At 37.2% G+C, this 230,686-nt stretch carries 208 protein-coding genes, 3 tRNA genes, 6 rRNA genes, 14 pseudogenes, 5 riboswitches and 2 other annotated features (1 of these 238 cut by a window edge); of the genes and pseudogenes, 78 read left to right on the top strand and 153 right to left on the bottom strand.

Translation table 11 applies throughout. The annotated features are described in order from the left end of the window. A protein-coding gene (locus PY770_RS01135; protein ID WP_275046001.1) for a malolactic enzyme crosses the window boundary here: on the bottom strand, nucleotides 1-694 show its 5' portion. 950 nt of this gene lie to the left of the window's left edge; only the first 694 of its 1,644 coding nucleotides appear in the window; its start codon is at nucleotides 692-694; its stop codon lies off the left edge, out of view. Between the two features lie 118 nt (nucleotides 695-812). Here PY770_RS01135 and PY770_RS01130 point away from each other — a divergent pair, with 118 nt between their 5' ends. Both PY770_RS01130 and PY770_RS01125 read left to right on the top strand, forming a co-directional pair. Beyond that, nucleotides 813-1,685 carry a LysR family transcriptional regulator gene (locus PY770_RS01130; protein ID WP_275046091.1) on the top strand — a complete coding sequence of 291 codons (873 nt, stop codon included), beginning with the start codon at nucleotides 813-815 and terminating at the stop codon, nucleotides 1,683-1,685. Nucleotides 1,686-1,809: 124 nt separating this feature from the next. Further along, on the top strand, nucleotides 1,810-3,081 hold the full coding sequence (locus PY770_RS01125; RefSeq protein ID WP_275045807.1) for an ISL3 family transposase: 1,272 nt from the start codon (nucleotides 1,810-1,812) through the stop codon (nucleotides 3,079-3,081). A gap of 130 nt (nucleotides 3,082-3,211) precedes the next feature. On the opposite strand, the gene adhE is transcribed toward PY770_RS01125, so the two are convergent. The 5 genes from adhE to PY770_RS01100 form a co-directional block, all read right to left on the bottom strand. After that, complete coding sequence (gene adhE, locus PY770_RS01120; protein WP_275046000.1) at nucleotides 3,212-5,827, bottom strand: bifunctional acetaldehyde-CoA/alcohol dehydrogenase; 2,616 nt, start codon at nucleotides 5,825-5,827, stop codon at nucleotides 3,212-3,214. A 566-nt stretch (nucleotides 5,828-6,393) separates the two neighbouring features. Then, on the bottom strand, nucleotides 6,394-7,569 hold the full coding sequence (locus PY770_RS01115) for an RNA-guided endonuclease TnpB family protein (protein ID WP_275045999.1): 1,176 nt from the start codon (nucleotides 7,567-7,569) through the stop codon (nucleotides 6,394-6,396). Beyond that, the gene (tnpA, locus tag PY770_RS01110) at nucleotides 7,569-7,967 is read right to left on the bottom strand and encodes an IS200/IS605 family transposase (RefSeq protein WP_275046090.1); all 399 of its coding nucleotides are present in this window, start codon (nucleotides 7,965-7,967) and stop codon (nucleotides 7,569-7,571) included. Before tnpA (PY770_RS01110) ends, PY770_RS01115 begins: the two co-directional genes overlap by 1 nt. Nucleotides 7,968-8,049: 82 nt before the next feature. After that, nucleotides 8,050-8,757 (bottom strand): hypothetical protein, encoded by a 708-nt coding sequence (locus PY770_RS01105; protein ID WP_275045998.1) that lies wholly within the window; start codon nucleotides 8,755-8,757, stop codon nucleotides 8,050-8,052. Continuing rightward, nucleotides 8,757-11,093 carry an HAD-IC family P-type ATPase gene (locus PY770_RS01100; protein WP_275045997.1) on the bottom strand — a complete coding sequence of 779 codons (2,337 nt, stop codon included), beginning with the start codon at nucleotides 11,091-11,093 and terminating at the stop codon, nucleotides 8,757-8,759. Before PY770_RS01100 ends, PY770_RS01105 begins: the two co-directional genes overlap by 1 nt. Before the next feature lie 213 nt (nucleotides 11,094-11,306). On the opposite strand from PY770_RS01100, the gene PY770_RS01095 reads away from it, so the two are divergent. Genes PY770_RS01095 through nrdI form a run of 3 tightly spaced genes read left to right on the top strand, consistent with a single transcriptional unit; the run spans nucleotide 11,307 to nucleotide 16,254 of the window. Then, the gene (locus PY770_RS01095) at nucleotides 11,307-12,683 is read left to right on the top strand and encodes a hemolysin family protein (protein ID WP_275045996.1); all 1,377 of its coding nucleotides are present in this window, start codon (nucleotides 11,307-11,309) and stop codon (nucleotides 12,681-12,683) included. Nucleotides 12,684-12,732: 49 nt separating this feature from the next. Further along, nucleotides 12,733-15,777, top strand: a complete 3,045-nt coding sequence (locus PY770_RS01090) for a YfhO family protein (protein ID WP_275045995.1) — start codon at nucleotides 12,733-12,735, stop codon at nucleotides 15,775-15,777. 9 nt (nucleotides 15,778-15,786) lie between these two features. Further along, nucleotides 15,787-16,254: a class Ib ribonucleoside-diphosphate reductase assembly flavoprotein NrdI gene (gene nrdI, locus PY770_RS01085; protein ID WP_014081530.1), complete on the top strand. Its 468-nt coding sequence runs from the start codon at nucleotides 15,787-15,789 to the stop codon at nucleotides 16,252-16,254. Nucleotides 16,255-16,302: 48 nt separating this feature from the next. On the opposite strand, the gene PY770_RS01080 is transcribed toward nrdI, so the two are convergent. From PY770_RS01080 to PY770_RS01070, 3 genes are all read right to left on the bottom strand, one after another. Next, the gene (locus PY770_RS01080) at nucleotides 16,303-16,479 is read right to left on the bottom strand and encodes a hypothetical protein (RefSeq protein WP_153198624.1); all 177 of its coding nucleotides are present in this window, start codon (nucleotides 16,477-16,479) and stop codon (nucleotides 16,303-16,305) included. Between the two features lies 1 nt (nucleotide 16,480). Then, the gene (locus PY770_RS01075) at nucleotides 16,481-17,254 is read right to left on the bottom strand and encodes an amino acid ABC transporter substrate-binding protein (RefSeq protein ID WP_275045994.1); all 774 of its coding nucleotides are present in this window, start codon (nucleotides 17,252-17,254) and stop codon (nucleotides 16,481-16,483) included. Nucleotides 17,255-17,387: 133 nt separating this feature from the next. Next, the gene (locus PY770_RS01070) at nucleotides 17,388-19,655 is read right to left on the bottom strand and encodes an excinuclease ABC subunit UvrA (RefSeq protein ID WP_275045993.1); all 2,268 of its coding nucleotides are present in this window, start codon (nucleotides 19,653-19,655) and stop codon (nucleotides 17,388-17,390) included. 176 nt (nucleotides 19,656-19,831) lie between these two features. Between PY770_RS01070 and PY770_RS01065 the strand changes: the two are divergent. Then, nucleotides 19,832-20,677 (top strand): annotated as a pseudogene (locus PY770_RS01065) (P-type ATPase actuator domain-containing protein); the annotation flags it as partial. Nucleotides 20,678-20,806: 129 nt separating this feature from the next. On the opposite strand, the gene PY770_RS01055 reads toward PY770_RS01065, so the two are convergent. After that, complete coding sequence (locus PY770_RS01055; RefSeq protein ID WP_275045903.1) at nucleotides 20,807-21,982, bottom strand: RNA-guided endonuclease TnpB family protein; 1,176 nt, start codon at nucleotides 21,980-21,982, stop codon at nucleotides 20,807-20,809. Next, entirely contained in the window at nucleotides 21,982-22,380 is a 399-nt protein-coding gene (gene tnpA / locus PY770_RS01050) for an IS200/IS605 family transposase (protein WP_014081459.1), read from the bottom strand. The genes PY770_RS01055 and tnpA (PY770_RS01050) overlap by 1 nt, the downstream gene beginning before the upstream one ends. A gap of 122 nt (nucleotides 22,381-22,502) precedes the next feature. On the opposite strand from tnpA (PY770_RS01050), the gene PY770_RS01045 reads away from it, so the two are divergent. Further along, nucleotides 22,503-22,709, top strand: a complete 207-nt coding sequence (locus tag PY770_RS01045) for a cation transporting ATPase C-terminal domain-containing protein (protein WP_103450597.1) — start codon at nucleotides 22,503-22,505, stop codon at nucleotides 22,707-22,709. Nucleotides 22,710-22,752: 43 nt separating this feature from the next. Here the strand turns inward: PY770_RS01045 and PY770_RS01040 are convergent, their stop codons facing one another. After that, nucleotides 22,753-23,946, bottom strand: coding sequence for an MDR family MFS transporter (locus tag PY770_RS01040; protein ID WP_103450598.1), 1,194 nt, complete (start codon nucleotides 23,944-23,946; stop codon nucleotides 22,753-22,755). A gap of 157 nt (nucleotides 23,947-24,103) precedes the next feature. On the opposite strand from PY770_RS01040, the gene PY770_RS01035 reads away from it, so the two are divergent. From PY770_RS01035 to PY770_RS01020, 4 genes are all read left to right on the top strand, one after another. Next, nucleotides 24,104-24,946 carry a DegV family protein gene (locus PY770_RS01035; RefSeq protein ID WP_014081525.1) on the top strand — a complete coding sequence of 281 codons (843 nt, stop codon included), beginning with the start codon at nucleotides 24,104-24,106 and terminating at the stop codon, nucleotides 24,944-24,946. Between the two features lie 140 nt (nucleotides 24,947-25,086). After that, on the top strand, nucleotides 25,087-25,599 hold the full coding sequence (locus PY770_RS01030) for a TetR/AcrR family transcriptional regulator (protein ID WP_056958454.1): 513 nt from the start codon (nucleotides 25,087-25,089) through the stop codon (nucleotides 25,597-25,599). A 1-nt stretch (nucleotide 25,600) separates the two neighbouring features. Further along, a complete protein-coding gene (locus tag PY770_RS01025) occupies nucleotides 25,601-26,662 on the top strand; it encodes an ABC transporter permease (protein ID WP_238979574.1) in 1,062 nt (353 codons plus the stop codon). Between the two features lies 1 nt (nucleotide 26,663). Next, the gene (locus PY770_RS01020; RefSeq protein ID WP_103423659.1) at nucleotides 26,664-27,338 is read left to right on the top strand and encodes an ABC transporter ATP-binding protein; all 675 of its coding nucleotides are present in this window, start codon (nucleotides 26,664-26,666) and stop codon (nucleotides 27,336-27,338) included. A 160-nt stretch (nucleotides 27,339-27,498) separates the two neighbouring features. Here PY770_RS01020 and PY770_RS01015 read toward each other — a convergent pair whose 3' ends face one another. Further along, nucleotides 27,499-28,674 (bottom strand): RNA-guided endonuclease TnpB family protein, encoded by a 1,176-nt coding sequence (locus PY770_RS01015; protein ID WP_275045903.1) that lies wholly within the window; start codon nucleotides 28,672-28,674, stop codon nucleotides 27,499-27,501. Then, complete coding sequence (tnpA, locus tag PY770_RS01010) at nucleotides 28,674-29,072, bottom strand: IS200/IS605 family transposase (protein WP_275046088.1); 399 nt, start codon at nucleotides 29,070-29,072, stop codon at nucleotides 28,674-28,676. Before tnpA (PY770_RS01010) ends, PY770_RS01015 begins: the two co-directional genes overlap by 1 nt. 220 nt (nucleotides 29,073-29,292) lie before the next feature. Between tnpA (PY770_RS01010) and PY770_RS01005 the strand changes: the two genes are divergently transcribed. Together PY770_RS01005 and PY770_RS01000 are read left to right on the top strand one after the other, a co-directional pair. Continuing rightward, on the top strand, nucleotides 29,293-30,180 hold the full coding sequence (locus PY770_RS01005; protein WP_275045992.1) for a methylenetetrahydrofolate reductase: 888 nt from the start codon (nucleotides 29,293-29,295) through the stop codon (nucleotides 30,178-30,180). 20 nt (nucleotides 30,181-30,200) lie between these two features. After that, nucleotides 30,201-30,299: riboswitch (THF riboswitch) on the top strand. 43 nt (nucleotides 30,300-30,342) lie between these two features. Continuing rightward, on the top strand, nucleotides 30,343-30,879 hold the full coding sequence (locus PY770_RS01000; protein WP_056958784.1) for a folate family ECF transporter S component: 537 nt from the start codon (nucleotides 30,343-30,345) through the stop codon (nucleotides 30,877-30,879). A gap of 67 nt (nucleotides 30,880-30,946) precedes the next feature. Here the strand turns inward: PY770_RS01000 and PY770_RS07150 are convergent, their stop codons facing one another. The 7 genes from PY770_RS07150 to hisS form a co-directional block, all read right to left on the bottom strand. Continuing rightward, a complete protein-coding gene (locus tag PY770_RS07150; RefSeq protein WP_404274185.1) occupies nucleotides 30,947-31,162 on the bottom strand; it encodes an IS3 family transposase in 216 nt (71 codons plus the stop codon). A 23-nt stretch (nucleotides 31,163-31,185) separates the two neighbouring features. After that, nucleotides 31,186-31,629, bottom strand: a complete 444-nt coding sequence (locus tag PY770_RS00995; RefSeq protein ID WP_275045991.1) for a transposase — start codon at nucleotides 31,627-31,629, stop codon at nucleotides 31,186-31,188. Between the two features lie 74 nt (nucleotides 31,630-31,703). Then, on the bottom strand, nucleotides 31,704-32,537 hold the full coding sequence (locus tag PY770_RS00990; protein ID WP_275045990.1) for an amino acid ABC transporter substrate-binding protein: 834 nt from the start codon (nucleotides 32,535-32,537) through the stop codon (nucleotides 31,704-31,706). Further along, nucleotides 32,534-33,172 (bottom strand): amino acid ABC transporter ATP-binding protein, encoded by a 639-nt coding sequence (locus tag PY770_RS00985; RefSeq protein WP_056958743.1) that lies wholly within the window; start codon nucleotides 33,170-33,172, stop codon nucleotides 32,534-32,536. Before PY770_RS00985 ends, PY770_RS00990 begins: the two co-directional genes overlap by 4 nt. Nucleotides 33,173-33,184: 12 nt before the next feature. Then, nucleotides 33,185-33,829: an amino acid ABC transporter permease gene (locus tag PY770_RS00980; protein ID WP_056958740.1), complete on the bottom strand. Its 645-nt coding sequence runs from the start codon at nucleotides 33,827-33,829 to the stop codon at nucleotides 33,185-33,187. A 446-nt stretch (nucleotides 33,830-34,275) separates the two neighbouring features. Then, nucleotides 34,276-34,348 (bottom strand) — tRNA-Lys (locus tag PY770_RS00975). 99 nt (nucleotides 34,349-34,447) lie between these two features. Next, complete coding sequence (hisS, locus tag PY770_RS00970; protein WP_275045989.1) at nucleotides 34,448-35,635, bottom strand: histidine--tRNA ligase; 1,188 nt, start codon at nucleotides 35,633-35,635, stop codon at nucleotides 34,448-34,450. Between the two features lie 229 nt (nucleotides 35,636-35,864). On the opposite strand from hisS, the gene guaB reads away from it, so the two are divergent. Both guaB and guaA read left to right on the top strand, forming a co-directional pair. Continuing rightward, nucleotides 35,865-37,001 (top strand): IMP dehydrogenase, encoded by a 1,137-nt coding sequence (gene guaB, locus PY770_RS00965; RefSeq protein WP_275045988.1) that lies wholly within the window; start codon nucleotides 35,865-35,867, stop codon nucleotides 36,999-37,001. A 10-nt stretch (nucleotides 37,002-37,011) separates the two neighbouring features. After that, on the top strand, nucleotides 37,012-38,565 hold the full coding sequence (guaA, locus tag PY770_RS00960) for a glutamine-hydrolyzing GMP synthase (RefSeq protein WP_041817528.1): 1,554 nt from the start codon (nucleotides 37,012-37,014) through the stop codon (nucleotides 38,563-38,565). A 142-nt stretch (nucleotides 38,566-38,707) separates the two neighbouring features. Here the strand turns inward: guaA and PY770_RS00955 are convergent, their stop codons facing one another. From PY770_RS00955 to PY770_RS00845, 23 genes and pseudogenes are all read right to left on the bottom strand, one after another. Continuing rightward, complete coding sequence (locus PY770_RS00955; RefSeq protein WP_275045987.1) at nucleotides 38,708-39,382, bottom strand: IS3 family transposase; 675 nt, start codon at nucleotides 39,380-39,382, stop codon at nucleotides 38,708-38,710. A gap of 134 nt (nucleotides 39,383-39,516) precedes the next feature. Continuing rightward, nucleotides 39,517-39,792 (bottom strand): transposase, encoded by a 276-nt coding sequence (locus PY770_RS00950; RefSeq protein WP_275045986.1) that lies wholly within the window; start codon nucleotides 39,790-39,792, stop codon nucleotides 39,517-39,519. A 41-nt stretch (nucleotides 39,793-39,833) separates the two neighbouring features. Then, the gene (locus tag PY770_RS00945) at nucleotides 39,834-40,565 is read right to left on the bottom strand and encodes an IS3 family transposase (protein ID WP_163601207.1); all 732 of its coding nucleotides are present in this window, start codon (nucleotides 40,563-40,565) and stop codon (nucleotides 39,834-39,836) included. Next, nucleotides 40,562-41,098, bottom strand: a complete 537-nt coding sequence (locus PY770_RS00940) for a helix-turn-helix domain-containing protein (protein ID WP_163601208.1) — start codon at nucleotides 41,096-41,098, stop codon at nucleotides 40,562-40,564. Before PY770_RS00940 ends, PY770_RS00945 begins: the two co-directional genes overlap by 4 nt. A gap of 250 nt (nucleotides 41,099-41,348) precedes the next feature. Further along, complete coding sequence (locus tag PY770_RS00935; protein WP_238331846.1) at nucleotides 41,349-42,848, bottom strand: BCCT family transporter; 1,500 nt, start codon at nucleotides 42,846-42,848, stop codon at nucleotides 41,349-41,351. A 13-nt stretch (nucleotides 42,849-42,861) separates the two neighbouring features. Beyond that, the gene (locus PY770_RS00930) at nucleotides 42,862-43,563 is read right to left on the bottom strand and encodes an NTP transferase domain-containing protein (protein ID WP_275045985.1); all 702 of its coding nucleotides are present in this window, start codon (nucleotides 43,561-43,563) and stop codon (nucleotides 42,862-42,864) included. Beyond that, the gene (locus PY770_RS00925) at nucleotides 43,556-45,307 is read right to left on the bottom strand and encodes a phosphotransferase (RefSeq protein ID WP_275045984.1); all 1,752 of its coding nucleotides are present in this window, start codon (nucleotides 45,305-45,307) and stop codon (nucleotides 43,556-43,558) included. Before PY770_RS00925 ends, PY770_RS00930 begins: the two co-directional genes overlap by 8 nt. Nucleotides 45,308-45,417: 110 nt before the next feature. After that, a complete protein-coding gene (locus PY770_RS00920) occupies nucleotides 45,418-46,341 on the bottom strand; it encodes an IS30 family transposase (RefSeq protein ID WP_275045983.1) in 924 nt (307 codons plus the stop codon). A 253-nt stretch (nucleotides 46,342-46,594) separates the two neighbouring features. Then, nucleotides 46,595-47,827 (bottom strand): oligosaccharide flippase family protein, encoded by a 1,233-nt coding sequence (locus tag PY770_RS00915; RefSeq protein WP_275045982.1) that lies wholly within the window; start codon nucleotides 47,825-47,827, stop codon nucleotides 46,595-46,597. Between the two features lie 25 nt (nucleotides 47,828-47,852). Beyond that, nucleotides 47,853-48,632, bottom strand: coding sequence for a LicD family protein (locus PY770_RS00910; RefSeq protein WP_275045981.1), 780 nt, complete (start codon nucleotides 48,630-48,632; stop codon nucleotides 47,853-47,855). 7 nt (nucleotides 48,633-48,639) lie between these two features. Continuing rightward, complete coding sequence (locus tag PY770_RS00905; RefSeq protein ID WP_275045980.1) at nucleotides 48,640-49,134, bottom strand: LbetaH domain-containing protein; 495 nt, start codon at nucleotides 49,132-49,134, stop codon at nucleotides 48,640-48,642. 85 nt (nucleotides 49,135-49,219) lie between these two features. Continuing rightward, on the bottom strand, nucleotides 49,220-49,885 hold the full coding sequence (locus PY770_RS00900; RefSeq protein WP_275045979.1) for a hypothetical protein: 666 nt from the start codon (nucleotides 49,883-49,885) through the stop codon (nucleotides 49,220-49,222). Nucleotides 49,886-49,933: 48 nt separating this feature from the next. Continuing rightward, a pseudogene (locus tag PY770_RS00895) lies at nucleotides 49,934-50,191 on the bottom strand (transposase); the annotation flags it as partial. A 48-nt stretch (nucleotides 50,192-50,239) separates the two neighbouring features. Continuing rightward, nucleotides 50,240-51,030 (bottom strand): IS5 family transposase gene (locus PY770_RS00890; RefSeq protein WP_251954186.1). Its coding sequence is split into 2 segments (ribosomal slippage): nucleotides 50,240-50,754 and nucleotides 50,754-51,030, totalling 792 coding nucleotides; the frame shifts between segments, so codons are not numbered across the junction. Nucleotides 51,031-51,386: 356 nt separating this feature from the next. Next, the gene (gene sufB, locus PY770_RS00885; protein WP_275045978.1) at nucleotides 51,387-52,793 is read right to left on the bottom strand and encodes a Fe-S cluster assembly protein SufB; all 1,407 of its coding nucleotides are present in this window, start codon (nucleotides 52,791-52,793) and stop codon (nucleotides 51,387-51,389) included. Further along, entirely contained in the window at nucleotides 52,786-53,226 is a 441-nt protein-coding gene (gene sufU, locus PY770_RS00880; RefSeq protein ID WP_215680425.1) for a Fe-S cluster assembly sulfur transfer protein SufU, read from the bottom strand. Before sufU ends, sufB begins: the two co-directional genes overlap by 8 nt. Beyond that, nucleotides 53,223-54,398, bottom strand: coding sequence for an aminotransferase class V-fold PLP-dependent enzyme (locus tag PY770_RS00875; protein WP_275046087.1), 1,176 nt, complete (start codon nucleotides 54,396-54,398; stop codon nucleotides 53,223-53,225). Before PY770_RS00875 ends, sufU begins: the two co-directional genes overlap by 4 nt. A gap of 1 nt (nucleotide 54,399) precedes the next feature. Further along, complete coding sequence (locus PY770_RS00870; RefSeq protein WP_275045977.1) at nucleotides 54,400-55,059, bottom strand: SufD family Fe-S cluster assembly protein; 660 nt, start codon at nucleotides 55,057-55,059, stop codon at nucleotides 54,400-54,402. Between the two features lie 382 nt (nucleotides 55,060-55,441). Then, complete coding sequence (gene sufC, locus PY770_RS00865) at nucleotides 55,442-56,218, bottom strand: Fe-S cluster assembly ATPase SufC (protein WP_275045976.1); 777 nt, start codon at nucleotides 56,216-56,218, stop codon at nucleotides 55,442-55,444. A gap of 14 nt (nucleotides 56,219-56,232) precedes the next feature. Beyond that, nucleotides 56,233-56,820: an anaerobic ribonucleoside-triphosphate reductase activating protein gene (gene nrdG, locus PY770_RS00860; protein WP_215680431.1), complete on the bottom strand. Its 588-nt coding sequence runs from the start codon at nucleotides 56,818-56,820 to the stop codon at nucleotides 56,233-56,235. A 10-nt stretch (nucleotides 56,821-56,830) separates the two neighbouring features. Continuing rightward, on the bottom strand, nucleotides 56,831-58,981 hold the full coding sequence (gene nrdD / locus PY770_RS00855; protein ID WP_215680433.1) for an anaerobic ribonucleoside-triphosphate reductase: 2,151 nt from the start codon (nucleotides 58,979-58,981) through the stop codon (nucleotides 56,831-56,833). Between the two features lie 323 nt (nucleotides 58,982-59,304). Beyond that, the gene (locus PY770_RS00850) at nucleotides 59,305-60,102 is read right to left on the bottom strand and encodes an IS3 family transposase (RefSeq protein ID WP_275045975.1); all 798 of its coding nucleotides are present in this window, start codon (nucleotides 60,100-60,102) and stop codon (nucleotides 59,305-59,307) included. Beyond that, complete coding sequence (locus tag PY770_RS00845) at nucleotides 60,099-60,782, bottom strand: helix-turn-helix domain-containing protein (RefSeq protein WP_215680436.1); 684 nt, start codon at nucleotides 60,780-60,782, stop codon at nucleotides 60,099-60,101. The genes PY770_RS00850 and PY770_RS00845 overlap by 4 nt, the downstream gene beginning before the upstream one ends. Before the next feature lie 138 nt (nucleotides 60,783-60,920). Between PY770_RS00845 and PY770_RS00840 the strand changes: the two genes are divergently transcribed. Further along, nucleotides 60,921-61,280 carry an MFS transporter gene (locus PY770_RS00840; protein WP_223602430.1) on the top strand — a complete coding sequence of 120 codons (360 nt, stop codon included), beginning with the start codon at nucleotides 60,921-60,923 and terminating at the stop codon, nucleotides 61,278-61,280. Nucleotides 61,281-61,307: 27 nt separating this feature from the next. Here PY770_RS00840 and PY770_RS00835 read toward each other — a convergent pair whose 3' ends face one another. From PY770_RS00835 to PY770_RS00810, 6 genes are all read right to left on the bottom strand, one after another. Further along, on the bottom strand, nucleotides 61,308-61,862 hold the full coding sequence (locus tag PY770_RS00835; RefSeq protein ID WP_275045974.1) for a recombinase family protein: 555 nt from the start codon (nucleotides 61,860-61,862) through the stop codon (nucleotides 61,308-61,310). A gap of 201 nt (nucleotides 61,863-62,063) precedes the next feature. Further along, entirely contained in the window at nucleotides 62,064-62,366 is a 303-nt protein-coding gene (locus PY770_RS00830) for a VanZ family protein (protein WP_032490715.1), read from the bottom strand. Between the two features lie 252 nt (nucleotides 62,367-62,618). Beyond that, complete coding sequence (locus PY770_RS00825) at nucleotides 62,619-63,548, bottom strand: IS30-like element ISLpl1 family transposase (protein ID WP_275045973.1); 930 nt, start codon at nucleotides 63,546-63,548, stop codon at nucleotides 62,619-62,621. A 246-nt stretch (nucleotides 63,549-63,794) separates the two neighbouring features. After that, nucleotides 63,795-64,793 (bottom strand): glycosyltransferase family 2 protein, encoded by a 999-nt coding sequence (locus PY770_RS00820; protein WP_275045972.1) that lies wholly within the window; start codon nucleotides 64,791-64,793, stop codon nucleotides 63,795-63,797. 42 nt (nucleotides 64,794-64,835) lie between these two features. Next, nucleotides 64,836-66,032 (bottom strand): hypothetical protein, encoded by a 1,197-nt coding sequence (locus PY770_RS00815; RefSeq protein WP_275045971.1) that lies wholly within the window; start codon nucleotides 66,030-66,032, stop codon nucleotides 64,836-64,838. A 17-nt stretch (nucleotides 66,033-66,049) separates the two neighbouring features. Next, nucleotides 66,050-67,060, bottom strand: a complete 1,011-nt coding sequence (locus PY770_RS00810) for a glycosyltransferase (protein WP_275045970.1) — start codon at nucleotides 67,058-67,060, stop codon at nucleotides 66,050-66,052. Nucleotides 67,061-67,444: 384 nt separating this feature from the next. Between PY770_RS00810 and PY770_RS00805 the strand changes: the two are divergent. Together PY770_RS00805 and PY770_RS00800 are read left to right on the top strand one after the other, a co-directional pair. Then, nucleotides 67,445-67,576: pseudogene (locus tag PY770_RS00805) on the top strand (transposase); the annotation flags it as partial. Continuing rightward, the gene (locus PY770_RS00800; protein WP_275045969.1) at nucleotides 67,537-67,731 is read left to right on the top strand and encodes a hypothetical protein; all 195 of its coding nucleotides are present in this window, start codon (nucleotides 67,537-67,539) and stop codon (nucleotides 67,729-67,731) included. The pseudogene PY770_RS00805 and the gene PY770_RS00800, both read left to right, overlap by 40 nt. A gap of 67 nt (nucleotides 67,732-67,798) precedes the next feature. On the opposite strand, the gene PY770_RS00795 is transcribed toward PY770_RS00800, so the two are convergent. Both PY770_RS00795 and PY770_RS00790 read right to left on the bottom strand, forming a co-directional pair. Then, the gene (locus PY770_RS00795) at nucleotides 67,799-68,890 is read right to left on the bottom strand and encodes a glycosyltransferase family 1 protein (RefSeq protein ID WP_275045968.1); all 1,092 of its coding nucleotides are present in this window, start codon (nucleotides 68,888-68,890) and stop codon (nucleotides 67,799-67,801) included. Nucleotides 68,891-68,901: 11 nt separating this feature from the next. Further along, a complete protein-coding gene (locus PY770_RS00790; protein WP_275045967.1) occupies nucleotides 68,902-70,080 on the bottom strand; it encodes a glycosyltransferase family 4 protein in 1,179 nt (392 codons plus the stop codon). A 50-nt stretch (nucleotides 70,081-70,130) separates the two neighbouring features. On the opposite strand from PY770_RS00790, the pseudogene PY770_RS00785 reads away from it, so the two are divergent. Next, nucleotides 70,131-70,457 (top strand): annotated as a pseudogene (locus PY770_RS00785) (transposase); the annotation flags it as partial. A gap of 11 nt (nucleotides 70,458-70,468) precedes the next feature. Here PY770_RS00785 and PY770_RS00780 read toward each other — a convergent pair. Then, entirely contained in the window at nucleotides 70,469-71,632 is a 1,164-nt protein-coding gene (locus tag PY770_RS00780) for a GmrSD restriction endonuclease domain-containing protein (protein WP_275045966.1), read from the bottom strand. A gap of 15 nt (nucleotides 71,633-71,647) precedes the next feature. After that, nucleotides 71,648-71,929: a hypothetical protein gene (locus PY770_RS00775; protein WP_275045965.1), complete on the bottom strand. Its 282-nt coding sequence runs from the start codon at nucleotides 71,927-71,929 to the stop codon at nucleotides 71,648-71,650. An 8-nt stretch (nucleotides 71,930-71,937) separates the two neighbouring features. Between PY770_RS00775 and PY770_RS00770 the strand changes: the two are divergent. Then, a pseudogene (locus PY770_RS00770) lies at nucleotides 71,938-72,816 on the top strand (IS256 family transposase); the annotation flags it as partial. Between the two features lie 431 nt (nucleotides 72,817-73,247). Here the strand turns inward: PY770_RS00770 and pgmB are convergent. The 7 genes and pseudogenes from pgmB to PY770_RS00740 form a co-directional block, all read right to left on the bottom strand. Then, a complete protein-coding gene (gene pgmB, locus PY770_RS00765; RefSeq protein ID WP_014081491.1) occupies nucleotides 73,248-73,919 on the bottom strand; it encodes a beta-phosphoglucomutase in 672 nt (223 codons plus the stop codon). A 2-nt stretch (nucleotides 73,920-73,921) separates the two neighbouring features. After that, nucleotides 73,922-74,905 (bottom strand): aldose epimerase family protein, encoded by a 984-nt coding sequence (locus PY770_RS00760; protein ID WP_041817517.1) that lies wholly within the window; start codon nucleotides 74,903-74,905, stop codon nucleotides 73,922-73,924. A 59-nt stretch (nucleotides 74,906-74,964) separates the two neighbouring features. Beyond that, nucleotides 74,965-77,223 (bottom strand): glycoside hydrolase family 65 protein, encoded by a 2,259-nt coding sequence (locus PY770_RS00755; RefSeq protein WP_163601120.1) that lies wholly within the window; start codon nucleotides 77,221-77,223, stop codon nucleotides 74,965-74,967. Between the two features lie 93 nt (nucleotides 77,224-77,316). After that, on the bottom strand, nucleotides 77,317-78,669 hold the full coding sequence (locus PY770_RS00750) for an SLC45 family MFS transporter (RefSeq protein ID WP_163601121.1): 1,353 nt from the start codon (nucleotides 78,667-78,669) through the stop codon (nucleotides 77,317-77,319). A 679-nt stretch (nucleotides 78,670-79,348) separates the two neighbouring features. Continuing rightward, nucleotides 79,349-79,435, bottom strand: a complete 87-nt coding sequence (locus PY770_RS00745) for a LacI family DNA-binding transcriptional regulator (protein WP_395433278.1) — start codon at nucleotides 79,433-79,435, stop codon at nucleotides 79,349-79,351. Nucleotides 79,436-79,446: 11 nt separating this feature from the next. After that, a pseudogene (locus PY770_RS07130) lies at nucleotides 79,447-79,635 on the bottom strand (transcriptional regulator); the annotation flags it as partial. A gap of 286 nt (nucleotides 79,636-79,921) precedes the next feature. Beyond that, nucleotides 79,922-80,200: an MFS transporter gene (locus PY770_RS00740; protein WP_163601122.1), complete on the bottom strand. Its 279-nt coding sequence runs from the start codon at nucleotides 80,198-80,200 to the stop codon at nucleotides 79,922-79,924. 116 nt (nucleotides 80,201-80,316) lie between these two features. Between PY770_RS00740 and PY770_RS00735 the strand changes: the two genes are divergently transcribed. The 7 genes and pseudogenes from PY770_RS00735 (at nucleotide 80,317) to PY770_RS00705 (ending at nucleotide 87,580) form a co-directional block, all read left to right on the top strand. Next, nucleotides 80,317-81,351 (top strand): MFS transporter, encoded by a 1,035-nt coding sequence (locus PY770_RS00735; protein ID WP_163601123.1) that lies wholly within the window; start codon nucleotides 80,317-80,319, stop codon nucleotides 81,349-81,351. After that, nucleotides 81,338-82,501 (top strand): MFS transporter, encoded by a 1,164-nt coding sequence (locus tag PY770_RS00730; protein ID WP_103428645.1) that lies wholly within the window; start codon nucleotides 81,338-81,340, stop codon nucleotides 82,499-82,501. Before PY770_RS00735 ends, PY770_RS00730 begins: the two co-directional genes overlap by 14 nt. A gap of 137 nt (nucleotides 82,502-82,638) precedes the next feature. After that, nucleotides 82,639-83,965: pseudogene (locus PY770_RS00725) on the top strand (aspartate aminotransferase family protein). An 18-nt stretch (nucleotides 83,966-83,983) separates the two neighbouring features. Continuing rightward, nucleotides 83,984-85,459, top strand: coding sequence for an APC family permease (locus PY770_RS00720; protein WP_163601124.1), 1,476 nt, complete (start codon nucleotides 83,984-83,986; stop codon nucleotides 85,457-85,459). A 100-nt stretch (nucleotides 85,460-85,559) separates the two neighbouring features. Beyond that, nucleotides 85,560-85,757, top strand: a complete 198-nt coding sequence (locus PY770_RS00715) for a hypothetical protein (RefSeq protein WP_014081484.1) — start codon at nucleotides 85,560-85,562, stop codon at nucleotides 85,755-85,757. Nucleotides 85,758-86,003: 246 nt separating this feature from the next. After that, nucleotides 86,004-86,402, top strand: a complete 399-nt coding sequence (tnpA, locus tag PY770_RS00710) for an IS200/IS605 family transposase (protein ID WP_014081459.1) — start codon at nucleotides 86,004-86,006, stop codon at nucleotides 86,400-86,402. Beyond that, nucleotides 86,402-87,580 carry an RNA-guided endonuclease TnpB family protein gene (locus PY770_RS00705; protein WP_275045964.1) on the top strand — a complete coding sequence of 393 codons (1,179 nt, stop codon included), beginning with the start codon at nucleotides 86,402-86,404 and terminating at the stop codon, nucleotides 87,578-87,580. The genes tnpA (PY770_RS00710) and PY770_RS00705 overlap by 1 nt, the downstream gene beginning before the upstream one ends. Nucleotides 87,581-87,709: 129 nt before the next feature. Here PY770_RS00705 and PY770_RS07145 read toward each other — a convergent pair whose 3' ends face one another. Both PY770_RS07145 and PY770_RS00700 read right to left on the bottom strand, forming a co-directional pair. Next, nucleotides 87,710-87,955: a helix-turn-helix transcriptional regulator gene (locus PY770_RS07145; protein ID WP_225362388.1), complete on the bottom strand. Its 246-nt coding sequence runs from the start codon at nucleotides 87,953-87,955 to the stop codon at nucleotides 87,710-87,712. 182 nt (nucleotides 87,956-88,137) lie between these two features. Next, entirely contained in the window at nucleotides 88,138-88,911 is a 774-nt protein-coding gene (locus tag PY770_RS00700; RefSeq protein WP_225361251.1) for a (S)-acetoin forming diacetyl reductase, read from the bottom strand. A 144-nt stretch (nucleotides 88,912-89,055) separates the two neighbouring features. Between PY770_RS00700 and PY770_RS00695 the strand changes: the two genes are divergently transcribed. Next, the gene (locus tag PY770_RS00695) at nucleotides 89,056-91,170 is read left to right on the top strand and encodes a cation:proton antiporter (protein ID WP_103428666.1); all 2,115 of its coding nucleotides are present in this window, start codon (nucleotides 89,056-89,058) and stop codon (nucleotides 91,168-91,170) included. 30 nt (nucleotides 91,171-91,200) lie between these two features. On the opposite strand, the gene PY770_RS00690 is transcribed toward PY770_RS00695, so the two are convergent. Then, nucleotides 91,201-91,644, bottom strand: a complete 444-nt coding sequence (locus PY770_RS00690; protein WP_163601222.1) for a GNAT family N-acetyltransferase — start codon at nucleotides 91,642-91,644, stop codon at nucleotides 91,201-91,203. A 78-nt stretch (nucleotides 91,645-91,722) separates the two neighbouring features. On the opposite strand from PY770_RS00690, the pseudogene PY770_RS00685 reads away from it, so the two are divergent. The 6 genes and pseudogenes from PY770_RS00685 to PY770_RS00660 form a co-directional block, all read left to right on the top strand. Continuing rightward, nucleotides 91,723-92,402: pseudogene (locus PY770_RS00685) on the top strand (ABC transporter ATP-binding protein); the annotation flags it as partial. Further along, complete coding sequence (locus tag PY770_RS00680; protein ID WP_275045963.1) at nucleotides 92,392-93,111, top strand: hypothetical protein; 720 nt, start codon at nucleotides 92,392-92,394, stop codon at nucleotides 93,109-93,111. The pseudogene PY770_RS00685 and the gene PY770_RS00680, both read left to right, overlap by 11 nt. Before the next feature lie 9 nt (nucleotides 93,112-93,120). After that, nucleotides 93,121-93,843: a hypothetical protein gene (locus PY770_RS00675; protein WP_275045962.1), complete on the top strand. Its 723-nt coding sequence runs from the start codon at nucleotides 93,121-93,123 to the stop codon at nucleotides 93,841-93,843. 68 nt (nucleotides 93,844-93,911) lie between these two features. Beyond that, nucleotides 93,912-94,292 carry a DUF488 domain-containing protein gene (locus tag PY770_RS00670; protein ID WP_041818010.1) on the top strand — a complete coding sequence of 127 codons (381 nt, stop codon included), beginning with the start codon at nucleotides 93,912-93,914 and terminating at the stop codon, nucleotides 94,290-94,292. Nucleotides 94,293-94,302: 10 nt separating this feature from the next. Continuing rightward, nucleotides 94,303-95,235, top strand: a pseudogene (locus PY770_RS00665) (aldo/keto reductase). 116 nt (nucleotides 95,236-95,351) lie between these two features. Continuing rightward, nucleotides 95,352-95,870 carry a hypothetical protein gene (locus PY770_RS00660; protein WP_275045961.1) on the top strand — a complete coding sequence of 173 codons (519 nt, stop codon included), beginning with the start codon at nucleotides 95,352-95,354 and terminating at the stop codon, nucleotides 95,868-95,870. Nucleotides 95,871-95,919: 49 nt separating this feature from the next. Here PY770_RS00660 and PY770_RS00655 read toward each other — a convergent pair whose 3' ends face one another. The 9 genes and pseudogenes from PY770_RS00655 to PY770_RS00615 all read right to left on the bottom strand — a co-directional run bounded on the left by PY770_RS00655 (nucleotide 95,920) and on the right by PY770_RS00615 (nucleotide 106,026). Beyond that, a complete protein-coding gene (locus tag PY770_RS00655; RefSeq protein WP_275045960.1) occupies nucleotides 95,920-96,696 on the bottom strand; it encodes a helix-turn-helix domain-containing protein in 777 nt (258 codons plus the stop codon). An 88-nt stretch (nucleotides 96,697-96,784) separates the two neighbouring features. Next, on the bottom strand, nucleotides 96,785-97,489 hold the full coding sequence (locus PY770_RS00650) for a methionine ABC transporter permease (RefSeq protein WP_014081473.1): 705 nt from the start codon (nucleotides 97,487-97,489) through the stop codon (nucleotides 96,785-96,787). Beyond that, the gene (locus tag PY770_RS00645) at nucleotides 97,489-98,544 is read right to left on the bottom strand and encodes a methionine ABC transporter ATP-binding protein (RefSeq protein WP_163615747.1); all 1,056 of its coding nucleotides are present in this window, start codon (nucleotides 98,542-98,544) and stop codon (nucleotides 97,489-97,491) included. The genes PY770_RS00650 and PY770_RS00645 overlap by 1 nt, the downstream gene beginning before the upstream one ends. Before the next feature lie 12 nt (nucleotides 98,545-98,556). Next, nucleotides 98,557-99,732 (bottom strand): annotated as a pseudogene (locus tag PY770_RS00640) (aminotransferase class I/II-fold pyridoxal phosphate-dependent enzyme). A 54-nt stretch (nucleotides 99,733-99,786) separates the two neighbouring features. Beyond that, nucleotides 99,787-100,048, bottom strand: a binding site (T-box leader). A gap of 113 nt (nucleotides 100,049-100,161) precedes the next feature. Next, nucleotides 100,162-100,278, bottom strand: a 5S ribosomal RNA gene (gene rrf, locus PY770_RS00635). 83 nt (nucleotides 100,279-100,361) lie between these two features. Beyond that, nucleotides 100,362-103,277 (bottom strand): 23S ribosomal RNA (locus PY770_RS00630). A 170-nt stretch (nucleotides 103,278-103,447) separates the two neighbouring features. Beyond that, nucleotides 103,448-103,523 (bottom strand) — tRNA-OTHER (locus PY770_RS00625). A 67-nt stretch (nucleotides 103,524-103,590) separates the two neighbouring features. Further along, nucleotides 103,591-105,167, bottom strand: a 16S ribosomal RNA gene (locus PY770_RS00620). Together the 16S, 23S and 5S rRNA genes with 1 tRNA gene alongside form the textbook arrangement of a ribosomal RNA operon. A 313-nt stretch (nucleotides 105,168-105,480) precedes the next feature. Continuing rightward, nucleotides 105,481-106,026 carry a hypothetical protein gene (locus tag PY770_RS00615; protein WP_275045959.1) on the bottom strand — a complete coding sequence of 182 codons (546 nt, stop codon included), beginning with the start codon at nucleotides 106,024-106,026 and terminating at the stop codon, nucleotides 105,481-105,483. 86 nt (nucleotides 106,027-106,112) lie between these two features. Between PY770_RS00615 and PY770_RS00610 the strand changes: the two genes are divergently transcribed. The 3 genes from PY770_RS00610 to PY770_RS00600 all read left to right on the top strand — a co-directional run bounded on the left by PY770_RS00610 (nucleotide 106,113) and on the right by PY770_RS00600 (nucleotide 108,093). After that, complete coding sequence (locus PY770_RS00610; protein ID WP_275045958.1) at nucleotides 106,113-107,291, top strand: thiolase family protein; 1,179 nt, start codon at nucleotides 106,113-106,115, stop codon at nucleotides 107,289-107,291. Between the two features lie 100 nt (nucleotides 107,292-107,391). Continuing rightward, on the top strand, nucleotides 107,392-107,901 hold the full coding sequence (locus PY770_RS00605; protein ID WP_275045957.1) for a GNAT family N-acetyltransferase: 510 nt from the start codon (nucleotides 107,392-107,394) through the stop codon (nucleotides 107,899-107,901). 15 nt (nucleotides 107,902-107,916) lie between these two features. Further along, complete coding sequence (locus PY770_RS00600) at nucleotides 107,917-108,093, top strand: hypothetical protein (RefSeq protein ID WP_014081466.1); 177 nt, start codon at nucleotides 107,917-107,919, stop codon at nucleotides 108,091-108,093. A 34-nt stretch (nucleotides 108,094-108,127) separates the two neighbouring features. Here the strand turns inward: PY770_RS00600 and PY770_RS00595 are convergent, their stop codons facing one another. Next, entirely contained in the window at nucleotides 108,128-108,454 is a 327-nt protein-coding gene (locus PY770_RS00595; protein WP_014081465.1) for an AzlD domain-containing protein, read from the bottom strand. After that, nucleotides 108,441-109,148, bottom strand: coding sequence for an AzlC family ABC transporter permease (locus tag PY770_RS00590; RefSeq protein ID WP_014081464.1), 708 nt, complete (start codon nucleotides 109,146-109,148; stop codon nucleotides 108,441-108,443). Before PY770_RS00590 ends, PY770_RS00595 begins: the two co-directional genes overlap by 14 nt. A gap of 212 nt (nucleotides 109,149-109,360) precedes the next feature. On the opposite strand from PY770_RS00590, the gene recA reads away from it, so the two are divergent. Further along, nucleotides 109,361-110,473 (top strand): recombinase RecA, encoded by a 1,113-nt coding sequence (recA, locus tag PY770_RS00585; RefSeq protein WP_238979477.1) that lies wholly within the window; start codon nucleotides 109,361-109,363, stop codon nucleotides 110,471-110,473. Between the two features lie 65 nt (nucleotides 110,474-110,538). On the opposite strand, the gene PY770_RS00580 is transcribed toward recA, so the two are convergent. Both PY770_RS00580 and PY770_RS00575 read right to left on the bottom strand, forming a co-directional pair. Next, nucleotides 110,539-110,853 carry a winged helix-turn-helix transcriptional regulator gene (locus PY770_RS00580; protein ID WP_056958777.1) on the bottom strand — a complete coding sequence of 105 codons (315 nt, stop codon included), beginning with the start codon at nucleotides 110,851-110,853 and terminating at the stop codon, nucleotides 110,539-110,541. A 21-nt stretch (nucleotides 110,854-110,874) separates the two neighbouring features. After that, complete coding sequence (locus PY770_RS00575; protein WP_275045956.1) at nucleotides 110,875-111,360, bottom strand: MFS transporter; 486 nt, start codon at nucleotides 111,358-111,360, stop codon at nucleotides 110,875-110,877. A 113-nt stretch (nucleotides 111,361-111,473) separates the two neighbouring features. Between PY770_RS00575 and PY770_RS00570 the strand changes: the two genes are divergently transcribed. The 4 genes from PY770_RS00570 to PY770_RS00555 all read left to right on the top strand — a co-directional run bounded on the left by PY770_RS00570 (nucleotide 111,474) and on the right by PY770_RS00555 (nucleotide 114,367). Continuing rightward, on the top strand, nucleotides 111,474-111,683 hold the full coding sequence (locus PY770_RS00570; RefSeq protein ID WP_275045955.1) for a winged helix-turn-helix transcriptional regulator: 210 nt from the start codon (nucleotides 111,474-111,476) through the stop codon (nucleotides 111,681-111,683). A 51-nt stretch (nucleotides 111,684-111,734) separates the two neighbouring features. Further along, nucleotides 111,735-111,825, top strand: a riboswitch (TPP riboswitch). A gap of 62 nt (nucleotides 111,826-111,887) precedes the next feature. Then, a complete protein-coding gene (locus tag PY770_RS00565) occupies nucleotides 111,888-113,285 on the top strand; it encodes an ABC transporter ATP-binding protein (protein WP_275045954.1) in 1,398 nt (465 codons plus the stop codon). Continuing rightward, the gene (locus tag PY770_RS00560; RefSeq protein WP_275045953.1) at nucleotides 113,285-113,929 is read left to right on the top strand and encodes an energy-coupling factor transporter transmembrane component T family protein; all 645 of its coding nucleotides are present in this window, start codon (nucleotides 113,285-113,287) and stop codon (nucleotides 113,927-113,929) included. The genes PY770_RS00565 and PY770_RS00560 overlap by 1 nt, the downstream gene beginning before the upstream one ends. A 9-nt stretch (nucleotides 113,930-113,938) precedes the next feature. After that, nucleotides 113,939-114,367: a hypothetical protein gene (locus PY770_RS00555; protein WP_014081454.1), complete on the top strand. Its 429-nt coding sequence runs from the start codon at nucleotides 113,939-113,941 to the stop codon at nucleotides 114,365-114,367. 57 nt (nucleotides 114,368-114,424) lie between these two features. On the opposite strand, the gene PY770_RS00550 is transcribed toward PY770_RS00555, so the two are convergent. Continuing rightward, nucleotides 114,425-115,057, bottom strand: coding sequence for a TetR/AcrR family transcriptional regulator (locus tag PY770_RS00550; protein ID WP_103423715.1), 633 nt, complete (start codon nucleotides 115,055-115,057; stop codon nucleotides 114,425-114,427). A 114-nt stretch (nucleotides 115,058-115,171) separates the two neighbouring features. Here PY770_RS00550 and PY770_RS00545 point away from each other — a divergent pair, with 114 nt between their 5' ends. Together PY770_RS00545 and PY770_RS00540 are read left to right on the top strand one after the other, a co-directional pair. Beyond that, nucleotides 115,172-116,062 (top strand): metal ABC transporter solute-binding protein, Zn/Mn family, encoded by an 891-nt coding sequence (locus tag PY770_RS00545; RefSeq protein WP_275045952.1) that lies wholly within the window; start codon nucleotides 115,172-115,174, stop codon nucleotides 116,060-116,062. A gap of 67 nt (nucleotides 116,063-116,129) precedes the next feature. Further along, nucleotides 116,130-116,495, top strand: a complete 366-nt coding sequence (locus PY770_RS00540) for a YisL family protein (protein ID WP_275045951.1) — start codon at nucleotides 116,130-116,132, stop codon at nucleotides 116,493-116,495. Between the two features lie 140 nt (nucleotides 116,496-116,635). On the opposite strand, the gene PY770_RS00535 is transcribed toward PY770_RS00540, so the two are convergent. From PY770_RS00535 to PY770_RS00520, 4 genes are all read right to left on the bottom strand, one after another. Continuing rightward, nucleotides 116,636-116,965: a CPBP family intramembrane glutamic endopeptidase gene (locus PY770_RS00535; RefSeq protein WP_275045950.1), complete on the bottom strand. Its 330-nt coding sequence runs from the start codon at nucleotides 116,963-116,965 to the stop codon at nucleotides 116,636-116,638. Then, on the bottom strand, nucleotides 116,959-117,405 hold the full coding sequence (locus PY770_RS00530) for an Msa family membrane protein (RefSeq protein WP_275045949.1): 447 nt from the start codon (nucleotides 117,403-117,405) through the stop codon (nucleotides 116,959-116,961). The genes PY770_RS00535 and PY770_RS00530 overlap by 7 nt, the downstream gene beginning before the upstream one ends. Before the next feature lie 208 nt (nucleotides 117,406-117,613). Continuing rightward, nucleotides 117,614-118,168: an ECF transporter S component gene (locus PY770_RS00525; RefSeq protein WP_275045948.1), complete on the bottom strand. Its 555-nt coding sequence runs from the start codon at nucleotides 118,166-118,168 to the stop codon at nucleotides 117,614-117,616. 110 nt (nucleotides 118,169-118,278) lie between these two features. Beyond that, nucleotides 118,279-118,367, bottom strand: a riboswitch (TPP riboswitch). 31 nt (nucleotides 118,368-118,398) lie between these two features. Further along, nucleotides 118,399-119,751 carry a purine-cytosine permease family protein gene (locus PY770_RS00520; RefSeq protein ID WP_263850708.1) on the bottom strand — a complete coding sequence of 451 codons (1,353 nt, stop codon included), beginning with the start codon at nucleotides 119,749-119,751 and terminating at the stop codon, nucleotides 118,399-118,401. A gap of 85 nt (nucleotides 119,752-119,836) precedes the next feature. Between PY770_RS00520 and PY770_RS07140 the strand changes: the two genes are divergently transcribed. From PY770_RS07140 to PY770_RS00510, 3 genes are all read left to right on the top strand, one after another. After that, on the top strand, nucleotides 119,837-120,082 hold the full coding sequence (locus PY770_RS07140) for a zinc-ribbon domain-containing protein (protein WP_420909460.1): 246 nt from the start codon (nucleotides 119,837-119,839) through the stop codon (nucleotides 120,080-120,082). Further along, nucleotides 120,064-120,411, top strand: a complete 348-nt coding sequence (locus tag PY770_RS00515; RefSeq protein WP_275046086.1) for a C40 family peptidase — start codon at nucleotides 120,064-120,066, stop codon at nucleotides 120,409-120,411. The genes PY770_RS07140 and PY770_RS00515 overlap by 19 nt, the downstream gene beginning before the upstream one ends. A gap of 139 nt (nucleotides 120,412-120,550) precedes the next feature. Further along, complete coding sequence (locus PY770_RS00510) at nucleotides 120,551-125,113, top strand: glycoside hydrolase family 70 protein (RefSeq protein WP_275045947.1); 4,563 nt, start codon at nucleotides 120,551-120,553, stop codon at nucleotides 125,111-125,113. 114 nt (nucleotides 125,114-125,227) lie between these two features. Here PY770_RS00510 and PY770_RS00505 read toward each other — a convergent pair whose 3' ends face one another. Beyond that, entirely contained in the window at nucleotides 125,228-125,455 is a 228-nt protein-coding gene (locus tag PY770_RS00505; protein WP_180338991.1) for an AbaSI family restriction endonuclease, read from the bottom strand. 101 nt (nucleotides 125,456-125,556) lie between these two features. Here PY770_RS00505 and PY770_RS00500 point away from each other — a divergent pair, with 101 nt between their 5' ends. The 5 genes from PY770_RS00500 to pepT all read left to right on the top strand — a co-directional run bounded on the left by PY770_RS00500 (nucleotide 125,557) and on the right by pepT (nucleotide 129,442). Then, the gene (locus tag PY770_RS00500; RefSeq protein ID WP_146989981.1) at nucleotides 125,557-125,808 is read left to right on the top strand and encodes a transposase; all 252 of its coding nucleotides are present in this window, start codon (nucleotides 125,557-125,559) and stop codon (nucleotides 125,806-125,808) included. A gap of 53 nt (nucleotides 125,809-125,861) precedes the next feature. Next, entirely contained in the window at nucleotides 125,862-126,488 is a 627-nt protein-coding gene (locus PY770_RS00495; protein ID WP_275045946.1) for an IS3 family transposase, read from the top strand. Between the two features lie 164 nt (nucleotides 126,489-126,652). Beyond that, nucleotides 126,653-126,943 (top strand): DUF1801 domain-containing protein, encoded by a 291-nt coding sequence (locus PY770_RS07135; protein WP_103429077.1) that lies wholly within the window; start codon nucleotides 126,653-126,655, stop codon nucleotides 126,941-126,943. A 430-nt stretch (nucleotides 126,944-127,373) separates the two neighbouring features. Next, complete coding sequence (locus tag PY770_RS00490; protein ID WP_275045945.1) at nucleotides 127,374-128,222, top strand: MetQ/NlpA family ABC transporter substrate-binding protein; 849 nt, start codon at nucleotides 127,374-127,376, stop codon at nucleotides 128,220-128,222. A gap of 11 nt (nucleotides 128,223-128,233) precedes the next feature. After that, nucleotides 128,234-129,442, top strand: coding sequence for a peptidase T (pepT, locus tag PY770_RS00485; protein WP_275045944.1), 1,209 nt, complete (start codon nucleotides 128,234-128,236; stop codon nucleotides 129,440-129,442). A 60-nt stretch (nucleotides 129,443-129,502) separates the two neighbouring features. On the opposite strand, the gene PY770_RS00480 is transcribed toward pepT, so the two are convergent. The 6 genes from PY770_RS00480 to PY770_RS00455 are packed head-to-tail and all read right to left on the bottom strand — an operon-like array spanning nucleotide 129,503 to nucleotide 132,616. Further along, nucleotides 129,503-130,885 (bottom strand): hypothetical protein, encoded by a 1,383-nt coding sequence (locus tag PY770_RS00480; RefSeq protein ID WP_275045943.1) that lies wholly within the window; start codon nucleotides 130,883-130,885, stop codon nucleotides 129,503-129,505. Between the two features lie 54 nt (nucleotides 130,886-130,939). After that, complete coding sequence (locus PY770_RS00475) at nucleotides 130,940-131,089, bottom strand: hypothetical protein (protein ID WP_163602107.1); 150 nt, start codon at nucleotides 131,087-131,089, stop codon at nucleotides 130,940-130,942. Further along, on the bottom strand, nucleotides 131,090-131,299 hold the full coding sequence (locus tag PY770_RS00470; protein ID WP_103423704.1) for a hypothetical protein: 210 nt from the start codon (nucleotides 131,297-131,299) through the stop codon (nucleotides 131,090-131,092). It abuts the gene before it with no gap. Further along, nucleotides 131,281-131,601, bottom strand: coding sequence for an ATP-binding cassette domain-containing protein (locus PY770_RS00465; protein ID WP_103451047.1), 321 nt, complete (start codon nucleotides 131,599-131,601; stop codon nucleotides 131,281-131,283). Before PY770_RS00465 ends, PY770_RS00470 begins: the two co-directional genes overlap by 19 nt. A gap of 45 nt (nucleotides 131,602-131,646) precedes the next feature. Continuing rightward, the gene (locus PY770_RS00460) at nucleotides 131,647-132,105 is read right to left on the bottom strand and encodes a MarR family winged helix-turn-helix transcriptional regulator (protein ID WP_275045942.1); all 459 of its coding nucleotides are present in this window, start codon (nucleotides 132,103-132,105) and stop codon (nucleotides 131,647-131,649) included. 1 nt (nucleotide 132,106) lies between these two features. After that, the gene (locus PY770_RS00455; protein WP_275045941.1) at nucleotides 132,107-132,616 is read right to left on the bottom strand and encodes a GNAT family N-acetyltransferase; all 510 of its coding nucleotides are present in this window, start codon (nucleotides 132,614-132,616) and stop codon (nucleotides 132,107-132,109) included. A gap of 87 nt (nucleotides 132,617-132,703) precedes the next feature. Between PY770_RS00455 and PY770_RS00450 the strand changes: the two genes are divergently transcribed. Together PY770_RS00450 and PY770_RS00445 are read left to right on the top strand one after the other, a co-directional pair. Continuing rightward, entirely contained in the window at nucleotides 132,704-133,711 is a 1,008-nt protein-coding gene (locus PY770_RS00450; protein ID WP_275046085.1) for an aminotransferase class I/II-fold pyridoxal phosphate-dependent enzyme, read from the top strand. Next, entirely contained in the window at nucleotides 133,711-134,709 is a 999-nt protein-coding gene (locus tag PY770_RS00445) for a D-2-hydroxyacid dehydrogenase (RefSeq protein ID WP_275045940.1), read from the top strand. The genes PY770_RS00450 and PY770_RS00445 overlap by 1 nt, the downstream gene beginning before the upstream one ends. 60 nt (nucleotides 134,710-134,769) lie before the next feature. Here the strand turns inward: PY770_RS00445 and PY770_RS00440 are convergent, their stop codons facing one another. Further along, nucleotides 134,770-135,591 carry a MetQ/NlpA family ABC transporter substrate-binding protein gene (locus PY770_RS00440; RefSeq protein ID WP_139562349.1) on the bottom strand — a complete coding sequence of 274 codons (822 nt, stop codon included), beginning with the start codon at nucleotides 135,589-135,591 and terminating at the stop codon, nucleotides 134,770-134,772. Nucleotides 135,592-136,069: 478 nt separating this feature from the next. Here PY770_RS00440 and PY770_RS00435 point away from each other — a divergent pair. From PY770_RS00435 to PY770_RS00425, 3 genes and pseudogenes are all read left to right on the top strand, one after another. Then, nucleotides 136,070-136,228, top strand: a pseudogene (locus PY770_RS00435) (cupin domain-containing protein); the annotation flags it as partial. Continuing rightward, complete coding sequence (locus PY770_RS00430) at nucleotides 136,228-136,548, top strand: carboxymuconolactone decarboxylase family protein (RefSeq protein WP_056958352.1); 321 nt, start codon at nucleotides 136,228-136,230, stop codon at nucleotides 136,546-136,548. The pseudogene PY770_RS00435 and the gene PY770_RS00430, both read left to right, overlap by 1 nt. 57 nt (nucleotides 136,549-136,605) lie before the next feature. Next, nucleotides 136,606-136,738: riboswitch (FMN riboswitch) on the top strand. A gap of 149 nt (nucleotides 136,739-136,887) precedes the next feature. Beyond that, nucleotides 136,888-137,448 carry an ECF transporter S component gene (locus PY770_RS00425; protein ID WP_225362453.1) on the top strand — a complete coding sequence of 187 codons (561 nt, stop codon included), beginning with the start codon at nucleotides 136,888-136,890 and terminating at the stop codon, nucleotides 137,446-137,448. Nucleotides 137,449-137,496: 48 nt separating this feature from the next. Here PY770_RS00425 and PY770_RS00420 read toward each other — a convergent pair whose 3' ends face one another. Together PY770_RS00420 and PY770_RS00415 are read right to left on the bottom strand one after the other, a co-directional pair. Next, nucleotides 137,497-137,988: a CPBP family intramembrane glutamic endopeptidase gene (locus tag PY770_RS00420; protein WP_146039151.1), complete on the bottom strand. Its 492-nt coding sequence runs from the start codon at nucleotides 137,986-137,988 to the stop codon at nucleotides 137,497-137,499. A 20-nt stretch (nucleotides 137,989-138,008) separates the two neighbouring features. Continuing rightward, complete coding sequence (locus tag PY770_RS00415; protein WP_014081428.1) at nucleotides 138,009-138,317, bottom strand: hypothetical protein; 309 nt, start codon at nucleotides 138,315-138,317, stop codon at nucleotides 138,009-138,011. A gap of 119 nt (nucleotides 138,318-138,436) precedes the next feature. On the opposite strand from PY770_RS00415, the gene PY770_RS00410 reads away from it, so the two are divergent. Further along, nucleotides 138,437-139,216, top strand: a complete 780-nt coding sequence (locus PY770_RS00410) for a MucBP domain-containing protein (RefSeq protein WP_163600982.1) — start codon at nucleotides 138,437-138,439, stop codon at nucleotides 139,214-139,216. 69 nt (nucleotides 139,217-139,285) lie between these two features. Here the strand turns inward: PY770_RS00410 and PY770_RS00405 are convergent, their stop codons facing one another. Beyond that, the gene (locus PY770_RS00405) at nucleotides 139,286-139,432 is read right to left on the bottom strand and encodes a hypothetical protein (protein WP_167534413.1); all 147 of its coding nucleotides are present in this window, start codon (nucleotides 139,430-139,432) and stop codon (nucleotides 139,286-139,288) included. A 115-nt stretch (nucleotides 139,433-139,547) separates the two neighbouring features. On the opposite strand from PY770_RS00405, the gene PY770_RS00400 reads away from it, so the two are divergent. After that, nucleotides 139,548-141,095 (top strand): multicopper oxidase family protein, encoded by a 1,548-nt coding sequence (locus tag PY770_RS00400; RefSeq protein WP_139554974.1) that lies wholly within the window; start codon nucleotides 139,548-139,550, stop codon nucleotides 141,093-141,095. Between the two features lie 71 nt (nucleotides 141,096-141,166). Here PY770_RS00400 and PY770_RS00395 read toward each other — a convergent pair whose 3' ends face one another. The 6 genes from PY770_RS00395 to PY770_RS00370 form a co-directional block, all read right to left on the bottom strand. Beyond that, nucleotides 141,167-141,505, bottom strand: coding sequence for a type II toxin-antitoxin system PemK/MazF family toxin (locus tag PY770_RS00395; protein ID WP_275045939.1), 339 nt, complete (start codon nucleotides 141,503-141,505; stop codon nucleotides 141,167-141,169). Further along, nucleotides 141,492-141,731 (bottom strand): type II toxin-antitoxin system PemI/MazE family antitoxin, encoded by a 240-nt coding sequence (gene mazE / locus PY770_RS00390; RefSeq protein WP_180337708.1) that lies wholly within the window; start codon nucleotides 141,729-141,731, stop codon nucleotides 141,492-141,494. The genes PY770_RS00395 and mazE overlap by 14 nt, the downstream gene beginning before the upstream one ends. A gap of 215 nt (nucleotides 141,732-141,946) precedes the next feature. Continuing rightward, nucleotides 141,947-143,803, bottom strand: coding sequence for a monovalent cation:proton antiporter family protein (locus tag PY770_RS00385; RefSeq protein WP_163600981.1), 1,857 nt, complete (start codon nucleotides 143,801-143,803; stop codon nucleotides 141,947-141,949). A gap of 95 nt (nucleotides 143,804-143,898) precedes the next feature. Beyond that, nucleotides 143,899-144,111, bottom strand: coding sequence for a hypothetical protein (locus PY770_RS00380; RefSeq protein ID WP_014081422.1), 213 nt, complete (start codon nucleotides 144,109-144,111; stop codon nucleotides 143,899-143,901). Further along, entirely contained in the window at nucleotides 144,104-144,553 is a 450-nt protein-coding gene (locus PY770_RS00375) for a pyrroline-5-carboxylate reductase dimerization domain-containing protein (protein ID WP_275045938.1), read from the bottom strand. The genes PY770_RS00380 and PY770_RS00375 overlap by 8 nt, the downstream gene beginning before the upstream one ends. A gap of 9 nt (nucleotides 144,554-144,562) precedes the next feature. Continuing rightward, the gene (locus tag PY770_RS00370) at nucleotides 144,563-144,880 is read right to left on the bottom strand and encodes a pyrroline-5-carboxylate reductase family protein (RefSeq protein WP_275045937.1); all 318 of its coding nucleotides are present in this window, start codon (nucleotides 144,878-144,880) and stop codon (nucleotides 144,563-144,565) included. Nucleotides 144,881-145,093: 213 nt separating this feature from the next. On the opposite strand from PY770_RS00370, the gene zwf reads away from it, so the two are divergent. The 4 genes and pseudogenes from zwf to PY770_RS00350 all read left to right on the top strand — a co-directional run bounded on the left by zwf (nucleotide 145,094) and on the right by PY770_RS00350 (nucleotide 150,680). After that, nucleotides 145,094-146,575, top strand: a complete 1,482-nt coding sequence (gene zwf / locus PY770_RS00365) for a glucose-6-phosphate dehydrogenase (RefSeq protein ID WP_139571144.1) — start codon at nucleotides 145,094-145,096, stop codon at nucleotides 146,573-146,575. A 114-nt stretch (nucleotides 146,576-146,689) separates the two neighbouring features. Next, complete coding sequence (gene gndA / locus PY770_RS00360; RefSeq protein WP_103429093.1) at nucleotides 146,690-148,120, top strand: NADP-dependent phosphogluconate dehydrogenase; 1,431 nt, start codon at nucleotides 146,690-146,692, stop codon at nucleotides 148,118-148,120. Nucleotides 148,121-148,332: 212 nt separating this feature from the next. Then, the gene (locus PY770_RS00355; RefSeq protein WP_056958375.1) at nucleotides 148,333-149,712 is read left to right on the top strand and encodes an amino acid permease; all 1,380 of its coding nucleotides are present in this window, start codon (nucleotides 148,333-148,335) and stop codon (nucleotides 149,710-149,712) included. Between the two features lie 183 nt (nucleotides 149,713-149,895). Continuing rightward, nucleotides 149,896-150,680: pseudogene (locus PY770_RS00350) on the top strand (IS3 family transposase). Nucleotides 150,681-150,972: 292 nt separating this feature from the next. Here PY770_RS00350 and brnQ read toward each other — a convergent pair. Further along, nucleotides 150,973-152,334: a branched-chain amino acid transport system II carrier protein gene (gene brnQ / locus PY770_RS00345; RefSeq protein ID WP_275045936.1), complete on the bottom strand. Its 1,362-nt coding sequence runs from the start codon at nucleotides 152,332-152,334 to the stop codon at nucleotides 150,973-150,975. Nucleotides 152,335-152,552: 218 nt separating this feature from the next. Next, nucleotides 152,553-152,790: a binding site (T-box leader), on the bottom strand. A 216-nt stretch (nucleotides 152,791-153,006) separates the two neighbouring features. Here brnQ and PY770_RS00340 point away from each other — a divergent pair. Further along, on the top strand, nucleotides 153,007-153,732 hold the full coding sequence (locus PY770_RS00340; protein WP_056958381.1) for a gamma-glutamyl-gamma-aminobutyrate hydrolase family protein: 726 nt from the start codon (nucleotides 153,007-153,009) through the stop codon (nucleotides 153,730-153,732). A 54-nt stretch (nucleotides 153,733-153,786) separates the two neighbouring features. Here the strand turns inward: PY770_RS00340 and PY770_RS00335 are convergent, their stop codons facing one another. The 7 genes and pseudogenes from PY770_RS00335 to PY770_RS00305 form a co-directional block, all read right to left on the bottom strand. After that, complete coding sequence (locus PY770_RS00335; protein ID WP_103429096.1) at nucleotides 153,787-154,179, bottom strand: hypothetical protein; 393 nt, start codon at nucleotides 154,177-154,179, stop codon at nucleotides 153,787-153,789. 120 nt (nucleotides 154,180-154,299) lie between these two features. Then, nucleotides 154,300-154,590 (bottom strand): ASCH domain-containing protein, encoded by a 291-nt coding sequence (locus PY770_RS00330; protein ID WP_337740120.1) that lies wholly within the window; start codon nucleotides 154,588-154,590, stop codon nucleotides 154,300-154,302. Nucleotides 154,591-154,753: 163 nt separating this feature from the next. Then, entirely contained in the window at nucleotides 154,754-156,157 is a 1,404-nt protein-coding gene (locus PY770_RS00325) for an APC family permease (RefSeq protein ID WP_275046084.1), read from the bottom strand. A gap of 435 nt (nucleotides 156,158-156,592) precedes the next feature. Next, nucleotides 156,593-157,024, bottom strand: coding sequence for an IS3 family transposase (locus tag PY770_RS00320; RefSeq protein WP_080752794.1), 432 nt, complete (start codon nucleotides 157,022-157,024; stop codon nucleotides 156,593-156,595). A gap of 73 nt (nucleotides 157,025-157,097) precedes the next feature. After that, on the bottom strand, nucleotides 157,098-157,454 hold the full coding sequence (gene crcB / locus PY770_RS00315; RefSeq protein ID WP_056958090.1) for a fluoride efflux transporter CrcB: 357 nt from the start codon (nucleotides 157,452-157,454) through the stop codon (nucleotides 157,098-157,100). After that, on the bottom strand, nucleotides 157,451-157,855 hold the full coding sequence (locus tag PY770_RS00310) for a fluoride efflux transporter FluC (RefSeq protein WP_225361968.1): 405 nt from the start codon (nucleotides 157,853-157,855) through the stop codon (nucleotides 157,451-157,453). The genes crcB and PY770_RS00310 overlap by 4 nt, the downstream gene beginning before the upstream one ends. Before the next feature lie 440 nt (nucleotides 157,856-158,295). Beyond that, nucleotides 158,296-158,760, bottom strand: a pseudogene (locus tag PY770_RS00305) (replication initiation protein); the annotation flags it as partial. 147 nt (nucleotides 158,761-158,907) lie between these two features. Here PY770_RS00305 and PY770_RS00300 point away from each other — a divergent pair. Genes PY770_RS00300 through ppx form a run of 3 tightly spaced genes read left to right on the top strand, consistent with a single transcriptional unit; the run spans nucleotide 158,908 to nucleotide 163,550 of the window. Continuing rightward, the gene (locus PY770_RS00300; RefSeq protein WP_275045935.1) at nucleotides 158,908-160,437 is read left to right on the top strand and encodes a Ppx/GppA phosphatase family protein; all 1,530 of its coding nucleotides are present in this window, start codon (nucleotides 158,908-158,910) and stop codon (nucleotides 160,435-160,437) included. Beyond that, nucleotides 160,438-162,594: an RNA degradosome polyphosphate kinase gene (locus tag PY770_RS00295; protein WP_275045934.1), complete on the top strand. Its 2,157-nt coding sequence runs from the start codon at nucleotides 160,438-160,440 to the stop codon at nucleotides 162,592-162,594. A 2-nt stretch (nucleotides 162,595-162,596) separates the two neighbouring features. Beyond that, nucleotides 162,597-163,550 carry an exopolyphosphatase gene (gene ppx, locus PY770_RS00290; protein WP_056958099.1) on the top strand — a complete coding sequence of 318 codons (954 nt, stop codon included), beginning with the start codon at nucleotides 162,597-162,599 and terminating at the stop codon, nucleotides 163,548-163,550. Between the two features lie 286 nt (nucleotides 163,551-163,836). Here the strand turns inward: ppx and PY770_RS00285 are convergent, their stop codons facing one another. The 12 genes from PY770_RS00285 to lysA all read right to left on the bottom strand — a co-directional run bounded on the left by PY770_RS00285 (nucleotide 163,837) and on the right by lysA (nucleotide 174,395). Beyond that, entirely contained in the window at nucleotides 163,837-164,187 is a 351-nt protein-coding gene (locus PY770_RS00285; RefSeq protein WP_056958101.1) for a DUF5388 domain-containing protein, read from the bottom strand. Between the two features lie 207 nt (nucleotides 164,188-164,394). Continuing rightward, a complete protein-coding gene (locus PY770_RS00280) occupies nucleotides 164,395-164,592 on the bottom strand; it encodes an IS3 family transposase (protein ID WP_225361969.1) in 198 nt (65 codons plus the stop codon). A gap of 10 nt (nucleotides 164,593-164,602) precedes the next feature. Beyond that, the gene (locus PY770_RS00275; protein ID WP_275046083.1) at nucleotides 164,603-165,268 is read right to left on the bottom strand and encodes an IS3 family transposase; all 666 of its coding nucleotides are present in this window, start codon (nucleotides 165,266-165,268) and stop codon (nucleotides 164,603-164,605) included. 17 nt (nucleotides 165,269-165,285) lie between these two features. Then, on the bottom strand, nucleotides 165,286-165,537 hold the full coding sequence (locus PY770_RS00270) for a transposase (RefSeq protein WP_103450316.1): 252 nt from the start codon (nucleotides 165,535-165,537) through the stop codon (nucleotides 165,286-165,288). Nucleotides 165,538-165,566: 29 nt separating this feature from the next. Beyond that, nucleotides 165,567-166,214 carry a hypothetical protein gene (locus tag PY770_RS00265; RefSeq protein WP_275045932.1) on the bottom strand — a complete coding sequence of 216 codons (648 nt, stop codon included), beginning with the start codon at nucleotides 166,212-166,214 and terminating at the stop codon, nucleotides 165,567-165,569. Between the two features lie 212 nt (nucleotides 166,215-166,426). Continuing rightward, nucleotides 166,427-168,310 carry an acyltransferase family protein gene (locus PY770_RS00260; protein WP_275045931.1) on the bottom strand — a complete coding sequence of 628 codons (1,884 nt, stop codon included), beginning with the start codon at nucleotides 168,308-168,310 and terminating at the stop codon, nucleotides 166,427-166,429. Nucleotides 168,311-168,452: 142 nt separating this feature from the next. Next, entirely contained in the window at nucleotides 168,453-169,532 is a 1,080-nt protein-coding gene (locus PY770_RS00255) for an aspartate-semialdehyde dehydrogenase (protein WP_103429102.1), read from the bottom strand. A gap of 18 nt (nucleotides 169,533-169,550) precedes the next feature. Beyond that, nucleotides 169,551-170,327 (bottom strand): 4-hydroxy-tetrahydrodipicolinate reductase, encoded by a 777-nt coding sequence (dapB, locus tag PY770_RS00250; RefSeq protein WP_103429103.1) that lies wholly within the window; start codon nucleotides 170,325-170,327, stop codon nucleotides 169,551-169,553. Further along, complete coding sequence (gene dapA, locus PY770_RS00245) at nucleotides 170,320-171,204, bottom strand: 4-hydroxy-tetrahydrodipicolinate synthase (RefSeq protein ID WP_103429104.1); 885 nt, start codon at nucleotides 171,202-171,204, stop codon at nucleotides 170,320-170,322. Before dapA ends, dapB begins: the two co-directional genes overlap by 8 nt. Nucleotides 171,205-171,207: 3 nt before the next feature. Next, complete coding sequence (locus PY770_RS00240) at nucleotides 171,208-172,371, bottom strand: N-acetyldiaminopimelate deacetylase (RefSeq protein WP_103429105.1); 1,164 nt, start codon at nucleotides 172,369-172,371, stop codon at nucleotides 171,208-171,210. Between the two features lie 5 nt (nucleotides 172,372-172,376). Then, nucleotides 172,377-173,084 carry a 2,3,4,5-tetrahydropyridine-2,6-dicarboxylate N-acetyltransferase gene (gene dapD, locus PY770_RS00235; RefSeq protein ID WP_103423677.1) on the bottom strand — a complete coding sequence of 236 codons (708 nt, stop codon included), beginning with the start codon at nucleotides 173,082-173,084 and terminating at the stop codon, nucleotides 172,377-172,379. Nucleotides 173,085-173,096: 12 nt separating this feature from the next. Then, a complete protein-coding gene (lysA, locus tag PY770_RS00230) occupies nucleotides 173,097-174,395 on the bottom strand; it encodes a diaminopimelate decarboxylase (RefSeq protein WP_103429106.1) in 1,299 nt (432 codons plus the stop codon). 104 nt (nucleotides 174,396-174,499) lie between these two features. After that, a riboswitch (Lysine riboswitch) is annotated at nucleotides 174,500-174,672 on the bottom strand. A gap of 181 nt (nucleotides 174,673-174,853) precedes the next feature. Here lysA and PY770_RS00225 point away from each other — a divergent pair. The 7 genes from PY770_RS00225 (at nucleotide 174,854) to PY770_RS00195 (ending at nucleotide 182,532) form a co-directional block, all read left to right on the top strand. Continuing rightward, nucleotides 174,854-176,224: an aspartate kinase gene (locus tag PY770_RS00225; protein ID WP_014081397.1), complete on the top strand. Its 1,371-nt coding sequence runs from the start codon at nucleotides 174,854-174,856 to the stop codon at nucleotides 176,222-176,224. A 14-nt stretch (nucleotides 176,225-176,238) separates the two neighbouring features. Continuing rightward, nucleotides 176,239-177,213 carry a diaminopimelate epimerase gene (gene dapF, locus PY770_RS00220; RefSeq protein ID WP_275045930.1) on the top strand — a complete coding sequence of 325 codons (975 nt, stop codon included), beginning with the start codon at nucleotides 176,239-176,241 and terminating at the stop codon, nucleotides 177,211-177,213. A 58-nt stretch (nucleotides 177,214-177,271) separates the two neighbouring features. Next, the gene (locus PY770_RS00215) at nucleotides 177,272-177,871 is read left to right on the top strand and encodes an NADPH-dependent FMN reductase (RefSeq protein WP_103423674.1); all 600 of its coding nucleotides are present in this window, start codon (nucleotides 177,272-177,274) and stop codon (nucleotides 177,869-177,871) included. An 82-nt stretch (nucleotides 177,872-177,953) separates the two neighbouring features. After that, nucleotides 177,954-178,571 (top strand): L,D-transpeptidase, encoded by a 618-nt coding sequence (locus PY770_RS00210; RefSeq protein WP_163601086.1) that lies wholly within the window; start codon nucleotides 177,954-177,956, stop codon nucleotides 178,569-178,571. A gap of 235 nt (nucleotides 178,572-178,806) precedes the next feature. Continuing rightward, nucleotides 178,807-179,127 (top strand): DUF536 domain-containing protein, encoded by a 321-nt coding sequence (locus tag PY770_RS00205; RefSeq protein WP_103429108.1) that lies wholly within the window; start codon nucleotides 178,807-178,809, stop codon nucleotides 179,125-179,127. A 578-nt stretch (nucleotides 179,128-179,705) separates the two neighbouring features. Further along, complete coding sequence (locus PY770_RS00200; RefSeq protein ID WP_275046082.1) at nucleotides 179,706-180,995, top strand: MFS transporter; 1,290 nt, start codon at nucleotides 179,706-179,708, stop codon at nucleotides 180,993-180,995. Then, complete coding sequence (locus PY770_RS00195; protein WP_168848128.1) at nucleotides 180,979-182,532, top strand: bifunctional metallophosphatase/5'-nucleotidase; 1,554 nt, start codon at nucleotides 180,979-180,981, stop codon at nucleotides 182,530-182,532. The genes PY770_RS00200 and PY770_RS00195 overlap by 17 nt, the downstream gene beginning before the upstream one ends. A gap of 34 nt (nucleotides 182,533-182,566) precedes the next feature. On the opposite strand, the gene PY770_RS00190 is transcribed toward PY770_RS00195, so the two are convergent. After that, on the bottom strand, nucleotides 182,567-183,853 hold the full coding sequence (locus PY770_RS00190) for a cation:dicarboxylate symporter family transporter (protein WP_395349981.1): 1,287 nt from the start codon (nucleotides 183,851-183,853) through the stop codon (nucleotides 182,567-182,569). A 247-nt stretch (nucleotides 183,854-184,100) separates the two neighbouring features. Between PY770_RS00190 and PY770_RS00185 the strand changes: the two genes are divergently transcribed. Continuing rightward, nucleotides 184,101-185,372: an ISL3 family transposase gene (locus tag PY770_RS00185; RefSeq protein WP_275045807.1), complete on the top strand. Its 1,272-nt coding sequence runs from the start codon at nucleotides 184,101-184,103 to the stop codon at nucleotides 185,370-185,372. A gap of 90 nt (nucleotides 185,373-185,462) precedes the next feature. Here PY770_RS00185 and rrf (PY770_RS00180) read toward each other — a convergent pair. The 9 genes from rrf (PY770_RS00180) to PY770_RS00140 form a co-directional block, all read right to left on the bottom strand. Next, nucleotides 185,463-185,579: ribosomal RNA gene (gene rrf, locus PY770_RS00180) — 5S ribosomal RNA — on the bottom strand. 83 nt (nucleotides 185,580-185,662) lie between these two features. Continuing rightward, nucleotides 185,663-188,578, bottom strand: a 23S ribosomal RNA gene (locus PY770_RS00175). A 221-nt stretch (nucleotides 188,579-188,799) separates the two neighbouring features. Continuing rightward, a 16S ribosomal RNA gene (locus PY770_RS00170) occupies nucleotides 188,800-190,377 on the bottom strand. A 380-nt stretch (nucleotides 190,378-190,757) separates the two neighbouring features. Further along, nucleotides 190,758-193,289, bottom strand: coding sequence for a M1 family metallopeptidase (locus PY770_RS00165; RefSeq protein ID WP_103428525.1), 2,532 nt, complete (start codon nucleotides 193,287-193,289; stop codon nucleotides 190,758-190,760). A gap of 147 nt (nucleotides 193,290-193,436) precedes the next feature. Next, nucleotides 193,437-195,224 carry an oligopeptide ABC transporter substrate-binding protein gene (locus PY770_RS00160; protein WP_163600915.1) on the bottom strand — a complete coding sequence of 596 codons (1,788 nt, stop codon included), beginning with the start codon at nucleotides 195,222-195,224 and terminating at the stop codon, nucleotides 193,437-193,439. An 86-nt stretch (nucleotides 195,225-195,310) separates the two neighbouring features. Next, a complete protein-coding gene (locus PY770_RS00155) occupies nucleotides 195,311-196,252 on the bottom strand; it encodes an ABC transporter permease (RefSeq protein ID WP_103428527.1) in 942 nt (313 codons plus the stop codon). 15 nt (nucleotides 196,253-196,267) lie between these two features. Beyond that, entirely contained in the window at nucleotides 196,268-197,227 is a 960-nt protein-coding gene (locus PY770_RS00150) for an ABC transporter permease (RefSeq protein ID WP_103428528.1), read from the bottom strand. A 2-nt stretch (nucleotides 197,228-197,229) separates the two neighbouring features. Beyond that, on the bottom strand, nucleotides 197,230-198,198 hold the full coding sequence (locus tag PY770_RS00145) for an ABC transporter ATP-binding protein (RefSeq protein WP_275045929.1): 969 nt from the start codon (nucleotides 198,196-198,198) through the stop codon (nucleotides 197,230-197,232). Then, nucleotides 198,195-199,211, bottom strand: a complete 1,017-nt coding sequence (locus PY770_RS00140) for an ABC transporter ATP-binding protein (RefSeq protein ID WP_103428530.1) — start codon at nucleotides 199,209-199,211, stop codon at nucleotides 198,195-198,197. The genes PY770_RS00145 and PY770_RS00140 overlap by 4 nt, the downstream gene beginning before the upstream one ends. A gap of 607 nt (nucleotides 199,212-199,818) precedes the next feature. Between PY770_RS00140 and PY770_RS00135 the strand changes: the two genes are divergently transcribed. Then, entirely contained in the window at nucleotides 199,819-201,012 is a 1,194-nt protein-coding gene (locus tag PY770_RS00135) for an MFS transporter (RefSeq protein WP_163600913.1), read from the top strand. Nucleotides 201,013-201,053: 41 nt separating this feature from the next. On the opposite strand, the gene femX is transcribed toward PY770_RS00135, so the two are convergent. Together femX and PY770_RS00125 are read right to left on the bottom strand one after the other, a co-directional pair. Continuing rightward, nucleotides 201,054-202,067 (bottom strand): UDP-N-acetylmuramoylpentapeptide-lysine N(6)-alanyltransferase, encoded by a 1,014-nt coding sequence (femX, locus tag PY770_RS00130; RefSeq protein WP_103451067.1) that lies wholly within the window; start codon nucleotides 202,065-202,067, stop codon nucleotides 201,054-201,056. A 135-nt stretch (nucleotides 202,068-202,202) separates the two neighbouring features. After that, entirely contained in the window at nucleotides 202,203-202,985 is a 783-nt protein-coding gene (locus tag PY770_RS00125) for a sulfite exporter TauE/SafE family protein (RefSeq protein ID WP_103428533.1), read from the bottom strand. Nucleotides 202,986-203,335: 350 nt separating this feature from the next. On the opposite strand from PY770_RS00125, the gene PY770_RS00120 reads away from it, so the two are divergent. After that, nucleotides 203,336-204,598: an MFS transporter gene (locus tag PY770_RS00120; RefSeq protein WP_163600912.1), complete on the top strand. Its 1,263-nt coding sequence runs from the start codon at nucleotides 203,336-203,338 to the stop codon at nucleotides 204,596-204,598. A gap of 56 nt (nucleotides 204,599-204,654) precedes the next feature. On the opposite strand, the pseudogene spxB reads toward PY770_RS00120, so the two are convergent. From spxB to yycF, 9 genes and pseudogenes are all read right to left on the bottom strand, one after another. After that, nucleotides 204,655-206,469: pseudogene (spxB, locus tag PY770_RS00115) on the bottom strand (pyruvate oxidase). A gap of 115 nt (nucleotides 206,470-206,584) precedes the next feature. Further along, entirely contained in the window at nucleotides 206,585-207,337 is a 753-nt protein-coding gene (locus tag PY770_RS00110) for a YibE/F family protein (protein WP_103428536.1), read from the bottom strand. Further along, nucleotides 207,334-208,449, bottom strand: coding sequence for a YibE/F family protein (locus tag PY770_RS00105; protein WP_275045928.1), 1,116 nt, complete (start codon nucleotides 208,447-208,449; stop codon nucleotides 207,334-207,336). The genes PY770_RS00110 and PY770_RS00105 overlap by 4 nt, the downstream gene beginning before the upstream one ends. A 40-nt stretch (nucleotides 208,450-208,489) precedes the next feature. Then, a complete protein-coding gene (gene rlmH, locus PY770_RS00100; RefSeq protein ID WP_014081375.1) occupies nucleotides 208,490-208,969 on the bottom strand; it encodes a 23S rRNA (pseudouridine(1915)-N(3))-methyltransferase RlmH in 480 nt (159 codons plus the stop codon). A gap of 610 nt (nucleotides 208,970-209,579) precedes the next feature. Then, a complete protein-coding gene (locus PY770_RS00095; RefSeq protein WP_056957821.1) occupies nucleotides 209,580-210,383 on the bottom strand; it encodes an MBL fold metallo-hydrolase in 804 nt (267 codons plus the stop codon). Then, on the bottom strand, nucleotides 210,376-211,230 hold the full coding sequence (locus PY770_RS00090; protein WP_168848099.1) for a two-component system regulatory protein YycI: 855 nt from the start codon (nucleotides 211,228-211,230) through the stop codon (nucleotides 210,376-210,378). The genes PY770_RS00095 and PY770_RS00090 overlap by 8 nt, the downstream gene beginning before the upstream one ends. Then, on the bottom strand, nucleotides 211,220-212,539 hold the full coding sequence (locus PY770_RS00085) for a YycH family regulatory protein (protein WP_225362368.1): 1,320 nt from the start codon (nucleotides 212,537-212,539) through the stop codon (nucleotides 211,220-211,222). Before PY770_RS00085 ends, PY770_RS00090 begins: the two co-directional genes overlap by 11 nt. After that, complete coding sequence (gene walK / locus PY770_RS00080; RefSeq protein ID WP_103428540.1) at nucleotides 212,523-214,370, bottom strand: cell wall metabolism sensor histidine kinase WalK; 1,848 nt, start codon at nucleotides 214,368-214,370, stop codon at nucleotides 212,523-212,525. Before walK ends, PY770_RS00085 begins: the two co-directional genes overlap by 17 nt. Nucleotides 214,371-214,393: 23 nt before the next feature. Continuing rightward, nucleotides 214,394-215,104, bottom strand: a complete 711-nt coding sequence (yycF, locus tag PY770_RS00075) for a response regulator YycF (protein ID WP_014081370.1) — start codon at nucleotides 215,102-215,104, stop codon at nucleotides 214,394-214,396. Between the two features lie 211 nt (nucleotides 215,105-215,315). Here yycF and PY770_RS00070 point away from each other — a divergent pair. Further along, nucleotides 215,316-215,388, top strand: a tRNA-Lys gene (locus tag PY770_RS00070). Between the two features lie 96 nt (nucleotides 215,389-215,484). On the opposite strand, the gene PY770_RS00065 is transcribed toward PY770_RS00070, so the two are convergent. The 13 genes from PY770_RS00065 to dnaA all read right to left on the bottom strand — a co-directional run bounded on the left by PY770_RS00065 (nucleotide 215,485) and on the right by dnaA (nucleotide 230,686). Further along, nucleotides 215,485-216,429: a DMT family transporter gene (locus PY770_RS00065; RefSeq protein ID WP_275045927.1), complete on the bottom strand. Its 945-nt coding sequence runs from the start codon at nucleotides 216,427-216,429 to the stop codon at nucleotides 215,485-215,487. A 107-nt stretch (nucleotides 216,430-216,536) separates the two neighbouring features. Beyond that, the gene (dnaB, locus tag PY770_RS00060; protein WP_103428542.1) at nucleotides 216,537-217,970 is read right to left on the bottom strand and encodes a replicative DNA helicase; all 1,434 of its coding nucleotides are present in this window, start codon (nucleotides 217,968-217,970) and stop codon (nucleotides 216,537-216,539) included. A 28-nt stretch (nucleotides 217,971-217,998) separates the two neighbouring features. Continuing rightward, a complete protein-coding gene (gene rplI / locus PY770_RS00055; protein WP_014081367.1) occupies nucleotides 217,999-218,451 on the bottom strand; it encodes a 50S ribosomal protein L9 in 453 nt (150 codons plus the stop codon). 30 nt (nucleotides 218,452-218,481) lie between these two features. Beyond that, nucleotides 218,482-220,500 carry a DHH family phosphoesterase gene (locus PY770_RS00050; protein ID WP_275045926.1) on the bottom strand — a complete coding sequence of 673 codons (2,019 nt, stop codon included), beginning with the start codon at nucleotides 220,498-220,500 and terminating at the stop codon, nucleotides 218,482-218,484. A gap of 112 nt (nucleotides 220,501-220,612) precedes the next feature. Next, nucleotides 220,613-220,870 (bottom strand): 30S ribosomal protein S18, encoded by a 258-nt coding sequence (gene rpsR, locus PY770_RS00045; protein ID WP_041817484.1) that lies wholly within the window; start codon nucleotides 220,868-220,870, stop codon nucleotides 220,613-220,615. Between the two features lie 41 nt (nucleotides 220,871-220,911). Continuing rightward, a complete protein-coding gene (gene ssb, locus PY770_RS00040; RefSeq protein WP_103428543.1) occupies nucleotides 220,912-221,424 on the bottom strand; it encodes a single-stranded DNA-binding protein in 513 nt (170 codons plus the stop codon). Nucleotides 221,425-221,452: 28 nt separating this feature from the next. Beyond that, complete coding sequence (gene rpsF, locus PY770_RS00035) at nucleotides 221,453-221,752, bottom strand: 30S ribosomal protein S6 (RefSeq protein ID WP_056957826.1); 300 nt, start codon at nucleotides 221,750-221,752, stop codon at nucleotides 221,453-221,455. Nucleotides 221,753-221,949: 197 nt separating this feature from the next. Further along, nucleotides 221,950-224,472: a DNA gyrase subunit A gene (gene gyrA / locus PY770_RS00030; RefSeq protein WP_275045925.1), complete on the bottom strand. Its 2,523-nt coding sequence runs from the start codon at nucleotides 224,470-224,472 to the stop codon at nucleotides 221,950-221,952. 29 nt (nucleotides 224,473-224,501) lie between these two features. Then, on the bottom strand, nucleotides 224,502-226,451 hold the full coding sequence (gyrB, locus tag PY770_RS00025) for a DNA topoisomerase (ATP-hydrolyzing) subunit B (RefSeq protein WP_275045924.1): 1,950 nt from the start codon (nucleotides 226,449-226,451) through the stop codon (nucleotides 224,502-224,504). 20 nt (nucleotides 226,452-226,471) lie between these two features. After that, a complete protein-coding gene (gene recF / locus PY770_RS00020; protein WP_275045923.1) occupies nucleotides 226,472-227,584 on the bottom strand; it encodes a DNA replication/repair protein RecF in 1,113 nt (370 codons plus the stop codon). An 8-nt stretch (nucleotides 227,585-227,592) separates the two neighbouring features. After that, the gene (gene yaaA, locus PY770_RS00015) at nucleotides 227,593-227,811 is read right to left on the bottom strand and encodes a S4 domain-containing protein YaaA (protein WP_275045922.1); all 219 of its coding nucleotides are present in this window, start codon (nucleotides 227,809-227,811) and stop codon (nucleotides 227,593-227,595) included. Between the two features lie 173 nt (nucleotides 227,812-227,984). Further along, complete coding sequence (gene dnaN, locus PY770_RS00010; RefSeq protein ID WP_275045921.1) at nucleotides 227,985-229,124, bottom strand: DNA polymerase III subunit beta; 1,140 nt, start codon at nucleotides 229,122-229,124, stop codon at nucleotides 227,985-227,987. Between the two features lie 212 nt (nucleotides 229,125-229,336). Beyond that, nucleotides 229,337-230,686, bottom strand: coding sequence for a chromosomal replication initiator protein DnaA (gene dnaA / locus PY770_RS00005; protein WP_275045920.1), 1,350 nt, complete (start codon nucleotides 230,684-230,686; stop codon nucleotides 229,337-229,339).

The following is a 230,686-nucleotide window of genomic DNA, read 5'->3' as shown; positions in this document are numbered from 1 at the left end:
GGTTAGGGAATAAATCTTCGGCTTCTGTTACAAACTTGTCAACGAAGTCGTAGTATTTTTCTGAGTAATCACGTTCTTGATCAAGTCCCAAGTATAATGGGTCTTCAAGTAATTCTTTTCTAGTAGTACCAGCATCAATTACAATTGGAAGTACTTCTGAAGGATCAATTCCAGCAGCAGCACTATATACCATTAATTTACCAACTGGGATATCAATTCCTTGAGTTCCCCAGTCACCAATTCCAAGAATTCCTTCACCATCAGTTACAACTAATAACTTGATGTTACGGCCTTCAGCGGCATTGATTAGGCTTTGACGAATGGTTTCTTTATCATCTTGGTTAATTGATAAGAAAGCAGCGTTTTGTGGGTTAACGTACATACGACTGTAGTTTTCAATTGAGTCAGCAATGGTTGGATCATATACGATTGGCATAAATTCACTAACGTGTTCAGCGAAAGTAGCATAGAAAAGCACGCGGTTTTCGTTGAAAATACTCATTAAGTAAACACGTTTTTCTAAATCATTGCTCTTAGTTAAGTATTCTTCGTATACTCGAGCAGTTTGTTCTTCTAAAGTTTGTACCCGTGGAGGTAACATTCCTTGGAGATTTAAGGTCTTACGTTCTTCTTCAGTAAATGCAGTTCCCTTGTTTAAAAAGGGATTGTTTACAATTTCTTGTCCTCTTGACATAAATAAGACTCCTTTTTGTAGTATTATTACATTAATAAACTACCTGTATATTAATTCACAGAGAAAGTAATTGTCAAATATATAATTTACATAAACAAACTTTATATGAGGTGATCCTATTAAATTACAAGATTTAATTTACTTTAATAAATTAGTGGAACTAAAAAGTTATACTACAGTTTCTGAGTATTTTGGCGTAAGTCAACCTACCATTTCGATGGCCATTCAGCGACTTGAAAAAGAGTTTAATGTGGAACTTATCAACCGTAATCAAGCACATCGTAAAATTAAAATCAGTCCCCATGGAAAAGTTTTATATAAGCATACCGATATAATTAATCGTGAAGTGGAAGAAATAAAAAAAGACATGCATCACAATTTCAAGGCCCCAATTCGTTTTGGTCTTCCGCCAATCATCGGAAACTATTATTTCCCAATTCTGGCCTTAGAACTTAGTAAGTCTGATATCTTAGATGACTTAGATAATATCGAAGCTGGTTCAGGGAAATTACTTGATCAGCTTCGTTCTGGTGAAATTGACATTGCTTTGCTGGGTTCAAACGAACCAATTGAAAGTCATGCCATTAAATCAAAAGTCTTAACCAAAAGCGATTTTAAGATTATCGTTTCCCTCAATTCACCCTTAGCTAAACTTAAAAAGATAAAAATTAAGGATCTCAACAACATCAATTTCATTTCTCTTTCGAATGACTTCATTCATCACAATACGTTTAACAAACTCTGTAACGAACATAGTATTAAAGTTCACATACGTTATCGGACACAAGATGTCGAACTTTTAAAACAACTTGTCTCTGAAGATTTAGGTGTTTCCTTTTTAACTGAACAAGCCATTAGCCCTAAAGATAACTTGGTAGCCATTCCAATCGATGACGACGATTTAGATAAATTCTACGTTTCTCTAACTTATCGAAAAACACATGTCTTATCGCCTAAAGAAAAACGGTTCTACAATATCTGTTGTTGGTAATAGATTTTCATCTATTACTGATGACAGATTTTTTATTTATGGCTAGAATAAAAAAGCGGACATTTCCTGTCCGTTCATCCAAGTCAACCACCACGAAGATTTTTCAGAAAGAAGGAAATGCCCTATGTGTAATGATACTACAAAATTATTATTAGGAATAGCTGACGAGAACCTAAAAATTACTGACGGTGAAACTGGAGAAGACGGGGTTATTCGCTTAACTGGCCACTTGGATTACACGCCGAAGGCTTGTCCCAAGTGCGGGATTATCAATGATCAAAAGATTATTAACTACGGCTGGCGCAATACCACTATCAGATTCTCGAAGGTTCTGAGCAACACCGTCATCTTAGCCTTAAAGCGCCGCTATTTCCACTGTAAAGAATGTCACGGCAACTTTCTTGCACAAACAGTGACAGTTCCGAAACACTGTACAATTTCAAACACCAGCCGCAAAGAATGCCTAGAGAAGCTCGGTGAACCGGTCTCTTTGAAGCACATTGCCAATGAAGTATCGGCATCAGATTCATTTGTGGGCCGCCAGTTAATGCGCGCTGAACGAGACTTTCAAACCAATTGGCACTATTTACCAGAGATCATCTTAATGGATGAGGTGAAGAGTACCAAGAGCGCTACTGGTACCATGAGCTTTGAGTTCATGAATGGCGAAACCCATGAATTAATCGACTTACTCCCTTATCGAACCATCAATAAACTAGAGAAGTATTTTTACCGCTTCGATCAAGCTGCCCGAGAAAACGTCAAAATTATTGTGACTGATATGAATTATACCTACCCCAAGCTTGTGCAGACCGTGTTCCCCAATGCCATGGTGGTCATGGACAAGTTTCATATTATCAACGCCCTAAATCGGGCGTTTAACAAAACCAGAATCAAGGTGATGAAGAAGTTTACCCCGTCTTCTCGCGAATTTCACGCCCTTAAGCGCTACTGGAAGCTGTTGTTAGTACCAACTGAACAGCTTAACTTTGAACAATTCAAAAAGTGGACTAATTTTCCTTACTGGATGGCTGCCACCGATGTTGTCCATCAGCTGTTATCGTTGGATTCAGAACTAGAACAAACTTATCAAGTCTTAAACAGCGTCCGGTCAGCTGTCCAACATCAAGATTGGCATAACTACAATGCGGCATTTTGGAATAACAAAACGTATTCTGAAGAAATGAAGAACACGATTAAAACACTTGAAAGCCATCATGATGAGATTCGTAACACCTTTACCACACACTATTCAAATGGTCCTTTGGAAGGTTCTAATAATAAAATCAAGGCGATCAAACGAGCCAGTTTTGGCTATCGCAGCTTCTGGAGGTTTAGAACTCGAGTACTATACGTTTTCAAAATCAAAACAAAAAGAGCCCTAATCACGAAGTGATTAGAACTCGAAATATGGATTCACCAACAACAGTTGACGAAGAGCCAGAAAAACAACTAATCGCAGTTTTAATTAATTCAATTAAAAAATAAAAAGCGCATCGTCAATGACGATGTGCTTTTATGTTTAATTAAACTTCTTTATCTGTTTCAGTTTCAACCCCAACTCCATCGTATTCTTCAAGAATCATCTTCTTAAGGTCTGCGAAAAGTGGTTCTTTAGGGTTAGCAGTAGTACATTGGTCAGAGTAAGCTAATTCAGCAAGATGAGTTGCAGCAGCTTCTAGGTCTGCTTTGTTAACTCCTTGAGCCTTCAAGCTTAAAGTTACACCAACTGAGTGAGCTAATTCGATGAACTTGTGAACCAAAGCTTCTTTGAGTTCTTCGTTAGTTGATCCTGGTAAGCCAAGGTAACGAGCAATTTCAGCGTAGTCTTGGTCGGCACGGAATGATTCGTACTTAGGCCAAGTAGCAATCTTCTTAGGTTTTTCAAAGTTGTAACGAATTACATGTGGCAAGGTAATTGCAATTGCGATACCGTGAGTAATTCCAAATTGTCCACCAAGTTTGTGAGCAATTGAGTGTGTAATTCCCAAGAAGGCGTTTGCAAAGGCCATACCGGCAATGGTTGAAGCAGTGTGCATCTTGTCACGAGCTTCCATGTTGCCATTGTAAGAATCAGTCAAGTTTTCAAAAATCATCTTGATGGCTTGGAGTGATAAGGGACGAGTGTAGTCAGATGCCATTACTGATACGTATGATTCAATGGCATGAGTTAAAGCATCAAGTCCTGAAGCAGCAATGGTTTTCTTTGGAACCGTAGCCACAAATTGAGGATCAATAATCGCAACATCAGGGGTCAAAGCGTAATCAGCTAATGGGTACTTGATGTGTAATTTAGAATCAGTGATAACTGAGAATGGTGTTACTTCTGATCCAGTACCTGAAGTACTTGGGATTGCAACCATTTGTGACTTGCTTGGTTTTTCAAAGCGGTAAGCACGTTTTCTGATATCTAAGAATTTTTGTTTTGCTCCAAAGAAGTCAGTTTCTGGGTTTTCGTAAATTAACCACATCATCTTAGCAGCATCAAGTGGTGAACCACCACCTAAAGCGATAATGGTATCTGGCTTGAAGCCACGCATTTGAGTAACCCCTGCTTGAACTATATCAGTTGTTGGTTCGTCGTGGATATCATCAAAGATGTAGTATTGAACGCCATCTGGACGTGCATTTAATTCATCTAAAACTTTGTCAACGTAGTGATATTTAACCATTGAAGGACTGGTAACGATGAAGGCCTTCTTGATGTTTGGCATATCTTTAAGGTAACGAACTGAATTCTTTTCGAAGTAAATCTTAGGTAATTTAATCCATTGCATATTATTTCTTCTCTTTGCGATTGTCTTAATGTTCAATAAGTCGTAGTCAGTAACGTTATGTGAGATTGAGTTATTACCCCATGATCCAGTACCTAACGTTAATGAAGGAGTCATGTTGTTGTAAAGGTTACCAACACCACCTAAACCAGCTGGTGAGTTAACCAAGACCCGTGAAGCTTTTACAGCAACACCAAAGTCAACAGCTAATTGATCATTTCTAGTTTGAATAGCAGCAGTATGACCTAATCCACCGTAGTTCAATAATTTAGCTACAATTTTAAAGGCATCTTCATGATTCTTTGACTTGTAAACTGAAATTACAGGAGAAAGTTTTTCACCAGACATTGGGTATTTAGGACCAATTCCAGTCATTTCAACAGCAAGAACTTGAGTATCCTTTGGAACCTTAATTCCGGCCATATCAGCAATTTGTTGAGCAGTTGCTCCAGCGATTGGGCCTTTAACACTCAAACGAGTACTGTCAAACATTGCATCAGTTAATTTTTGTTTTTCATTATCAGGAATAAAGTAAACTCGGTTAAGTGAAAGTTGTTCTTTTACATCGTCGTAGATTGAAGCATCAATCACAGCACTGTTTTCAGTTGCACAAATCATTCCGTTATCAAAAGTTTTTGATAAAACTAAATCATTAACGGCACGAGGAATGTTAGCTGTTTCTTCAATATAAACAGGACCATTACCAGGACCAACACCTAAAGCTGGTTTACCAGTTGAGTAAGCAGCTTTAACAAGACCAGGACCACCAGTTGCTAAAGTACATGCAACCCCTGGGTTTTGAATCAAATCATTAGTTGCCTCACGACTTGGTTCGGTAATCCATTGGATAGCATCTTTAGGAGCACCAGCAGCAATCGCAGCATCACGCATAATTTGAGCAGCTTTGATTGATGATTTTATAGCTTGTGGATGAAGACTAAAGATAATTGCATTTCTAGTTTTCATTGAAATAATTGATTTGAATAAAGTAGTTGAAGTTGGGTTAGTTACAGGAGTAATTCCTGCTAACACACCAAGTGGTTCAGCGACTTTGATTAAATCTTCTTCTGAGTTTTCTTCAATTACACCAACTGTTTTATCGTTCCGGATGTTATTCCAGATTTCTTCAGTGGCAAATAAGTTTTTAATTGCTTTATCTTCAGCGACTCCACGACCAGTTTCTTTAAAGGCCATTTCACCAAGCATTTGGTGAGCGTTTACCCCGGCAATTACCATTGCGTGGGTAATGTGATCAACTTTCTTTTGATCAAAATTACTCATTTCGTCTAAGGCAACATGTGCTTTGGCAACCATATCATCAATATTCTTTTTGATTGCTTCAACATTTGGTTGTTTCTTTTCTACCATATTATTCACCCTCCGGTTCATAAACGTTTAATTGTTATTCATTTCACAATTTCATAATATCACACTCTTTTTGTTTTGCCAAACATTTGTTTAAAAATCTTTATAAAGACTGTCTTATCAGTATATTAAAGATTTTTATATCCATTATAAATAATATTGCTCAATTAATAACATACTCGGGTAATAAAACAGCCAAGCACTGAATTTAATCAGGACTTGGCTGTTATTTGTTATTTATTCTTCTGTCCACAAAATATTAATATTATTTTGTTTGCAATTCTTTCCACATTCGTTTTGATCTAGCATTAATTACTTTAGCTGACTCTTTTACATATTCTTCAAACGTTTCTGAAGAAGCTAAATTTTTTACGTTGTAGGCATTATTTTCATCATATCCATCGGTGAAATCTTGTATTGAACTACTCCCACTTAGCTAAGCCTACGGCTTGACGCTTGAAGTGGGAGATTCTGGGAACATCGCATACTTACTCTACCGGTTCTAAGTGAACTTTCGAGCAGAGGTTACGACTATTGACCAAGGCCCGTCCCAGGCCTAAATAGCTTAATTATTGGGTAGCTAACCCCTTTTTCAGAATTACTTGAGCTGCATTGATATCGCGATCTAGGTGGGTCCCGCAGTTGGGACAATCCCATTCACGAACATCTAGCCATTCCGATTTATCTAAACCTAACCGATGGTTGCTTTTCCCACAGTTAATACAGATTTGACTAGTATATGCTGGATTAACCTGAATGAGTTTTTTACCGTACCAATCACATTTATACTGCAAGATACTAACTAGCTTAGACCAACTAGCGTTGGTAATCGCTCGAGCTAGTTTATGATTTTTCAACATGCCCTTAATGTTAAGTTTTTCTAGCACAATGATGTCATATTGTTTAACTAACTTGGTTGTGAACTCTTGTAACTGATCCAACCGTTGGTTGGCGATTTTTTGACGATATTTAGCAACCATGACACGAGCTTTTTGGTAGTTTTTGAAGTCGTCTAATTGCCGTGGAGCTAAGACCTTATTGTGGTAATTCCAAGCAATGGCTTGTTTAGCTAATAGGTAGCGTCGACTGCGCAACCTTTCCCAATGGTGTAGCTTCTTACGATACTTATCTTCAAAATGGTGAATTGGCTCTTTGTAACCGTCGGATAGATTAAGTAATGATTTTAATCCTAAATCACCACCAACGCGCTTACCAGTCTTAGCTAATGTTTGGTTTTCGCATTCAGTTAAAACGGTAATGTAGTATTGATTAGCAACAGTTAGGCGAACAGTAACGTTCTTGATTTTGCCTTGTGGCAAACGTCCTGATCGAAAGTAAACTACCCCTAATTTAGGCAACTTAATATGGTGATTGTCAATCACTTTAATGTTGTGGTTGACACATTTCGAGTTATAGCTCTGTGCATACTTTCGTGACTTAAAGTGTGGAAACTTATTTTGCCCTTTAAAAAAACGCTGAAAGGCGTCGGCTAGATTGCGATTAGTACTTTGCAAGGATGTTGATTCTGCTTGCTTCAACCAGGGATATTCTTCTTTTAATCGTTTTAGAAGATTGTTCATGCCAAAGGCATTGACAAACTTGGCTTCTGGATTGTTCTTTTGCCGCTCAATTTGCATATTAAGCATCTGATTCCACACAAAACGAGCGCAACCGAAGGTTTGCATTAAACGGTCACGTTGCTCGGAATTAGGATATATACGCATTTTCACGGCTTTAAGAACCATTACTTTCTCCCTTGACTTTCAATGTACTTTTTTGCTACTTCTAACGGTGCACCACCAGTACTAATTAAACAATAGCTTTGGGTCCAAAAAGCGGATTTCCACAACTGACGCTTAATTTCTGGAAATAGTTTCTTAACCATTCGAGAACTTGATGATTTATAAGCGTTCAGGAACTTAGCCATCTCCGTATGCGGTGTTGCGCGGAACAAGACATGAACATGGTCAATATCATGGTTCCACTCTTGAAGATTAATACCATAAGACTGACCAACTACTACAAAACGATGTTTCAGATACTCAGATATTTCATCGTTAATGACTTTACGCCGATATTTAACAACCATTACTAAATGATAATTGAGTAGATATACTGAGTGCTGATTTCTATCTAATTCTATTGTTATCACCACGATCCTTTAACATATACTAAATATACCATAGCGCAAAAGAAAAAGCACTATCGTGCTTTAAGGAGGCGATTCATCCCCCACTTGTCGAAGTGGGGGTATTCTCGCCAATTATGGATAAATTGACATTTATAAAATTGTTAAATGCATTATTATCATCCGTAACCTTATCGTTATTTGTAACATTACTAATATCTTTATAACTTTCAAAGTAATCTTTTTGCTCTAAAATAGCTTGACCAACAATGCAATCATTAATATATTCGTTTCCATTTTGTTGATAAAAATTTTTCAATAATCTAAGAAAAGCATCGTAACAATCATTAAAACAAAGTGCTCTTTTAGAATTAATTCCTCCCCACGTAGGGGTAAGACCCAGATTTCCCAAGACATAGTAATTTGATAATTGCATTTTTTCTTTATCAGCGTTCTCAGCAAATTCAACTGGCCCATCAAATGGTGCATATTTTTTTAAAATATCTTTAATTTGATTCTTTTTATCATCTTTTAATGACTTATATGCTTGGTTATAATATCTTTTCATAATTGGTATGCGCCAAGTAATTAATGTATCACCAGTTAAATCTTCATATTCTTTCTTTTCAGTATTAAACCACTCAAATGTTTGTTTATAAAATTTATCATTATCATAAAATGAAAATAATTTTCCATAAACTTCTTTTGCAAGTGCTGAACGATCAGCTTCTTCACCATCACTAGCAAAATTGTAATTTATCGCTTGTTCTTCACTTAGTTCTAAAAAATCTTCAATTTTTTTCATCACTCACTATCCAGTTTTCCAATAGAAATTTTCTTATCTCTAAAATAATTAACTAATCTCTGAACTAATAAGAAAACCGGATTAACTGTTAGCAATAACAGCAAACCAATTCCGCCAACCTGCCAGGTAAACAACCTAGCAAGAAAGAAAAACTTCCCAAAAATAATAAACAATCCCATAAACCCAATAATGCTTCCTGCAACAATCATGGCTTTATAACGGTTTAAAGGACGACTCACTAATAGCAATGCTTGCCAGCTAATCAATCCCGTTAACAAAACGTTTAACGTATCAGTTGTAGCAACTTTAAATCCTAATAAATTACCAATTCCGCCAATTAGAATAATATAGATCACCACACAAATAGCTGACGGAAGCGCAATTTCGACGATTCCGGTGAAGAAACGATTTTTAATTGGATGAAATTCGGGTGCCAATGCTAAGAAGAATGACGGAACTCCAACCATCAAACTATTAATTGGTGTGAGTTGAATGGGCTGAAATGGATAACTTTTGGCCATGAAAATAAAAATCAAACTCAACATAATTGAGAACATTGTTTTGACCAAGTACAAAGCTGCGATGTTATCGATATTATTAATCACGCGTCGACCCTCATTTAAAATTTGAATTAAAGCTGAAAAATTAGAATCAACTAACACAAAGCCTGCGATACTTTTGGTACTTTCATTTCCTGAAGCCATCGCAATCCCACAGTTAGCCTGACGCAAAGCTAAAATATCGTTTACTCCGTCACCGGTCATGGCTACAGTGTGCCCGTTATCCTGTAAAGCTTTTACCAATCGTTCTTTTTGCTCGGGTTTAACGCGCCCAAAGACGGTCGTTTTAGCGACTAAATCATGATAATTGGCATCATCCGCCACCGTTGTCATATCAACTAGTTGCTCAGCTTTTGCAATTCCCGTTCGTTGCGCAATCGCTGCCACGGTGGTCGGATCATCACCAGAAATTACTTTAACAGTAACTCCTTGATTAGCAAAATAGGCCAGAGTGCTAGGAGCATCCGCTCTAATCACGTCCGTAATCAAAATAAATGCGACTAGTTCGGCACCAGTTATGCCATCTCGACTCATTTCATCAGCTTTGACTAACGCCAAAACCCGATTACCATTTGCCGCAAATCCATGTACTTGCTGTGTTTGTTGCTCACTTAATTGCAACACGAATTGTGGAGCCCCTAACACATAGTTGCCCTGTTCAAACTGCACGCCACTCCACTTACGAGCAGAAGAAAATGGCACAATTTGTTGTGCGTGATATGGATGACTAGGAAAGGCTGTTTTCAGTGCTTCGGCGGTTTCATTAGTATCATCAATTTCTTTAACTAACGAACCCAAAATGTCACTAACCATTTTCTCATTTTGTCCATGAGATAAGACTAATTGTTTAAACTGCAAATTTCCATTCGTAATCGTTCCTGTTTTATCCAAGCAAAGTGTATCAACTCGTGCCAACGTTTCAATAGATGCTAAATCTCTAACTAACACTTGTTTCCGAGCTAAATGATAAGCAGAAATCGCTAAGGTAACGGATGAAAGTAAAATCAATCCTTCTGGAATCATCCCAATCATCGCTGCTACAGTCCCTAAAATAGCATGATTCAAAGCAACACCATGCCACAAACGGGAAGCAAATAAGAGCAGACTCAGTGGGATAATGATAATTGTTAAAATGCGAATAATTCGTTTAATTAAATTCAACAACACACTATTATTTTTTTCCGTTTTGCTAACTTTTTCGGTTAATGAATTTACAAAGGTGGACTTTCCAACTTCCGTGGCTTGCATAATCGCATGCCCGCTAACCACAAAACTCCCAGAAATTAAGCTTTCACCATCCGTTTTAATAATTACATCAGATTCTCCAGTGATTTGGGACTCATCAATTTCTAATTCTTGAGTTTCTTTAACAATCCCATCAACCGGAACTTGGTCTCCTAATTGTAAAACAAGCAAATCATCTAAAACGATTCCTTCTGGTTCAATTTCAACCTGTTTACCATTGCGAATCACGGTCACTTTTGATTGTGATAACAATGCCATTTTATCAACTTGTCGTTTAGCTCTAATTTCTTGGAAAATTCCAATCATAGTATTAACTGTAGCAATTAATAAAAACAACATATTTTTATAACTACCAGTTAAAAAAACCAAAATTCCAAGAATTACATTGATTAAATTAAATAAGGTAAACGTATTTTCAAAAACAATTTGTTTGCTACTTTTCGTTAATGATTCTGTTGCAGTATTATTTTCCCCTGCAGCAATTCGGGTTTGGACCTGAGCTGAGGTAAGCCCAGTTAAATTTTGTGTCATTTTTCCACCCCTTTTGTTTAATTATAACTAAGCCCTTTTAATTTTTCAGTGGTCATCATTCGAGTTAACCAAAATTTACTATTATCGTTGAATAATTTTGGAAAAAAACGTGTTTTCTTCCATATTATGGTAAAATTATTAAGTGTAACGTCAAATTTTTAATTTTGACTTGAATTGACTACTATTTTATTAAAATGAAAAGAGGAATGCTTTTTGGTTACTGGATCGATTTTTGTCGACTTAGTTATTATATTAGTGATGTTCTTCTTTGCGGGATATTTTGTTGCTTGTGAATTTGCTCTAGTGCAATCACGGCCGACTGCCTTACAAGAAGAACTCGATGACGAGAACACAAGTGCAAAGCGGAAACACAAAATTAAGCTCGAAATGAAGATGGTAACGAACCTTAATGAATACCTATCTACTACTCAAGTAGGAGTTTCACTTGCCGGAATTATTTTAGGATGGATTGGTGAATCATTTGCCGTTGAAATCTTTGTTGATTTATTTGGTGCTTCTGGAATTGGCTTAAGCAGTGCTGCTGCCCACGGTTTTGGTGTAGTAATTGGGGTGTTAATTTTAACTTACCTAGAAGTGGTTTTCACCGAAATCTTACCTAAAAACCTTAGTATTGATATGCCACTTAAGGTTTTAGCAGTTGTTAGTGGTCCACTTCACTACTTCCACATAATGTTCTACCCATTTGTATGGTTATTAAATGTTTCAGCAGCTGGAGTAGTTAAAATGCTAGGTCTTCCTGTTGCAAATGAAAACGATGAAGCCCTTTCTCAATCTGAAATTTTAAGTGTCTCTAAAGCAGCCGTTAAAAATGGTGACTTAGAAAAAGACGATTACCTTTACATGCGTCGGGTTTTTGAATTAAATGATAAAACCGCTCGAGATGTCATGATTGATCGGACCCGTTTAAAGACCATTGATATTGATGCCACTGATGAAGAGGCCATTGAAACTTACCTCAACACCAAATTTAGTCGACTTCCCGTTGTTAAGGATAACGATAAAGATGATATTTTGGGTTATGTTTATATCTATGACTTAATTCAACAAGCTCAAATCAATAAAGAAAAACCAATCAAGAGTCTCATCCGTAAAATTAGTACTACTTCTGAAACGACCCCGATTGCGATGGTGCTCCAACAAATGATCAGTAACCATCAACCAATCGTAGTTGTGATTGATGAATATGGTGGTACCTCAGGAATTATTACCGATAAAGATATTTATGAAGAGTTATTTGGAACAGTTCGTGATGAAATTGATACAGTTAACCATGCCGCTATTTTCCGCCAACCCAATGGTACATACAAAATTGGCGGAAAAATGAATACTTATGACTTTGAAAAACTTTTCGATACGGATATCAAAGCCTTTGATGGATCAGATATTGTAACTCTTTCTGGTTTCATCATTGAACACAATCCTCACATTAAAGTTGGAGATGTGGTCAAATTAGGTGACTTTGAATTCAAAGTGTTAGCCTACGAAAATTCATTCATCGACTGGTTTGGGGTTAAGAAAATTGAAACTGAAACTGAAACTGACGATGATCAAGATGAATCCGATAAATAATCTATAAAGACGAGGCTATGCCTCGTTTTTTATTTAAGGAGTTTTAATAATGAACGCAATTAAAAAAATACCAGCTTGGCTGGGTTACACCATTTTGTTTGCTGTAATTACATCGACTTTTGCCTTTATGTTTTCATTAACTGATACTTCGTTAATTTGGAGTTTTGATGGAATTGCCCAACATTATCCAATTCTAGTAAGTTTTCATGATATGTTACTTCATTTCATTCAACATCCATCGCAAGGATTAACCCACTGGTCATGGAATATTGGAATGGGAGCAGATCAATTAACTAGCTTTTCTTACTATGTTGTTGGTGATTTATTTAACTATTTGATTATATTTTTCCCCAAAAATCAAATCGAATTTGGCTACAGCTTTTTAGTCCTCCTTCGTCTCTATTGTGCTGGTCTATCATTTCTTTTATTTGCTAAACAATTTAACTTTAAAAAATATAGTTTGGTCATCAGCACTTTAACCTACACATTTGGTAGTTATGCTTTATATGCTGGTTTACATCATGCCTTCTTCATTTTACCTTTGATTTTCTTTCCTCTCTTAGCATTAGGAATTGAAAAAATCATTCATAATAAATCAATGTGGTGGTTAGTTTTAGCAACCTTAATTACTTTTTTGAGTAATTTCTACTTTGCTTATATATTAGGACTAGGTTGCATCATTTATGTAATCATTCGCTACTTTTCTGTACGAAAAGAACCTTGGTTTAATTTCAAATCCAGTTTACTTAAATTAATTGGAACAATCATCAGTGGGATTGCATTAGCTAGCATCTTATTTATTCCCACGATTCTCTATGCCTTTAAATCAACCAGAATTAAGAATGTTTTTGCCAATGGTTATTTAACTTATCCAACCAGTTACTATCTAAACCTTCCCGGAAAAATGATTGGTTTAGGTGGAACCTTTAACTTCTGGCTTTTAATTGGAATTAGTGGTTTTAGTTTTTTAGCCATCATTTATACCCTCAGTCATTTTAATAAATATAAAACCATTAACGCAGCCCTAATCATTTCCATGATTGGAATCTTAATTCCGGCGTTCAGTTCCGTTTTCAATGCTTTAGCTTCACCATCTAACCGTTGGGCTTCCTTGATTTTATTGCCAATTGGATTAGCAACTGCGATTTTCGCTGATCACTTAACAACGCTTTCAAAACGTGATTTAACTATTTTTGCGCTTGCTTCAATTGGATTAGTGATTCTAGTTTGGATTTGTAATGGATTTATCTTCAAGGTTCATCGTCATGATTTTTCTGAATATTTCTTATTGTTTATTTTAATTGGAATCTTATTTGCTGCACAATTTTTCAAGTGGAGACCAACAACGTTAATTAGTAGTGTTCTCGTATTAGTTACAATCAACTTGATTTCTCTTGGAATTGGCTTTTATAGTCCTGACAGCAGCGGTTACTCTAAAGGAATGTTGAATAAAAATGTTGCTAAATCATATACGCAAAACTACTATGATGGTGCGGAAAAATTTGTTAAGCCTAAATTAAAAACTTATCGAACAACGATTGGTCCTAAATATCATTATTTCCCTGATGAACGCGATAATTTTATTAACACCGACTACTTCAATGCTGCTTCAAATCTTCCAATGATTCTAGGAACACATGATATTGCTTCTTATTTAACAGTGGAAAACGGATTTGTTGGTAAATTAGAAAGAACTCTCCAAAATAATCAATTTACCCCAAACAATCCAGTTGCTCAAAACGACTATCGTTCCTCCTTGGAAAACTTGTTTGGGGTCAAATACATGTTCGTGCGTTCTGATAAAGCCCAAAAATCATTACCATATGGCTTTAAACTAGTTCGTGATCAGAATCACCAACCAAAATTATTCCAAAATGGAAGCAATGTTCCTAGTAAAGAAAATGAAGTTGGAACGGTCTTAGCCAAAAATAAAAATGCTTTACCATTGATGTACACTCAAACTAAAATTATTCCCCAAAATGATTTTAAAAAGCTTTCAGTAAATGATAAAGAACAGGCTTTAATCAATGCTACTAACGTTACAAAACCAATTTCTGGAATTAAATCAGTTAACTACCATAGCAAGACTAAAAATCTAAAATATACGGTTGATTTTGATAATACTAATTTAATTACTAACCAAAAAGATTTAGACAAATCTGACTTTGCCAAAAAAGCTAATCAAATGACTTCCCCTAACAATCGTTATGCTTCTGCAGATAAAATTGAATCTATTTTAGAACAGAATCAAAACATTGAAGAGAAACTACAAAAACAAAATCAGGATGGTCTTCATTACTTAACCCGTGATGCATTAGGCCACTCAATTCCTACTGAACTGAAAATTAAGCATCCTAATTCAACCAAACATGCCGAATTGTATTTGGAATTGGATGGAATTCAAGGAAACTATAATAGTAATTATCAAATTGAACAAATTAAAAATAATCGAAATGCGTTAAATAATCGTTTTGAAACCAAATTTGCTCAACTTAATCTTTTCCGGAAAAATATTTCCACTTACAATAATGGAAGTTTCGTTTTAACCGCTTCAACCAAAGGAATGAGCAATGCTGTTACCCAATTAGGAACCGATGAATTATCAAACTACATTCCTAAAAAGCACGCATTAATTAACTTAGGATTCTCATCTAAAGCTCGCAAACAAATTAACCTTAAGTATTCTGATATAACTTCAATGCATTTTAAGAAGGCACGATTGATTGTTGTTCCATTTAATAAAGAGTACCAAGCTCAAATTAAACATGACCAAAAAAATAGCTTAACTAAACTTAAGACCCATAACAATCAAGTGTCTGGAATTAGTCATAATTCTCATAAATCGGTGTTAACCAGTTCAATCCCATACTCTAGTGGTTGGAAATTGACTATCGATGGAAACCCTGCTACTATTCAAATTGTTAACCAAGCATTTGTTGGTGGAGTAATTCCAGCAGGTAATCATAAGATTAAATTAACTTACCAAACCCCTGGTTTACTAATTGGAAAAATAATTAGTTTGCTTAGTTTTTTCGTTATTTTAATCATTAGTACGATAATTTGGTATTTTAAAAAAATAAAAGTAAACGACTAGGAGAAAATTATGAAACCACTTAAACTTATCTTCATTTCAAATACTGGAAATACGCGTAATTTTGCTGAAAATTTAGTAAATTATGCACAAGAACAAAATCAAAAAAATCCGGATTACCCACTCTTATCCATAGAAGAAATTAGTGAACAAACGGATTTTGGAAATGAAACCGAACCTTACTTCGTCTCTGTTCCTACATATCTCTCTGGTGGTGATGGAACTGGTGATAATGTAAAAGAAGTCATGACAACTATTTTAGGTGAATATCTTGATTATCACGATAATGCTAAGCAGTGTTTAGGAATTATTGGAAGTGGAAATAAAAATTTCAACATTCAATATTGTTTAACCGCTAAACGTTATTCCAAAAGATTTAACGTTCCTTTTTTAGCTGATTTTGAACTTCGAGGAAACGATAAAGATGTACAAAGAATTTATGAAGATATGGTTGAACGAACTAAGGAAGTAAATCAATAAATACAAAAAAGTCCCTCCACACATCAATCGTGTGAAGGGACTTTTCATTTACATTTTTAACATTTCAATCGGACGTTTTTGTAACGGTTGAACTCGACGGGCATTGACTGGAAAATGATTCGTAAACCAATCTAGTTGCCCTTGATTGAGCGTTAAGTCCGCTGATGTAACAACTAGCCATTCAACACCTGGTTGCCAATCGTTTTGTTTACTATAATCTAACATCTTATTCGTGCATCAAATCTTTGCCAAAGTATTTAAGAGAAAGCTTCTTAATCGTACCGTCTTTTTGTTCAGCTTTAAGGGCTTTATTCATTTCTTTAGTTAACTTGGTTGATTTTTTATTTAACATTGGAGCAATTGGTTCAATCTTAATGTATTTATAAGGAATAACTTGGTAAGTTAAATCAGTATCTTTATGACTCTTCTTCCAGTAGTTAAAAGCTGCTTCAGAGTTGATAGCTCCATCGGCACGGCCTTGGTTAATCATATCCATGTCAGTTTGAAAATCAGGAGCAGCAACTACTTTAGCCCCAAGTTTTTCAGCAGTGGTCCAATTTTCGGTACCAGTTCCAGCCGCAATCGTTTTCCCTTTAAGGTTACTCATCTTCAAACCAGGTTTTGAAATCAAAACACTCTTAGAGTAGATGTAAGGAGTCGCATATCTAAATTGTTTCTTCCGTGCTGGGTTAACCCACATATCGTTAAAAATTACATCATATTGATTTGACCCTAAACCGGCAATTAATGAATCCCAACCAGTCGTGACAAATTTTGGTTTTAGCCCCATCCGTTTGGCAGTATCACGAGCTAATTCCACTTCAAAACCGGTTAATTTACCATCTTTAGCACGATAAGCATAAGGAGCGTACGTTCCTTCCATTCCAATCGTTAAGGTCCCAGGCGTTTTAGTGTCAGCTTGCTTACTTTTGTTTCCACAGGCAACTAACAATAATGCTGATAATCCAATTGTCAAAAGCAAACCTAATTTTTTCTTCATTTTTCTTCCCTCATATATAACTTTAGTTTTTCACAAAAAAGAACCGACTAAACTAAATAATTTTATAGTTTAATCAGTACTTTCTTTTTGTTAGTAACATTAAAACATTATTTAAATTTAAAGTAAAGCATTTTTATCGATTCTCAGCCATATAGGTTTTCAAAGCTCGACCAGTAAATGATTCTTCATCGTTCACTGAACCTGCTGGAGTACCACTATATAATACGTTTCCTCCATAGATTCCAGCTCCTGGACCAATATCAATTAGCCAATCAGCTTGGCTAATCACATCTAAATTATGTTCCACGATGATGAGACTATCACCTTGTTTCACCATCTTCCGGAAGAGTTTAACTAACTTATCGGTATCTTTCATATGAAGTCCAGCGGTTGGTTCATCAAGGAAGTACGTCTGGCCTTTTTCACCAAGCGTTTGGGCTAAACGAAGCCGTTGTAATTCTCCCCCAGAAACTGTCGTCAATGCTTGATCAAGACCTAAATAATCCAAACCAACTTGACGCATCCGTGCTAATGGGGCTTCAATGTCTCGGTCACCGATGAAGAATTCTTGGGCTTGGGCCACTGACATCGCTAAAACTTCAGCAATATCTTTACCATGGTACTTGTAACTCAAAGCTTCCTTACTGTACCGTTTCCCGCCACAGACTTCACAGACCTGCTTAACGGGATCCATAAAGGCCATGTCGGTAATTGTAACTCCTTTACCTTTACAACGAGGACAAGCACCCTTTCCGTTATAACTAAAGAGTTGCGTCGAAACGTCATTGGCTTTGGCAAACAAACGCCGAATTGGGTTCAAAATATCCAAATAAGTAACTGGAGTAGAACGAATACTAATTCCCGCGGTCTTTTGGGTTAAGTCAACGTAGTTCCCGTTTAATTTATCTTTTAAAGCTTGTGACAAAGATGATTTCCCTGAACCAGCAACTCCTGATAAAACGGTCATAATTCCCATTGGAACCTTAACACTGACATCGTTTAAGTTATGCAAGCTAACGTGTTCCATATCAACAAAATGCTTTGGTGCAATTACTTTTCCAAAGCTATGTTTCTTTCGTAACCATTTTCCTGTTAACGTATCAGAATTCTTCAATTCTGGGAAAGTGCCCTGGAAGGTAATCTTACCACCATTGGCACCAGATTCTGGACCCACTTCCACTACGTGATCTGCAATCGAAAAGATGGCTGGATTATGATCAACCACAAAGACCGTATTTCCTTTTTCCTTCAAACTAACCAAAGCTTTTTTGATTAATTCAATATCATGCGGATGAAGACCCACACTTGGTTCATCAAAGACATACAAAATATCTGAAAGCGCGTTGGTTAAATGCTTGGCAATCTTAATTCGTTGCACTTCCCCACCAGATAAGGTACTGGTAATTCGATCAAGGGTTAAATAACCTAATCCAATATCAACTAGCGGTTGGACTTTAACTTGTAAACTCCGCACAATTTCAGCACCAAGTGGATCAGTTATGCCATCAAGAAATTCCAAAAATTGAACTAAATTCATTTGGGTTGCTTCGGCAATATTGACGTCATTAATTCGGACACTTAATGCCCGTTTATTTAATCGAGTTCCATGACAAACGGGACAATCATGACGAGTAACTATGGCATCAATCGCTGCTTTATGATGTTTTCCTTCTGAACTATGAATAATCGAACGCATAATTCGTGGTACTAGCCCCTCATAGTCTTTACTCTTAAAGGCTTGAGGTGAGTTAGGAAACGGTAATTTAGGTGCATGCATTAATAATTCATATTCTTCAGGCGTATAATCTTTAATTTTTTTATCATTATCAAATAAACCAGAATCACCATACCGCCGCCAGCGCCAACTATTGGGCTTAAAACTAACGAAGGTTAAAGCCCCATCATTTAATGATTTTTCTGGATCAATTAATTTACTTTCGTCAATATCATCAACGTAGCCCAAGCCTTCACAGTGTGGACACATTCCTTGAGGTAGGTTAAAAGAAAAGACTTCTGAATAACCCACAAACTTATCTCCCACACGAGAAAATAGCAATCGAATTAACGAATACATACCAGTATAAGTAGCTAAAGTTGATCGAGCATTACCGGTTAATTGCTTTTGTTCAATCGCAATGGCTACTGGTAAATTACGAATATCCCCAACATTTGGTTGCCCATACTTAGGTAAATATTGTTGCGAAAAACTAGGAAAAGTTTCGTTTAATTCTCGCCGTGACATTGCTGCCACTGTATCAAAAACTAATGATGATTTACCAGAACCTGATTCACCCAAAAACACGGTAATTTCGTGCTTTTGTAAATCAATATTCACGTGTTTCAAGTTGTTTTGATGTGCATCTAAAACTTCAATTTGATTCCGATAGCAATTTTCAACCATAATATCCTCACAATCTATGACTCTCTTAATACTAATCATATTAAGCTTTTAGGCTTAGGGCTATTAATTAGCCCTTTTATAGTAAAAAAGTTTGACGATGACCAAAATTACTTATATTCTTATATTAATATTATTGTAGAGAAACTTGGATTATTAAAGGAGAAAAAATTGTCCCAGAAATTAAAGCCAGCAACGCGCTTGAAAAAATTAAAACGCTGTTGTCAGCTGAAACCAACGTTTATCGTGATGGAACTCGGACGCAAATGCTCGCACGTAATTTAGTGGTTGGTGATGTGGTTTATCTTGAAGCTGGAGATAACGTTCCTGCTGATTTGAGGTTAGTTGATTTAGATAACTTGCGAATTCAAGAATCGGCTTTAACCGGTGAATCAGATTCAGTTGCAAAAACAATCAATCCTTTACCCCTTAATACACCGATTTCGGATCAAACTAACATGGCGTTTGCTTCAACTGGAGTCACAAACGGAAGTGGACTAGGAATTGTGGTTGCCGTTGGAGAAAACACTGAAATTGGTAAAATTTCAACAACTGTTCAAGATATGAAACACCAAAAGTCGCCTTTAACTAAAGAATTAGATCAATTAGGGGCCGGAATTTCTTGGTTTATTATTATTTCATCCGTCATTTTATTTGTTTTTGGAATGTTTTTACAAATCTATTCCATTCCAGTCTTAGCAATGGCGATTATCACGATGATTGTGGGATCAATGCCTGAAGGTTTACCTGCTTTAATGCAACGACCTCCGCGAAGCAAATACCAAAAACTAATGAACCGTCATGACGTTTGGCAAATGATCTATGTGAGTTTAATCATCGCTGGGATGGCTTTAATTGCTTTTTCGATTACAGAACGTTTTCACATTCCGTTTTTTGTTGCTAGCACGATGGCCGTTAATATTATTATTTGTGGTAAAATTTACTATTTGTTTAATATTCGAACCACTGCGCCGGCCTTTTCTAAGCGCGTAATTCTTTCTATTGAACTACTCCCACTTAGCTAAGCCTACGGCTTGACGCTTGAAGTGGGAGATTCTGGGAACATCGCATACTTACTCTACCGGTTCTAAGTGAACTTTCGAGCAGAGGTTACGATTATTGACCAAGGCCCGTCCCAGGCCTAAATAGCTTAATTATTGGGTAGCTAACCCCTTTTTCAGAATTACTTGAGCTGCATTGATATCGCGATCTAGGTGGGTCCCGCAGTTGGGACAATCCCATTCACGAACATCTAACCATTCCGATTTATCTAAACCTAACCGATGGTTGCTTTTCCCACAGTTAATACAGATTTGACTAGTATATGCTGGATTAACCTGAATGAGTTTTTTACCGTACCAATCACATTTATACTGCAAGATACTAACTAGCTTAGACCAACTAGCGTTGGTAATCGCTCGAGCTAGTTTATGATTTTTCAACATGCCCTTAATGTTAAGTTTTTCTAGCACAATGATGTCATATTGTTTAACTAACTTGGTTGTGAACTTTTGTAACTGATCCAACCGTTGGTTGGCGATTTTTTGACGATATTTAGCAACCATGACACGAGCTTTTTGGTAGTTTTTGAAGTCGTCTAATTGCCGTGGAGCTAAGACCTTATTGTGATAATCCCAAGCAATGGCTTGTTTAGCTAATAGGTAGCGTCGACTGCGCAACTTTTCCCAATGGTGTAGCTTCTTACGATACTTATCTTCAAAATGGTGAATTGGCTCTTTGTAACCGTCGGATAGATTAAGTAATGATTTTAATCCTAAATCACCACCAACGCGCTTACCGGTCTTAGCTAATGTTTGGTTTTCGCATTCAGTTAAAACGGTAATGTAGTATTGATTAGCAACAGTTAGGCGAACAGTAACGTTCTTGATTTTGCCTTGTGGCAAACGTCCTGATCGAAAGTAAACTACCCCTAATTTAGGCAACTTAATATGGTGATTGTCAATCACTTTAATGTTGTGGTTAACACATTTCGAGTTATAGCTCTGTGCATACTTTCGTGACTTAAAGTGTGGAAACTTATTTTGCCCTTTAAAAAAACGCTGAAAGGCGTCGGCTAGATTGCGATTAGTACTTTGCAAGGATGTTGATTCTGCTTGCTTCAACCAGGGATATTCTTCTTTTAATCGTTTTAGAAGATTGTTCATGCCAAAGGCATTGACAAACTTGGCTTCTGGATTGTTCTTTTGCCGCTCAATTTGCATATTAAGCATCTGATTCCACACAAAACGAGCGCAACCGAAGGTTTGCATTAAACGGTCACGTTGCTCGGAATTAGGATATATACGCATTTTCACGGCTTTAAGAACCATTACTTTCTCCCTTGACTTTCAATGTACTTTTTTACTACTTCTAACGGTGCACCACCAGTACTAATTAAACAATAGCTTTGGGTCCAAAAAGCGGATTTCCACAACTGACGCTTAATTTCTGGAAATAGTTTCTTAACCATTCGAGAACTTGATGATTTATAAGCGTTCAGGAACTTAGCCATCTCCGTATGCGGTGTTGCGCGGAACAAGACATGAACATGGTCAATATCATGGTTCCACTCTTGAAGATTAATACCATAAGACTGACCAACTACTACAAAACGATGTTTCAGATACTCAGATATTTCATCGTTAATGACTTTACGCCGATATTTAACAACCATTACTAAATGATAATTGAGTAGATATACTGAGTGCTGATTTCTATCTAATTCTATTGTTATCACCACGATTCTTTAACATATACTAAATATACCATAGCGCAAAAGAAAAAGCACTATCGTGCTTTAAGGAGGCGATTCATCCCCCACTTGTCGAAGTGGGGGTATTCTCGCCAATTATGGATAAAATGGCTTATGTTTCAATTTTTGCCATGATTTTGTTACAACTAATCTTTACCTACGTTCCCTTTATGAACGGTGTTTTCTCAACAAGTGGTCTTTCAATCACACAATGGCTAATTGTTGTAGTCGCAAGTCTTCCTGTTTTACTAGTATCAGAAAGTAACAAAGCTTGGCGGAAAAAACATCAGCTCCCAATTCTATAATCACAAACAAAAACTGGAACTCCACAATGAAATTCCAGTTTTTTTATGATTGTTCATATTTTTCAAATTTACGATTTTCCCATAAAACATACAATAATGAAGTGATAATTAATAATCCCGAGATTCCAAACAAGAAACCATAGTTTAACCATTCCACTAAGATTCCGCCAAATAAGGGACCAACAGCCCTTCCAAATGACATAAAGATGTTAAACATCCCTTGGTATCTTCCCTTTTGTTTCTCATCGGCTAAATTATCAATCCAAGCTGGAATTGATGGTAACCCGTTCATTTCTCCAAAAGTTAGAATAATCATAATGATGATAAACGATACGTATTGTTTAGCAAAAGTCAACATAAAAAAGGTTAAGGCAAATACTAAAATTCCAAAAGTAACCTGATTTACCATTTTAAAATGTCGTCCAATTCGGTTGATAATTGGTTGAACAAAGACGATTAACAATCCATTAATTGGCCAGATGTAACTGTAATTTTCAAATGAAATGTTCAAACTTTCCATATGAACTGGCATTACACTTTCCCACAATGTGTAACTTAAATAAACACAAAAGACCATCATGCAAATACTAAAGATAAGCTTTGAAGTTAAAGGATTAGCACGTTTTTCCATTACTTGATGATTATGTTTATGAGCTAAATGTGGTTGTGCTTTAGAAAAATCAATATTAAAATCAAAGACAGTCATTAGTAATAAAATAATGTAGAAAAAAGTTGCTACAGAAAAGACAACTGGCACTCCAAATTTCATTAAAAAACCAACCGCAGTAGTTCCAACTACCACACCAACGTTAATCCCAATATAAAGGGAATTAAACACATAGCGGGTACTCTTAGATTGAACTTTTGCTGCATAGGCATTTAAAATGGTTAAACTTGCCCCTTCACCTAATCCATAAACAAATAGTAAGATGGCAAAACTAGGCCAGCCATTGAAGAAAATCAACAAAAAGATGGGAATCATAGCGATGGTGATACTAATTAAAGCTGATTTGTAAGGCGACCACCGATCAAAAAAAATCCCCCCTAAATAATTACCTAATACCATAAAACATGACATAATAAACATTACAATTCCGGCTACTGTCAGAGATTCATGTAAATTATTGTGCATGTAAACGGTAATTAATGGCCACATTAATGCAGCCCCGGAATTCAATAACAAAGAATAAATCAGCACTGAGCTAAGTCTGATTTCACTTCTTTTTTTAATTACCATTCGCTAACCTCCTTAAATTCAATTTGTTAGTTTCATTTTCGCATAAAATTAACCTTTTAAAAAGGTTTACCCTAATTTGTCAGTGTAAAATCAGATTGTTTCTACTATAATAAATACATAAAGACTAATCCAAACATTAGTTGAAAGGAAGTAAATTATGATTCATATCGTAACGGACTCAACTGTCCAATTAACTCCAGAAGAAATTGAACAAAATCACATTGAGATTGTCCCACTTCAAGTCTCATTTGAAGGTAAGACTTTTGAAGATAATGTTGATATTACTAGAGAAGAATTTTCTAACATGCTACTTGATGATGAAAGTGAATTTCCTAAAACAAGTCAACCTGCTTTAGGTCAATTCATTAATACTTTCTCATCCATCATGGAAAAAGATCCAAACGGGACCATCATCTGTCTCGATTTAGCTCCTGTTTTAAGTGGCACAGTAGAAACAGCTAATTCAGCTGCACAACAAGTTGAAGGCGACATTCGTGTCATTGATAGTGAAACAACCGACCGTGGACTCGGACTCGAAGTGCTTGAAGCTGCTCGACTAGTTAAAGAAGGTAAAACTCCTGATGAAATTGTAGCAGCCATTGAAACTTATCGACAAAAAATCAAAACTTTCGTGTTTATTAAAAGTTTTGACTATTTAGTTAAGGGTGGTCGTGCAAGCCGTGCAATTGGTTTCATCTCATCCTTAATTAAATTAAACGTAGTTCTAGAAGTTAAAGATGGAAAGCTTGAATTCTATGCTAAATGTCGCGGTGCCAAAAAGCTTCGTAAAGTTCGTGATGAACTAGTTCAAGAAATCATCGATAACCCTAATACCACTGAAGTCGGACTTTCTTGTGTTGATTCAACCGAAGATGCCGAAGAAATAAAAGCAAAAATCAATGAAGTTCGTCCTGATATTAACGTCTTGATTCGGCTTACGAGTCCAATCATTATGACTCACGTAGGTCCTGGCGGATTCTCAATCATTTTTAATAAATAATCTAAAAAGCTCAACTTTAGTTAAAAATTCTAAAGTTGAGTTTTTTTAGCTTTATTAGTTGACACGGTGTCACTATTTGGCTTATGATAATTACATCAGGTGACACCATGTCACCATTTCAATTACAAGGAGGTTAATTTATGCCAACTACCACTTTTTTTAATCTTAAAGAAGCAAAAAGAGATCGCATTACCAAAGTTTTATTAGATGAATTTTCAACCAATAGTTTGAATGATGCAAAAGTTTCCACAATTGTCACGAAAGCGGAAATTGCTCGTGGCGCTTTTTATAAATACTTTGCTGATCTAACGGATGCTTATCAATACATCTTCAGCTTAGCTATGAAAAGCATTCATCAACCTTTTAACTATCAAGATTTACAGGCTGATAACATCACTAAAACGATTCAAGAATTTGTTAATCAACAAAGAGATAGTAAGTACCATGACTTCATCAAACTTTACTATCAAAAAAACCAATATTTGTTACCCCCGCTCTACCAACCAGATATTAGTAAATTAACGTCTGAGCAATGGTCATCAAATATTCTAGTTCATCAAACAATTAAAGATTGCTTATTACATCCGGATCAAGAACAACAATATTTACAGTTTTTGACGCTTAGTTTAAAGCACTTATTCAAAGGAGCATAATATGTTTTTAGCTTGGAAAGAAATTAAACACGATAAATTAAGGTACGGATTAATTACATTAATGATTATGCTAGTCAGTTATCTAATTTTCATTTTAACTAGTTTAGCAATTGGATTGGCTGGACAAAATACGCAGGCCATTAACACCTGGGAGCCCCAATCAATTGTTTTAAATAAAGACGCTAACATTAATATTTCACAATCTAAAATTATGACTGATCAAGTGCAAAAAATGGACTTAAATCAGAAAAAATCAGCAGTGATTGGCGATACGCCAGTTGTAGTAACTGGAACTTCACAAAAAAAACTTTCTGCTCAATTTGTGGGACTTAATTCACAACAATACATTTATAAAAATCTAAATCTCACTAGTGGAAAACAAGCCACCAAACCACACGAAGTAGTCGTTGATACCCAACTTCAACAAAACGGCTACAAGCTTGGTGACAAAATCAAACTTAACTCTTCTAAAATCAAGTACAAAATTGTTGGTTTTACGAAAAACGCTAAGTTAAACATCGCTCCGATTGTTTATGGTAGCTTATCTGATTGGCACCAAATTAGTGGCTTAGATACTAGCATTGCTGGAAATGCTGTAATTAGTAAGCAAAAATTGGCTAGTCACAATACTCAACTTCATAGCTACGATGTACAAACGGTTATTCAAAACCTTCCCGGATATTCTGCCCAAAACCTTACTTTTAGCTTTATGATTGGCTTCTTAATGATTATTTCATTGATTGTAATTGCTGTCTTTTTATACATTTTAACTATGCAAAAAATTCAAAATTATGCTGTTTTACGAGCTCAAGGAATTCCAGCTGGTTTCTTAGTTAGATCAACTTTGATTCAATCTGGCTTATTAGTAGATATGGGAATTATTGCCAGTTTGGTTCTAACAATTGGAACCATTATGGCTTTACCAGCTGCCGTTCCAATCCAGTTCAGTATTCCTATCATCGGATTAACAATTGTCGGACTCTTCTTAACGGCGATGATTGGTGCAATTGTACCATCATTAATGATTGTAAGAATTGATCCAGCAGAAGCAATTGGAGGCTAACATGGAAACAATTAAATTAACTAATATCAATAAAAGTTTTGGTGAAAGCCAAAATAAATTTAAAGTTTTAAATAACATTAATTTCACAGCAAATGCTGGTGAATTAATTATAATTACGGGTCCTTCTGGTTCTGGTAAAAGTACTTTATTAACCATTATGGGAGCTTTACGTAATCCAGATTCTGGAAGCGTTGAATTAATGGATACCCACGTTGATCAACTCAAGAGTAAAGCCAAAGATCAATTTCGTTTGAATAAATTAGGATTTATTTTACAAGCTCACGATTTGGTTCCCTTTTTAACGGTCCAAGAACAATTCACCTTAGTTAATAAAGTACGGCCACAAGGTAATATGACTCAAACTCAATTAGCTAAATTATTATCACAACTAAATCTTGACTCAGTCGTTGACCATTTTCCCAATGAATTATCTGGTGGTCAAAGCCAACGGGTCACCATTGCTCGAGGTTTGTATACGAAACCAGATATCATTTTAGCAGATGAACCAACCGCTGCTTTGGACAGTAAACGAGTTACAGAGGTCTGTCAGTTACTTTCTGATTTAGCGAAAAAAGAACAAAAAACCGTCATTGTCGTAACTCATGACGATCGGGTTAACCAATATGCTGATCATATTTATAATTTGGTAGACGGGAATTTGAGTCTACTAAAATAATTGCGTAATTGAACTACTCCCACTTAGCTAAGCCTACGGCTTGACGCTTGAAGTGGGAGATTCTGGGAACATCGCATACTTACTCTACCGGTTCTAAGTGAACTTTCGAGCAGAGGTTACGATTATTGACCAAGGCCCGTCCCAGGCCTAAATAGCTTAATTATTGGGTAGCTAACCCCTTTTTCAGAATTACTTGAGCTGCATTGATATCGCGATCTAGGTGGGTCCCGCAGTTGGGACAATCCCATTCACGAACATCTAACCATTCCGATTTATCTAAACCTAACCGATGGTTGCTTTTCCCACAGTTAATACAGATTTGACTAGTATATGCTGGATTAACCTGAATGAGTTTTTTACCGTACCAATCACATTTATACTGCAAGATACTAACTAGCTTAGACCAACTAGCGTTGGTAATCGCTCGAGCTAGTTTATGATTTTTCAACATGCCCTTAATGTTAAGTTTTTCTAGCACAATGATGTCATATTGTTTAACTAACTTGGTTGTGAACTTTTGTAACTGATCCAACCGTTGGTTGGCGATTTTTTGACGATATTTAGCAACCATGACACGAGCTTTTTGGTAGTTTTTGAAGTCGTCTAATTGCCGTGGAGCTAAGACCTTATTGTGATAATCCCAAGCAATGGCTTGTTTAGCTAATAGGTAGCGTCGACTGCGCAACTTTTCCCAATGGTGTAGCTTCTTACGATACTTATCTTCAAAATGGTGAATTGGCTCTTTGTAACCGTCGGATAGATTAAGTAATGATTTTAATCCTAAATCACCACCAACGCGCTTACCGGTCTTAGCTAATGTTTGGTTTTCGCATTCAGTTAAAACGGTAATGTAGTATTGATTAGCAACAGTTAGGCGAACAGTAACGTTCTTGATTTTGCCTTGTGGCAAACGTCCTGATCGAAAGTAAACTACCCCTAATTTAGGCAACTTAATATGGTGATTGTCAATCACTTTAATGTTGTGGTTAACACATTTCGAGTTATAGCTCTGTGCATACTTTCGTGACTTAAAGTGTGGAAACTTATTTTGCCCTTTAAAAAAACGCTGAAAGGCGTCGGCTAGATTGCGATTAGTACTTTGCAAGGATGTTGATTCTGCTTGCTTCAACCAGGGATATTCTTCTTTTAATCGTTTTAGAAGATTGTTCATGCCAAAGGCATTGACAAACTTGGCTTCTGGATTGTTCTTTTGCCGCTCAATTTGCATATTAAGCATCTGATTCCACACAAAACGAGCGCAACCGAAGGTTTGCATTAAACGGTCACGTTGCTCGGAATTAGGATATATACGCATTTTCACGGCTTTAAGAACCATTACTTTCTCCCTTGACTTTCAATGTACTTTTTTACTACTTCTAACGGTGCACCACCAGTACTAATTAAACAATAGCTTTGGGTCCAAAAAGCGGATTTCCACAACTGACGCTTAATTTCTGGAAATAGTTTCTTAACCATTCGAGAACTTGATGATTTATAAGCGTTCAGGAACTTAGCCATCTCCGTATGCGGTGTTGCGCGGAACAAGACATGAACATGGTCAATATCATGGTTCCACTCTTGAAGATTAATACCATAAGACTGACCAACTACTACAAAACGATGTTTCAGATACTCAGATATTTCATCGTTAATGACTTTACGCCGATATTTAACAACCATTACTAAATGATAATTGAGTAGATATACTGAGTGCTGATTTATATCTAATTCTATTGTTATCACCACGATTCTTTAACATATACTAAATATACCATAGCGCAAAAGAAAAAGCACTATCGTGCTTTAAGGAGGCGATTCATCCCCCACTTGTCGAAGTGGGGGTATTCTCGCCAATTATGGATAAATTAAGAATTAATCCAAATCAGAAAGCACTTGTGCTAAAGTAATTTACAGTGTTATTAAAAATTATCAGAAAGTAAAGATAGGATAAATTATGAATTTAACGAATATCTTTAACGAAAAAACCGTATTTTCTTTAGAAGTATTTCCCCCACATAGTGCTAAGGAGACAAATAATTTAATCGATTCATTCAAAGGCGTAAACAGCATCAAGCCTGATTTCATCTCCATAACTTCAGGAGCAGGTGGTTCACAAAATGATATTTCACTTGAATTAGCTAAACAGTTTCAAAATGATTTAGGTATTACCACAATGCCTCACATTACTGGTTTATATAGATCTAAAGCTGACGTAATTACGTTTCTTAATGAGTTAGGTTCCAATGGCATTCAAAATGTATTAGCTCTACGCGGTGATCAAATTCCTGATAAAAAACCAGTTGGCGACTTTAAACGTGCCTCTGAATTAGTAAAATTTATCAAAAAACACGGTAAGTTTAACATTGCCGGAGCTTGCTATCCACAAAAACATCCTGAATCAATTAATTTTGTTGATGATATCCTTCATTTGAAAGAAAAAGTTAATCAAGGAGTTATCTGTTTAATTACTCAAACGTTATTTGATAATCAAGCTTTTTATGATTTTCGTGAACGCCTCCAGTTTGCCCAAGTTGATGTGCCCATTGAAGTTGGAATTATGCCATGTACCAATCTCAACCAAATTAAGAAAATTACGGAATTATCTGGGAATCCAATGCCAAAAAAATTCGTTGATATTATGGATCATTTTCGCAATAATCAAGAAGCGATGCGTGATGCTGGGATTAACTATGCAATTGAACAAATTGTTGATTTATTGTCGAACAATGCCGATGGAATTCACCTCTATACGATGAATAATGCGGAAAATGTCCAACAAATTTGGAACGCAACCCATACATTGTTCGCAGAAACTAGCAATCACCCAACTGAGCGAGTATAATCAAGTTGTAACAAAAATTTATCGGAGTAGAAATTAGCGCGTTAAGTGTCGATGGAACGGAATGTGAACATCGGACGAAAAACTTCAACGTTTGCGGTTCTAATTTCGCATTCGCCACTAAGATCCGCCTTTTGGTGGCAGCTCCTGACAGGAGATGTCAAAATGGAAAGTTTCAAGAAGTGGGGTTTACGCCCTCTTAGTCTCAAAGGGATCAGTTATCTTGCCATTTTAATGGCGATTCAGATTGTCCTTAGCCGTTTAGTTGTAGGAAATGCCAATGTCCAATTCGGGTTCGCGTTTATTACCGCTGCCTTAATCGGACGTTGGTATGGACCGTTTTGGTCAGTCGGAATTGCCATCATCGTAGATTTTATTTCGACGATGATTAGTGGTCAAGCCTATTTTATTGGGTTTGCCCTTTCAGCAGTCGTTGCGGCTTTGATTTACAGTTTTGCGTTTTTTCAACATCCTAAGATTGGACTAGTAAGAATTATTGTGGTGGTATTGTTAATCACAGTAGTCATTAATATCTTCATGAATTCTTACTGGGTTTCAATCTTAGCGCACACTAATTTCTGGTATTTCTTACCAATGCGATTAGTCAAAAACTGTATTTCTGCACCACTTCAAATTGGAATCTTATATTGGATCTTGAATAACAAGACAATTAATCGAATGGAACCACAAGTATTTAAATAAACAAAAACAGCACCGAATTTTAAATCATGATGTGAACCCATAAAGTTGGACACATTATTTAGTTTTTCTAGGAGACAAGTTTTCGATATTGAATCGGAGACTTGCCTCCTAGTTTTGTTTTAATACGAAAATTATTGTAATAATAAATCCAATTCCTAACGGAATTTATTAATTCTTCTTTCGTACTAAAATTGTTTCCTATTTCAATTTTTAAAAGGTGAAAAAATGATTCAATAACCGCATTATCTAAACAGGTTGCTTTACGTGACATGCTTTGTGTAATGTGGTTTTTCTTTAGAAATTTATTTAATCGTTTATTTTGATAATGAACTCCTTGATCAGAATGGAAGAATCTTTTGATAATTTAGCTTGTTTTGTTACTTTATTTTTATTCATTTTTGGATTACCTCGTTTTCTTGATAATCCGATTATACCTAATTCATCAAACTGGCGCTGCCAAAAATAGATGGTACTTTCTGAATATATTTTAAATTTGTTACATAATTCTGATAAAGTACAATTGTGCGAATTTTTATAGCTTAATACTTTGATTTTAAATTCGACGGAATACTCTATCCGATGACGGTTTTCACTAATAACCATTTCAAAATTTTCATTTTTAATTCTATTAATCCATCTTAAAATAACTGAATTTGAAACTTTATATTTTTTGGACAACGTAGTTGCCCCAGTACCATTAAAATATTCTTTTATAATTTGCTGTTTTAACTCGTAATTTATTTTTGACATAACAAAAACCCCATAAGTTAGATTTTTGTCCAACTTATGGGGTTCATATCAATTACAGGTTTCTAGGTCTTTAATTATTTAACTGCATCCGGATCTCCAAAGTATTTCTTCGATAAGCGTGCTTCCGTTCCATCACGGTGAAGATTTTCAATGGCTTTGTTCAATTTTTCACGTAAAGTTTTATCTTGTTTTCGTAACCCAACTGCATCATAATCTGGCGGAAAGTTTGTCTTAACTAGTTTCATAGGTTCGTTTGAGTGATTGTGTGCTAAGTAATATTTAGCATAATCCCCATCAATTAAAACTGCATTGATTCGGCCTACTTTAACATCGTTAATTGCTTTATCAAAAGTATCATATTGAAAAGGTTTCGTGCCTAAATACTGCTTCAAAACTTTTGGATCTTGGTTAAAATCATCAAAACCGACTGAACCTGATTGAACTCCTAGTTGTTTTCCATGCATATCTTGCGGAGTATTAATCCCAGAGTTTGCTTTAGTGAGCAAGACTTGATTATCTTCGTGATATGGTTTTGTAAACGCCGCGTGTTTTGCTCGTTCTGGCGTCATCGTATACCCATTCCAAATGGCATCAATGTGTCCCGTATTTAACTCGGTTTCCTTCATTGACCAATCAATTACTTGGAATTTAGGCTTTAACCCCATCTTTTCAAACGCAGCTTTGGCCATCTCCACATCATAACCAATTAACTTACCTTTTTTATCCCGGAATCCCATCGGTACAAAGGTATCGTCAATTCCAATGGTAACTGTTTTTTGTTGGTGAACCTTGTTCCAGGTATCAGTCCGGTGAGTTCCTTTATACCAAGCTCCAGCGACTACTAAGACTAAAAGTATGAGAATTAGTGTGTTCCCCAACCACTTAGGAAATTGTTTTTTTGTTTTCATCGTTCTACATCCTTTGAGAAGTCCAATACTTTACCATTCAAACTTTGTGCAAATGGTAAATCATGGGTCACGACTAATTGGGTAGCGTTGCGACTTTGCAATTTTTGAATAATCGACGTCACTCTTTCAGTAGACGCTTCATCTAATCCAGAAGTTGGTTCATCATAAGCTAAAACTCCAGGTTTCATTGCTAAAGCCCTGGCAATTGCGACCCTCTGTTTTTGCCCACCAGAAAGTTCAAAAGGATAGTTGTTTTGGTGTTCGGTCAAATCCAAATCAGCCAGTAATTCTGCAGCAGTTTTAGTATAAGTAGCCTTTTTTTCTTTGGCCACAATCCGTGGTGCTAGGGTAATGTTTTCGGTCACTGTATATTGGGGAAATAAATTAAAATCTTGGAAAATCACGCCGACTTCTGATCCTTGACGAGTTCCGTCAATTGTTAGTTCTTTTCCATCTAATTCAATCGAACCACTATCGGCCGGAATCAACCCTGCTAAAATATTTAAGAAAGTTGTTTTTCCAATTCCAGAAGGTCCAACAATCGTTAAAACTTCTCCTGGGGCAACCGTAAATGATAAATCTTTAAAAATTGTTCTTCCATTATAAGACTTAGTTAAGTTTTTAATTGATAACATTGTGTTTCCCTCCTAACGATAATAGTTCAAGCGTTTTTCAATGTAGCGCATAATAACTGTGAAAATCATAGTTAATAGAAGGTAGAAAGCTCCTACTAATAGATATGGAATCAAAGTTACGTCACGAGCCACGTCAATCGTACCAGCACGCATCAAGTCCCCTAGTCCAATTACATAAACTAATGAAGTATCCTTAACTAAATTAATAACTTCGTTTCCGACTGATGGCATCACCGTCTTAATCACTTGGGGCAATGCAATGTAACGGAACGTTTGCAACTTGTTCATTCCCAACACTCTGGCTCCAGCATATTGACCAGCAGGAACGGCTTGAATACCACCTCGAAAAATTTCGGCAAAATAAGCAGTATAGTTTAAAACAAAAGTTAGTACCACTGCTTCAAACCGTGGTAAGACTGTAATGTTAGCAAGACTCAATCCGTAATAAACAAATACAATTTGGAGCAATAAGGGCGTTCCCCGCATAATCGTAATGTAAATGTTAGTAATCCAGCGTAATGCAAAGAAACGAGAACGCTGAGCCATTGAAACAATCACACCCAACGGTAAGGAAATAATCAATGTTAGGAAGAAAACCCCTAACGTTAGCTTTAAACCATCTAATAAACTGGGTAATATTTCTAATATATAGTGCATTTTTTATTCCTCCTTGAATTTATCACCAAAACAAAAAAGTCCCCAAGTTATCGATTGATAACTTGAGGACGATTCGTTCGTGATTCCACCTCTGTTCAGCCTAGCATTACTGCTAAACTCTCAGGCACCTGACGTTCTAGAATGTAAGGTGCGACATTTAACGACGTCGGCCGGATATAGTTTTGCTATATCAATGATCACGAGTGTGGTTCGCCTATGCTACTGGTCACTTTTCAGCTACCGTGACTCTCTCAGTCAGCACCAATAGGTTACTCTTTCGTTCATATCTTTAAATGAATTATAAATGGTATTTAATGAAAAAGCAATACAAATTTTTAATTTTGTTAAGTTTTTTGTAAAAAAATCAAATGATTAACTGATTATTATTTAGATTTACTATTTATCTAACAAAAAAGAACGTTCGCAATGAACGTTCTTTTTAAATATGAGCAGTCAAGGACTTGAACCTCAATCTCACAGACAAAGAATCTGTTGCTCTAACAGTTGAGCTAACCGCTCAATTAACTTACAGATACTATTGTAACAATTCAGTGAAATTACGCAAGGATTATTTATAAAAAAACAATCAAATTTTAAAATTTGATTGTTTCTACTATATTATTCAATTACTAAAGTATTTTTGGCGTTTAACTTAAACGCTTCTTTCTTTTGACTCTTCATACTACGTTCTTGGAAGTTAGCTTCTACATTATAACCTTGACTTCGTAGCTCAAACGCTTTTGCTAAAGCTTGATCAAAAATTGCATTAATTTCAACATCCGTTTTACCCTTAGTATCAGTACAGATGAAGTAATCAATGGCATCCTCTGCTATATCAGATTTAACAACCGTGGCAAGTCGTTCCTCACCAAAGGCAAAGCCGACACCTCCCATTTCAGGGCCACCAAATTCTTGCACCATGTTGTTGTAACGTCCACCGGCACAGATGGTGATGTAATCATCACCAAATTCATGAGCTTTAGCTTGAATTTCAAAAACAGTATCCGTGTAGTAATCTAAACCACGAACTAAACGGTCATCCACCGTGTAGTCAACTTTTAAGATATCCAAAGCTTTTTTCAAATCATTGAAATAGTTCTTAGACCGTTCATTTAAACTATCTTCTAGTCTAGGAGCACCGGCTACAATCTTTTGATCATTTCGGTCTTTACTATCTAAAATACGAAGTGGATTTTGTTCCAAACGACGTTGAGAATCTTCACTAAGTTCATCTTTAAATTGTTCAAAGTACTTAACTAACGTATCGCGATAAACACTGCGACTTTCATCATCACCCAAGGTATTCAATTCCACGCGTAAATCATGAATATCTAACCCTTGAAAAATATCAATGGCTAACCGAATTACTTCGGCATCAATTTGGGGACTAACGGCACCAATACTTTCACATCCAATTTGGTGAAATTCTCGGTTGTGTGTGGCACCTGGACGTTCATATCTGAACATTGGTCCCATGTAGTAAAGTTTCACTGGCTTGGGATGTTCTGGTCCGAAGAGTTTGTTTTCGACAAACGAACGAACCACCCCAGCAGTTCCTTCAGGCCGAAGAGTAATGCTCCGTCCACCTTTATCTTCAAAAGTGTACATTTGTTTTGTCACAATGTCAGAAGAGTCACCAGAAGTGCGACTAAACACTTCGGTCTTTTCCACCATCGGGGTTCTCATTTCAGCATAGTTATATCTTGAAAAGACATCGCGTGCAGTTCCTTCAATTCGTTGCCAAACTGCAGTTTCGTTTGGAAGAATATCTTCCATTCCTCGTACTCGTTTGAATTTTCCGTCCATTATTATCCTGCTTTCTTGTTTAAATCGATTTACTTAAATTTTACCATTAATTAGCTCTTTTTGGGGGTAAATGTCGGATAATCACCTTAATTTATAATTTGATAATTTGCTTACGTACATTTTTTAGTTTTTATTTTGATTTTGTTCGCATTTTCCTTTGCTTTTCCGCAAAATATCTGCTAATCTATTATATTAATTACTACAACTTAACAACAGGAGGACTTTCTTCATGGATAATTGGGAAAACAAGTTTGGCAAACACCAAGCATTAACTTATGATGATGTGTTATTGATTCCGGCAGCAAGTGACGTGCTACCTAACCAAGTCAGCTTAAAAACAAAATTAGGCAATAATCTTCTCTTAAACATTCCAGTACTTAGTGCTGCTATGGATACCGTCACTGAAACGGAAATGTCAATTGAGATGGCTAAAAAAGGTGGTCTAGGTGTAATTCATAAGAATATGTCACCAGAAGATCAAGCTGCTGAAGTAGCTACTGTAAAAGCAACACCTGTCGAAGGTGATGAAGCTGCCGTTGACGAACAAGGTCGTTACCTTGTTGCAGCTGCTGTTGGAATCAATGGTGAAACTTTTGATCGTGCCACTGCATTATTCAATGCTGGCGCCGATGCCATTGTCCTTGATACTGCCCATGGTCATTCAAAAGGAGTTCTTGATAAAATCAAAGAAATCAGAAGTCAATTTCCTGACAAAACTTTGATTGCTGGTAACATTGCGACTGCTGCTGCTACCAAAGCCCTTTTTGATGCTGGTGCTGATGTTGTTAAAGTTGGAATTGGTCCTGGATCAATTTGTACTACTCGAGTTGTAGCTGGTGTGGGTGTTCCCCAAATCACAGCTGCTTATAATTGTGCCCAAGTTGCTAAAGAATATGGCAAGCAAATCATCGTTGATGGTGGAATGCAATACTCTGGTGACATCGCTAAAGCCTTAGTTGCTGGTGGTGATGCCGTTATGCTTGGTAGCATGCTTGCTGGCACTACTGAAGCTCCTGGAAAAATTTTATCAGATAAGAGCGGTCACCAATACAAAGTTTACCGTGGAATGGGTTCAATTCCAGCGATGGAAAATGGTTCTTCTGATCGTTACTTCCAAGGTAAAGTTAAAGCTGAAAAGAAATTAGTTCCTGAAGGTATCGAAGGTAAAACTGAATACAAAGGTGACGCTGGCGATATTATTTACCAAATGATGGGTGGTCTTCGGGCTTCAATGGGATACACTGGCTCACATACCATTGCTGACATGAAGAAAGCTCAATTTGTCAGAATTACTGGTGCCGGTTTACGTGAATCACATCCACATGATGTTATCATTACTAAGGATGCCCCTAACTACAAAAAATAGGAGAATAATTATGGTAAAAAATGAACGTAATTACGACTCTGTAATGGTCCTTGACTTTGGTAGTCAATACAACCAATTAATTACTCGTCGTGTTCGTGAAATGGGAGTTTATTCAGAACTTAAACCCCACACAATGACCGCTAAAGAAATTAAAGCGATGAATCCAAAGGCCATCATCTTTTCTGGTGGTCCTAATAGTGTTAATGGTGACGGCGCTCTAGCCGTTGATCCTGAAATCTTTAATCTTGGTCTTCCTATCTTAGGAATTTGTTACGGAATGCAATTAATGGCCAAAGACCTTAAAGGTGGCGAAATTGTTACTGCCGATAACAGTGAATATGGCCAAGCTCAAATTGAAGTAACTGACAAAGATTCTAAGTTCTTCAAGGGCATGAACGACAAACAAACTGTTCTAATGAGTCACGGTGACTTTGTTACCAAAGTTCCCGATGGTTTTGAGATAACAGCAACTAGTGGCTCATGCCCTATCTCAGCCATGGCTGATCCAAAACGTGGCTTTTACGCCGTTCAATTCCATCCTGAAGTTAACTTAACTGAAGAAGGACGCGAAATGTTACACCACTTTGTCTTTGACATTGCTGGTGCTGAAGCCAACTGGTCAATGGATGACTTCATTGAAGATGCCATTGCCAACATTAAAGAAACCGTTGGTGATAAAAAAGTACTCCTCGGTCTTTCTGGTGGAGTTGACTCATCAGTAGTTGCGGTGCTTTTACACCGTGCCATTGGTGACCAACTTATCTCAGTTTTCGTTGACCACGGTTTATTACGGAAAAACGAAGCTCAACAAGTGCTTAAAGCTCTAGGTGACGATTTCGGTTTAAACATTGATTTCGTTGATGCCAGTGAACTCTTCTTAGGTAAACTAAAGGGTGTAACTGATCCCGAAACCAAACGGAAAATCATCGGAAAAGAATTTATCGATACCTTCTCAACCGAAGCTCGTAAATTTGACGATGTTGATTTCTTAGCTCAAGGAACTCTTTATACTGATGTCATTGAATCTGGGACTGATACAGCTCAAACTATCAAGTCTCACCATAACGTTGGTGGTCTTCCTGATGACTTGAAATTCAAGTTAATCGAACCTTTGAACAAATTGTTCAAAGATGAAGTTCGGGAACTTGGTGAAAAACTAGGGATGCCTAAAGCATTAGTTTGGCGTCAACCTTTCCCAGGTCCTGGTTTAGCAATCCGAATCATTGGTGAAGTTACTCCAGAACGTTTACGCATGGTACGTGATTCTGATGCCATCTTACGTGATGAATTTGCTAAAGCTGGTTTGAACAAGACTGTTTGGCAATACTTCACTGCCCTTCCTGGAATTAAGAGTGTTGGAGTTATGGGTGACGAACGGACTTATGACGAAGCCGTTAACATTCGTGCCGTAACCTCCGTTGATGGAATGACTGCTGAATTTGCGGAAGTTCCTTGGGAAGTTTTAGGTAAGGTTTCTAAACGAATTGTTGATGAAGTAGCGGGAGTTAACCGTGTACTTTACGACATTACGGGTAAGCCACCTGCAACAATTGAATACGAATAAAACCATCAATACTAAAGTGTTTTATAACCATTTTTAATGGTTATTAATACAATTAAAGTGGAGTGTTCTCCAGAATAACAAAAAGAGAGTATCACATTAAAATTAATGTGATACTCTCTTTTTGTATTCCAATAATATTTAATTATATTATTGTTGTAAATTTTTTTATATTATCTAAAGTTAATTTTTCAGTATTAGAAAATACAATATCTGCTTGTTTTAGAATATCTTTATTTCCTATCCCAATAGATATTTCATTTGCAGCATTAATGGCATCAATTCCAGCACACTGTTCAGGATTTAATTTTAATAATTTTGCTGCTTCTAAATATATATCTGGACTTAGTTTTCCATGTTTTAAAGTAGATGGGTCTACAATTTTCGGAAAAAACCGTGTTAATTTTAATCTCTTTAATACTTCAATTAAAGTATGGCTTACTAATTTACTAGTCATATGTTTTGAAACCTTTTGAGATAAAATTTTATAGGTCTGGTCATCAAAGACGGTACTTAAGTAAACCCAGACACCATTTTCTAATTGTAGATAGGTAATATCAGCACTCCAAATAGACTTTCCACTAAGATTTTTAATTAGATTTGGTCTTTGATCATAATCAACATGAGTTCCTGGCTTTTTAAATCGTCTACACATAAGTGATCTAATTCCAAGCTCCTTCATCAAACGTGTAATTCTTCTAATACTAAAGTTAATCCCTAGCTCTCTTTGGAGAGCTACTTTAAGTCTTGGGGCTCCGTATGCTTTGTAGTTTTTAGACCATGCTTCCTTTAGGAATGGTTTGACTTTTTTCTCTAACATTTTTCTATAATTTGGAGTGTAATTTATCCAGTTATAATATGTTCTTCTGGGAACTTGAAGGGCCTTTAAAATAATAGTAAGGCGATGATTCTCAGCTAAAAATCGGTTGATTAATGGTAAATGTGTTTCTCGTTTTACTTTTTCCCTAAGATCATCGCCGCTGCTTTTAAAATTTCATTTTCTTCCTTTAAATCCTCATACTCTTTCTTTAGTTTTAAAAAGTCTTTTCTTGTGATTGGTTTTCCATCATCTACAGATACTAATTTTTCATCATTTATCCATTTGGAAATAGATGAGACAGTTACCCCATACTCTTTAGAAATTGAAGACATTGATCTTTTTTCATCATTATACAAAGCCACAAGGTTTTGTTTAAATTCTAGTGAATATCTTTTTGAACGATTTTTCATATAAAAAAACTCCTATCTGATTATAATTTTACACAAATTATCTAAGTATTTGTGTGCCAATTATCAGTATAGAAGCAATCTAAGCAAGTCGCCTTACGGGACATACTCTGAAAGGTATGATGAGTTTTAAGCGTTTTTTGCCACTGCTTATGTTGGTACTGAAATCCTTGATCTGTGTGTACCGTTGTTCGATAAGGAAGCTCAGGTAGTCCATCTAATGCTTCTTTTAGTGGCTTCAACGCAAACTCAAGAGTTGGATGTGCACTAATGTTAAATGCCAAAATTTCACCCGAAAATAAATCCATGATGGGCTCTAAATAGATTCGTTCACTTTGACTCATCTGACCGTATCGAAATTCACTAACGTCGGCGACAAGTTTTTGATATGGTCGATCTGTCTTGAATCGCCGGTGTAACTTGTTTTTGGCGATTCTACCAACAACTCCTTTGTATGAGTTATATTTACGAGTTTGCTTATTAAAGGCCTGACATGTCCAGCCTTGTTCCTTCATAATTCGGAGGACGCGTTTGTGATTAACTTTAAATCCCTGTTCATGCATAACTAACGTTATGCGACGGTAACCGTATTTTTGAGTATACTTGGCATCTGTTTGGCGAATTTCATCAATGGCTTGGATAACCTGGTCATCATCATATTTTCGTCCCTGGCTGTGCTTAGTGTAATAGTACGTGCTACGTGGTATCTTAACGGCTTTGAGGATAAAACTAATCGACGTTTTGAAGACTCGCCTCAGATCATCAATTAAGGTCACGGTTTCGCGTGAGCTGATTTTTCGTGATCTAAGGCATCGAGTTTTTTTAGGAATTCATTCTCGATTCTTAACATCTTATTTTCTTGCTTGAGTTGCTTTAACTCATCTTTATCGTGGCGTGCTTGAATTTGTGCTGTTGTGGGTTTGGTTACTTTTTTATGCTTATGCTTAGCCATAGTCTTTGGATCTCCTCTCACTCTATTTAGGCCACTGAGTCCCCTTAAATCAAACTTTCTTTGCCATTTCCAGATAGTACTTGGTGAAGAGAGATTGAAGTGTACTGCTGTTTCTGAAAGCGAAGCTTGGTGCTGTTGTTTCCAGTTTAATACTTCTATCTTGAACTCACTAGAGTATTCCAAGTTCATAGGTCTCGGTTTTAATCCTGCAATGCCAAAACGATTAAAGCGATGAACCCATAGGAGAATCGTTTCATTGTTGGCAATATGGTATTTTCTGGCCAATTGAATGGAACTAATACCCGTTAAATATTGTGTCACAATAGAAATTCGTAACTCTAAATTAAATTTAGTCATAATAAAACCCCCGAGATTGTTGTCCAATCTCGGGGGTTCACTTCAACCTCGTGATGAGATGAGTGGCTTTTTGGTTGTGCCAATTTTGTAGGATTAACTTAATCCTAGCACTATTTATTTTTTAATTCGGATTAAATTTGCAATCTACCGTAACACCATTAAAGACCTTGATGGGTTTTTCTGTCCACCTAAATGTTCAACTTAAATTTTACAATCTGCCACAATAATTAGTTTTGCAAGAGCACTATTATTAACTACGTCTATTTTTATTAACTTGCTTGTAGAAACTAACCACAATCAGAATCATTACAATTGCAGTTGGTAAAGCTGCAATTATTGCGACTGATTGAATATTATACATAGAACTATTACTAATTAATAAAGATAAGGGTAATATCATGAATATTACAGCCCACGTAACACGCATTAATTTACTAGGACTTTCATCGACATTTAACCTTTGATAAGAATACTTAGAAATGACCATCGTAATTGAGTCAAATACAGTAGAATAAAGTCCTACCATTGCTAAGGCAAGTAATACAAGAGCAATCCTATACTGAGGCAACGTTTCTAACATTCGCAAAATTATTTGTGAGTATGTTGCTCCATTTTGAAGACTACCTATAGCATTCACAAGATGATTGATTTGTCTAGAAATGCCAAAATTACTTAAGACAATAAAAGAAAGGTATGTTCCTCCTAATCCCCATACATATCCTCGTAATACGACATCCCTAATGGTTCGTCCACGGCTAATACCACCAATAAAAAAAGGCGTAGCTACACACCATACGATCCAATACGACCAGTAATAAATCGTCCAGTTTTGTGTAAAGCCATCACTCGTAGTGGTCGTTGCCATCCCCACAAAGTTTTGGAGCAGGTTCCCAGTTGCTTGAATTCCCGAATCAAGAACAAAATTCAGCGAGCCACTAAATAATAATATATAGGCCATTAATCCAATAAAGAATGTATAGCAAAGTGAACTCAACCATGTCATTGCTTTCATTCCCATAACTGAAAATGAAAGATAAATAAGTACCACGATCATAATTAAAATCAATGAAAGTAATCTTATATTTTTAATTCCAAATATCTTACCCACCGCTGCTGCTAACAATGGCATCGACATCGAAAAAGTTGTCGCAGTAGCAGCAATCAATGCAAAAATGGCAATTAAATCAATCACCTTTCCCACTATCCCATCGATATATTCGCCAAGTAGTGGACGGCAAGCTTCCGAAAATTTCTGTCGTTTATTTTTGGCAACAAATAGCATATACGCAAAAGCAACAGCTAGCATAATATAAAATGACCAAACAATCGGTCCCCAGTGAAATAATGAATAGGTTAATGACCATTCAAGTACATTGGGCTTGTCTTTAATAAACGGTTCTTGTGCATACATCATCCATTCGCAGAGTGAATAGAAGATAATATCAGCAGACATCGTCGAAGTAAAGACTAAGATTCCCCAATGCAAGTTTGAGTACTGAGGCTTATCACTTGGATCACCTAACTTAATCTCCCCATATTGTGAAAAGGCTGCATAGAGGCTACTACACAGGAAGAAAATAGCAACAAGAATATAGAAAAAGGAAAACCGCTGATTCAAGAAACTTCGCACCATCGATAAATAATGGTGTGACCGTGTGGGAAAAGTAGTAAATATCAAGCTAACGGTAAAGACTCCAATAACTGGAATTGTAACCAATAACCAATCGATCTTTTTAAATTTCTTTCTCAATTCACATAATCCTTTATTTTAGACTGTTAACTTTCTTCAATTGATCAATACTATCAATTTCAACAATGTCATCTGCATTGATAGGCATCATCTCTAAAGAGAAATCATCAAAATGCTCAAACATCGCAATATCATCCCAATAAATATCGTGACGCTCATTATTCTCAAAGTCTTGGGTTAAGTATACTTTGAGCTTTTTGCTATCCTCAGCGGTCCACTTAGAAAGACTATATAATCGCCAACCATGGTCATTCCCGTCACGATCACATGAGACTATCTTATTTTGCTCGTCAATATGCATGATCCATTCATCAGACCAACCATTTATCTTTGTTCCTGCATACCCTGAATTTTTAAATTCACGCCTTAATACTTGGGGATTCATAATTAATTGATCGCCATCTAAAATAACCGTATTCTTTAATTCATTCCGTGCAACATATAACGATGAAATATTATTGTAGCGATCATAATAAGGATTACTAATTAACTTAATGCCTGGATACTTCGTCGGCAAGTAGTTAAACTGTTCACCTAAGTACCCAACGACTACAGTGATATCCTCTATATTGTTTTGATGCAATCCAGCAATCACAGACTCGATCATCGGTTGACCATGCACTGGAATTAGTGGCTTAGGCGTTTCATAGGTCAACGGGCGCATTCGAGTTCCAAAGCCCGCCGCCATAATTATTGCATTGTCAATTTTAGACATTTCTTTCCTCCAAGCTATTTAATACTAAACTACTATAATTCTTTGCATATCTGTATTGAGCAAGCGAGTATTCACCAAAATCCAATCCTAACGATTGTTTATATTCACACCAGTTACTCCATAAAAGGCCACACACTGCAATATAAGCATAAATTTTATATCTAGTCACCTGATCGCATGTTTGTTGATAATAAATATCAATTAGCTTATCAATTTGCTGCTTGTCGTACATAGCATAGATAGCAAACATCGCTACATCTACATCGGGATCCTGCATACCAGCATATTCCCAATCAATTAGGTAGAGATGATCGTTTTGGTCAAAGACAAAGTTATCTGGGTTCGCATCAATATGGCAAAGTGTCCTCTGCTTAGCATACTTTTTAATAAAAGGTTTTAGTCGATTAACTTGCGCTTTAACAGCTGAGTAATCACGGTATGCAGATTTACTTTTACGTAGCTTTTCATAAAAATTGATTTGATCATATAGCTTAAAAGTATGTTTTACCTTTAAGGAGCTATTATGAAGCTTACGTAAAAGTGTCATGCACCTATTTACTTCATGCCAATTGGTTGCATCCGAATTACGAGCATTATTGATGAAAGCTGATAGCTTGTAGCCATTATATGGATTCAAATACAAAACTCGTTCAGTCCAGCTGATCCCTTTTAACTTCTGATATACATCAGACTCTTCTTGTCGATTAATCAGCTCACCAGTCCCCTCTCCAGGAATTCGCATGATATAACGCTGGCCATCATGTACAAAAAGGAACGAACGATTAGTCATTCCCTTTTTTAGAACGCGAATCTTTTGAATACCACGCAAATCTGTTTTAAGGGTCTGCTCTATTACTTTCATCGCATTATTTTGTAAGTGACTAGAGTTAAAGTCTAGGTCTCGCAACTGTTCATACGAATTAATTTCGCTAAAGCGGCTATCGTTTATAAGCTTGCCATTCAAAATAAACTTATTATCCTGATTTAAAAGCTGCTCCCAAAAATGGCCAAGCATCATATCATTATTAACAGCAGTTTCCAGTAAGCGAGACAAATAATCAGCGTCCGGTTTATTCAAATAGGCAATTCCAACCATCCGATTTCCAAGATTTGAACGGTTAGTCCTCCTTACAACCCCCTGCTTAGTAACTTGCCAATTTGAATTATTAACTTTCTGATCACTGAAAAGATACCACGACTGATCTTCTATTGAAGAAAACGGATTGTTCTTGAACCAAATATCACAAGGAATAATATAACTCTTTTCCAGACACTGTTTAGCTAAATAAAGCGAATACAAATTCTTATAATCAACATAATGCGGATTTACAATCAGTTTTACATCATATTGGTCAATCAAATATTCATAATGCTCTTTCATAAATCCAACAACAACATGAATTTCATGAACACCTATTTCATGAAGTTGATTAATAAGACGCTCAATCAATGGCTCACCATTAACTTCTAAAAGCCCTTTGGGTTCTTCCGTGTTAATTGGTACCATCCGCATCCCATAACCGGCAGCTAAAATTACTGCTTTTTGTGGGTGGTGATTTTTTATATAATCTTTTCCTTTTTCTGTTAACGAAAAGTCAGAATTAAATAACGATAATTCTTTCAGCTTTTCTAATAGTTTATTTGTTTTTCCTAATGACCACCCCATTTTTGGGGCTAAATTACGCTGAGTTAACTGAGGATTATTCAGTTTGAGCTGAAATACTTCTAATAATTGTCTGTTCATATATTTTGCTATCTCCTATTTTTTGAACAAAAATATTTTAGCACACATGTAACAGAATACCCAGACTTTATTTAAATAAAGTCAGATTGCAAGAAATAACTTGAACGAATTTAATGACGTAAATTAAGCAAGAAGATCTCGATTGGTGTATGCCAATTAAGACATTTAAGTGGCCGTGAATTCAAATACCAATTAATTTGAACCAATTGGTGATCACTTAGTTCTTCAATGGCTTGGCCTTTGGGAATAAAGCGCCGCAAAACTCGGTTACGGTTCTCATTACTGCCTCTTTCATGCGGTGAATAGGCATGGGCAAAATAAACCTGTGTACCAGTTCTCCGTTCAATTGTCTGATAGTTAGCGAACTCTTTACCATGATCTACGGTAAGCGTCTTGAGCTTGTCTTGAAGTTGACTAGCTAGTTCAAGTACGGCTTGAGTCATGGACTGACTGTCGCGACCATGGAGCCGTTTAACAATTGTCAGGCGACTCTTACGCTCCACAAAAGTAGCCACAGCTTGACCTTTACGTTTACCAGAAAGTACGGTATCAGCTTCAAAGTGGCCGAATTCCTGGCGAGTTTCGACTTTATGAGGACGCTCCTCAATGGAGCGGCCGTGATTGAACGTACCACGCTTTTCTTTAGCACGATGACGACGAATTCCATGATCAGGCAAATCGGGCAACTGTATATCAAGCCATCCTTGATCAATCCAGTTATAGACCGTCTTGTAGGCAATCCCCACCACATGGGCAACTTGTTCAGGGGACCACTTCTGGACTTGAATCTTTTCCTCGATCAAGTGTTTAAGGTTTTTAGTGAGCGAAGACTTCCGCCCCCGTTGACTAACCTTTCGTTCAAAGTCAGTTTGCGCTAGCCCAGCCTGGTACTCACTATTTAGCCGGTGAAGTTCGTTAAAGATGGTGGTCTTACTAAAGCCTAAGTAGTTAGCGATGTATCGCCAGGAACGTCCTTCATTATGAAGCGTTTCAATGACAACACGGTTCTGGAATGATAAAATAGTGGTGCTCATCAAGGTCCTTCTTTCTAATGGATTGTGTGGTAACACCATTAAAGACCTTGATGGGTTTTTCTGTCCACTTAAATGTTCAACTTAAATTTTACAATCTGCCGTCCGAACAGCGTTCGGATTAATTTTACAATCTACCTTATCAGCAATTTTTTTATAATTAAGCAATACTTCTTTATTTTTCCCAAATAACTTAAAAATTCAAACTGATACCTATCCATCATTTTATGTTATTACTCCTATAATGAAAAGTTGGTTATTCCCTAAACAGTTCTCTAAATCTATATACGTATAAGATTCTGAAAATTGCCATAAACAATTCAGTTATTGTTCTCACAAAAATTAAGAGCGGAATAGTAAAGTCCTTAGTAACTATTAATAATGCAAGGCCAATTACCTGAAGGATTGCAGTAACCACAGTTGTTGTTGTTGTTTCTCTGACTTTATCAATTGCCCCGAGCAAAGGCCAACCAAATAAAATACTGAAAAAACTAATAATCAGTAACGGAATAGTTTCTTTTAAATACCATGCAGCGACTATGTATTTTTGTCCACCTATTATATACATAATAAATTTTGCACCAAAAAAAGTTGTTAATCCGCCCATAATTAAGAAAGGTATAAAGAATAAGATAATCTTAATAAATAATTCTAAATTTTTTGTTTTAATCATATGCGGATATATTCCATCAGAGATGGGAGAATACATCGATTGTACTGCGCCAACAAAGGACATGGTTATACCCCAGAAAGCCACATCAGATACTGATAGGAATATACCAACGAAAAGTGTATTTAATGCTCCAAAGGCTGTAGTTGCCACATCAGAAAGAAAATATGTGAAAGAAACACGTATAGAACGAATCACCTCTGAAATACTATCCTTACTAATCTTAATGCCAAGCTTACGTACCTCACTATGTACCCAGCAAACAGCACAAAACGAACCCAGTATATCTAACATCGGGATCATTATTAATTGTGACTCACTCTTAATCACAATAAAGGTAAGAAATGTAGATATTCCTTTCATTATAAGATATCTCATGGTTACTATCTGCATTTTCTCTAAACCTCTAAATAAATAATCATATAAAAAAATAGAAAGGAAAGGGGAAACAAAAGAAAGTAAGGTAAACAAGATATGTCTTGATAGCAATGGTATAGTAAAAATCATAACAAATAAGACAAATAATGAAATCAAACTCAAAATTAGTTTTCCTTCGGTTATTCTCCCAATGATCTTTCCTATTTTCTTTTTATCAGATTTTGCTTCTACTATATCCCTCGTTCCTGAAAGAATGAATCCAAATTCTATCACTAAAGTTGCATATGTCATAATAGACTTAACATAACTAACAACACCATAACCCTCAACTGAAAGTATTCGAGTAAGATAAGGCAAAGTAGCTAGTGGTAAAACTAGTTGAGTAATATTCATTATGTAGAGCATAATAATATTATTAGCTAATATTTTATTTCCTTTCATTAAAGCCTCTCATCTCAGAATATATTTATTTAACAAATAACTCGAATCCATGATGTCCTATACGTTCTTCTTTCGGAGGAAATTTTCTCCAATCTCCGTATACAATTTTTAACCATTTCTTATACTTAGTGATAACCTTGAACTTTTGAGATTCAAATTCTAAATTTGTATAATTATTAAACCACTCTTCTGGAACAGCCTGACCAAGTCTATCGTTGCTCCAAGTAGAATCAGTCAAAAATTTACTATTATCAAGAGCTACATATTTAAACGCCAGATCTATCATCTTATCTCTGTAATGACTACGAAATGGCCGCGCTATAAAGTGGGCAGTGTTTTTTACTAAGTTCTTACTCTTCGAATCAGTAAAAGCTAACTTTTTATGTAACCTCTCTAATTTTTCAGTATAAGTACGAGTATCGGTTAATGGCAATGGGATCATAGGAAAAATGTCTAAAAACGCTCCACCCTTATCGGTTGTTTTATCAAATTTACAAATTGTTGCATTATTCTCAATTTTTGCAAAAGGATATCCATAATTTCGCTCGGTGGTTCTATAATGCAATGTATATTTTTTATTATTACCAATTAATTCAGGCAATTTTAACATTCTCAAATAATCATTATAGGGCATTACAATGTCTAAGTCATCATCCCATGGAATAAATCCTTTATGCCTTGCAGCACCGATTAACGTTCCATAAGCAAGACTATATCTAAGGTTATTTTGAGTTAAAATCTTATCAGTATATACAAGAATTTCTAGAAGTAATTCCTGTGTTTCTTTCAAATCTAGTTTTTTCATGATTAATTTAGGATTCCTTTTTGTTATAATTATTAGAAATATGTTTGGCAGGTATACCAGCAAATACTGATTTTTCGATAACTATATCCCTAATAACTAATGAACTAGCACCAATAATTACTTTATTACAAATAGATGCCCCAAGCACTTTGGCACCCAACATTAACTCTACATCGTTACCAATTTGAGGATTTTTATTTTTATTTTCTCCAACAACACAAAAAGCAGAAATAGAAAAATTCTTCCCAATAGTCGAATTAGAATTAATTATTATTCCATTTAAATGCCAGATAACCAAGCCTTCCCTAATGCAGTTTATTGGTATTTCAACATTTACTCGGTGAGAAAACATTTTATAACGAATAAAATAGAGATAGAATACTAAGAAACTAACTATTCCCTTTTGATTAGACCAGTATTCAGTTCTCCTAAGTAACCTTTCGAATTTCCAAATTCTATGTTTAAAAGGGAGATGTGATGGTCTTTTATCAAGAATTTTCAAAGCCTTCTTATCACATTCAAGAAAATATTTTAATTTTCTTCTGTTTGTTATTCGATATTTTATATTTAACATAATTATTCAGGATTTACTCCTTCCTTAACCAGCCTGGGCAAAGAGAACAAATTGAAAAGACAAAAATGAATGTTAATGCATAAAATTGTAAAACATTTTCACAAAAAGCACCTACTTCAAAACTTATCATTATGGAATAGAGTATATAATAACCATTTTTGCATAACAGATAGTTACTAATAGCCAATGCAATACAGGTTGTTACTGCAAAAAGGATACCATATTGTAGAAGCAACAAAGTATAGCTACCATCTATTGTTCCCCAAAAGTTATATTCTCCTAGTTTATTAAAGGGTGGAAAAATAGATACTCCCATTTTCTGATAGTACCAGTTCCACATAAATAACCTATTTGATAGCCTCTCATTTAAGCGTAAACTTAAATATGTGGTGCCAAAATTCTTAGTTAATAACCAGAATTCACTTAAGAGAAAAAATGGTATTATTAATCCAACGATTTTTGCTATTATTAATTTAATTTCACTGCTTTTTTTAAAAAATAAAGTTAGAATAATAAAAAGTAAAAAGACAAACGTCATTGTCTTATCATCTATTACAAAATAGTTAATAAAAACAATAGTAGCAATAAAAATAATTTTTAAGCTTTTAACTAAATTACGCTCTTTTTTCTTTATGACTTGAACAAGTAAAAGTATAGAGGTAAAAGTAGGTAGCGTCAAGAATCTTGTGTAAATGAAATGCCTTCGTACATATAATATGTATCTAACTTAAATAAATGATGCTTTCAAGGTGTCCTGGAGTCCTTTGAACCCTCGGTGGATCCGCTTCAGAGACTTCTCGTTATAAACATTAAACTGAGAAACCAGGAAGCGATCCAGTGAATTTTCCGTTGGAAATTGTTCTTTGTGGTGGGTGGTGCGCTTGAGATGCTTATTAAAGTTCTCAATCAGGTTAGTGGAGTATAGTGATTGCCGGATAGCTGGGGGAAAGTCCATGAAAGTGAGCGGATTCGGCATTTTAAGAAACTGTCTAAAATTTCTTAAGTAATAGTGCTAAGAAACCGTTTGAGATCTTTAAAAGCGCCGCAATAGAACTGACATAAAGGCTAAGGTCATCATCGTGGCGCTCGTATATAACTGCCTTTCGCAATTTTTCCACAGTCGTCGACATTTTTCTACCCAACTAAAGGAGCGTTCAACTAGCCAACGTTGTGGCAACACTTCAAACTTGTGTAATTCATTACGCTTGGCGACCTGAACGGTTGCTTTTAAGTTTGTTTTAACATCAATGGCGAAGTTGGTACCGGTATAACCGCCATCAACTAAGACACTGCGGACATTTTTCAAATGTTCGGCGTGAAGGGCTAACATTGCACTGGCCCCGTCTCGATCAGAAACATTTGCCCGTGTGATGTGAATGGCCTGCGGAAAGCCATTGATATCAACTGCCAGATGGCGCTTAATCCCCGAGATCTTCTTACCAGCATCGTAACCTTTGTTTTCAGCGGTGGCAGTATTTTTAACGCTTTGAGCATCCACGATAATAAAGGAAGTTAACGCCGAACGATCTTGTTGAGATCGTAAGGTAAAGACAATTTTTTTAAAGCTTGGTCTAATAATGACGGCTCCGTTGGAGCCGACTGCTGGGACCACAAGCGAAAGTAAGTATAAACCGTTTGCCATTTAGGAAAGTCATGTGGCAGGGCTCGCCACTGGGAGCCGTTTTTCAATATGTATAAAATCGCACAAAAGACGTCATATAAATCAACTTGGCGGGGCTTTGTTCGTTGATGAAAGTTTTCTAATTCGGGACGAATCACTTCAAACTGCTGACGGGTGATATTACTAGGATAATTAGGCATGATAACTTCCTTTTTTGCAAAAGTATATCAAAGTTTAAACCAGATCTCAAACAGTTTCTTAGCAACCATCGGCGTCAAAATGCTGATCGTGGGTGTGCAAGCCGCCTTCCATCTTTAAAATAAAACGCGCCCCCAAAGTAGGCTAGTTCGTGAGCATTAACAAGGAATCGGTGGTTATGCATTACCATGGTTACCAATTCCCTATTAAGCAGTGCAAACTGACTTTGGGAGCACGTTTTGGCTCTATTATTTAAAAATGTTTTCCACTTTAATTTATTATCAATCGTTTAAGAATGGCGTTAATTCGCCGTTCTTTTTATTAGCAATAATTTTGCATAACGTTCGCAAATTTCACAGCTTTAGCCGATGCTGCCCGCCATATTAAACTTAATCAACCGGTCTAACTCAACGGCGTATTCCATTGGTAATTGCTGGGTGAAGGGCTCCAAAAATCCCATAATGATTAATTGAGAGGCGGTTGCTTCGTCTAATCCCCGACTTTTCAAGTAGTACAATTGGGCTTCAGAGATTTTCGAAACGTGGGCCTCGTGTTCAATCGTGCCGTCGCTCGTTTCAATGTCGTTAACCGGGAAAGTATCGCTGGCACTGTCTTGATCCATCAAAATCGTATCACACTCAACGTGGGACTTAGCCCGTTTGGCCGCCTTAGTGTATTTAATCAATCCTCGGTAGTCCGCCCGACCGCCGTTATGGCAGATTGCTTTTGAAACAATCGTGCTATGGGTGTTCGGTGCTAAATGGATCATCTTGGCGCCGGTATCCTGGTGCATGTTGGCACCCGCCGCCGCAATCGACAGCATCGAACCGGTGGCCCCCGCGCCCGTTAGGTAAATGCTGGGGTATTTCATGGTGACCTTTGAACCTAAATTACCGTCGACCCATTCCATGGTGCTATTTGCTTCGGCCTGGGCCCGCTTAGTTTCTAAGCTGTACACGTTCGTTGACCAATTTTGAATCGTTGTGTAGCGACAATAGGCATCCTTTTTAACGAACACTTCTACAACCGCGGCGTGCAGACTGTCCTCCGCATAATTTGGCGCAGTGCATCCCTCGACGTAGTTAACACTGCCACCTTCGTCGACGATAATTAGGGTTCGTTCAAACTGGCCCGTCCGGCCCGCGTTAATTCGGAAGTAGCTTTGGATCGGCACATCGGCATGCACATTTTTCGGCACGTATAGGAAAGTTCCCCCCGACCAAACGGCGGTATTCAAGGCGGCAAACTTATTATCGCTTGCGGCAATTAATTTACCAAAGTACTGTCGGACTAGTTCCGGATGCTGTTTCAAAGCTGAATCAGTATCCATAAAAATGATTCCCTGACTTTCTAAATCCTGTTTGATGTTGTGGTAAACCGCTTCGGATTCATACTGTGCCGCCGAACCGGCTAAGTACTTTCGTTCAGCTTCTGGAACCCCGATTCGTTCAAAGGTAGTCTTGATTTCGTCGGGCACGTCCTCCCAGTTGCGAGCAATGTGATCCGTTGCCCGCTGGAAATATTTAATTTCGTTCAGATCAATCTCACTAAGGTCTGGTCCAAAGCTCGGCATGAGCATGGATTGGTAAATTTGATAGGCCTGTAACCGCAAGTCTAGCATCCATTGGGGTTCGTGCTTCGCCCGTGAAATGGCTTGGATGGTTTTCTCGTTAATTCCGACCCCGGTTGAAAAGACCGGATGGACGTCATCCATCGGCCCCCATTCGTCCTTAAAATTTCCTGGTTGCGTTGGACTGACTTCATCCATCAAAAACTTCCCCTTTCTCCTTTAAACCTTCTGCGAGCGCGTGCCACGCTAAGGTACCGCACCGCACCCGCGTTGGAAACTGATGCAGACTAGCAAAAGCCGCTAAATCTCCCAGCTGATCGGAAACACAATCCTTTTGTAACACTAAATTTTGGAAATTTTCCCAGACTTTGCGGGCATCTGCTAGTGTGCGACCATTTAATTGCGCTACCATCATACTTGCCGATGCCATGCTGATGACACAGCCCGTCCCCGTGAAACCCAGTTGCTGGATTCGTTGCGCGTCAACTTCGGCATAAACCGTAATCTCGTCGCCACATTCGGGATTGCGCAACGTCCCGACACAATTTGCGTGGGGTACTTTGCCATAGCCCACCGGGTTTTTAGCGTGATTCAAAATAATTTTTTGGTATAACTCTTGTAAATTGTTCATGATAAAAATCGTCCCACTTGTTCTACCGCGTCCACTAAGCGTTGCAGATCGGCAACCTGATTTTCAAAGGTAAAGCTCGCCCGCACGACGCTACTAACGTTCAAAGCCTGCATTAATGGTTCCGCACACAGGTGTCCGGCGCGCATGGTCACTCCCGAAGCATCTAAAATGGTGGCCACGTCATGAGTGTGGTGTTTACCGACGTTAAAGCTAACCACTCCCACCCGTTGTTGATAATCTAACGGGCCGTAAATTTTAACTTCCGGCACTTCCTGGAGTTCAGTAAGCAAAAACTGCATTAAGCGTGCTTCATGCTTTTGGATAGCGGCAAAGTCCTGTTTTTCCAGATACTTCACGGCCGCTCCTAGCCCTAATACGCCAGCAACGTTGGGGGTCCCTGCTTCTAAACGGATTGGTAACGGCTGAAAAGTTGCTGAAGTTGGCGTAACCAAGTCGACCATTTCGCCACCAAAACGGACCGGTTCCATCTCCTCTAACCGAGCTAGCTTGCCATAGAGCACCCCAATCCCCGTGGGGCCAAACATTTTATGCCCGGAGAACGCGAGAAAATCGGCATCCATGGCGGTAACGTCAATTGGCAAATGGGCGACCGCTTGGGCAGCGTCTACCACTAAGATTCCGTCATACTGATGAACTAGTTGGGCAACCTTTGCCACATCAACCACCGTTCCCAACACGTTGGAAACCATCGTGAGCGCGACCACCTTGGTATGCGTATTGATAAGCTCTGCTAATTGGACATAATCCAGGTTACCTTGCGAATCCATCCCCACCATTCGCAAGCGCGCCCCAGTTTGAGCCGCCACCCGTTGCCAAGGCACTAGGTTAGAATGGTGTTCGAGTACACTGACGATAATTTCGTCACCCGGCTGCAACCACGGCTGTGCATAGCCGAAGGCAACCTGGTTTAACGCGTCGGTAGTCCCGCTGGTAAAAACGACCGACTCTGGCTGAGGAGCATGCAGCCACTGGGCGATTTGTTCGCGAACCGCTTCATAAGCGCTGGTGACTCGTCCCGCAAGCTGATAAATCCCCCGATGGACGTTGACCTTGTTAAACCGGTAATACTCGTCAATTACCGCTAAAACTTCCTCTGGCATGGGGGTGGTCGCCGCGTTGTCCAAATAAGTTAAACCTTGGTAATCCGTCATCTTAGCCAACCTCCCCGTTGCGCAAACGCCAAATCGGTTCCATAAAGTTATCAATTAAAATTTGTTTTGCCGTCGCCATCGGCAGTCCCCGACTTTGTAAGTAGTAAAGTTCATCTTCGTCATACTGGCCAACACTAGCGGCGTGGCCGGCCCGGACGTCGTTTTCGTCAATCACTAAGACCGGGTTAACGCTGCCCTTAGCATGCGGTTCTACGGTCATTAACCGACTTTCCTGGTCCGCGTCCGCATCACTGGCCCCGTGATCAATTTGGCCAATACTCGTAAAGTTAACCCGGGAATTTTCGTACAAAACTCCCCGCATGTTGATTCGGCTAAAAGTATGTTGGCCCAAATGCTTAATTTGACCACGGATACCCACCCAGTCATCTTGGTAGCCGTAACGCGCCAAGTTAAGGGTTGCCCGACTGCCGGTTCCAGCAAGCGTTACGTTTAAATCACCCAACAGCTGGCCTTTCGTTTGTGGCCACAAGGACCAATCGATGTTAGCATCCCGAGCACTCACAAAATCACCTAACAATAAACTTCGGATAGCTTGGTTGCTTTGCGTGTCGGTGATGAGTGTCAAATTACTTTCGTCCGCTAAAGTTCCCCCAATCAAACAGTTGGATTGGGGCACGTCTCCCGCTAAATCTAGCGTCAACTTCGTGGTCAGCCGACTATGGTCCCCCAAATCAAACCAAACTGTCCATTCCACGGGAAAAGCTGACTCCGTTCGCAAAGTTAAGTTTAGCGCTGGCGAAATTTCCGCGTGATCCGGCAAACTGATTACCACACCCTGGAGTTGGTTTTGCAAGTGCTGTTGCACAAATTGGTTGTCCGTGGAAGCTAGTAATTGGGGCAGCCCGGATAGTTCCGCTGTCGCACCATTAATGCGCCGGACCGTACCTCCCGCTGCATTAATAGCTTGCAAAGCTTCCGCGTTGGCCTCCCAGTCCCAAGTGGCGCTGGAAGAATCCGGCAAGGTAAAAACTGCGGGGTCATACCGAATTCCTAAAATTCGGGGATAACTTGCGGTCATCGTTTTATTCAAGGGAATCGCCATGGCTGGTTTCACTTCCTAACGTTTCCTCTAATTCAGCGTAGCCAGTCTTTTCCAGATCCGTAGCTAGTTCAGGGCCGCCGCTTTTAACAATCCGGCCGTCCATCATGATGTGCACCACGTCAGGCACCACGTAGTCCAACAGGCGCTGGTAGTGCGTAACCATCAAGCAGCTAAAGGTAGTACTGCGCATTGCGTTGATCCCCTTCGCCACAATTTTGAGGGCGTCAATATCTAATCCGGAATCAATTTCATCTAAAATAGCCATCTTGGGTCGTAACATCATCATTTGCAGGATTTCGTTACGCTTTTTTTCACCACCGGAAAAATCAGCGTTGAGCCCCCGATCCGCATATTCCGGATTAATTTCCAAAAATTCCATATTCGCTTTAAGCTGTTTTAAAAAGGGCAATACGGCAACCGGTTGGCCTTGGTTACGTGCGTTTAACGCTGCGTGAATGAAGTCGGCGTTGGAAATTCCCGCGACCTCCATCGGATACTGCATCGCTAAAAAGACTCCCGCCCGGGCCCGTTCGTCCACGCTCATTTCCGTGACGTCTTGCCCGTCTAACCAAATTTGACCATCTACAATATCGTAGAGCGGATTTCCCATAATCGTTTCCGAAAGCGTTGACTTCCCAGTCCCGTTAGGTCCCATCAATGCGTGAATTTCTCCCGGATTAATTTGTAAATTAACCCCGTTTAAAATGCGCTCATCACCCACATTGATCTTTAAATTTTTAATTTCTAACTTACTCATCAAATTCTCCTACCTTAACGAAGCAATTTATCCCAAATGACGACTTGGTTTGCGGCTAACGATTCAGGCACGTCGATAATTCGTTGGTTGGAACTTCCCCGAAATTGAAGCGTCAAATCTTTTTTAGCTTCTAAAAACCGGCCGTCCACCAAAATATCTAGTTCACTTAACAATTCCAATTTATCGTAAGATTCCTGCATCAGTTCGTCCCAGGTGTAACCGGTCCACGACCAAATGTCCTTGTCGTGCCCAAATTCTTGGCGCACCCGCCGGACTAGCCGCAAGCAAACCTGCGTGTTTAAGAAGGGTTCTCCGCCTAACAAGGTCAGCCCCTGTACGTAACTTTGCCCCATGTTTTCGATAATTTTGTCTTCTAATTCCTGCGAATAGGGGCGTCCGTAATGGAAATTTTGCGCCGCCTTGTTGTAGCACCCCGGACATTTGAATAAACAACCCGAAACGTACAAACTGCAACGAATGCCTTCCCCGTCAACCATGTTAAACGGCTTATAGTCGGCAATGTATTCTAAACTGCGATCCTTCGCCAGCCATTCTTGCGGCTGGGGATTTCTCGGTGTCCGTACTCGTCGTTGTCTAACCACGTTTTCACCCCTATTCCATATTTTTAACCCGTGATGAAATTTCTTTGTGCCGTCCGTGAACCATTGGCCGGATCATTGGGTTTCCTAAGTAACCACAAGTCCGTTTAACCACGTCACAAGTTTTGGGGTCGCGATTCCCACATTGTGGGCATTCAAAACCGCGGGCCGTGGGTTTAAAGTCGCCGTCGAAACCACATTTATAACAGTGGTCGATCGAAGCGTTTGTTCCTAAATAACCCACGTGGTCATAAGCCCAGGTCCAAACCGCTTCTAAAGCAGCCGGATTTTGTTTTAAATTCGGGTACTCACAGTAGTGAATAAAGCCGCCGGCCGCGTACTTCGGGTACTCTTCTTCAAAAGTAAGTTTTTCAAACGGAGTCGGATTTTTCCGGACGTCGTAATGGAAACTGTTAGTGTAGTATTCCTTGTCGGTAATGTCCTTGATCTTGCCGAATTTTTCAATATCATCCTCACAGAAGGTATCCGTCAGGGATTCGGCTGGCGTGGAGTAAACGCTGAAATGATAGCCGTACTCTTTTTCCCAAGCTAGGCACTGTTCGTACAGGTACTTCACGATTGAAACCGTGAAATCGTGGGCCTCCTGATTATCTTCCCAATCTGGACCGAAAAAGGCGGTTCCCACTTCGTACAATCCAATGTAACCTAACGATATGGTCGCCCGCCGGTGGTTAAACAGTTGGTCCACGTCGTCACCGTCCTTGAGGCGGACTCCAAAGGCACCATGCTTATACAAAATCGGTGCATTTTGCGGTTGGGTATCCCGGCATCGTTTAATCCGGAAGAGTAAGGCTTTTTTCGCCAACGCCACCCGGTCTTCCATAATCTCCCAGAAGACTTCCCGGTCCCCCTGGGCTTCAATCGCAATCCGTGGCAAGTTGACGGTTACGACCCCTAAATTCATTCGGCCGCTATTAACTTCTTCGCCATCAGCGTTCTTCCACGCTTGTAAGAAACTCCGGCAACCCATGGGCGCCTTGAAGTTTCCGGTTAATTCCACAATTTTGTCGTACATTAAAACGTCGGGATACATCCGTTTAGTTGCGCACTCTACGGCCAACTGTTTGATATCGTAGTTGGGATCTTCCGGATTTAAATTTATTCCGCGCTTAATTGAAAAGACCAACTTCGGGAAAATTGCGGTCCGGTGCTGCTTACCGAGCCCCTTAATGCGAACTTTTAAAATTGCCTTTTGAATTTTCCGTTCGATCCACGAAGTTCCCAGGCCAAATCCCACCGTGGTAAACGGCGTTTGTCCGTTGGAGGAAAACAACGTGTTAACTTCGTACTCTAACGCTTGCATTGCGTCGTAAATATCTTTTTTGGTTTTTTCCTTAGCAAAGGCTTCCCGTTGTTCGGGGAGCACCCATTTTTTGGCTTCCTTCAAGTGCTTTTCGTAATTTAATTTTGCGTAAGGCGCCAACATTTCATCCGTCCGGTCTGACGAACAACCTCCGTATTGGCTCGATGCCACGTTCGCAATAATCTGCGACATTTGGGCGGTTGCTGTTTGAATCGACTTAGGTGACTCCACTTCCGCATTTCCAATCTTAAAACCATTCGCTAGCATACTCTTGAAGTCAATCAAACAGCAGTTGGTCATTGAAGTTAACGGTGAATAGTCCAAGTCATGAAAATGAATGTCGCCGCGCAAGTGGGCCTTTGCTACGGTCTGCGGCATCATCGTTAACCCAAATGATTTGCCGACCATTCCGGCCGTTAAGTCCCGGCGGGTGCTGAAAATATTACTGTCCTTATTAGCATTTTCGTGAACTACCGTATCCTGTCCATTAAATAACTGGCTTAATTTATTTTGCGAGTCAATCGCGGCCTGCCACTTGGCTTCATCGGCTTGCCGATATTCAGCATATTTTTCCCACAAGTTGTCCCGTTGATAACCATGAAGGATTGTTTTGAAGACTGCCCGAATTTGTTCTACCGTTAATGGTGACGCCATTTGCTTTAGCTGTTCTAAAATCGCTTGCGTAATTTTTTGCCGTTCAACCTTGTCCGTGGTTAATTGATCAACCACCAACGCGATTTTATAGGGGTAAAATTGCATCCTTTCCCCATCTGCTTTAACTACTTGTTTTTGACGTAATTCAGTCCAAGCGTCGGTTGCGATTGCTTGCGAATTGATCATTTTAACCATCCGTCCTTTTCTAATTTTTTATTCCAATCTCGTTCAATTCTCGCTATAATAAACAGCGTTATTATTTTCTGTTTATTTAAAGCTGTTTGATATTCGAAACTGGCTTGATTGGTTTCTCTTTGCATCATAGATTACTCCGATTTTGCAAAAAGATAAAGGTTGAAAACACAAGATATATGTGCTTAGCAAACGATCAACCACTATATATGGTGCATGTAACGCATTTTAAAATAACAATCAAAAACCTGGTCATCGCAATTTGTACTAGTCCCTGTCAAGTTGACGGATAAAATAATATAATTTTCAGATACTTCTTAAGCGGCTTCACCGCGGTATTCAACCGCGGTGGAGCCGTTTCTTTGTATAGTTCGATCGACGTAATTGAAGTAGTAAATACCAGCTTCAATTAAATCGATTAATTCTTGTTTAGTTTTGGGCATCGGATAGCTATCTAACCAATTTAATTTAAATTCATTCCACCAACGCTCCATCGGCGCGTTGTCATACGGTGTTCCCGGTCGTGACATGCTTCTGACTACTTTATGATTGACCATTAAGTTGTTGAAGGCCTTCGAGGTGAAGACTGCGCCACGATCTGTATGCACCATTGGATGGACGTCACCAGTACGCTGAAAGGCTAAGTTGAATGTATCAATCACGGCTTCGCTGGTCTCGGTGGAATCTGATAACCAAACTTGGTTAGGCTGAGTTACTTGATTGAACTGTTGGTTTAACACGTTATCGCGCACTTCCTGCTCTGCCTGTTTTACCCGGTGATGTTTCTTGACTCGACTTTGACATTTAAGATGAAGAGCGAACATCAGTCGTTTAACGCGCTTAAACGAAACGTGGAAATCAATCGATTCGTCATGTTCAAGGTAGAACTTCATTTTTCCGGCGCCAATTTGCTGACGATGTTTTTCAAAATATATCACTATTTTTTGTTTGAGCAGTTCCTCTTGTTCATCCCAAGCTGTTGACTTGTGGTGAAGCCACTGGTTGTAGGCTTGACGTGAAAGGCCAATTTTACGCAGAATAATTGCTTGCGCACCGCGGGTCTTTGAACTAATGGCTTGGATACCTTGATAGGCTAATCTGTGTTGTGCATTCACTCCTTGTTCTGGATTTCTCGGACTTTTTTTAAGAAGAGGTCGTAGACCTCCTGTTCCTTAATTTGGGTTTTAGGCTGACGATTCTCTAGCCTAAGTCGCTCAACTTCAGTCATCTCTTCACTTGGTTTAGTGCGGCCACGGTGATCCTTAAGCGCTGTGTACCCACTTGCTTTGGCTTTAAGTACCCAAGAACGGGCTTGCTGATAAGATACGTTAAAGTGTTCCGCAGCTTGGAAATATGAATGTTCGCTTACTGTAACGTATTCGACAATTTCAATGCGTTCTTCAAAAGTTGTTTTCCGACTCATAATGCCGACCTGCTTTCTTGACGGCGTCGCCGTCAATGAATTATTGGTCCCATTATACTGGAATTTTTTAACCCAGTCTCGAAGTTGCTTGGTACTTCGAAGTCCAAAACGATTTTGAATATCAATCAAACTACCTTCCTTGTTCAGGTATGCTATCACGGCTTGTTGCTTAAGCTCTGAGTTATATCTAGTCCAGCTGTTTGATTCCCTTAGCCCGTCCAAACCACCTTGCGTATAAAGTCTTTGCCACCTGATAAAGGTGTCTCGAGCAATGCCGTATGATTTAAAGTATGCTGATTGAGTTAAATTAGTTTTTGCTAGCCCCAGAAGAATATCTAACTTTTCTGTGGCCGTAAACCTAGTTCTAGGCATAATAAAATCCCCTTAAGGTTGACAAAAGAATTATACTTTTTCATCTGTCAACCTTAAGGGGACTATAGCACTATAGCAGATCTTAATGACACGTGTTTTTTCTTCTTTAGTGACAGTGATGAAAGAAGATAGTGGATTATGATTATTGCGCTAGATTTCGTTGGTTTGCTTTTAGTTGGTGTCCAATGGCTGCCAATTATCGTAACCGGTTGCCTATTCTTATTCGGAATCGGTGGTGGCTATTTTCAGCCAGCTAATATTTCCACTATCATGCAATCGGGTTCCACCAGCAATCAAGGCACAATCGGTTCACTACAACGAATGATTCAAAATATTGCCATTGCAAATGGTACGGCTATAGGATCAACCTTGATTAATTTAACTGCACCTAATCTTCCCCTGGGGATTCAAGTAACTTGGTATTTGGCTTTGTTCGTAGTAGCCATCATTGTCATTGCTGGAATCTCAATTAACTATTTACACCCAGAAAAGGCCTGAGTAAACTTACTAATTTAATTAGCCTTATTAAGTAAAGGTCGTCCGTTTAATACCTGTATTTCGGGACACATCAATGTCACTCATGCCTGCTCGATAAAGCTTAAAAGCATGTTGCAAACGGGGATCATCTTTGGCATATTGGGGTTTGCGCCCATGATATTTACCCTGCTGCTTAGCTAAGGCAATCCCTTGTTGCTGGCGCTCAATGATTCGCTTACGTTCACTTTCGGCCTGATACTTATAGAGTTCAATAATCAAGTTGGTCATCAGTTGACGTAAATTTGGGTCAGCAATCCCGGTCATGGACGGCAAATTTAACACATCTAGGGTGGCACCCTTATTTTGAATGGTGTTCATGATCTTAGTTAAATCCTGGTTGTTTCTGCCTAAGCGATCTAATTCAGTGACCATTACAATATCACCCTCACGAATATAGGCCAGCATTTTTTGCAGTTCTGGCCGATTAGTGTTAGCCCCACTTAATTTATCCGTAAATAATTTATCAACGTCTTTTAAAGCCGCTAACTGTCGATCTAAATGTTGCTCCTTGGAACTCACACGCGCATAACCGATTTTAGCCATTTCCAATTCTCCTTTTGGACAGTTCTAATGAACACTTGTAATTCCTAGTATAGCACAGAAATAAAAACGACCACTAGGGTATACCCTAGTGGCCTTTTTTGATCCATTATCAATGGCTTTTTAAATTAGGGCCTAGTACTTTTGGAATGGAAATACTTTCCAACACCAAAAATTCTAGACCCAAATAAATTTACCTACGGGTTATTTATCAATTAACTTTGATAGATAATAACCAACTACAAATCCTAAAGTATTAGCAAGCACGTCATTTATATCTACCCAACGATGTGTTATTGCCAAATTGTCTGTTATAAATTGAATAAATTCGATAGTGAATCCAATAAGGATTCCAGTTGTAATCACATGAGAAATTTTGAATTTGGGAGAGAATAAAATATAGGTAAATATTCCTAAGGGACAAGTCATAATGATGTTTAGCCAGAATCCTAATTGATCTAATTCTTGAAAGGGAATGTAAGCAACTGGTGCCTTACCGATCATCATAAAGCTAATAGCTTGATTTGACGGTGGCAATTTAATAGTTAAGGTAATAGGGAAGATTGGGCTAAAACATAAAAAACAAATTGATAAGGCTGAAATTCCTAATAATACCCAGGCAAATAATTTTGAAATATGGTTAATAATTCATCATCTACTTTCATTATTAATTGAATTAAAAATATTGCGATAATTTATAAATTCTTCCTTAAATACATATTTTTGAAAACTAAATTTCAATTATGGTAGATTGCAAATTTAATCCGAATTTTTGGACAAATTTGTCAGCATAACCTGATACGGTGTTTGCCAGTCGAGTATTTTAAGCGGTCGCTGGTTAATTTGGAGTAACGTCGTCGTTAAATCTTGAGCACTAATGTGCTCAAAACGAGTCCCTTTAGGATAAAAATAACGTAAATTCCGATTAAAGCTTTCATTACTACCACGTTCAGCTGGAGTATAAGCATGGCAGTAATAGGTCTTAATACCATATTGTGATTCAAGTGATACTAGCCCACTAAACTCAGTGCCACGGTCCACAGTAAAGCTGTGCACCGGACCATTAAAAGTGGTTAGGAACTTAGTTAGTGCTTCATTAATAGTCGCTGTCGTCCGATCTTTTAACCGGTATGCCCAAAGGAACCGTGATTTTCGATCGATTAAAGTTAATAAAACTGCCTTACTATGCCCACGAGGACCAACGACTGTATCTAGTTCAAAATCGCCGATGCGATTACGTTGATTAATCATCATGGGACGCTGTTCAATTGATTGCCCCAAAGATTGATTATATTTGGATCGTTGGTCAACGTTACGCCGTTGGCGTACGCCATGTTCAGGTAGATCATTCAAGGAGAAACCAATTCTCCCCTGATTTAGCCAATTATAAATAGATTTAGTAGCTAGTTTAAATTCGTGAGCAATCATTCCTGGTGACCAGCTTAGACGTAAATGGTTGAGAATTTTTTGCTTTAACTCATCGCTCAGCTTAGTTTTCCGACCACATCGTGATCGCTTGTATTCGGCATCTGTTTGTGCTAATTCAGCCTGATAAGGTTGACATCGAGATAATTCATAAGAAATTGTTGACGGTGATCGGTTCAGCCGAACGCCCATTTGGATATTGGACAGCCCTAGTTCACAAAAGGTTTCGATTTTAATTCGTTCGGAATAGGTTATACTAGACAAAAGATCAGCTCCTAAAAGATGGGTTTGTGGTAAACACCATTTTAAAGGAAGCTGATCTTTTTTGTCCGAACAGCGTTCGGATTAATTTTACAATCTACCTTGTGATAAAAATCCATAGGCTGCATTTCTAATGGATAAACTTTTTCTATTCATATAGTATTACCTAATATTCCCCTATTTAATTTCAATTCACTAATTCTGAATCGAAGTTACAATAATCATTTTTTACTCTTTATCGCTCAACAATTATTTAAATAATTGTTGAAACGCATTTATTAACCAAATATAGCATTTTATTAAATTACGTTTATTGTGTCGTAATAAAAAAAATTCGATTTTTTTTATTACGTTTTCTTCTTGAATGTCTTCAATGCTCACATCAGCACAGTTTCTTTTAAACCATTTTTCATAATCATCAATCTGGTCAACTGTATAATTATGTCGTAACGCATAAGAAATATCTGTAGAAAAAGATTTTTTTTGTAAATTTCTTTTTAAATCTATAATCTTTTTATTGTTTATTAATGGCATCGTTGTTTCAATAGAATCCAGCACTTTCATACCTAATTTTACAAATGCCTTACTATTCATCAGAACTTTCATGTCTGTACCACGAGTAATGGAGTTCGATGTCAATCTGACCAGGTAAAAATCATATTGTTCTAATAGAATAGATTTAGCATTTTGTATAGCTTCAACGTTAAATAGTAGGTCTTCGCCTCTATATACCAAAGGGCTAAATAATATCTTATTATCTAGTATAAACTTTCTGCTATACATTTTCCCCCATGGTGCAGCAGTGTAAGATGGGATTCCGCTATGCATTATAACTTCATTTATCAGGCCAAATTTTTCTGTATCTGTATTAATTATTTTTCTTTCTGGACTTTTTGAAAAGCTAATAATATCATAATTAATGTCTAAAGAGCATATATGATTCAATACGTCTGATCGAACAAGATCATCAGAATCAATAAAAATGATATATTTCCCCCTAGCTTCTTTTATTCCAATATTTCTGCTAACACTAGGACCTTTATGTTGATTTATTATTACATGAAAGTCATTTTCTTCAAACATCCGTGCTCCCCAAGTTCTAATTTCGGAGATAGTTTTATCTTTTGAACTGTCATCAACTACAATGATTTCAGAGTTTTTGACATTCTTAATAGAGGCGAATAACTCATAGATATATTTTTCGGAATTATACGTTGGTATTATTATTGAAATTTTAGGGCATCTCATTATTTATTCCTCCTAAATTAACAAACTATACTTGTAATAATACTAACCATCGGTTCCTATATTAGAATAATGTGTGCAGCATCCAAGCAAGATTAAATAAAAAATCCACGAAAAAGTTCCTGTCATAATTGAAGTTGAGGTATTTATATTTAAAAAACAGTACAACATCATCACCATACTATACATATGGCTTTTCGTAATTTTCCAATAGCAAAAAGATATAACAATAACACCAATAGCACCTAACTCTAATAAAAATTTAACGCCTTCGATCTCTAATAAACTACCTTGAAACACATAAGTTGATCCAAGTCCATGAGAAACAAATCCCGAGCTCAAAATATTCATAACCATACTATCTCTCCCCATCCAAAAATCTGCTAAATTAATTGAAAAATTTTGGAAGAAAATCGACTCAGCTTGCGGTGTTGTTAAATACTCTGCAATAAAAGGAGAAACACTAAACACTACTGCGCCAACTACCCATCCCCATCTTCCAAGCACTTTATTTTGAATGGCCACGCGATTAGGTAAATATGCTATAACAATAATTACAACTGCAAATATCATCATTAATCTTTTATTAGCCAGTAAGACCAAAAAGAAACTAATCCATAACCATTTCTTATTACCACGCTTATAGTATCCAAAAAAGAATAATAGTGACATTAGTGAATCTGAGAATGCGCTAGATTCAAAAATAGAATTTGAAGATGCAGTATTCCCACCAGCAAGCGAGATATTCATAATAGCAGACAATATGTTACTTGGTGTAAAATTAATTGGCCCAATTTCAAAAATATACCCTATTCCTAAAATTATCAATGCTAATTTTGCACAGAAAATCAATTCATGCAAATTAAAAATATTTAATGCACAGAAAGAGAATACAATAGGGATCAATAAAAACGTAAACTCCTTTAAAGTTATACTATAATATTCACCATTTTTTACAACATAATACACAGTTATTAAAAAAATAAATCCACACATAATCATAAGAGTTCTGAATTCAGTTTTAAAAAACAACTTTGCTTTTTGATTTATTTTTATTTTAAGTTGAAATAAATAAAATAAAATGCATAGTCCTAAAATTATATACTTAACTAAATTTAATGGACCGTTTGGATCATTTTTTATAATGAATGCATCTACCACGCTTTTAAATATAATTGCGCTCATAAATATTAAAAGGTTAAAATATTTAATTCCTATTGTTGGGCCTGATCTATCATCCATAGCTCTCACCTCTCTTCTTATCTTTTACGTATGACTAAAAAAATTCCGTCTGGAAACAAACGATAAATGACATTAAAAAATGCAAGTGGTATAGCATGAATTAATATTGTGAGTATTTTACCCTCGAAATTGTATAATCTAAAATACGTAAACTTTTCAGAAATGATATTTTTTCGCAGTCTATGTACCAGAGAAATATCAGAATAGCCTCTTTTCAAAGCGCTTTTTAATAAATAGCAATTCATGTATAAGTATGCAACATGGATATACGGACGGCTTATTTTCGAAATATCCGTACCCATGTTCAACATATATTCAAAGCTCCTAGAGCATTCTAACTGTGAAGCATTTAATTTTTGAGTAACTGCTGATTTTTCATGATTCACATAGCAATACAATTGATCACCCGAATAAATAATTTGTTTACTGTGTTGTAAGTATTCATAGCAAAAAATCAGATCTTCATTATAGTGAATATCTTCCAAAAAGTGAATATTGAATTTTTGGATAATTTCTTTTTTAAAGGCTTTATTCCACACGTATCCTTGAATTCGTCGATCTATAAATATCGATTTCAATGCTTCTTCAACATTTAATTTCTGACTTTTAGTGCTTAAACGATTTAGAATTGTTTTATCTAAATCCTTTTTGCAAATTTTTTTTCTCAAATAAGAGAAAAAAATATAATCTACCCTTTGATTCATTATATTAGCTAATACTTCAAAATATTGCGGAAAAATATAGTCATCAATATCAACAAAAAGTACCCAGTCGCCAGTAGCAAGGTTAATTCCAATATTCCTAGCATGACTGACGCCCATGTTTGTTGTATGTACAACTTTAATTCTGGTATCTCTCTGCTCCCAAGCATCACACTTTATTCCAGACCCATCGGTCGATCCATCGTCAATGAGAATAACTTCAGATTCTTTATTTAGTTGGGAGATAATACTAGACAAGCATCGATCAATGCAAGTACCCGCATTATAAACGGGAATTATAATAGATATTGTTAATTTACAATTCATTTAATCATTCCATTCACCAGTAAATTATTCTTCCAATCATCATGACAAGCTAAAGCTTAGTTTATTAATAAAAAATTAATACTGATTATTATCACTATACCATATTTTATTATTTAAGTAGTTTAAAACATTCAATTTTCAAATTATTAATTATATACGTAGACTCGATTTAGAATTCAAGTGCAACACTAATTAATTAAACATGAAAAGCCATAAAATCTTATTCTTATTAATGCCAAGATTAATTAAGAAGCAAACCATTTCATGACCTAGAACCAGAATACCATGTCTCACTACTACCAATGACCTTAAGAAAATTATCACTCACTAACATTTTGAAGTCATTCGCCTTGAATTGAAAAACTTTCATCAACGAACGAAGCCCGTCAAGTTGATTTATATGACGTCTTTTGTGCGATCTTATACATTTTGAAAAACGGGTCGCAGTGGCGAGCTTTGCCACATGATTTTCCTAAATGGCAAACGGTTTATACTTACTTTCGCTTGTGGTCCCAGCAGTCAGTTCCAACAGAGCCATCATTACTGGACCAAGTTTTAAAAAAATTGTCTTTATCTTACGATATCAACAAGATCGTTCGGAGTTAACTTCCTTGGAGAACTATTACCTAGTTGGTCGACTAACTAAGCCAATTATCGGAATGAATCATTAATTATTGCAATTGATTTGACATTTTGGAATTAGATACATGTTCATTTTCATTACGCTGTTAACATCTGTTATTGTACAGCATCTCCACTTATTTCATTTAAATACTTATATTTATTCTCTAACACTTTATATGACGAATGAATATCATATCCTCCAAAATTTCTGATTTTTCTATTGGCACTAGGAATAATTGACATATCCATTTTTTTTACCCACATATCAAGTCTTAATGGCAATTTACTGGCTAGACTGGAATAAATGGTCTCATCCGAAACGGCATCCGAAAAAAGGCATGGCAAGCCCGCAGACTGAGCCTCAATTCCAACCATCGGAATGCCCTCAAATCTAGAAGGTAGCACAAATAAGTCCATTGCTTGATATAGTTCAGCAACATTGGCACGAGTTCCTAGCATAGATACATATTTTTCTATTTTTAATTGTTTAATCATCTTCAATAATCGCTGTTCATTTTCTCCTTCTCCTATCAACCACAATTTTACGTTTTTCCTTTTTTTCACAAGTATATTAAAAGCTCGTAGTAAAAATTCCTGATTTTTTTGGTAAGATAGTCGTCCAACATTCCCAATTATTAAAGTATTATCATCAATCCCCATTTTTTTTCGTACTTGTATTCTTTTATGTTCTGAAAAGATAAAATGTTGTACATCAATTGAATTCTTCATAACAAAAAATTCTCGATCACCAAATAAAAAATGTCCAGCATCTTTACCACAAGCAAAGTACTGATTAGCGACACTAGGTATTCCTAGTTTAAAAAGCTGCTTTAAAGGCATTTTAAAATCAATATCCATACTCGTATTGTGGCTGTGCGCAATTCGAATTGGAATTCCCGCACGTTTAGCAGCTAATAATGGAAGGAAGCTCATTGAATCTATATGGGAATGCACAATTTTATATTCTGGATGTTCAGAAAATAATTTACTCATTTTTTTAAAATAGCTGACATAATTGTTTGGATATAACCGTGGCATTTTATAAATATGTCCGCCCAGTCTTTCAATCTCAGCATCATATGCTGAAGGTCCCGGACGATGTGTGAGGAAATCAAACTGTATCTTCGTTCTGTCTATTTCACGATAATAATTCATTATTACCGTTTCAAGCCCTGCACGATGCATGTTGTTAACTACTTGTAACACTCTGATCAAAACTACTCTCCTTTAAACAATACCTGCAAATAAACTTTGGATGTTTCATGCGCAACAATATTCCAACTGTATTTGTCAGCAACATAATTCTTACTACTCTGTTTCATCGCACGACGTAAACGCGTATCATGTAGGAATCTATTTATTACATTTTTCATTTGATTTTGATCTTTTGGAGAAAATAACAATGCATGGTCTCTTCCGACAACTTCGGCAATCTCAGGAATATTACTAGCGGCAACTGCATTGCCAAAGGAAAGTGCCTCAAGTAATGACATGGGCATTCCTTCAACAAATGATGGAATAATGTACACAAAAGCATTACTATAAAGTTCGGATAATAGCCTCCCACCCACAAAACCAGTAAAAATAATACGTGAATCACTTTGAGAAAGCTTTATTATTTTTTTAACATACTCGTCAGTATCGCTACCATCTCCAACAATAACTAATTTTTTATTAGTATCGACCCCCCTGAAAGATTCAATAAGAGGTAATATTCCCTTCTCAGGAGTCAATCTAGATACTGTAAGGAAATAATCATCTCCAAATAGCCCAAATTTTTTTGTGATAATTGAAGGTTCTATTTGATCACTTTTTTTAACGCCATTAGGAATATAAAAAGTATTTCTACTATATGTCTTTTTAAAGTATTTCTGTGTATCTTTATTCAATACAATAATTGCATCAGCATACTTTGCTAACATCTTCTCTCCAAAATGTATATAATGTGCTCCAAATCCGTGATGCCATTTATCTCGTTTCCAATCCAGACCGTGGACAGTAACAATACATTTTTTCCTCATAAGGTGTGGCAACCAAATCATCACACTTGGCCCTTCCGCATGAATATGTACTAAGTCATATGGACCAAATGCAGCAATAAATGCAGCAAAAAATGAAGATATAACCGCTGATAAGCCTTTTAGGCGAATGCTAGGAACATTTTTCACCTTAACTCCCTTAAAATTGTGACTTACAGGTTGATAATCCCCATGCTTAATTTTTTCTCCAGCACGATTAAGAACCGTGATTTCAAATCCGTTCAACACTAGTTTGGGACATAATTCAGTAAGAACCGTTTCTATCCCCCCTGACCTTGACGGGATTCTTTTATGTCCAAACATGATAATACGCATCTTTTTATTAGTGCTATTTGATTCAATATTTATTTTCTTCAAGTTCTTTCTCCAAACAAATGATTAATGTCAAAATACTTTTAATATGCTTAATTGGGTTGTGCGCAGATCTTGGGATCAAGCTTAGCGGTCCTAGATTGGGCCGTCGGCCGAAGCAAGTCGATCCGGCCAAACGTAAGGCAGACCGACAAGCCGAAAATCGACGAGGTGAGATCGAGCGTGAGTTTGCCTTCATCAAAGGGAAACTAGGACTTGATCTGGTAACCGCTAAAACTGCAGAAACAATCGCCGTAAGCATTGACGCCACAATCGTTTTAGCTCTTTTTTCTGTACCAATTTCGTTCAATGTACGATCAGGCAAGCAAACGATAAAAATCGAGTATCAATTGACTGTCGTGGTTGCGGAATCGGTGGCCTAATTCACCAGCCACTAATTAGTGGCCTTCCTTTGTTTAATGGTTCTAATAATTGTATTTGTAAAACTCGAACTTGTAGCAACACAAATCGCAAAATACACCATTACGCAAATCACACCTTGAAATAATAATGATACAAACGTTCCAGGAAGTTTGTAATTGATACACCGTATGATTCCAAAAGTCGTTGCTCCAGCAAGGATATATTTCCATTTTCCCGACAAACCCGAAAAGTTTGGTATTGCCTTCGATACAAAAAACAAATCAATCAGAGTTATGCATGTTTCAGCAAGAACCGTCGCGATTACTGCCCCCATTGTACCCTGGTTCTTAATCAGAAGGATATTGGCGAGAATAACCGAAGCGGAGAAATTTGTTTCGATTACGGTACCATTTTCAAGCGTGGCCGGTCTTCTGTGAGGTCTAAAGAGCATTCGACTTATCTGATTGTTTTCTTTAATCCGATCATAATTAAGACTATCCCTATTCCAAAGATCATTGAGGAAGATTTTCAACATTTGTTTCCATGTTTTTACTGGATATTCGTTTTCATTAATTGTTATTTGAACAGGGGCTTTACCCGTCACATTAACTGTTTGATCAATTGTGTACTCACCAGCAATTTCTTCTTCATTAACTTCTTTGATGTTTGGCATCGGAAAGATTTGGATTAACTCATCTATTAACTCTTTAGTGCGGTCGATAATTGCTTCTTTTCCCCATTGGTTATACGTTTCAGCAACTTCTCGAGTAAGAGAAACATTTGAGTCCTTATAAAATTCTTTTTTCTCACTATAAGGCTTATTACTCATCTCCTGATTATATTTAGTTAAAGTCAGGTTACCAAGCGTACTACCATACTGTTCTTTAACCTTATCAGCATTAGCAACCTGAAGTCGCCATTCTGCGTTCAATCGTTGTGGCATGATATGCTCAACCTGTGCATCATCAAAATTAATTGTTTCTCGAGTCCTATGTTCTTCAAGGATTACCAATGATAACTTTGCTAAATGATGTCTTTGATGATAAAGGTCCACTTCCATCAAACTTTCCAATAACTTTCGATCGTCTGGAAAGTTTGCCTTTAACAACCGAAGTAACCTGAGGCGTAGGTTACCACCCTCTTTAGATAAATCACATAGGCCTACGACAATTTTATTTAAACGATTTGTTGACATTTGACATGCCTTTAATCAGAAAAGATAACTTTCCAAAATATGTGCTAACTGAATGGCTTCTTCTTGATTAATTTTTGCTGTATCTACTAAATCCATTAATAGCATTAGATAAGGAAATACAACCTTACTATCCATCACATTGATATGCTCTAATATCTTATTAAACCGATCATCAGCAGATTTGTGATTCAAAATTTGATCGTAGTAACTAGCAAATTTAAAGAGGTCAGCGAGAGCTTGTTCGGAACTTAGCCCATTTGAAATGAAGTAGTCCTTATAGCTACTATTATACACCATTCTTTTTATTAGAAACAACGGTCATTCAGTTGTATACCAAGGGAATTACCACTGCTGAAATTGCCGAACTCATTGAGAAAATGTACGGTGCTCACTACTCCAAAGCCACGGTTTCCAACATGACTAAAGCCGTCAATGAACAGGTTCAAGCTTTCCAGCAACGTCGGCTGGCTTCACAATATGCGGCCATCTTCTTAGATGCCACTTACTTGCCGTTAAAGCGGGATACCGTTCAAAAAGAAGCCGTTCATATTGCGATTGGCATTCGTCCAGATGGTACGAAAGAAGTGCTGAACTACCAAGTGGCGCCAACGGAATCGACTGGAATCTGGACTGAATTGCTGGGAACCTTGATCAAGCAGGGCGTTAAAGATGTGCTGTTGTTTGTGGCCGATGGGTTAGTTGGTTTGGACGAAGGCTTGAATCGGCATTTCCCTAAAGCCAAACGACAACGTTGCCTGGTTCATGTTGGGCGGAATCTGATGAACAAAGTTCGTGTAAAAGACCGCAAGGCCGTGATCAGTGACTTTAAACAAGTTCATCGGGCCGCCAACCGTGAAGCAGCCGAGCTGAAACTGAATGAGTTCGCCAACAACTGGCATCAGACCTATCCCAAATTAATCAAAGATCTGCTTAAAATGCCGAATTTACTCACTTTCATGGACTTTCCACCAGCTATCCGGCAATCACTATACTCCACTAACCTGATTGAGAACTTTAATAAGCATCTCAAGCGCACCACCCACCACAAAGAACAATTTCCAACGGAAGATTCACTGGATTGCTTCCTGGTTTCTCAGTTTAATGTTTATAACGAGAAGTCTCTGAAGCGGATCCACCGAGGGTTCAAAGGACTCCAGGGCACCTTGGAAGCATCATTTATTTAAGTTAGATACATATTATATGTACGAAGGCATTTCATTTACACAAGATTCTTGACACTACCTGTTTTGTATGCTTCCAAAATATTTGGGAATTCCCAACCTTTCACGACTGCAATTGGCTCAGCAGACATCAGCAGTATTCGATTACTAAATGGTGCAAAAGGTGTTGGCATTTCTGTCTCTGAGAATCTATCAATTGTGATCATCGATTGAACAGAATTAACCCAATTAGCACGTCCTATTTTAACACCTGTGCAGTAAAAATTTACACAGATGGATGAATTAGCTATTACGGCTCTCGTTGATCACATACAACAACGCATACCGTAACTTTTACCGATATCACACTCAAGCAGGGCAATACGGTGGCAAATGTTAATTAAAACAACAAAAGAGTGTCAGTATTTTTATGTACTGACACTCTTTTTAGTTATCTATTGCATTTTAGCTTCAATATTTGCTAATGTCACTTCTGAAGTAGACTCAAAATTCAGATCCGCTTCTGACAACACATCTGGATCACCAATTGCTAGTGATGTTTCACCTGCGCCATTGATTGAGGAAATTCCAGCAGCTGAATCTTCCAATCCAATGACATTTTCTGGATCTAAATGTAAGACTTCCGCAGCACGAACGAAGATTTCAGGATCAGGTTTCCCCTTTGTCAAAGTGGCGGGATCAACAATGCCAACAAAATATTCGGTCAATCCCAAATGATCTAGAATCATTGGTGCGTTTTTAGAAGCTGATGCCACCGACATTGTATAGCCAGCTGCCTTAGCTGATTGAATGAAATCTTTCATGCCAGGCAAAATATCATTTTCAGTCAATGTTGAAATGAGTTGTTGATAATTATGATTTTTCTTTTCTGCTAATGCTTCTTTATCTGCTTGAGAAAAATCATCGGCATGATCCCCAGCATCCAAAATCATTTGCAAGGAAGCCATGCGACTGATGCCCTTCAAACTTTCAGCTAATTCTGGTGTCCAAGTTGTGCCAACCTCATCAGCTGTTTGATGCCAAGCTTCACCATGAAAGCGCGCCGTGTCGGCAATAACGCCATCTAAATCAAAGGCAAAACCTTTAATATCTGAAAATTTAGCCATTTTTATTTATCCTCGCTTTTTTTAATTTGGTAAGTTACAGTATATGTTTTTGTTTCATTTGCTGGCAAAACAATATCACCAAAGCCTTCATGATTAACCGCATCAGGCAAGGTCTGCATCTCAATAGCAAGCGCTGTTTTAATGTCACTGCTATCGTCAGGATTGGCAGTGAATACAACCGCACCATTGCGATCTGAATCCACTGTCAAGGTCAAACTTTCATCGGGTGAAGTTAGTCTTACTCCCTCCCCTTGACGGCTGGGATCTAATACCCAAGCATCATCGTAATGCTCTTGTCCCAAGGCATGCAAATGCGCAAAATCAAATTTTGTATTTTGATTATCAATCAAGTTACCGGTTGGAATCGCGTGATTATCAACTTCAAGATGTTGACGTGATGCAATTTGTAATTTATGCTGGCTGATATCTTGATCCTTACCAACTAAATTAAAGTAGACATGCGTCATTGGATTGAACAATGTATTCTCGGTTGAAACGCCACTAAATATAATGTCTAAACGATCTTCATCGTCCAATCGATAGGTCACTTGGGCAGCTAATTGTCCGGCGAATTCATCATCAAAAGTACGTGTGAAATTAATTTCCGCCGCTGTACCCAAGTTTCTTGCTTCACCGTGCCAATTAACCGCATCAAAGCCATTAATGCCAGAGTGTAAAACATTGCCATGATCATTTGGCGTTAATGTAAAATGTGCCCCATTAATATCATAATCAGTTTTTGATAGACGACCACCAACACGACCAATTGTATTTCCAAAATGGAATGGATTATCTAAATACGCGGCTAAATCATCAAATTGGACTAACAATTCTTGTTTGACACCATCACGTTCAACGGAAAACGATTGCCAAGTTGCCCCGTATGAAATTGCAGTAATCTGTGTGTGCTTGATATTTTCTAGGGTAAACGCCGTCACGACTTCTCCGTCAGGTAATTGCCCAAAATCCTTCTCTACTACTTTCATGATATCCTTTCTTCCTGTTATACAACAAATGAGCGATTCCTCGCTCATCATTATGCTTATTACTTTGTCAATTCGACATCTTGCCCTGATAGGTTAATCACTAATGGTTCACCTGAAATCAAGTCAACATGTGCACCTTGACCATCGACTGACACTTCCAAAACATGACCGCGGAATACCAAACGGAAAGCATATTTTGTCCATTTCTTTGGCAAGAATGGCTTCAAGTAGAGTTTGCCATCACGAACACGCATGCCAGCAAATCCTTGCACAATCGCTAACCATGAGCCTGTCATAGCGGTTATATGCAAACCATCTGACGTGTCATTATTATAATTATCTAAGTCCAAACGGGCCGCACGTTCGTACAATTCAACTGCTTTATCTTCCATGTGTAAGTCAGCAGCCAAAATTGAGTGAACAGATGGCGACAATGATGACTCATGCACTGTAAATGGTTCATAGAATTCAAAGTTGTTACGCTTTTCTTCTTCTGTAAATGCGTCTGGGAAATAGAACATGGCCTGTAATGTATCAGCTTGCTTAATATATGGCGAGCGCAAGATGCGATCCCATGACCAGTGTTGGTTAATTGGTCGAATGTCTTGTGGCATATCAGCAATTGGTGTCAAGTCTTTATCCAAGAATGTATCATGTTGAACAAAGATATGTTTTTTACCTGTCTTGGTTTCAACATCAGCCTCTGGCAAATACATTTTATCAACAATTTCTTGCCACTTTGCTAATTCTTCATCCGTCAAAGCCAACTTAGCTTTTTCATCAGCATTAATTTCACTGTAGTGTTCAAGGGAGTATTGCAAAACCCATTTTGCCATCCAATTTGTATAGAAATTGTTATTAACATTGTTTTCATACTCGTTGGGACCCGTGACACCATGAATCATGTACTTATCGTTTCGGGCAGAATAGTGGACACGATCTGCCCAGAAACGTGCGATATTATACAAAACTTGTGCGCCGTCACCGTCAAGCCATGAGTGATCTCCCGTGATGTTTGTATAATTATAAATCGCATAAGCAATTGTCGAATTACGGTGAATTTCTTCAAAAGTAATTTCCCACTCGTTGTGTGACTCAATACCATCAAAGGTCACCATTGGGTACAAAGCACCTTTTAAGCCTTGTTCTTTGGCATTGTGGAATGCACCATCCAACTGATCAAAACGATATTGTAGCAATGAACGGGTCACAGACGGATCAGCAACACCAAGGTAAACAGGAATAGCAAATGCTTCGGTGTCCCAATACGTGGCACCACCGTACTTCTCGCCAGTGAAACCTTTTGGTCCGATATTCAAACGTGGATCATTACCATAGTAAGTTGAGAATAACTGGAATAAGTTGAAGCGAATACCTTGCTGTGCCGCATTATCTCCTTCAATTTGAACATCAGCTTTTTCCCAACGATTAGCCCATTCTTGTGCATGTGCTGTGTATATGTCGTCGTATTTTTGTGCGGCAAGGTCCGCAGTTAATGTCTCACCTGCTTTAATCACTTGAGCTAGGCTATCATAATCACGCGAAGTTGTCACAATCACGCGCTTTTCAAAACTAACTGAACCTTTAGCTGGTACTTCAATGTCAAAGTTATCAGTCACTTCTTTTTCAGAGCGGTTCGCACCATGCTTTTCACCGCCAACAAAGCTCTGACGGGCAACAACTGTAAATTGTGGCACACCAAACGGATTTTCAATTGTTTGCGTAGCGATAAATGATGAATTAGTCTCATTACCTGCGTCCAAAACTTGCCAAAACTTTTCATCATAATTTGAATCTTCATTGACAACGTCAGCGTCGATACTAGCATCAAAACGAATTGTGTGCGTTTGACCATCAGCAGATGATAACTCATAGTGAATATCTGCCAATTCCTTCACTGCTGCTGAAACTAAGCGCGTGATTTTAAACGTTACGCCAAACACAGTAAACGTTCGATTCAAAACACCATTTTTCATATCCAATGATACTTCAAAATCAGTCACATCATTTTTAGCTAGATCAACTTGATTACCATCAACGTAAATGTCTGCTTTGACATAGTTTAGCGCATTGATAGCTTTTCCAAAGTAAAGCGGATAACCATTTTTCCACCAACCGACACGTGTTTTATCTGGGAACCAAACACCACCAACGTAAATTCCTTGATGTGTGTCACCGGAATAGACTTCTTCAAACATGCCACGCATGCCCATGTATTCGTTACCCAAACTCGTCATAGATTCTTGGAGACGTTTATCTTCGGGATTCAAATCATGTGATGTAACTTTCCAAGGATCAACTTCAAAAATTCGTTTCATAAGACTTTCTACCTCTTTCATTTTTCGAATACTTAGCTTCAGCGCTAATATCTACGACGACTGATCGCACATATTACGCCGAAACGTTAGCCATTATTGTGCATTTACTGGATTACTGTGAATTTCCTTGATAAACCCAACACTAACAGCACCAATTAACATTAAGATTCCGGATACTAAGATCATTGATGGGAAATGTGAACCAAGTGCAGGAAATAGTGCAAAACTAGCAACCGAAGCTACAATTTGCGGCAAGCAAACTGAACCGTTAAACAATCCTAGATACGTACCCATGTGATCACCAGGCAATGCGTTGGTTACCATAATGAATGGGTATGCCATCATACCTGCCCATGAAATACCGATTAAAATAAATGAACCAATCAACAAATACTGTGAGTGAATAAAGAATACCGATGTGAAACCAATTGCCCCTAAAAAGAGTGACAAAGCATAACCCGTTTTGTTTTTAGTTGCTGGAATTTTTGATAAGACTAGTGACCACACGACGGCCGCAATAGCATAAACCGCTGACAAGATACCAAACCAATTACCACCATTCTGATACCCAGCCGATGTTGGATTAGTTGCATGGAAAATATTGTCTGCCACAGTACCAGCACCATATGTCCACAAATATTGGAATGCCATCCAGCAGAAGAACTGAGTCAAAGTAACCATCCAAAATGTTTTTGGCGCACGCTTTAACAAAGTCAAGAAGCCACCTTCACCATCATTTGGTGTATTCAAAGCATAGCCATGATATAACTCATAAGTGGCATCATCGTATTCTTTCACGTTAAAGACTGCAATTAGTGAAAAGATAACTAAGATTAACGCACCAACATAGAATGAAATAGTCACAGAAGCTGGAACCTGACCTTTAGGTGCTGTATTAGCAACACCAATCGCTGTCAACAAGAATGGAAAAATTGTTGCAAGGACAGACCCTGTATTAGACAAGAAACTTTGAATTGAGTACGCGTATGATTTTTGGTCTTCATTAACCATGTCACCCACAACCATCTTGAAGGGTTGCATTGCAACATTAGAACTCAAATCCATGAACAAAATTGTGATTGCTCCAAACCACAAACCGGCAACAGTTGAAAAACCAAAACTACCTGAATTAGGCAACAAGAACATCACAATAGCTGCCACAGAAGCGCCACCCAATAGGTAAGGCATTCGACGACCAAAGCGTTTTGTCCAAGTGCGATCTGAAAAATAACCAACTAGTGGTTGAACAAACAACCCTGCCAATGGTGGTAGGATGAAGAAAGCTCCTAACTTAGTGGGATCAGCACCCAAGGTCTGAAAAATACGTCCCATTTGGGAACTCTGCAATGAAAATGCCATCTGCACGCCCAAAAATCCAAAACTTAGCATCCAAATGGTGCTTAGCGGCAAGTTTGGCAACCCCTGCCCTTTTTTCTTATCTACCATAATTAATTCCTCCATAATTTTTTGAAACATAACTGATTTGCTCTAATCATGCACCAATATATGTAACGCTTATAGTATAGAACATTTGGATAATTAATGGAAGCGTTTGCGTAATATTAACGATAACATTATGCAAATTTATTTTTTATCGAACAGCTATAGCTGCTGAAATGCTGGTATTTCCTAATTCTATCGTTTTTTGATTCAATTTAAGAAATAATTTGTGCGACAATTTTTTCAACAATTAAGGCAAACACTTGTCTTATGGGTGTTTAATTTCGGCTGAACCGCACTTAACACAACAAGTGCAATCTAATCGCTCGCACGGATAATCGTAGTCGGCAATTAGAAATTGTGCATTAAGTTCAATACTAATCTAACGATAAAACAATATAATAAATATCACGATATCCCTGCCGGCACATATATTCAGTCGTTTATTCAATGCCTGCTCGATTATTCACGTCAATAGATTGTGTCTCTGCCGTAATATCTAAGCTAATTTTCAGTGTCTAACCTTTTTGTAGTAAATTATAGCTAAACGAATCAATAATTCGGTTCAACTGTTGTAACATCTTCTAAAAGTAAGAAACGAATGACATAATGGCGTTGGTTGACTAATGACCGTACGACTTGATTTGGCAGATAGTCAACGGTCTTTTTTTATTGCATGTTGTACTCACACCATCAGTTCAGGTGATACTTGATCTGGATGATTAATTACATGGCTAAGTGTCATTTTTGAGACATGCGCCTTTCGTGCAATATTATTTTAATTCACCACGTCTCATCACAAAATTCAGGTAAACGGTACGGCACAATCACGCTTGTTGCCTTAGTTTGCTCCAGGACAGAGCGCTGATCGTTAAACAATAATCGAATCGCTTCACTGCCCAAACTACGTGGCAACACATCAACTGAATAGAAATCCTTACCACCAAGTCGTGCATATTCAGAACGATTAAAAATGTGGCCGCAAACGTCAACAAGTTTAGTTTAAAAATAAATAATGCCAACAAAGCGAGACTAGCAATTAAGAAAAAATCGATTAATAAATTTTTCTTTGTCATCTTTTCTAATAATTTTGCCGTAATTAAACCTGCGACTAAAACACCAATTCCGTAAAACATATCTGTAATTCCATAACTAACGCTGCTAACATGCAAGATATGACTAATATACCCCGGCATCGAAACGTTAAATATCTGGGTTACCAACAATGGTAAAACCGATAAAATTCCAAGAAACAAAACTAGTCGATGATTTCCAGTGGAACGGCCCGAATTAAAAAGGTCCCAATAATTACGTTTCTGCGAGTGAATTTATCAGTTACATAACCCGCAATTGGCGAAATCAAAAAGCCTGCTAATACGTTAATCGCTAAAAAGGTTCCCACGATGCTATCGGAATTGGTTTGCTCCAATACATACCAGTTAGCGCCGACAGTCGTAAGTCCTACTCCAAACCCAGAAATGATGTCTGAGATGAAGAAATTTCTAAATTGTTTTTGCTGTAATAATGTACTTTTCATGATTTTCATCCTCCGTTGCCCATAGTTTACATGCACAGAAGTGAAGGAGTATCATTATGTAAAGCTTTTCGTCATAATTCATTTTACAGACTGATTTAAAAGGAAAGAGTGCCACTATGACTAATGGAGAATTAATTAAAAAACTACGTAAGGAACGGCGTATCTCCCAAGCACAACTGGCAGCGGGAATTTCGACTCCGATTCTATCTTTATTAGTTGGGGAACATCGACTTAATCGAGTAATTGGCCTTACAATGGCGGTTTTTATCTTTGGTAACATTTTATCAGCGATTGCCCCAACCTTTTTTGTGCTGATACTCTCCAGAATTATTACCGCATTGGTTGCTGGAATTACCATTTCAATTGCAATCACCTTTGCTACCTTTATTACACCAAAAGCCAAACAAGCTTGGATTGTGTCCTGGGTATTTTCGGGATTTAGTATTGCCTCAGTCTTTGGGGTTCCAACCGGAACGTGGTTAAGTAGTAAAGTTGGTTGGCGACTAACTTTCTGGATTATTGCCATTCTTTCAACACTGGTGCTCGTTGCCTTTCAATTAGCACTTCCACATGATCTCAAACAGAAAAAAGTAGAACATTTTACTGATCAATTTAAAATTCTAACTGATAAACGCATCCTGTTAGGAATTTTCGTGCCTGTACTTTCATTGGGTTCGGTTTACATCATTTATACTTACATCACTCCTATTTTGACTGATTCATTTGGCTACAGCATTAACTTCGTAACCATTTACCTGGTCATTTATGGAATTGCTTCCCTCATGAGTAATCAGACTGCTGGTCGTTTAGCCTCGAAAAACGGTTTCCAACGGATTTTCAAATTTTACATAGTACAAATACTCGCCCTTTTAGGCATTTCTGTCTTCTTTAAAATGCCAATCATTGATTTAGTTTTGATTATTTTACTAGGATTTACCATTTATCTAGCTGGAGCAACATGTCAGCTATTTTACATGCACATTGCGGAAGAAAAATATCCTCAATCACTTGTTTTAGCTTCAACGTTTAATCCAATTTTTAGTAATTGGTGGTGCCATTTATACTGCCATTTTATTGGTAATTCTTTGGGTCTTAACTCATCACACTCAATCATAATCAACTTAAAAGGAGTTATTTATGAAAAGTTTTAAAATACAAACCCTAATTCTCATCGCGATTGCCTTCATGTTAGGGATGAGTGAATTTATTATCGTGGGAATTTTAGGAGATATCGCTGATAATTTTCACGTAGAAATTTCGACAGCTGGATTATTAACCACTATTTTTGCGGGAGTTTATGCAGTTTCAACACCGATTCTATCCCTAATGGTTGGTGAACGCCGTTTAGATAAAGTTATGGTATTAATCTTATCGATTTTTATTTTTGGAAATATATTATCTGCTGTTTCCCCTAACTTTTTTGTCTTAACCATTTCTCGTGTTATTACCGCCCTTGTATCTGGAATTACCATTTCCATTGCAATTACATTTGCGACTTATATCACTCCACCCAACAAGCGAGCTTGGATTGTATCCTGGGTCTTTTCTGGTTTTAGTATCGCATCAGTTTTTGGAGTTCCAACTGGAACATGGTTAAGTAATCAAGTTGGTTGGCACATTACTTTCTGGATTATTGCGGCCTTAAGTTTTTTAATTTTAATCGCCTTCGTGATTGCATTACCCCACGACTTACGCCAAAAGAAAGTGGACCACTTTACTGATCAATTTAAAATTTTCAAAGACAAATTGATTCTCTTAGGAATTTTTGTTCCTGTTTTAATGACAGGTGGTGGATATGTTGTCTATACTTACGTGACGCCAATGTTAACTAATTCATTCGGTTACAGCATCGATTTTGTCACGGTTTTCTTAATTATTTATGGGATTGCAAGTTTAATTGGAAACCAAGTTGCCGGTCGTTTAGCATCTCGTGACGGAATGAAACGGATTTTTAAATTTTACATTCTTCAAGAAATTGTTTTACTAGGTATTTCAATTTTTTTCAAAGTTTCAACAATTGATTTAGTCCTAATTATCATTTTGGGCTTTACCCTTACACTTGCGGGAGCAACTACCCAACTCTTCTATATGCACATTGCAGAAGTTAAGTATCCACACTCATTAGTACTTGCATCTTCCTTTAATCCAATTTTTACCAATGTCGGAATCGCAGTTGGTTCTGCCACTGGTGGTATCATCGTAAACTCAATTGGAATGCCTTTCTTAGGATTTGGTGGTGCCATTTATACCGCTATCCTTTTAGTAGACCTTTGGCTAATTAATCATAAATTTTCTAATTAAATAGTAAAAGACAATCATTAATAAACGTGATTGTCTTTTTATTTACCTAAATCCGAAAATTTAGCATTGACATTAATTTTCATTCGCTTTACATTTTAAAAAACTTAAATAAATCTTAAGCAAAGGGAGTTTATACTATGTCAAATCAAGAAATCTTAGATCAAGAACAACAACATTACGCGAAAGCAGCTCGAATTAAATATTTTGATATCGTTATCAAATCTGGTAAAGGTACCATTTTAACTGACAAAGATGATCATCAATACATTGATTTACTTTCAAGTGCTTCAGCCACTAATACTGGCCATTGTCATCCGCACGTTGTGGAAGCAATCAAGCAACAAGCAGAACAATTAATCCAATATACGCCTGCCTACTTTGCTAACGGACCAGAAGCAAAATTAACTCCTCGTTTAGCTAAATTAGCTCCCATCAACGGACCTGTAAAAGTTGCTTACGGAAATTCTGGGTCTGACGCAAACAATGACATTATCAAATTTGCTCGTGCTTATACTGGTCGCCAATACATTGTCAGTTTCACTGGTGCTTATCATGGTTCAACCTATGGTTCCATTTCAACTTCTGGCGTTAGTTTAAACATGACCCGCAAGATTGGTCTATTATTACCCGGAGTTGTGAAAGTGCCATTTCCTAGTCCTTGGTATCGGTTACCGAACGAAAGCGATGATGATTTTTCTGATCGCATGTTTGACGCTTTTAAATTACCATTTGAAACCTACTTACCTGCTGACGAAACGGCTTTAATTGAAATTGAAGCAATTCAAGGTGATAGTGGTTTTATTAAAGCACCTGAACGTTATCTCAACAAAGTTTATCAATTTGCTAAAGAACATGGAATTTTATTTGCTGTCGATGAAGTTAACCAAGGCTTAGGGCGGAGTGGCAAAATGTGGTCCATTCAACATTTTCCTGATGTTCATCCGGACTTGATTGCGGTTGGTAAATCAATTGCCTCAGGACTTCCACTTAGTGCTGTTCTAGGACGAGCTGAAGTGATGGATGCCTTGAGCGCTCCCGGAAATGTGTACCACAGCGGGTAATCCAGTGACGACTGCTTCGGCAAATGCTACCCTTGATGTGATTGAAAACGAACACTTAGTTGAACGAAGTGCCAAATTAGGCAAGCAAGCTAAGGCTTTTTTTGATAAAATGAAAGATAAATTTGATTTTATTGGAGATGTGCGCATTTATGGGTTAAATGGTGGCATTGATATTGTGGATCCAGCAACTGGAAAAGCAGACGATGACGCCGCTACCCAATTAATCACACAAATCTTTGAATTAGGAGCTTTAATGATTACGGTGCGCGGAAACATCTTACGTTTCCAACCACCATTGGTAATTAAAGAAACTGATTTAAACAAGGCTTTTAGTATCATAGAACAAGCAATGCAAGAATTAAATGATGGAAAACTACCACCAGCTAAACCAATGGGCTGGTAATATTTAAAGGAGTATGACATGAAAAACATTTTCAAAAAAATGAATGAGAAAGTCGACTTTCATTTTTACGCATCAAAAGATAAGCAACTGAAAAAGACCATGACAGTAAAAGACTTCTTAGCTTTAGGGCTAGGGACCATTCTTTCAACCTCAATCTTTACCCTACCTGGATTAGTTGCTGCTAAATTTACCGGACCAGCCGTAGTTATTTCGTTCTTACTAGCCGCCGTAGCTGCTGGTTTGGTAGCAATGAACTACGCTGAAATGGCTTCAGTGCTTCCATTTGCTGGATCCGCTTATTCTTGGATTTCCGTACTATTCGGTAAATTCTGGGGTTGGATTGTTGGTTGGGCGCTACTTGCCGAATACCTAATCGCGGTGGCCTTCGTTGCTGCTGGATTGTCGGCTAATGTGCAAGGATTAATTTCCCCATTAGGTTGGAAAATTCCAAACGCTTTCGCTTTTCCACTTGGAACAAACGGTGGTGTCATTGATATCATTGCGGTGGTTGTCGTAGCTTTAGTTACGTTTATCTTACTTCGTGGTGATGCTGGAACTACTAAAGTTGCCAACGTCTTGGTTGTTTTGAAACTTCTTGCTATCATCACTTTTGTAGTGGTTGGTGCAACTGCTATCAAAGCCCAAAATTATGTTCCATTCTTCCCTAAGCCACATGCCCTTTCTGATGGTACCCAATTTGTTGGTGGCTGGTCTGGAATTTATGCCGGAATCTCAACCATTTTCCTTTCATACATTGGTTTTGATTCAATTGCTGCTAACTCTGCCGAAGCTAAAGATCCTCAAAAAACAATGCCTCTTGGAATCATCGGTTCTCTTTTAATCGGAACGGTCTTCTTCGTAGCTGTTTCTCTAGTTATGGTGGGAATGTTTAAATACTCAGCTTACCTTGGTAATGCTGAACCAGTTGGTTGGGCTCTTCGTCAACAAGGTCACGTAATTATTGCATCCATTGTGCAAGCAATTGCCGTTGCTGGAATGTTGGTAGCCTTGATTGGAATGATGATGGCTGGATCACGTTTAATTTACTCATTTGGTCGTGATAAAATGCTTCCAAAATCAATGGGTAAACTAAATAAGAAAAAAATCCCACAAAATGCTCTTTGGATCATCACTGCTGTTGGAGTTGTAATGGGAGCTGTCTTCCCATTCACTTTCTTGGCTCAATTGATTTCTGCTGGAACCTTAATCGCCTTCATGGCAGTTTCACTTGCAATGTATCCATTGAGAAAACGTGAAGGAAAGGATCTTCCTAAGGCTGCTTACAAACAACCCTTCTTCCCTGTTCTTCCAATTCTTGGTTTCCTTGGATCACTTACCATTTTCATGGGACTTGATGTCCAGGCAAAACTTTACTCAATCGTTTGGTTTGTAGTTGGAGTAATCATCTACTTTGCTTATGGCATGAAGCACGCTGACTCAGCTCTTGATGAATCAGATGTTAACACTGATGAAGAAATCAACGAAAATTTATAAAAATTAAATAAAATTCAATTAAAAAGAGCGGTTTTCTTACCGCTCTTTTTTGTTTCATACTATAATGTACTTATATGATAATTCGAATGGGGGAATGGAAATGAAAGAAATGATTGCTGCGGCTTTAGTATTAATGATGTTATTTTGCCTAATGGTAGAAGCGGCTGTATATGTATTCGTAAAAAATCCATCTCCTAGCCAAAAAATGACTTATAACTTATTTGATAAAATTTACTGTTTTTGTTTGTTTTTAATTTGTGCTTTAGTAGTTGCCCTTTCGGTGTTGAGGGGATCGTAATGATTTGATTATAGGTGAGTCCATACCTCAAAGTTGGAAATTAAAAGAGCCCCATTGTTGCTTAACGCAAGTAATGGTAGGCTCTTTTTTGCTATACAAATTTAATCTCAATTTTTTTATCCATAATTGGCGAGAATACCCCCACTTCGACAAGTGGGGGATGAATCGCCTCCTTAAAGCACGATAGTGCTTTTTCTTTTGCGCTATGGTATATTTAGTATATGTTAAAGAATCGTGGTGATAACAATGGAATTAGATAGAAATCAGCACTCAGTATATCTACTCAATTATCATTTAGTAATGGTTGTTAAATATCGGCGTAAAGTCATTAACGATGAAATATCTGAGTATCTGAAACATCGTTTTGTAGTAGTTGGTCAGTCTTATGGTATTAATCTTCAAGAGTGGAACCATGATATTGACCATGTTCATGTCTTGTTCCGCGCAACACCGCATACGGAGATGGCTAAGTTCCTGAACGCTTATAAATCATCAAGTTCTCGAATGGTTAAGAAACTATTTCCAGAAATTAAGCGTCAGTTGTGGAAATCCGCTTTTTGGACCCAAAGCTATTGTTTAATTAGTACTGGTGGTGCACCGTTAGAAGTAGTAAAAAAGTACATTGAAAGTCAAGGGAGAAAGTAATGGTTCTTAAAGCCGTGAAAATGCGTATATATCCTAATTCCGAGCAACGTGACCGTTTAATGCAAACCTTCGGTTGCGCTCGTTTTGTGTGGAATCAGATGCTTAATATGCAAATTGAGCGGCAAAAGAACAATCCAGAAGCCAAGTTTGTCAATGCCTTTGGCATGAACAATCTTCTAAAACGATTAAAAGAAGAATATCCCTGGTTGAAGCAAGCAGAATCAACATCCTTGCAAAGCGCTAATCGCAATCTAGCCGACGCCTTTCAGCGTTTTTTTAAAGGGCAAAATAAGTTTCCACACTTTAAGTCACGAAAGTATGCACAGAGCTATAACTCGAAATGTGTTAACCACAACATTAAAGTGATTGACAATCACCATATTAAGTTGCCTAAATTAGGGGTAGTTTACTTTCGATCAGGACGTTTGCCACAAGGCAAAATCAAGAACGTTACTGTTCGCCTAACTGTTGCTAATCAATACTACATTACCGTTTTAACTGAATGCGAAAACCAAACATTAGCTAAGACTGGTAAGCGCGTTGGTGGTGATTTAGGATTAAAATCATTACTTAATCTATCCGACGGTTACAAAGAGCCAATTCACCATTTTGAAGATAAGTATCGTAAGAAGAAGCTACACCATTGGGAAAAGTTGCGCAGTCGACGCTACCTATTAGCTAAACAAGCCATTGCTTGGGATTATCACAATAAGGTCTTAGCTCCACGGCAATTAGACGACTTCAAAAACTACCAAAAAGCTCGTGTCATGGTTGCTAAATATCGTCAAAAAATCGCCAACCAACGGTTGGATCAGTTACAAAAGTTCACAACCAAGTTAGTTAAACAATATGACATCATTGTGCTAGAAAAACTTAACATTAAGGGCATGTTGAAAAATCATAAACTAGCTCGAGCGATTACCAACGCTAGTTGGTCTAAGCTAGTTAGTATCTTGCAGTATAAATGTGATTGGTACGGTAAAAAACTCATTCAGGTTAATCCAGCATATACTAGTCAAATCTGTATTAACTGTGGGAAAAGCAACCATCGGTTAGGTTTAGATAAATCGGAATGGCTAGATGTTCGTGAATGGGATTGTCCCAACTGCGGGACCCACCTAGATCGCGATATCAATGCAGCTCAAGTAATTCTGAAAAAGGGGTTAGCTACCCAATAATTAAGCTATTTAGGCCTGGGACGGGCCTTGGTCAATAGTCGTAACCTCTGCTCGAAAGTTCACTTAGAACCGGTAGAGTAAGTATGCGATGTTCCCAGAATCTCCCACTTCAAGCGTCAAGCCGTAGGCTTAGCTAAGTGGGAGTAGTTCAATTGTCTTATCAGCTATTTCATTTAGTAATTTGAAAGATGGATTCGTTTCTCCTGTTTCAATTCTTGAAATTATTGATTGGGTTTTTCCCACTAATTTAGCAAATTCAACCTGTGATAATCCAAATTGATCTCTTAATGATTTGACTGCAAGGGCTAACCCAGTCTTAGAAGCTTCTTCATCATAAAAACGTTTAAATTCTGGATCTTTTGAGTATTCTTTAATTAGTTCTTCAGTTTGAGTAATAATAATTTACCTCCTAAAATTATTTAACTGATTGTGCTTTTTCGAAAACCCGTGGGTAATCACCAACTTTGAATGTTAGATAAGTGCAAAAATTAAAAAGAGCTTCCAACACTATTATAAGTATTAAAGCTCTTTTTTAATATGAAATTTTATTAATTAGACTAATTAAAGACCATTCCACCATCAATTAATAGTGATTGACCAGTCATATAATCTGAATCTGGGCCTGCAAGATAAGAAACACATCCAGCAACATCTTCTGGTTTTGATAAGCGTTTTAAAGCAATATCCTTTGCAAATTGTTCCATTCCCCATTCAAAGGGTTTACCAGCATTATCAGCAACTTTTTGGGCAATATCATTCATCATTGGAGTAATTACAATTCCAGGACAGTAAGCATTTACAGTAATTCCAAAATCAGCTAATTCACGAGCAGTTGTTTCAGTAATTCCGCGAATTGCAAACTTAGTAGAACCATAAACAGTTAGATTAGGATTTCCAGTCATTCCCGCCTGTGAGGAAGCATTAATAATTTTACCACCGTGACCTAGTTCTTTGAATTTTTTAGAAGCAGCTTGAATTCCCCAAATTGTACCACCAACGTTGATCTTTTCAGTATCTTCTAAAATTTCTGGAGTCACTTCATCAATTGGAGTTGTAGGAGCAACTCCAGCATTATTTACCATGACATTAAAATCACCAAAGTGTTTAGCAGCTTTTTCAACTGCTGCAAATACTGCATCACGGTCAGCTACATCAGCAGCAATTGCAATGGCATCACCATGATCATTTTGAATTTCTTTAGCAATTTTTTCAACCTTAGATTCTGTTCTTCCAACCAAGGCAATTGCAAAACCATCTTTATGCAAACGTTTAGCAATTGCTGCACCAATTCCTTGACCTGCACCTGTAACTAAAGCAACTTTTTTCATAATTCACGCTCCTATTGTTTTTTATATTTTGATTGTAGCACTTACCTTTAAATTATGTACTTATAACCATCATTCCCACAGCTTTAATTTATATAACCCCTCTTTGTTGGTATAATTAAGATAAACACTACTTTTGGAGGTATATTTATGGAGATATTGGAAGCAGTCTTAATTCTGCTTGGTCTAGTTCTAGTCTCCAATGTGGCTAGTCATTACATTACCGCTGTTCCGGTAAGTTTGTTACAAGTCGCATTTGGAGTTATTATCGCAATCTTATTCAAATTTAAAATTGATCTTGACACAACGTGGTTTATGTTATTATTTGTTGCCCCGTTGCTATTTAACGATGGTCGTGATTTTCCTAAAAAAGAACTATGGAAATTACGTGGCCCAATTTTTGAAAATGCAATTTTATTAGTTTTTTTAACCACAATTATAGGTGGATTCTTTGTTAGTTGGTTAGTTCCTAGCATGCCATTAGGAGTTAGTTTTGCTCTTGTTGCAATTCTTTCCCCAACTGATCCAGTTGCTGTACAATCAATCTCAAAACGAGTTAAATTACCAAAAAATATTTTGCATTTGGTTAGTGGTGAAAGTTTAATTAACGATGCCAGTGGTTTGATTGCCTTTAAATACGCTATTGCAGCAGTAGTAACTGGCTATTTTTCAATCTCTAAAGCAGCAGGTGACTTTGTTTACATGGCGATTGTCGGACTATTAGCTGGAATGGCTTTAATGGCCGGATTAATTTGGCTTAGAAATTGGTTACATAGTATTAATTTCAATGATGCGATTTTTAGTGTTGTTCTCCAAATTTTAACTCCATTTGTAATTTACGTTATCGCCGAAGATTTTCTCCATGCTTCAGGCGTAATTGCCGTAGTAACGGCCGGAATTTTTGAACACCTTTCCGAAAAAAAGGTACGTGGACAAACTCCAGAAATTACTTTATTAACTAACCGAACTTGGGATATCATCATTTATTGTTTAAACGGAGTTGTATTCTTAGTTCTTGGAATTGAATTACCGGTCGCCATGCACGCGGTCTTCAAAAGTAAAATCTACGGAACATTTGCTTCATTAGGCTATGCTTTTGCAATCTGGTTTATGATTTTAGTCATCCGAGTTGTTTGGATTATTGGTTACCAATCATTCGCTTATTATGTAACAAAAAAGGAACCCAAGAAACCTAAATTTTCGGTTGCTCTTCTTGCTGGGTTATCTGGAGTTCGTGGTGCCATTACCATGGCTGGGGTACTTTCTGTTCCAGCTTTTATCGACGGTGGAAAAGCCTTCCCAGATCGCTCATTAATGCTCTTCATTGCCGCATCAGTAATTGTCATCAGTTTAGTAGCTGCTACCATCACTTTGCCACTAATCGCTCCTGGTAAAGGAACTTTAGAAACCAGAGCTTCCGTAATTGATGAAAAAGAAAACGAAGACAACGATGAAGATGCTCCTGAATACGTATCTTATGACGTAGCTCGTCTATATCTTATGAACTCGGCGATTGCAAACTTAGAAAACAACAAAACCGAAGATACCCAACGGGCTGTATTTGATATCATCACTGATTATGAAGTCGACATTCGGAAAATCCAATATCGTTTACACGATCGAGCAGAAACAACTCAAACTCTAAACGAAATGTTAGCCTTACGGCGAGTTGCTTTAAATGGAATTCGCGATGCCGTTAATACCCTTTACGAAAAAGGTTTAATTAACAAAGATTCTTATTGGATTAAAAGTCGGCAATTAAACCAACAAGAATATCTGTTATCTCAAGCAGCTGGAAATCGTCAAACTTTCCGAAATATGCCCCACTTAAGTTTCTTTAGTCGCTTAATACGAGCAATTAAAGTTTGGCAATGGAATGGTTCCGAAAGTGAAGCAACTAAATCAGACTTACGTTTGATTCAAAAAGTTGGCTCACAAGGTGCAATCAATGCCGTAAAGAAATTCTTAAATAGTAAGGACATTGACGAAAGAGATTTTTCTGCCCAAACAGTTCACTTCTTAATTGTTCATTATGCAAGACAAATTCAAGAAGCACAGTCATTTGGTGATTCTGAAGCCGAAGAAAAAGAATATGAACGACAATTAATTACGCTTCGAATGCAAGCCCTTGAAGCAGAACGAAAAGCCATCGAGGTTTTGATTGAAAATAATCACATTGGCCCTGGAATGGGACTTAAGTTACGGCAAAACGTGAACTACGAAGAAACAATCTTATTGAATGATTATAAACACGAAAATGAATAGATAAAAAGACTAGCATCCGTTTTTCAGATGCTAGTCTTTTTGCATGGAATCATGAATCATTTTAATGTGTTTAACTCCGGCTTCAATAAAGGGATTACCGAAAGTTTTGAATCCACTTTTTTTATAATAACCAACGGCATAAAATTGAGCCTCAATTTCAATTGGTAATCCTGGAAAATGAAGTTTAATTTGTCGCATAATTTCTTGTAACAATTCTCGCCCTTTTCCTGTTCCACGCACTTGACCGGTTGTCAAAACACGTCCAAAAGTAACGTATTGCTGCTCACTAAAAATGCGAGCATAAGCGGTAATTCGATTGCCATCCGTTTCAAAGACATGAAGTGCAATCTTGTCATTTTCGTCTGGATCCGATTCTGTGATTTTTTGTTCTTCAACAAACACATCGGAACGGACGCGGTAAATTTCATAGAGTTCTTCTAAACTTAGTTCTTTAAATGGCTTTACTTCCCACAATGTTTTTAACCTCCTAGTTCTCAAAATCTCTTTGTAAATTATACCAGATTAAAAAGATTCTATCGTTTCCTAGTGAGATTTGGCTTTCTCGGTCATAACGGTGCTGGTAAATCAACGACGCTAAAAAGTCTAACCAGCATCATTGAACCCACTTCCGGAAAAATTTCCTTTGATGGATTAGATTTAACTCAGCATCGAACTGAAATTAAACAAAAAATTGGTTACGTCCCCGATTCTCCCGATATCTTTTTACAATTAACGGCTCAAGAATATTGGAATCTAATTGCTTCTATTTACGACATTAAAATTACCGACGTGCAAAAACGCCTGGATGAACTGGTAAACTTGTTTGCTTTAGCTGACAATCTTGATACACCAATCCAGGATATGTCACACGGAATGCGAGAAAAAACCATTATTATTGGAACCTTACTGGTTAACCCCGAAGTTTGGATTTTAGACGAACCAATTCAGGGATTAGACCCTCAAGCAGCTTTCGATTTAAAACAAATCATGAAAGCTCATGCAGAACAAGGCAAAACAGTCATTTTTCGACCCACGTGCTTGATACTGCGCAACAATTATGTGATGAAATTGCTATTTTAAAAAATGGTGAAATGATTTTTAATGGTTCTGTTAAATCCCTTTTAGAAGCACATCCTAAGGAATCACTGGAAACAATTTATCTTAATCTGATTGATCGCAAAAATAATCAATCAGAAATTGAACAACTTGAAGGTGATTCACATGCTGAATAAAAAATTAACCGAGCTCATTAAAGTTAATTTGTTCTACTCCAACCCTAGTAGCACCCAGCGCCAACGAAAAAAAGGTAAAAGTATCAATCAAATTGTTAAATCAACGATTTTATGGTCTGTTTTAGCGGGCTTCCTTTTGATGGTACTCTTTAGTTTTTCACTGCTCTCAGTTTACTTATCTCACGCTCCAGGAATTTTTACTCATTTCCTAGCCTTATTTAGTCTTTTATTAATGTCCCAATTAATCTCCACCATTAACAACGTGTTTTTGGACAATCAAGACCTGCAAAATTATTTATCCCTACCCGTAAAAATTGGTACGTTGTGGACGGCCAAATTAATTACGATTGTCATTACTATGATTCCCTTTGCTATTCCAGTGCTAGCCGTTTTTGTCATGACGGCTTATGAAAGCAATTACAACGTGGTTTTTGCGATTATCGTCGCCTTGCTTACCCTTATTTTTTACCTTGGCAGTATTTTTATTTTAACTTTCCTTTTGACCTTTTTAATTACTCAAAATCGAATTTTTCAAACTCACAAACAAATTGGAAATAGCCTGCTTTTAGGCGTCTCCACGCTTGCAATTGTGATTGGATGTATCCTTCTCAGTATTACCAAAAACGAGCCTCACACTACCGATCAAACAGTCCTCAGTCCGTTAAAACCAATTTTCCAATTGATCACGCAGCCCTTTAGTGCGACATAGCTGATCACATTGCTAGTTTTAATCGGCATTACTACTGGGGGAATGTTCATTTTAAACAAATTAAGCAATAGCGGCCTTTTGCAAATTAAAAGCTCATATACCAAAAAGCGAAAGACTCCAGCGCACCCAGTGGTCCAAAAATCACTTGGTAAAACCCTCATTCGTTATAATTTACAACTACTACGCCAACCATCTTTTATGACCCAGGTCCTCATGAATACAATTATGATGCCTTTTATCTTTTTATTTGGGTTTAGTTACGGTAGTAAAGATCTCATTCATCACCTGGGCTTAGAATATGCTGGTGTGTTCTTTTTGGTAGGAGTGATGTTCTCATTCATGACGTTTAATGCTTATGCCCTTGTAGGAAATATTATTTCTTTGGACAGGGAAAACTTTGAAATGATGCGTAGTTTCCCAATTAAGTTTACTCATTATTTAAAAATCAAATTTTGGTTAGCAACTGGCATTCAAATTAGTTTAACGATTATCTTAAGCCTCGCCATTGCCTTCTTTATTCGTTTGAAAATTGAACTAATTTTACCACTATTATCCGGAATTATTTTGAGCCAAATTGCTGGCTGTCTTTACTATTTTGCCCGTGATTGGCGGCTTTTATCATTAAACTGGACTGATCCAAACCAGTTACTTAGTCGCGGATTAGGTAATTGGGGTGTCTTTATGATGACCTTTGGTTCCATGCTTTTTGGCAAGTATTGCAAGATTAATTGATGCAAACTAATTTTTAGTAAGTGATATTTAATTGTTGTATGCTTAGTTTAGATAAGGTGGTGGGCAAAATCAAACTTAAACTTGAAAGAATTTACACTAAACCAGCCGATTTAAATGGTTATCGAATTCTCGTTGACCGCCTTTGGCCACGTGGAATTTCAAAAATCAGAGCAACCTTAGACAACTGGGAAAAATCAATTGCTCCCTCAACTGAATTAAGAAAATGGTTTAATCACGTTCCTGATCGTTTTCCCGAATTTAAAACCAAGTATTTAGCTGAACTTGAGCAAAATCCATCAACTAAAGAATTTGTTAATCTTGTAGCAGAGAAGCTTAAAAAGCAAAACGTAATTCTTTTATATGGGGCTAAAGATCAGAAACATAATCAAGCCATTATTATTTATAACTATTTATTACAACAACCAGCGATTAAAGCTGAATTAGATTAGGAGAATATTTATGCAAGAAGTAAAAATTGGAAAATCAGATGTAGTTACTGGACCATTAGGCTTAGGAACTAATGCGGTTGGTGGTCATAACCTTTTCCCCAACCTTAAAAACTCGACTGGAATTGAAATTGTTAAAACTGCCTTAGATTCTGGAATTACTCTCTTAGATACGGTGTTTGCTTATGGAATGGGAGAATCTGAAAAATTAATTGGTGAAGCAATTAAGGGTTACGACCGTTCAAAAATTCAAATTGCAACTAAGGGTTGTCAAAAAGTTGAAGCAGATGGAAGTGTTGTAATTGATGATTCACCTGCTTACCTTCGTGATTGCGTTGAAGATAGTTTAAAACGCCTTCAGACCGATTGTTTAGATATCTTCTACATTCACTTTCCTGACGGCAAAACTCCTTTAAATGAATCAGTAGCCGCCCTTAATGAATTGAAAAAAGAAGGTAAAATTCGGGCCATTGGGGTTTCAAACATGTCAATGGAACAACTTAAACAAGCTAACCTTTATAATTTAGTTGATGTTGATGAAGAAAAATACAATTTAATTGATCGTGATGCTGAACAAGAAAGTTTTGCATACCTTAAAGAAGACAATATTTCCTTTGTACCATTCTTCCCACTTGCTTCCTGATTATTAACTGGTAAATACACTAAAGCAACAACTTTCCCAGCTGATGATATTCGTCATGATGATCCTGATTTCCAAGGTGCAACCTTTGAAAAAATCATCGATGGAATTGACGAAATTCGTCCGATTGCTGAAAAATACGATGCTACAGTTGCCCAAATCGTAATTGCTTGGTACATCAAGAATCCTAACATTTCTGTTGTGATTCCCGGTGCTAAAAAACCTGAACAAGTTAAAAGTAACGTTAAAGCATTAAACATTAATTTAACTGATGCTGAATATCAATTCATTGACGAAAAATTATAAAATTCAAGCCGACTACAATCTAATGTAGCCGGCTTTTTATTATCCTCTTTTTTGCTTTATTATCAGGACAACTGTTATAATAAAGTTCATTAAATAAGAATTGGAGAATTCTAAACATGTTTGAAATTCAAAGATACATTCAAAAATGGAGTAATATTTTAAAAAAATTAGCTAAATTTAAATATTTGTTTTTCATTTCAATGATTGCAATTATTTTTTTAACAGCATCTGTAGTAGTTTATCAAGGTGGAATTCGTAACTTTATGATGTTACTTTTTGGCATTTTAATTGGATTATTAGCAGCATTATGGTTGATTTTTACTTTAGTTTATCGCGATGCCAAAAAAATCATGACGTTACTAAATTTAAACGATTTATCATCTTTAGGTAATCTTCCTCAATTTGGCAGCGTTGGTAAGATGACTGGTGCCATTAAATACGTTGCTAAGGCAAATCTTATTTTTGGATTGCTAGTACTATTTTTAATTATTTTTGCCATCATCAGTTTAATTCATAGTTCTTTATTCGTAATCTTAGTGTTTATGTTTGGCGTTTTAGGTGGAATTTTTAGTATTTTATCACTTATCGCTAAATTTGCAGAAAAGAAAAATGAATTTATAATAATGCAAAAATAAAAAAAGCCTCTCAAAATGTGATGGGCTACAATAAAGTTAGACATTATATTTAAGCGATTTTTAGGAACTTATTCCGATACTCTATCGGGGTAAGTTCTTTTTTTCTTGAAATTCTTTCATAATTAAACCATTTTTTATAATCTGAACACACTTTCTTTAACGTAGTTAAAGAGTCTATTTTTTCTCTGTACAAACATTCTTTTTTCATCAAACCTATCTGACTCTCAACAGGAGAATTATCAAGGCAATTACCTTTTCTAGACATACTTTGTAAAACATTTTGTTTATCAATCCATTTTCTATAAGATTCTAATTGATAATGAAATCCTTGATCTGAGTGAATTATGGCACCAGATAAGCATGGATTATTTTTATATAGTTCATTCAATGTATTTCTTACAAGATTAAAATTTGGACTGTCCGATACTTGTAAACCCATTATTTCATTAGAAGCCTCATCCATAATTATTGATGGTCCTCCTACTTTCCCGGATAATTCAAGACCATCTATTCCGTGCAAATCAAATATTTTAATCCATGAATAAACTTGAGATGGATTTATATTATATATTATTGCAAGATCTCTTGGATTAATCTCATGAGTTTTATAGTAGTTTACCACGGAAGCTTTGAATTCAACAGAATACTTTTTATTGGCTTTAAGTTTAAGACCTTCTACTCCATTAAAATTATAAGAATTAATCCAATAAGTTAAATTACTATGAGATTTTATATTAAATTTTTTGCATGTTTCCTTTAAGGAAACATCATTATTTTTATAGAAATTTATTGCTTTTAATTTAAATTTACAATCATATTTAGTCATAATAAAGAGGCCTCAATTTCAGTTAGATTTTGTCTAACTTTATTGAGGCCCCTCAGCTTTGTTTTCAAGCCTAAACGGTTTTTAATTTTTAATCTCGTGACCCATGGTCAACTAATTTAGCCCAAACATCCCCAACGACTTGAATAACAAGCACAAGGATAACAACTAAGATAGTAGCAACTAAAGTCGTGTCATTTGCAAAACGGTTATATCCATATGAAATGGCCATGTTACCTAAACCACCGGCACCGATTGCTCCGGCCATTGCAGTTAAACCAACTAAACTAATTAAAGTAACAGTCGAAACTCTAATCAATTCTGGGAAAGCTTCATTAAGATAAACTCCTGAGATAATATCCCAGTTGGTTGATCCTAATGATTCAGCTGACTCAATTGTCCCCTTATTAACACTTTGTAACGCCACTTGAACTTGACGAGCGTAGAAAGGAAAGACACCCACTGACAATGGAACTAAAGCAGCAGTCGTACCGATTTGTGTTCCTACAATTTTTTGCGTTACAGGAGCAATGAAGGCCAATAAGATAATGAATGGAACTGCACGGAACAATGAAACAATCTTATCAACGATGTTAAAAATTACTTTATTAGGAATAATTCCATCATTATCAAACAAGACTAAGGCAACTCCGAAAATTAATCCGGCAATTCCACCAAAAATAGCTGACCAAAATGTCATGTATAGAGTTTGTACAATTGATGTCCACCAACCAGTTTCACCGTACCAACCTTGTTGCACAACATTTGGAAAATTTGTAATAAACCATTCTTTCATTATGCTTCACCTCTCAATTCACTAACTTCAATATCTAGATTTTGAAGATATTCAATCGCTTGTTTGCGTTGAGTTTCTTCACCATTTAAATCAACAATCATAATTCCAACTGCTTCATCTCTGAATTTTTCAATATCAGCATAAACGATACTTGCTGCAATTTGGAATTTAGAATAAAGCTCAATAATAATTGGTTTCGAGATTTCTTGTGAGAAGTAAATCAATTTTACAAGATGACGGTTTTTGGTATCAATATTAAGTGATTTTAAAATTGAAAATGCATCAAAGTCTCCACCAACAATTTTACGAGTAACAGGGTTAGTTGATTTTACAAAAACATCAATTAAACTACCAAGATCAACTACCTTACCGGCGTCCATAATGGCAACTTGATCACAAATTCGTTTAATTGCATCCATTTCATGAGTAATTAAAATAACCGTTAACCCACGTTTTTGGTTTAAATCTTTAAGCAAGTCCAAAATTTGATTAGTATTTTCTGGATCAAGAGCTGATGTTGCTTCGTCAGAAATTAAAATTTTAGGGTCATTTGCCAGTGCTCTAGCAATTGCCACACGTTGTTGTTGTCCCCCAGATAGTTGAGCAGGAAAATGTTTAGTGTAATCAGATAGTCCAACATCTTTTAGAAGACTCTTTGCTTTAGCAGCGACATCTTTTTCTTTTAACCCCGCGTGTTTTAAAGCAAATTCAACGTTTTGTTGCACTGTTTTTTGTGACAATAAGTTGTAATGTTGGAAAATCATTCCAATTTTACGACGTTCCGTTCTTAATTGTTTTTCGTCAATAATTTCAACTTTTCCATCAGTATTTTTATAAACTGGTTTACCAAAAACATCCACTTCACCACTAGTTGGTTTTTGAAGTAAGTTTACAGTTCGAACCAAGGTTGATTTACCAGCACCAGAATGTCCGGCTATTCCAAAAATTTGTCCTTCTGGAATTCCAAATGATACATCTGATACAGCTTTAATTTGCTTTTTATCTTGGGTAAAATCGACCGATACGTTTTTGAATTCAACAATATTATCTGTCATTATTTTCTCCTTTTAGTTGTTTTTAAATAGGTGTAATTTTACAATTCTAGCTACTGCTTCCTGTAATCTTGCTGGACTAGTTAATAAGCCAATCCGAACAAATTTATCTCCAGCTTTTCCAAACCCTATTCCAGGTGCTACAGCAACGGCTGCTTGATCAAGCAATAGATTGGCAAAGCTTTCTGAAGTATAACCAGCAGGAACTGGCATCCATGAATAAAATGACCCCTTAGCCGGAGATGCATACCATCCAATTTTAGCTGCTGCACCTTCAAAAGCTTCACGGTGATCAGCATATAATTCGTTTAATTTAGCAACTGATGTTTGTGATTCTGATAAAGCCGCAATGGCAGCGTCTTGAATGGCAGGAAAGACACTCACCAAAAGATGATCTTGAATCAAATTAATTGCCTTAATCATATCAGGATTTCCAATTGCAAATTCTAGTCTCCAACCGGCCATGTTATAGGTTTTAGACATTGTGTAAATTTCGATTCCAACTTCTTTGGCACCTGGGGTTTGTAAGAAACTTAATGGCTTATTATGATAACCTAAAGTACCATATGCAAAATCATGTACAATTCCAATTTGATTTTCTTTAGCAAAGTTAACTGTTTCTTTGAAAAAATCAGAAGTTGCGATTGCTCCCGTCGGATTATTTGGATAGTTAAGGTATAGCAATTTTGCATCTTCTTTAACTTTACTATTAATCGTACCATAATCTGGCAAAAAATTATTTGCTTCCTCTAATGGAAATAAATTTAATTTAACTTTTGCTAGTTGCACTCCTGATAAGTAATCTGGATATCCTGGATCAGGCAATAACATCGTGTCACCTGGGTTCAAAATTGCAAGGGGAAACTCAACTAATCCTGTTTTCGACCCACCTAAAATTGAAATTTCAGCATCTGGATTTAAATCAACATCATATTCACGCTTATAAAAATCTGCGACTGCTTGTTTTAATGCTGGTAAACCATCAAACGGTGAATACTTGTGATTTTTAGGATTAGCAACGGCTGTTTGCATTGCTTTAACTGTATTATCAGGAGTTGGCTGATCTGGGTTACCTTAACCTAAATTAATTACATCTGCACCAGTTGCAATTTTTTCATTTACTTTTTGAACTAAAGTTGCAAAAAACTGAGTTGGTAACGATTGTAAAATTTTAGATTCTTGAAATTTCATCTGATTACCTCTTTAAACTTTATTTTAATAAACAAAAAAGCACTCATCCTATAATAAAAGGACGAATGCTTTCGTGGTACCACCTTAGTTTACAGAGACCATCACTGGAATCTGCCTCGTAAACTTCTCTGATGACGCGTCTCAATCAGAAAAATTTTGCTAAGATATCGGTAGCAATCCCGCCACTAGCTAATTACTAAAAACTCACTAGTGATTGATTTTAAGCCCATCTTCTTTATCTGCCCTTCATCTCTTTTCACCAAACAGAGACTCTCTTAGAAGTTTCAATAAATACTCAGCTCTACAATTTGTTTATTTGATTGTTATCATATTAAAGGTAATTTAAACATCTGTCAACAACAAATTTATTTTTTTTATTTTACGCATAAAAAAAGACCTTAGCTTACGCTAAAGTCTTTTCTTTCAATTGCGTGGCAACGTCCTATCCTCGCAGGGGGCGATCCCCCAACTACTTTTGGCGTGCTGAAGCTTAACTTCTGTGTTCGGCATGGGAACAGGTGTATCCTTCAGGCTATCGCCACCACACTATTTTTTGTGAGAACTTTGTTCTCTCAAAACTAGACAATATCATTTTCTTCCGATTAACTTCCATTGTATCTTCATTCTACTTGGTTAAGTCCTCGACTGATTAGTATTAGTCCGCTTCACGTATCACTACGCTTCCACTTCTAACCTATCTACCTGATCATCTTTCAGGAGTCTTACTTCCATATAGGAATGGGAAATCTCATCTTGAGGCGAGTTTCACACTTAGATGCTTTCAGCGTTTATCTCATCCATACATAGCTACTCAGCAATGCGCCTGGCGGCGCAACTGATACACCAGCGGTATGTCCATCCCGGTCCTCTCGTACTAGGGACAGCTCCTCTCAAATTTCCTGCGCCCGCGACGGATAGGGACCGAACTGTCTCACGACGTTCTGAACCCAGCTCGCGTACCGCTTTAATGGGCGAACAGCCCAACCCTTGGGACCAACTACAGCCCCAGGATGCGATGAGCCGACATCGAGGTGCCAAACCTCCCCGTCGATGTGAACTCTTGGGGGAGATAAGCCTGTTATCCCCAGGGTAGCTTTTATCCGTTGAGCGATGGCCCTTCCATATGGTACCACCGGATCACTAAGTCCGACTTTCGTCCCTGCTCGACCTGTTTGTCTCGCAGTCAAGCTTGCTTTTGCCTTTACACTTTAGGAATGATTTCCAACCATTCTAAGCAAACCTTTGAGCGCCTCCGTTACTGTTTAGGAGGCGACCGCCCCAGTCAAACTGCCAACCAGACACTGTCTCCGCGCACGATCAGTGCGCAGGGTTAGAGTGTTCACATAACAAGGGTAGTATCCCACTGACGCCTCCACCGAGACTAGCGTCCCGGCTTCTATGGCTCCTACCTATCCTGTACAAGTTATGTAAACACCCAATATCAAGCTACAGTAAAGCTCCATGGGGTCTTTCCGTCCTGTCGCGGGTAACCTGCTTCTTCACAGGTATCTTAATTTCACCGAGTCTATCGTTGAGACAGTACTCAAATCGTTACGCCTTTCGTGCGGGTCGGAACTTACCCGACAAGGAATTTCGCTACCTTAGGACCGTTATAGTTACGGCCGCCGTTTACTGGGGCTTCATTTCGGTGCTTCGCCGAAGCTAACACTTCCACTTAACCTTCCAGCACCGGGCAGGCGTCAGCCCATATACTTCATCTTACGATTTTGCATAAACCTGTGTTTTTGATAAACAGTCGTTTGAGTCTTTTCACTGCGGCTGGCCGTGAGGCCAGCACCCCTTCTTCCGAAGTTACGGGGTCATTTTGCCGAGTTCCTTAACGATAGTTCTCTCGCTCACCTGAGGATACTCTCCTCGACTACCTGTGTCGGTTTGCGGTACGGGTAATTAATTACTAACTAGAAGCTTTTCTCGGCAGTGTGACGTCAGATACTTCTCTACTTAAATTTCGATCCTCATCATCGCTTGTCAACCCGCTTAAAAGCATTTGACTCTTAAACTGACTTACGATTTGAACACACATTTCCAATCGTGTGCATATCTTAGCCTACTGCGTCCCTCCATCGTTCAAACATAATTAACTAGTACAGGAATCTCAACCTGTTATCCATCGCCTACGCTTCTCAGCCTCGGCTTAGGTCCCGACTAACCCTGGGTGGACGAGCCTTCCCCAGGAAACCTTAGTCATTCGGTGGATCAGATTCTCACTGATCTTTCGCTACTCATACCGGCATTCTCACTTCTAAGCGCTCCAGTAGTCCTTACGGTCTACCTTCATTGCCCTTAGAACGCTCTCCTATCACGCAACATAGTTGCGTCCGCAGTCTCGGTAATATGCTTAGCCCCGGTAAATTTTCGGCGCAGAATCACTCGACTAGTGAGCTATTACGCACTCTTTAAATGGTGGCTGCTTCTGAGCCAACATCCTAGTTGTCTATGCAACTCCACTTCCTTTTCCACTTAGCATATATTTAGGGACCTTAACTGGCGGTCTGGGCTGTTCCCCTTTCGACGATGGATCTTATCACTCATCGTCTGACTCCCGGACATAAATCAATGGTATTCGGAGTTTATCTGAACTCAGTAATCCTAGATGGACCCCTTGCTCAAACAGTGGCTCTACCTCCATGATTCTAATTCCGAGGCTAGCCCTAAAGCTATTTCGGAGAGAACCAGCTATCTCCAAGTTCGTTTGGAATTTCACCGCTACCCACACCTCATCCCAGCACTTTTCAACGTACACGGGTTCGGACCTCCGGTGCGTATTACCGCACTTTCATCCTGGACATGGGTAGATCACCTGGTTTCGGGTCTACGGCAACATACTATGGCGCCCTATTAAGACTCGCTTTCGCTACGGCTCCGCTTTTTCGGCTTAACCTTGCATGCAACTGTAACTCGCCGGTTCATTCTACAAGAGGCACGCCATCACCCATTAACGGGCTCTGACTGCTTGTAGGCACATGGTTTCAGGAACTATTTCACTCCCCTTCCGGGGTGCTTTTCACCTTTCCCTCACGGTACTGGTTCACTATCGGTCACTAGGGAGTATTTAGCCTTGGGAGATGGTCCTCCCAGATTCCGACGACGTTTCACGTGTGTCGCCGTACTCAGGATCCTGAACTGAGGGTATTCGATTTCGTTTACGAGACTATCACTCTCTTTGGTGTAGCTTCCCAGCTACTTCAACTATCAAATACTTTTGTAACTCAAATGTTCAGTCCTACAACCCCGAACCACAAGGGTTCGGTTTGGGCTATTCCCCGTTCGCTCGCCGCTACTTAGGGAATCGAAATTTCTTTATATTCCTGTGGGTACTTAGATGTTTCAGTTCCCCACGTCTGCCTCTTCATAGCTATGTATTCACTATGCAGTGACCAGTCATAACACTGGTCGAGTTTCCTCATTCGGAAATCTCCGGATCAAAGCTTACGTACAGCTCCCCGAAGCTTATCGCAGTTAGTTGCGTCCTTCATCGGCTCCTAGTACCAAGGCATTCACCATGCGCCCTTATTAACTTAACCTATAATCCTACGGATTATAAATTATTTAAGTTTTAGCGATTAAAACTAATTAAAAAACTCAAAAATAACACAATGGTTATTTCTCGGTTCAATTATATATAAAAATATAATTATTACAGAAAATAATATTATCTAGTTTTCAAAGAACAAAAATGACACTTACGTGTCAATGGAGAATGGAGGGATTGAACCTTCGTCTTCTCACTTGCAAGCAAGTGAGCGCTCTCCCAACTGAGCTAACTCCCCATAAGAGTAGATACTCTCAAAACTGACCAAGATTTTGATTAATGTAAGGTTCCGAATTATTCCTTAGAAAGGAGGTGATCCAGCCGCAGGTTCTCCTACGGCTACCTTGTTACGACTTCACCCTAATCATCTGTCCCACCTTAGGCGGCGGACTCCTAAAAGGTTATCCAACCGACTTTGGGTGTTACAAACTCTCATGGTGTGACGGGCGGTGTGTACAAGACCCGGGAACGTATTCACCGTGGCATGCTGATCCACGATTACTAGCGATTCCAACTTCATGCAGTCGAGTTGCAGACTGCAATCCGAACTGAGAACGACTTTAAGAGATTAGCTTGACCTCGCGGTTTCGCAACTCGTTGTATCGCCCATTGTAGCACGTGTGTAGCCCAGGACATAAGGGGCATGATGATTTGACGTCATCCCCACCTTCCTCCGGTTTATCACCGGCAGTCTCTCTAGAGTGCCCAACTTAATGCTGGCAACTAAAGACAAGGGTTGCGCTCGTTGCGGGACTTAACCCAACATCTCACGACACGAGCTGACGACAACCATGCACCACCTGTCATTCTGTCCCCGAAGGGAACGTCTAATCTCTTAGATTGGCAGAAGATGTCAAGTCCTGGTAAGGTTCTTCGCGTAGCATCGAATTAAACCACATGCTCCACCGCTTGTGCGGGTCCCCGTCAATTCCTTTGAGTTTCAACCTTGCGGTCGTACTCCCCAGGCGGAATGCTTAATGCGTTAGCTGCGGCACTGAAAGGCGGAAACCTTCCAACACCTAGCATTCATCGTTTACGGCATGGACTACCAGGGTATCTAATCCTGTTTGCTACCCATGCTTTCGAGCCTCAGCGTCAGTTACAGACCAGATAGCCGCCTTCGCCACTGGTGTTCCTTCATATATCTACGCATTTCACCGCTACACATGAAGTTCCACTATCCTTTTCTGCACTCAAGTTTATCAGTTTCCGATGCACTTCTCCGGTTAAGCCGAAGGCTTTCACATCAGACTTAATAAACCGCCTGCGCTCCCTTTACGCCCAATAAATCCGGACAACGTTTGCCACCTACGTATTACCGCGGCTGCTGGCACGTAGTTAGCCGTGACTTTCTGGTTAGATACCGTCATACCGTGAGCAGTTGCTCTCACGGCTGTTCTTCTCTAACAACAGAGTTTTACGAGCCGAAACCCTTCTTCACTCACGCGGCGTTGCTCCATCAGACTTTCGTCCATTGTGGAAGATTCCCTACTGCTGCCTCCCGTAGGAGTATGGGCCGTGTCTCAGTCCCATTGTGGCAGATTACCCTCTCAGGTCTGCTACGTATCATTGCCTTGGTGAGCTATTATCTCACCAACTAGCTAATACGCCGCGGGTCCATCCAGAAGCACTAGCACAAAGGCCAGCTTTCAAACAAGAACCATGTGGTTCTTGTTGTTATACGGTATTAGCATCTGTTTCCAGGTGTTATCCCCTTCTTCTGGGCAGGTTACCCACGTGTTACTCACCAGTTCGCCACTCAGTCGGATCCAAAATCATCTTAGTGCAAGCACTAAGAATCAATTGGGCGACTTCGTTCGACTTGCATGTATTAGGCACGCCGCCAACGTTCGTCCTGAGCCAGGATCAAACTCTCATTTTAAAAATGAGAACTTTACTAGCTCTTATTTATTTGTTTTTGCAAATTGACATTGCATATTTGTTTAATTTTTAAACCAAGTTTAAAAATTATCCTTACACTTATTGTAATCAAAATCTTGTTCAGTTTTCAAAGATCTACTCAATAACGTATCGTCTCAAACGGTATTTTATTAATATATCACGTCGGTCAAGAAAGGTCAAGGATTTTAATTAACTTTTTTAAATTAATTTATTTTCAAAGCTTTTCCGCGCCAACAATATTTAACTATACACTAAACAAAAAAAGATGTCAAAACTTTTTATCCAAAATAAAATTAATCTTTACTGTCATCTTTATATAAATCAATTCCTAATTCAGGATGAACATTTAAATAATTTTTTGTAAATTTATCAACCGCTTCTTTATCACTTGTGTTGATTCCACTTCGTCTCATATCATCAAATAATCCATGATAAAATTTATCGAATTTAGGATTATAAAGCGACTGTAATTGATCAGCGTTAACATTTGCCCAATCTACTAAATGTTGTCCATTTTTAATAATTCCTTGTTTCTGTAAATATTTAAATAATTTTTTTAATGCAAATGGAATTGTTTGATACATCTCTTTAGTTTTTTCATCCGCTTCCAGCAAAAGCATAAAACGAGAAAACATTACTTCTTGCAAAAGATTATCATTCCATTGATCTGGTTTTTTATCTAACCCAACAATTGAAATTTCAACAAAACTATCAATAATTGCATCAATTGCTTGAATTCGACTGTCCCCCCAATTTACTACATCAGGTTCGGAATCAATTTCATCAAGCCAACCATCAATCATTTTTCCAACTTCTTGCGTTTGTTTTTCTTTATCCATGACATTCACTCCTTTAATGTTATTATATTATCACTCATAAGACAGGTATAATAGAATTAAATCACATACGAAGGAGTCTTCAAGAATTGAAAAAAATTGCAATCGTGAGTGCTAAACGAACCCCAATTGGAAAAATCAACGGACAACTAAGTAGTCTAAACTCAGTTGACCTTGGAGTAATCGCTGCTAAATCAACAATGAACTCCATTAATTTAGATCCAAAACTAGTAGATCAAGTAATCTTTGGAAATGTAATTCAAGCTGGCGGTGGTCAAAATATTGCTCGTCAAATTGAACTAAAGTCTGGAATTCCTGATACCAGTACTGCTTGTACAATCAACCAGGTTTGTGGTTCTGGAATGAAAGCAATCCGGCTTGGGCAGCAAGCAATCTTAACCAATGATGCTGATATTGTTTTAGTTGGTGGAACCGAAAGTATGTCAAATACTCCTTATTTAAATTCTAAGGTTCGTCAAGGTCGCAAATTTGGTGCATTTACTATGGAAGATAGTATTGAAAAAGATGGATTAAATGACTTCCGCACAAACGCTCCCATGGGAATTACGGCCGAAAATGTAGCTGAAAAATTTAACATAACTCGTGCAGCTCAAGATCAATTTGCTCTTTCATCTCACCAAAAAGCTGCTAAAGCAATTAAAAATAACTATTTTGCAGCAGAAATGACCCCGATAACAATTCGTGGCAAAAAAACAGCAACGGTAATTTCAACTGATGAAACCGTTCGTCCTGACACTACTATTGAACAATTAGCAAAGCTTAGAACATCATTTAAGGAAAACGGAACCGTAACTGCTGGAAACGCGGCTAGTCTAAATGATGGTGCATCGGCATTAATCATGATGACAGAAGATCGTGCTAAAGAACTTAATTTAAAGCCTTTAGCAATCATCGATAATTATGCAGAAGCAGGATGTAACCCCGATATCATGGGATATGCTCCTCGTTATGCCGTTGAAAAGTTATTGAAAAAGGAACAAAAAAACATCTCTGATTATGATTTATTTGAATTGAACGAGGCCTTTGCTTCTCAAAGTTTAGCGGTTGTCAATGACCTTCATATTCCAATGGAAAAATTAAATATCACCGGTGGTGCCGTTGCTTTGGGTCATCCGCTTGGGGATTCAGGAGCTAGAATTCTAATTACCCTCATCAACAATTTAAAAAGAACTAACCAAAAATCTGGAATTGCAACCCTTTGTATCGGTGGTGGTATGGGAATGGCAATGAGCATTCACATTAATTAACTAACCAGATGCTTTAGTTGTAAAACTAAACTTTATTCTTTATAATTGGTTATCGTTAAATAATTAAGTAAGGAAGTATAAAATTACGACTTGTGTATACGTGCGTAAAGCAACTGAAAAAGATTTACCAGAAATTAAAAAAATCATCGATGCTGGTCGTGGTTTCTTAAAAGAACAAGGAATCAACCAATGGCAAGGTGCTTACCCAACTTCAGAAGATATTAAAAAAGATATTGATAACAATATTTCTTATGTAATTGATGTTGACGGTAAAGTTGCCGGTTCAGCTACCCTTCACCTTGGAATTGATCCTGATTACCTCGAAATGGAAGAAGGAGAATGGGATCACGGTACAACTGCCCATTATTCAGCTATTCACCGGGTTTCAGTTTCACATGAATATCGTGGACAAGGTCTTGCTGGTAAGTTAATCAGTGGATTATTCACTGTTTCATCATTACTTGGTTTTAAAGATGTTCGAATCGATACTCACCCAATGAACAAGGCAATGCAACACATTATTTTGGCTAGCGGATTTACTAAAAAAGGTATTATTCGTACTAAAGCAGAAGGTGATGATCGTTTTGCTTACCAAATCGAATTACATTAATAATAGGAGCTTTCAATGAGTGATCAAGCAGTTCTAATTAAATTAATTATTATGGCTCTTGCCGCAATCTTAGTAACGATTGCCAGTTTAATTTGGTCATATAAAAGTCAAAAAACATGGCGGTCCAAAAGATTTGGCGCACTATCCGTTTTATTAATTTGTTTTGTCACAATCCTCATTATCCTAATTTAATATAAAAAGACCTCGGAAAATTTCCGGGGTCTTTTTAGGCTAAAAATCTAATAATTGCTAAAGATAAAATACCAACTGCCACAATCACTAGTAAATTTTTACTGATAATTGCAGAAATTACAGTCGGTATCGAAGCTAATAAATTTTCAATATTTAAACTAGGTAAATGGCCGAGATGTTGCACAAATAAGCCATTAAACCAAAGAGCAGACATAATTACCACTGGAACAAAACTGAGAAATTCCACAAATGAAATTGGTAACTCGAATTTTTTCAGTAGGATAAATGGAATTACTCTCGTTAGCCAAGTTACGAGCCCACATCCAACAATTACTAGCAAAACAAATTTAAAAGAAAGCATTTTTGATTTTCACTCCTAACCAACATCCAACTAAAGTTACTACCAGTAGTAATAAGCTACTAGGAATAAAAATTAACCCAAGGTAGGTTAATCCAAGTGTTACCAACACCATGATTACTTGTAATTTGAAAGCCATTGTTCTATCTGCCAAAATTTGAAGATAAAGTAAACCAATAAACATCGCAATGAAAGCAAAATCTAGCCCAAATTTATTTGGATTGGGAATTAAACTACCAAGACTTCCACCTATTCCAGAAGCAATTATCCAAGTCAGATAAGCCAATATATTCGCAGTATTCAACCATTCAAAATTAACTATGCGCTTTGTGTAATTTAATTTATTCATTGTTAAAGCAAAAGTTTCATCGGTTAACAATGATCCTAGAATAATATTTCGTTTCATTGATTCTTTCTTTAAATACGGAGCAACCGTCATTCCCATTAATAGCATCCGTGCTGATAATAAGAAAACTGCCACCAAAATTGAAAGAAAAGTGCTCCCACTAACTAACATACTTACAATCACAAATTGTGCTGCACCTGAATAAGTAATCGCAGACATTAAAACAATTATTAATAAATTTAAGCCAGCTGATTTAGCTACAATTCCAAATGCTAGTCCCACACCAATGTATCCTGATAAAGTTGGGATAGTATCTTTAATTCCAGAACGTAATGATAAATTACCGTTCACAAATGTTCACCTCTTTGATAAATCGTTTTATATTTATTCATTATATAATGAACTTGCAATTAATTTCTGCTAAGTTTGATAATTAGACAAATAAGTTATAATTAATTGAAGATCGAATTTATTTTGCTGGAAATTGCGTAAGTAATAGAGTAGAATAAATTATATCGATAAGCGAACAAACGTTCACATTTTAAAAATAGAAAGGTGTTTTTATGGCCTCAAGTTCTAAGAAAAACGCTCAAGATGCTCGTCAAGCTGAGCTTGATAAAGCATTAAAACAAATTAAAAAAGAATTTGGTACCGGAGCTATCATGCGAATGGGTGAAACCCCTGAAAATACTGTTAGTGCAATCTCTACTGGAATTTTATCATTAGATATTGCCCTTGGTGTTGGTGGATTTCCTCGTGGTCGTGTAGTCGAAATTTTCGGTGCTGAATCTTCAGGTAAGACAACCATTGCCTTACAAACTGTTGCAGAAACACAAAAAAATGGTGGTACTGCTGCCTATATTGATGCAGAAAATGCCATGGATCCCGAATATGCTAAGGCATTAGGGGTTGATATTGATAATCTACTTCTTTCACAACCAGGAACTGGTGAAGAAGGCCTTCGAATTGCTGATGCCTTAATTGGTTCAGGTGCAATTGATTTAGTCGTAGTCGATTCTGTTGCTGCTTTAGTTCCTAAAGCAGAAATCGAAGGTGACATTGGTGATTCCCACGTTGGTTTACAAGCCCGTTTGATGTCTCAAGCCCTTCGTAAATTAACTGCCAACATCAACAAAACCAATACCGTTGTAATTTTCATTAATCAACTTCGGGAAAAAGTTGGTGTGATGTTTGGTAATCCTGAAACTACCCCTGGTGGTCGTGCATTGAAATTCTATTCCAGTGTTCGTCTCCGAGTTAGTGGAACCAAACAACAAAAAGACGGTCAAGAAGTGGTTGGGAAAGAAACTAAGATTAAAGTTGCCAAAAACAAGGTTGCTCCTCCATTCAAGACAGTTGATACCTTCATGAGTTTCGGTAAAGGGATTGAACCCGTTGCTGACATGGTGAACTTAGCAGTTGATAAAGATATTATCGACAAATCTGGTTCATGGTACTCATATGGTGAAGAACGTTTAGGACAAGGACTTAACAAAACTGTTGCTAACTTGAACGGAAAGCCTGAATTAGTTGAAGAACTAATCCACAAAGTTCGAGTAGCTTACGGAATTGAAAAAGAAGAACCTGCTAAATCTGAAAAAGCTTCTAAAGACGATAAGACTGATAAAGCAACAAAGGATCCTAAAGTAGAAGATAATTCAACTTTAGATATTTAAATTAAAAACTCTCAAAATAATCGTAATTGATTAGTTTGAGAGTTTTTGTTTGGAGAAATTTATATTTAATTGTTAACTTTCTTCCATTCCGCTTGCCACTCGCTCATCGCAACAAAAATTTTTCGTGTTTTTTGCCCAATTTTCGTTAGATTATATTCGACACTCGGTGGAATTGTGTCATAAACATTTCTGATCACGATTCCATTTTCCTCTAGCATCCGTAACCGACTTGATAACGTTCTCGAACTAATGTTAGGAATAATTTTAAGCAACTTTCCGTAATGATTATTTCCGTTCATAATTTCTCGTAAAATTAACGTCGTCCATTTTTTACCAAATAAATCAAAAACCGGCTCAAGCAAACAACTTTTTTCTGTCATAAAGGACTACCTTTTCAAAATTTAAGCTTCTACTCGAATCTTAGTTACCAAACCTACTAAAGATCCAGTTTGTCTCGCAATGTTTAACATAGTACTTGCGATGTTAGAATATTCTGACCCAGCACTTTGCATAGTTAAAGTTGTCATAGCAGGAACGGAAATTCCAATTCCTAAATTTCCAAGGGCATAAAGAACTGCTAGCAACGCATAGTTTCCAGTAAAAACTGATAAAGCTAAGCCAACGCTAGTTACAGCAGCTAACGATAAGCCAAACAATAATGGTTTTTTAATTCCATACCGATTGGATAAAGAGCCACCTAAAAATAACAATGATGCAAACGACAACATGTAACTATCTAAAATCCATGCACCAGCAGCTGCTGTCAAATGTAAGTCACTTTGAATAGTAGTCACGGCAACGTTAGAAATTGAAACATCTAAAGTTGCCATAATAAATCCCAGTGCTAATGTAAATAAAATCAACCAAGCGTTACTTTTTCTTTCCATTTTTCTTCTCCCACTAAAAAAATTAAAGTTATGTTAAATAAGCTTAAATTTGTCACTTTACTTAAATAAGTAGGGAAAATAATGACATCGGGTTTACTAAAGTAAACTTTTTTATGGTATCAGGGAAAGGCAGCGGTGAAAAATTTGCGACCATGAGTAGTCGAACCTTATCAGCTAGATTGAAAACCTTAGAAAAGAATGGCATCATTACTCGCACGGTTTATCCCGTTATTCCCCCAAGCGTGGAATATCAGCTCACGCCGAAAGGTAAAGATGCTAGAAAGATGTTTACCGCGATGATTGATTGGAAAAATCGGTGGTAATTTCAAGGTCACAAAGTATTTCGAACCTTTCTTTGGTATAATAAAGACACAATTAAATAGCTGGGGTGCTTAACGGCTGAGATTATACCCATTGAACCTGATCTAGGTAATGCTAGCGGAGGTAATCTGACAAACAGTTGTCTAATTTTAATAAAACAAAAGCCGTCTTCTTAATAGAAGATGGCTTTTTCTTTGGAGGAAGCTATGATGAACACCATCGAGGTCCAAAACTTCAATTTTAAGTATCAAAAAAATGAGAAACCAATTTTCGAAAATGTCGATGTTACTTTTCCCGGTGGTGAAATTTCACTTTTAACCGGCCCGTCTGGTTGTGGTAAATCAACATTGATGACGATTATTGCGGGTTTAGATGATGATGTCACGTATGGTGGAGAAATTAAAATTAATGGTACTAACATTAAAAAGATTTCACCACTTGAACGAGCCAAACTAATTAGCATGATGTTTCAAGATCCAAACCAACAATTTGTCATGCAAAAAGTCAGCGAAGAACTGGTTTTTGCGTTAGAAAACATTCAAACTCCACCCGCCGAGATTGAAGCCCGGGTCCAAGCTGCGTTAGCTTTTTGCGAGATTCAACCTTTGGTTCAGCGAAAAATCGTAACCCTTTCTGGGGGAGAAAAACAAAAAGTAATTTTGGCAACCATGGTCGCCTTAGATTCTGACATTCTGTTGTTAGATGAACCCTTTGCTAGTATTGATTTACCAGCTAAACAAGCCATTCTGGCAAAATTAGTTAAATTACAACAAGAAAAACACAAAACGATTATCATCTCAGACCATGATCTAACCGGTTATGCGGGATTAGTTAAACATTTATTCCGTGTGGAAGGAACTTCAATTAAAGAACTTTCAGCTCCGGAAACTTACCAAATTTTAAATAATGATTATCAACCAGATGTCCATTTTAAAATGCCAACGGAAAATTCTGACATCCAAGTCAATGATTTTAGTTTTAAAGCACAACACCATACCTTGTTACATTGTCCTGATTTCAAATTTTACCAAGGTTGTACTTTGTTAACTGGAGCAAGTGGAATTGGTAAATCAACCCTCTTTCGTTCCCTAACTAAACTAAAAAAATACAGTGGCCAAGTCTTTTTAAACGAAAAAAACATTAAAAAAATAAAAGATCAGTTATTCTATTCACAAATCGCTTTAATTTTTCAAAATGCCAATGACCAATTCCTAAATGTAACCGTTGCTGAAGAACTACAATTAGCAAAGGAGACTGCCCTATCAGACTTTTGGACTGGGGAAAAAATTGAAGCTACGTTAAGTACCCTACAACTAGACGATAAAATGGAACAAGTAGTTTACACGCTGAGTGGTGGACAAAAAAAGAAACTGCAAATTTTATTAATGTTAATTCGTGATCCCCAAATTATGTTATTGGATGAACCATTTGCCGGACTTGATCGTAAATCAGTTGAAATCGTGGAAAATATACTCCAAACTGAATTTATCAAGCGACACCATTCTTTAGTAGTCATCAGTCACCAAATTTTTCAATTCAATCAGTTCTTTGATTATCACATTGAATTTGCTGACCAATCCTTAACTTACAAGGAGGTACTCTAATGAATCCTGCCATTAAATTATTACTCGTCTTTTTGATTGCCTTTGAAATTTCTTTTATCACTAACATTACGCTAAACGTGGTGATTATCGTAGCCTGTTTGGCTTACCTAATTTGGAAACGGGTGAATATTAAAACCGTGGCAACTTTCTGTCTAATTGCGCTTCTCCCTGCGTTAGGAATTTTCTTTTCCCAATTCTATTACGGTGATGGCTTAATAATGGGAACGGCTTTGTTCACCCGGCTTTATGCCTATGTCTTGCTCGGCTTAAGTTTCTCATTAACCACCTACATGGTTGATTTAGCTAATTCTCTGGAACAAAATGCTCATGTTCCTGCTAAATTTGTCTATGGTGTGTTAGCTGCCATCAACTTAGTTCCCCGTTTACAGTATGAAATTAAAGTCATTCGGGCTAACGGAAATATGCGTGGCAAAGTTTTGCATCCTTGGATGCCAACTTTGTACTTTAAAGCCTTGATTGTCGCCATCGGCTGGTCGAATGATCTAGCGCAAGCGATGGAATCGCAAGGATTCGTGGAAAATCAACCTCGAACATTTTTCAAAATTAGTAAAATTCATCCTAAAGACTGGATCATTTTATTAGCAACTCTAATCATCGTTCAGTTAATTATTTTTATTCACTAAGGAAAAAAGATGCCATCTGCTTATCAATATATCTTGCAACAATTAAAAAATCAGAAAATTTCTTTAACTGAAATTGCCCAACTAGCAATTAATTATCAAGGATTGTATAGTCAGGTACCAGAGATCGAAACTACCGAAGAATTGTTAAAGAAAATCATCCAACAACCGCAAGTTGAAGAAAATTTATTAGTTTGTTTTGCTTTGGAAAATAGTACGCTAAGTGAACCTTTGGCAACCATTTATCAAAGTGAAAATGTAACTAACTCCCTGTTACTTCAAATTGCAGCAACCTTTGGTACGATTGGCATTTCCAACTATTTTGAAATTAAATTAAATCATCCAGAACTCATTCATTTATCAAATAACCCCAAAATAACCGATCTTGCATTATCATTAGCAGCGGCATTATCTGGAGAATTGGCACAAATGGATTCATAAAATTATATTCAAAAAAGATCAACAAAGTACAAACGTACTTTGCCGATCTTTTTATTTTTAATTCAATTTCAAAACATTAATCCACCCATAGTAACTAAACTGACAGAGATTTTGGTCCAATTTAATGGTTTCTGCTTCAGTAAAGGAATGTTTCAAAATATCATAAAAGGTTGCCGTATTAGAATACACAAAAAAATGAATTTGGCGTTGATCAGGTACAAAATTATTTGGTAAGATCTCTTTTTGTTCCATTTCAGCAATTATCTGAGCCACTTTATCGGCAAAAAATTGGGTAATCATTTCTGCTAAATTATTGTATTTAGAACCATTAGTCTTAAAAAGTAGTAAATCAGCAATTTCACGATTTTGGTAAACCGCATGAATCACATCATCCATATTTAAAACTTTTTCTAGCCAAATTTGATTAATATTTTCAGGGGTCATAGAACTAAGTGCATCGTTAATTTGTTTGCTATAGATTGTTTTTAAATCTTGTAAGAACGGTTCAACTAACTGAGCTAATAAATCATCCTTTGATTTGAAATGTTTATAGAATGCTCCTGTAGTGAGATGAGCACGACGACAAACATCTCGCAACTTGGTGTCCTTAAATCCTTGCGTTAAAAAAGACTCTTTTGCAGATGCTAACAATAACTCATTGGTCATTTCATAATTACGTTTTGTTCCCATTTTGGACCTCGATATTTTTTCTTGCTAGATTAAGGTAACGATGTTATCTTAAGTAAGGTAACAGTGTTATTTAATTATAATATGTATTTTAAAAAATTACTTAGGAGAATCAAAGTGAAGCGAATTGTTAAAATTTCTAGTATTCTATTTTCATTTATTACAATAGCATTATTTTTAACTGGTTGTAAAAATCAAGACAGTCAAAAATCTAATAAAATTGACGTAGTAACGACCACTAATTTTTATGCAGAACCTGCTAAAGCCGTTTTGGGTAATCATGGAAAAGTTAAATATATTGTAAAACCCGGAACTAATCCGCATGATTTTAATCCCAAAAATTCTGATGCCGTCTTAGCTAGTAAAGCAACAGTGGTAGTTGAAAATGGTCTTGGCTACGATGAATGGATGGATAAGTTAGATAGTAATAACGGTAACTATCTAACTGTCATTAACGTTGGTAAGCTGATGAATAAAAAGAACGGTGACAATGAACATATTTGGTACGATCCTAACACTATGAGTAAATTAGCTGACAAATTAGCAGCAACTTATAGTAAGCTTCAACCCAAGAATAAAAAAGTATTTGAAAAAAATGCGGAAGCTTACAAAAATAAAATGAAAAAGAACCAAACCCTGGTTAAAGAACTAGCTACCAAGAGTAAGCACCAAAACGTTGCTGTGAGCGAACCAGTCTTTAACTACTCACTTGAAGCAATGGGTTACAAAGTCATCGATTCTAGTTTTGCTAATGCCATTGAAAAAGATGTTGATCCATCGCCTAAAGACCTTGTTAAGCTTCGTAATGATATCAAGCACCATAAAGTCGCCTTCTTTGTAGAAAACATACAGGAGGAAAATAAAACTGTTAGCGGTTTAGCTGAACTGGCTAAAAAGAATAATGTTCCAGTTGTTAAAGTCACTGAAACAGTCCCTGCTGGAACTAACTACTTTGATTGGATGAACAGTCAATATCAACAAGTTAAAAAAATTCAAGATAAAGATTAATTTTTAGATTTTAATTTAGTAGTTTAGCTTTTTAATAGAGTTAAACGCACTGAAAGGAATATTAATTATGTACTTAGTTTGGATTCATTTAATTACATGGATGGTCATTTTAGTAACAACTATCATTGCATTATTTAGTCAATCACGAAAATTAAGCTTAATCTCAATGATGATTACACGAGTTGGTTATCTATTCGCAATCGTAACTGGTGTATTATTAGCCAGTCACGCTTTTCCAAATCACCCTGCTTTAACCATTATTAAGGTTATTTTAGGAATCGTTTTAATTGGACTCATTGAAATGGCTTTTGCTACTAAAAATCGTAAGCGTCTTACGCTAGGACTTGCGTGGTTAGTTATTTTCTTTATCTTACTTGTTGGTGGATTAGGATTATACCTAACTAGTGGATATCCTTTAAATCAATATTTATAAAATAAAAACGATTTGCCAATGCGCAAATCGTTTTTTTATCTGAATTTTTGTTTAAATACTGGTTTAATAATTTTAATTCCAAATAAAATATAAATTGTCATAACGACTACGTCTTGTCCAAAAGTAATCATCGGATTTACCTAATCACTTTGCGTTATTGGGAGCAAAAATATCATCACAGAGTATAAGGTAAAATGAGCTATCATAGGAACAATCAGGTTTTGCGTGCGAATATATAAACAAGTGAATAGAATTCCCATTCCAAAGGTTTGAATCATTTGCCCGCCAGTAATTATTAATGATTGACTGCTTAAATTAAGTAAATGCTCTGAACTAAAGATTAAGTTAGTCAATAAAATTGGAACTATCAATTTTCCAATGCGGAAAACAAAGATCGTAATCATATCAAAAACAACTTGAGTAAAAAGCAAAATAAGCAACCATTTTATACGATATCTATTATTTACCATTGATTACCGCTCCGTTTAAAATAAGTCATGACTTTTTTAACTGCAATTACAACTAAAAAATTAAGAATTAAAATAAACAAAATTTGATCTATACTAAGCAAGTCTTTTGAAATTTGGATTGAAAATGATTCACTAGAATAGGAATTATTTGCAACAAATTTTTCCCATTCTGAACTGTAAGTTACCATCTTTCCAAATACAAAATAAGCAAATAAAGTTAATGTTGGCAATATATATTTTAAAAAACGGAATTTAATATTTTCCATTACTCCGGTTGCAATAATTACTCCATTTAGCAAGGCCGGAATTAAATAAATGATTATGGCAAAAATTCCAAAAGATTCGACTGCTAAAAAACTTCCAGCAGTCAGATAAACTAAAATATCAAATGCTAGGGCTAATAAAATAACTAATAAAGTAAAAATAAAAATCTCCTCCATACGAATTGATTCGTTGAAGTTAGCTTACGTTAAACTGATTAAAATACCTAGCTAATTATCGTAGCACTGTCCAATTACGTGTCTATAAATAGGTTACACGTGATAAAAGCCTTGATAAAACAACAATTACAGCAAATTATATTTTAATTTTAAAAATCAAAAAATTCTCCCACATAATTGTGGGAGAATTTTCTTTTGTTGAATTTAATTATTTTTCTAATAAATGAGTCCGGTTTAACATCTTAGCGATTGCCATTGAGAGCACTCCACTAAAAAGAAAAACGGAAATGTAACTTACAATAAATAATGCAGCAATCAAACCAAAGCTAAAGCCAGCATAATCATGTTTAATTAGTTGGTAACCAAACGTCACGATGGTGGTGGTTAAAGTTGATAAAAACATTCCCAATTTTCCATATTTTTTGTAACCAGTGAAAGCAAAACCTAATTCTGATCCAATCCCTTGAACTAAACCAGAAATTAAAGTTGCAGCTCCCCAAATTCCGCCTAGCAACATTTCAACTGCTGCCCCTAAAAATTCAGCAAGTAATCCTGAACCTGGTTTCTTAATTACCATTAATGCTAATGGACCACCAATTGTCCAAAATCCAATTAAAATTGCTCCACTAAAGGGTGCTAATCCCATTGGGGTTAAAACTGCGGTAACTGCTGTGTAAATTGGATCCATGATCCAGAAAATCAATCCACATACAATCCCAATTAAAGTTACTAAAATAATGTCTTTCAAATGCCATTTGTTCATGATATTCCTCCAAAAATTAATTTTTCCAAAATAAAAAGCTCTCGGCCACAAGCAGAGAGCTTTAGAAAAATTAATTTTTGAAGATTGCATCGCGAATACAATCTTTAATCATCTAAAGTTATAAAGTTTCCTTCGATAGTACAAACTATATCAGGTTCAATGGGTTTAATCTCAGCTCGTGGCACCCCAACTTTTTATTTTTATGTGCTTAGTATAGCATAGTTTTAATTTTATTTATGAAAAATTTTGCTAGCTCCCAAATAAAGAACAGCAACAATTCCCATCGTAATGAAAGTTGCTCCAGTGAAGTCTTTAATAAAGCCAACTTGTTTAAGCGCTAAGTAAATCAAGACCCCTACTACTAAAGAAACAATCGCAATCAAGTTAAACCCATCGTGATACCAGAGTTTTCCGTTGATATCTGATAAAGCAGTTTGATTGTAACTATCTTTATTTAAAATAAAGTAATCAACTACCATAATTGCAATAATTGGTCCAAGTAACATTCCGGTATAATCAAGGAATGAAATGAAAGAATTCAAGAAACTCCCACTCAAAATTGGCACAAAAGTTAAAATCATCGAAGCAATTGTAATTACGACCAAAGATTTGTTAAGACTTAATTTAGGTGTCATGTTATTTAGAGCAGATGCTCCAGCCTGAATGTTAACGGCATTGGCAGTCATACTGGTCAAAACAATCACAATCATCGCAATTAAACCAAGCCCTAATTTGTTAGCAATAATACTTGGATCAGAATTATTAGGATTGTAAGCTCCAGAAGTTAAAGCCACACTAATTGTGGTACAAATCCCAATCATTCCAAAACTCAGCAATCCTAACAAAGCTCCCCAAAATGGTGCGGTAATTGAAGTTCCCTTTTTACCAGTAAAACGGGTGAAATCAGCTCCGCCCATTACCCAACCTAAACTGGAAGCAGCAATTGTATCAATCGCAAGTCCCAATGGCATTTGTTGTGCTTTAGGAACCACATAATGAGCAATCTGAGTAAATGAAACGTTTTTGAAAACCACAAAAGCTTCCAAAATCACAAAGATAATTACTAAAATAACTCCAATTCGTTCTACTAATTGAACAGAACGTTGTCCAGCAATGATACTTAAAATGTGTAAGACACTCATCACTAAAATTCCCACGATTAAGCCTAAGTTCCCACCGGGTTGACCGAAAAGTGGCCATTTGAAGAAGCTGTGAAAAATAAAGGCAAGCGATGTTGCAGCAATAAAAGTATTGACCGCCGTCCAACCCAAGAACAAAGTTAAATTAATAACAGTAGGAATCAAACTTCCACGAATTCCAAATGATCCTCTAGCAAGAACAGTGGTGGTTGCACCAGTTTTATAACCGACATACCCCATTAAGCTTAGGAAACAGTAAGCTATAATTCCCCCGACTAACATTACTGTAATCCCACCATATAATCCACAGGCTGCAATCACTCCACCAATAAACCATGTTCCATTATTAGCATTTGCACCATACCAGGTCGCAAACATATCCCAATAATTCATATTCCGTTCGTTATTCGGAATTAATTTAAAACCATACTTGCTTTCATTCAATCTGTTTTCCCCCAAAATATTAACATTGTTTTTTTATTTAATATTAATAGTCGTCTTTTAAAGTATAGTATAGCAAAGAAAATAAATGATTAACAGTCAGTATTCCCCTATTTTAATAGTGTATAATTGCATTATTAATATTCAGAAAAGAGGAATTTCTATGAAATTCTGTCCTCATTGTGGAAATAAGGTCGCTGATGATGCTTCATTTTGTGATAAATGTGGTAACAAACTCACTGTAGTCTCACGACAAGCTCACAAAAACTTCAATCCACTGTTTCTGATGCCCAAAAAGCACAACAACTTGAAAATATTGCTGATCAATTCTTAGGTTGGGGATACGTTTGGGGCGGAAATAATCCTAGCACAGGATTTGACTGTTCTGGGTTGACTCAATGCATTATGAGTCAAATTGGTATTTCAATTGCAAAAACTGCTTCTGATCAATATGCTAATTCAAGACATATCTCAGCTGGACAAGCACAAAAGGGTGATTTAGTATACTTCTGTGAAGGTGGTAGTGTCATTCATGCTGGTTTATATATTGGAAATGGATTAATGATTGATGCTCAAGTTGCCGGTGTTGGTATAGGTGTTCATCGAGTTAGCCAACTATCATCATATTATCCAGCTGTATATGGTCGTTACCTAAATCCTTAATATTTAATGATAGTGAAAAGGAGATTTAATTCTTAAATGAATTAATCTCTTTTTATTTTGTTTAGATGTGATGATATTAATTAATTTAATCTAAGTTTAATGTTACAATTGAACAAACATACAAATTATGGAGATAATTATGAAATTTAATGAAGTCGAGAAAAAAAGATTCAAATTATATAAAGCTGGTAAAATGTGGTTAATTGCCGGAACTACATTTTTAGCATTAGCTGGACTTGGTAGTGTCGCAGTTCACGCTGATAGTAATAATTTGAACACACAATCTGCTCAATCTACAGTTGCAACTAATCAAGATGTAAAAGTAGAGTCAACTCAAAGTCAAGACAATAATGTAGTTACTGTTCAAAATAATGATGTTACTACTCCTGCTCAAACCGATAGTAGCAAGCAAGATAATTCTGCTACAGACAGCAAGAATGCTACTGTTCCTGTTCAAACTGATAGTAACAAGCAAGATAATTCTGCTACAGACAGCAAGAATGCTACTGTTCCTGTTCAAACTGATAGTAACAAGCAAGATAATTCTGCTACAGACAGCAAGAATGCTACTGTTCCTGCTCAAACCGATAGTAACAAGCAAGATAACTCTGCTGCAGACAGCAAGAATGCTACTGTTCCTGCTCAAACCGATAGTAACAAGCAAGATAACTCTGCTGCAGAAAACAAGGATGCTACTCCTGCTCAAACTGATAGTAACAAGCAAGACAATTCTGCTACAGACAATAAGAATGCTGCTGGTCAAGCAAACAGCACTTCAGTAAATAGTGATACAACTTCTAATACTAATGCTAATAATCAAAAAGTTGCTTTATTAGCTGCTGACAATCAAACAGATGGTTGGAATACTGATCATACCCAATACACACAGGGTGGTCAATTATTAACTGGTGTACATAATATTGATGGAACTTATTATGATTTTGATGAAAATCATAATATTGTTAAGAACAACTATGTTCAATCTCAATGGGGATTGTGGTATATGTTTGGTAACGATGGTCGAATTGCTACCAAAGTAACACCATGGGCTGGCACTTACTATTATTTTGATCCGTCAACATATCTTCGAGTAGATAACGACTACCGTCAATCCCAATGGGGTAGCTGGTATATGTTTGGTAACGATGGAAGAATTGCTACCAAAGTAACACCATGGGCTGGTACTTACTATTATTTTGATCCGTCAACATATCTTCGAGTAGATAACGACTACCGTCAATCCCAATGGGGTAGCTGGTATATGTTTGGTAACGATGGTCGAATTGCTACCAAAGTAACACCATGGGCTGGCACTTACTATTATTTTGATCCGTCGACATATCTTCGAGTAGATAACGACTACCGTCAATCTCAATGGGGCAGCTGGTACCTCTTTGGTAACGATGGTCGTGTGCAGAGTGGGGTTCAAAGGTGGTCAGGGACATATTATTACTTCGATCCAACAACCTACCTACGGGTTGATGATGACTATGTAACGTCCCAATGGGGCTTGAAGTACATGTTTGGTAAGGATGGTCGAATTGTAAGTGACCTGTACAAGTGGGACAAGAAGAACCAGTGGTACTATTTCGATCCTGTTACCTATCTTGCAGTAACCAATAATTATATTAAAGCTAATGATGGTAATTGGTACTTATTTACAGCTGACGGCACTGCTGCCAGCAAGGTTGCACCATGGTCAGGCACTTATTACTATTTTGATCCTGTTACCCACCTGCGTGTCGACAATGACTATGTTCAATCTCAATGGGGAGATTGGTACATGTTTGGTAACGATGGTCGAATTGTTACTGGTCCAGTGACATGGTATGGCAGCAATTATTATTTTGATCCGACAACCTATCTGAAGGTAACCAATCGCTGGATTAATGATAAATACTATGGTTCAGATGGACGCCAGGCAGTTTCACAGTCAGAAAAAATAAATAATAAATTCTACTACTTTGATGAAAATGGATCGATCATCCGCAATCAATTTAAGAAGATCAACGGTGGTACTTATTACTTTGGTGACGATGGGGCAGCTCTAATTGGTTTGCACGTCATTGATGGAAAGAACTACAACTTTGCTTCTGATGGTCAATTATTGGGCAAAACTTATGGCAAAATTGAAAATGGCAAGTTTAATATTTATGACGCTACTAGCAACAAGCTCTTAAAGACACTTGACTCTGGCGATTGGGAGAACTTAGCTGATAGTTTTGACTCATCGTCAATTAATAATATTGATGGCTACTTGAGCTATGCCGATTGGTATCGTCCTTATGGTACTAGCCAAGATGGTAAGACCTGGCATAAAACAACGGCTAGTGATTGGCGACCACTCTTAATGTATGTATATCCAAGTAAGGATGTTGAGGCAAAATATATCAAATACTTTGTTAGCAACGGATATACAAGCACTGATTATGGATTAACCAAGGATAATGTGGCTAATCTTTCTCAAGATACTGATAGTGCAACATTAAACAAATATGCACGTAATCTGCGTTTCGTTATCGAAAAGAGTATTGCTATCAATAAATCTACAAGTCCACTGGCAAATGACATCAATAAGTTCATGACCACAATACCAGAATTGTCTGCGAAGTCTGAACTCCCATCTTACAGTCAGAACGATCAGCTTGTCTTTGTTAATAATAACTCTAGTAATCAAGCTAAGGGTAATACGAGCTATGCTGATAGCAATTATCGTTTGATGGATCGAACCCTTAATAACCAAACTAATAATGATAGTAGCGACCACAGTCCAGAAATGTTGCTTGGTAATGATATTGATAATTCCAATCCAGTTGTTCAAGCAGAGAATCTTAACTGGGAATACTTCTTGCTTAATTATGGTAAACTAATGCAATATAATGCTAATGGGAACTTTGATGGTTTTCGTGTTGATGCTGCTGACCATATCGACGCAGATGTTCTTGACCAGCTGGGGCAGTTGATGAATGATCTGTACCATACGAAGGGTAACCAGGTAAATGCCAACAGCCACCTGGTATATAATGAAGGCTATAATTATGGTGATGTACGAATGCTTAATGGCAAGAACAATCCAGCATTATATCTGGACTCGGGTTACTGGTCCCAATTAGAGAGTTCCCTTGGTCGGAATGCCGACAAGCGTGACAGCATCAGTAATTTAATGACAAATAGTATTGTTAATCGGGCTAACGATGTAACGGAGAATACGGCAATGCCTAATTGGTCGTTTGTAACTAACCATGATCAGCGCAATAACCTTGTTAATCGAATTGTTTATGATAAGAATATCACGGCTCAAAAGGCGTGGGATATGTTTTATGCTGATCAAGTCAAGACTGACAAACAGTACGCTCAATATAACATGCCAGCACAATATGCTCTCCTTTTAAGCAATAAGGACACTGTTCCGCAGGTATACTACGGTGACCTGTATAATGAAACTGACCAATACATGAAGACAAAGTCGATGTACTACGATGCAATTACGACTTTAATGAAAGCACGACGGACATTCGTTAATGGTGGTCAGACGATGACTAAGCTTAATAACAACTTGATTGCAAGTGTTCGTTATGGTAAAGGTGTTAGTGATGTGTCAGACAAAGGTACAGATTCATTGAGTCGCACAACAGGAATGGCAGTTATCGTTGGTAATAACCCAGCAATGAGTGAACAGGTCGTTCAAATTAACATGGGGGTTGCTCATGCCAATGAACAGTATAGAAGCCTGATTAATAGTACAGATAATGGTTTAACTTATGACGGTATGGGTTCTGCATTCTTAACGACAGATAGCAAAGGTATTTTGCGAGTCACTGTAAAAGGATACAGTAATCCATACGTAAACGGATACTTGAGTGTCTGGGTGCCTGTAATTAGCGGAACTCAAAATGCCCAAACCAATGCTCAAGAGGTTCATAATGTCTTAGGGAAGACCTTTGCTTCTAATGCAGCCCTTGATGCACACATGATTTATCAAGACTTCTCACTAGCCCAGCCAGAACCAACGACAATCAACAACCATGCTTACAATGTAATCAAGGCGAACGCATCTCTGTTCAATCAACTTGGAATTACTGATTTTTGGATGGCACCAGCTTATATGCCGTTTAGTTCAAGCAAATATCAAGATGGCTATTCAACGACCGATCATTATAACTTAGGAACTACTGATAATCCAACCAAATATGGCAGTGGCGAGGAACTTGCGAATGCGATTGCCGCTCTTCACCAAGAAGGTTTGAAAGTTCAAGAAGATCTGGTAATGAACCAGATGTTCGGCTTTCCAAGTCAGGAAGCAGTCACGGTTACCAGGGCTGATGAATATGGCAAGCAGTTCAATGTGGATGGTCAGACATTCGCTAATCAAATCTATTTTGGCTATACTCGTGGTGGCGGTCAGGGTCAGCAAGATTACGGTGGTAAGTATTTGGGTGAATTAAATCAAAAATACCCTGATTTATTTACTACTAAAGCTGCATCAAGTGGTGTTGCCCCAGATCCAAATACTCGAATCACTGAATGGTCTGCTAAGTACGAAAATGGAACTTCATTACAAAATATCGGTGTTGGTCTTGCAATTAAAATGCCAAATGGCTACTATGCTTATTTAAATAATGGTAGTAATAAGACATTTAATACTACTTTACCCGATGCAATAGCTTCGACCGATTATTATGCGAATAAAGCTAACCTTTAAGGTAGGGTACATCTTTTAATTAGTATCGAAAGGTGTGAGTGAAGTAAAACCCTCATAGTTGGACAAAGAATTCCAACTATGGGGGTTTTACTATGACTAAGTTTAGTTTAGAAGTTAAGCTGAAAGCTGTCCATGTGGAAAATAAAGATCGATAGCTTCTCGCTTCCCACTTACTGGGTCTTGCTCAACTGGTTGTTGCAAGACAGGGTTAACATCTGTATAACCGTCTGATAGTAAATTCATAAGGATAAAATTGATAACGAAACTTTCACGCTGCTTATGGCTCTGCTCATGTAGTCTTGATAGTAAGTATGACCACTTTGAATCCTCAACTTGTACCATTTCTTGCCCTTCTTTCGTATTGGATGTAAGCTGATTCCTGAGACAACTTTTAAGAGAGGGTATAATGAATAAATCGTCTCTCAAAAGGAAGGAATCTTTACATGCCAACTCGTTACGACAAAGAATTCAAACAAAACATTATCAACCTATATAAGCAAGGCAAATCAGCTGCCCAACTGGCCAGAGAATATGGCATTGGCTATTCAACAGTTCATAAGTGGATCCAGGGCCAGGCCAAAACTCAATCCGGTAAATCGCCAGACGAAATCAAAGCAATGGAAAAGCGACTGGCTTCGCTGTCTGAGGAGAACGAAATCCTAAAAAAAGCCCTGGGCTTCCTTGCGCAGAAGTAACCAATATCTTTGATTACATTCACCAAGAAAGCCATCACCACCAGGTAACCAAGATGTGCCGAATCCTCGGTGTTTCCAGAGCTCAGTATTATCGTTATCGATCCCCCAAACCTTCAAAACGCCGGGCCGAAGATGCGGACTTGAAACAACGGATTCTGCGGATCTTTGCGGAATTTAAGCAACGATACGGTGTTATGAAGATCCACCATGAATTGAATCTGGAACTTCAACCACTGCAGCTTCGGTGCAGTCCACGACGAATTTCCCGGCTCATGAAGAAACTGGATATCCACTCCGTTACCGTCAATAAGTGGAAAGCGGCTTCGGCTTCCAAAACCAAGGTTGAACAGCGTCCCAACTTGCTTAAGCATGATTTCTCGACCACTGGTTTAAATCAAAAATGGACCGCTGATATGACCTATATTCAAACGAAGCGTAATGGCTGGTGTTACTTATCAACCATCATGGACCTGCACTCATACAGCCGTAAGGGTTGTCCGTATGATAATGCGCCAATGGAATCCTTTCACGCTTCCCTCAAAAAGGAATGTGTTTATCCAGTGCCGGTCTTTGAGAATTATGAAACTGCCGCTGCCGTCCTTTTTGAATATGTGCATGCTTTCTACAATAGGAAGAGAATTCATAGTTCACTGGGCTACCAGGACCCCCTTACAAGTTGAAATTGCAACACTTACGAGCCAAATGGCCGCCTGATTTAATGCTTTCCACAGCTCAAATAAGTTATTAATCGCGATTAATGATTTATTTGAGCTGTGGAAGGTAAACGCGGTTCTGAATGTCTCTTAAAATCTGTCTCAAATATTGACTTCAATCCAAGTTTATAATGAAATACAACCAACCCATGTTTTTAGACCATAATTCTTACATTACTGGTTTTAATGCGGCGAAAAATCACTATAGTATTGGATTAGAGAGTCAAGAAATTGTGAAACACTTCATTCCAGAAATAGAAGCCATAGGTCTTAAGTATGGTCATAAAACCATCCAGATTCCCTATGATATACGTATCCCATCTAATCTATTCAAGAAAATCATCGATTTCAAAATTGAACAGAAAAAAGACCTCAAAACCTTTTGGCTCCCACCTGAAAAGAGATTCAAATCCGAACAATAACTATATACAAAACTTAATATAAAATAAATTAATTAACAAAAATTTTAAAAAACGCTTGACAGTTAATTATCTAAGTTTTATATTAATAACATCATAAAAAACAAATGAATATTAACCGTTTTACCAGTTGAGTACAAAGTGGAAATTTGTTTAGAGAGTTCCTGTTTGGTGCAAAGGAATCAAATTTAGCTTTAGAAGATGGACTAGGTTTCGGATTATTAGTGAGTTTCGACAAGCTAATAACGGTTTTGTGCCCGATATCAGTACAAGATTATTCCAATTTATTTGGTGCAATCTACTGAGGTTGGGTCTTAGCGGGTCTAGCGAACTAAGGTGGTATCACGACAAACAGTCGTCCTTTAATTAGGGCGGCTGTTTTTTATTTATTTATTTTTTTAAATTATTTTATTATTTAAAGGAGAGTATTATCATGAAAAAAAGTATCAAATATAGTATTACAGCAGTCGTAGTTATTTTAATTGGGTTAGCTGCTTATTTTAGTTTCTTCCATAATTCTCAAAAAGAAGCAGGAAACAAAACAGTGACCGTTGGAATCATAAATGGATCAAAGAAAGATGATGAACTCTATGAATCAGTTGCCAAAACTGCTAAAGATAAATATGGAATTCATGTAGTTTACAAAAAGTTCACTGATTATTCTCAACCTAACAAAGCGTTAACCGAACACGAAGTTGACTTAAACTCTTTCCAACACGTAGCCTTCCTGGATGCTTGGAATAAAGCTCATCATACTGATATTGTGCCAATTGGTAAAACTATCATTGGACAAGGTCGGATTTATTCTCAACAAGTTAAAAATGTCAAAGACATCAAACCTGGTTCAACCATTACCATCCCTAATGACCCAACCAACGAATCACGTGGTCTCTACATTCTTCAAAGTGCTGGACTAATCAAATTAGCTCCTAACAAATCACTTGCAACTGTTAAAGATATTACCAGTAATCCAAAAAGTCTAAACATCAAAGAAGTTGATGCAAGTCAAACTGCTAGAAGTCTTCCCGATGTTGCTGCTTCATACGTTAATGGTAATTTTGCTGCTAACGCTGGACTTGATCCTAACAAAGCCATTTATGTTGAACCAGTTAACAAGGTTTCTGCAAAATGGATTAACGTAATTGCTGCTAACAAAGCTGATAAAAACAATAAACTTTACAAAGAATATGTTAAAGCTTACCAAACTCAAACTACCAAAGATTTAAACAAGAAACTATACGGTAAGACTCAAATAACTACTTGGGACATTAAACTTAAATAGGAGTTAATCCAATGGCAAAACATCCAAATTTACTAAACGATTTTTTATCCTACGTCAAAATTAACACTCGCTCTGATGCTTCAAAAACAGAAACTCCCACTACTTCGGGACAAACTGTTTTATTAGAAAAATTAGCCAATCAATTAAAACGTAAAAATCTAGAAAATGTTCACTTTAGTGATGGTAGTTTTGTTTTTGGAACCATTCCAGCAAATGTTAAAGCGCAACTCCCCGTAATTGGTTTAATTGCACATGTTGACACTGCTGATTTCAATGACAGTAATGTTCAACCTCAAGTTCATCGCAACTATGATGGTCACAATCTCAAATTAAACAAAACAATAATTTTAAGTCCCAATGATTTTCCTCATCTAAAGAACTACATTGGTGACACACTCATCACAACTGACGGTACAACCTTGTTAGGTGCTGATGATAAGTCTGGAATCGCTGAAATCATGGCTTTAATTGATTATCTAAATCTTCATTCAGAGTTAAAACACAGCGAAATTAAAATTGCTTTTGGACCTGATGAAGAAATTGGTAAAGGTGCAGACGCCTTTAATGTTGAAGACTTTGGAGCAGATTTGGCCTACACTCTCGATACTGGTGCCGTTGGTGAAATTAATGCAGAAACTTTTAACGCAGCAGAAGCAAAGGTTCGAATTCAAGGGACGAGTGTTCATCCGTCTACCGCAAAAGGTTTAATGGTGAGTGCTATCACTCTCGCTAACGAATTCGAGAATCAAATTCCAGCTAGAGAACGACCAGAATTTACAGAAGGTCGCGAAGGTTTTTACTTTGCTACTAACTGGCAAGCCACCCCTGATTATGCAGCAATCGACTACATCATTCGGGACTTTGACAAATCTGAATTTAAACATAAAAAAGATGTTTTTATTGAAATTGCTAAACAGATTAATCAAAAGTATCATGCTAATCGTGTTGCCGTTACGTTTAAAGATCAATACTTTAATATGGCAGAATTAATTTCTCCCGAAATTGTTAATCATGCTAAAGTTGCAATTCAAGAAGCCGGCATTTCCCCTACTATCATTCCGTTTCGTGGTGGAACGGATGGTTCTAAAATCACTTTTAAAGGATTACCAACTCCTAATTTGACTAACGGTAGTGAAAACGCCCATGGTCAATATGAATTTGCTAGTTTAGAAGCCATGGAAAAGGTCACTGATATTTTAATTAATTTAGTCAAAGCATAGCTAACAAAATAAAAAGTCGAACTCACTCGTTTTTAACAACGAATGAATTCGACTTTTTTGTTACAAATCAATTTTACGATAATGTTCCCAAGAAGCTATCAATAAAATTAACTCAACTCCTACCATTAGACAAATCTGTTCTGTTGCCAATGGATGGCTAAAATTCCGTTTAATCAGGCCAAACATAGTACTTTCGATAATCCAGTGCTTTATTTTAAATAGACTGCCAAAATAATTCAACAAAATCACTACATAAAGAACGCCCCAAATCGCTTTTCCAAATTTAGGAAGCCAGACAATGATGGCTGTGGCTAAAGTTAATAAAACCAGCATTGGTAATCCGTTTGCCCAAATTAAGCTAATAAAATGAGATAACTTAAGTGGTGATTTTAGCGTAGCTTGCTGGGTTAAAAAGATTCCCATTTCAAACCCTACAAACGCAACTACTGAAATAGCCATCCCAATTAAGACGTTCGCTAGATAAACTGTCGTTCTAGTTACGGGACGGGCATAAATCAACTCAATCAAGCCCCGTTTTTCATCAGTCCGTAACTTATAAATCGTTAAAATTCCTAGAACGGTAGCAATTACCGCAAACACCAAGGAAATTACAAATAAAAAACTAGTAATAGCTTGATTAGCCTGCGTTTGCAAAATCTTGGTAATTAATGGATTGCCTTTGACGATGCTTTGAATGCTACCCAAAACCGAGCCGTACATTGCCCCAAAAATAAATAACAGCACAATCCAAACTGCACTACTCTCAAACTGATTTACCAGCACAAGCATTGGATAGTTGCGTAAAAATGGCAATGTTTTTCTTCCTGCAATACTAGGCAATAACCCTGAACCTTCATCACGAATACTAGCAAGATAAAATCCAATTCCAAAAAGGGCTAATCCTAGCACAAATAATAATAGAATTGGTCCAAAATTATTATGCTGATAAATTGATAGCTTACGAACCACTGAAAATGGAGTTAGCCATGCTACTGGCCACTTAGGATGAACCATCTTTCCAACGAATAAGAGATAGAACAAAGTGAAAAAGCCAAAAGTAAACGTAAGATTTGGGGAGCTGTTATTAGAAACTTGGGCTAATAAAATGGTCAATGATCCAAAGAATAAACCTGCGACTCCAATTAAACTAGCAAATAACCAGTTACCCGCTCCATTTGACCCAGTTAAATTAAGAATGTTTAAGCCACTCCCAATCAATATGGTTGTTAGTCCATTAATTAGAATCAGTTCATTAAAAGTTGCCAACAATGGGGCAAATCGTCCTACACACCGTGCTTGCATAATTTCTAATAACCCGTTATCTTCTTGTTTTCGCGTATTTCCATTTGCTAGTATGATTGCAAAAATTCCCGCTAACAACATCATCCAAAGACTCAATTCACTTACAAAGATATTACTAATTGAGGTTGTTGAATTTTGCAAGGGTCCTAGAATGGCTCTCATCGAAGGAAGTTTCAAGGTATTTATAATTGCGATTCAATTATTCAAATTAGGATAGACACTTGGATAAATTGCTGCTACACCAACTGTCATAAGTAGCATTAGAGCTAGCCAACTAACTAAAGTAACCCAGTCTTTACGTAAATAGAAACGAGTTAGAAAAAAAGTTTTACTAAAATGGTTCACTTATTTTTCCTCCCGTACGTTGTAATACTTCAAGAAAAGTTCATCTAAAGATGGGCGTTGAATACTAAGATTCTTAATCCCAATTTTTGTTAAATAAGTCATGACAGGCTCTAAATCAGCCACTTTAATGGAAAAGCCATAACTATTACTTGAATTTAATTCAGTAAATTTAGTCACACCCGCAAATTTAGCTAACTGATCTGCTGGCATGGCACTTTAGTAGTAACCTCTACTTCAGAACTAGCAACATTTTGTAGTTCCGCTAGAGTACCACTTTGAATAATCTGCCCAGCATTAATGACCGCGATTCGATCAGCGGCCCGTTCAACTTCTGACAAAATATGACTAGAAAGCAAGATACTTTTGTTTTCATTTTTTAAATCTAGTAATTTTTGTTGAAAAATATCTTCATTTAAAGGATCTAGTCCTGAAGTTGGTTCATCAAAAATATAAAGATCTGCTTCAGTAGAAAATGTGGCTACCAACGCAACTTTTTGTAAATTAACTGTCATAAGTTGCCCCCTGGCCTTCTTTAGCGCAATTATACAACTTATCTCTTAGTATTCACGTTTAAATCCATCTCGAACTTTCATCCAGGATAATTTAATGTTTTCATCAACTTTATTTAATAAATCATTTAGCTGTTTAATTTCTTCATTGCTCAGCCCATGTAAGGCCATTTCCGTCGAATATTGGTTTTCTCGCTCAATTATTTCTGCATAGCTTTGCCCTTTTTCAGTTAACTTCAAATGTCGACTTTTACTGTTATTTTCGGAGTATTCAGCAATAACTAATCGATCTTTAATCAACTTAGAAACAGCTCGCGAAATCGTTGATTTTTCAGAACGAAGTAATTCACTCAATTCCGTTTGGGTAATGCCAGGATATTCAGCAATTCGATTCAAATACTGGTATTTTCCCTTCGTCAAATCCAGTTTTCGAAATTCAACATTTGCAATGAAATCCAAGGCGTGATTAATGCCTCCAATAGTTTTTAAAATTTCAGTTTCTTCCATATTAAACTCTTTTCTTCATAATATAATCTGTTTGACGATCGTTGCCCAGTGTAAAAACATGTTGTCCAGTTCGACAAAATCCTTTTGCCTGATAAAAAGCAATTGCAGCAGGATTTCCCCCCCAAACGCCTAACCAAATCTCAGACTTGTGTTTCGCTTTAGCAATTTGTTCTGCTACTTCAATTAACTTACTACCTAGTCCCTGTCGTTTAAAATCCGGTAAAATATAAATTCTTTCTACTTCCAAACAATTTTGACCTTCATCATCACTTTGGGCATCGTCAACATTAAGTTTTAGATAACCTGCTAACTTACCATTAACATAACCAAAATAGAAAAAAGAATTAGGATTATCAATTTCGGTCGTTAATTGACTTGAACTATAAGCTGTATCTAAATGCTTTTTCATATCTTCATCTGAATTTTCTGCTCCAAATGTATCAGCAAAAGTAATGCGACTAATTTTTTGTAATTCCGCTAGATTTTTTAATCCAATTTGTTTAATTTCCATTATTTTACCTCGCTTTTTAGTCATAGTTTAAAATAATATAGTTGAATGTACAACTATATTACAAAAATTTCTTATCTTTTATAATTAATTCACAATGATCAAAGTCACTATGCTCCCACTAAAGGAACCAAAAAACTCCGGGAAGCAGCCGCTCATTTTCTTAACAGCAAATACGATTTAAACTATGATCCGGAAACTGAAATTATTATCACAGCTGGAGCTACTGGCGGAATTTACACGGCTTTAACTTCGATTTTAAATCCCGGCGATGAAGTTTTAATTCCAACTCCCATTTTTCCACTCTACATTCCCATTACTTTATTGCGGGGTGCTAAACCAGTCTTCATGGACACTTCCAAATCGGGGTTCGTACTTTCACCTGCACAGTTAGAACAAACTTTAAAATACCATCCTAAAACTAAGGCAATTGTTTTAAACTTCCCTTCTAATCCAACGGGAAAGACTTACAATGAAGTATCTCTTAAAGAATTAGCTACTATTTTAAAACAACACGATATTTTCGTGATTTCGGATGAAATTTACAGTGAATTAACTTACGATGCTAAACACGTTTCGATTGCTAATTTACTACCAGATCAAACAATTTTACTAAATGGAGTCTCAAAATCACATGCGATGACGGGATGGAGAATTGGAATTATGGCGGCTCCAAAAGACATCACGAGTCAGTTAGAAAAAATTGATCAATTCACAATTACTTCGCCAACGACTAATGCTCAATTTGCCGCTGCCGAAGCATTAGAAAATGGTTCAGATGATGCCGTTGCTATGAAAGCCGAATACCAAAAACGGCGTGATTACGTTTACCAAGAACTCAAAGCACTTGGCTTTGAAATTGCTAACCCAGATGGCGCTTTCTACATCTTTGCTAAAATTCCCGCTAATTTAATCCAAAATAGTATGGACTTTGCTTACGACTTAGCTCGGAAAGGAAAAGTTGCCGTAGTTCCAGGAAGTGCATTTGGTCCTGGTGGTGAAGGCTACGTTCGAATTAGTTATGCAACTTCCATGGAAAACTTACAAAAAGCCATTCACAATATTAAAGAATACGTCGCAAATGAGGGGAAAAGATAATGCCAAAAATTTTAATGTACAGTGTACGTGATGATGAACAACCAGCCATCCAAAAATGGAGCAAAGATCATCATGTAACAGTCGATACTACCAATCGCGAATTTCATGATGAGACCGTTGACTTAGCCAAGGGATATGACGGAATTGTGATTCAACAACGTGGACCGATTAGTGACAACGATACCATTTATCACAAATTAACTGACATGGGAATCAAACAAATTACCACAAGAACGGCTGGAGTTGATGTAATTAACTTGGATGCAGCTCATCAAGCTGGTTTAATCGTTACCAACGTTCCCGCTTACTCACCCCATTCAGTAGCAGAAATGTCAGTTGCCCAAACAATGCGTTTAATTCGTAATCTCGAAATTGTCGAAAAACGAAGTGATAACAACGATTACAAACTACGTGGTCCGATTGCCCGAGAAATTCGGACTTTAACTGTCGGAATTATTGGAGCGGGACGAATTGGTGGGCTTGCCGCTCGCTTATTTCATGCTTTAGGAGCCAAAGTCATTGCCTTTGATCCCGTTCATCATGAAGAATTAAAAGACGTCTTGACCTACGTAGACACTAAGAATGAATTGCTCGAACAAGCTGATGTCGTTGATATTCACGTTGATTTGAATGAGACTTCCAGGGGTTTGTTGGATGCGGATGCTTTTAAACACATGAAAAATGATGCCTTTTTAGTTAATGCTGCTCGTGGTCCAGTCGTTGTAACCGAAGCCTTGATTGCAGCCTTACAAAACCAGGAAATTGCGGGAGCTGCACTCGATACAGTGGAAGGTGAAGCAGCAATTTTTGATAAAGACTTTCAAGATCGGCCAATTCCTAATCAAAATTTCAATGCGTTACATGCAATGCCAAATGTCATGATTACACCCCACATTGGTTTTTATACTAATATGGCCATTCAAAACATGGCGGAAATTAGTTTGAATGATGTGCTCGCCATTATTGATGGGCATCCTGTCAAAAATGAATTTAAATAAGCTTAATCAAAAAGAACTTACGCCGATTAAATATCAGCATAAGTTCTTTTTATAATCTAATTATTCACCCTTAGGGATATTCCAAAAACTATCTTTGTTATGTTTTTGAAGGTATTCTTTAAATGCTTTTGAGTGGTAAGCCTTATCAACTACTTTGGCCCACTTCTTGTCTTTATCTTGCTTATTCACTGCGGCAACTAAGTAGTAGTCAGGTTTGATGTCTTCAGAAATGAGCATCGTCTTCGTTGAAATTTTAGCTGGGTAAGCTGTTGATCCTGGTAAAATGACATAATCAAAATCAGAACGTGACCGTGGAATTTGCACATCTTGCATTGCCGTAATCTTTAAATCATATTTGTTAGTGGCAATATCTTTACTGGTGGCTTTGATTGGGTCAACGCCTTTTTTCAAGGTAATCCACCCAGCTTTAACTAACACATTGTAAGCCCGAGCCATGTTAGATGGATCATTCGGAATGGCAACCGTGTCACCCTTTGCAACTTCTTTTAAGCTATGCTTCTTTGCAGGATAAATTCCAGTTGGCACCGTGGGAATCTTAGTTAAAGCAGTTAAGTGTGCATGCTTTTCTTTATTAAAGTTATCCATGTAAGCAGTATGTTGGTCAACGTTTAAGTCAGCTTCACCATTATTGATGGCAACATCAGCTAAAGATAAATCACTAAAAGATTGGTTCTTAACCTTGTAGCCCTCTTTTTCCAAAATTGGTTTGACCCCTTTTAAGAATAAATCACTGTAAGGACCTGGTGATGACGCTAGCCGAATTGTATTCGTTTCTGCTTGCTTTGGCTTAATAACGAAACTAAAAATAAAGATGACTCCAAAAATAGCAATTAATGCTCCAATAATATATTTCTTTTTCATAATTAAATCTCCTTAGATTAATAATGTAATTGATAAAAATAATACTTGGTTAATTTACTTTAGCAACAATCGTTAAATTTTCGGTTAAAAAAACCAGTAACTATTCATATTGATAGCTACTGGTCTCTTTTTGATCTAATAAAATATCGAAAAAAGTGCTGTTATCAGTATGAATTTCCCCAAGTATTTAGCGAATTGGCTAACTAATGAGAAAATCCATCTGATTTAATCATTAGTTATTTTGACATACAACAGCAACAAGTCTTCATTTTATTAGGTCTCCTTTGAATTTTTTCTTAGTATATCACTTACAAAAAATAACTACAATAATTTTATTTAGAATTCTTTTCCACATAATCAATCACTGCTTGTGCCATTTTTTCTGATTGTTCATTAAAGAAATGGGGAAGATTATCCAAAGCAAAATATCGCAAATCACTGGTTTCTTCTGTTCGATGGTCTATTGAACTACTCCCACTTAGCTCCAGGAGACGTAGTTGTGACTAAAAAAGACGTTAAACACTGGCACGGTGCTACCAAAGATAGTTGGTTTGAACACCTTGCCATCACAAGTGGTAAGTCAGAATTTTTAGAACCCGTTTCTGATACTGAATATAACGAATTGGAAGTGAAATAATGACTGAAAAACAAACTGCAGGACACGATAACTTTGGTGAATTTGCTCCTAAATTTGCTGAACTAAACGATGATGTTTTATTTGGCCAAGTCTGGTCACGCGAAAGTAAATTATCCGCTAAAGAACGAAGCTTAATCACCGTAACTAGCTTATTAACTCAAGGGATGTTTGGACCACTTGAATACCACATGCAAAAAGCCAAAGAAAATGGCGTTTCTAAAGCTGAAATGGTTGAAGCAATTACCCAACTAGCATTTTATTCTGGGTGGCCTAAAGCTTGGACAGCGATGGAAATGGCCAAGAAAATTTATGCCAATTAAAATTTAAAGTTGTATGTTACCTCATTCTGTAATATATTTATACTTAACAATTAAATAATACTTCTTCGGGGCAGGGTGAAATTCCCAACCGACGGTAACAAATCATTTTTGAAGTCCGTGACCCGCGTTAAGCGGTTGAGCTAGTGAAATTCTAGCACCGACAGTATAGTCTGGATGGGAGAAGAAGTTCTTATTGAAGCACATTACTTTAGTGGTATTTTCATGCCATTTTAAGGTTTTATTCAGTTTGAAAATAAACCAAACGCCCCGCATTTTTGCAGGGCGTTTTTTATTGGTATTTTTTAATTGTTACAAAATAAATTAATTAGGAGTGATAGTATGTCAGTTAATAATCAAAGTATCAAAAGACTCGTTTTAGTTTCAATTTTAGCTGCAATCGCATATGTTTTAATGTTTATCGCTTTCCCAATTCTCCCATTTGTTTCATTTTTGAAGTTAGATTTCTCTGATTTACCAATTTTATTAGGTCTCTTTACGTTAGGACCAGTGGCAGCCATTGAAATTACCGTTTTAAAACTATTTTTATACTGGTTAACCAATGGTTTTTCTATGATTCAATTAATTGGACTTTCCAGTTCACTAGTAGTTTCCTTAATCTTCATTGGGGTTTTCTATCTCTTTAGAAAAGACGTCCAAAGCAAGACGCTTAAACAATACATTCCAGTAATTGTTTCTGCCCTAATCTTAATGGTTGTAATGAGTATTTTGAACTACTTCGTTTTTCTTCCCCTCTACATCAAGTTATTAGGTTTTAATTTAGGTCAATCCATTTCAAAAATGGTAATCACTGGAATTGCACCTTTCAACTTGATTAAAGGGTTAGTAGTTGGAATCGTATTTGTCTTAATCTTTAACCGTTTAAAGGTAAAAGATTTATAATCTTATAACTAGTAAAAAAACTTACGATTTTCATCGTAAGTTTTTTTGTTAATCATGATTTATAAGTTTAATTTTATTAACAACAGCTGGTCTTAAGAAAATAATTGCAGCTAATAATGCAATTGCGTAGTTAATTAAAACTTGCCACCAACTATTATAAAAGGCTCCTGCAAAGAATGAGTTCGTGGTGAAATATGAATTAAAATCACTAGCAAAATGAAATAACATGGGGATTAAAATGGTTGATGTTCTGGCATATAAAACAGCCATTAAGATTCCAAACGGAATTGCTCCCATCACTTGTTGAAATGTCACTAAAAATGGTTGATAAAAAATATTTTGAAAATGAATCAACCCAAATAAGACACCACTGATTGTTATCCCAAACATTAATTTACGAAAAGAACTGCCCTTTGCCACTTGCATAACTTTAGGAAAAACAATCCCACGAAATCCATACTCTTCTAAAATTGCGGATCCAAGCGAAAACATAAAGAAACTAACATTGTTAGCATCGTATTTTAAAATTCCAAGGTTCACCGTAAAAATATAAATTAAAATTATGATGATTGCGAATAATAAAGGATACGCTTGGTTTTTAAAGGGAAATACTGGCTTAAAAAAACTCTTTGTTTCATATAAAAACGATTTACCCAAATAAACAAAATAAAGGCTAATCCATATCTAATAATTAATTCAAGCAAAATTAAGGTGGGGGCATTGAAGATTGAGACTAATTTAAAGTATTTTAGTATCAACACAATTCCTAGTCCGAAAAAGGCAGTTACTGTATCAATCACCATAAACAGGATTAAAAAGCTGAAGATTTTCCAAAGATTAATTGCTTGAGGTGTTTTAAATAATTTCATGAAAGCCCTCCTTTTTCATAAGTTAAATATAGTTTTAAGTGTAACAAAATTTAAATTTATTATTTCAATAAAGTGATAAGATTGATAGTGAAAATTAATTATGAACTGGAGAATTAATAATGAAAATCAGAAAAAGATTATTAACTGCTATTCTTTGTGCATCACTTTTAGGTGGAATTGGCTTTTATACCAGTAATCCATCTATAATGACGGTTAAAGCAGATACAACTACCCCAAGTAGTTATCAAGGTAAAATTATTGTTCATTATGTTGATCAAAATGGTAATAAAATTCGTACCGATACTGTGGCAACTGGAGCTACTGGAACAACTTATGTTGCACAAGTACCACAAATTAAAGGATACGCTTACTCAAACATTGAAAATGGTCAAAATAATGCTAACGGACCACAAATGGTTTTTGGTGGCGGTGATCCCGTGACTGCTGTGATGTCCATGACAATTGTCTATACTGCAAATAGCAGTAAAACTAATAATAATAATTCTGGTAGTAACAGTTCTTCAAATAAAAACAATTCACCTGCTACTACCCCAGCGAAAAATGGTAAGTCAGCAAATAGTAACTCAAATAAAAATAATGTAACTCCAAATAAAAATAATGTAACTCCAAATTCTAACAATAGTAGTAATTCAGCAAACAAAAATGACAATTCAACTAAACCCACTACTAAGAAAACTCCTAAGGCTAAGCACGAAAAGGCTAATAATGATAAAAAAGTAAAAGAACAGCAAAAAAACGATGCAAAGAAAGCAAAAAAAGATGATGCAAAAAATAATCATCATGTGATTTGGATTTTTGGTGGAATAATCTTAGCAATCGTTGTGATTATTGTAGCGGTTTGGAAGTTCATGAAAAAACCAAGCTCAGATAGACATTAAAATTTAAAATAAAAAAAGTTCAGTTTATTATCAATAAAAATAATAAATTGAACTTTTTTAGATTCCTAATTATTTATGAAGAGCGCTATATAAGGAATCAACTAACATTCCAATTACCATCATGTACATGGCCATCATACCTTTATCCATAGCTAACATTGCCAAAGTTACTAACCAAAATACGACTAAGATCCAACTAAATCCTTTATTCATCATATGTATCTCCCATCACCATTTTTAATGTTACTATTATTAGAAATATTACAATTAATTTTAACATAACAAAATCGAATTGTAGTACACTAATAATGTAATCAGAGGAGGAGAAGTTATGACTGAATCAAAACAACCAATCGATAAATATTTTTTTAATGAATCAGCATATGACTACCATGATGGCGGTTATATTCCTCTTGAGGTATCAGATGCCCCAGAGAGTAAATTAGTAATTCCATCCGTTTTACAACCAGATAAAGAAACTGATACGGATATTTGGTACACGGTTGAAGCCCAACCCGGTGAAACCCAAATTTTACCCGGTGAAAAAACTAAAACCTGGGGCTATAATCAAAGCTTATTAGGTCAAACTATTGTTTATCAAAGCGGAAAAACATATCACGTTACGCTAAAGAATAGCTTGCCCGAATTAACAACCTTCCATTGGCACGGTCTTGACGTTCCTGGTCCTTACATTGACGGTGGTTGTCATGCACCAGTCTTTCCTGGTGAACCTAAAGAAATCACTTTCAAAGTTGACCAACCGGCTGCTACCCTTTGGCTTCACGCTCACCCATGTCCTTTAACTAGTTGGGACGTTTGGCATGGTTTAGCTGCTGCAGTAGTCGTAAAAGACGAACATGAAGCTAGTCTTCCATTGCCACGGAATTACGGAGTTGATGATATTCCGGTAATTTTACAAGACCGGACCTTTGACGAACATAATCAATGGAATTATGACAAAGATTATGATCCAGATGGTACTGAAGGAAAAACTGCTTTAATTAACGGAACAGTTAACCCTACTTTTGACGTTACGACCCAAAAATTAAGACTTCGTTTCTTAGATGGTTCAAATCGTCGTGAATGGCGTCTCCATTTAAGTGATGACCTTGTTATGACACAAATTGCTTCAGATGGTGGTTTATTGCCAGAACCAGTTCAATTCAAAAAATTAATGTTAACTTGTGCAGAACGTGCCGAAGTTGTTCTTGATTTCAAAGATTACAAACCTGGCGATCAAGTTACCTTATATTCTGACGATACTCCAATTTTAAAATTCAACATTAAAGAATTTGCTCCAGATAATACTGAAATTCCTCAACATCTAGCCGATGTTCCTTATCCTGAAGTTGACGAAAATGCCCTTGTTCACCAAGTTGTCATGTCTGGAACTGATGAAGAAGTTATGATTAACGGTAAAAAATTCGGTATGATGCGGATTGATGACCGGCAAGAATTAGGCGTTGCTGAATACTGGGATATCACGAACACCAACGACTGTTGTGGTGGAATGATTCATCCTTATCATACTCACGGTGGTTCATTTAAGGTTATTTCAAGAAATGGTGAAGCTCCTTATCCTAACGAAATGGGATATAAAGATACCATTGGAGTAAACCCTGGTGAAACGGTTCGAGTTAAGATGCGTTTCAACTATCCTGGAGTCTTCATGTATCATTGTCACATCATCGAACACGAAGATGGTGGCATGATGGCTCAAATGCAAGTTTGGACTAAAGACGATCCACATAAGAAATACAAATTAATGAGTATGGATACTTTGATGAATGCATTAGCTAAAGAACGTCATTGTAAACCAGACCAACTTAAGATTAAGAGTTTGGAATCATACGAAAAAATGGGAATGGATATGTGTTAATCATTTCTAAATTGCACGAAAAAAACCAATCACAGCGGATGTGATTGGTTTTTTGTTATTTAAAATAATATCTATTCAAACATATCTCTAATTGCAGCATTAGCAATTTTAATATCTTGAGTATTAATCTTACCTACTATTTCAGCATTCCTAGCTTTATAAGCATATCCTAATAATTGAACTACGGCATAACCATCTACTTTTCCTACTTTTACATGGATACTTGGCAATTCTTTTGGCCTTTTATGAGTTATTGGAAAACCAGCTATCATTCCACTAAAATTATAATAATTTCCACTCATAACTAAAAATGGACGCCTTATATTATTATTTTTTAAATTATGTCCAGCATGGGGTTCTGTGTCAATAAAAACTATATCATATTTCTTAGGTATGCTAATCCCAGACATTTTCTTTACCTACTGCATTTAGATTATCTGTGATACCTAAATCTTCCCTATCTTTAGCCATTAATTTTGAATCTAAATTAGCAAAAATATTTACATGTGCTGGTTTAAAAACAATTGTTCCATCTTTTTCTACTGATGGGGTAAATTCTTCGTTTTCAGAAACACCTAAGTTAGAAGGAATCGTTATCATAAGAGAATTCCCTTGTTTTCTAGTCTTAACAACCATATTATCATCTCCTTGATGTAATTATACATGTAATTACATCAATTTTGTTATATATTAATTTTTAATCTTAAAAAACAAAAAAGCCTGTCGGCATACAACTTAGGCCAACAAGCTCAACACAATACACCTACTACAATGTAATGTTCGTTAATTCAATATATAATTACGTTCATTCATATTATAGCATTAATATAAGTAATTGTTTTTTGCATATTTTAATTCAACATACTAATTTCTTGGCGAACCTGATTACTAATATTTTTATCAGCCGCAAAAATAATCCGGTCATTTAATTCTAAGATAGTGGTACCCACTGGATGAATCATCTTACGATTACGGAAAATTCGAGCAATCGTAATGTCATCGCTAAATGGTAAATCTTTAATTGGCATACCCGCAAATTTACTATTACGTAACGTAACCTCATGAAGTTCCGTACTATTGGACTTAATCATATTAAAGGTTGATGGAATTTCAATCATTTCACGTAACATAGCCACGTTAACCGCGAAGGTATTGTAAACTTCGACACCTAAGTCAGTAAGTTCTTTTTCTCGGGCATTCAAAATATCACGTTCTTCAAAACGAGCAATCACCCGTTTCACTCCATATTGTTTGGCAACTTTTGCTAACGTGAAGTTAACATCTGGGTCAAAGTAAGCAAAAACCGCAATATCTGCATCAAAATAACCATTTCGTTTCAAATAATCTGCATCTAAAGATTTCAACAAATGAACGTGAGCCTTATTATCAAGCGTTTTATAATTTTTTTCGTTATCAGTAAATAAAGTTACATCGTACCAACTATTGGCTAATTGTTGGGCGACAGGAATCGTGACCAAGTTAGCCCCGAACATATTAACTTTAACTTCTTGGTAAACTTCGGGACTCCTAGTAAACATCTTGTTGAAAACAAGCGGACCCGCAACACAAGTAAGAATGGCTGCCAATAAGAAAGCCCCTGACTGTTGCGCCGTAATTAATTTCATATCATTAGCAACTTTCAAAATTGCTAAAACCATCGTAATGGTTGTTGAAATTAAAGCAGTCCCTGCTAACGAGTTTTTCTTATCAAACCGTAACCGAAAAATTGGATATAACAAGGCTTTGGCTACCCAATAACTAACTAAAAAGATGGGAATTAATACTAGTGTCTTTGGATCAGCTAGTAATTGTTTCAAGTTCAAGCCGACTCCACTCATCATGAAGAAGATTGGAATAAAAAATCCGTACCCAATTGAATCTAATTTTTCTTTGGTATCGGGTGATGGTTGCAATAATTTGTAAACCATTCCTCCAACGAAGGCTCCTAAAACTGCTTCTGAACCAACACCAACGGCAATTGTAGCTAATAATGCGATGATAAAGAAAGCTAAACGTACATCGACTTGGGTCGTTGATTTATTGAATTTATCCAAGTATACAAAGAACTTGCGAAAACGGAAAAATACTAACGCTGCAACAGCAAACAAAATCAAAATTAACCAAAGTGATTTGGAGTCCGTTCTAAAAATTGAAATATAGACAGTTAAACCTAAGATTGGCATTACTTCACCAAGGGCAGAAATCAATAATATCGTTTGCCCAATCGAGATACTTAGGATTTCTTTTTCCTTTAAGGTGGCAATCACGATTCCCAACGAAACGGTCATAAATAGAATTGCAGCTAGCCATGGATCTTTGAATAATCCAGTTACTTGACACATAAATCCAAGAGCTAAAGAAAGAACCATAATCGTTCCGTAACCATATAACGCTAGGCGTACGGATGAATATTTTGGTGCCTTAGCGTTGTTTTTTAATTCAAGGTCAGTTGGCGTTTTGGTTTTTGGTTTAAACAAATCAAAGTCGATTTCTAAACCACTCAAAAATAACAGAACGATTACTCCGGTATTCGACAACCCAGTTAAAACGCTGTCAGGATGAACCAAATTCAATAAACTTGGTCCTAACACAATTCCGACTAAAATTTCGACGACTGCGGTCGGCAAAACTGAAATGTTAAACCGAGCCAAGACGAGCGGTGTTACTAATGCTGCCAACAAAATAATTACTAATGAAATCTGATCCACATTTACACCTCATTTTTTAATAATTCGTTTTTATCAATGCCATTCATGCTAAAGAAATGCTTACAAAATTGCAACAAAAAAAAGACTAGTAAACACTAATCTTCTTTGTCTTGCTGTTTGTTTTTGTGAGCTCGGTAGAAAAATACCAGTGAAATTATTAAAATGATTACTGAAAATGACATGTTTAAGCCCAAACTAGTTGAACTATACGTGAAATCAAACAAAAATCCATCATAAGTAACCATCAAAATAATTGAAATTAATAATAAAACTAAGGCAATTCCTAAATCTAATTTATGTTTATTCATCTTTATAAGTCCCATTTGCTTTATTTACAGCTTGGTTAACTGCATTTCTAAATCCGTTAGCATCTAACGCAACGACTCCTTTAATGGTAGAACCACCTGGTGAAGTAACTTGGTCTTTCAAATCTGATGGGTTTAAGCCAGTATCTAAAGCCATCTTAGCACTACCAGTCACCATACTTGCAGCTACTTTATAAGCAGTTTCCCGATCCAAGCCATTTTGCACAGCAGCGTCACCTAAAGCACTTAAGAAAACATCGACAAAGGCTGGTCCACAGCCACCAACAGTTCCAGCAATGCCTAAATCTTTGGATTTAACTGGAATTAAAGTTCCTAATGAACCCAAAACTTCATTGGCTTTTTCAGTAGCTTCAGGAGTAGCAAAGCCACCCTTTTCAACGGCAATGCACCCAGCATTAACTGCCACTGGAATGTTAGGAATCATGCAAATTACTTAATTTTTAGGGAAAATATTCTTGATACCCTTAGCCGAAACTCCTTGGGCAGCCGAAACAATAATTGTATCGTCCCCAACAGTCACATTAATTAAGGCATCAATGGTTACAGGAGCTGGGGTGGCAACAATTAGCATATCCATTGCAGAAAAATCATTATTTTCCATCATTTGAAAGCCAATTTCTTTTTGCAATGCTAATAAACGAGGACTAACTCGGTGACCATTTACAAAAATATCATTAACATCATACTTATTTGCTAAACCGCGAATCATGGCACTACCCATGTGACCAGCACCTAATACACCAATTTTCATAATTAATCTGTCCTTTTTTGTTTTTATTATCTATAGTATATACCTTAAAGGGAAAGGAAATCGTTTATCAGATAAAAGCTTGTAAAAACTGGAAAATGTTCAAATTAAGATAGCGTTTTCATGTAAGCTACCAAAGAAAAATAAACCGCTTTCATTTTATTCAAATGTGTTATACTCTATATGAGTATAGAAATTATAAAAGGAGCGAACGATATGCCAACAGAAATCCCTACAAGAGCAACTTTTATGCTGTTCGGTGGTACAGGTGACCTTGCATTACGTAAGTTATATCCTGCAATCTTTAACCTTTATAAAAAAGGTAGTTTAAGCACTCATTTTGCCTTAGTTGGACTTTCACGTAAAGCACTAACTGACGAAGAATTCAGAGCTAAAATTATCGAATCAATCTCATCAGAAACTGATGACAAGGCTCAAGCTGAAGAGTTTGCTAGCCACTTCTACTGGAAATCACACGACGTAACTAATACTGATCATTACAAAGAATTAGGTAAAATCGCTGACGAACTAGATCAAAAATACGAAACTGATGGAAATCGAATTTTTTACGTGTCAATGGCACCACGGTTCTTCGGAATCGTTGCTAAAAACCTTAAAGAACAAGGTGTTTTATCAACTAATGGTGGATTTAACCGTCTTGTAATTGAAAAACCATTTGGTCGTGATTATGCATCAGCTAAAGAATTAAATGATGAATTAACTAGTGCCTTTAATGAAAACCAAATTTACCGAATTGATCATTACTTAGGTAAAGAAACTACCCAAGCAATTCCTGTAATTCGATTTGGTAACCCAATTATCGAAGCTATTTGGAACCAAAACTACATCAAAGATGTCCAAATCACCTTAGCAGAAAAACTTGGTGTTGAAGATCGGGCGGGCTACTATGATACTGCTGGTGCCCTTCGTGATATGATTCAAAATCACACTCTTCAAATCGTTAGTTATTTAGCAATGGATGAACCAAATTCATTTGTTGATACTGAAATTCGTCGCGAAAAAGTTAAAGCCCTTGAAAGCATGGAAATTTACGATGCTGATGGTGTTAAACAAAACTTTGTTCGTGGTCAATACGGTGCCGGTGATGGTACTCCTGCTTATCGTGACGAACCCGGTGTTCCTCATGACTCAAACAATAATACCTACGCTGCTGGAAAGATTGTTTTCAACAACCCACGTTGGGGAAAAACTCCTTTCTACATTCGTTCAGGTAAAAAATTAGCAACTAAGACTGGTCGAATTGATATCGAATTCAAGAAACCAATTGTAGATATCTTTGCCAAAGGTACTCACCAACCTGCAGAACTTAAATCAAATGTTTTAACTCTTTTGATTGACCCTAAGATTGGAATTACCTTAGAAATCAACACTAAAAATTCAGCTCAAGGAATGCACACTGAAACTGTTGATTTAAGCTACTTACAATCAGATGCTCGTGCTGCTGAAGTTCCACTTCCATACGAACGTCTTTTCCACGATATCCTTAAGGGTGACGGAACTTACTTCGCTAGTTGGCCAGAAGTTGCTGCTGCTTGGAAGTACGTTGACCCTGTTCAAAAACTTTGGGATACTACCCAACCAGACTTCCCTAATTACGAATCTGGTTCAATGGGTCCAAAGGCTGCTGATGAACTATTGGCTCGTGACGGAAATTCTTGGTATTTCCCCAACAAGTAACAAATAAAGCGTTTTCAAAAAATAGATGAAACTATTTCACAATTTCAAAATACAATGATAAACTATTATTGTAGAAAAATATAAAATTACTTTTTATAAAAAGGAAGGCATATTATGGCTGACAAAAAAGCAAATATCGGAGTTATTGGTATGGCTGTTATGGGTAAAAACCTTGCCCTTAACATCGAAAGTCGCGGATACACTGTAGCTATCTACAATCGTTCTGCTTCTAAAACTGAACAAGTTATGAAGGATCACAGTGAAAAACACTTGGTTCCTGCATACAACGTTAAAGATTTCGTAGACTCAATTGAACAACCACGTACTATCTTAATGATGGTTAAAGCTGGTAAACCAACTGATGCTGTTATCAACGAAATTCTTCCACTATTATCAAAGGGTGATACTCTTATTGATGGTGGTAACACTAACTTCCACGACACCATTGCTCGTAACGAAGAACTTGCAAAATCTGGTATTAACTTTATCGGAATGGGTGTTTCTGGTGGTGAACTTGGTGCCTTACAAGGTCCTTCACTTATGCCTGGTGGTCAAAAAGAAGCTTACGACCGTGTTGCTCCAATCTTAGAAAAGATTGCTGCTAAAGCCGAAGATGGCAAACCTTGTGTTGCTTACATCGGATCTAATGGTGCTGGTCACTACGTAAAAATGGTGCACAATGGTATCGAATACGGTGATGAAGAATTAATCGATGAAGTATTTAACATTCTTAGAAATGCTGCTGGTTACTCAGTTGATGACTTAGCAAAAATCTTCTCAGACTGGAACAAAGGTGAACTTAACAGTTACCTTATCGAAATCACTGCTGACATCTTAACTAGAAAAGATGACTTAGGTGACGACAAGAACAAACCAATCGTTGACATGATTCTTGACCGTGGTGCTAACAAAGGTACTGGTAAATGGTCATCAGAAGATGCTCTTGACGAAGGTGCTCCTCAATCAGTTATTACTGAATCAGTTTACGCACGTTTCGTTTCAATGTTAAAAGACGAACGTGTTGCTGCTTCTAAAGTACTTCATGGACCAGCTAAGAAACCTAAGTTTGGTAGCGATGACATTGTTGAAGATATGCGTCAAGCATTATACTTCGGTAAGATCATGAGTTATGCACAAGGTTTCGAACAAATGCGTATGGCTTCAGACAACCACAAATGGGGTCTTAAGTACGGCGAACTTGCTCAAATCTGGCGTGAAGGATGTATCATTCGTGCTCAATTCTTAGACGAAATTACTAAAGCATTCGAAAAGAACCCTAGCCTTGATAACTTGTTAATGGACCCATTCTTTGGTGACATTGCTAACAAGTACCAAGATTCAGCTCGTCGAGTTGTAGCATTTGCTACTGAATACGGTATTCCAGTTCCTTCATTGGCAGCTGCTGTTTCATACTTTGATTCATACCGTGCAGAAGTTCTTCCTGCTAACTTGTTACAAGCACAACGTGATTACTTCGGTGCTCACACTTACGAACGTACTGACCGTCCAGGTAACTTCCATTACCCATGGTACGTTGAACAATAAAAATTAAAATATTAAATTTTAAAAAGACTGACTTTATGTCAGTCTTTTTTTATACATCCTTTTTAATGTTTCTTTTTGTAACATCAACTAGCATTTAATTAATAATTAAATGTAATAATATGCTACATTTAATATAGAAATCTTAAAAAATGAAGTATATAATTGTCTATTTGTGAGATACACTACATAGTTATCAATAAGGAGAACTTTTCATGTCACAAGAGCAAGATCTTTCAAATAATAATGATAAAAAAATGTCACGTGGCCTTAAAAATCGCCACGTCCAGTTAATTGCGTTAGGTGGAACAATTGGAACCGGTTTATTCTTAGGATCTGGAGAATCTATTAGTTTAGCTGGTCCCTCAATTTTGTTAGCCTATACAATTACTGGAATTATGTGTTTTTTCATTATGCGTGCTTTAGGAACACTACTTCTCTCAGATTTATCAGCTAATTCCTTCATTGAACCAATTGCTAAATTCTTAGGAACTACTACTGGTTTTGTGGCGGGTTGGACTTATTGGATGTGTTGGATTATTGGAGCGATTGCTGAAGTCACAGCAGCTGGAATTTATATCAACTACTGGTTTCCGGGAATTCCAACCTGGTTCACTGGATTAGTTATTTTAGCCTTGATTTACATGTTAAACATTATTAACGTGGCCGCTTATGGTGAAACTGAATTCTGGTTCGCTTTAATTAAAATCATTGCTATCTGTGCCATTATCATTGTGGGAGTATTTCTAGTTATTATTAACTACAAAACTCCTACAGGACACGCTTCAATCAGTAACCTTTATAGTCACAAATTTTTCGGTAATGGTTGGCAAGGTTTTGCTCTCTCCTTCCAAATGGTCGTTTTCTCCCTTACCGGAGTAGAAATGGTCGGAATGACAGCTGGAGAAACTAAAGATCCTGTCCACGTGATTCCTAAAGCAATTGATGCCGTACCTTTCCGAATTATTTTATTTTACATCGGAGCCTTAGCTGCCATTATGTGTGTCATTCCCTGGCATACGATTACGCCCAATGCTAGTCCGTTTGTGGAAGTATTTAAAAACATTGGAATTGCTGGTGCAGCTGGAATCATTAACTTTGTTGTTTTAACCGCTGCCACTTCTGCATGTAATTCATCGATTTATACAACTGGTCGGATGATGTTTTCTATGACCAACGATAGCAAGGGTAAATTTACTAAGAAACTGGGAACATTATCAAAACGGAAAATTCCCCAAAATGCGATTACCTTTTCAATCTTGGTCGTTGCAGCTGCAATGTTACTAAACCTATTAATTCCTAAAGGTGTCTTCGTTTTCATCGCTAGTATTTCAACTACCCTTTTCTTATTTATGTGGACATTAATTATTTTGGCTCAAATCAAATATCGGAAACAGGTTGATCACGCTGGTACCGAAAACCAGCTAAAATTTAAGATGCCATGGTATCCGTTTTCAAGTTACATGGTCTTAGCATTCTTAGCTTTTGTAGCAGTAGTTTTACTTTTCCAAACAACTTCTCTATTTGCTTTAATTGGTTCCCTTGTGTGGATTAGTGCGCTTTATCTCGTTAAAATTAGAAGTAATCGAAAATAAATAATAAAACTATCCAAAATAATATTTTGGATAGTTTTTATTATTAAATGTTTAAATTATATTTTAACGTTTAAATTTCAAACAGCAGAAACATCCGATGATTGAAAGTGCTTCTATACTGATAATTGGCACACAAATACTTAGACAATTTGTGTAAAATTATAATCAGATAGGAGTTTTTTTATGAAAAATCGTTCAAAAAGATATTCACTAGAATTTAAACAAAGCCTTGTGGCTTTGTATAATGATGAAAAAAGATCAATGTCTTCAATTTCTAAAGAGTATGGGGTAACTGTCTCATCTATTTCCAAATGAATAAATGATGAAAAATTAGTCTCTGTAGATGATGGAAAACCAATCACAAGAAAAGACTTTTTAAAACTAAAGAAAGAGTATGAGGATTTAAAGGAAGAAAATGAAATTTTAAAAGCAGCGGCGATGATCTTAGGGAAAAAGTCAAACCATTCCTAAAGGAAGCATGGTCTAAAAACTACAAAGCATACGGAGCCCCAAGACTTAAAGTAGCTCTCCAAAGAGAGCTAGGGATTAACTTTAGTATTAGAAGAATTACACGTTTGATGAAGGAACTTGGAATTAGATCACTTATGTGTAGACGATTTAAAAAGCCAGGAACTCATGTTGATTATGATCAAAGACCAAATCTAATTAAAAATCTTAGTGGAAAGTCTATTTGGCGTGCTGATATTACCTATCTACAATTAGAAAATGGTGTCTGGGTTTACTTAAGTACCGTCTTTGATGACCAGACCTATAAAATTTTATCTCAAAAGGTTTCAAAACATATGACTAGTAAATTAGTAAGCCATACTTTAATTGAAGCATTTCATTCAATCTTAAAACGTGAGTTTGCCTTTCAAACTAGATTTACAAGTTTTGAAGATGTGGTATTAAAAACAGAAAATTATATTCACTGGTACAACACGAAAAGAATTAGAATAGCTGTCTAACTAAATTTGTGCCATTTATTGACATAGGAGCATTTTTATTATTTCATCTTGTTTCTTATATTTTTTAGTACTTAAACTGATACTTAAATATCAGTTAAACTTTCATTTATTACTTATTTTTTTTAATATTTATGTGTTTTGTATGTGGGGCGTAATATTTTTCGTTTTAATAATTGATATCTATGCAGTTTACTTCACTAATAAAAAAAATATACAAAAAAAAGATAATCACAACAGTGAGGACCTATAAAATAACCATTAGAATTTTTCACATTTTCTAATGGTTATTTTTTTAATTATCTTTACGCAAACTTTTCCCAGATAGTTTTACATATAACACACTCACCACAAATCCCACTACCATGAATGGGATGAAATCTAAACTCATGCTAAAGAGTGGAACATGGGTGTTACACCAAGCGTCTAAACCAACAAACGGTCCATGTAAAACGGGTGGCAAAGCGTGCAATGTATCTAAAACAGAAGGCACTAGCACTAAGCCCATCGTAACTTTATACACGACTCCGTTTTTCCCAATGAAGTGGTGTAATAAAGCTAATAAGATCAACGTGATGGCTAGCGGATAAAGAAAGACCAAGACTGGTAAGGAGAACAAGATGATTTGGTCTAAACCAAAGTTAGCAATACAGAACGCCACGAAGTTAGAGAAAAATAGGAATTTGTGATAACCTACTTTGGGAAAACGATTCCCTAAATCTTGCGAGAAAGATTGTAAAACTCCTAAAGCCGTTGTCCAACAAGCCAAGAACGTTAAGGCTGCTAAAACTGCTGCCCCAGCGGCTCCAGTATAATGGCGCATGATGATGGTGAAAGCTGTTCCCCCATCAACACTCATCTTTGTGTAAGCTAAACTGGCTACACCTAAAGCAATCAATAACACGTAGATGACAGCTTCAAAACCAAGGGCAAAGAAACCAACTTTAGCCACTGACCAAGCGTGTTTCTTTTCATCTTTCACAAAGACTTTCAAAGCCGTGATGATCGTTACCCCAAAGCCTAATCCAGCTAAGGCATCCATCGTATTGTAACCTTCTAAGAAGCCGTTGATGAATGAACCAGTTCCTTTTCCAGCAGCGGGCATCAAGGGTAAGTTAGTTAAATCGCCATTTACCACAAAAGCTACAAAGAATAAGAAGAACAATAAACCAACGAAAAGTGGATTCAAGATTTTACCAACACTGTTCACGATGCTATTTTGGTTATAGGCCAAGTAAACGATGAGGCCAAAGAATAAGGCGGAGAAAACGAATAACGCAGGATGCGTCCAACTTTCGTTTGGCAAGAATGGTTTTACGCCCATTGTGAAAGAAACGGTAGCTAAACGCGGCGAGCCAATAAAAAGTCCCATTGAAGCATGTGCTGCAATTAAGAATAGTAAGGCGAACGTTGCTCCCACTGGTAAAGCCATATCATACATACTTTTACTCTTGGTCACACTCAAAGCTAAAATAGAGAAAAGTGGTAGTAAGACCGCTGAAATCACAAAACCCAGTGTAGCTGGGACCCAGTTTTGCCCCGACATTTGCCCTAAGTGAATTGGGAAAATTAAATTTCCTGCTCCAAAAAAGAGCCCAAATAAAAGTGATGATAACAGTAAGTGTTGTTTGAAACTAGTTCGTTTAGTTAAATTCATGATTTAACTCCTTTAGTTTAATTTTTTAAATAAATTCATCACCTTGGTCACCCCAGCAAATCGATGGTATTAAAAAAACGTCCTTAATTGGAAGCAAAATCCAATTAGGGACGTTTTTACACGTGTTACCACCCATGTTCCCGTTTACTTTAGCAATCCTGCGCAAAATTGCATCATTAGAAATAAAAAAAGCGTCACTAACCATTGAATTAACAACAGTTAGGGACGCTTCCGCGTGTTACCACCCATATTTCCAATTACTAGTAATCGGCTCTCAGAGTACGGCCAAAAATTTGACGATACTCGCTTGCTGTAATGGGCAATCCCATCAGATATTAATTAATTCATACCTGAAACTTGTAGAGGATTTTCATATCAGCGTGATTACCTCATCTCATCAAACTGAGGCTTTCTTAAAATCACCGCTGAAATTACTTAACTACGCTTAGTCGTTATGTGATGTTTTATTTTCTCTTAGTTTACCGAATGAATTACAAATGGTCAAGCACAAATTTAAAATAAAAAAGATTGTTAACCGAACATTAACCTGATATAGTTTAAAAAAACAAAAATTATGTTAACATTAATGAACTAATTAGCGTATAATTCAACCAATAGTTAAATAAAAATGGATTGTTTTTATAATTTTTAATTACCCGAAAGGAATAAATCATGAAAATTGGAATAACTGCCAACGTTAATCTTGGCGAACCAACTAAATTCTGTTTACCCTATGCTAACGTGACTCCTAGTAGCTTTATTGAAGTAGTTACACAACATAATCAAATCCCTGTCATTCTTCCTGTTGTACCACCCAAACTTGTTCCAGAACTCGTTGCAATGGTCGATGCAGTTATTATTCCAGGCGGACAAGATATTGCGTCCTGTTTCTTTGAGGATGTTGCTGACGATAAAGCTGATGAATATTTTATTCCTCACGATGAATTTGAACTAGCAGTTGTAAAAGAAGCCATTCGCACTAAAAAACCAATTTTAGGTGTGTGTCGTGGTCATCAAGTAATCAATGTTGCTTTAGGTGGAGACCTTTACCAAGATCTTCCCGAACAACTACCTTCTGAGGTAAATCACGAGCAACGTAATACTGGTGAACTTTTTGCCCATTCAGTTAAAATTAATGCTGATAGTGAATTAGCAAAGGCTTTAGGTGAACAAACAAAGGTCAATTCTCGTCATCATCAAGGATTACGTAAAATTGGTGATGATTTGCATGTAGTTGCGACTGCTCCTGATGGTGTCGTGGAAGCAATTGAATCTGAAGATGGTTTAATTACTGGGGTTCAGTGGCATCCTGAAGACCTCTGGAAAGATGACGCTAAACAAGAAAAACTTTTCACTGACTTCTTTAATCGCGCTAAGAAACAGCATAATCATAATTAGTATAGAAAAAAACCGCTAAATCCTGATTAATTCAGGACTTAGTGGTTTTTTTAATTAATGACCCAATAGCAATACCAAGATCAAATCAAAGTAAAACAGATTCTTATTAAAGTCATCATCATGATGTTGTTTGCGATAAACGTTGTAAAATACCAATCCAATGATTACTACTGAAACAACGGTGCTTATCAATTCAGGTAACTGGAAAGTATCAATCCCAAAATTCACCAGTAATTTAATGATTAATAAGATTCCTAAAAAAGTGATGATTTTTTCACTAGCTACTCGTCTAATTGATTGGAGTTTAGTCTTATCAACCTTGGCAAAAAGCTTGTAACCCAACCAAATAAATAGCTGAATCAATAATAGACTAACTACTCCACCCGCAAAAGCCGAAACGAGCCCACCTTGTAACTCCATCTCATCACGATTACTAGGAATTAACACATTCTCATACAAAAATAAGGTTGCAAAGGTTACATCGCTGATTGCTAGGAGATTTACAGCAGTTAATTTTTCGTAACAAAAAAATCGTTCTGATAAATAATTATCAGAGCGATTTTTAAATTATTTGGGATAAACCAAATGAAATTTTTCTAAAGCAACTTTGGCAGTGTCTGGATCAAAGGTAGTTCCTTCACTTTTACATTCTTCGGTAAAAAATTCATCGTGAGCTTTGCGCCAAGATGCTAAAGTTCGGTCACCCTCGCCTTCTGCGAAAGCATGTTGTTCATCAACATCTAAATAATTGACCACCGAAACTTGATCATTTTGAATAATACAAACTGGCTGATCCTGACTATCTAAAATGACGTCATAAGCTTTTTTTACCAGGTAAATCGTCTTCGCCTTGAACATATTGGCTCGTTGTGGCTGTCTTTTTACCCGTTAAAACTAACTTTGCTAATTCGTCTGCTTCAACACCAAATTAAAAACTACTTTGTAACTCAGCAGTATTCGGAATGACATGTTCAGCTTGCGCTTGCTGAAAAAATTGTTTAGGACTCATAAGAATGTACCTCTATTTTTGATTCAAATTTGAATGTTTAATCCCATAACCAAAGTAAATCACTAATCCAATTGCGAACCAGATTAAGGCAAAGATTAACGTTTCAACGTGGAGCTGTGACATCAATCCTACTGAGAATAAAGCTGCAATGATTGGCATCACTGGATATCCAGGCATTTTAAAACCTTGATGATTCAAGTCTTTGCGTTTTCTCAATGGAATGATTCCGATTGAAACCACTGTGAAGGCTAATAGAGTTCCCACACTAACCAAATCAACTAATTTATCTAATGGAATTAATCCAGCAAAAACAGCAATTACAATCGTTGAAATTAATAATGCCCGTCCGGGAACTCCATCCTTGTTAATTTTACCCATTTTACCAGGCAAGAGACCATCTCGACCGATTGCATAAATTAACCGTGAAGAAGCATAAATCATCGTGTACATCATAGTGTACATTCCGATTAAAGCTCCGATTGAAATAATAACGGCTACAAAGTTTTGTCCCACATGGTGAAGTGCAAAAGAAACTGGATCAGCCACGTTTAGTTGCTTGTAATTAACCATTCCCGTTAATACAAACGAAACCAATGCATAAAGAACCGCCGCAATTAACAATGTTCCTAAGATTCCAAGGGGAAGGTTTCGTTTCGGATTCTTAACTTCAGCAGCTGAACCAGATAAGGCATCAAAACCTAAGAAGGCAAAGAAAACCATCGCAGCTCCCGTCAAGATTCCTTGAAAACCAAAGGCACCGTGAACTCTAGCTGGGATAAATGGTTGGTAGTTTGAACTCTTCACGAAGAAAAATCCGACCACGATGAAAATTAAAATAATTGCAATTTTCATTAATACTAATAAGTTTTCGTATTTCTTAGAGGTTTTCATACCTTTACGAAGCGAAAAGGCAATCAAAATAATGACTAAGACAGCAATTAGATTTCCGTAAGTGCCATGGGATGGATCAAAAGGACCCGTAAAAGCAGCTGGAAATTTAACGATGGGAGCTAACAAACTAGTAAAGTAAGCTGACCATCCTGTTGACACCGCCGCAACGGCTAAAAAGTATTCCAAAATCAAAGCCCAACCAAGAACCCAACCAACCACTTCTCCGAAAATCACGTTTCCGTATGAATAAGCAGAACCAGCAATTGGTAATGTTGATGAAACTTCTCCATAGGCCATCGCTACCAAAGCACATACAATCGCAGACAAGAAGAAACTAATTACAACAGCTGGACCAGTTGTAGTTGCGGCCACCGTACCAGGGAGAATAAAAATTCCTGTTCCAATTACGGCCCCAATTCCGAGTCCCAACAAATCCTTAACGGTTAAGGTTCGCTGTAAATCTTTATCATTATCTAAGTAAGCGTTTAAACTTTCTTTTTTGAAAATTCGCTTCAACAAATTCATCATTTTCCTCCAAAAATTATATACAAAAAAACACATCAATGACATTAAGTCCGATGTGTTTTAAAAGTTTATTTGAAATCTCAAATCACTCTTAACTCGCTATCGGAATTAATGTGCCGACAGCTCGCAAAAATGATTGCGCCTAGTCAGCTAATCGCCAAAAGTACGCAAAATAATAAATGTTTGTTTTTGAGTTGTGATTTATCATTATTTGAGATTTCCTTTCGTGTTTTTTATTAGTGTACTTGAATGTGGAGGGGGTGTCAAACTGAATTTATACTTTTTCTGCCCACTTATCAAAGTCTTCAATTGTTGGATTGAAGTCAATATTTGAGACAGGTTTTAAGAGACATTCAGAACCGCGTTTACCTTCCACAGCTCAAATAAATCATTAATCGTGATTAATAACTTATTTGAACCCTGGAAAGCATTAAATCAGGCGGCCATTTGGCTCGTAAGTGTTGCAATTTCAACTTGTAAGGGGGTCTGGTAGCCCAGTGAACTATGAATTCTCTTCCTATTGTAGAAAGCATGCACATATTCAAAAAGGACGGCAGCAGCAGTTTCATAATCTTCAAAGACCGGCACTGGATAAACACATTCCTTTTTGAGGGAAGCGTGAAAGGATTCCATTGGCGCATTATCATACGGACAACCCTTACGGCTGTATGAGTGGCGGATATGTAGTTCAGTTAAACGTTGATTGTAATCATCGCTGGTATACTGTGATCCTAAATCCGTATGGATAATCAGGTCCCCAGTAATGGTTCGATTTTTAACCGCGCTTTCAAGGGTCTTTAAGACTAAATCAGTGGCCATCTTTTTTGAGAACGAATAGCCGATAATCCGTCGTGAGTGCAGGTCCATGATGGTTGATAAGTAACACCAGCCATTATGGAAAACACCTCTTTTATGTCCAACTCATTATAAAATACGTTCACTAAGAATGCATACCCAACCACAAACCGCAAACCACGGCCAACACACCTAAGGCAACCGTCCCAAGCCAATACCAACCGGCAAGCAGATACCGATGGTTGCGAACCAGCACAAACGTATCGACGGAAAACGTTGAAAACGTGGTAAAGCCACCGCAAACCCCAGTCAGTAAAAATAGCGCCCAAGTTTCCGGTAGCTGACTGCCAGTCAAGTATCCGGCCAGAAGAGAGCCAATCACGTTAATTAAAATTGTCGCATAGGGAATCGTCGGCGACACCAATTTACCCAGAACGGTTATCCCATAGCGGCAAGCAGCCCCCAATCCGGCGCCGAGTCCTACCCAGATCATCGTTGTCATCGCTGACGCCTCCCAAATGCAGTAACCGCTAAGTAGCCAAGGAGGACACAGAGCATGCCACCAATGAGATTGACCAGTAAGAAGATCAGTGAGCCTAAGGGATTACTGGAAATCCCCTGCACATATTGCACAGTAAACGTTGAAAAAGTGGTGAAAGCCCCGACGAATCCCGTACCGAGACCAAGAATTTGCCACTCTGGTAAATCAAACCGCAAATCTAGGCTATAGATTGTAAACGTCAGTAAAAAGCACCCCGCCAAATTCACGACGCTGGTTCCAAGCAATCCATTGGCACTATGGATCCAGTTTCCAATTTCATATCGGGCAATGCCACCCAGCGCGCCACCGCAGAATACCGCGCTAACCTGCCCTAATCGATACCAGCCATTATTGTTCATCATGTCCTCCAGTTAAAAACCTTATTTCAGTATACCGAACATCATGAAAATTTTCATGAATAATCGAATTTTATTGAAAATTTCTCCAAGTTAAAATTTTTGTAAGCCCCTCCAATCCTTGGTAACATCAATTAAACAGGATAATTTAGTCGTTCAGATTATGATTTGAAAGGGGATCGCCAATATGAAATACGCCGTTACAGGGGCCACGGGGAAATTTGGTCAAACTGTCATTAAAGTGTTAAGTTTCTGACTAGCTCGTTTGATGATCGCTGCCTGATTTGCGTCTTGAAGATCGGTTCCCTGTGATCTAGCAATAAAATAATGGTCGAATCCCATGATGTTAAATCGACCTTGTGGTACATTAAAAGCGTATCAAGGATTTACCAATTTATTATATAGGAGATGTGCTTATGTTTTCATTTCTGAAGCCCGCACCAGATGGTTCGGAATTGTTTAAGAATACGAAAAGTTGTTTTTGCGTAACTACTCTTTAAATCTCGGAACTCTGTCAAAGCATAACGAACCCAACTTTCGAGATTATTTAGAAGTTTCAACGCTTTGGGATAAATTTGAATATCAACATAAGGAACGTCTGCAGATCCCTTAATTTCAAATCGAGTGAACATGACAAACATCTCTCTATCAAGACCATCTTTACTTCGAGAGCCAAATCTAAGACCTAGTATTTTTTGATATGTACTTTGTATGTCATCAATAAACCGATTATTTGCGGTTGGCTTATAGGCACTTAACTCTTTTAACTGATCAAAGGTAAATCTAACAGTATCATCACCTTTATCACGCATTCTAGAAACTACAGAAAAGAACAAGTTCATTTCTACAGGAGTAAATAAATGTAGTCGATAAACAGACAAAATGTAGTCTATAAACAGACAAAACTCTATCTATAAACTCCTGTGATCCTTGGGATAGTAAGACTAAAAAGGGGTCTAAAAGAGGTTTAAAAGAGGTTTATAAAATGTTAAGCTTAAATTAAATACATTACTTTAACCTTATTGGGGGTCAGGAAATCATAAAAATGGGGGATTGCCATGGCAGCAAAATTATTTGGAATTATGATGATTAACGTTCAGAGTATTGAATTGTCGATTGTCAATTTACGCACATTACGCCAAGTAGAACGAGTTCGTTCCGACGTTTCACTTGGTGAGGATATTTATGATCAGCATACGATCGATTATTATTCAGTGGAACAAGCCGCGCAGGCACTGAGTGGTTTTGTTCAGATCATGAATGATTACGGCGTTAAGGACTACCATTTATGGGGGTCGTGGTCCTTGTCATCCGCTAACAATGCCGACTATATTCAAGACCAATTACTTGTCCGGACTGGGCTCAAGATCGACTGGTTATCTAGTAGTCAGGAAACCTACCTGCGTTCAGTCGCAGTTGCGGTACACTTTCCACGATTCAAGCAAATGATCACGAAGCCGACCTACTTATTAGGAATCAACGCTGGTAGTGTCGGTATTTCGCACTACGATCAGAGTAACTTTGTCTTCTCCCGTAGCCTCCGTTTAGGACCAGTTCGAATCGCGGAAGTTCTTGAAGATTTGCAATCGAGCGTGCCTAACTATGTCGAAGTTTTGGATGATTATATTTCGAGTCAAATCGTTGACTTTGGTCGCTTCTTGCCTGGGCGAAGAGATCAGCCTAGTAACGTCGTCATGCTCGGCGTCGCGCCGTTTGCCACCCTCTTTCGCCAACAACAATCAAAAGCTGGCGTGGAGGAACTCAGCAAAGCAGATTTTCAAGCTTTATATGAGGACGTGTTGAACGCTTCTGACCAGTATTTAATGGATAAATACGAAGTTGATGAAGAAGACGTGCGCCTAATCGTGCCCGAATTACTACTTATTAACGAGTTACTACAACTCACTAATGCTGAGAAAATCTGGCTTGGCAACGTGACCGTGCTGGATGGGTTAATTATTCAAGAAGCCATTAAGTTGGGCTATAAGAAATATAACTTTAATGATCAAATCGTAACAGCAGCTAAGAACATTGCGGACAGGTACAACGTTGAACCTAAGCATAGCGACTTGGTCACCAAATTCTCACTGCACCTATTCGACCAGCTTAAACCGCTACACCACTTAGGCAAACGCGAGCGCTTATTCTTACAAGTCGCCGCCATCGTGCACGACGTTGGGAGCTACATTGACCCGCACCAACATTACTTACATTCGGACTATATCTTGCAGGCCACTGAACTCATGGGATTAACCGATACCGAAAAACGAATGGTCGCCCTGATTTCACGCTACCATAGCGCGCAAACACCATCAAAAGACATTCGCCATTTGGGACACTTACAAGTCGAACAACGCTTATTAGTCTCCAAACTATCCGCCATCTTGAGAATTGCGGACGCTTTGGATGACGGTCGCAAACAAAAAATTGATAAAATTTCCGTTTCAATTCGCAATCCACGGGTCATCATTACTTGCTTTGCTCATGATGACCTCTTCTTAGAAAATTGGGTATTCGCACAAAAAGCGGAATTCTTTAAAGAAGTCTTTGGTTTAACACCAGTGATTAAACTACGGGGGGTACGTTAAATGAATTATTATAAAGAAAGTTATTATACAAACCGTGAACTCAGCTGGCTTGATTTTAACTATCGTGTCCTTGATGAGGCACGTGATAAGGATAACCCCTTGCTAGAACGTGTCCGTTTTCTCGGGATCACACAGAGTAATCTTGACGAATTCTTCACGGTCCGGGTCGCATCATTACGTAAATTGATGTCAGTCAATTACACTAAACCGGATTCCGCGGGACTGACCGCTGCTGATCAAGTCAGTGCAATCAGTGATAAAGCCCATGAGATGGTCAAGCGTCAATACAATACATTAAACCGCTCGCTTTTGCCATTGCTGGAACAGCACGCGATTCATCTCTTGTCGATGGCTGATCTAAACGAGGAACAACACGCCTTTGTTAAGAACTACTTTGACGATGAGCTGTACCCGGCTTTAACACCGATGGCAGACGACTCTTCACGCCCATTCCCGTTCATTGGGAATAATACACTCAACATCGCCTTACGGATTTATAAAAATGGGGATAAGAAGGACCACAAGTTTGCCACCGTTCAAGTGCCGGACGTCTTTCCTCGCGTGGTCGTTTTGCCAGGCGCACCGAACCAGTTTATTCTGATTGAGGAAATTATCAAAGCCTTTGTCGGCTCACTATTTATCAACTACACGGTCAAGGAAACGAGCTGTTACCGCGTCATGCGGGATTTGGACTTAGATGTCGCCGAAGAGGATACTTCGGACTTATTAAAGGAGGTTCAAAAACAATTAAAGATGCGTGAACGCGGTAAGGTCATGCGCTTAGAAGTCGAAAAGAGTATGAGCAAGCATCAACGCACGCGACTCGCTAAAGCCCTTGGGATTAACGAAAGTGCGTTATACGTCATCAACGGTCCTCTCAACTTGACCTTCTTATCCAAGCTGGTGAAAGCTGTGCAGGGCCACGAAGACTTGAATTATCCAAAATACCACGCCTACTATCCCGAGAAGTACCGCGAACGATCCATCTTTGATCTTATCAAGGATCACGACATTTTAATGCAATATCCGTACGATGATTTCAAACCCGTTGTGGACTTTATCCATGAAGCTGCGGAAGATGAGGACGTGTTAGCCATTAAGATGACGCTGTATCGCGTATCAGCTGATTCACCGATTATCAAGTATCTCGGGCAGGCTGCCCAAAACGGCAAACAAGTAACCGTTCTCGTTGAAGTTAAGGCCCGTTTTGATGAAGAAAATAACGTTCACTGGGCGAAAAAGCTTGAAGAAATGGGTTGTCACGTGATCTACGGTCTGATCGGGCTTAAGACACACTGTAAGCTTGCCCTCGTTGTTCGGCGAGAAAATGAAGGTATCAAGCGCTACATGCACATGGGAACTGGGAATTATAACGATGTCACCGCCCATTTCTACACGGACATGGGGCTCTTCACCGCTGATACAGACATGGGAATCGATGCTTCCAACATCTTTAACATGTTATCTGGCTATTCTGAACCACCGTATTTCCACAAATTGCACATCTCACCAGATGGCATCCGCGACTTTATCAACGAAAAGCTAGACGATGAGATTGCCATTGCCAAAGCTGGTCATCCCGCAGTTGTCAAAATGAAGATGAACTCATTATCCGATCCGCAGATTATTAGCAAACTCTACGAAGCTTCTCACGCCGGTGTTAAGATCCAACTGATCATTCGGGGAATTTGTTGTTTACGAACAGGCATCAAAGGCATCTCGGATAACATCGAGGTCCACTCGATCATTGGTCGCCTTCTGGAGCACAGTCGTATATACTACTTTAGCAACGACGGTGAACCACAAATTTACTTATCCAGTGCGGATATGATGACTCGTAACCTAAATCGCCGGGTCGAATTATTGTTCCCACTGCTCCAACCTGAAATCAGTCACCGTGCGATGACAATTTTTGAAACGATGTGGGCTGACACGGTCAAAACGCGCATTTTGCAACCAGACAATACGTACGCCCGTGTGGATGGGCGCGGCTTAGAGGTTTTGGACTCCCAGGCCGAATTCATTCGCGAAGCCGAGCAAGCAGTCAAGGCTGATCACGGCGATACTACGCCCACTAGCAACGCGCACCAGTTCATTCCGATGATGAGTCCCAAGAATGAGCCGGATGCTTCAGATCTTGATAGAGAGGATGATTAGCGATGGAAAACTTTGCGGTCATTGACTTAGGTTCCAATTCATGTCGAATGACAATTACACAGATTCAGGAAGACGGTAGTTATGCGGTCACTCACCGACTCAAGGAAATGGTGCGTTTATCCGAGAATGAAAACGCCACGGATACGCCGACCCTTCAAGCCGAGGCCATTGACCGCACGATTGCAACGCTAAAGTCGTTTGCTGCCGTCTACAAAGACTTACCTAACTTAACTATCAAGGCCGTGGCGACCGCTGCAACGCGAAAGGCCAGCAACCAAAAGAAATTTCTCAAACGCGTTAAAAATGATGTTGGCCTAGATATCGAAGTGATTCCTGGAACAACCGAGGCCTATTACGATTACTTAGGGGTAGTCAATATGCTTCCAACGACTAACTGCGTCATGGTCGATACTGGTGGCGGTAGCTGCGAACTCGTCCTTATCGTAAACGGCCAAGCCAAGAACCTAATCAGTTTGCCAATCGGCGCGGTCAGTTTATCCGAAAAGTTCGGCCTCAACGACCAGGTTACCGCTAGTCAATTATTTAAAACGATGACTTTCGTTGATAAAATTTTTAATAGTGTCTGGTGGTTGCGAAACGGTCTCAACTTACCACTCGTCTGTTTGGGTGGTAGCAACCGAACGTTAGCCAAAATTAACCGGCACAAATGCAATATTCTCAACTTTGAAGATATTCACGGTTATCGGCTACGTGACAACGCCATCTATGACACATTCAATACTGTCATTAGCCAGGATGCAGCTGGTCGCGCGGCTATTCCTGGATTAGCAAAGAACCGGGCTGATATTATTGTTGGTGGGATGCTTCCTGCCATTAGTCTGATGCGCTTTTTAGATTCTGACCGGATGATTTTCTCTCAAAATGGACTGCGTGAAGGCATCCTATTCGAGCACCTGACTGCTTTAGCTGAACAAAGTGCTAAAGTCAGCGAATAAAAAAATTGGACTGACATTTTTACAATCTACCACACAACCAAAAAGCCACTCATCTCATCACGAGGTGGGTGGCTTTTTTGAGTAAGTTAAGTGACAGCATTGATTGTTATATGATTGTGTATGTCCTAAATGGACACAAGCAACGCTCCTAAGCAAAGCCTGTATGTAATGATTTCAGAAAAGCCCTCTATTCTGCATAATAGAGGACTTTTTTGTGTGCATTCTGCTTAATTTAAACGGACAAGTATACATCTAAAAGGTGAACGTGTCGTCTGAGAGCACGTGATTATTTACTTTTTACTTTGTTAGCATTGCCGGTTTCCAAAGTCTGTATTTGATTCGTAAGCGTATTTTGTTCAGACTCAGTTAACGATTCAAAAAAAGTTTTTTGTAATTGGGCTAATCCGTTTTGTTGAGTTGAGCTATACCCTAAAATTACCATAGCTTTCATAAAGTTTTTTAGATGATTGTCAATTCTGAGCGTAGTATCAAAAGTAACACCATCTATTTGTTTAGACTTCGTTTTGTTTGATTCGTTTAGAGAAGATATGGAAATTTCTTTTTGGGGCTGGGGCGCCGATTTTCTAGGAATTATTTTGCTTTTATTTGAGTTAGGATTGTGTAAAAGTTCCACCATGCTAGTCCGCCCTTTCAATAATTTCTTGTGCCACAGAATCGTATAATCTAATTATTTTTTTATCGAACTGATCTTTTAGAAATACTGGATTGAAGTCAATATTTGAGACAGATTTTAAGAGATATTCAGAACCGCGTTTACCTTCCACAGCTCAAATAAATCATTAATCGCGATTAATAACTTATTTGAACCCTGGAAAGCATTAAATCAGGCGGCCATTTGGCTCGTAAGTGTTGCAATTTCAACTTGTAAGGGGGTCTGGTAGCCCAGTGAACTATGAATTCTCTTCCTATTGTAGAAAGCATGCACATATTCAAAAAGGATGGCAGCGGCAGTTTCATAATCTTCAAAGATCGGCACTGGATAAACACATTCCTTTTTGAGGGAAGCGTGAAAGGATTCCATTGGCGCATTATCATACGGACAACCCCTTACGGCTGTAAGAATGGCGGATATGTAGTTCTGTTAACCGTTGGTTGTAATCATCGCTGGTGTACTGTGATTCTAAGTCTGTGTGGATAATCAGGTCCCCAGTAATGGTTCGATTTTTAACCGCGCTTTCCAGGGTCTTTAAGACTAAATCAGTATCCATCTTTTTTGAGAATGAATAGCCGATAATTCGTCGTGAGTGCAGATCCATGATGGTTGATAAGCAACACCAGCCATTACGCTTCGTTTGAATATAGGTCATATCAGCGGTCCATTTTTGATTTAAACCAGTGGTCGAGAAATCCTGCTTAAGCAAGTTGGGACGCTGTTCAACCTTGGTTTTGTAAGCCGCTTTCCATTTATTGACGGTAACGGAGTGGATATCCAGTTCCTTCATGAGCCGGGAAATCCGTCTTGGGCTGCACCGACGCTGCAGTGGTTGAAGTTCCAGATTCAATTCATGGTGGATCTTCATAACGCCGTATCGCTGCTTGAATTCCGCAAAGATCCGCAGAATCCGTTGTTTTAAGTCCACATCTTCGGCCCGGCGTTTTGAAGGCTTTGGGGATCGATAACGATAATACTGAGCTCTGGAAACACCGAGGATTCGGCACATCTTAGTTACCTGGTGGTGATGGCTTTCTTGGTGAATGTAATCAAAAATATTGGTTACTTCTGCGCAAGGAAGCCCAGGGCTTTTTTTAGGATTTCGTTCTCCTCAGACAGGGAAGCCAGCCGCTTTTCCATCGCTTTAATTTCGTCTGGCGATTTACCGGATTGAGTTTTGGCTTGGCCCTGGATCCACTTATGAACTGTTGAATAGCCAATGCCATATTTTCTGGCCAGTTGGGCAGCTGATTCGCCTTGCTTATATAGGTTGATAATGTTTTGTTTGAATTTTTTGTCGTAATGAGTTGGCATGTAAAAATTCCTTCCTTTCGAGAGACGATTTATTCATTATACCCTCTCTTAAAAGTTGTCTCAGGAATCAGCTTACATCCAGCTTGATTAGAAGTTGTATCTGCATATACTCCACTATACAATTTGACTAAATCATTAGAGTCTTTATCATTATTTGATGGCATTTGATTACTTGAATCATCATTTTTAACTTCATCAGTTGAATTAGGTTGACTTTGCTCTGATTTATTTTCATCAGTTGTCTGTGTTTTAGCAGGTTCAGAATTATCCTGAACTTCATTAGTTAATTCAGAAGTTGGTTGTTCTTGAGCTTTTACTTCATTTTGAGGTGCTGTTTCTGGATTTGTTTCAGTAGTTTTACTTGTGTCATTTTCATTTTTAGTATCATCTTTTGCAGATGATTTTGAAAGATTGACTTGATTAGAATTAACACCGTCACCAGCTACCGGAGCGTTATCCTGATTAGCTGCTTTTACATCTACACTAACTACTTGTGAATTGGTATCGGCTGATACGTGGAGTCCACCACCAACAATTCCCATTGATGCAAAAGTAATTCCCATTGCAATACTTAACCAACCACGTTTACTTTTAATTAATTTATAGCGTTGCTTAGTTTCTCCAGTTTCCCATGAAACTTTATTACGTTTTTTAATTGCTTTCTTAAAGCTTTCCATATAATAATTCTCCTTAAAAGTACCTAAATAAACAGTCGAAAATTGTTTAGCACGATTGTTATTTAAAATTAAATAGGTTAAATAACGGTTAAAACCTTAACAAAAAAACTGATTTATAAACAAAATGTATAAACCTTTAGTTTGTAAACAATAAGAACATAATTTTTAAAAAAAAAGCTGAATTCATAATGAATTCAGCTTTATTTATTATATTATTTTTTCAAAATTTCATTAGCAATGAAACTAGCATATTTAACTGACCCTGTTTGATTAGGATGAGTTGAATCACTATATAACCAATCTGGATGATCTTTAATGTAATCATTCCAGTCAATCACCGTTAAATTATGATATTGCTTTTGTGCATTATTTAAGGTGTCGTTATCTGTATTTTGCCAAGGTTGAGTTGGAACATACACATTAATCCAATAGACATGTCGTTTTGACCCAGCAATTTGCATAATCTGTTTAATGGTATCGTCTTTAATTTCACCATTAGTTCCTAACCCGATAATGATATTTTTACCCATCAAACCTTGATTCGATAGACTTTGAAGAATTGAAACTCCATCAGTCGTTTGTCGCGAAACCGCAGCATCAATATAGAGTCTTGGAAAAATCTTTTGTAAATCATCTCGTCCAGACAACATTACAGAATCACCCACAGCACAACCAGAGAATTTTTCGGCTTCGTTGAGCTGCGTTGCACTTAAACCTTCTTTTTCAAATTCAGTAACATCTGCTTGGGAACGTTTAATGGCTTGCTTACTTTTGATTCTTTCAGCTAATTTTTTATTATGATCTTTTTCTTTTTGTGAATTTTCCTTAATTCGCTTAGCTAATTGAGTATGATTGGCTTGATGAGGATTAATCAATGTTGATTGAATAATACCAAACATTCCAAACGTTAAAATTACAAATAACACAATTTGTAGTTTAGATAATTTTTTGATGTATGCAATAATTTTATGAAATAGTGCTCGATAATCATAATGTCCAAACGGAATTTGAATGCAACGATATGATAATTCTGAGACAACTCCAATCAATAATAATTCAACAATTCCATAAATTAATTGATGATCAGCAATATCCTTAAATTTATCACCAAAGAACACAAAAACTGGTAGTTGATAAACATAAATTTCATAACTTCGTGAACCAATCCAATTAAAAATGGGATTAGTCAATCTTTTGTTCCAAAAACCAGCGTTAGCAACCACTGCCCACATAGTTAACACGGTTGCTAAAGAAAAGAGAACCATCCCACCACGATAAAGAAAAGTTGATTGAGCCCCAACTGTAAAGACTAAAATAGCCATTAAAAATAGGCCAATTCCTCCAATAACGTTAAAAAACACATTTTGTTCTTTACCGGCATGATGCATAATTCGATTACTAGGCCAAATCACAGCAAGTGCTGCTCCCAATAAAATTGAAAACATCCGCGTATCAGTTCCATAATAAACCCGACTAGGATCAACTCCGTGTTGATATAACAAAGCCATTTCAATGATAGAAAACAGTGATAAGCCTAACGCAACATATAAAACTTGTTTTTGATTAAGTGCTTCACTCTTTTGTCGACCTTTATTAAAGAATCGCAAAATTAACATCACAATCAAGGGCCAAATTAAATAGAATTGCCCTTCAACTGCCAACGTCCACAAATGCGTAAAAGGTGACTGTGATCCAGCAAAATTTTGAAAATAAGATTGCCCATTTAAAATTTCGTACCAGTTATATGTATAAGTTAAATTAGTTACAATGCTTTGCCATAAATTAGCTAACAGATTTCTTTGGAAAAAGGTAATGTAGGCAGCCGTTGCAAACAACATCATAATTAACGTCGGATACAACTTTTTAATTCGTTTATACCAAAAATTACCATAATCAAAAGTATTCGTTTGCTGATATTCACCAATTAAATGATCAGTAACTAAGTACCCAGATAATGTTAGAAAAATGGGAACGCCTAAATAACCCCCACTGAATAATTGTGGATTGAAATGATATAAAATCACGCCAATTACTGCAAGCGCTCTAAGACCGGTAAATCCAGTAATAAAACGATGTTTAACTTTGTTATTTTCCATAATCTGCACTACATTCCCATAATTTAATTTAATTTTTCTCTAAGCTTGATTATATACTTATACTTACAATTTTTAAAACAAAAATCCCAGTCTAACAGCCGTCTAAACAGCTGTTGGACTAGGATTTACATCAAATTAAAACTTATTTTCCATAATATTCATCAGGGACATGAACTAAATCATGTTCAACTAATTTTTCGGCAATTTGAACTGTGTTAGCAGCGGCACCTTTTAACAAGTTATCTGCTACGACCCACATGTTGTAACTACCAGGATTTTCAGGATCTTCTCTTACTCGACCAACAAAGGTTTCAGTATGACCTTCAGCATCAATTGGTTGAGGATAAATTTGGTTAGCGGGATCATCTTGAAGGACTAATCCTTTACCATTTTTGATTAATTCCTGGACTTTTTTAGTATCTAATTTACTTGGATCTTCAACTTCAAAGAACACTGATTCTCCATGACCAATCACAACAGGAACTCGAACACAGGTTGCGTTAACTTTGATTTCATCAGAGTTCATATCACCTGACATAATCTTCTTAGTTTCATGAACCATTTTCCATTCTTCATGAGTAGAACCATCTTCTTCGAAAACATCGATCTGAGGAAGAAGGTTAAAAGCTAAAGGATAATGTTTCTTTTCCCCTTTGACTGGGAAAATTTCAGCAGTCATTGGTTTACCATCAAGATGTTGTTGTGCTTCATTATCAAGTTCTTTAATAGCCATTTGACCAGCACCTGAACCTGCTTGATATGTAGAAACGATTACTTGTTTCAAACCAGCAACTTCCTTAATTGGTTGTAAAGCAACTACCATTTGGATGGTTGAACAATTAGGATTGGCAATAATTCCCTTGTGATCGTAAATTGCTTGTTCGTTAACTTCAGGAACAACCAAGGGAACTTCAGGATCCATCCGGAACGCACTGGTATTATCAACCGCAACGGCACCACGTTTCACAGCTTCTGGTAAGAATTTTTTTGAAGCTGCTCCACCAGCAGAAGCCAACACGATGTCGACATCATCAAAAACTTCGGGAGTGGTTTCTTCAACTACCACATCTTGTCCTTTGAATTGTAGAACTTTACCAGCTGAACGGCTGGAAGCTAAAAACTTAACATTTTTAACGGGAATTGATGATTTTTCCAATTGGTCAATCATTCGCGTTCCGACGGCACCAGTAGCACCTAAAATTGCAACATTATACTCTCTCATAGTTAGTTATCCTCTTTTTTATAAAACGTTTTCTAATCCAATTTCAAATCCATTAAGTTTTTGAATGTTTTTAATGGCAATGTTTAACCCATGCATAAATGAAGCACGATCAAAAGAATCTTGGCGAATGGTTAAGGCTTCACCTTGACCACCAAAAAGTACTTCTTCATGAGCCACATAGCCAGGTAACCGAACGGCATGAATGTGAACGCCTTCATAATCGGCACCACGTGCTCCCGGAAGTGTTTCAACCGTAGGATATTCAGTTCCTTTAGATTCACGACCGGCCACAATCATTTTAGCAGTATTAATCGCAGTTCCCGAAGGTGCATCCTTTTTATCAGCATGGTGCATTTCGATAATTTCGGCATCAGGGAAATACTTCGCCGCTTGTTTAGCAAATTGCATTAAAAGCACTGCTGATAAACCAAAGTTAGGCACAATTAAACCTTTGGTATTCGTTTGTTCGGCAAGCTTTTCTAGTTCCGCAACTTGGGCTTCGGTCATTCCACTCGTTCCAATCACGGGTACCATGTTGTGATCTAACGCAAATTTAGCATTTTCAAAGGCGCCAGTTGGAGTCGAAAAATCAACCCAGACATCAGCATCCGTTTGAATGTCAGCTAATTGGTTAAACACTTTACAGTCAGTTGGCAAACCGTAGTCAGCCGCATCCGTTGTTTTCAAATTAGGACTGTATACGGCCACTAATTCTAATTCAGGATCAGTTTCAATCATCTTACAAGCTTGGGTTCCCATTGAACCTCTAAATCCAGAAACTAAAACTTTAGTCATTTTCCGTCTCCTTTTCGCCTACAGCTACTAATAATTCATTTTGTTGCTTTTCATTTAAATCAACAATTGGTAAACGAGACCCACCAACGTTTAACCAGTCATGATTCAATAAGAATTTTACAGGTGAAGGTGATGGGAACATGAATAATGCTTGCATCTTAGGGGTTAATTCACGTTGAATTTGTCCAGCTAATTGAATATCATTATTCATTAATTGGTACATCCGGCGCAAATCTGGCATGTAAAGGTGGGAAGCCACTGAAATAACTCCTTGTCCACCCACTGTTTTGGCAAATAAAGCTTGAGGATCTTCACCAGTATATGTAAGGAAATCATCCGGTGTATTTTCCACAATTCGTTCAAAGTCTTCCATTGAACCACATTGTTTTACTCCGATAATATTAGGATAGTGACTCAATTCGATAATCGTATCAACATCCATCGTTACTCCAGTTCTACCTGGAATATTGTACATAATAATTGGCAAATCAGAAGCATCGGCCACGGCTTTGAAGTGGGCTTTCATCCCAATTTGGTTGGGTTTGTTGTAGTAAGGAACGACTACTAAAGCAGCATCAATTCCCGAAATTTGAGCCACTTCTTGGGTGAAATCGATTGTACCTTGCGTACTATTATTTCCCGTTCCCGCAATGATGGGAGCACGACCAGCAACAATTTCAACAAACTTTTGGTAAAGTTCAATTTTTTCAGCATGAGATAACGTTGGAGTTTCTCCAGTGGTTCCCCCAATTAAGAAACCAGTGCCACCTTCTTGCAACAAACGATCAGTTAATTCTGCTAAAGCAGTAAAATTAATTTGATCATGGCAATCAAATGGAGTGACAAGTGCAGTGATAATATCAGCATTATTAAACATGAATTACTCCTTTTCGTTCATTCGATGAGTTAAAAATCCAGTAATGGCAGAAATCCCAGGTTGAATGGCTTTAGTATCTGGCACTAATTGACTGGAATGAAGTTGATGATCTGGATCACCAATTCCTAACCAAAACATGGTTCCCGGAATTTTAGATAATAAATAACCAAAGTCTTCTCCAGTCATTGCCGGTTCAGTTTCTTGATAAGTAACTTCGAAATTTTCTTCCATATAATTGATGAAATCAGCGGTTAGTTTCGGATTGTTTTCAACGGGTAAATAGCCACCTTGATTTAATTTCAAATCAACTTTACATCCGTAGCTAGTTGCAATTCCATTGGTGACCTCTTGTAACCGTTCATCAATGTGTTCAATCATGGTTTGGGTTAAGCCCCGAATCGTGCCCTTTAAATGAGCAGAACCCGAAATCACATTGCGAATTGTTCCCGCTTCAAACTGACCAAAGGTAATGACGCCTCCTTCAATCGGATCGACACTTCGCGAAACAATCGTTTGTACTTGATTAATAAATTGACTAGCAGCCACAATCATATCGTTAGCGAATTGCGGATATGCAGCATGGCCTTGTACTCCAGTGAAATCAACGTCAACTTCCGTGGTTCCAGCAAATAAGGTCCCCATCCGACAACCAATCGTGCCAGCATCCAGTTGCGGATTATCGTGTAATCCATAAAATTCATCCGGACGCCATTGATCAGTAAAGACGCCATCTTCGTAGGCTAATTTCCCTCCATTTTCACTTTCTTCGGCTGGTTGGAAGAAAAACAAGAGGTTGTCTTGTGGTTGATGTTTGGCAAAATAACGTAACGTGCCTAATGCCACTGTCATATGGATGTCGTGCCCACAGGCGTGCATCTTCCCAGGATGTTGCGATGCAAAACTTAATCCCGTTTCTTCATTAGTAGGGAGTGCATCAATGTCGGTTCGATAACCAATCGTGCGTTTGGGACTAGAACCGTGGAATAACACTAGAATCGCAGTTGATAATTCTTCTGGTACTTTGATTTCAGTAAAATCAGTATCAGCAGTAAATTGTTTGATTTGTTTCATTAAATAGTCATGAGTTTCAAATTCGTGTAAAGCTAATTCGGGAATTTGATGTAAGTCTTGATAAATTTTACGTAAATCTTGATCAAGCTCTACCATATTGTCTAACCTCTTAAATCGTCTTCTAATTTAGTCTTATCAATAGTTTGTTGGTTTACGTCTTTGATTTTTTTAGCAGGCATCCCAGCAACGACTGTGTAAGGTTCAACGTCTTTGGTAACGACCGCACCAGCAGCAACGACTGCCCCTTTACCAACATGAACTCCTTCAATCACAACGGCATTTGCACCAACTAATACATCATCGTCAATTCGAACTGGTTCGGCACTAGCTGGTTCAATTACTCCAGCTAAAACGGCACCAGCACCAATATGACAGTGCTTTCCAACTAAGGCACGACCACCAAGCACGGCACCCATATCAATCATTGATGCTTCACCAATTTCAGCACCGATGTTGATTAAAGCTCCCATCATAATCACGGCATCTTTCCCAATTTTAACTTGGTCACGAATTACAGCACCTGGTTCAATTCGGGCATCAATATTTTTGGTGTTCAATAATGGAACAGCTGAGTTTCTGCCATCACTTTCAATTTCAGAAGCTTCGATTTGGTCAGCATGATTAGTTAAGATGGTTTCAACTGCGGCCCAGTCCCCAAAAATCACTCCAGTGTTGCCATTGATGAAAGTCTTAATGGTATCAGGAAAATCAATTTTTGCTAAGTCACCCTTTAAGTAAACTTTAACGGGAGTTTTCTTTTTGGCATTTGAGATGTATTGAATAATTTCGTGAGCGTTTAGTTCAGTCATGTTTTTCTCCTCTTAAATATCTAATTTTTTGTCTAAATGAATTAGGTCAGCGTAAGTTTCTCGTTCAATTGCAATTTGTGATTTACCATTTTCCACAAATACTACTGCTGGACGGGGGTTGAGATTATAATTGGAAGCCATTGAATAACCGTAAGCACCAGTAGCAAGCACGGCGATTACGTCACCAGGATGTAAAACAGGAAGTTCGATATCTTTAATCAAAATATCTCCCGATTCACAGTATTTTCCAGCGATGGTTACTAATTCAACGTTGTCATCATGGACATCGTTTGCCACCACAGCATCGTAATAAGCGCCGTATAAAGCGGGACGGATGTTATCACCCATTCCTCCATCAACAGCAACGTACTTTCTGATTTCAGGAATATCCTTACTTGATCCAGCGGTGTAAAGAGTGGTTCCTGCTGGCCCAGCAATTGAACGACCTGGTTCAATCCACACAGCAGGAAGTGGTAAATTGCGACTTTCCGTTTCGTGACGTAAAGTGGTTAAAATTTGTTGCACAAAATCTTCTGGACGAATGGGATGATCAGCATCTGTATACTTAATTCCGAATCCCCCACCAACGTTGATGATTGAAGGCATGTAGCCAAAATCATCATTCCAGTGTTGCATTAACTTAACTAATTTTTCGGTTTCAATCTTAAAACCATCCGTTTCAAAGATTTGCGAACCAATATGAGAATGGACTCCCACTAAGTTCATGTTAGGTTCCTTTAAAACTTGTTGTAAAACTTCATCAGCTTGGCCAGTTAAGATATCAAAACCAAATTTACTATCTTGTTGACCGGTTTGGATAAATTCATGAGTATGAGCGGATACAGCTGGCGAAACTCGTAACATAACATCAATCGTTTCGTTTTTTGTAGCTAAAACTTCACTCAATAATTGAATTTCATAGAAATTATCTAAAATGATTACCCCAACATGATTGTCAACGGCCATTTCAAGTTCTTCACGAGACTTGTTATTTCCGTGAAAACTAATGTGATCCATTGGGAAACCAGCTTTAATAGCAGTATAAAGTTCACCACCAGAAACGACATCCGCATGAGCATTTTCCTGTGCTAAAACTTGGTACATGGCAATACAAGCAAAGGCTTTGCTGGCATAACTAACCGCGTAGTCAATGTCATTTTCCCTAAAAACACGTTGGAATGCATGAATCTGACTTCTAACTTTACTAATGTCATAAACCTGTAAGGCTGTCCCATATTGAGCTGCTAAATCAGTAGCCAGGATGCCACCAATCATTAATTGATTATCTTGAACTTCATTGCTATCCAACATTTATGGATCCTCCAGTTTTTATTAAATCGAATTTAAAAACAAAAAAGAGTCTATTTCACGAAAGCTCCGCAAAAATAGACTCTTTTAAAACATTTTCAGAATCGATTATATATAGCTCCCCGGAAATAATTCCGACAGTCCATAGCTTATTCAACTATGTCCCAGCTTGCTAAGTTCCATTTAACTTAGTGCTTCGGCAAATAACCCTTTCGCTTGTTTCATCGTCTAATGGTAACTCCCCAAACTAATCTTATTATTTGCGACCTCTATTTGATTTATTAAAGCATAACGAATTCAGTTACTTTCGTCAATACTTTTCCCAGATTTAATGAATCATTCGTAAATTTCTTTATTTCTATATACTAAGCAAGATAATTGTCGTATTTTATTCCCCCAAAGGTTGCCGAGTTGTTAAAATAGTGATAATTTCTGAATAACAAATTTACGAGGTGAATTAAATGAAAGTTGTAAAATTTGGTGGTAGCTCCTTAGCTGATGCAGACCATTTTGAACAAATTATTAAAATTATTAAAAGTGATCCCGAACGAAAAGCAGTTGTCGTCTCAGCTCCTGGAACTCGTTTTAAAGGCGACATAAAAGTAACTGATCTCTTAATCAAATATGCAAATCAATTCCTTAATCACGAACCTTTTGAAAATACGCAAACAGAAATTATTAAACGTTATCAAGCAATTGCTGACCACTTTCAGTTACCTGAAAATGTCATGGAAAGAATTGCAACTACAATTCAATCCTTACCATTGCAAACCTACTCTGATGATGAATTTTTAATGGCCGGATTTAAGGCGCAAGGTGAGTATCTAAACGCCTTCCTATTGACCGCTGTATTAAATAAAATTGGTATGCCAACCCAGTTTATGGATCCAAAAGAAGTGGGCTTTTTAGTGAGCGATAATGCGCAAGATGCTCATGTTTTAGATGCTACCTATGCTAACTTAGCGCAATTTCGTAATCCCGAGCAACACTTAGTTTTTCCTGGTTTTTTTGGTTTTACTGAAACAGGTCAAATTGCAACTTTTTCCCGTGGTGGTTCTGACATTACTGGATCGATTGTGGCTAAAGGGCTAGACGCTGATGTCTACGAAAACTTTACTGATGTAGATGCCATTTATTCGGTGGATCCACGAATGGTTCAAAACCCAAAAAGCATTAAAGTCATGACGTATCGTGAAATGCGAGAATTATCATACGCCGGATTCTCTGTTTTTCATGATGAAGCAATTTTACCTGCAATTGAAGCTCAAATTCCTATCAACGTTCGCAATACTAATCATCCCGACTTACCAGGAACGATGATTGTGCCCGAAAGAACTTTCAAGCCAACTGGTTTAGTAACTGGGGTTGCTAGTTCAAAACGATTTGCAGCTCTCTACTTACATCGTTACTTGTTAAATAAAGAAACTGGTTTTACCCTAAAATTATTGCAAATTTTATATAAATACAATATTTCTTACGAACACATGCCTTCCGGGATTGATGATTTAACTATCATTTTTGATAAACGTCAATTTACACCTGAACTAATCGAACAAATGTGTGCTGAAATTCAAGAGGTCTTGAATCCTGATCAATTGGAATGGATTAACGATTATGCCATCATTATGATTGTGGGAGAGGGAATGCAAAAAAGTCCCCACACCATTGAAGATATTATCCGTCCACTTAGTGATCACGAAATTAAAATTCACATGATTAACCAAGGGGCTTCCAAAATTGCAATTATGTTAGGAACTAATGAATCTGATGCCGAACAAGCGGTAAAATTAGTGTATCAACACTTCTTTGATAATAATCGAATTATCGATTAGAAAGGTCTACATTTATGACAAAATTACTTAAGGTCCATGGATCCGAAAACACCTTTTTTCTCTTTGACTTAACTCAATTTGAACAACAACCAACTTTTGCAGAAATTTCTAAATTAGCAGTATCGATGAAGGCCGGTGATAATCCCGATTTAAACAATATCGACGGGATTTTAGTCGTTCAAGATTCTGACCATCAAGATTGTTTAGGGAAAATGACAGTGGTTAATGCTGATGGAAGTTTAGCGTCAATGTGTGGAAATGGCTTGCGAACCGTCACCCGTTATTTAGCCGAAAAATTTGGCAAAACCAAGTTTAAAGTGGAAACGCAAGATGCCGATTTAGACGTGGAAAAAGAAGCCGATTTAGCGGACCAAGTCCCTGCTTATGGAGTCCAAATTTCACCAGTCCGGTTTGACCACAACGATTTTCCCTTTGAAAAACTAGGGACCGACGAAATTCACGACCAAATGTTACCGCAATTAGATGATCGCTTAAGTTTTACAGCAATTGCATTACCGAATCCTCATTTAATTAGTTTTGTGTCGGATGCAGTTTTAAAAACCGATAAATTAAAAAGATTGGGAACTTATTTGAACGGAGAAAATCCGTATTTTACTGACGGAGTAAACGTTAACTTTGCTAACATCCTAGCTCCTGATACCCTCTTCGTGCGCACTTTTGAACGTGGTGTGGGATTCACAAATGCCTGTGGAACTGGAATGACTTCGACTAGTTTAGCCTACGCTTTAAACCATTATGAAGGTGATTTTGATCGTATTATTACGGTTTACAATCCTGGTGGCATGGTTAAGGTTCATGTCCAAAAAACGGGGAATGATTTACAGCTTCAATTAATTGCAAACGCTACTGAACTAGGTACTTTCACAATTGATGCAAAAGATTTATTTGACCATCATTTTGCCGCAGGAACTTACCAACCAACTGATGAAGAAGCCCATTATCAAGAATGGATTAAAAGTTTAAACTAATTTAAACAACTTACTAAAAGAAAGTGGTATACTAATAGTATATTAATTAAAGGATGGCATGATGATGACTAAAATTAACGTAATCTTAGGTAGCGTGCGAGAACCTTCTATGGGAAATCGCTTATTTACTTATTTAAAAAACAATCGGCTTGAATTGGAAGCCGAAAATGGGATTCAATTAACCTTTATCAAGGTTGGAGATTATCAATTGAAACCTTATAATCAACCAATACCTCCATTAGCAACCCCTGAATACCCCAACAACTTGCCAGAAAATGCCAAGCAATGGGTCAACGATGTTTCTGATGCGGACGGAGTTTTAATCTTAGCTCCTGAATATGACTACTCCATTCCAGGTGCTTTAAAAACAGCCTTGGATTATTTAGCAAAGGGTATGGACGGCAAACCAGTTCAAGTCATTAGCTACTCAATGGGAAAAGTTGGCGGATTATTAGGTATGATGGCTTTATTACCCGTTTTCCAAGTTCTCAATATGATTACTTTGAACCATAATTTACAACTTGCTAACATTCAAAAAGTATTTGCTGAAGACGGTAACTTTATTCCAGAATTGGCAGAATCTGAACAAGTTTATTATCGTAACCGAATTGCACAAATCATTAAAAATATTTCACATTATTCTGAATTACTAAAATAACTCTGCTAAATCACAGAGTTATTTTTGGTGTGTTAAACTATTATTAATAGTTGCAAATAGAACAAGAAAAAAAAGGATTTACATGATGAAAAAAGTAAAATTAGCTTTACTAGTTGTTTGTTTAAGCATCGTCGCTTCGTTATTCTTTTTAACAGGGACGACTTCTGCTAATCAAAAAACTAATTTACTAAATCCTAGTTATACTAAGTTGAATGGCAAAAAAGTGGTCGATTGGAAGAAACCAACCGCTAAGAAATACGTTGATTTAACTAACGTTCCTGCTAAAGATTTAAAAATTGTGGTTAATCAAAAGCACCAAACGGTGAATATTTATAAAAATAACAAATTAGTTGAACAATTCCTTTGTTCAACTGGAAAACGTACAAAAGAAACTGCTACTCCAGTTGGAATATTTGCAATTGAACCAGAACACGGAACGTGGTTCTACAACGCTAAACCTGACGTTGCTGAAGGCGCACGAAACTTCGTAAGTTTTAAAGATCACGGAGTTTATCTCTTCCACTCAGTCGTAATGAACCAAGATAACCAACCAATTATGAGTCGTCAAGGTCGCCTTGGTCACCCTAATTCACACGGTTGTGTCCAAATGAGTTTGCCTGATAACGTTTACTTCTACAACACTTTCTCACAACCTGACAAAGTGGGAACCAAAGTTGTGATTGAACCATTTAGTAAATAATATTGATTAACAAAAAGAACTCGATAATGACGTTATCAGCTGATGTTTCCTTGCGGAATATACTTCTGATAACGCCTTTTTTGTATGCTAATTAACAATCAATAAAGTAGAAAAACTGCTGATGAATTAAAAATAAGCAAACAGTCCAAATATAATTAAATATATATATATGATTCAAAGATATCTAAATCACTAGAGTTGGAACAGATTTGAGATTAATTCTGAAGGACTTAAAGTGCTGGAAAGCTTTGACAAAGAAAATTACCAAAAACGTCAAGATAAAAACGACAATGTTGTCAATAAGCAAATGCTTGACATTTTAGCTGAACAATTAAGGGTTAAAGATCAACAAATTGCAGAACTAAATAAAGCATTAGATCAGCAGCAACAGCTATCATTGATAACTACCCAAGAGAATCGACAATTAAAAGAAAAGGTCAATGAACTTGGTGGATATTTAAATTCTGATAATAGGGAAGTTGATAAAACAAAAGAACCCACACAAGTTCATAAAGAACAGGTAGGGTTCTGGGGTAGATTATTTGATAAGCACTAAACATACAATTTTTGTAAATTATCAAAAAGCATAATAAAGCAAAAGACACCCAAATGGGTGCCTTTTGTTCTACTTTCGTTGGCTACAAATCGCAACAACGATTAATAGCTATGCAAATCAGTGAGATTTCCATGACGTTGTACCTCCTTTCGACAGGAGTTGTAACCATTAAACGCTGACTGGGCGTTTTAAGTTACTAAATTATTGTATCATTTAACTTAATCATTTATAATTACCTTAGTGAGATTTCCATGTTGTTTACCTCTTATAGGAGACAACGGAATTAGTCGTTTGACCACGACTAAAAAATTTAAGGGTACCCTCTTAACGGGTACTCTTTTTTATTTTTCATTAATTTAAGGCAATAAAAAAGTTCGCCAACTACGACGAACCTAATTTATGATAATTTTTTCCAATCGACCAATACCATTGCTAAGCTAATTAAAATTAAAACTAAACAAAGATTGAAATTATTACTGAGAGTGTTATTATAAACTTTAAAGAAATTGGCTTTAACTGGTTCAGAGAAACCACAAGCTTTACCCAGATGATTGTATAATAATATACTTTTATTCAGAGTGATTTTGTGTGACCTGAACCAGGCCATTATAAAATCACTTTTTTATTTGGAGGTAGTTTTCATGCATTTTTCGAAGTTTACGAAGTACCAAAAAGGTGTTTCACTTTCAACCGGATTGAGTTTCATCCTTGAAAGAATGGACGCTGCTTTTATGGGATTGGCGTTAGCATCAATCATTGCAACATTACATATTTCAAAAGCACAAGGTGGTTTAATTCCAGCCATTACCGCTGTTGGTTCATTAGTTGGTGGAATTGGATTCGGTATTTTAGCCGACAAATTTGGTCGAGTTAGAACGCTTAGTTGGTCAATCTTTATTTATGCATTTGGAACTGCCGGAATGGGTTTCACTAATTCATTTACTCTTCTTCTAATTTTCCGAATCATTATTGGACTAGGAACTAGTGGTGAGTATGGAATTGCTTTAACCATGCTTAGTGAAGCTTTCCAAAAGAAATACATGGGACGAATTTCAGCAACTGCAGGAGTCGCTGGCCAAGTTGGAGCAATTATTGCCTCATTACTAGCTGCCGTTGTTCTTCCTGACTGGCATCTCCTCTTCTTTATTGGAATTATTCCAGTTATTTTAGCTGCTTACATCCGTTTCAGACTTCCTGAAAGTAAGACTTTTAACGATAATAAAATTGAAGATAAAAAAGATAAAAAAGTTAAATTAGGTGACGTTTGGTCATTATTTGCTACACCTGCCGAAGCCTTCTTATCAATCAGAATTGTGATCATGTTCTTAATTCACATTGCTGGTTATGGTACTGTAATGAACTGGCTTCCAACGATTGCACAAGAACGAATGCATGTTGACGTTGCTAAATCATCTCTTTGGATGGTATTCACAATCGTCGGAATGGCATTAGGAATGTCAGTTTTTGGTTACCTTCAAGATAAATATGGGAGTCGGATAGCTTTCGGGATTTTCTTAGTTGGATCGGCTATCTCCGTTTTCTTCTTAATTATGGCAACTAACCCAATTGAATTCGTGATTGCTGGTGCAATTGTTGGTTTCTTAACAGACGGAATGTACAGTGGTTATGGTGCAATTGTCAGCAACCTTTATCCTAGTAAGAATCGAGCAACTGCTAACAACACGATTATGTCAGTTGCCAAAACAATTGGAACTTTCTCTCCCGTACTAGTTGGATACATTATGGATGTATCCACGGTTACAACTGTGGTAATCTTTATGAGTATCTGTTACTTAATCAGTTTTGTCGTTATGATGTCAATTAAACAATTGAAGAAGGATCACCCACGTTATGTCGAAGACAATTAAAATTTTATCAACCAGTGATGTCCATGGTTTTGTTTATCCAACTGATTTTAGTAGTCGGGATAATCGAACTGAATTAGGTTTATTAAAAGCTGGAAGTTACATTAAACAAACGAAAGAAAATGCTAAAGACGATGAAACTGTCGTGGCCATTGAAAATGGTGACTTGATTCAAGGATCACCACTAACTAGTTATTTAGCCGATCATTCTGATCATCAATCTTTCTTGAGTTTGATTACTCGAAAAATTGGGTACGATGCTGGAATATTAGGTAACCATGAGTTTAACTATGGCTTTAATTACATTAAAAATAGTGAAGCAGACCGAAATTATCCAATTTTAGCGGCCAATATTGATGGTGCCATCGCTGCTGGCATTGCTGACCAACCTTATCAAATTATTGAAAAAAATGGGATTAAAATTGCAATTCTTGGGTTAACCACTGCTTTTATTCCGAATTGGGAACTCGCGAAAAACATCCCTGGTTTAACGTTTAACTCCATTTTGCCAATTGCTAAACAATTAGTCCCTGAACTACGTAAACAAGCTGACGTGGTCATTGTTAGCTATCATGGTGGCATTGAGGCTGATCCAGAGACTGGTGAGCCAACGGAAAAATATACTGTAGAAAATGAAGGGGCTCGTTTATTAAACGAAGTTCCCGGAATTGACGCACTTGTTACCGGACACCAACATCGAGAATTAGCTACTAAAATCAACGGTGTCCCACTAACTCAACCAGGTCTACATGGAACCAATGTTGGTGAAATTACGCTTCAACTTGATAACGATAATCATGTCATATCTAGTGAGAGTCAATTAATTGACACAGCTCCCATTAAAATTGACCCTGATTTAATGCCTAACCCAGAATTGGAAGAAACGGTACAAGACTGGCTTGATCAACCAATGGGAACCGTTACTGGTGCAGATATGCGGATTACTAGTCCGATGGAAGCGCGCTTGCATGGTCATCCTTATTTAGAATTAATCAATCAGGTCCAAATGGATGCCTTAGGTGCAGACATTGCTAGTACAGCCCTCTTTAACGATGATTTAGATGGCTACGGTCGCAATGTTTCTATGCGAGAAATCATTAATAATTATCCTTATCCCAATCTAGCATTCTTAGAAAAAGTAACTGGAAAAGATTTAAAAGCTGCCTTAGAACGTTGTGCTAGTTTCTTTACATTGCAAAATGGTGAAATTGGCATCAGTACAGAATTCACGAAGCCTAAATTGCAAATGTTCAATTATGATTTTTATAGTGGGATTGACTACGAATTTGATTTAACGAAGCCAGTTGGTCATCGAGTTACGAAACTAATTTATCATGATAAACCAGTTACAGATGATCAAAGTTTGTTAGTAGCAATGAATAATTATCGTGGAATTGGTGGTGGTGAGTATTCGATGTTTGGTAGTGATAAACTAGTTAAACAAACTAGCGATAGCATTCAAAACTTAACGATTGAATACCTTAAGCATCATGACCCCTATCAAGCTATTCAACCAAATAATTTAACTATAAAAAAATAATGAGCTAGCTGAGAAATCAGCTAACTCATTTTTATTATGCAGTTTTTTTAGATTTAAGCTCTTTTACATAAGCAGCGGCTTTATCATGATTAAATTCATGTTCAGATGTTCCAATTACCACTGTGGCAAGTGAATTACCAACAACGTTTACAACCGTTCTAGCCATATCAACGAATCGATCAATTCCAGCAATAAAAGTTAATCCGGCCATTGGCACCCCAATTGTCGAAACAGTTGCTAAAAGAACCACGAAAGATGCTCCTGGAACTCCAGCCATTCCCTTAGAAGTGATCATTAAAACCACAACTAAGGTGATTTGTTGACCAATTGAAAGATGAATTCCATAGGCTTGCGCCAAGAAAATGGCAGCAATTGATTGGTAGATAGCTGAACCATCTAAGTTAAAGGTATAGCCAGTCGGAATTACAAAAGAAACGATTGAGGGATTAACCCCAAATTTATCCATTTTTTCCATCATCTTTGGCATTACAGCCTCAGAACTAGCAGTTGAGAATGAAAGGACAATTTCATTTTTCATAACAAGTAATAAGTTGAAAAGGCTAAAATGACAAAGTTTTGCAACAATTCCCATAACCACAAAAACGAAGAAAATCATAGTTGCGTAAACAGTAATAACAAAATAACTGAGCGGAAGGAGCACTTTCACACCTAGTTCAGCTAAAGTTAATCCAATTAAGGCGCAAACACCAATTGGTGCAAGGTGCATGACCCAGTTAGTAATTTTAAACATTACTTGCGAAACTGAATCTAAGAAGTCGACAATAATTTGACCCTTTTCACCAATGGCAGCAGTTCCTAATCCAAAGAAGACTGAGAATACAATGACTGGCATCATATCACCCTTAGAGATGGAGCCAAAAATGTTAGTTGGAATTAGAGCAATCAACGTTGACCAAAGGGACTCATTTTGTGAATGCTTTGCGGTCGAAACGTATGAGCTAATATCCATAGATGAATGCATTTGATGCACATCAATAAACGTTCCAGGATGAAAAATATTGGCTACGACTAACCCTAAGATAATTGCTATTGTAGTCATAATTTCAAAGTACAACAGTGTTTTTCCACCAATACGGCCAACTTTTTTAATATCACCCATACTGGCAATTCCAGCTGTCAAACAAGAAACCACAATTGGTAATACAATCATTTGGATTAAACCAATGAACATAGTTCCGATACTTTGCATAGCTGTAATTGCCGGTTTGTTATGATAACAAACTAATCCTAAAATAATCCCCAAAATTAATCCAGCAACAATTTGCCAACCTAACGTGAATTTAAACTTCTTTTTCATCATGGCCCACCCTTTTATGTAATTGCATCGATTATACAATAAAATAAAGTTTTTAACAAAGTCAAAAAATTAACTCAAATATTTAAAACAACAAAAAAGAGGTTCTACAATATCTGTTGTTGGTAATAGATTTTCATCTATTACTGATGACAGATTTTTTATTTATGGCTAGAATAAAAAAGCGGACATTTCCTGTCCGTTCATCCAAGTCAACCACCACGAAGATTTTTCAGAAAGAAGGAAATGCCCTATGTGTAATGATACTACAAAATTATTATTAGGAATAGCTGACGAGAACCTAAAAATTACTGACGGTGAAACTGGAGAAGACGGGGTTATTCGCTTAACTGGCCACTTGGATTACACGCCGAAGGCTTGTCCCAAGTGCGGGATTATCAATGATCAAAAGATTATTAACTACGGCTGGCGCAATACCACTATCAGATTCTCGAAGGTTCTGAGCAACACCGTCATCTTAGCCTTAAAGCGCCGCTATTTCCACTGTAAAGAATGTCACGGCAACTTTCTTGCACAAACAGTGACAGTTCCGAAACACTGTACAATTTCAAACACCAGCCGCAAAGAATGCCTAGAGAAGCTCGGTGAACCGGTCTCTTTGAAGCACATTGCCAATGAAGTATCGGCATCAGATTCATTTGTGGGCCGCCAGTTAATGCGCGCTGAACGAGACTTTCAAACCAATTGGCACTATTTACCAGAGATCATCTTAATGGATGAGGTGAAGAGTACCAAGAGCGCTACTGGTACCATGAGCTTTGAGTTCATGAATGGCGAAACCCATGAATTAATCGACTTACTCCCTTATCGAACCATCAATAAACTAGAGAAGTATTTTTACCGCTTCGATCAAGCTGCCCGAGAAAACGTCAAAATTATTGTGACTGATATGAATTATACCTACCCCAAGCTTGTGCAGACCGTGTTCCCCAATGCCATGGTGGTCATGGACAAGTTTCATATTATCAACGCCCTAAATCGGGCGTTTAACAAAACCAGAATCAAGGTGATGAAGAAGTTTACCCCGTCTTCTCGCGAATTTCACGCCCTTAAGCGCTACTGGAAGCTGTTGTTAGTACCAACTGAACAGCTTAACTTTGAACAATTCAAAAAGTGGACTAATTTTCCTTACTGGATGGCTGCCACCGATGTTGTCCATCAGCTGTTATCGTTGGATTCAGAACTAGAACAAACTTATCAAGTCTTAAACAGCGTCCGGTCAGCTGTCCAACATCAAGATTGGCATAACTACAATGCGGCATTTTGGAATAACAAAACGTATTCTGAAGAAATGAAGAACACGATTAAAACACTTGAAAGCCATCATGATGAGATTCGTAACACCTTTACCACACACTATTCAAATGGTCCTTTGGAAGGTTCTAATAATAAAATCAAGGCGATCAAACGAGCCAGTTTTGGCTATCGCAGCTTCTGGAGGTTTAGAACTCGAGTACTATACGTTTTCAAAATCAAAACAAAAAGAGCCCTAATCACGAAGTGATTAGAACTCGAAATATGGATTCACCAACAACAGTTGACGAAGAGCCAAAAAAGACGTTCGCCATAACGGTGAGCGTCTCTTTTTTTAATTGCGTGGCAACGTCCTATCCTCGCAGGGGGCGATCCCCCAACTACTTTTGGCGTGCTGAAGCTTAACTTCTGTGTTCGGCATGGGAACAGGTGTATCCTTCAGGCTATCGCCACCACACTATTTTTTGTGAGAACTTTGTTCTCTCAAAACTAGACAATATCATTTTCTTCCGATTAACTTCCATTGTATCTTCATTCTACTTGGTTAAGTCCTCGACTGATTAGTATTAGTCCGCTTCACGTATCACTACGCTTCCACTTCTAACCTATCTACCTGATCATCTTTCAGGAGTCTTACTTCCATATAGGAATGGGAAATCTCATCTTGAGGCGAGTTTCACACTTAGATGCTTTCAGCGTTTATCTCATCCATACATAGCTACTCAGCAATGCGCCTGGCGGCGCAACTGATACACCAGCGGTATGTCCATCCCGGTCCTCTCGTACTAGGGACAGCTCCTCTCAAATTTCCTGCGCCCGCGACGGATAGGGACCGAACTGTCTCACGACGTTCTGAACCCAGCTCGCGTACCGCTTTAATGGGCGAACAGCCCAACCCTTGGGACCAACTACAGCCCCAGGATGCGATGAGCCGACATCGAGGTGCCAAACCTCCCCGTCGATGTGAACTCTTGGGGGAGATAAGCCTGTTATCCCCAGGGTAGCTTTTATCCGTTGAGCGATGGCCCTTCCATATGGTACCACCGGATCACTAAGTCCGACTTTCGTCCCTGCTCGACCTGTTTGTCTCGCAGTCAAGCTTGCTTTTGCCTTTACACTTTAGGAATGATTTCCAACCATTCTAAGCAAACCTTTGAGCGCCTCCGTTACTGTTTAGGAGGCGACCGCCCCAGTCAAACTGCCAACCAGACACTGTCTCCGCGCACGATCAGTGCGCAGGGTTAGAGTGTTCACATAACAAGGGTAGTATCCCACTGACGCCTCCACCGAGACTAGCGTCCCGGCTTCTATGGCTCCTACCTATCCTGTACAAGTTATGTAAACACCCAATATCAAGCTACAGTAAAGCTCCATGGGGTCTTTCCGTCCTGTCGCGGGTAACCTGCTTCTTCACAGGTATCTTAATTTCACCGAGTCTATCGTTGAGACAGTACTCAAATCGTTACGCCTTTCGTGCGGGTCGGAACTTACCCGACAAGGAATTTCGCTACCTTAGGACCGTTATAGTTACGGCCGCCGTTTACTGGGGCTTCATTTCGGTGCTTCGCCGAAGCTAACACTTCCACTTAACCTTCCAGCACCGGGCAGGCGTCAGCCCATATACTTCATCTTACGATTTTGCATAAACCTGTGTTTTTGATAAACAGTCGTTTGAGTCTTTTCACTGCGGCTGGCCGTGAGGCCAGCACCCCTTCTTCCGAAGTTACGGGGTCATTTTGCCGAGTTCCTTAACGATAGTTCTCTCGCTCACCTGAGGATACTCTCCTCGACTACCTGTGTCGGTTTGCGGTACGGGTAATTAATTACTAACTAGAAGCTTTTCTCGGCAGTGTGACGTCAGATACTTCTCTACTTAAATTTCGATCCTCATCATCGCTTGTCAACCCGCTTAAAAGCATTTGACTCTTAAACTGACTTACGATTTGAACACACATTTCCAATCGTGTGCATATCTTAGCCTACTGCGTCCCTCCATCGTTCAAACATAATTAACTAGTACAGGAATCTCAACCTGTTATCCATCGCCTACGCTTCTCAGCCTCGGCTTAGGTCCCGACTAACCCTGGGTGGACGAGCCTTCCCCAGGAAACCTTAGTCATTCGGTGGATCAGATTCTCACTGATCTTTCGCTACTCATACCGGCATTCTCACTTCTAAGCGCTCCAGTAGTCCTTACGGTCTACCTTCATTGCCCTTAGAACGCTCTCCTATCACGCAACATAGTTGCGTCCGCAGTCTCGGTAATATGCTTAGCCCCGGTAAATTTTCGGCGCAGAATCACTCGACTAGTGAGCTATTACGCACTCTTTAAATGGTGGCTGCTTCTGAGCCAACATCCTAGTTGTCTATGCAACTCCACTTCCTTTTCCACTTAGCATATATTTAGGGACCTTAACTGGCGGTCTGGGCTGTTCCCCTTTCGACGATGGATCTTATCACTCATCGTCTGACTCCCGGACATAAATCAATGGTATTCGGAGTTTATCTGAACTCAGTAATCCTAGATGGACCCCTTGCTCAAACAGTGGCTCTACCTCCATGATTCTAATTCCGAGGCTAGCCCTAAAGCTATTTCGGAGAGAACCAGCTATCTCCAAGTTCGTTTGGAATTTCACCGCTACCCACACCTCATCCCAGCACTTTTCAACGTACACGGGTTCGGACCTCCGGTGCGTATTACCGCACTTTCATCCTGGACATGGGTAGATCACCTGGTTTCGGGTCTACGGCAACATACTATGGCGCCCTATTAAGACTCGCTTTCGCTACGGCTCCGCTTTTTCGGCTTAACCTTGCATGCAACTGTAACTCGCCGGTTCATTCTACAAGAGGCACGCCATCACCCATTAACGGGCTCTGACTGCTTGTAGGCACATGGTTTCAGGAACTATTTCACTCCCCTTCCGGGGTGCTTTTCACCTTTCCCTCACGGTACTGGTTCACTATCGGTCACTAGGGAGTATTTAGCCTTGGGAGATGGTCCTCCCAGATTCCGACGACGTTTCACGTGTGTCGCCGTACTCAGGATCCTGAACTGAGGGTATTCGATTTCGTTTACGAGACTATTACTCTCTTTGGTGTAGTTTCCCAACTACTTCAACTATCAAATACTTTTGTAACTCAAATGTTCAGTCCTACAACCCCGAACCACAAAGGTTCGGTTTGGGCTGTTCCCCGTTCGCTCGCCGCTACTTAGGGAATCGAAATTTCTTTATATTCCTGTGGGTACTTAGATGTTTCAGTTCCCCACGTCTGCCTCTGCATAGCTATGTATTCACTATGCAGTGACCAGTCATAACACTGGTCGAGTTTTCTCATTCGGAAATCTCCGGATCAAAGCTTACGTACAGCTCCCCGAAGCTTATCGCAGTTAGTTGCGTCCTTCATCGGCTCCTAGTACCAAGGCATTCACCATGCGCCCTTATTAACTTAACCTATAATCCTACGGATTATAAATTATTTGAGTTTTAGCGATTAAAACTAATTAAAAAACTCAAAAATAACACAATGGTTATTTCTCGGTTCAATTATATATAAAAATATAATTATTACAGAAAATAATATTATCTAGTTTTCAAAGAACAAAATTAAGAGAGTAGATACTCTCAAAACTGACCAAGATTTTGATTAATGTAAGGTTCCGAATTATTCCTTAGAAAGGAGGTGATCCAGCCGCAGGTTCTCCTACGGCTACCTTGTTACGACTTCACCCTAATCATCTGTCCCACCTTAGGCGGCGGACTCCTAAAAAGGTTATCCAACCGACTTTGGGTGTTACAAACTCTCATGGTGTGACGGGCGGTGTGTACAAGACCCGGGAACGTATTCACCGTGGCATGCTGATCCACGATTACTAGCGATTCCAACTTCATGCAGTCGAGTTGCAGACTGCAATCCGAACTGAGAACGACTTTAAGAGATTAGCTTGACCTCGCGGTTTCGCAACTCGTTGTATCGCCCATTGTAGCACGTGTGTAGCCCAGGACATAAGGGGCATGATGATTTGACGTCATCCCCACCTTCCTCCGGTTTATCACCGGCAGTCTCTCTAGAGTGCCCAACTTAATGCTGGCAACTAAAGACAAGGGTTGCGCTCGTTGCGGGACTTAACCCAACATCTCACGACACGAGCTGACGACAACCATGCACCACCTGTCATTCTGTCCCCGAAGGGAACGTCTAATCTCTTAGATTGGCAGAAGATGTCAAGTCCTGGTAAGGTTCTTCGCGTAGCATCGAATTAAACCACATGCTCCACCGCTTGTGCGGGTCCCCGTCAATTCCTTTGAGTTTCAACCTTGCGGTCGTACTCCCCAGGCGGAATGCTTAATGCGTTAGCTGCGGCACTGAAAGGCGGAAACCTTCCAACACCTAGCATTCATCGTTTACGGCATGGACTACCAGGGTATCTAATCCTGTTTGCTACCCATGCTTTCGAGCCTCAGCGTCAGTTACAGACCAGATAGCCGCCTTCGCCACTGGTGTTCCTTCATATATCTACGCATTTCACCGCTACACATGAAGTTCCACTATCCTTTTCTGCACTCAAGTTTATCAGTTTCCGATGCACTTCTCCGGTTAAGCCGAAGGCTTTCACATCAGACTTAATAAACCGCCTGCGCTCCCTTTACGCCCAATAAATCCGGACAACGTTTGCCACCTACGTATTACCGCGGCTGCTGGCACGTAGTTAGCCGTGACTTTCTGGTTAGATACCGTCATACCGTGAGCAGTTGCTCTCACGGCTGTTCTTCTCTAACAACAGAGTTTTACGAGCCGAAACCCTTCTTCACTCACGCGGCGTTGCTCCATCAGACTTTCGTCCATTGTGGAAGATTCCCTACTGCTGCCTCCCGTAGGAGTATGGGCCGTGTCTCAGTCCCATTGTGGCAGATTACCCTCTCAGGTCTGCTACGTATCATTGCCTTGGTGAGCTATTATCTCACCAACTAGCTAATACGCCGCGGGTCCATCCAGAAGCACTAGCACAAAGGCCAGCTTTCAAACAAGAACCATGTGGTTCTTGTTGTTATACGGTATTAGCATCTGTTTCCAGGTGTTATCCCCTTCTTCTGGGCAGGTTACCCACGTGTTACTCACCAGTTCGCCACTCAGTCGGATCCAAAATCATCTTAGTGCAAGCACTAAGAATCAATTGGGCGACTTCGTTCGACTTGCATGTATTAGGCACGCCGCCAACGTTCGTCCTGAGCCAGGATCAAACTCTCATTTTAAAAATGAGAACTTTACTAGCTCTTATTTATTTGTTTTTGCAAATTGACATTGCATATTTGTTTAATCTTTAAACTAAGTTTAAAAATTATCCTTACACTTATTGTAATCAAAATCTTGTTCAGTTTTCAAAGATCTACTCAAGCACCATTTACAGTGCATGTAATATATTACTCGGTAAGGTTGATTGTGTCAACACTTTTAAGTAATAAAATTAAAAAGTTTTTTCAGTTAAAAGCGACTTCGTCCCTCTCAACAGATATAGCTATAAACCATTGATCAGGAAAGGTCGAGGGTTTTGCATAAAAAAATTTAATTTATTTTCAAAATAAACAAAAAAGCCAATTTCAAATTAATGAAATTAGCTTTTTCTACTATATTATTAAACTTCTTTTGCAACAGCATCATTAACAGCTGTCTTTTCTTTTTCTACTAAATCAACTTTACCAGTAATTAATTTCTTATCCATTTTAATTTCCCGAGTTAATCCTGGAGTATCAACCTTAGGATCAAAGAAAGCATTAAATTCAGCTAGACGTTCTGGGGTATGGAAAACATTAGCAGTTACAGTGATAAATGTTGCAAATTCCATATCACCACCAACTGTAGCTTCCAACCATGACCATTCATTACGAATCCAATCCCAAGCAAATTGCTGACTTTCTTCATTAGCTAAGACCCCACGATACCAAGCCCGTAAATCTTGCGGCTTAATCACATCCGCATTTTCAAAATCATTTACCAATGATTTTACTAATTCTGGATCAGTTACGTTAGGGACTGCCATACAAATATCTTGTTTGAAGCTTGGATCAACAGTTTCATGGTAAGCTTTCATCAATTTATCAAACAAGCCTTTACTGCTAAAGTTTAAAACTTCATTTTTTAAGACCAATCCACGAACTGCGGCTGGAATTTGTGTCAAATCATCGTCATTATCTTCAAATAATTCATGCGCTTGTGCAATCGAAACTGCATCATGTGCATATAATGAAGCGTTCAAAACATATGGACGAACTAATTGGTCATCATTAGAATCCGTTGCTTTTGGAGTCCAATCCAATCGTTTAACTTGTTTACGACTTAAATTATCAAAAAATTCACGCAATTCTTGTTCTTCTGGACTCCCGGCAATCACAAATTGTTTCAATGAATTTGCAATTCTATAAAGGACAGAAATTACTGCCACTGATTCATCATTTGCAAATTCAACTAATAAAGGAATTAAATCAGCATATGATAATCGTTGTGCTGAGGCCAAAAGTTGTGAATCTTGAAGTAATTGACGTTTACTAATTGGGTCTAATTGATCTGCATGTTGCAAAATGTCCTTAAGTAATTTGTCATCATATTGAACAATAAAATGTGAATTATTTCCAATATTTAAACGGAATGGTTCTCCATTTTCTGTCCGTAAAGCCTTATAATCTCCAAGGTTAAGTTTCTTGTCCTTCATAATTTGGGGAGTTCCATAGTTTCCGTTTAACGGAATTTGCCATGTCCGGCCTTTATCTTCACCGCCACCGATAAAGAATTGTTGTTGTTTAAGTACTAATTGTCCTGCGTCATTAACGCTCGCTGTAACAACCGGATATCCAGGTTGATCTAACCATGACTTCATGATTTCACCAATGTTAATACCTGAAGCATCACCTAAAGCTTTCCACAAATCAGCTCCCGTTGAATTACCAAATTTATGCGCAGCAAAATAGTTCTTCAATCCTTCACGAAGCGCCTTATCACCAATCAATGCCCGAACCATTACTAACATCCGCGCACCTTTAGCATAAACAATGGCACCATCAAAAAGAGAGTCAATTTCAGCTGGATTATTAACAGCAACGTGTACCGATTGAACCCCATCAGTTGCATCACGATTTAAAGCTGCTGGAACATCAGACATTTGGAATAATTCCCAAACATTCCATTCAGGATTCAAAGCATCAACTGAAACATATTCCATCATGTTAGCAAAACTTTCGTTTAACCAAAGATCATCCCACCACTTCATTGTTACTAAATCACCAAACCATTGGTGAGCAAGTTCGTGAGTAATAACAGTTGCAACTAGTTCCTTAGTATCTAAAGGAGTATTGTTTGGATCTAATAATAAGTAGGCTTCACGATAAGTAATCAAACCCCAATTTTCCATTGCTCCTGCAGAGAAATCAGGGAGAGCTAATTGCCATGAATGTGGTAGTGGATATGGAGTTTGATAGAAGTCTTCATAAAATTCAATGGCACGTTTGGCAATATCCAAAGCAAAATCTAATTCATCTGCTTTATGAGCTTTAGTGGCAAAAACTCCAACTTTAACCCCACTGTCAGTCGTTGTAAGCTTACTTTGTAAATCACCAAAAGCAAAGGCTACTAAGTAAGTCGACATTTTAACAGTTGGCTCAAAGTAATGAATTCCGCCAGCTTCGTGATCTTCTGGCATATTAGCCAAAATTGTTTCACCAGGTTTTTCATCAAACTTAATTGCTAAGCTAAATGTTGCCTTAGCTTCAGGTTCATCAACACAAGGAAATGCTTGCCGGGCAAAAGTGGTTTCGAATTGAGTACCAATAATTTGTTGTTTCTTACCATTCAATTCATAGTAAGAAGGGTAAATTCCCATCAAAGTATCAGTTAAATCAGTATGATACTTAATTCTTAGTTCAACTTTACCTTCATTAGGTAAAGTAATACGAACTGCTTCAGCGTCATTATCAGTCTTAAACTCAACTGGTTTACCATCGGCAATAACTTCATCAATTACCAAATATTTTTGGTTAACGGAAATTTCTGATTGAGTTGCTGTTCCAGTAATTGTTGTTTCACCAACAATTGTTTTCTTTGCACGATCTACATCAACATAAACATCATAATGTTCAGGTTGAAAAGTATCATAAAAACGTTCAATTTTAGCCATTATCCAACCTCTTTTCAATTAATACCCTCATTATATAACGGTTTTCCTCATTAAATTAAGCATTTCGCTTATAAACAAAACTACTCTACAATTTTAAAAATCAATATTGTAGAGTAGTTTGTCACTTAAATAATCATTAATTACTAATTATTTAGTGTTTTCTTGTGTAAGTTGAAGGTTACTGAATGAGTTATCACCATCAGCAGGTTTTACACTGTAACCCTTAACACGTTTGTTAACTGGTTCCCATGACAATGAGAATGCACCTGGAGCGTATGCAGCTTCCTTGTTCATGTATGCTTGCCAGTCTTTAAATTGTTTTGCACGATATTTGTTGTTCCAAGCTTTACTATTGTTCATGTTGTTCAAAAGCTTAGTGTTTTCTTTTGATACAAAGTGACCCATGTTGTATGGAGCATTTTGACCGTAGATTTGAGTTGGAGTAGGTTCTGATGAAAGTGACCATGCACCATTCCAAACATCAATGTTCTTTTGGTCTGGTTTTTGAAGTGCTGAAACATAACTGTTGAATTCCATTAGTTTACCTGAAGTGTACTTAACGTTCAAGCCAAGTTTACGCCATTGTTGCAATTCGTATTTATGAGTAGCATTTGCAGTAGTTGATGAAGATGCAACAGCAAAGTTAATTACAAGTGGTTTACCGTTTGGTTGTGCTCTCCATTTGCCCTTCTTCTTGTATCCAGCATCATCAAGAAGTTTGTTAGCTTTCTTCATGTTGTACTTGAAGCCAGGTGTTTTTGCATTGTAAAGATCTTTAAATACTGGAGGAAGTAGAGTGTTAGCTCTCCAAGAAACTCCATTACCAAATTTCTTGGCAACTTGATCTTGATCAATAGCGTACATCATTGCTTTTCTCAAGTTCTTGTTACTCATCTTCTTGTTCTTATCAGTAACTTGTTTACCAGTTTTTGGATCCATGTGTCCTAAGTTAAATCCAAAGTAACTGTATGAAAGGGCTGGTTTCCCAACAATTTGGTAATCTTTAAGTTTTGAAATCTTAGGATGATCAGCAGCTGAAGCTCCACCTTGTAGGAAGTCATACTTCTTAGCTTTTAGAGCAGCAGTTACATTACTTGTTGAAACAACTTGGATATCAACATGTTTGATTTTAGCTTTCTTACCCCAGTAGTACTTGTTAGGGCTCCAACTAGTTGATTCACCTTCAACAACCTTGTCAAGTTTGTAAGCACCAGTAAAGATTGGGTCTTTACGTATCTTGTTAGAAGAAACAAGGTCTGCAATCTTAACATCTTTGAGGTATTCATATGGTTCTACAGAACCCCAGATGAATGAGTTTCCGGCATATTTCATTGCTGGAGTTAAATGATCAAAGTGGATAACTGCAGTTTTTCCTTTTTCTCCATCAGGATATGTAATTCCTGAGATGGTATCTGATTTACCTTCATGATAATCCTTCATACCTTTGATGTTTTCAAAATCTTCACTATATTGTTGTGATTTTGTATCAGGATTAGCAATTACTTCGTATGCATATTCAATATCTTTAGCAGTAACAGGGGTTCCGTTTGACCACTTAGCGTTTTTACGAAGAGTAATTGTAGCAGTATTAGCTTTCTTGTCTAATTTCAAGTTAGCCATACCACCGTTAACAATTTTGTAATTGTTATCAGTTGCAAATAAGTTATCTTGTCCACCCGGGGCAAATACATCAGCATCAGTTGCTACACTTGCTAGAGTTGGTGATGAAATCCCAGTAAATGGAGAATCACTAACTTCCCCAATTTTCAAAGTTCCATCGTTTGCTTTAGGACTAGCCTTAGCAGATGCACTATAAGTTTGTGGAAGCTTAGGGGTCTTAACAGAAGAATTGTTAGATCCATTTGAACAAGCTGCCAATGTCAAGGTAAGCAGTGCAGCACTACCCAACATCGCAAGTCTATGACGTTTTTTCATTTTCTTTCCCTCCAAAATATTGTGTTTTAAAATATGAAACTTAATCCCATCGATTTCAGAACCACCTCCTAAAATGATTTTTTTAATTAGCTACCTCTTCTTTGCGAAGCATCAGCTGTTCGACGAAGAACTTGTCCAACATAACTAATTGCTAAACATAAAAGAATGATTTCAAATGCAGCTGGTAACCATGTCCACCAGTATTGAGTAATATTGTTAGGATCGTTAGCATTTGAAATTAAAGTACCAAGTGATGGAGTTCCGTCTGGAAGACCAAAACCTAGGTAAGAAAGTCCAGTTTCAACCCCAATATTTTCCGCAAAAGATAAAGTAGTATCAACGATAATTAATGAAGCGATGTTTGGTAAAATTTCTCGGAAAATAATCTTTAAATTACTTGTCCCAGAAACCTTTGAAGCAGCTACGTAATCTTTTTGCGATTCAGCTAAAGTACTTGAACGAATTAAACGAGAAGTTCCCATCCAATAAAATAATGATAATAAAAGTGTTAAAGTAATCGCATTGTAGTTTGGAATAATTGTTACGATTACGATGATAGTCATCAACATTGGAATAATCATCATGAAATCGTAAACACGTTGCATGGCTAAATCAACATAGCCACCGTAATAACCTGAAACTAATCCATAAACGACACCAAATGTCGATGAGATGGCAGTCAAACCAATCGCAATTAAAATTGAATTACGAGATCCAACAACTAATTGAGAAAAAATTGGACGACCACTTGCGTCAGCACCTAAAATATAGTTACTAAATGGTTTAGCATAGTATCCCATCAAATCAATTTCCATAATATGAGGAACATTTATAAAAAATGAACCAAGAATTACAGCTACGATGAAGAAAACAATAAAACCGGCGGAAACTAAAGCTATTTTATCAGCTTTAAATTCACTCATCATCACCTTAATGGTACTAGGCGTTGCTTCGTTTTCTGCTTCTTTAGATAATTCTAAAAGATCAGCATCAGAGAGCTCGTCTCGTGCGTTAAAATCATAAGCCATTTGTTTTCTCCTTTCCTATTCGACTCTGATTCGAGGGTCAACAATGCTAAGAACAATATCAGAAATTAACGTTCCCATTAAGTTCAAGAAACCATATAGCAAGACCAAAGTAGTAATAACAGTATAATCACGATAATTAACGGCATTTAGGAATAATTGTCCCATTCCTGGATATGAAAAAATCATTTCAGTAAAGATTGATCCAGCTAGCAAACCAGTAATTGAATATCCGGCAAAAGCTGCGATGGGAAGAAGTGAATTCCGAAAAATATGATGTCTATAAATATCTTTTTCTGGAACTCCTTTGGCAACTGCTGTTTTTACAAAAGCAGAATGTTTGGCATCAATTACTTGTGATCTAAGATATTGCACAATATTAACAGTTCCAAATAATGCACCTAACAAACCTGGAAGAATAATGTGTCCCAATCTTGAAAGAATGGTTCCACCCATTCCATTAGCATTTGGTGAAATCGATCCAGAAGTTGGGAACCAACCAAGGGCGTATCCGAAAATCCAAATTCCGATAACCAATACAACGAAGAAAGGAACTGACATCGTAATATAATTAAATACACGAATGATAGTATCTTGCCATTTTCCTTCGTGTTTACCAGCAAAAATTCCTAAAGGTAAACCAATTGCATAAGTTAAAATCATGGTAAATGTTGCTAACCAAAGAGTATTAAGTCCACGTTGTTTAATTAAGTTAATAACTGGCATTTGATATTCATAACTCATTCCAAGTTTTCCATGGAATAAATTAACAACCCAGTGCCAATATTGAACGTACCAGGGATCAAACAATCCATTAGCAGCCATTAAGCGGTGAAGTTGAGCTGGACTAGTTTTGGGATTAATTGACCCACTAAAAGGATCTCCAGGCATTGCTTTTGCTAATAAGAAAACCAAAATGCTAAGGACAATTAATTCTGGAATCATGATTAACACACGACGTAAAATTGTTTTCCACATAATTAATTTTCCTCCTTAATGTCTTTGTATTTCAGTGCTTCTTTAGGTGGCAAAGCAACTAAGTGGCCCTTTGAAACTTCTACTAGCGGATAGGCCCGTCCTTCTTTATCATAGTAATCTTTTTGTTTTTCTTTATATTCTTTTTCAATTTTTTGGCGCCGTTCACGATCTTTATCACGATCGGCAACTCTAGTACTAGGAATTGCAGCTAATAAACGTTGAGTATAAAGATGTTTAGGATGTTTATAAATATCCTCTCGACTTCCAATTTCAACGATTTGACCACGATTCATAATTGCAATTCGATCACACATGTGACGAACAACCCCTAAATCATGAGAAATAAATAAGTAAGAAACTCCCATGTTAAGTTGAATTTTCTTCATAAAGTTCAATACTTGTGCTTGAACTGATAAATCCAAAGCTGAAACTGGTTCATCCGCAATTACCAATTTAGGATTAGTAGAAACCGCTCTTGCGATTCCAATTCGTTGCCGTTGTCCTCCAGAAAATTGATGAGGATACTTGTACAAAGCATCGGGTGATAATCCAACAATTTTCATTAATTGTAAAACTTTAATTTTTTCCTGTTCAGGAGTAAGGTTTTCAAAGTTTTTTAATGGTTCAGCAATAATACTTTCAATTCGTTTTCGTGGATTCAAACTTGAAAATGAATCTTGGAAAATCATTTGAACATCTTGATCGTAATCAATTTCTTTACGGTCTTTGTGACTAGTAACGTCATGACCTTCAAAAGTAATTTCTCCAGAAGTTACTTTTTCCAAACCGATGATGGCACGCCCAGTTGTTGATTTACCTGATCCAGATTCACCAACTAATCCAAATGTTTCACCAGGTTGAATTTCAAAACTAACTCCATCAACCGCACGAACATTGTCAACCACTCCGTTAAAGAATCCTCCTCTAATCGGGAAGTGAACTTTTAAATTTTTAACTTTAATTAAACTCATGCGTCACTTTCCTCCTTAAAGTAAAAATCTTGATAACAGGTACAACGAACTTCGTGGCCATGACCTAATTTATGCATACTTGGATTTTCTTCATGATCACTTGCTGGAATCCAAGGAATTCTTGGTGCAAAAGCATCCCCAGTTGCTGGCATGTTTTGTAATGAGGGAACTGAACCTTCGATTACGTATAGTTCATCGCTTTCGCTGTCAACTTGTGGAATTGATTTTAATAATGATCTGGTATAAGGATGTTGTGGATTGTTAAATACTTGATCAACATTTCCTTTTTCAACAATCTTTCCAGCATACATAACGTGAACATAATCTGCAGTTTCAGCAACTACTCCTAAATCATGAGTAATCAAAATGATACTTGAATGATTTTCTTTCTGAATATCTTTTAAAAGATCCAAAATTTGAGCTTGGATAGTTACGTCCAAAGCGGTCGTTGGTTCATCAGCAATGATGAAATCTGGTTTACAAGCAATCGCAATTGCAATCACAATTCTTTGTCTCATTCCACCAGACAATTGGTGAGGAAATTGATGAGCAGTTCGCTTAGGATCAACAATTCCAACTTGGTCAAGTAATTCAAGTACTCGAGCACGTCTTTCTTGCTTGCTCATGTCTGTGTGGTAGATCAAAACTTCTTCAATTTGGTCTTCAATTCTTTTTAAAGGATTCAATGCTGATAAAGGATCTTGGAAAATCATTCCAATCTTAGCTCCTCTAATCTTGTTGTAATCTGCTTCACTAATTTTAGTTAAGTCTTGTCCTTCGAAATCAATTTCTCCAGTAATCTTAGTTTCGCTAGGATCTTGTAATCCCATAATTGAATTAACTAGTGTACTCTTTCCACATCCAGATTCACCTACAATTGCTAAAATTTCATCTCGTTTAATTTTCATATCAATATCGGAGATTGCTTTATAAAATTTGTTGTTAATTTTAAAAGATGTAGTTAAATCTTTAACAGTTAGAATCGTTTCGTGTTTAGTTGCAGATTCTGTCATGTTATTTCCTCCGAATTCGTTTGCTTTTTAAAAATTGATTTTTTATCACAATAAGCTATTAAAAACCGACCGTCAAGCAATATTTTTATTTTTTATTAATGATTTTTGCGAACAATTAATTTTTGTTTTCTAAAGAAAGCGATTACATAGTTGATATTAAAGCAATCTTTTTCTGCAAAATTAACAAAAAAGAAAAAGTAAAAAAATTAATTAATTTTTAATTAATCATAACAAAAATATAAAAAACACAAATAATTAGTGTCATCTTTCGTGATATGCTGGAAATTTATTTAAATTTTCAACAGAACGTTCTTATTAATCTACTTAAAATCATTCAGTTCCCATTTTAAGGATGACTTTGTGAAATAAAGTATAATCGAATTACTTTCTTTAACAGGTATTTTAAATATATAATAGTAGAAACACGAAAAATAAAATTATCAATTAAAGCTCTTTTTCATTCGTTAACTAACATTTCAAAAACCATCCGAACAACATATAGTTCGGTTTTAGTTTCTTAATATTTTTAAATTAATTACAAAAGTTCTGATTTACGTTAGATTCGTGCTAAAATAATTCTTATTATTAATTTAAAGGAGTCTTGCCATTGGCAAAAGAAACTAAACGGGCCATCTTGATTATCGTGCTAGCCAACTTCATCATTTGTTTAGGTTGGGGACTAATAATTCCGGTGGAACCATTTATTAAAATTGAATATCATTTAACGGCTGGACAAATGGGATTTATGACCTCACTGTATGCTTTTGCCCAATTTGTTTTCTCACCAATTGTTGGTAAAGTTTCGGATAAATATGGAAGAGCTCCAATTTTAACTACTGGACTACTCCTCTATATGGTTGCAGAATTGCTTTTCGCCGTTGCTGGAACCGTCTTATGGTTTAACATTTCTCGGATTATCGGTGGAATTTCAGCAGCAATGGTGGGGACCACCTCAATGGCTATGGCTGCTGACCTTTCAAGCGATAAGGATCGGGCCAAGGTAATTGGTTGGATTTCAGCTGCATTGAGTGGTGGATTAATCATTGGACCAGGAATTGGAGGTGTGTTGGCTAACATTAGTTATAAAACACCCTTCTGGTTTGCTGGAATTTCCGGTTTAATTGCTGCCATTGTCTTTATGGTCGGCCTTCCCCAACATTTGAAAGCTCAAAGCCATGGTGATTTAGTGGATGGAATTTCCATTACCGAAAAAGGATTTAAATCGATTATGAACAAAGCTGTCATTATTTTGTTTGCGATGATTTTAATTTCCTCGTTTGGACTGGCCGGTTTTGAAAGTATCTATACTTTGTATGTTAACCAAGTTTTCCACTTTACCTTAAACGAAATTGCTTTAGTGTTAATTTTGAATGGGATTTTCTCATTAATTCTCCAAGTTGTTTTGTTTGATCGAATGGTAAATATGTTTAGTGAAATCGGCTTAACGCGAATTTGTTTCGCCATCGGAACCTTAAGTACCGTCTGGATATTAGTCGCTCATACCCAGATAGAAGTGATCATTGCTACCTTATTCATCTTCTGTTCTTTTGATATCCTTCGTCCTTCCATAACGACAATGTTGACGCGGTTTGGGAAAAACAATCAAGGATTAATCAACGGAGTTAACATGTCTTTAACCAGCATTGGAAACATTATCGGACCTGTTTTTGCTGGTGGTTTGATGGATATTAATCCGCACATCCCTTACATTATTGTTGCTGTAATCTTAGGCATCTCTGCTCTCATTACCTTTATTGTGAGCCATGAAATGAAAATCAATCAAAACATTAAAACTAACTAAAAAGCAGACCTCAAATTTGAGATCTGCTTTTTTCATGTAGATTAATCTTTCACTAATTCTTTGTAAACATCGTCATCAAGAACTGCATCGATTTCTCCGATGTATTCCACGGGAGCGGCTTTCACAAAAGTATGTTTAAAGACCCATAGTGGATCACTGGTTGATTCACTTTCAATTCCACCCATATCGTACAAGGTTATGTCAGGTTCATCAAGCGCCCATTGAATCATTTCAGTTTGCACTGCGTAAGGAGCATAGTAAGTATTGCCATCCATTGAACCAGCATAGACATACCAAATCTTGTCTCCATACTTCAAAACAATTCCAGTTGAAAGCAATTCCCCATCGCGTTTGGCAACGTAAATCCGCATGGTATTTTCATCAAAAGCATCTAACATCCGTTGAAAATATTCCTTAGGACGATAAGTAATGCCATGACGATTAGCCATCGTTTGATAAGTCGTGTAAAAGGCATCAATGGCAGCTGCATCATGTCCCCAGGTAACTTCCACTCCATCACGAATTGGGCGTTTCAATTTACTTTTAGTTTTAGAAGGATATAAATCTAACGTTTTTTCTTTACCAGGAAAATTAGCTAAATCTAAGACCATATTCAACCGTGGTTGAATGGTGGCGTGCATTCCTTCATCAGCAACATTGCGGTTCCGCGTTTTATAGCCACGTTTTTTTAATTCATCATTTAATTCATCTGAATATTCAATTTCTGGATCCATCCGTAAAACGTAAGCATCCGGTAAAATTTTTTTAGCTTCGGCAACTAATTTATCCAAAAGATCGAGGTCAAATCGGTCAGCAATGATTGGTCCCTTTGAAGCATAGGCAAACTTTTTTCCTGCGGGAGTATCAGTTAACAACATTGACATCGCTGCCACGATTTCTCCGTTTTCGTTTTCAACAAATACTTCGCGTGATTCCCAATTATTTTTAACTTTTGCCCAACCAAGGTCTTGGGTAAGACGTCCCTCTTTAGTACTACGCATAAATTTTTCGTAACGTGCTACCATTTCTTTATCTTTTTGGTCTAAAACTGGCATCTAATTCCCACTCCTTCTAAATTATCTATTAGTGCTAATTATAGCATAATTACACTGGTAATAATCGAGGCCAAACTGGTTAAAAAAGAGTAAAAAACTCACCTTTCCTAGTGAAAGATGAGTTGGTTTTTATTTTTATAAATAAGCTTTGTAGCCCAAGTAACCGGCTAACACAAATGAAGCAATTGCAATTAACATTCTAAGCATTTTAACGTTCACATGCCGCACAATTAGTGGACCAGTATAACCACCAATTAGCAAACCAATTCCAAGTGGGACAACGGCAGCCCAATCAATCGTGGCTTTGAAAATGAATAATAGCATGGCAGCGACATTACAAATACAACACATAAAGTTTTTCACTGCATTATATTCGGCAAACCCTTCGTGAGTAATTACTCCCAAAATAGCGAGTAAAACTACCCCTCCAGCGGCTCCAAAATAACCCAAGTACCCACCGACAAATACAATTCCAAAGTAACTAATTAATTTAATAATGCGCTCTTTATGTGGATTTCGACCATCACGTTTTAATTTAGTTCCAACGTTACTTTCTGTTCCTCTACCAGAAATAATTAGCAAAATTCCAGCTGATAAAATGAAGAATGGGACTACTTTTTCAAAGGTCGAAGCTGGCGCGATTAACAAAAGCGAACTACCGATAAAACTACCAATGACGGCTAGAATCGTATAACCCATTACTCGATGCCACTGACCTTTTAATTCTCGCATTGAAGCAGGAATAGCTCCTAGTCCAGTACTAATCAAAGCCACCGTATTAGAAACATTGGCAACCACTGGCGGGATTCCTACAATTAACAGAGCTGGATAAGAAACAATTGATGCCAATCCAGCAATCGTTGCTAATAACCCCGCGAAAAATCCAGCAACAATTAAAAATAAAATAGTTAATAACATTTTTTAGAAATCTTCTTTCTATATGCGAATTGTCTAGCGTTATTACCCATTATACATGAAATTATTCTTAACTCGATGGGCGCAATGAAATTAAAAATTTAAATTAGCAATTTATTTTAATAATAATCAAATCAGCAGCTAAATAATTCGTGTATCAACATCAAACGTCTACTTTTTAACTTTAATGTTTGTCTTTCTGTCGACTTTCTGTATAATGTTTAATAATATAGAAAAATCGGAGGTTTTAGAATTATGTCAAAATCAAGAACTGTCCTTATTCATTCAAAATAACAAAGTAGCTCGAATTAATCCTTCAATACACAAGCTACTTATTGAGGAGTTCTTATCATATGAAAAGTTTAAAAAATCCCGTAGTACGTTATCTCTTAATTTTATCCACGATTGGAGTATTAGGAAGTAGCCTCTATCGTATTGTTTTAGTCCAATATGCAGCTACATTAGAATTTGCTAAATGGGCAATCGTTTTCGTTTCTGTTTCACAAATTATGCCCTTTTTGTTACAGGTAATTCCTGGAAAATATGCTGATAAAACCAAACAAAAATTTGGAGCAATGTTTTATACCCAGTTAATCGCTGGATTTATGTTTATTGTAATTGGTTTATTACTAGATTTACGCAGTTGGTTTGCCTTAGCAATCATTCTTTTTCTTGACGCAATTGTTACTTTGATTTCTATCTATGAAAGCGGTCTAATCGTTGTAATTCAAAAAAGATACATCTGCAAAGAACTTATGGAATCTTCTACAGGCTTGATTAGTGGATTATCGATCCTAATCAGTATGTGTGGTCAATCAATCGGGGTTGGAATTTTATTAATCTCCCATAACGATTTTCAAATTGTTGCTTACATAAATTCATTAACTTTTTTCATCTCGTCAGCTTTTATTTACTTAAATCGAAAAAAGTTTAATGATAAAGGGCTAGCAAAACTTGTTCAAAATTCTGTTTCACATGAAACAATTGAACCAAAAGAAAAGATTAGTAAATCTCAATTTTGGAACAATGTAGAAAATGTCTTTCAAGCTAATCCTTATATTATGTTGACCAGCTTAGTTTTTGAAAATTTTGTTTTCTCGGGGATGTTCGCATACGTAAGCATTACTTTATTAAACGATAAATACATTAAACTCCCCTATTCCGTTAGCATTTTAATGTTTTCTGTTTCAATGGGTGCCGGATATTTACTCGGTAGTATCTTCGCTGACAAAATGCTCAACCATGTGCCCCTACCGTTAATTAGTATGGTGGTCGATTCTCTAACAATTTGTTTCTTTATTTCAATGTTTATTTTTCACCAAGATTATTTTTCTTTTGCAATTATTTTCTTGATTTATCTCTTGTTTGGTAAATTCGATACTAAGATTTATTCGCGAACGGTGGTAGCTGTTGATGAAAAAATCTTAGCAAGTTTTCGAACTAAAATGAGTTCCATGGTTAATGCATCCCTTCCAATTGGAACCTTTGCATTACCTTTTATTGCAACTACTATGGGAAATATGTCTAGTTGCTTATTAGTGATTTTCTGTATGGCAGTTAATCTAGTTATTTTATTATTTGCTACTAAGGAAGCTTTTAATTTAAAAAAGGCTTAATTTAAACAATAGCAAAAAACGTCTAAATTTTTTCAAATTTAGACGTTTTTCTTTTTTTAAAGTTTTACATCATATTCAGCAAAGTAGTCAGTTAGTGGTTTTAGATTTTCACCATCAAATTTATTGAATAATTCTGCTAAACTATAAGTTTTACCTTCTTGTTGAAGATATCTTGGGTTGACTTTTTCTTATAATTTACCATCCGTAACCTTAACCATTAAATCTTCAACTGGCAAAGCACGATGATCATTAATTTCAATATCAAGCAAGAATGGTTTTCCAGCTTGAGTAGCTTTTAAAGCAGTATCAAATGCTGATGGAAGTTCAGAATAATTCTTAACTTTAAGTGCATCAATACCCATTCCTTTAGCAATCATTGAGAAGTCTTGACGTTGTAAATCAAGTCCAAAGATGTCCATTGGAAGATCTTCTTGTTCTCCTTCGATAAAGCTTAAATCACCATTTTGCGTAACGATGTTGATAATTGGAAGATGGTATTTAACCATGGTAACCAAATCTTGCATAACCATTGATAAAGCACCGTCTCCAGCAATGTTAAAGACTTGTTTATTTGGTTCATCTAACTTAGCTGCAATTGCACCTGGAACTCCAGAACCCATTGTGGCAAACAAAGCTGAGATAAGCCAACGGTTAGTAGGTGCCAAATTCAAGTATCTAAAGGTGCTGATAATGTTATCACCCACATCAATTGAAAAGATAGAATCTTGGTTAGCAATCCGATTAACTTGTTCGTAAACTTGTGCAGGAGAAAGACTTTCATTTTGACTAGCTTTAATTTGTGCTAAATAAGCTTTCCAATTCTTTTGGTCAGCTACAGCTGCTTTAAAGAATGCTGATTCAGGAACTGGTTGACTTGCAGCAATTGCTTTTTCAACAAAGCTTGTTGCGTCAGACCAAATTGCTAAATCAGGAACATGATGACGACCAAGTTCAAGCTTAGAATTATCAATTTGAACATATTTAAAATCATGACCAGCATAGTAACTGTTAGCAAATGGGAAGTCTCCTCCAATTGCAATCACTAAATCTGCAGTTCCAAGAATTTCGTCAGCTGCTTTAGAAGCGGCCCGATTAGCAGTTCCTAGATTACCTTCATAGTTTGGATCAATTAAACCAATTGCTAAACCATCCATAATCAATGGAATTTGAAGCTGTTTTGACAATTTGATTAATTTGTCTCCGCCTTGTTTAATTCCACGACCAACATGAATAACAGGACGTTTTGCAGATTTAACCATGTCTAAAAATTCAGAAACTTCAGTGTCTGTTGCAACTGGTTCTGGAGCTGTTTTTTCGTAAGTTGCAGAAGCTGAATCATACTTAACATCGGGAATTTGTGCAAACCCAAAGTCATTAGGAATTACAACCACTGCAACTCCTTTTTGAGCATAAGCTTCATGAATCGCACGGTCAATCACGTGAGGCAAACTTTCTGGGCTCATTACTACTCGATCGTAAACAGCTACATCAGAAAAAATAGGAGCTTCAGGCATTTCTTGGAAATAATTGTAGTTCATATCGTTATGTCCAACTTGACCTACCAATGCTAACATAGGAACTCGATCTTCTTTAGCATCGTACAAACCATTGAGCAAGTTAACTGCACCAGGACCAGCTGAACCAAATGCTACTCCAATTTTTCCAGTTAATTTAGCATGAGCGGCGGCTGCAAGAGCACCAACTTGTTCGTGACGAATTTGAATGTATTCAATATTATTTTTTTCTTCATCTAATGCATGGAGGGTTGAATTAATTGAACCACCAGGATAACCATAAATTTGTTTAACCCCATAAGCTTCAATCACTTTTAACATTGCTACTGCTGCGGAAATTATTTTTACATCTTTCATAATGATAACTCCTTTATTTGGCCTAAGTATATTCTCCTTTGTAAGCGTTTACAACACTTTGACTTATGAATTTAATCACAAAAAATACGCTATCAAATGACAGCGTATCAAGTGTTTATATCGTTGTTTTTTTATGACGTAAAAAGATTCCAATCGTAACAGGAATCGTTAAAATTACTCCAATTGAAGAAATTAAAGTCATGATAAATTCCGAAATGAAAATTTTATCATTAATGATCATACCAAAACTATAATTCAGACGTGAAAACCAGATAAACAAGGCTAGTAACTCTCCGTAAAAACCAAAGAACAACGTATTAAACGCGGTTCCAATGATTTCTTTTCCAATTAATAACCCCTCACTACGCAATTTAGCTCTGGTAATCGTCGGATTATGCGCTTCAATTTCAAATAAACCAGTGGCAATGGCAATCGAGGCTTCTGCCACTGCTCCCAAGCAACTTAAAATCGTCATTGCACACGAAACATCAAGGAATTTAACACCCAGTTGGAGTGACAATCCTTCTAAGTCTTCGGTATTTTCAGGACCAAAACCTTGAACTTGCGCCCACTGTTCAATTGGAATAATTAGTAAAATTACTATTCCAACCACAATCAAAGATGTGATGAAAGCAATATCCGCATTTCTCCCTTGTTGATTACCAAAGTAAATCGAAATCACCAAGATAATCACCGCGTTAATCAGCGTCACAATTAAATAGGGAAAACCGTACGAAATTAAAACCACTGAAATAAATACCAAACAGAAGTTAAAAATTAAGCCTAAAAAAGAAACGAACCCCTGTTTTCCACCAGCCAATAACATTGATCCAAATAAAATTAATACTAATAAAGTTATCGTTGTCATTTGATCACCTTCGTTTTGCAAATTGCCCCAGCAATCAAGCCAGTAATTGGAACGGTTAATGCAATTCCAATCCCACTAATCAAACTTTGAACAATTCCTAATGACATAATCATGGAATAAGAATAACCCCAACTGTTTCCGTTTTTCAAAAAGAGTACCATCATGGGAAAAGTTCCAGCCACAAAAATTAAAAATAACACGTTAATCAAAGGTCCCATAATGGAACGTCCAATCTTACGAGCATCTTCAAATAGTTGCCAAAAAGTTAACGTTGGTTCCTCCCGATTAACCGCAAACAGACTTGAAGTAATGTCAGCTGATAAATCCATAATTGCCCCTAATGAGCCAATCATACTTCCGGCAAAAAAGAGCGGTAACCGTTGCTGCGTCACGTAGTCCATCATTTCAAATTTCATGCCACGTTGATGGGTAACCGAAAGGACGAGATAAGCAATTAAAATTGCCGAAAACGTGCCTAGAATCGTGGCCGCAATTGCCACGACTGTTTCTTTAGATTTCCCAAAGATTAGTAAAGCCGTTACCATCGTAAAAATAATTGAAAGAATTGCGAATAGGATAAACGGATTGAAATTTGTGTGGACATCCAGCTCAATAGCCACCATGAATAATAAGGCATTAACGACCAAACTCAATAGTGCCATCGACCCGCGAAATTTAAGAATTATTAACAAGAATGTAATTGTCAACCAAATTAGAAAAATCACTGTTGTATCCCGCTTAAATCCAGTAATCATAATTGAGGATGCTTTTAATTTCTGACTCCCAAGATGAACGAAAATCTGTTGTCCTGGATGATATTCTTGATCAGTTGCAGTAGACCCGCTAAATTGATTTTGGGCTTTGACTGTTTTTCCTGCATCTTTTCCATTCAAAATCTTCAATGTTAATTTTTGATTTTCTTGATAATCACGATTTTGAAATTCATCGGTCGTATTCGTTTTTCCATAATTATGAACTTGTTCCACTTGAGCCACGGTTTGTTGGTACAAAGGGGCATCATAATGCGTAAACAAAATTGCAACTACGCCAACAATCAAAATAATTAAAATCGTGAGCCACTTAATCTGAACCTTCGGCTTAATTCTTGTCAAAATTACATCTCCCAAAAACTTTTTACCTCTAAGTTTAGCATTATTTATGATAAGGGCTTCCATTATTAATCATAAATGCACGATAAATTTGTTCACAAAATACTAATCGCATCAATTGGTGAGGCAAAGTAAAACGGCCAAATGAAATTGTATCATTTGCTCGTTTCATTACTGCATCCGAAAGACCAAGTGATCCACCAATCACAAATGTAATGTCAGAATGGCCATAGGTCGTTAAATCTTTAATTTTAGCGGCGAATTCTTCGGAGCTAAATTGCTTACCTAAAATTGCTAACGCAAACACAAATTCTTTATCACCAATTTTACTGAGAATCCGTTCTCCTTCTTTTTGCTTTACCTCATCCATTTCAGCTTCACTTAAAGACTCAGGTGCTTTTTCATCAGAAACTTGCACAATTTTAAATTTACAAAAACGAGAAAGTCGTTTTTCATATTCCGAAATTCCATCACGAAAATATTTTTCTTTAACTTTTCCCACTACTACTAATTTGATGTTCATAACTCGACTCCTTTTAACAGTTTATCCACAAAGTTATCCACAGAAATCACAATCGAATGCTTCTTTTTGTGTATTTATCCCCAACGCTTTTTTCTCACTTGTTGTCAATTTATTTTTTATTTCACACCTTTTTCCACAGCAACGTATGTTCGTTAACACAAAATTAATTGGCTGAAACGCTTGTTATTAAAGCATTTAAAAAAATATTTTGAATGTTTCTCAAAGTTATCCACACACGTTATGGATAACCATCCGAATTTTATTAACTGCTAACAAATCCTTAAGTGACAAGCTTTAACGTATCCACGGATAGTTGTACACAGGTTTATCCACAACTTGTTGACTGTGATTTTTTTGGTTGTTTATTTTTCTTAATTATCAATTTTAAATGTTATCATTCGTTCGTAATTAAAAAAATAGGCTAACGGAATGTTACTAAAACTTTTTCGATTTTTCCGCTTCCTTTTATCATTATAGCTGACTTTTTACTTTAATTTTTTCATTTTAACAAAATCCACATTTCGTTAGGTTGTATCATACTAATTTTATAATATCCGTTTCAGCAACTTATTCACAAAAAAAGTGCGATTATCAGTTGGATAATCACACTTTAAAGCGTATATAAATCTGAAGGTTTTTCTACATCAGTTCCGTGTAGTTGAAAACTTTTTCCAACGCCTAAACCATTATTTTTCATCATTGAAGCCACAGTCAAACGTTGTAATTCCTTAGTATTGTTATGATGACTACGGTGGGCTAAGAAAATATGCTTTGTTTTGGGACCCATAACATCCATTAAAACTTCTGTTCCTTCGACATTTGATAAATGCCCTGTATCACTTTGAATTCGAAGCTTCGTATAATATGAATAATCACCATTCATCAACATATCAGTATCATAATTACATTCAAACAAATAGCCATCCGCATCGCGAATGATACCGGCAACATTATCAGAAATTGTTCCAGTATCAGTCACAATTACAAAACTCTTACCATTGTGATGATAATTATAGAATTGTGCCTGAGCAGCATCATGGGAAACGGCAAAACTTTCCACATCTAAATCATCAAAAGATTCCGTTTTATTGGGATCAAAAATGTATTTTTGTTCAACTGGAATTTTTCCAATTTTGGAGTTCATGGCATTCCAGGTTGGTTCATTAGCATAAACATTCATTCCATATTTACGAGCTAAAATACCCACTCCCTTGGCATGATCCGTATGCTCATGGGTTACAAACATTGAATCAACATCTTTTAAATCTTTGCCGATTGATTTCATCATTCGCTCAATTCGAATTCCAGATAACCCTGCATCTTGAATAATTTTATGCTTTGGAGTTTCAATATAGGTACAATTTCCGCCACTTCCACTTGATAAGACGCAAATTTTAAAATCATCATTATTCATCTTTACTGTTCACACTTTCTAATGATTGTTGACTTTGTTCCGTATTATGAACTTGTTCTGTTTTAAATGAGGCCCCTGTAAAGGCATTAATGCGATGAATTTGAACATCAGAAGATGCTTTAGTTTTTGTTGTAATAATCCAAGTTGGAATATAAACGTCTTTTCCGTTAATATGCAATAACTTAGTATAGCCCAACTTTGTCCAAATAACGTCAGAATTATTGGGAATTCCATTATGTTGATACAAGTAAATTACAGCTCGTTCTTGAGAAATTAAATCAGTTTTTTCATGCAAAACTCTAATGTCATTAAGTTTTTGTTGTGTATACCCAGACAACCGGTCATTAGCATTCAAGTTAAAGGTAATTCGACCTTCTGAAGTGTAGAAAATTCCATCAATTGCCTTTTGATCATAAACTAACTTAGACTTCGTTGAATCAACTTGATTAAACTCATATTGCGTCCCTGCTAAGACGAAACCTGGCTTCTTCAGTAACTGATTAATTGTTTTTTCAGGATGTTTTTGATCAACTTTAAGGGGACTGTAAAATGTACTACTAATGGTGTCACTATCGTCTATACGTGCATCTTGATCTCGTAAATAATTAATTTCCTTTTCAAGATCAGTATCTTGCGTAGCTGCTATGTAATACCCATCCTTTTTTTGATCAGACAATTTACCTACTGAAATGTTATCACGTTTCATTTCTTTGATGACAGTACCATTAACATTTTCCGAAGCTGTATTATCGTTTTGAATATTATTGTTTTTCGTCATTAATATTAAAAAGATATCAATCACAATAAAGGCAAAGAGGAAGACTTCTTGAATTCGTTTAAAGTTCATTTGAATTCCCCTTTCCAATTTGTGTATCTAAGGAACGATAATTAATCCATTGGTTGTTAATTTTAATAAACCAACTTGGTTGTAAGGTTACAATCAACTTATTTTGGTTATCAGGAATTACTTGATAACCAAGTCTAATTCCATTAATTTGTTTCATATTAACCCCACTATTTTCCAAATCAATCAATAAATTCCGTGAATTTGGAAGAGTAATGGTTTGTTTATCTGTCGGAACGGGAACTTCAAAATCTCGTAATGAAAACGCAAAACGTTCCACATTTCCATTCATAAATCTGTAATTATAAACTCCAAGTTGTTGATCACTGTAAATTGGAAACCCTTCAATGTAAAGTCGATAATTAACGTTTTGTTTCTTAGGGTTATAGGTATCAAACTTAGTATTTTCCAAGGAAATTCCCAGTTGAACAGCATTTTGGTATGCAGATTTTAGGGCTCCAATTTGTGAAGTGATTTTTTGATTAGGTCGATAGTTGTTATAGATTACGTCATCATTATTATCAAACGTCAAATCTTGATTTTGAGAACTACAAATGGTTTTATCTTTTTGATGTTTAACTGATGCCGCAGTTGTATTTCCTATAATTCGATTCAAATAAGAATTTTGGGTTTGCTCCTGCAACATATAACCGTAATCCTTCATCTTAACTTGATTAGGGAAATAGATGTAGGGATTTCCGTTAACGGAACGTAATTCGATTCGATTTTTATTCATTTTTTGATTAAGAATTTGCTTAATCGTTTTTAGTTTGAGAGTGCCAACTTTAACTTTATAAATTGTATATTTATCGTCATTTAATAGATAAACATAATGATAACTACTCTTTAATGGCACAATTAATCGTTTAACATCGCCTTTATCTTTAAACTGACTATAGTGAAGAATTTGAGCTAACATGTCAGATGAAATCGGATTATTGTAATTTAACATCAATGAATCCGATTTATTAAGCATCTGATTGTATTGCTTTTGATTCCCTTGAGAAACTCTTTCAATGTGAGAGTAATGATAATCTTGCATCGTTTTAAAAATTTCAGAAACTAGGTTGGTAGAAGAACTAGTAAGCAATTCTTTTCCTTTATCCGAATTTTGAATTAATTGTGTCGGCGAATAAACATTAATCATTTTACGAGCAGTTTCATCAGTATTTAAAGTAGTTGCTTTCTTTTCATGCACCCTTCCACTAAAACGAGCTGGATTGGTTAGTAAAGAAACTGACAAAACTACACTAATTAAAACTGCGATTCCTAATAAAATTGGTAATGTATATCGTCTAAGCTTCGCCATCATCCCACAAGTCCTCCTCAACTGTTTCACAAGGTAAAGTAATATAGAACGTCGATCCCTTACCTTCAACACTATTTACGTGGATATTACCGCCAAATGATTCAACAATTTCTTTTGAAATTGCAAGTCCCAATCCACTACCACCTTGGGCACGTGCTCGGGCTTTATCGACTCGGTAAAAACGATCAAAAATATGTTTAAGTGCTGCTTTAGGCATCCCTAGCCCCTGATCGGAAATACTCATCACAATCCGGTTATGATTTTCATAAAGTCGACAAGTAATCACTCCCCCATCAGGTGAGTATTTAACGGCGTTATTCATGATATTATCGATTACCTGCGTAAATCGATCTGTATCAATTTCTGCCCATAGATCTTGTTTCGTAAAATCACGCTTAATCTTATAAGTTTTCTTAGTATCATCACTTCTAACAATCATGTCAAATTGGTCTAATACGTAATTAAATAAGCGATTAATATTTACTAATTCAGTATTATAACTTTGTGTACCAGAATCCATCCGTGACAACGTCAATAAATCATTAATCATCCGAATCATTCGGTTAGTTTCATCTTGAGTAACCTTTAAGAATTTAGGTGCTAATTTTTTATCTTCCCAAGCTCCGTCCAACAAGGCTTCAATATAAGAATGGACACTAGTTAAAGGAGTTCTCAATTCGTGTGAAACATTTGATACAAACTGGCGTCGGTCAGCATCAATCTTTTGTTGGGCCGTAACATCATGAAACACACAAACAATCCCATTAATAAAACCGGATTTACGTTGAATCAATGAAAAATGCGTTGAAAGAATTAACTGATGTTCATCGTTAGAAAAATCTAGAATAATTTGTCCGGGATCATCAATTAAATTCTTTAAAGTGTACTTATTTTGCAAATTTAAAACATTTAAAATCGGACGGCCAACTACTTGATCTTTTTCATCGTTTAACAAATCAAGTGCTTCATCATTAACAATTGTTACAATTCCTCGTCGATCAGTTGCCATAACCCCGTCGGTCATATTATCAAGAACTGAGTCCAAACGCCGACGTTCTGATTCTGTTGATTCTTGTGATTCTTCAACTTGAACGGAAAGATTGTTAACAGCATGAGCTAGTTGTCCTAACTCATCGTTTCCGTAAACTTGAACGTGTCCAGAGTAGTCTCCTCTAGCAATTTGTTCAGTCTGTTTCTTTAATTCATCAATTGGTTTAGTAATGGCCCTTGAAATAACTAAAGTAAGAATCACTCCTAAAATAATTGATAAAACAGCAGCAAAAAGATAAATGGTCGTAATTCGATTAATATTTTGATAAACCGGTCTTAAATTGGCCCGAATGTAAACGACCCCTTCAATATTATTTTGATTTTTTGCACTATTAATTAGTGGTTTAACCATCGTATAGTAACGACTGTTGTTATTTGAAGAATTCTTTTCAATTGTTTTTCCACTATAAAGAGCACTCTTGATGTCACTATCAGTGTTTTTTTGTCCCACTAGATATTGTTCACTAGTTTGACTAGTTCCACGGATATTATCACGAGCATCAACCACCGTTATCTCATCAACGTTACTAAAATCGGCGTCTTGTAAGATGGTTCGAATTTGTTTATTTGCTTTTATTTGATTTTTATTAGTTAATTGCTTTTTTAAAGAGGTATTAACATAGGGCTTAAGCTGGATTGAATCCTTAAAAGTAGTTAAATTTTGATACTCTAGTTGCCGCACGAAGACTGTTCCCACAATTTCAAGGGTTAATAACATCATTAATACGAAAACAAGGGCAATCTTAAAATGAATTGATTTAAAAATTTTCCATTTTTGCTTCATTATGATTCCCTCTTACCTAATTATTATTTTTCTTCAGCACTACGAACGTAATAACCAACACCACGACGTGTGACAAGCCATTTAGGTTGACTTGGATCATCTTCAATTTTTTCTCGTAAACGACGAACCGTCACATCAACCGTCCGAACATCACCAAAAAAATCGTAACCCCAAACGGTTTGAAGAAGGTGTTCACGAGTCATAACTTGTCCGGCATGTTGTGCTAAATAATGAATTAATTCAAATTCACGGTGAGTTAAATCAACGGTTTTCCCGTTCTTAGTAACTGAGTATGAATCGGGATGCACAGTTAAATCACCAAATGTAATTTCCCGCTTTTCATCGTCTTCTTTGCTACTATTTTCACTGGCAACTGACTGACGTCGTAAATTAGCTTTTACTCGGGCAACCAGTTCCCGGTTAGAAAATGGTTTAGTAACATAGTCATCGGCACCGATTTCTAGTCCTAACACTTTATCTAATTCAGAGTCTTTGGCAGTTACCATGATAATCGGCATATTATGCGTTTTTCTAACTTCCTTTGCAACTTCTAAACCATCAATTTTAGGAAGCATGATATCTAAAATTATTAAATCAGGTGTATTTTCCTCAACTTTTTTTAAGGCATCTTCACCATCATAAGCAACTTCAACTTCGTATCCTTCTTTTTCTAAACTAAATTTTTCAATATCGGTAATTGGTTTTTCATCATCTACAACTAAAATTTTAGACATAATTTTTATCTCCTGTTATTGTACGTTTTCTGGTTCGTGATTTGAGTTTAACCAAGGCTTACTTTGTGCTCAGTCACCTCTAAGTATAACATAACTGTTTTAGGCAACTAAATATCCACCACTAGTCCCTCTTAAAAAATATGCAAATTCTCTTAAATTAGTATTGATTTGGTTTGAACCATATGATAATATATTAAATGTACTTTGATATGGGCAGTTAGCTCAGCTGGCAGAGCAACGGACTCTTAATCCGTGGGTCCAGGGTTCGATCCCCTGACTGCCCATCATATTAAGGAAGGATTTACCAATTGGTAAGTCCTTTTTTGTTACCTAAATTTAACCATAAAAAAACGAAACTGAAATTCAGTTTCGTTTTTGTTTTATTCAATTTTAGCTTTTTCAGTATTATATCCAACCACAGTTACAATTGATCCACAAATGATAATAGCAATCCCAATCATCGTTGGAAGATTGATGTCTTCCCCAATTAAGAAGAAAGCAAAAATAGGAGAAAGCACCGGTTTGAAGAAGAAAACTAGCGAGGCCATTGATACTCCACCATCTTGTAAAGCCAAGAAGTAAAAAGCAAAACCTCCACCAGTTACTGCCAAACCAACAAAAGCCAATATCCATAAATTAGGAAGATTAACGTTTGTAAAAATTGGAATATCAGAAAATTCTTTTAACCAGCTAATTGAATTCATCCAATTAGCTATTGAAGGAATTTTGGTAATCAAAATAATCACTAATAATTCTGCTGCACCAGCAATAAAGGTAAAACCAGTCATTACTACCCCATCTAAATGGACTTTCAATGAACTAGCTTGTGACATAATTCCATAAAATCCAAAGGTTGCCGCTGCTAAAATTGCTAACGAAACTCCAATTGGATTGGTTACTTTAAACGGATCGATAATTACCAACAATCCAATTACTGACAAAACCAATGAAATAATGTCCGAACGAGAAACGTTTTCGTGCAAAATAAAGTAGGCAAAAATCAAAGCAAATACTGGATTACAGCTAAAGAGGACTGCGACAATCGCTGGTTCTCCATATAAAATGGCTAATTGATATAGTGTCATCGAAACTACGACACATAAGAATCCAGTCAGTGAGAAAATTTTCCAATCTTCCCAGTGAAGTTTGTGGTGTAGTTTTTTTAATCGTGAAATAGCAAAGGGTAAAATTACCAAGCCACCAAGGGTAAAACGAATCAAGTTTAACTGAATTGGATTAAATTGATTTCCAGCAATTTTTAAAGCAATTTCCATCAAACTAAATAAAACAGTTGAAATAAAAACGTAAATTAAAGATTTTTTCATAATATGTATTAGGCTCCTCACTTATTCAAACATACAAAAGATAATGATAAATTGCAAATCTCTATCAAAAAAGCCAGACTATTCAAATGACTGGCTGTCTTTAAATACTATTTGCGATATGAAACATTAGAAAACTTGTTATAGGCTTTTAAGAATAGTAACGGAACAGTTCCTCGAGCACCAGAACGGTTCTTTTCGATAATAACTTCAACTTCACCTTGTCCGGTGTCATCATCATCTGAAACCGGTGCTTGAGACATTTGAGGAGCACCTGGAGCACCGTTATTTTCGTCAGATCCATCACGTTCGTAATAATCATCCCGATATAAAAAAGCTACAATATCTGCATCTTGTTCAATTGATCCAGATTCACGAATATCAGAAAGGACTGGTCGTTTATCTTGTCGTTGTTCGACACCACGAGATAGTTGTGACAAAGCAATAATCGGTACTTGTAATTCATTGGCTAATTTTTTTAATTGTCGTGAAATTTCAGAAACTTCTTGTTGCCGACTTTCCTTATTATTACCTTCAATCAGTTGAAGATAATCAATCACAATTAACCCTAAACCAGGATCATCAACCCCTTGTTCGTGTTTGGCTTCTTTTTTTAATCGCCGACAATTAGCCCGAATCGAGGCAATTCTGTTTCCGGGAGTATCATCAATAAAAATTCGAGACTCAGATAAGTTTCCCATCGAAACTGTTAAAGATTGCCATTCTTCTGGAGTTAATTCACCGGTTCGTAAGTGATTAGACTGAATACTTCCTTCAGCACAAAGCATCCGGTTAACCAATGATTCTGCGCTCATTTCCAAACTAAAAATGGCCACTGTTTTATTGGTTTTGGTTCCCACATTTCGAGCAATATTTAGTGCAAAAGCGGTTTTACCAACTGCCGGCCGTGCAGCTAAAATTATTAATTCTCCTGGATGTAATCCGGTCGTCATTTTATCTAATTCAATATAGCCTGTGGCGGTTCCTGTAACTTCCTCTCCACCATTAGCAGCTAAATCTTGAATTTTTTGCCATGATTCACCAACCACTTCGCCAATCTTTTTAAAGCCACTTTGGTTTCGTTTTTCTGAAACGTCCATAATTTCACGTTCAGCGTTGTCAAGCAAGTCATCAAGATTTTCATCTTCGTTATAACCATCGTTAGCAATTTTATTAGCAGTATCAATTAAACGTCGCTGCGTGGCTTTTTTATGCACTAACTTGGCATAGTACTCAATATTAGCAGCAGATGGAACAGCATCAACGACTTCCAAAAGATATGGTACTCCACCAACATCTTCCAATTGATTTTGTCCCTTTAATTTATCGGAGACAGAAACTGCGTCAATGACTTCATCCGCATCTGATAAATCGAGCATCGCTTGGAAAATAATTTGATTTGCCCGACGATAAAACTCATCTGGAGTTAAAAATTCAGCAGCTGTAGCAATTGCTTCTTGGTTTAAAAAAACAGCTCCTAGAACTGCTTTTTCGGCTTCTGGATTATTAGGGGGCGTATGATCTAGCAAAACATCATTATTCATACAAAATCTCTTTTCTAATGCTTAACCATTATTTTTCTGAAACGTGAACTCTAATTTTAGCAGTCACTTGTGCATGTAATTTAACGGGTACATTAGTGTATCCCATGGTTTTAATTGGTTCTGGCAATTCAATTTTACGTTTGTCGATATTAACCTTGTATTGATCAGCTAAAGCCTTAGCAATTTGTTTGCTAGGAATTGAACCGAATAAACGGCCTTCTTTACCTTCTTTGGCCTTTAATTCAACCACAGTATCATCTTTTTCAAGGAATTTTTTGATTTTTTCTGCTTCTTCTAAGGCAGCTTCGGCATCAGCTTCTTCATGGCGTTGAACTGCTTTTACTTTTGCAATTGCTGCTTTAGAAGCTTCTTGCGCTAACCCATTTTTAATCAAGAAATTTTGTGCATATCCAGTGGGAACATTTTTAATTTCGCCACGTTTACCTTTACCTTTAACGTCTTCTAAAAAAATAACTTTCATGATTGTTTCTCCTTTATAATTTAAATTCGTTTAATCATTAGTATTTTCTGCTTCTTCGTCTTTGTGTAAAACACCAAGCAGCATTTCTTGAACTTCATCAACTGTTTTATCAGCAATTTGTGTAGCACCAGCATCCAAGTGACCACCACCACCAAGCGCTTCCATAATTAATTGGACATTCACGTCCCCGTTACTTCGTGCAGAAATTCCCACGTTTCCATCATTTCGACGGAAAATCACGAAGGAAGCTGAGACCCCATCAATTTTCATCAATGAATCAACTGACTTCGCAGCCGTTACGGAATCATACTTCTTATCATCTTCTGCCGTAATTAATGCTAAGTTCCCATCGATAAATTGTACCATGGATATCAAATGATTTTCAGCCATATAGCTGCTAACATTTTCTTTCATAAATAGTGCTATCTCATCAACATTTGCTCCAGAAGAACGCAAATAACTAGCTGCATCAAAAGTTCTTGTCCCAGTTCTTACTGTAAATGATTGAGTATCAACCACAATTCCGGTCAACATCGTAGTTGCTTCCAAAGTATTAATTGGATCGGCACTTTGGGATTGATATTCAAACATTTCGGTAATTAATTCACAGGCAGATGAGGCATAAGGTTCAACGTAAGCCAATAATGGATTTTCGGGGAAATTTTCTCCCCGACGATGATGATCAATAATCACTACTCGATTTTGTAATCGTTCGTAGAGATTAGGGGCTAATCCGATTGATGGATTAGAATGATCAACCATCACTAACAAACTATCATCAGTTGCCATTTTAACCGCTTTATCAGATGTAATAATTGAATCCCTAATAGCTGGGTAATCATCAATTTCATCCAAAAGACGTTGAATATCGGAATAAACAATCTTTTCATCAAAAACAATGTAACATTCTTTTCCATTCATTTGAGCAATCCGACGAATTCCTAAAGATGCTCCCCAACAATCCATGTCAGGATGAGCATGCCCGTCGACAAAAATTTTGTCGGATCCCTTCATCAACTCTTGTAAAGCCGATGTAATCATTCGTGCACGGACCCGTGTCCGTTTTTCCATTGGATTAGTCTTACCACCAAAGAAAAGCGCCTCACCATCACTAGGCTTGATAACAGCTTGATCACCACCTCGCCCAAGGGCCAAATCTAAGTTACTCTGTGCTTGATCTGCTAACTTATTCAAATCAATATCATCGTAAGCAATTCCAATACTCAAAGTAATTGGAAAGTTTTGCTTAGAAGTTCCTTGGCGAATTACATCAAGAATATTAAACTTATCATTTTCAATCGCATGTAGGGCTTTCATATACATCATAATCATGAAATGATCAGCATCAATTCGTTTTAAATAAACTCCATAATGCTTAGCCCAGATACTTAACTGGTTAGTAACATAATTTTTCAAATTAGAAATTTCTTGATCAGTCATTGATTGACTAACTTCATCAAAATTATCTAAGTAAACTTCACCAATTACTACTCGCTCATCAAGATATCGTTTTTCAATTGAAGCATAGTGGGTAATATTTTCCATATAAACGGTATTATAATGGCGTTGAATTAACATCATAAATTGGTTTCCACGCCATGTTACTTCAAAAGAATCATCTTTTTCCCAGTGATTCTGAATAATGTCAAATAACTCAGGATCAACTTCTTCTAGTGAACGTTGAATGACCTTTTTACCTTCAAAGTATGGCTGTAAGTAAGGATTTACCCAAGAAATACGTTTGGCCCGATCGAGCAACAAAACGCCAATTGGCATTTCTAAAAGGGCTTCTTGCTCCCCACGTGAAATTAAATATGATAGATCAGTTAGGTAATTATTGGCATTTTCTTCAACGATATTTAAATTTTTAATCGTATATGCTAAACCAGCACATGCCATCACTAAAAGAACGCAACCGACAAGCATATTATAAAGAAACGCAATTACTAAACCCAAAATTAAACTAACTGCAATAAAGAGTGAAATACTACGTAATCGTTTATTTCGCAAAAATGGTGGTAAATTATTCTTTTTTACTAAGTTTTTCATAATTTCACCCCTAAATTAAAACTACTTTGTCTTCTATTCTATCACATGCCGTTTGAAAATTTATGCAAGAAAAAAAGACCTAGCGAATGCTAGATCTTCCTTAATTATCAAATTAGTCTTCAACTACGAATGGTAGTAAAGCCATGATACGGGCACGTTTGATTGCGCTAGTCAACTTACGTTGGTTTTTAGCACTAGTTCCAGTAACACGACGAGGTAAAATCTTACCTCGTTCTGAAATGAAACGTTTCAATAAATCAGTATCTTTGTAATCAATGTATTCGATGTGGTTAGCAGCGATGAAGTCTACCTTACGGCGACGGTGTCCACCGCCTCTTCTTCCACCTCTAGAATGTCTTTGTTCAGCCATGTTTTTTCCCTCCTCGGTCATAATTCAGATCAGCACATTAATTAAAATGGAAGATCGTCATCGGAAATATCGATTTGGTCACCACCAGCAAATGGATCAGCAGAATTGTCAGATCCTTTATTAATATTTTGGTTGTTATTGCTACCACCAAAATTATTATTGTTTGGTGTGCCAAATGGATTTTGTTGAGGAGCAGCATTGCCTGCGTTGTTACCACTAGGTTGGCCACCATTTTGACGTGGTTCCAAGAAAGTGAAGTTATCAACGACAACTTCGGTCACGTAGACACGTTGGCCCTGTTTGTTTTCGTAATTTCTGGTTTGTAAACGACCTTCAATTCCGATTAACGAACCTTTATGAACGAAGTTGGCAAGATTTTCAGCTGGTTTACGCCAGATAACACAATTGACAAAATCAGCTTCCCGATCACCATTTGAATTAGTGAATCTACGGTCAACAGCTAAGGTAAAAGTACCTACAGCTGCGCCACTTTGGGTGTATCGCAAATCGACATCTCGTGTTAAGCGTCCAGTTAGGACAACGGTATTAATCATACTGAAAATGCTCCTCTCAGTTTAAAGTTTATTTTTTGTCATTACGAACAACAATCATGTGACGTAAGATACCATCACTAAATTTTGCAAGACGATCAAATTCGTTAATTGCATCAGCGTTGTCAGAAGTTAAGTTGATAACGTGGTATAAACCTTCGTTGTAACCTTTGATTTCGTATGCAAGACGGCGTTTTGACCAATCTTTTGAATCAATTAACTTAGCACCATCGTCAGTCAAAATCTTGTCGAAACGTTCTACTAAAGCAGTTTTAGCAGCAGCATCAAGATCTGGACGAATAATGTAAGTAATTTCATATTTGTTTTCCATGAATTACACCTCCTTATGGACTATAGGCCCTCCAGTGATTTGAAGAGCAAGGGCAAACTAAGAGTACTTAGTTCACAAGTTTATATTATATCACGATTAAAATTATTATTCAAACCACGAAATGCTTTTTACGATACATCGATAGATACGTAATAAAAAAAGAATTCCATTTTAAAAAATGAAATTCTTAATTTTAATTATTCTGGCTGATCATCTGCACCTGATTTATCATCAGTTGTTTCAGAATCAATGTCTTCGTCGCCATCTTCTTCTGGTTGCACAATTGCCATTGTAGCAACTGTAGAATCATCAGCAACTCGAATTAAATGAACTCCTAAAGTTGAACGACCAGTTTCAGAAACATTTCCAGCTGCAAAACGAATCATCACACCCTGATCAGTAATTAACATGATATCTTCATCGCCGTTAACTACTCCCAATCCAACTAGGGGACCATTTTTCTCAGTCACGTTCGAGGTTTTAATTCCTTTACCACCTCGACCTTTAATTGGATATTGATTAACCGGAGTCCGTTTTCCGTATCCGTTCTCTGAAATAACAAACACATCAGATCCTGGAGTAAGAATAGCCGCACCAATTACGTAATCGTCATCCCGCAAACGTACTCCACGAACTCCAGAAGCCGAACGTCCCATAGAACGAACATCCTCAACCTTGAAACTAACTGCATAACCAAGGTGAGTTCCGATAATCATATTTTGATTCCCATCAACGAGGGAAACCTTAATAAGTTCATCGTCATCATGAAGATTAATGGCTTTCAAACCATTGTTACGAATATTCGTAAATTCATCAATTGGAGTGCGTTTAACCGTTCCCAGCTTAGTAGTGAAGAAGAGGTATTTATGTTCCCCATCTCCATCCACTCTTAAGACAGTTTGGATTTTTTCTTTTTCACCCAGGTTAATCAAGTTTACGATAGGAAGTCCCTTTGCAGAACGACCATATTCAGGAACTTCATAAACCTTCATACTGTAAACTTTTCCAGCATTGGTAAAAAATAACAATAAATCATGGGTAGAACCGTTAATTAGATGCTCAATAAAGTCATCCTTGTTAACACCCATTCCTTTAATTCCACGACCACCACGATTTTGGGTCTTGAAATCATCCGTTGGGATCCGTTTGATGTACCCATTATGCGTCAATGTAATGGTGACATTCTTATCTTCAATAAGATCTTCATCTTCAATATTAGTGATTTCACCAATCATCAATTCAGTCCGACGATCATCACCGAACCGTTTTTGGATATCTAATAATTCATTGTAAATAATTTCGTTAACTCGTTCATGACTAGCTAAAATTTCTTTATAGTCCTTGATTTGAGCAAGTAATTTTTCGTGTTCGTCATTAATTTTGCCACGTTCTAGTCCAGTCAAACGAACTAAACGCATATCTAAGATAGCTTGTGCTTGCTTATCATCCAAATCAAATTGAGAAATCAATTCGTGTTTGGCAATGTCAGCAGTCTTTGAACCACGAATAATCGTAATGATTTTATCAATGTTATCAAGGGCAATTAACAATCCAACTAAAATATGAGCACGAGCTTGTGCTTTCTTTAAGTTAAATCGAGTTCTCCGTGTAATAACTTCCACTTGATAATTCAAATAACTGTTCAAGATTTCTTTCAAACTTAAAATCTTAGGAGCACCTTCAATAATAGCAAGCATGTTAAAACTAAATGAAGTTTGCATCAAAGTTAACTTAAATAAATTATTCAAAACTACTTCAGCACTAGCATCACGACGAATGTCAATAGCAATCCGCATTCCTTCACGGTCAGACTCATCATTAATTGCACTAATTCCATTAATTCGTTTATCCCGAACTAATTCAGCAATTCGTTCAATTAATTTTGCTTTATTAACCATGTAAGGTAGTTCAGTAACTGTAATCGTTTGTTTACCGTTTTTATCTTCTTCAATGTCTGTTTTAGAGCGGACCACAATGTTTCCCCGACCAGTTTCATAGGCATGTCTAATTCCTGACTTACCCATCACAATTCCACCAGTTGGAAAATCTGGTCCAGGAAGAGCTTCCATTAAATCATTAACATCAGCATCTGGATTTTTCATCAAAATGTGAATAGCTGAAATAACTTCAGCTAAGTTGTGAGGCGGAATATTTGTTGCCATCCCAACAGCAATCCCAGTTGCTCCGTTAAGTAACAAGTTAGGGATTCGTGCTGGTAAAACGATTGGTTCACGTTCCGTGCCATCATAGTTAGGTACAAAATCAACTGTATCTTTGTTTAAATCACGTAACATTTCCATGGAAATCTTGCTAAGCCGAGCTTCAGTATAACGCATGGCAGCAGCACCATCTCCATCAACGGAACCAAAGTTACCATGACCATCAACTAACATGTAACGATAACTAAATTCTTGTGCCATCCGCACCATGGCTTCGTAAATTGAACTATCACCATGGGGATGATACTTACCCATTACATCCCCAACGATTCTGGCAGATTTTTTATATGGTTTTTCTGGCGTAACTCCTAATTGATCCATACCATATAGGATTCGTCGGTTAACTGGTTTCATTCCATCACGTACATCCGGCAATGCACGAGCAACAATTACACTCATGGCGTAATCAAGGAATGAAGATTTCATTTTTTTCGATAAATCAACATTCGTTATTCTTGTTTCTGGCGTATCGGTTTCATTGGCCACAGGATTAACCTCCATTCGTCTCTGTTAATGTTTCACATGAAACATTAAACATCTAAGTTTTCTACAAATTTCGCGTTATTTTCAATAAATTTACGACGTGGGGCAACTTTTTCTCCCATTAACATCGTGAAAGCTTCGTTAGCTTCATCAATATTATCTGATGTAACTCGAAGCAAACGACGGTTAACTGGATTCATCGTAGTATCCCACAATTGTTCCGCATCCATTTCTCCTAAACCTTTGTATCGTTGAATAGATGGTTTTGGTGAGGCTGGAAGAGAAGCAAGTAATTCTTTTAGTTCTTCGTCAGAATCAACGTATCTTTGGAATTTATTTCCTTGGCGAACCCGATACAAAGGTGGTTGAGCAATGTAAACATAGCCATGATCAACCATGGGACGCATAAAGTTGTAAATCAACGTTAATAATAGAGTTTGAATGTGCGCACCATCGACATCCGCATCAGTCATGATAATTAGCTTATGGTAACGAACTTTTTCAATATTAAATTCTTCTCCAAAACCAGTTCCCATTGCGGTAAACAATGATCTAATTTCTTCATTGGCAAGAATTCGATCCATTGTAGCTTTTTCCACGTTCAAAATTTTACCTCGAATAGGCAAAATTGCTTGGGTCAACCGTGAACGTCCTTGTTTTGCAGAACCTCCGGCTGAATCCCCTTCGACAATAAATAATTCTGAAACAGCTGGATCTTTACTGGTATTATTAGCCAATTTACCAGGAAGGTTATTAATTTCAAGACCGCTCTTCTTCCGTGTAACTTCACGTGCGCGTTTAGCAGCAGCTCGTGCTTTAGAAGCTAACATCCCTTTTTGGACAATTTCTTTGGCAATTTGGGGATGTTCATCCATAAATTTAGAAAATTCTTGTCCAAAAACGTGATTAGTTGCCGTTCTAGCATCCGAATTACCTAACTTGGTTTTCGTTTGTCCCTCAAATTGAGGATCAGGATGTTTCACACTGATAACCGCCGTTAATCCTTCACGAACATCAGGCCCAGTTAAATTATCTTCGTTGTCTTTAATAATATTGTTGTTTCGCCCATAAGTATTGATAATTCTAGTTAAAGCTTGTTTGAAACCTTCTTCGTGTGTTCCACCTTCATAAGTATTGATGTTGTTGGTAAAGGTTTTGAGCGTACTGTGATAGTCATTAGTGTACTGAAGAGATACTTCAACAGTAATCCCGTTTTCCTTACCTTCAACATAAATTGGATCCTTGAAGATTGGAGAACGACCACGATCTAAGAATTCAACGTAATGCTTAATCCCACCTTCGTAAAAGAAGTCATGTTCTACGGGCTTTTCAGGACGTTCATCCTTAATCGTAATCCGAAGTCCTTTATTCAAAAAGGATAATTCACGAACTCGAGTCGTCAACGTTTCCATGTCAAAAGTCGTAGTTTCTGTGAAGATATCTGGATCTGGCAAAAAATGAACTTTAGTGCTGTGATCATCTTGAGGTGCAGTACCAACTACTTCAATTGGAGTTTTAACATGTCCTCTCACAAAGTCCATGTAATATTGTTTTCCGCCACGGGTGACAGTTACATCAAGTTCGCTGGAAAGTGCATTAACAACTGAGGCACCAACCCCATGTAACCCACCAGAAACCTTGTAACCACCACCGCCGAATTTTCCTCCGGCATGAAGAATGGTAAAGACCGTTTCAAGAGCAGACTTCCCTGTTTCCTTTTGCATATCAATCGGAATTCCACGACCATTATCAGTCACAGTAATACTGTTGTCTTTTTCAATCACAACATCGATTTTGGAAGCAAATCCTGCTAAAGCTTCATCAATCCCATTATCAACAATTTCCCATACTAAATGGTGTAATCCTTGGGAATTAGTTGCCCCAATATACATTCCGGGACGTTTCCGAACTGCTTCAAGTCCTTTTAAAACTTGAATTTGACTGGCATCATATTCACGTGCCCGTTCTGCCTGGGTTTCTTGTGGTTTGTCTGTCATATAAATCCTCCTCAATCAACTTACTTGGAAATGATTCCATCTTTGATATGAAACATTTTTGGATTATGAATTAATTCTGTGGCAACATCGCTCATGCTAGTGGTTGTCAAAAACGTCTGAACTTTGTCTTGAATCGCAGTTAAAAGGTGCGTTTGTCGTCCTTCATCAAGTTCTGACAAAACATCATCTAGTAACAAAACTGGATATTCTCCGGTTTCTTCTTTCATGACATCAATTTCCGCTAATTTGGTAGCCAAAGCGGCCGTTCGTTGTTGTCCTTGTGAACCAAACTGAGCAACATCTTTACCGTTTACGATAAATCGTAAATCATCTCGATGTGGTCCAAAAATCGAAGTTCCTTGGCGAATTTCTTTCTCGTGATTTCTTTTAAATTTTTCCAATAAAATCTGATAGATTTGTTCAACTGAACCAAGTTCTCCTTTTTTTAGAGAAGTCATATATTTAAAATTTAAAGTTTCACGTTGTTGTGAAATCGCACTATGGATCTTTTGGGACCATTTTTGGAGTTTTCCTAACAATTGAACTCGTTGGTAGATAATTTCAGCGGCGTAAGCTGCTAATTGGTCTGATAAAACGTCTAAATAAATGGTATCTGTTGCTTTATGAAAATGAAGTTGGCGCAAATAAGCATTTCGTTGTTTTAAAATCCGCCGGTATTGCGTCATATTATAAAGATACTTATTACTCATTTGCCCAAACTCGATATCCATGAAGCGTCGTCTAATCTGTGGAGAGCCTTTGACGATTTTTAAATCTTCAGGAGCAAATAAAATGACATTTAATTGTCCAATATAAGTTGAGAGTTTCGCCTGCTCAATGTGATTAACTTTGGCTCGCTTACCCTTTGAACTTAAAGTTAATTCCAATTGGGTTTTCCCCGAACTTCGTTGCACTAAACCCCAGATATCAGCTGCTTTATCATCCCAATTAATTAAATCGCGGTTACTGTTGGCCCGATGACTTTTCGTCAAAGCCAATACATAGATTGCTTCCAGTAAATTGGTCTTTCCCTGGGCGTTTTCTCCAATTAAGACATTTACCCCGTCAGAAAATTGGACATCTACCTTCCCATAGTTACGAAAATTTCGTAATCTTAACTCATTTACCTTCATTTAATTTCCTACTTTGATTTAATCAGAAATGTTCCAAAATCAGGAACTCGAACGGCATCGCCATCGTAGAGCTTTTTTCCTCGACGATTTTCTGGTTCATCATTGTAATAAACCGTTTTTTCTCGTAAATACCATTTTGCTTGCCCACCAGAGGCAATCACGTCTTCCATCTTTAACAATTGCGCTAAAGTAATGTATGGAGTGGTAATTAAAACTTCTTTTTCCATGAATCCACCTGCTTTCAGTTACTTACAATTATACCTTTTTTAACGGAAAAAGTATACACAACTAGCACTGATAGCCGTTTTAACGAAAAATAGGACATTCTAGATAAATAACATTTAAAAATACAAAAAAAGCTCATATCGCAAAATATGAGCTTTTTTGATGTTTTTAATTTTTAAAAGGTCCGAACCGGGGTGATTAATTGAATAAATTCATGATCATTTTCGGTTGGAGTAATTGTAAATGGACGAAGAGCAGACGTAAATGCCACTTCAACATCAATTTTACCAAATACTCGAAGTGCTTCTTTCATATAATCTGGGTTAAATGAAATTTCAAGGTCTTCTCCGCTAATTTCCTTTGGTTGGAGATCTTCTTCAACTTTACCAACATCAGGAGAGTTACCAGTAATGGTCACTACTTTATCATTTGGCTTAATCGTTAATTTAATTACATTATTCCGTGATTCATGAGACAACAATGAGGCACGTTCAACAGCTGCTAATAAATCTGGAGCTGAGAACTGAATCTTAGTTGCGGATGAATCTGGAATTAAGCGTGAAGTATCTGGGTACATTCCTTCAAGTAACCGTGAGTAAAAACGAGTTGCTCCAAAATTAAACATAACTTGGTTTTCCGATAAATCCATTTTGATTTGTTCTTTTTCACTGTCAAGCATGTGAGAAAGTTCTTTCAAACTGTCACCAGGAATCACAATGTTATAAGCACCGTCACTTTCAGCAGGTAAGCTAACTTTCCGTTGACTTAACCGATGACTATCAGTTGCGACAGCTAATAATTGATTTTGGTCTAGGGTGAAGTGCACCCCAGTTAAAATTGGACGACTTTCTTGTTTAGATACAGCAATTACAGTTTGACCAATTACTTCTTTAAAAATTTCAGCAGGTAAGTCAATTGAATTAGCGGTGCTGATTTCTGGAAGATGAGGATAACCATTTGCATCTAACCCATTAATGGTAAATTCAGAGTTTCCTGACTTAATGTTGGTTTGAAAATTATCGCCAACTTCAACAACTAACTCTGTGTCAGGTAATTTTTTTACAATTTCACTGAAAAAACGAGCGGGTAAAACAATGCTTCCAGTTGAACTAATTTTTAAATCGTTATTTGGATTATCACCACTAATTGTGGTTTGAATTGAAATATCTGCATTACTTCCGGTTAACATAATGTTGTTTCCAGTGACGTCTAGTTTTAAACCAGTCAAAATTGGAATAGTTGTTTTAGAAGAGATTGCTCTTTGGACAATATTTAACGCTTTAATGAATGAAGCACGATTGATTGAAAATTTCATTTTTTATGATTCTCCTTAGCGTGTTTTTAGTTTACTTAATTAATAAAATAATAAAAGCAGTAGTAGTAGGTGCTGTTAATTATGTGGAAAACTAAGTTAAACGTAGCTAACCGGTAGTCCACACCTTGTGGATAAAGCTGTTGATAAAAACTAGTATTTCAGAAAGTTATCCACAATTCAAATTATACCATTTTTGAGATTATTCAGATTTACTAGTGTCTAATTTCGTTTTTTAAATCTTCAATTTGATTGCGTAGGTCAATATCGGTTGTTACTTTTTCCGAAATTTTATCATAAGCATGGATTACGGTTGTATGATCCTTGCCACCAAAGGCATCTCCTATTTTAGGAAGTGAATTATCGGTTAATTCACGAGATAGGTACATGGCAATTTGCCGTGGAACAACAATGGCTTTGACTCGTTTTTTCCCCTTAATATCCTTCGCAGTAATATGAAAATGATTCGCCGTGGTTTTAATGATAGTTTCGGGTGTGATGGCACTGCGTTCTTTATCTAACTTGAGTGGCCGTAGGGCTTCTGAAACTAAATCGATTGTGATTGGTTCTTGTTTTAAATCGGCAAAGGCCTTAATTCGAGCTAAAGCGCCTTCCAATTCACGGACATTGGAATCAATTTGACTAGCAATATAACTCATGATGCTACCGTCAACTTCCAGCCCTTCAGATTTGGCTTTGGCACGCAAAATTGCGGCTCGAGTTTCTAAATCAGGCGCAGTAATATCAACGGATAAACCCCATTTGAATCGAGAAACTAAACGATCAGTTAACGAATTAATTTCGTTTGGAAGCCGATCAGCAGTCATAACAATTTGCTTGTTGTTTTCATATAAAGCATTAAAAGTATTGAAGAATTCATCTTGAGTTCCTTCTTTGTTAGCCAGGAACTGGATATCATCAATCAAGAGCAAGTCAATTTCACGATACATTTTCCGAAATTCTTGCATCTTACTATTTTGAATGGCATCAATGAAATCATTTGTAAATTTTTCGGTTGTAACATATTTAACGATGGCATTTGGATTAGCAGCTAAAACCTTGTTACCAATGGCTTGCATCAAATGAGTTTTCCCTAGACCAACTCCCCCATAGAAAAATAGCGGATTATAAACTTTACCGGGATCTTCCGAGACTGCCAATGCAGCAGCATGAGCCATTTGGTTTCCTTGACCGATCACAAATCTTTCAAATGTGTAATTTGGATTTAAGTGAGGATCTACTCGTGGACGTTCAGGAACCCTATTTTTATTGTGAAAGTCTCTGATATTTGCTGTATTTGAATCAGGGGTATCTTCACCTTTAACTACGAATTTAGGTGTGACATCGGTTTGGGTAATTTCGTAAGCGTACTCGATAAATTTAGAAACGAGTTGTTTTTCCCAATAATCACGGTGCAAATCAGTAGGTAGTTCAAGTACAAACACATTTCCATCATAGGAAATTGGAGTAGCAGGTCCAATCCAAGTATTGAAGTTAATGTTGTCGTATTTAGGATCAGCTCTGAATTTACTTTTTATTTTGTTCCATAATTCATTTTCATTCAC

Source organism: Fructilactobacillus sanfranciscensis, assembly GCF_029023685.1.
Taxonomy (GTDB): domain Bacteria; phylum Bacillota; class Bacilli; order Lactobacillales; family Lactobacillaceae; genus Fructilactobacillus; species Fructilactobacillus sanfranciscensis.
The sequence above is the reverse complement of the archived record's forward strand: the minus strand, read 5'-3'. Positions and strand labels throughout refer to the sequence as shown.

What these genes read in the sequence shown, in the direction of transcription:
- PY770_RS01125 (WP_275045807.1), top strand. Translation starts at nt 1,810, where the DNA reads ATGTGTAATGATACTACAAAATTATTATTAGGAATAGCTGACGAGAAC.
- adhE (WP_275046000.1), bottom strand. Translation starts at nt 5,827, where the DNA reads ATGGTAGAAAAGAAACAACCAAATGTTGAAGCAATCAAAAAGAATATT.
- PY770_RS01115 (WP_275045999.1), bottom strand. Translation starts at nt 7,569, where the DNA reads ATGGTTCTTAAAGCCGTGAAAATGCGTATATATCCTAATTCCGAGCAA.
- PY770_RS01105 (WP_275045998.1), bottom strand. Translation starts at nt 8,757, where the DNA reads ATGAAAAAAATTGAAGATTTTTTAGAACTAAGTGAAGAACAAGCGATA.
- PY770_RS01100 (WP_275045997.1), bottom strand. Translation starts at nt 11,093, where the DNA reads ATGACACAAAATTTAACTGGGCTTACCTCAGCTCAGGTCCAAACCCGA.
- PY770_RS01090 (WP_275045995.1), top strand. Translation starts at nt 12,733, where the DNA reads ATGAACGCAATTAAAAAAATACCAGCTTGGCTGGGTTACACCATTTTG.
- nrdI (WP_014081530.1), top strand. Translation starts at nt 15,787, where the DNA reads ATGAAACCACTTAAACTTATCTTCATTTCAAATACTGGAAATACGCGT.
- PY770_RS01080 (WP_153198624.1), bottom strand. Translation starts at nt 16,479, where the DNA reads ATGTTAGATTATAGTAAACAAAACGATTGGCAACCAGGTGTTGAATGG.
- PY770_RS01075 (WP_275045994.1), bottom strand. Translation starts at nt 17,254, where the DNA reads ATGAAGAAAAAATTAGGTTTGCTTTTGACAATTGGATTATCAGCATTA.
- PY770_RS01070 (WP_275045993.1), bottom strand. Translation starts at nt 19,655, where the DNA reads ATGGTTGAAAATTGCTATCGGAATCAAATTGAAGTTTTAGATGCACAT.
- PY770_RS01055 (WP_275045903.1), bottom strand. Translation starts at nt 21,982, where the DNA reads ATGGTTCTTAAAGCCGTGAAAATGCGTATATATCCTAATTCCGAGCAA.
- PY770_RS01045 (WP_103450597.1), top strand. Translation starts at nt 22,503, where the DNA reads ATGGATAAAATGGCTTATGTTTCAATTTTTGCCATGATTTTGTTACAA.
- PY770_RS01040 (WP_103450598.1), bottom strand. Translation starts at nt 23,946, where the DNA reads ATGGTAATTAAAAAAAGAAGTGAAATCAGACTTAGCTCAGTGCTGATT.
- PY770_RS01035 (WP_014081525.1), top strand. Translation starts at nt 24,104, where the DNA reads ATGATTCATATCGTAACGGACTCAACTGTCCAATTAACTCCAGAAGAA.
- PY770_RS01030 (WP_056958454.1), top strand. Translation starts at nt 25,087, where the DNA reads ATGCCAACTACCACTTTTTTTAATCTTAAAGAAGCAAAAAGAGATCGC.
- PY770_RS01025 (WP_238979574.1), top strand. Translation starts at nt 25,601, where the DNA reads ATGTTTTTAGCTTGGAAAGAAATTAAACACGATAAATTAAGGTACGGA.
- PY770_RS01020 (WP_103423659.1), top strand. Translation starts at nt 26,664, where the DNA reads ATGGAAACAATTAAATTAACTAATATCAATAAAAGTTTTGGTGAAAGC.
- PY770_RS01015 (WP_275045903.1), bottom strand. Translation starts at nt 28,674, where the DNA reads ATGGTTCTTAAAGCCGTGAAAATGCGTATATATCCTAATTCCGAGCAA.
- PY770_RS01005 (WP_275045992.1), top strand. Translation starts at nt 29,293, where the DNA reads ATGAATTTAACGAATATCTTTAACGAAAAAACCGTATTTTCTTTAGAA.
- PY770_RS01000 (WP_056958784.1), top strand. Translation starts at nt 30,343, where the DNA reads ATGGAAAGTTTCAAGAAGTGGGGTTTACGCCCTCTTAGTCTCAAAGGG.
- PY770_RS00995 (WP_275045991.1), bottom strand. Translation starts at nt 31,629, where the DNA reads ATGTCAAAAATAAATTACGAGTTAAAACAGCAAATTATAAAAGAATAT.
- PY770_RS00990 (WP_275045990.1), bottom strand. Translation starts at nt 32,537, where the DNA reads ATGAAAACAAAAAAACAATTTCCTAAGTGGTTGGGGAACACACTAATT.
- PY770_RS00985 (WP_056958743.1), bottom strand. Translation starts at nt 33,172, where the DNA reads ATGTTATCAATTAAAAACTTAACTAAGTCTTATAATGGAAGAACAATT.
- PY770_RS00980 (WP_056958740.1), bottom strand. Translation starts at nt 33,829, where the DNA reads ATGCACTATATATTAGAAATATTACCCAGTTTATTAGATGGTTTAAAG.
- hisS (WP_275045989.1), bottom strand. Translation starts at nt 35,635, where the DNA reads ATGGACGGAAAATTCAAACGAGTACGAGGAATGGAAGATATTCTTCCA.
- guaB (WP_275045988.1), top strand. Translation starts at nt 35,865, where the DNA reads ATGGATAATTGGGAAAACAAGTTTGGCAAACACCAAGCATTAACTTAT.
- guaA (WP_041817528.1), top strand. Translation starts at nt 37,012, where the DNA reads ATGGTAAAAAATGAACGTAATTACGACTCTGTAATGGTCCTTGACTTT.
- PY770_RS00955 (WP_275045987.1), bottom strand. Translation starts at nt 39,382, where the DNA reads ATGTTAGAGAAAAAAGTCAAACCATTCCTAAAGGAAGCATGGTCTAAA.
- PY770_RS00950 (WP_275045986.1), bottom strand. Translation starts at nt 39,792, where the DNA reads ATGAAAAATCGTTCAAAAAGATATTCACTAGAATTTAAACAAAACCTT.
- PY770_RS00940 (WP_163601208.1), bottom strand. Translation starts at nt 41,098, where the DNA reads ATGACTAAATTTAATTTAGAGTTACGAATTTCTATTGTGACACAATAT.
- PY770_RS00930 (WP_275045985.1), bottom strand. Translation starts at nt 43,563, where the DNA reads ATGTCTAAAATTGACAATGCAATAATTATGGCGGCGGGCTTTGGAACT.
- PY770_RS00925 (WP_275045984.1), bottom strand. Translation starts at nt 45,307, where the DNA reads ATGAACAGACAATTATTAGAAGTATTTCAGCTCAAACTGAATAATCCT.
- PY770_RS00920 (WP_275045983.1), bottom strand. Translation starts at nt 46,341, where the DNA reads ATGAGCACCACTATTTTATCATTCCAGAACCGTGTTGTCATTGAAACG.
- PY770_RS00915 (WP_275045982.1), bottom strand. Translation starts at nt 47,827, where the DNA reads ATGAAAGGAAATAAAATATTAGCTAATAATATTATTATGCTCTACATA.
- PY770_RS00910 (WP_275045981.1), bottom strand. Translation starts at nt 48,632, where the DNA reads ATGAAAAAACTAGATTTGAAAGAAACACAGGAATTACTTCTAGAAATT.
- sufB (WP_275045978.1), bottom strand. Translation starts at nt 52,793, where the DNA reads ATGGATGAAGTCAGTCCAACGCAACCAGGAAATTTTAAGGACGAATGG.
- sufU (WP_215680425.1), bottom strand. Translation starts at nt 53,226, where the DNA reads ATGAACAATTTACAAGAGTTATACCAAAAAATTATTTTGAATCACGCT.
- PY770_RS00875 (WP_275046087.1), bottom strand. Translation starts at nt 54,398, where the DNA reads ATGACGGATTACCAAGGTTTAACTTATTTGGACAACGCGGCGACCACC.
- sufC (WP_275045976.1), bottom strand. Translation starts at nt 56,218, where the DNA reads ATGAGTAAGTTAGAAATTAAAAATTTAAAGATCAATGTGGGTGATGAG.
- nrdD (WP_215680433.1), bottom strand. Translation starts at nt 58,981, where the DNA reads ATGATCAATTCGCAAGCAATCGCAACCGACGCTTGGACTGAATTACGT.
- PY770_RS00845 (WP_215680436.1), bottom strand. Translation starts at nt 60,782, where the DNA reads ATGCCTAGAACTAGGTTTACGGCCACAGAAAAGTTAGATATTCTTCTG.
- PY770_RS00840 (WP_223602430.1), top strand. Translation starts at nt 60,921, where the DNA reads ATGATTATTGCGCTAGATTTCGTTGGTTTGCTTTTAGTTGGTGTCCAA.
- PY770_RS00835 (WP_275045974.1), bottom strand. Translation starts at nt 61,862, where the DNA reads ATGGCTAAAATCGGTTATGCGCGTGTGAGTTCCAAGGAGCAACATTTA.
- PY770_RS00830 (WP_032490715.1), bottom strand. Translation starts at nt 62,366, where the DNA reads ATGATGATCGGTAAGGCACCAGTTGCTTACATTCCCTTTCAAGAATTA.
- PY770_RS00820 (WP_275045972.1), bottom strand. Translation starts at nt 64,793, where the DNA reads ATGAGATGCCCTAAAATTTCAATAATAATACCAACGTATAATTCCGAA.
- PY770_RS00815 (WP_275045971.1), bottom strand. Translation starts at nt 66,032, where the DNA reads ATGGATGATAGATCAGGCCCAACAATAGGAATTAAATATTTTAACCTT.
- PY770_RS00810 (WP_275045970.1), bottom strand. Translation starts at nt 67,060, where the DNA reads ATGAATTGTAAATTAACAATATCTATTATAATTCCCGTTTATAATGCG.
- PY770_RS00800 (WP_275045969.1), top strand. Translation starts at nt 67,537, where the DNA reads ATGGCAAACGGTTTATACTTACTTTCGCTTGTGGTCCCAGCAGTCAGT.
- PY770_RS00780 (WP_275045966.1), bottom strand. Translation starts at nt 71,632, where the DNA reads ATGTCAACAAATCGTTTAAATAAAATTGTCGTAGGCCTATGTGATTTA.
- PY770_RS00775 (WP_275045965.1), bottom strand. Translation starts at nt 71,929, where the DNA reads ATGGTGTATAATAGTAGCTATAAGGACTACTTCATTTCAAATGGGCTA.
- pgmB (WP_014081491.1), bottom strand. Translation starts at nt 73,919, where the DNA reads ATGGCTAAATTTTCAGATATTAAAGGTTTTGCCTTTGATTTAGATGGC.
- PY770_RS00760 (WP_041817517.1), bottom strand. Translation starts at nt 74,905, where the DNA reads ATGAAAGTAGTAGAGAAGGATTTTGGGCAATTACCTGACGGAGAAGTC.
- PY770_RS00755 (WP_163601120.1), bottom strand. Translation starts at nt 77,223, where the DNA reads ATGAAACGAATTTTTGAAGTTGATCCTTGGAAAGTTACATCACATGAT.
- PY770_RS00750 (WP_163601121.1), bottom strand. Translation starts at nt 78,669, where the DNA reads ATGGTAGATAAGAAAAAAGGGCAGGGGTTGCCAAACTTGCCGCTAAGC.
- PY770_RS00740 (WP_163601122.1), bottom strand. Translation starts at nt 80,200, where the DNA reads ATGAAAAGTACATTATTACAGCAAAAACAATTTAGAAATTTCTTCATC.
- PY770_RS00735 (WP_163601123.1), top strand. Translation starts at nt 80,317, where the DNA reads ATGACTAATGGAGAATTAATTAAAAAACTACGTAAGGAACGGCGTATC.
- PY770_RS00730 (WP_103428645.1), top strand. Translation starts at nt 81,338, where the DNA reads ATGAAAAGTTTTAAAATACAAACCCTAATTCTCATCGCGATTGCCTTC.
- PY770_RS00720 (WP_163601124.1), top strand. Translation starts at nt 83,984, where the DNA reads ATGAAAAACATTTTCAAAAAAATGAATGAGAAAGTCGACTTTCATTTT.
- PY770_RS00715 (WP_014081484.1), top strand. Translation starts at nt 85,560, where the DNA reads ATGAAAGAAATGATTGCTGCGGCTTTAGTATTAATGATGTTATTTTGC.
- tnpA (WP_014081459.1), top strand. Translation starts at nt 86,004, where the DNA reads ATGGAATTAGATAGAAATCAGCACTCAGTATATCTACTCAATTATCAT.
- PY770_RS00705 (WP_275045964.1), top strand. Translation starts at nt 86,402, where the DNA reads ATGGTTCTTAAAGCCGTGAAAATGCGTATATATCCTAATTCCGAGCAA.
- PY770_RS00695 (WP_103428666.1), top strand. Translation starts at nt 89,056, where the DNA reads ATGGAGATATTGGAAGCAGTCTTAATTCTGCTTGGTCTAGTTCTAGTC.
- PY770_RS00680 (WP_275045963.1), top strand. Translation starts at nt 92,392, where the DNA reads ATGCTGAATAAAAAATTAACCGAGCTCATTAAAGTTAATTTGTTCTAC.
- PY770_RS00660 (WP_275045961.1), top strand. Translation starts at nt 95,352, where the DNA reads ATGTTTGAAATTCAAAGATACATTCAAAAATGGAGTAATATTTTAAAA.
- PY770_RS00655 (WP_275045960.1), bottom strand. Translation starts at nt 96,696, where the DNA reads ATGACTAAATATGATTGTAAATTTAAATTAAAAGCAATAAATTTCTAT.
- PY770_RS00650 (WP_014081473.1), bottom strand. Translation starts at nt 97,489, where the DNA reads ATGAAAGAATGGTTTATTACAAATTTTCCAAATGTTGTGCAACAAGGT.
- PY770_RS00645 (WP_163615747.1), bottom strand. Translation starts at nt 98,544, where the DNA reads ATGACAGATAATATTGTTGAATTCAAAAACGTATCGGTCGATTTTACC.
- PY770_RS00615 (WP_275045959.1), bottom strand. Translation starts at nt 106,026, where the DNA reads ATGGATAAAGAAAAACAAACGCAAGAAGTTGGAAAAATGATTGATGGT.
- PY770_RS00600 (WP_014081466.1), top strand. Translation starts at nt 107,917, where the DNA reads ATGAGTGATCAAGCAGTTCTAATTAAATTAATTATTATGGCTCTTGCC.
- PY770_RS00595 (WP_014081465.1), bottom strand. Translation starts at nt 108,454, where the DNA reads ATGCTTTCTTTTAAATTTGTTTTGCTAGTAATTGTTGGATGTGGGCTC.
- recA (WP_238979477.1), top strand. Translation starts at nt 109,361, where the DNA reads ATGGCCTCAAGTTCTAAGAAAAACGCTCAAGATGCTCGTCAAGCTGAG.
- PY770_RS00580 (WP_056958777.1), bottom strand. Translation starts at nt 110,853, where the DNA reads ATGACAGAAAAAAGTTGTTTGCTTGAGCCGGTTTTTGATTTATTTGGT.
- PY770_RS00575 (WP_275045956.1), bottom strand. Translation starts at nt 111,360, where the DNA reads ATGGAAAGAAAAAGTAACGCTTGGTTGATTTTATTTACATTAGCACTG.
- PY770_RS00570 (WP_275045955.1), top strand. Translation starts at nt 111,474, where the DNA reads ATGGTATCAGGGAAAGGCAGCGGTGAAAAATTTGCGACCATGAGTAGT.
- PY770_RS00565 (WP_275045954.1), top strand. Translation starts at nt 111,888, where the DNA reads ATGATGAACACCATCGAGGTCCAAAACTTCAATTTTAAGTATCAAAAA.
- PY770_RS00560 (WP_275045953.1), top strand. Translation starts at nt 113,285, where the DNA reads ATGAATCCTGCCATTAAATTATTACTCGTCTTTTTGATTGCCTTTGAA.
- PY770_RS00555 (WP_014081454.1), top strand. Translation starts at nt 113,939, where the DNA reads ATGCCATCTGCTTATCAATATATCTTGCAACAATTAAAAAATCAGAAA.
- PY770_RS00550 (WP_103423715.1), bottom strand. Translation starts at nt 115,057, where the DNA reads ATGGGAACAAAACGTAATTATGAAATGACCAATGAGTTATTGTTAGCA.
- PY770_RS00540 (WP_275045951.1), top strand. Translation starts at nt 116,130, where the DNA reads ATGTACTTAGTTTGGATTCATTTAATTACATGGATGGTCATTTTAGTA.
- PY770_RS00535 (WP_275045950.1), bottom strand. Translation starts at nt 116,965, where the DNA reads ATGGTAAATAATAGATATCGTATAAAATGGTTGCTTATTTTGCTTTTT.
- PY770_RS00530 (WP_275045949.1), bottom strand. Translation starts at nt 117,405, where the DNA reads ATGGAGGAGATTTTTATTTTTACTTTATTAGTTATTTTATTAGCCCTA.
- PY770_RS00525 (WP_275045948.1), bottom strand. Translation starts at nt 118,168, where the DNA reads ATGAACAAATGGCATTTGAAAGACATTATTTTAGTAACTTTAATTGGG.
- PY770_RS07140 (WP_420909460.1), top strand. Translation starts at nt 119,837, where the DNA reads ATGATTAACAGTCAGTATTCCCCTATTTTAATAGTGTATAATTGCATT.
- PY770_RS00510 (WP_275045947.1), top strand. Translation starts at nt 120,551, where the DNA reads ATGAAATTTAATGAAGTCGAGAAAAAAAGATTCAAATTATATAAAGCT.
- PY770_RS00505 (WP_180338991.1), bottom strand. Translation starts at nt 125,455, where the DNA reads ATGGTACAAGTTGAGGATTCAAAGTGGTCATACTTACTATCAAGACTA.
- PY770_RS00500 (WP_146989981.1), top strand. Translation starts at nt 125,557, where the DNA reads ATGCCAACTCGTTACGACAAAGAATTCAAACAAAACATTATCAACCTA.
- PY770_RS00495 (WP_275045946.1), top strand. Translation starts at nt 125,862, where the DNA reads ATGTGCCGAATCCTCGGTGTTTCCAGAGCTCAGTATTATCGTTATCGA.
- PY770_RS07135 (WP_103429077.1), top strand. Translation starts at nt 126,653, where the DNA reads ATGAAATACAACCAACCCATGTTTTTAGACCATAATTCTTACATTACT.
- PY770_RS00490 (WP_275045945.1), top strand. Translation starts at nt 127,374, where the DNA reads ATGAAAAAAAGTATCAAATATAGTATTACAGCAGTCGTAGTTATTTTA.
- pepT (WP_275045944.1), top strand. Translation starts at nt 128,234, where the DNA reads ATGGCAAAACATCCAAATTTACTAAACGATTTTTTATCCTACGTCAAA.
- PY770_RS00470 (WP_103423704.1), bottom strand. Translation starts at nt 131,299, where the DNA reads ATGCCAGCAGATCAGTTAGCTAAATTTGCGGGTGTGACTAAATTTACT.
- PY770_RS00465 (WP_103451047.1), bottom strand. Translation starts at nt 131,601, where the DNA reads ATGACAGTTAATTTACAAAAAGTTGCGTTGGTAGCCACATTTTCTACT.
- PY770_RS00460 (WP_275045942.1), bottom strand. Translation starts at nt 132,105, where the DNA reads ATGGAAGAAACTGAAATTTTAAAAACTATTGGAGGCATTAATCACGCC.
- PY770_RS00455 (WP_275045941.1), bottom strand. Translation starts at nt 132,616, where the DNA reads ATGGAAATTAAACAAATTGGATTAAAAAATCTAGCGGAATTACAAAAA.
- PY770_RS00445 (WP_275045940.1), top strand. Translation starts at nt 133,711, where the DNA reads ATGCCAAAAATTTTAATGTACAGTGTACGTGATGATGAACAACCAGCC.
- PY770_RS00440 (WP_139562349.1), bottom strand. Translation starts at nt 135,591, where the DNA reads ATGAAAAAGAAATATATTATTGGAGCATTAATTGCTATTTTTGGAGTC.
- PY770_RS00430 (WP_056958352.1), top strand. Translation starts at nt 136,228, where the DNA reads ATGACTGAAAAACAAACTGCAGGACACGATAACTTTGGTGAATTTGCT.
- PY770_RS00425 (WP_225362453.1), top strand. Translation starts at nt 136,888, where the DNA reads ATGTCAGTTAATAATCAAAGTATCAAAAGACTCGTTTTAGTTTCAATT.
- PY770_RS00415 (WP_014081428.1), bottom strand. Translation starts at nt 138,317, where the DNA reads ATGAAATTATTTAAAACACCTCAAGCAATTAATCTTTGGAAAATCTTC.
- PY770_RS00410 (WP_163600982.1), top strand. Translation starts at nt 138,437, where the DNA reads ATGAAAATCAGAAAAAGATTATTAACTGCTATTCTTTGTGCATCACTT.
- PY770_RS00405 (WP_167534413.1), bottom strand. Translation starts at nt 139,432, where the DNA reads ATGATGAATAAAGGATTTAGTTGGATCTTAGTCGTATTTTGGTTAGTA.
- PY770_RS00400 (WP_139554974.1), top strand. Translation starts at nt 139,548, where the DNA reads ATGACTGAATCAAAACAACCAATCGATAAATATTTTTTTAATGAATCA.
- PY770_RS00395 (WP_275045939.1), bottom strand. Translation starts at nt 141,505, where the DNA reads ATGTCTGGGATTAGCATACCTAAGAAATATGATATAGTTTTTATTGAC.
- mazE (WP_180337708.1), bottom strand. Translation starts at nt 141,731, where the DNA reads ATGGTTGTTAAGACTAGAAAACAAGGGAATTCTCTTATGATAACGATT.
- PY770_RS00380 (WP_014081422.1), bottom strand. Translation starts at nt 144,111, where the DNA reads ATGAATAAACATAAATTAGATTTAGGAATTGCCTTAGTTTTATTATTA.
- PY770_RS00375 (WP_275045938.1), bottom strand. Translation starts at nt 144,553, where the DNA reads ATGATTCCTAACATTCCAGTGGCAGTTAATGCTGGGTGCATTGCCGTT.
- PY770_RS00370 (WP_275045937.1), bottom strand. Translation starts at nt 144,880, where the DNA reads ATGAAAATTGGTGTATTAGGTGCTGGTCACATGGGTAGTGCCATGATT.
- zwf (WP_139571144.1), top strand. Translation starts at nt 145,094, where the DNA reads ATGCCAACAGAAATCCCTACAAGAGCAACTTTTATGCTGTTCGGTGGT.
- gndA (WP_103429093.1), top strand. Translation starts at nt 146,690, where the DNA reads ATGGCTGACAAAAAAGCAAATATCGGAGTTATTGGTATGGCTGTTATG.
- PY770_RS00355 (WP_056958375.1), top strand. Translation starts at nt 148,333, where the DNA reads ATGTCACAAGAGCAAGATCTTTCAAATAATAATGATAAAAAAATGTCA.
- brnQ (WP_275045936.1), bottom strand. Translation starts at nt 152,334, where the DNA reads ATGAATTTAACTAAACGAACTAGTTTCAAACAACACTTACTGTTATCA.
- PY770_RS00340 (WP_056958381.1), top strand. Translation starts at nt 153,007, where the DNA reads ATGAAAATTGGAATAACTGCCAACGTTAATCTTGGCGAACCAACTAAA.
- PY770_RS00330 (WP_337740120.1), bottom strand. Translation starts at nt 154,590, where the DNA reads ATGTTCAAGGCGAAGACGATTTACCTGGTAAAAAAAGCTTATGACGTC.
- PY770_RS00325 (WP_275046084.1), bottom strand. Translation starts at nt 156,157, where the DNA reads ATGAATTTGTTGAAGCGAATTTTCAAAAAAGAAAGTTTAAACGCTTAC.
- PY770_RS00320 (WP_080752794.1), bottom strand. Translation starts at nt 157,024, where the DNA reads ATGGACCTGCACTCACGACGGATTATCGGCTATTCGTTCTCAAAAAAG.
- crcB (WP_056958090.1), bottom strand. Translation starts at nt 157,454, where the DNA reads ATGACAACGATGATCTGGGTAGGACTCGGCGCCGGATTGGGGGCTGCT.
- PY770_RS00310 (WP_225361968.1), bottom strand. Translation starts at nt 157,855, where the DNA reads ATGATGAACAATAATGGCTGGTATCGATTAGGGCAGGTTAGCGCGGTA.
- PY770_RS00300 (WP_275045935.1), top strand. Translation starts at nt 158,908, where the DNA reads ATGGCAGCAAAATTATTTGGAATTATGATGATTAACGTTCAGAGTATT.
- PY770_RS00295 (WP_275045934.1), top strand. Translation starts at nt 160,438, where the DNA reads ATGAATTATTATAAAGAAAGTTATTATACAAACCGTGAACTCAGCTGG.
- ppx (WP_056958099.1), top strand. Translation starts at nt 162,597, where the DNA reads ATGGAAAACTTTGCGGTCATTGACTTAGGTTCCAATTCATGTCGAATG.
- PY770_RS00285 (WP_056958101.1), bottom strand. Translation starts at nt 164,187, where the DNA reads ATGGTGGAACTTTTACACAATCCTAACTCAAATAAAAGCAAAATAATT.
- PY770_RS00280 (WP_225361969.1), bottom strand. Translation starts at nt 164,592, where the DNA reads ATGGAATCCTTTCACGCTTCCCTCAAAAAGGAATGTGTTTATCCAGTG.
- PY770_RS00270 (WP_103450316.1), bottom strand. Translation starts at nt 165,537, where the DNA reads ATGCCAACTCATTACGACAAAAAATTCAAACAAAACATTATCAACCTA.
- PY770_RS00265 (WP_275045932.1), bottom strand. Translation starts at nt 166,214, where the DNA reads ATGGAAAGCTTTAAGAAAGCAATTAAAAAACGTAATAAAGTTTCATGG.
- PY770_RS00260 (WP_275045931.1), bottom strand. Translation starts at nt 168,310, where the DNA reads ATGGAAAATAACAAAGTTAAACATCGTTTTATTACTGGATTTACCGGT.
- PY770_RS00255 (WP_103429102.1), bottom strand. Translation starts at nt 169,532, where the DNA reads ATGAGAGAGTATAATGTTGCAATTTTAGGTGCTACTGGTGCCGTCGGA.
- dapB (WP_103429103.1), bottom strand. Translation starts at nt 170,327, where the DNA reads ATGACTAAAGTTTTAGTTTCTGGATTTAGAGGTTCAATGGGAACCCAA.
- dapA (WP_103429104.1), bottom strand. Translation starts at nt 171,204, where the DNA reads ATGTTTAATAATGCTGATATTATCACTGCACTTGTCACTCCATTTGAT.
- PY770_RS00240 (WP_103429105.1), bottom strand. Translation starts at nt 172,371, where the DNA reads ATGGTAGAGCTTGATCAAGATTTACGTAAAATTTATCAAGACTTACAT.
- dapD (WP_103423677.1), bottom strand. Translation starts at nt 173,084, where the DNA reads ATGACTGAACTAAACGCTCACGAAATTATTCAATACATCTCAAATGCC.
- lysA (WP_103429106.1), bottom strand. Translation starts at nt 174,395, where the DNA reads ATGTTGGATAGCAATGAAGTTCAAGATAATCAATTAATGATTGGTGGC.
- PY770_RS00225 (WP_014081397.1), top strand. Translation starts at nt 174,854, where the DNA reads ATGAAAGTTGTAAAATTTGGTGGTAGCTCCTTAGCTGATGCAGACCAT.
- dapF (WP_275045930.1), top strand. Translation starts at nt 176,239, where the DNA reads ATGACAAAATTACTTAAGGTCCATGGATCCGAAAACACCTTTTTTCTC.
- PY770_RS00215 (WP_103423674.1), top strand. Translation starts at nt 177,272, where the DNA reads ATGATGATGACTAAAATTAACGTAATCTTAGGTAGCGTGCGAGAACCT.
- PY770_RS00210 (WP_163601086.1), top strand. Translation starts at nt 177,954, where the DNA reads ATGATGAAAAAAGTAAAATTAGCTTTACTAGTTGTTTGTTTAAGCATC.
- PY770_RS00195 (WP_168848128.1), top strand. Translation starts at nt 180,979, where the DNA reads ATGTCGAAGACAATTAAAATTTTATCAACCAGTGATGTCCATGGTTTT.
- PY770_RS00190 (WP_395349981.1), bottom strand. Translation starts at nt 183,853, where the DNA reads ATGATGAAAAAGAAGTTTAAATTCACGTTAGGTTGGCAAATTGTTGCT.
- PY770_RS00185 (WP_275045807.1), top strand. Translation starts at nt 184,101, where the DNA reads ATGTGTAATGATACTACAAAATTATTATTAGGAATAGCTGACGAGAAC.
- PY770_RS00165 (WP_103428525.1), bottom strand. Translation starts at nt 193,289, where the DNA reads ATGGCTAAAATTGAACGTTTTTATGATACTTTTCAACCTGAACATTAT.
- PY770_RS00160 (WP_163600915.1), bottom strand. Translation starts at nt 195,224, where the DNA reads ATGAAAAAACGTCATAGACTTGCGATGTTGGGTAGTGCTGCACTGCTT.
- PY770_RS00155 (WP_103428527.1), bottom strand. Translation starts at nt 196,252, where the DNA reads ATGGCTTATGATTTTAACGCACGAGACGAGCTCTCTGATGCTGATCTT.
- PY770_RS00150 (WP_103428528.1), bottom strand. Translation starts at nt 197,227, where the DNA reads ATGTGGAAAACAATTTTACGTCGTGTGTTAATCATGATTCCAGAATTA.
- PY770_RS00145 (WP_275045929.1), bottom strand. Translation starts at nt 198,198, where the DNA reads ATGAGTTTAATTAAAGTTAAAAATTTAAAAGTTCACTTCCCGATTAGA.
- PY770_RS00140 (WP_103428530.1), bottom strand. Translation starts at nt 199,211, where the DNA reads ATGACAGAATCTGCAACTAAACACGAAACGATTCTAACTGTTAAAGAT.
- femX (WP_103451067.1), bottom strand. Translation starts at nt 202,067, where the DNA reads ATGCCAGTTTTAGACCAAAAAGATAAAGAAATGGTAGCACGTTACGAA.
- PY770_RS00125 (WP_103428533.1), bottom strand. Translation starts at nt 202,985, where the DNA reads ATGTTATTAACTATTTTATTTTTAATTGTTGCTGGATTTTTCGCGGGG.
- PY770_RS00120 (WP_163600912.1), top strand. Translation starts at nt 203,336, where the DNA reads ATGAAAAGTTTAAAAAATCCCGTAGTACGTTATCTCTTAATTTTATCC.
- PY770_RS00110 (WP_103428536.1), bottom strand. Translation starts at nt 207,337, where the DNA reads ATGACAACGATAACTTTATTAGTATTAATTTTATTTGGATCAATGTTA.
- rlmH (WP_014081375.1), bottom strand. Translation starts at nt 208,969, where the DNA reads ATGAACATCAAATTAGTAGTAGTGGGAAAAGTTAAAGAAAAATATTTT.
- PY770_RS00095 (WP_056957821.1), bottom strand. Translation starts at nt 210,383, where the DNA reads ATGAATAATGATGATTTTAAAATTTGCGTCTTATCAAGTGGAAGTGGC.
- PY770_RS00090 (WP_168848099.1), bottom strand. Translation starts at nt 211,230, where the DNA reads ATGAACTTTAAACGAATTCAAGAAGTCTTCCTCTTTGCCTTTATTGTG.
- PY770_RS00085 (WP_225362368.1), bottom strand. Translation starts at nt 212,539, where the DNA reads ATGATGGCGAAGCTTAGACGATATACATTACCAATTTTATTAGGAATC.
- walK (WP_103428540.1), bottom strand. Translation starts at nt 214,370, where the DNA reads ATGAAGCAAAAATGGAAAATTTTTAAATCAATTCATTTTAAGATTGCC.
- yycF (WP_014081370.1), bottom strand. Translation starts at nt 215,104, where the DNA reads ATGTCTAAAATTTTAGTTGTAGATGATGAAAAACCAATTACCGATATT.
- PY770_RS00065 (WP_275045927.1), bottom strand. Translation starts at nt 216,429, where the DNA reads ATGAAAAAATCTTTAATTTACGTTTTTATTTCAACTGTTTTATTTAGT.
- dnaB (WP_103428542.1), bottom strand. Translation starts at nt 217,970, where the DNA reads ATGAATAATGATGTTTTGCTAGATCATACGCCCCCTAATAATCCAGAA.
- rplI (WP_014081367.1), bottom strand. Translation starts at nt 218,451, where the DNA reads ATGAAAGTTATTTTTTTAGAAGACGTTAAAGGTAAAGGTAAACGTGGC.
- PY770_RS00050 (WP_275045926.1), bottom strand. Translation starts at nt 220,500, where the DNA reads ATGAAAAACTTAGTAAAAAAGAATAATTTACCACCATTTTTGCGAAAT.
- rpsR (WP_041817484.1), bottom strand. Translation starts at nt 220,870, where the DNA reads ATGGCTGAACAAAGACATTCTAGAGGTGGAAGAAGAGGCGGTGGACAC.
- ssb (WP_103428543.1), bottom strand. Translation starts at nt 221,424, where the DNA reads ATGATTAATACCGTTGTCCTAACTGGACGCTTAACACGAGATGTCGAT.
- rpsF (WP_056957826.1), bottom strand. Translation starts at nt 221,752, where the DNA reads ATGGAAAACAAATATGAAATTACTTACATTATTCGTCCAGATCTTGAT.
- gyrA (WP_275045925.1), bottom strand. Translation starts at nt 224,472, where the DNA reads ATGGAGGTTAATCCTGTGGCCAATGAAACCGATACGCCAGAAACAAGA.
- gyrB (WP_275045924.1), bottom strand. Translation starts at nt 226,451, where the DNA reads ATGACAGACAAACCACAAGAAACCCAGGCAGAACGGGCACGTGAATAT.
- recF (WP_275045923.1), bottom strand. Translation starts at nt 227,584, where the DNA reads ATGAAGGTAAATGAGTTAAGATTACGAAATTTTCGTAACTATGGGAAG.
- yaaA (WP_275045922.1), bottom strand. Translation starts at nt 227,811, where the DNA reads ATGGAAAAAGAAGTTTTAATTACCACTCCATACATTACTTTAGCGCAA.
- dnaN (WP_275045921.1), bottom strand. Translation starts at nt 229,124, where the DNA reads ATGAAATTTTCAATCAATCGTGCTTCATTCATTAAAGCGTTAAATATT.